Source organism: Chitinophaga sp. CCNWYY40 (assembly GCF_037483205.1).
GTDB lineage: Bacteria > Bacteroidota > Bacteroidia > Chitinophagales > Chitinophagaceae > Chitinophaga > Chitinophaga ginsengisegetis.
Window position 1 is genome coordinate 230,282 of record NZ_JBBHLF010000006.1, and the last position, 230,686, is coordinate 460,967.

Annotated in this window: 215 protein-coding genes and 1 tRNA gene (2 of these 216 cut by a window edge); 87 read left to right on the forward strand and 129 right to left on the reverse strand. The window is 46.1% G+C overall.

Features of this window, described 5'->3' with window-relative positions; all coding sequences use genetic code 11:
* The 7 genes in view from uxaC to V7S65_RS23715 are tightly spaced (at most 18 nt apart) and all read right to left on the reverse strand, a layout consistent with a single transcriptional unit that may run on beyond the window.
* Positions 1-964 carry the 5' portion of a glucuronate isomerase gene (gene uxaC, locus V7S65_RS23685; RefSeq protein WP_336388009.1) on the reverse strand. 440 nt of this gene lie to the left of the window's left edge, so the window shows 964 of its 1,404 coding nt (coding positions 1-964); the start codon lies at positions 962-964; the stop codon falls past the left edge of the window.
* A gap of 18 nt (positions 965-982) precedes the next feature.
* A complete protein-coding gene (locus V7S65_RS23690) occupies positions 983-2,638 on the reverse strand; it encodes a UxaA family hydrolase (protein ID WP_336388010.1) in 1,656 nt (551 codons plus the stop codon).
* Between the two features lie 18 nt (positions 2,639-2,656).
* On the reverse strand, positions 2,657-4,120 hold the full coding sequence (locus V7S65_RS23695) for a tagaturonate reductase (protein WP_336388011.1): 1,464 nt from the start codon (positions 4,118-4,120) through the stop codon (positions 2,657-2,659).
* 7 nt (positions 4,121-4,127) lie between these two features.
* Positions 4,128-5,300, reverse strand: coding sequence for a glycoside hydrolase family 88/105 protein (locus tag V7S65_RS23700; protein WP_336388012.1), 1,173 nt, complete (start codon positions 5,298-5,300; stop codon positions 4,128-4,130).
* A complete protein-coding gene (locus V7S65_RS23705) occupies positions 5,290-7,521 on the reverse strand; it encodes a glycosyl hydrolase family 28 protein (RefSeq protein ID WP_336388013.1) in 2,232 nt (743 codons plus the stop codon). Before V7S65_RS23705 ends, V7S65_RS23700 begins: the two co-directional genes overlap by 11 nt.
* Positions 7,521-9,161 carry a RagB/SusD family nutrient uptake outer membrane protein gene (locus tag V7S65_RS23710; RefSeq protein WP_336388014.1) on the reverse strand — a complete coding sequence of 547 codons (1,641 nt, stop codon included), beginning with the start codon at positions 9,159-9,161 and terminating at the stop codon, positions 7,521-7,523. Before V7S65_RS23710 ends, V7S65_RS23705 begins: the two co-directional genes overlap by 1 nt.
* Positions 9,162-9,179: 18 nt before the next feature.
* Positions 9,180-12,137: a SusC/RagA family TonB-linked outer membrane protein gene (locus tag V7S65_RS23715; RefSeq protein ID WP_336388015.1), complete on the reverse strand. Its 2,958-nt coding sequence runs from the start codon at positions 12,135-12,137 to the stop codon at positions 9,180-9,182.
* A 222-nt stretch (positions 12,138-12,359) separates the two neighbouring features.
* On the opposite strand from V7S65_RS23715, the gene V7S65_RS23720 reads away from it, so the two are divergent.
* Positions 12,360-13,379, forward strand: coding sequence for a LacI family DNA-binding transcriptional regulator (locus V7S65_RS23720; protein ID WP_079472690.1), 1,020 nt, complete (start codon positions 12,360-12,362; stop codon positions 13,377-13,379).
* A gap of 9 nt (positions 13,380-13,388) precedes the next feature.
* Here the strand turns inward: V7S65_RS23720 and V7S65_RS23725 are convergent, their stop codons facing one another.
* The gene (locus V7S65_RS23725; protein WP_336388016.1) at positions 13,389-15,002 is read right to left on the reverse strand and encodes a glycoside hydrolase family 43 protein; all 1,614 of its coding nucleotides are present in this window, start codon (positions 15,000-15,002) and stop codon (positions 13,389-13,391) included.
* A 194-nt stretch (positions 15,003-15,196) separates the two neighbouring features.
* Between V7S65_RS23725 and V7S65_RS23730 the strand changes: the two genes are divergently transcribed.
* Positions 15,197-15,658: a GNAT family N-acetyltransferase gene (locus V7S65_RS23730; RefSeq protein ID WP_336388017.1), complete on the forward strand. Its 462-nt coding sequence runs from the start codon at positions 15,197-15,199 to the stop codon at positions 15,656-15,658.
* A 66-nt stretch (positions 15,659-15,724) separates the two neighbouring features.
* A complete protein-coding gene (locus tag V7S65_RS23735) occupies positions 15,725-16,192 on the forward strand; it encodes a YMGG-like glycine zipper-containing protein (RefSeq protein WP_336388018.1) in 468 nt (155 codons plus the stop codon).
* A gap of 47 nt (positions 16,193-16,239) precedes the next feature.
* Here V7S65_RS23735 and V7S65_RS23740 read toward each other — a convergent pair whose 3' ends face one another.
* Positions 16,240-16,845 (reverse strand): TetR/AcrR family transcriptional regulator, encoded by a 606-nt coding sequence (locus V7S65_RS23740; protein WP_336388019.1) that lies wholly within the window; start codon positions 16,843-16,845, stop codon positions 16,240-16,242.
* A gap of 101 nt (positions 16,846-16,946) precedes the next feature.
* On the opposite strand from V7S65_RS23740, the gene V7S65_RS23745 reads away from it, so the two are divergent.
* On the forward strand, positions 16,947-17,588 hold the full coding sequence (locus tag V7S65_RS23745; protein WP_336388020.1) for a VOC family protein: 642 nt from the start codon (positions 16,947-16,949) through the stop codon (positions 17,586-17,588).
* Here V7S65_RS23745 and V7S65_RS23750 read toward each other — a convergent pair.
* Entirely contained in the window at positions 17,577-17,942 is a 366-nt protein-coding gene (locus V7S65_RS23750; protein WP_111579280.1) for a winged helix-turn-helix transcriptional regulator, read from the reverse strand. The genes V7S65_RS23745 and V7S65_RS23750 overlap by 12 nt on opposite strands.
* 98 nt (positions 17,943-18,040) lie before the next feature.
* Here V7S65_RS23750 and V7S65_RS23755 point away from each other — a divergent pair, with 98 nt between their 5' ends.
* Positions 18,041-18,709, forward strand: a complete 669-nt coding sequence (locus V7S65_RS23755; protein ID WP_079472683.1) for an NAD(P)H-dependent oxidoreductase — start codon at positions 18,041-18,043, stop codon at positions 18,707-18,709.
* A 29-nt stretch (positions 18,710-18,738) separates the two neighbouring features.
* Here the strand turns inward: V7S65_RS23755 and V7S65_RS23760 are convergent, their stop codons facing one another.
* Entirely contained in the window at positions 18,739-19,119 is a 381-nt protein-coding gene (locus V7S65_RS23760) for a winged helix-turn-helix transcriptional regulator (protein ID WP_339546511.1), read from the reverse strand.
* A gap of 78 nt (positions 19,120-19,197) precedes the next feature.
* On the opposite strand from V7S65_RS23760, the gene V7S65_RS23765 reads away from it, so the two are divergent.
* The gene (locus V7S65_RS23765; protein ID WP_336388022.1) at positions 19,198-20,256 is read left to right on the forward strand and encodes a quinone oxidoreductase family protein; all 1,059 of its coding nucleotides are present in this window, start codon (positions 19,198-19,200) and stop codon (positions 20,254-20,256) included.
* Between the two features lie 12 nt (positions 20,257-20,268).
* Positions 20,269-21,357 (forward strand): mechanosensitive ion channel family protein, encoded by a 1,089-nt coding sequence (locus V7S65_RS23770; protein WP_336388023.1) that lies wholly within the window; start codon positions 20,269-20,271, stop codon positions 21,355-21,357.
* On the opposite strand, the gene V7S65_RS23775 is transcribed toward V7S65_RS23770, so the two are convergent.
* From V7S65_RS23775 to V7S65_RS23790, 4 genes are all read right to left on the reverse strand, one after another.
* Positions 21,349-21,822 (reverse strand): GNAT family N-acetyltransferase, encoded by a 474-nt coding sequence (locus V7S65_RS23775; protein WP_079472680.1) that lies wholly within the window; start codon positions 21,820-21,822, stop codon positions 21,349-21,351. The genes V7S65_RS23770 and V7S65_RS23775 overlap by 9 nt on opposite strands.
* Positions 21,823-21,980: 158 nt before the next feature.
* Positions 21,981-24,605 (reverse strand): glycoside hydrolase family 2 protein, encoded by a 2,625-nt coding sequence (locus tag V7S65_RS23780; protein WP_336388024.1) that lies wholly within the window; start codon positions 24,603-24,605, stop codon positions 21,981-21,983.
* A 164-nt stretch (positions 24,606-24,769) separates the two neighbouring features.
* Positions 24,770-25,210 carry an SRPBCC family protein gene (locus V7S65_RS23785; RefSeq protein ID WP_079472678.1) on the reverse strand — a complete coding sequence of 147 codons (441 nt, stop codon included), beginning with the start codon at positions 25,208-25,210 and terminating at the stop codon, positions 24,770-24,772.
* Positions 25,211-25,212: 2 nt separating this feature from the next.
* On the reverse strand, positions 25,213-26,205 hold the full coding sequence (locus V7S65_RS23790; protein ID WP_336388025.1) for a GlxA family transcriptional regulator: 993 nt from the start codon (positions 26,203-26,205) through the stop codon (positions 25,213-25,215).
* 123 nt (positions 26,206-26,328) lie between these two features.
* On the opposite strand from V7S65_RS23790, the gene V7S65_RS23795 reads away from it, so the two are divergent.
* Positions 26,329-26,748 carry a VOC family protein gene (locus V7S65_RS23795; RefSeq protein WP_079472676.1) on the forward strand — a complete coding sequence of 140 codons (420 nt, stop codon included), beginning with the start codon at positions 26,329-26,331 and terminating at the stop codon, positions 26,746-26,748.
* Positions 26,749-26,752: 4 nt separating this feature from the next.
* Here the strand turns inward: V7S65_RS23795 and V7S65_RS23800 are convergent, their stop codons facing one another.
* Positions 26,753-27,229: a VOC family protein gene (locus tag V7S65_RS23800; protein ID WP_336388026.1), complete on the reverse strand. Its 477-nt coding sequence runs from the start codon at positions 27,227-27,229 to the stop codon at positions 26,753-26,755.
* An 845-nt stretch (positions 27,230-28,074) separates the two neighbouring features.
* On the reverse strand, positions 28,075-29,259 hold the full coding sequence (locus V7S65_RS23805; protein WP_336388027.1) for an MFS transporter: 1,185 nt from the start codon (positions 29,257-29,259) through the stop codon (positions 28,075-28,077).
* A 117-nt stretch (positions 29,260-29,376) separates the two neighbouring features.
* Between V7S65_RS23805 and V7S65_RS23810 the strand changes: the two genes are divergently transcribed.
* The gene (locus V7S65_RS23810; RefSeq protein WP_336388028.1) at positions 29,377-30,264 is read left to right on the forward strand and encodes a LysR family transcriptional regulator; all 888 of its coding nucleotides are present in this window, start codon (positions 29,377-29,379) and stop codon (positions 30,262-30,264) included.
* A gap of 62 nt (positions 30,265-30,326) precedes the next feature.
* Positions 30,327-31,160 (forward strand): ThuA domain-containing protein, encoded by an 834-nt coding sequence (locus tag V7S65_RS23815; RefSeq protein WP_336388029.1) that lies wholly within the window; start codon positions 30,327-30,329, stop codon positions 31,158-31,160.
* Positions 31,161-31,265: 105 nt separating this feature from the next.
* Here the strand turns inward: V7S65_RS23815 and V7S65_RS23820 are convergent, their stop codons facing one another.
* Positions 31,266-33,647 (reverse strand): glycoside hydrolase family 2 protein, encoded by a 2,382-nt coding sequence (locus tag V7S65_RS23820; protein WP_336388030.1) that lies wholly within the window; start codon positions 33,645-33,647, stop codon positions 31,266-31,268.
* A gap of 306 nt (positions 33,648-33,953) precedes the next feature.
* Between V7S65_RS23820 and V7S65_RS23825 the strand changes: the two genes are divergently transcribed.
* From V7S65_RS23825 to V7S65_RS23840, 4 genes are all read left to right on the forward strand, one after another.
* A complete protein-coding gene (locus V7S65_RS23825; protein WP_079472669.1) occupies positions 33,954-35,402 on the forward strand; it encodes a circularly permuted type 2 ATP-grasp protein in 1,449 nt (482 codons plus the stop codon).
* A 16-nt stretch (positions 35,403-35,418) separates the two neighbouring features.
* Entirely contained in the window at positions 35,419-36,354 is a 936-nt protein-coding gene (locus V7S65_RS23830) for an alpha-E domain-containing protein (protein ID WP_079472668.1), read from the forward strand.
* Between the two features lie 12 nt (positions 36,355-36,366).
* Positions 36,367-37,350: a transglutaminase family protein gene (locus tag V7S65_RS23835; RefSeq protein WP_336388031.1), complete on the forward strand. Its 984-nt coding sequence runs from the start codon at positions 36,367-36,369 to the stop codon at positions 37,348-37,350.
* A gap of 198 nt (positions 37,351-37,548) precedes the next feature.
* Positions 37,549-38,769: a glycosyltransferase family 87 protein gene (locus tag V7S65_RS23840; protein WP_336388032.1), complete on the forward strand. Its 1,221-nt coding sequence runs from the start codon at positions 37,549-37,551 to the stop codon at positions 38,767-38,769.
* A 40-nt stretch (positions 38,770-38,809) separates the two neighbouring features.
* On the opposite strand, the gene V7S65_RS23845 is transcribed toward V7S65_RS23840, so the two are convergent.
* Both V7S65_RS23845 and pdxR read right to left on the reverse strand, forming a co-directional pair.
* Positions 38,810-39,394, reverse strand: a complete 585-nt coding sequence (locus V7S65_RS23845; RefSeq protein ID WP_111579273.1) for a PhnA domain-containing protein — start codon at positions 39,392-39,394, stop codon at positions 38,810-38,812.
* Between the two features lie 120 nt (positions 39,395-39,514).
* Positions 39,515-40,963, reverse strand: a complete 1,449-nt coding sequence (gene pdxR / locus V7S65_RS23850) for a MocR-like pyridoxine biosynthesis transcription factor PdxR (protein ID WP_336388033.1) — start codon at positions 40,961-40,963, stop codon at positions 39,515-39,517.
* Between the two features lie 109 nt (positions 40,964-41,072).
* On the opposite strand from pdxR, the gene V7S65_RS23855 reads away from it, so the two are divergent.
* A complete protein-coding gene (locus V7S65_RS23855) occupies positions 41,073-41,534 on the forward strand; it encodes a cupin domain-containing protein (RefSeq protein WP_111579271.1) in 462 nt (153 codons plus the stop codon).
* 31 nt (positions 41,535-41,565) lie between these two features.
* Positions 41,566-42,450, forward strand: a complete 885-nt coding sequence (locus V7S65_RS23860) for a dihydrodipicolinate synthase family protein (protein ID WP_111579270.1) — start codon at positions 41,566-41,568, stop codon at positions 42,448-42,450.
* 53 nt (positions 42,451-42,503) lie between these two features.
* Here V7S65_RS23860 and V7S65_RS23865 read toward each other — a convergent pair whose 3' ends face one another.
* The 6 genes from V7S65_RS23865 to V7S65_RS23890 form a co-directional block, all read right to left on the reverse strand.
* Positions 42,504-43,442, reverse strand: coding sequence for an alpha/beta hydrolase (locus V7S65_RS23865; protein ID WP_336388034.1), 939 nt, complete (start codon positions 43,440-43,442; stop codon positions 42,504-42,506).
* A gap of 101 nt (positions 43,443-43,543) precedes the next feature.
* On the reverse strand, positions 43,544-44,653 hold the full coding sequence (locus V7S65_RS23870) for a calcium:proton antiporter (RefSeq protein WP_336388035.1): 1,110 nt from the start codon (positions 44,651-44,653) through the stop codon (positions 43,544-43,546).
* A gap of 94 nt (positions 44,654-44,747) precedes the next feature.
* Entirely contained in the window at positions 44,748-45,491 is a 744-nt protein-coding gene (locus tag V7S65_RS23875; protein WP_336388036.1) for a hypothetical protein, read from the reverse strand.
* 13 nt (positions 45,492-45,504) lie between these two features.
* The gene (locus tag V7S65_RS23880) at positions 45,505-46,479 is read right to left on the reverse strand and encodes a hypothetical protein (protein WP_111579267.1); all 975 of its coding nucleotides are present in this window, start codon (positions 46,477-46,479) and stop codon (positions 45,505-45,507) included.
* Positions 46,480-46,527: 48 nt separating this feature from the next.
* Positions 46,528-46,851, reverse strand: a complete 324-nt coding sequence (locus V7S65_RS23885; RefSeq protein WP_111579266.1) for a S24 family peptidase — start codon at positions 46,849-46,851, stop codon at positions 46,528-46,530.
* A 351-nt stretch (positions 46,852-47,202) separates the two neighbouring features.
* Entirely contained in the window at positions 47,203-48,174 is a 972-nt protein-coding gene (locus tag V7S65_RS23890; protein ID WP_336388037.1) for a 3-keto-disaccharide hydrolase, read from the reverse strand.
* 179 nt (positions 48,175-48,353) lie between these two features.
* On the opposite strand from V7S65_RS23890, the gene V7S65_RS23895 reads away from it, so the two are divergent.
* Positions 48,354-49,619 (forward strand): LVIVD repeat-containing protein, encoded by a 1,266-nt coding sequence (locus V7S65_RS23895; protein ID WP_336388038.1) that lies wholly within the window; start codon positions 48,354-48,356, stop codon positions 49,617-49,619.
* Positions 49,620-49,623: 4 nt separating this feature from the next.
* On the opposite strand, the gene V7S65_RS23900 is transcribed toward V7S65_RS23895, so the two are convergent.
* The 3 genes from V7S65_RS23900 to V7S65_RS23910 are packed head-to-tail and all read right to left on the reverse strand — an operon-like array spanning position 49,624 to position 51,235.
* Entirely contained in the window at positions 49,624-49,983 is a 360-nt protein-coding gene (locus V7S65_RS23900; protein ID WP_079472658.1) for a DUF4180 domain-containing protein, read from the reverse strand.
* A gap of 1 nt (position 49,984) precedes the next feature.
* Entirely contained in the window at positions 49,985-50,869 is an 885-nt protein-coding gene (locus tag V7S65_RS23905; RefSeq protein ID WP_336388039.1) for a hypothetical protein, read from the reverse strand.
* A gap of 27 nt (positions 50,870-50,896) precedes the next feature.
* Entirely contained in the window at positions 50,897-51,235 is a 339-nt protein-coding gene (locus tag V7S65_RS23910) for a winged helix-turn-helix transcriptional regulator (RefSeq protein ID WP_079472656.1), read from the reverse strand.
* Positions 51,236-51,374: 139 nt separating this feature from the next.
* Between V7S65_RS23910 and V7S65_RS23915 the strand changes: the two genes are divergently transcribed.
* Entirely contained in the window at positions 51,375-51,740 is a 366-nt protein-coding gene (locus V7S65_RS23915; protein WP_336388040.1) for a DoxX family protein, read from the forward strand.
* Between the two features lie 33 nt (positions 51,741-51,773).
* Here the strand turns inward: V7S65_RS23915 and V7S65_RS23920 are convergent, their stop codons facing one another.
* Entirely contained in the window at positions 51,774-52,445 is a 672-nt protein-coding gene (locus V7S65_RS23920) for a class I SAM-dependent methyltransferase (protein ID WP_336388041.1), read from the reverse strand.
* 305 nt (positions 52,446-52,750) lie between these two features.
* Between V7S65_RS23920 and V7S65_RS23925 the strand changes: the two genes are divergently transcribed.
* Together V7S65_RS23925 and V7S65_RS23930 are read left to right on the forward strand one after the other, a co-directional pair.
* The gene (locus V7S65_RS23925; RefSeq protein WP_336388042.1) at positions 52,751-53,128 is read left to right on the forward strand and encodes a hypothetical protein; all 378 of its coding nucleotides are present in this window, start codon (positions 52,751-52,753) and stop codon (positions 53,126-53,128) included.
* Positions 53,129-53,236: 108 nt separating this feature from the next.
* Entirely contained in the window at positions 53,237-53,986 is a 750-nt protein-coding gene (locus V7S65_RS23930; RefSeq protein ID WP_079472652.1) for a hypothetical protein, read from the forward strand.
* A 79-nt stretch (positions 53,987-54,065) separates the two neighbouring features.
* Here V7S65_RS23930 and V7S65_RS23935 read toward each other — a convergent pair whose 3' ends face one another.
* From V7S65_RS23935 to V7S65_RS23995, 13 genes are all read right to left on the reverse strand, one after another.
* Positions 54,066-55,106 carry an SMI1/KNR4 family protein gene (locus tag V7S65_RS23935; protein ID WP_336388043.1) on the reverse strand — a complete coding sequence of 347 codons (1,041 nt, stop codon included), beginning with the start codon at positions 55,104-55,106 and terminating at the stop codon, positions 54,066-54,068.
* Positions 55,107-55,167: 61 nt separating this feature from the next.
* Entirely contained in the window at positions 55,168-55,839 is a 672-nt protein-coding gene (locus V7S65_RS23940; RefSeq protein WP_336388044.1) for a succinate dehydrogenase cytochrome b subunit, read from the reverse strand.
* Between the two features lie 35 nt (positions 55,840-55,874).
* Positions 55,875-56,882 (reverse strand): bestrophin family protein, encoded by a 1,008-nt coding sequence (locus tag V7S65_RS23945; RefSeq protein ID WP_336388045.1) that lies wholly within the window; start codon positions 56,880-56,882, stop codon positions 55,875-55,877.
* Between the two features lie 344 nt (positions 56,883-57,226).
* Positions 57,227-58,060, reverse strand: coding sequence for an alpha/beta fold hydrolase (locus V7S65_RS23950; RefSeq protein WP_336388046.1), 834 nt, complete (start codon positions 58,058-58,060; stop codon positions 57,227-57,229).
* 63 nt (positions 58,061-58,123) lie between these two features.
* Positions 58,124-58,690 carry a Crp/Fnr family transcriptional regulator gene (locus V7S65_RS23955; protein WP_111579255.1) on the reverse strand — a complete coding sequence of 189 codons (567 nt, stop codon included), beginning with the start codon at positions 58,688-58,690 and terminating at the stop codon, positions 58,124-58,126.
* Positions 58,691-58,870: 180 nt separating this feature from the next.
* Positions 58,871-61,993, reverse strand: coding sequence for a glycosyl hydrolase (locus V7S65_RS23960; RefSeq protein ID WP_336388047.1), 3,123 nt, complete (start codon positions 61,991-61,993; stop codon positions 58,871-58,873).
* 3 nt (positions 61,994-61,996) lie between these two features.
* A complete protein-coding gene (locus V7S65_RS23965; protein WP_336388048.1) occupies positions 61,997-63,904 on the reverse strand; it encodes a beta-N-acetylhexosaminidase in 1,908 nt (635 codons plus the stop codon).
* Positions 63,904-64,956: a DUF6528 family protein gene (locus V7S65_RS23970; protein WP_336388049.1), complete on the reverse strand. Its 1,053-nt coding sequence runs from the start codon at positions 64,954-64,956 to the stop codon at positions 63,904-63,906. Before V7S65_RS23970 ends, V7S65_RS23965 begins: the two co-directional genes overlap by 1 nt.
* A 4-nt stretch (positions 64,957-64,960) precedes the next feature.
* Positions 64,961-66,070 carry a hypothetical protein gene (locus V7S65_RS23975; protein ID WP_336388050.1) on the reverse strand — a complete coding sequence of 370 codons (1,110 nt, stop codon included), beginning with the start codon at positions 66,068-66,070 and terminating at the stop codon, positions 64,961-64,963.
* 15 nt (positions 66,071-66,085) lie between these two features.
* Complete coding sequence (locus V7S65_RS23980; RefSeq protein WP_079472642.1) at positions 66,086-67,642, reverse strand: RagB/SusD family nutrient uptake outer membrane protein; 1,557 nt, start codon at positions 67,640-67,642, stop codon at positions 66,086-66,088.
* A 12-nt stretch (positions 67,643-67,654) separates the two neighbouring features.
* Entirely contained in the window at positions 67,655-71,017 is a 3,363-nt protein-coding gene (locus V7S65_RS23985) for a TonB-dependent receptor (RefSeq protein ID WP_336388051.1), read from the reverse strand.
* A 212-nt stretch (positions 71,018-71,229) separates the two neighbouring features.
* Positions 71,230-72,393 carry a FecR family protein gene (locus V7S65_RS23990; protein WP_336388052.1) on the reverse strand — a complete coding sequence of 388 codons (1,164 nt, stop codon included), beginning with the start codon at positions 72,391-72,393 and terminating at the stop codon, positions 71,230-71,232.
* 175 nt (positions 72,394-72,568) lie between these two features.
* Positions 72,569-73,150: an RNA polymerase sigma-70 factor gene (locus V7S65_RS23995; protein ID WP_336388053.1), complete on the reverse strand. Its 582-nt coding sequence runs from the start codon at positions 73,148-73,150 to the stop codon at positions 72,569-72,571.
* A gap of 170 nt (positions 73,151-73,320) precedes the next feature.
* Between V7S65_RS23995 and V7S65_RS24000 the strand changes: the two genes are divergently transcribed.
* The 3 genes from V7S65_RS24000 (at position 73,321) to V7S65_RS24010 (ending at position 75,160) form a co-directional block, all read left to right on the forward strand.
* Positions 73,321-74,187 carry an alpha/beta fold hydrolase gene (locus V7S65_RS24000; RefSeq protein ID WP_336388054.1) on the forward strand — a complete coding sequence of 289 codons (867 nt, stop codon included), beginning with the start codon at positions 73,321-73,323 and terminating at the stop codon, positions 74,185-74,187.
* A gap of 7 nt (positions 74,188-74,194) precedes the next feature.
* Positions 74,195-74,758 (forward strand): Crp/Fnr family transcriptional regulator, encoded by a 564-nt coding sequence (locus tag V7S65_RS24005; RefSeq protein WP_336388055.1) that lies wholly within the window; start codon positions 74,195-74,197, stop codon positions 74,756-74,758.
* Between the two features lie 75 nt (positions 74,759-74,833).
* The gene (locus V7S65_RS24010; protein ID WP_336388056.1) at positions 74,834-75,160 is read left to right on the forward strand and encodes a DMT family transporter; all 327 of its coding nucleotides are present in this window, start codon (positions 74,834-74,836) and stop codon (positions 75,158-75,160) included.
* A 35-nt stretch (positions 75,161-75,195) separates the two neighbouring features.
* Here the strand turns inward: V7S65_RS24010 and V7S65_RS24015 are convergent, their stop codons facing one another.
* Positions 75,196-75,816 (reverse strand): hypothetical protein, encoded by a 621-nt coding sequence (locus V7S65_RS24015; RefSeq protein ID WP_336388057.1) that lies wholly within the window; start codon positions 75,814-75,816, stop codon positions 75,196-75,198.
* Between the two features lie 296 nt (positions 75,817-76,112).
* On the opposite strand from V7S65_RS24015, the gene V7S65_RS24020 reads away from it, so the two are divergent.
* A complete protein-coding gene (locus V7S65_RS24020; RefSeq protein WP_111579243.1) occupies positions 76,113-76,721 on the forward strand; it encodes a hypothetical protein in 609 nt (202 codons plus the stop codon).
* A 118-nt stretch (positions 76,722-76,839) separates the two neighbouring features.
* Here the strand turns inward: V7S65_RS24020 and V7S65_RS24025 are convergent, their stop codons facing one another.
* The 3 genes from V7S65_RS24025 to V7S65_RS24035 all read right to left on the reverse strand — a co-directional run bounded on the left by V7S65_RS24025 (position 76,840) and on the right by V7S65_RS24035 (position 79,842).
* Positions 76,840-77,772, reverse strand: a complete 933-nt coding sequence (locus tag V7S65_RS24025; RefSeq protein WP_336388058.1) for an alpha/beta fold hydrolase — start codon at positions 77,770-77,772, stop codon at positions 76,840-76,842.
* Between the two features lie 95 nt (positions 77,773-77,867).
* On the reverse strand, positions 77,868-78,590 hold the full coding sequence (locus V7S65_RS24030) for an SDR family oxidoreductase (RefSeq protein WP_336388059.1): 723 nt from the start codon (positions 78,588-78,590) through the stop codon (positions 77,868-77,870).
* A 232-nt stretch (positions 78,591-78,822) separates the two neighbouring features.
* A complete protein-coding gene (locus tag V7S65_RS24035; RefSeq protein WP_336388060.1) occupies positions 78,823-79,842 on the reverse strand; it encodes a hypothetical protein in 1,020 nt (339 codons plus the stop codon).
* Between the two features lie 207 nt (positions 79,843-80,049).
* On the opposite strand from V7S65_RS24035, the gene V7S65_RS24040 reads away from it, so the two are divergent.
* Complete coding sequence (locus V7S65_RS24040; RefSeq protein ID WP_336388061.1) at positions 80,050-80,436, forward strand: hypothetical protein; 387 nt, start codon at positions 80,050-80,052, stop codon at positions 80,434-80,436.
* 12 nt (positions 80,437-80,448) lie between these two features.
* Here V7S65_RS24040 and V7S65_RS24045 read toward each other — a convergent pair whose 3' ends face one another.
* Positions 80,449-81,195, reverse strand: a complete 747-nt coding sequence (locus V7S65_RS24045; protein ID WP_079472633.1) for a LytR/AlgR family response regulator transcription factor — start codon at positions 81,193-81,195, stop codon at positions 80,449-80,451.
* An 18-nt stretch (positions 81,196-81,213) separates the two neighbouring features.
* On the reverse strand, positions 81,214-82,956 hold the full coding sequence (locus V7S65_RS24050) for a histidine kinase (RefSeq protein ID WP_336388062.1): 1,743 nt from the start codon (positions 82,954-82,956) through the stop codon (positions 81,214-81,216).
* A gap of 454 nt (positions 82,957-83,410) precedes the next feature.
* On the opposite strand from V7S65_RS24050, the gene V7S65_RS24055 reads away from it, so the two are divergent.
* Positions 83,411-83,917, forward strand: a complete 507-nt coding sequence (locus V7S65_RS24055) for a hypothetical protein (RefSeq protein WP_336388063.1) — start codon at positions 83,411-83,413, stop codon at positions 83,915-83,917.
* Between the two features lie 11 nt (positions 83,918-83,928).
* On the opposite strand, the gene V7S65_RS24060 is transcribed toward V7S65_RS24055, so the two are convergent.
* The 7 genes from V7S65_RS24060 to V7S65_RS24090 all read right to left on the reverse strand — a co-directional run bounded on the left by V7S65_RS24060 (position 83,929) and on the right by V7S65_RS24090 (position 90,124).
* A complete protein-coding gene (locus V7S65_RS24060; protein ID WP_336388064.1) occupies positions 83,929-85,230 on the reverse strand; it encodes an HlyD family secretion protein in 1,302 nt (433 codons plus the stop codon).
* On the reverse strand, positions 85,220-87,427 hold the full coding sequence (locus V7S65_RS24065; protein WP_227024627.1) for a peptidase domain-containing ABC transporter: 2,208 nt from the start codon (positions 87,425-87,427) through the stop codon (positions 85,220-85,222). The genes V7S65_RS24060 and V7S65_RS24065 overlap by 11 nt, the downstream gene beginning before the upstream one ends.
* 1 nt (position 87,428) lies before the next feature.
* A complete protein-coding gene (gene gwsS, locus V7S65_RS24070; protein ID WP_336388065.1) occupies positions 87,429-88,499 on the reverse strand; it encodes a grasp-with-spasm system SPASM domain peptide maturase in 1,071 nt (356 codons plus the stop codon).
* Positions 88,500-88,501: 2 nt separating this feature from the next.
* A complete protein-coding gene (locus V7S65_RS24075; RefSeq protein WP_079472628.1) occupies positions 88,502-88,681 on the reverse strand; it encodes a hypothetical protein in 180 nt (59 codons plus the stop codon).
* Positions 88,659-89,633 carry a grasp-with-spasm system ATP-grasp peptide maturase gene (gene gwsG, locus V7S65_RS24080; protein WP_079472627.1) on the reverse strand — a complete coding sequence of 325 codons (975 nt, stop codon included), beginning with the start codon at positions 89,631-89,633 and terminating at the stop codon, positions 88,659-88,661. Before gwsG ends, V7S65_RS24075 begins: the two co-directional genes overlap by 23 nt.
* A 94-nt stretch (positions 89,634-89,727) precedes the next feature.
* Positions 89,728-89,913 carry a hypothetical protein gene (locus V7S65_RS24085; protein WP_079472626.1) on the reverse strand — a complete coding sequence of 62 codons (186 nt, stop codon included), beginning with the start codon at positions 89,911-89,913 and terminating at the stop codon, positions 89,728-89,730.
* Between the two features lie 34 nt (positions 89,914-89,947).
* The gene (locus V7S65_RS24090) at positions 89,948-90,124 is read right to left on the reverse strand and encodes a hypothetical protein (protein WP_159454443.1); all 177 of its coding nucleotides are present in this window, start codon (positions 90,122-90,124) and stop codon (positions 89,948-89,950) included.
* Positions 90,125-90,436: 312 nt separating this feature from the next.
* Here V7S65_RS24090 and V7S65_RS24095 point away from each other — a divergent pair, with 312 nt between their 5' ends.
* A complete protein-coding gene (locus tag V7S65_RS24095) occupies positions 90,437-90,841 on the forward strand; it encodes a hypothetical protein (RefSeq protein ID WP_336388066.1) in 405 nt (134 codons plus the stop codon).
* Positions 90,842-90,898: 57 nt separating this feature from the next.
* Here V7S65_RS24095 and V7S65_RS24100 read toward each other — a convergent pair whose 3' ends face one another.
* Together V7S65_RS24100 and V7S65_RS24105 are read right to left on the reverse strand one after the other, a co-directional pair.
* Positions 90,899-91,711: a helix-turn-helix domain-containing protein gene (locus tag V7S65_RS24100; RefSeq protein WP_111579233.1), complete on the reverse strand. Its 813-nt coding sequence runs from the start codon at positions 91,709-91,711 to the stop codon at positions 90,899-90,901.
* Positions 91,712-91,753: 42 nt separating this feature from the next.
* Positions 91,754-92,725, reverse strand: a complete 972-nt coding sequence (locus V7S65_RS24105; RefSeq protein ID WP_336388067.1) for an aldo/keto reductase — start codon at positions 92,723-92,725, stop codon at positions 91,754-91,756.
* A 298-nt stretch (positions 92,726-93,023) separates the two neighbouring features.
* On the opposite strand from V7S65_RS24105, the gene V7S65_RS24110 reads away from it, so the two are divergent.
* Positions 93,024-93,473, forward strand: a complete 450-nt coding sequence (locus V7S65_RS24110; protein ID WP_336388068.1) for an SRPBCC family protein — start codon at positions 93,024-93,026, stop codon at positions 93,471-93,473.
* A gap of 81 nt (positions 93,474-93,554) precedes the next feature.
* Here V7S65_RS24110 and V7S65_RS24115 read toward each other — a convergent pair whose 3' ends face one another.
* The 5 genes from V7S65_RS24115 to V7S65_RS24135 are packed head-to-tail and all read right to left on the reverse strand — an operon-like array spanning position 93,555 to position 96,698.
* On the reverse strand, positions 93,555-93,998 hold the full coding sequence (locus V7S65_RS24115) for a DinB family protein (protein ID WP_079472621.1): 444 nt from the start codon (positions 93,996-93,998) through the stop codon (positions 93,555-93,557).
* Positions 93,999-94,043: 45 nt separating this feature from the next.
* Positions 94,044-94,703, reverse strand: a complete 660-nt coding sequence (locus V7S65_RS24120; protein ID WP_336388069.1) for a class I SAM-dependent methyltransferase — start codon at positions 94,701-94,703, stop codon at positions 94,044-94,046.
* A 7-nt stretch (positions 94,704-94,710) separates the two neighbouring features.
* On the reverse strand, positions 94,711-95,712 hold the full coding sequence (locus V7S65_RS24125; protein ID WP_336388070.1) for an NAD(P)-dependent alcohol dehydrogenase: 1,002 nt from the start codon (positions 95,710-95,712) through the stop codon (positions 94,711-94,713).
* A 16-nt stretch (positions 95,713-95,728) separates the two neighbouring features.
* Positions 95,729-96,274: an alpha/beta hydrolase gene (locus V7S65_RS24130; protein ID WP_336388071.1), complete on the reverse strand. Its 546-nt coding sequence runs from the start codon at positions 96,272-96,274 to the stop codon at positions 95,729-95,731.
* A gap of 13 nt (positions 96,275-96,287) precedes the next feature.
* The gene (locus V7S65_RS24135; RefSeq protein ID WP_336388073.1) at positions 96,288-96,698 is read right to left on the reverse strand and encodes an SMI1/KNR4 family protein; all 411 of its coding nucleotides are present in this window, start codon (positions 96,696-96,698) and stop codon (positions 96,288-96,290) included.
* A 560-nt stretch (positions 96,699-97,258) separates the two neighbouring features.
* Between V7S65_RS24135 and V7S65_RS24140 the strand changes: the two genes are divergently transcribed.
* Entirely contained in the window at positions 97,259-97,885 is a 627-nt protein-coding gene (locus V7S65_RS24140; RefSeq protein ID WP_339546532.1) for a GNAT family N-acetyltransferase, read from the forward strand.
* Positions 97,886-97,956: 71 nt separating this feature from the next.
* On the opposite strand, the gene V7S65_RS24145 is transcribed toward V7S65_RS24140, so the two are convergent.
* Together V7S65_RS24145 and V7S65_RS24150 are read right to left on the reverse strand one after the other, a co-directional pair.
* Complete coding sequence (locus V7S65_RS24145; protein WP_336388075.1) at positions 97,957-98,697, reverse strand: hypothetical protein; 741 nt, start codon at positions 98,695-98,697, stop codon at positions 97,957-97,959.
* Between the two features lie 97 nt (positions 98,698-98,794).
* A complete protein-coding gene (locus tag V7S65_RS24150; protein WP_200817372.1) occupies positions 98,795-99,961 on the reverse strand; it encodes an alginate lyase family protein in 1,167 nt (388 codons plus the stop codon).
* A gap of 329 nt (positions 99,962-100,290) precedes the next feature.
* On the opposite strand from V7S65_RS24150, the gene V7S65_RS24155 reads away from it, so the two are divergent.
* Positions 100,291-100,680: a VOC family protein gene (locus V7S65_RS24155; RefSeq protein ID WP_336388076.1), complete on the forward strand. Its 390-nt coding sequence runs from the start codon at positions 100,291-100,293 to the stop codon at positions 100,678-100,680.
* Between the two features lie 23 nt (positions 100,681-100,703).
* Here the strand turns inward: V7S65_RS24155 and V7S65_RS24160 are convergent, their stop codons facing one another.
* From V7S65_RS24160 to V7S65_RS24175, 4 genes are read right to left on the reverse strand one after another with little or no spacing between them, the layout of a single operon-like run.
* The gene (locus V7S65_RS24160; protein WP_111579223.1) at positions 100,704-101,375 is read right to left on the reverse strand and encodes a response regulator transcription factor; all 672 of its coding nucleotides are present in this window, start codon (positions 101,373-101,375) and stop codon (positions 100,704-100,706) included.
* A 10-nt stretch (positions 101,376-101,385) separates the two neighbouring features.
* On the reverse strand, positions 101,386-102,180 hold the full coding sequence (locus V7S65_RS24165; protein ID WP_111579222.1) for a histidine kinase: 795 nt from the start codon (positions 102,178-102,180) through the stop codon (positions 101,386-101,388).
* Positions 102,159-102,806 (reverse strand): hypothetical protein, encoded by a 648-nt coding sequence (locus V7S65_RS24170; RefSeq protein ID WP_111579221.1) that lies wholly within the window; start codon positions 102,804-102,806, stop codon positions 102,159-102,161. Before V7S65_RS24170 ends, V7S65_RS24165 begins: the two co-directional genes overlap by 22 nt.
* 3 nt (positions 102,807-102,809) lie before the next feature.
* A complete protein-coding gene (locus tag V7S65_RS24175; protein ID WP_336388077.1) occupies positions 102,810-103,382 on the reverse strand; it encodes a hypothetical protein in 573 nt (190 codons plus the stop codon).
* 228 nt (positions 103,383-103,610) lie between these two features.
* Between V7S65_RS24175 and V7S65_RS24180 the strand changes: the two genes are divergently transcribed.
* Complete coding sequence (locus V7S65_RS24180) at positions 103,611-103,994, forward strand: nuclear transport factor 2 family protein (protein ID WP_079472608.1); 384 nt, start codon at positions 103,611-103,613, stop codon at positions 103,992-103,994.
* 149 nt (positions 103,995-104,143) lie between these two features.
* A complete protein-coding gene (locus V7S65_RS24185) occupies positions 104,144-104,233 on the forward strand; it encodes a hypothetical protein (protein ID WP_336388078.1) in 90 nt (29 codons plus the stop codon).
* 129 nt (positions 104,234-104,362) lie between these two features.
* Here V7S65_RS24185 and V7S65_RS24190 read toward each other — a convergent pair whose 3' ends face one another.
* Together V7S65_RS24190 and V7S65_RS24195 are read right to left on the reverse strand one after the other, a co-directional pair.
* Positions 104,363-104,623 (reverse strand): hypothetical protein, encoded by a 261-nt coding sequence (locus V7S65_RS24190; protein WP_079472606.1) that lies wholly within the window; start codon positions 104,621-104,623, stop codon positions 104,363-104,365.
* Between the two features lie 127 nt (positions 104,624-104,750).
* Positions 104,751-105,191, reverse strand: a complete 441-nt coding sequence (locus V7S65_RS24195) for a hypothetical protein (RefSeq protein ID WP_336388079.1) — start codon at positions 105,189-105,191, stop codon at positions 104,751-104,753.
* Here V7S65_RS24195 and V7S65_RS24200 point away from each other — a divergent pair.
* The 9 genes from V7S65_RS24200 (at position 105,190) to V7S65_RS24240 (ending at position 112,969) form a co-directional block, all read left to right on the forward strand.
* Entirely contained in the window at positions 105,190-106,113 is a 924-nt protein-coding gene (locus V7S65_RS24200) for a sensor histidine kinase (RefSeq protein ID WP_336388080.1), read from the forward strand. The two genes, V7S65_RS24195 and V7S65_RS24200, sit on opposite strands and share 2 nt — an antisense overlap.
* Entirely contained in the window at positions 106,110-106,886 is a 777-nt protein-coding gene (locus V7S65_RS24205; RefSeq protein ID WP_079472603.1) for a LytR/AlgR family response regulator transcription factor, read from the forward strand. Before V7S65_RS24200 ends, V7S65_RS24205 begins: the two co-directional genes overlap by 4 nt.
* A gap of 112 nt (positions 106,887-106,998) precedes the next feature.
* A complete protein-coding gene (locus V7S65_RS24210; RefSeq protein ID WP_079472602.1) occupies positions 106,999-107,814 on the forward strand; it encodes a sterol desaturase family protein in 816 nt (271 codons plus the stop codon).
* Between the two features lie 57 nt (positions 107,815-107,871).
* Positions 107,872-108,105 carry a hypothetical protein gene (locus V7S65_RS24215; RefSeq protein ID WP_336388081.1) on the forward strand — a complete coding sequence of 78 codons (234 nt, stop codon included), beginning with the start codon at positions 107,872-107,874 and terminating at the stop codon, positions 108,103-108,105.
* 110 nt (positions 108,106-108,215) lie between these two features.
* Entirely contained in the window at positions 108,216-108,614 is a 399-nt protein-coding gene (locus V7S65_RS24220; RefSeq protein WP_336388082.1) for a hypothetical protein, read from the forward strand.
* A gap of 53 nt (positions 108,615-108,667) precedes the next feature.
* On the forward strand, positions 108,668-109,717 hold the full coding sequence (locus V7S65_RS24225; RefSeq protein WP_336388083.1) for an alpha/beta hydrolase: 1,050 nt from the start codon (positions 108,668-108,670) through the stop codon (positions 109,715-109,717).
* A gap of 17 nt (positions 109,718-109,734) precedes the next feature.
* The gene (locus V7S65_RS24230) at positions 109,735-110,799 is read left to right on the forward strand and encodes a serine hydrolase domain-containing protein (RefSeq protein ID WP_336388084.1); all 1,065 of its coding nucleotides are present in this window, start codon (positions 109,735-109,737) and stop codon (positions 110,797-110,799) included.
* Between the two features lie 395 nt (positions 110,800-111,194).
* Positions 111,195-111,587 carry an ACT domain-containing protein gene (locus V7S65_RS24235; protein WP_111579210.1) on the forward strand — a complete coding sequence of 131 codons (393 nt, stop codon included), beginning with the start codon at positions 111,195-111,197 and terminating at the stop codon, positions 111,585-111,587.
* 866 nt (positions 111,588-112,453) lie between these two features.
* Positions 112,454-112,969, forward strand: coding sequence for a hypothetical protein (locus V7S65_RS24240; RefSeq protein WP_111579209.1), 516 nt, complete (start codon positions 112,454-112,456; stop codon positions 112,967-112,969).
* A 199-nt stretch (positions 112,970-113,168) separates the two neighbouring features.
* Here V7S65_RS24240 and V7S65_RS24245 read toward each other — a convergent pair whose 3' ends face one another.
* On the reverse strand, positions 113,169-113,714 hold the full coding sequence (locus tag V7S65_RS24245) for an ORF6N domain-containing protein (protein ID WP_336388085.1): 546 nt from the start codon (positions 113,712-113,714) through the stop codon (positions 113,169-113,171).
* 779 nt (positions 113,715-114,493) lie between these two features.
* On the opposite strand from V7S65_RS24245, the gene V7S65_RS24250 reads away from it, so the two are divergent.
* Both V7S65_RS24250 and V7S65_RS24255 read left to right on the forward strand, forming a co-directional pair.
* Positions 114,494-115,285, forward strand: coding sequence for a hypothetical protein (locus tag V7S65_RS24250; RefSeq protein WP_336388086.1), 792 nt, complete (start codon positions 114,494-114,496; stop codon positions 115,283-115,285).
* Between the two features lie 49 nt (positions 115,286-115,334).
* Positions 115,335-116,084 carry a hypothetical protein gene (locus tag V7S65_RS24255; protein ID WP_336388087.1) on the forward strand — a complete coding sequence of 250 codons (750 nt, stop codon included), beginning with the start codon at positions 115,335-115,337 and terminating at the stop codon, positions 116,082-116,084.
* Between the two features lie 492 nt (positions 116,085-116,576).
* Here V7S65_RS24255 and V7S65_RS24260 read toward each other — a convergent pair whose 3' ends face one another.
* A complete protein-coding gene (locus V7S65_RS24260; protein ID WP_079472593.1) occupies positions 116,577-116,792 on the reverse strand; it encodes a hypothetical protein in 216 nt (71 codons plus the stop codon).
* Positions 116,793-116,936: 144 nt separating this feature from the next.
* Between V7S65_RS24260 and V7S65_RS24265 the strand changes: the two genes are divergently transcribed.
* A complete protein-coding gene (locus tag V7S65_RS24265) occupies positions 116,937-117,716 on the forward strand; it encodes a hypothetical protein (RefSeq protein ID WP_336388088.1) in 780 nt (259 codons plus the stop codon).
* A 57-nt stretch (positions 117,717-117,773) separates the two neighbouring features.
* Positions 117,774-117,998, forward strand: a complete 225-nt coding sequence (locus tag V7S65_RS24270; RefSeq protein ID WP_336388089.1) for a hypothetical protein — start codon at positions 117,774-117,776, stop codon at positions 117,996-117,998.
* Between the two features lie 69 nt (positions 117,999-118,067).
* Here the strand turns inward: V7S65_RS24270 and V7S65_RS24275 are convergent, their stop codons facing one another.
* The gene (locus V7S65_RS24275; RefSeq protein WP_336388090.1) at positions 118,068-118,409 is read right to left on the reverse strand and encodes a helix-turn-helix domain-containing protein; all 342 of its coding nucleotides are present in this window, start codon (positions 118,407-118,409) and stop codon (positions 118,068-118,070) included.
* A gap of 203 nt (positions 118,410-118,612) precedes the next feature.
* Here V7S65_RS24275 and V7S65_RS24280 point away from each other — a divergent pair, with 203 nt between their 5' ends.
* The 7 genes from V7S65_RS24280 (at position 118,613) to V7S65_RS24310 (ending at position 126,386) form a co-directional block, all read left to right on the forward strand.
* Complete coding sequence (locus V7S65_RS24280) at positions 118,613-118,834, forward strand: SymE family type I addiction module toxin (RefSeq protein WP_336388091.1); 222 nt, start codon at positions 118,613-118,615, stop codon at positions 118,832-118,834.
* Positions 118,835-118,935: 101 nt separating this feature from the next.
* Positions 118,936-119,262 (forward strand): hypothetical protein, encoded by a 327-nt coding sequence (locus tag V7S65_RS24285; protein WP_336388092.1) that lies wholly within the window; start codon positions 118,936-118,938, stop codon positions 119,260-119,262.
* Positions 119,263-119,297: 35 nt separating this feature from the next.
* Positions 119,298-119,768, forward strand: coding sequence for a hypothetical protein (locus V7S65_RS24290; protein WP_336388093.1), 471 nt, complete (start codon positions 119,298-119,300; stop codon positions 119,766-119,768).
* Entirely contained in the window at positions 119,755-119,913 is a 159-nt protein-coding gene (locus tag V7S65_RS24295; RefSeq protein ID WP_336388094.1) for a hypothetical protein, read from the forward strand. The genes V7S65_RS24290 and V7S65_RS24295 overlap by 14 nt, the downstream gene beginning before the upstream one ends.
* Before the next feature lie 1,517 nt (positions 119,914-121,430).
* Entirely contained in the window at positions 121,431-123,566 is a 2,136-nt protein-coding gene (locus tag V7S65_RS24300; protein ID WP_336388095.1) for an ATP-dependent nuclease, read from the forward strand.
* Positions 123,548-125,452, forward strand: coding sequence for a UvrD-helicase domain-containing protein (locus V7S65_RS24305; RefSeq protein ID WP_336388096.1), 1,905 nt, complete (start codon positions 123,548-123,550; stop codon positions 125,450-125,452). Before V7S65_RS24300 ends, V7S65_RS24305 begins: the two co-directional genes overlap by 19 nt.
* 109 nt (positions 125,453-125,561) lie before the next feature.
* A complete protein-coding gene (locus tag V7S65_RS24310; RefSeq protein WP_336388097.1) occupies positions 125,562-126,386 on the forward strand; it encodes a trypsin-like peptidase domain-containing protein in 825 nt (274 codons plus the stop codon).
* Positions 126,387-126,500: 114 nt separating this feature from the next.
* Here the strand turns inward: V7S65_RS24310 and V7S65_RS32260 are convergent, their stop codons facing one another.
* The 9 genes from V7S65_RS32260 to V7S65_RS24350 form a co-directional block, all read right to left on the reverse strand.
* On the reverse strand, positions 126,501-126,866 hold the full coding sequence (locus V7S65_RS32260) for a type II toxin-antitoxin system RnlB family antitoxin (protein WP_407934866.1): 366 nt from the start codon (positions 126,864-126,866) through the stop codon (positions 126,501-126,503).
* Entirely contained in the window at positions 126,863-127,912 is a 1,050-nt protein-coding gene (locus V7S65_RS24315) for an RNase LS family HEPN domain-containing protein (RefSeq protein WP_336388098.1), read from the reverse strand. Before V7S65_RS24315 ends, V7S65_RS32260 begins: the two co-directional genes overlap by 4 nt.
* 325 nt (positions 127,913-128,237) lie before the next feature.
* Positions 128,238-128,921, reverse strand: a complete 684-nt coding sequence (locus V7S65_RS24320) for a hypothetical protein (protein ID WP_336388099.1) — start codon at positions 128,919-128,921, stop codon at positions 128,238-128,240.
* Positions 128,842-129,411, reverse strand: coding sequence for a hypothetical protein (locus V7S65_RS24325; protein WP_336388100.1), 570 nt, complete (start codon positions 129,409-129,411; stop codon positions 128,842-128,844). Before V7S65_RS24325 ends, V7S65_RS24320 begins: the two co-directional genes overlap by 80 nt.
* 17 nt (positions 129,412-129,428) lie before the next feature.
* Positions 129,429-129,779: a hypothetical protein gene (locus V7S65_RS24330; RefSeq protein ID WP_336388101.1), complete on the reverse strand. Its 351-nt coding sequence runs from the start codon at positions 129,777-129,779 to the stop codon at positions 129,429-129,431.
* Positions 129,779-130,057: a helix-turn-helix domain-containing protein gene (locus V7S65_RS24335; RefSeq protein WP_079472579.1), complete on the reverse strand. Its 279-nt coding sequence runs from the start codon at positions 130,055-130,057 to the stop codon at positions 129,779-129,781. The genes V7S65_RS24330 and V7S65_RS24335 overlap by 1 nt, the downstream gene beginning before the upstream one ends.
* A 182-nt stretch (positions 130,058-130,239) precedes the next feature.
* The gene (locus tag V7S65_RS24340) at positions 130,240-131,451 is read right to left on the reverse strand and encodes a hypothetical protein (protein WP_336388102.1); all 1,212 of its coding nucleotides are present in this window, start codon (positions 131,449-131,451) and stop codon (positions 130,240-130,242) included.
* Between the two features lie 268 nt (positions 131,452-131,719).
* On the reverse strand, positions 131,720-132,979 hold the full coding sequence (locus V7S65_RS24345; protein WP_336388103.1) for a site-specific integrase: 1,260 nt from the start codon (positions 132,977-132,979) through the stop codon (positions 131,720-131,722).
* A gap of 250 nt (positions 132,980-133,229) precedes the next feature.
* Positions 133,230-133,302: transfer RNA gene (locus V7S65_RS24350), tRNA-Lys, on the reverse strand.
* Positions 133,303-133,418: 116 nt separating this feature from the next.
* Here V7S65_RS24350 and V7S65_RS24355 point away from each other — a divergent pair.
* A complete protein-coding gene (locus tag V7S65_RS24355) occupies positions 133,419-133,997 on the forward strand; it encodes a YdeI/OmpD-associated family protein (protein WP_336388104.1) in 579 nt (192 codons plus the stop codon).
* A gap of 23 nt (positions 133,998-134,020) precedes the next feature.
* Here V7S65_RS24355 and V7S65_RS24360 read toward each other — a convergent pair whose 3' ends face one another.
* The 3 genes from V7S65_RS24360 to V7S65_RS24370 all read right to left on the reverse strand — a co-directional run bounded on the left by V7S65_RS24360 (position 134,021) and on the right by V7S65_RS24370 (position 135,572).
* Positions 134,021-134,695, reverse strand: a complete 675-nt coding sequence (locus tag V7S65_RS24360) for a nuclear transport factor 2 family protein (protein ID WP_336388105.1) — start codon at positions 134,693-134,695, stop codon at positions 134,021-134,023.
* Between the two features lie 244 nt (positions 134,696-134,939).
* Complete coding sequence (locus tag V7S65_RS24365; RefSeq protein WP_336388106.1) at positions 134,940-135,140, reverse strand: hypothetical protein; 201 nt, start codon at positions 135,138-135,140, stop codon at positions 134,940-134,942.
* 63 nt (positions 135,141-135,203) lie between these two features.
* Positions 135,204-135,572, reverse strand: coding sequence for a YccF domain-containing protein (locus V7S65_RS24370; protein WP_111579207.1), 369 nt, complete (start codon positions 135,570-135,572; stop codon positions 135,204-135,206).
* Positions 135,573-135,749: 177 nt separating this feature from the next.
* Here V7S65_RS24370 and V7S65_RS24375 point away from each other — a divergent pair, with 177 nt between their 5' ends.
* The 9 genes from V7S65_RS24375 to V7S65_RS24415 all read left to right on the forward strand — a co-directional run bounded on the left by V7S65_RS24375 (position 135,750) and on the right by V7S65_RS24415 (position 145,872).
* The gene (locus V7S65_RS24375; protein ID WP_336388107.1) at positions 135,750-136,343 is read left to right on the forward strand and encodes a 2OG-Fe(II) oxygenase; all 594 of its coding nucleotides are present in this window, start codon (positions 135,750-135,752) and stop codon (positions 136,341-136,343) included.
* 532 nt (positions 136,344-136,875) lie between these two features.
* A complete protein-coding gene (locus V7S65_RS24380) occupies positions 136,876-138,165 on the forward strand; it encodes a hypothetical protein (protein ID WP_079472571.1) in 1,290 nt (429 codons plus the stop codon).
* Positions 138,166-138,210: 45 nt separating this feature from the next.
* A complete protein-coding gene (gene urtA, locus V7S65_RS24385) occupies positions 138,211-139,518 on the forward strand; it encodes an urea ABC transporter substrate-binding protein (protein ID WP_079472570.1) in 1,308 nt (435 codons plus the stop codon).
* Between the two features lie 53 nt (positions 139,519-139,571).
* Positions 139,572-141,215 (forward strand): urea ABC transporter permease subunit UrtB, encoded by a 1,644-nt coding sequence (urtB, locus tag V7S65_RS24390; protein WP_336388108.1) that lies wholly within the window; start codon positions 139,572-139,574, stop codon positions 141,213-141,215.
* An 11-nt stretch (positions 141,216-141,226) separates the two neighbouring features.
* Positions 141,227-142,306, forward strand: a complete 1,080-nt coding sequence (gene urtC / locus V7S65_RS24395) for an urea ABC transporter permease subunit UrtC (RefSeq protein ID WP_336388109.1) — start codon at positions 141,227-141,229, stop codon at positions 142,304-142,306.
* 1 nt (position 142,307) lies between these two features.
* Entirely contained in the window at positions 142,308-143,063 is a 756-nt protein-coding gene (gene urtD, locus V7S65_RS24400; protein ID WP_079472568.1) for an urea ABC transporter ATP-binding protein UrtD, read from the forward strand.
* On the forward strand, positions 143,060-143,773 hold the full coding sequence (urtE, locus tag V7S65_RS24405) for an urea ABC transporter ATP-binding subunit UrtE (protein ID WP_200817365.1): 714 nt from the start codon (positions 143,060-143,062) through the stop codon (positions 143,771-143,773). Before urtD ends, urtE begins: the two co-directional genes overlap by 4 nt.
* Before the next feature lie 36 nt (positions 143,774-143,809).
* A complete protein-coding gene (locus V7S65_RS24410; protein WP_111579204.1) occupies positions 143,810-145,210 on the forward strand; it encodes an ATP-binding protein in 1,401 nt (466 codons plus the stop codon).
* 2 nt (positions 145,211-145,212) lie between these two features.
* Complete coding sequence (locus V7S65_RS24415) at positions 145,213-145,872, forward strand: response regulator transcription factor (RefSeq protein WP_079472565.1); 660 nt, start codon at positions 145,213-145,215, stop codon at positions 145,870-145,872.
* A gap of 33 nt (positions 145,873-145,905) precedes the next feature.
* Here the strand turns inward: V7S65_RS24415 and V7S65_RS24420 are convergent, their stop codons facing one another.
* The gene (locus V7S65_RS24420; RefSeq protein WP_336388110.1) at positions 145,906-147,780 is read right to left on the reverse strand and encodes a M1 family metallopeptidase; all 1,875 of its coding nucleotides are present in this window, start codon (positions 147,778-147,780) and stop codon (positions 145,906-145,908) included.
* A gap of 197 nt (positions 147,781-147,977) precedes the next feature.
* On the opposite strand from V7S65_RS24420, the gene V7S65_RS24425 reads away from it, so the two are divergent.
* Positions 147,978-150,347, forward strand: coding sequence for an ABC transporter permease (locus V7S65_RS24425; RefSeq protein ID WP_336388111.1), 2,370 nt, complete (start codon positions 147,978-147,980; stop codon positions 150,345-150,347).
* 4 nt (positions 150,348-150,351) lie between these two features.
* Here V7S65_RS24425 and V7S65_RS24430 read toward each other — a convergent pair whose 3' ends face one another.
* Positions 150,352-151,335 carry a GlxA family transcriptional regulator gene (locus tag V7S65_RS24430; RefSeq protein WP_079472563.1) on the reverse strand — a complete coding sequence of 328 codons (984 nt, stop codon included), beginning with the start codon at positions 151,333-151,335 and terminating at the stop codon, positions 150,352-150,354.
* Between the two features lie 134 nt (positions 151,336-151,469).
* On the opposite strand from V7S65_RS24430, the gene V7S65_RS24435 reads away from it, so the two are divergent.
* A complete protein-coding gene (locus V7S65_RS24435) occupies positions 151,470-152,306 on the forward strand; it encodes a DUF899 domain-containing protein (protein WP_336388112.1) in 837 nt (278 codons plus the stop codon).
* Between the two features lie 5 nt (positions 152,307-152,311).
* Positions 152,312-152,635 (forward strand): hypothetical protein, encoded by a 324-nt coding sequence (locus V7S65_RS24440; protein WP_336388113.1) that lies wholly within the window; start codon positions 152,312-152,314, stop codon positions 152,633-152,635.
* Here V7S65_RS24440 and V7S65_RS24445 read toward each other — a convergent pair.
* The 7 genes from V7S65_RS24445 to V7S65_RS24475 form a co-directional block, all read right to left on the reverse strand.
* A complete protein-coding gene (locus tag V7S65_RS24445; RefSeq protein ID WP_336388114.1) occupies positions 152,624-153,142 on the reverse strand; it encodes a GNAT family N-acetyltransferase in 519 nt (172 codons plus the stop codon). The genes V7S65_RS24440 and V7S65_RS24445 overlap by 12 nt on opposite strands.
* Before the next feature lie 78 nt (positions 153,143-153,220).
* Positions 153,221-153,703, reverse strand: a complete 483-nt coding sequence (locus tag V7S65_RS24450) for a hypothetical protein (protein ID WP_336388115.1) — start codon at positions 153,701-153,703, stop codon at positions 153,221-153,223.
* A 32-nt stretch (positions 153,704-153,735) separates the two neighbouring features.
* Positions 153,736-154,827 (reverse strand): AI-2E family transporter, encoded by a 1,092-nt coding sequence (locus V7S65_RS24455; RefSeq protein WP_079472558.1) that lies wholly within the window; start codon positions 154,825-154,827, stop codon positions 153,736-153,738.
* Positions 154,828-154,887: 60 nt separating this feature from the next.
* Positions 154,888-155,265, reverse strand: coding sequence for a hypothetical protein (locus V7S65_RS24460; RefSeq protein WP_336388116.1), 378 nt, complete (start codon positions 155,263-155,265; stop codon positions 154,888-154,890).
* 77 nt (positions 155,266-155,342) lie between these two features.
* On the reverse strand, positions 155,343-156,542 hold the full coding sequence (locus tag V7S65_RS24465; protein WP_336388117.1) for a glycoside hydrolase family 71/99-like protein: 1,200 nt from the start codon (positions 156,540-156,542) through the stop codon (positions 155,343-155,345).
* A 100-nt stretch (positions 156,543-156,642) separates the two neighbouring features.
* A complete protein-coding gene (locus V7S65_RS24470) occupies positions 156,643-156,855 on the reverse strand; it encodes a hypothetical protein (RefSeq protein WP_336388118.1) in 213 nt (70 codons plus the stop codon).
* 96 nt (positions 156,856-156,951) lie between these two features.
* Positions 156,952-159,315, reverse strand: a complete 2,364-nt coding sequence (locus tag V7S65_RS24475; RefSeq protein ID WP_336388119.1) for an ABC transporter permease — start codon at positions 159,313-159,315, stop codon at positions 156,952-156,954.
* Between the two features lie 238 nt (positions 159,316-159,553).
* On the opposite strand from V7S65_RS24475, the gene V7S65_RS24480 reads away from it, so the two are divergent.
* On the forward strand, positions 159,554-160,000 hold the full coding sequence (locus V7S65_RS24480) for a hypothetical protein (RefSeq protein ID WP_336388120.1): 447 nt from the start codon (positions 159,554-159,556) through the stop codon (positions 159,998-160,000).
* A 118-nt stretch (positions 160,001-160,118) separates the two neighbouring features.
* On the opposite strand, the gene V7S65_RS24485 is transcribed toward V7S65_RS24480, so the two are convergent.
* From V7S65_RS24485 to V7S65_RS24495, 3 genes are read right to left on the reverse strand one after another with little or no spacing between them, the layout of a single operon-like run.
* A complete protein-coding gene (locus V7S65_RS24485; protein WP_336388121.1) occupies positions 160,119-160,454 on the reverse strand; it encodes a hypothetical protein in 336 nt (111 codons plus the stop codon).
* Between the two features lie 55 nt (positions 160,455-160,509).
* On the reverse strand, positions 160,510-161,934 hold the full coding sequence (locus V7S65_RS24490) for an arabinose isomerase (RefSeq protein ID WP_336388122.1): 1,425 nt from the start codon (positions 161,932-161,934) through the stop codon (positions 160,510-160,512).
* A complete protein-coding gene (locus V7S65_RS24495; protein ID WP_336388123.1) occupies positions 161,931-164,942 on the reverse strand; it encodes a glycosyl hydrolase in 3,012 nt (1,003 codons plus the stop codon). The genes V7S65_RS24490 and V7S65_RS24495 overlap by 4 nt, the downstream gene beginning before the upstream one ends.
* A gap of 161 nt (positions 164,943-165,103) precedes the next feature.
* Between V7S65_RS24495 and V7S65_RS24500 the strand changes: the two genes are divergently transcribed.
* Complete coding sequence (locus V7S65_RS24500; RefSeq protein WP_079473100.1) at positions 165,104-165,988, forward strand: AraC family transcriptional regulator; 885 nt, start codon at positions 165,104-165,106, stop codon at positions 165,986-165,988.
* Complete coding sequence (locus V7S65_RS24505; RefSeq protein WP_336388124.1) at positions 165,885-167,501, forward strand: family 43 glycosylhydrolase; 1,617 nt, start codon at positions 165,885-165,887, stop codon at positions 167,499-167,501. The genes V7S65_RS24500 and V7S65_RS24505 overlap by 104 nt, the downstream gene beginning before the upstream one ends.
* Position 167,502: 1 nt before the next feature.
* On the opposite strand, the gene V7S65_RS24510 is transcribed toward V7S65_RS24505, so the two are convergent.
* A complete protein-coding gene (locus V7S65_RS24510; RefSeq protein WP_336388125.1) occupies positions 167,503-168,303 on the reverse strand; it encodes a methyltransferase domain-containing protein in 801 nt (266 codons plus the stop codon).
* 212 nt (positions 168,304-168,515) lie between these two features.
* Between V7S65_RS24510 and V7S65_RS24515 the strand changes: the two genes are divergently transcribed.
* Together V7S65_RS24515 and V7S65_RS24520 are read left to right on the forward strand one after the other, a co-directional pair.
* Positions 168,516-169,454, forward strand: coding sequence for a hypothetical protein (locus V7S65_RS24515; RefSeq protein WP_079472551.1), 939 nt, complete (start codon positions 168,516-168,518; stop codon positions 169,452-169,454).
* A 116-nt stretch (positions 169,455-169,570) separates the two neighbouring features.
* A complete protein-coding gene (locus V7S65_RS24520) occupies positions 169,571-170,284 on the forward strand; it encodes a hypothetical protein (protein WP_111579188.1) in 714 nt (237 codons plus the stop codon).
* Between the two features lie 156 nt (positions 170,285-170,440).
* On the opposite strand, the gene V7S65_RS24525 is transcribed toward V7S65_RS24520, so the two are convergent.
* On the reverse strand, positions 170,441-171,076 hold the full coding sequence (locus tag V7S65_RS24525) for a MarR family winged helix-turn-helix transcriptional regulator (RefSeq protein ID WP_168771450.1): 636 nt from the start codon (positions 171,074-171,076) through the stop codon (positions 170,441-170,443).
* Positions 171,077-171,198: 122 nt separating this feature from the next.
* Here V7S65_RS24525 and V7S65_RS24530 point away from each other — a divergent pair, with 122 nt between their 5' ends.
* Positions 171,199-171,663: a hypothetical protein gene (locus tag V7S65_RS24530; RefSeq protein WP_336388126.1), complete on the forward strand. Its 465-nt coding sequence runs from the start codon at positions 171,199-171,201 to the stop codon at positions 171,661-171,663.
* Positions 171,664-171,677: 14 nt separating this feature from the next.
* Positions 171,678-172,055, forward strand: coding sequence for a DoxX family protein (locus V7S65_RS24535; protein ID WP_336388127.1), 378 nt, complete (start codon positions 171,678-171,680; stop codon positions 172,053-172,055).
* Between the two features lie 56 nt (positions 172,056-172,111).
* On the opposite strand, the gene V7S65_RS24540 is transcribed toward V7S65_RS24535, so the two are convergent.
* A complete protein-coding gene (locus tag V7S65_RS24540; RefSeq protein ID WP_111579377.1) occupies positions 172,112-172,798 on the reverse strand; it encodes a type 1 glutamine amidotransferase domain-containing protein in 687 nt (228 codons plus the stop codon).
* Between the two features lie 203 nt (positions 172,799-173,001).
* On the opposite strand from V7S65_RS24540, the gene V7S65_RS24545 reads away from it, so the two are divergent.
* The 4 genes from V7S65_RS24545 to V7S65_RS24560 all read left to right on the forward strand — a co-directional run bounded on the left by V7S65_RS24545 (position 173,002) and on the right by V7S65_RS24560 (position 176,237).
* Positions 173,002-173,568 carry a Crp/Fnr family transcriptional regulator gene (locus V7S65_RS24545; RefSeq protein ID WP_079472545.1) on the forward strand — a complete coding sequence of 189 codons (567 nt, stop codon included), beginning with the start codon at positions 173,002-173,004 and terminating at the stop codon, positions 173,566-173,568.
* Positions 173,569-173,640: 72 nt separating this feature from the next.
* A complete protein-coding gene (locus V7S65_RS24550) occupies positions 173,641-174,078 on the forward strand; it encodes a MarR family winged helix-turn-helix transcriptional regulator (protein ID WP_111579183.1) in 438 nt (145 codons plus the stop codon).
* A gap of 14 nt (positions 174,079-174,092) precedes the next feature.
* Positions 174,093-175,337 carry an MFS transporter gene (locus V7S65_RS24555; protein WP_079472543.1) on the forward strand — a complete coding sequence of 415 codons (1,245 nt, stop codon included), beginning with the start codon at positions 174,093-174,095 and terminating at the stop codon, positions 175,335-175,337.
* Positions 175,338-175,358: 21 nt separating this feature from the next.
* Positions 175,359-176,237, forward strand: coding sequence for a hypothetical protein (locus V7S65_RS24560; RefSeq protein WP_336388128.1), 879 nt, complete (start codon positions 175,359-175,361; stop codon positions 176,235-176,237).
* A gap of 142 nt (positions 176,238-176,379) precedes the next feature.
* Here V7S65_RS24560 and V7S65_RS24565 read toward each other — a convergent pair whose 3' ends face one another.
* Entirely contained in the window at positions 176,380-178,017 is a 1,638-nt protein-coding gene (locus V7S65_RS24565) for a M57 family metalloprotease (protein WP_336388129.1), read from the reverse strand.
* Between the two features lie 248 nt (positions 178,018-178,265).
* On the opposite strand from V7S65_RS24565, the gene V7S65_RS24570 reads away from it, so the two are divergent.
* Entirely contained in the window at positions 178,266-180,635 is a 2,370-nt protein-coding gene (locus tag V7S65_RS24570; RefSeq protein WP_336388130.1) for an ABC transporter permease, read from the forward strand.
* Between the two features lie 68 nt (positions 180,636-180,703).
* Here the strand turns inward: V7S65_RS24570 and V7S65_RS24575 are convergent, their stop codons facing one another.
* Entirely contained in the window at positions 180,704-182,158 is a 1,455-nt protein-coding gene (locus tag V7S65_RS24575; protein WP_336388131.1) for an aminoacyl-histidine dipeptidase, read from the reverse strand.
* A gap of 164 nt (positions 182,159-182,322) precedes the next feature.
* Between V7S65_RS24575 and V7S65_RS24580 the strand changes: the two genes are divergently transcribed.
* The gene (locus V7S65_RS24580) at positions 182,323-182,799 is read left to right on the forward strand and encodes a group II truncated hemoglobin (RefSeq protein ID WP_079472539.1); all 477 of its coding nucleotides are present in this window, start codon (positions 182,323-182,325) and stop codon (positions 182,797-182,799) included.
* Here the strand turns inward: V7S65_RS24580 and V7S65_RS24585 are convergent.
* From V7S65_RS24585 to V7S65_RS24595, 3 genes are read right to left on the reverse strand one after another with little or no spacing between them, the layout of a single operon-like run.
* A complete protein-coding gene (locus V7S65_RS24585) occupies positions 182,787-183,275 on the reverse strand; it encodes a hypothetical protein (RefSeq protein WP_336388132.1) in 489 nt (162 codons plus the stop codon). The two genes, V7S65_RS24580 and V7S65_RS24585, sit on opposite strands and share 13 nt — an antisense overlap.
* Positions 183,276-183,293: 18 nt before the next feature.
* A complete protein-coding gene (locus V7S65_RS24590) occupies positions 183,294-183,923 on the reverse strand; it encodes a class I SAM-dependent methyltransferase (RefSeq protein ID WP_336388133.1) in 630 nt (209 codons plus the stop codon).
* Between the two features lie 60 nt (positions 183,924-183,983).
* Positions 183,984-184,685, reverse strand: coding sequence for a DUF2461 domain-containing protein (locus V7S65_RS24595; RefSeq protein ID WP_336388134.1), 702 nt, complete (start codon positions 184,683-184,685; stop codon positions 183,984-183,986).
* Positions 184,686-184,852: 167 nt separating this feature from the next.
* On the opposite strand from V7S65_RS24595, the gene xth reads away from it, so the two are divergent.
* From xth to V7S65_RS24620, 5 genes are all read left to right on the forward strand, one after another.
* Complete coding sequence (xth, locus tag V7S65_RS24600; RefSeq protein ID WP_336388135.1) at positions 184,853-185,626, forward strand: exodeoxyribonuclease III; 774 nt, start codon at positions 184,853-184,855, stop codon at positions 185,624-185,626.
* Between the two features lie 52 nt (positions 185,627-185,678).
* On the forward strand, positions 185,679-185,927 hold the full coding sequence (locus V7S65_RS24605; protein ID WP_079472534.1) for a DUF4342 domain-containing protein: 249 nt from the start codon (positions 185,679-185,681) through the stop codon (positions 185,925-185,927).
* An 82-nt stretch (positions 185,928-186,009) separates the two neighbouring features.
* Positions 186,010-187,311, forward strand: coding sequence for an esterase-like activity of phytase family protein (locus V7S65_RS24610; protein ID WP_111579176.1), 1,302 nt, complete (start codon positions 186,010-186,012; stop codon positions 187,309-187,311).
* Positions 187,312-187,470: 159 nt separating this feature from the next.
* Positions 187,471-188,241: a carbonic anhydrase family protein gene (locus V7S65_RS24615; protein WP_079472532.1), complete on the forward strand. Its 771-nt coding sequence runs from the start codon at positions 187,471-187,473 to the stop codon at positions 188,239-188,241.
* Positions 188,242-188,278: 37 nt separating this feature from the next.
* On the forward strand, positions 188,279-189,028 hold the full coding sequence (locus tag V7S65_RS24620; RefSeq protein ID WP_079472531.1) for an AAA family ATPase: 750 nt from the start codon (positions 188,279-188,281) through the stop codon (positions 189,026-189,028).
* Here the strand turns inward: V7S65_RS24620 and V7S65_RS24625 are convergent.
* On the reverse strand, positions 189,025-189,198 hold the full coding sequence (locus V7S65_RS24625) for a hypothetical protein (protein WP_336388136.1): 174 nt from the start codon (positions 189,196-189,198) through the stop codon (positions 189,025-189,027). The genes V7S65_RS24620 and V7S65_RS24625 overlap by 4 nt on opposite strands.
* 148 nt (positions 189,199-189,346) lie before the next feature.
* Between V7S65_RS24625 and V7S65_RS24630 the strand changes: the two genes are divergently transcribed.
* Positions 189,347-190,435, forward strand: coding sequence for an acyltransferase family protein (locus V7S65_RS24630; RefSeq protein WP_336388137.1), 1,089 nt, complete (start codon positions 189,347-189,349; stop codon positions 190,433-190,435).
* Positions 190,436-190,587: 152 nt separating this feature from the next.
* Here the strand turns inward: V7S65_RS24630 and V7S65_RS24635 are convergent, their stop codons facing one another.
* The 12 genes from V7S65_RS24635 to V7S65_RS24690 all read right to left on the reverse strand — a co-directional run bounded on the left by V7S65_RS24635 (position 190,588) and on the right by V7S65_RS24690 (position 216,249).
* The gene (locus V7S65_RS24635; RefSeq protein ID WP_336388138.1) at positions 190,588-192,864 is read right to left on the reverse strand and encodes an FAD-dependent oxidoreductase; all 2,277 of its coding nucleotides are present in this window, start codon (positions 192,862-192,864) and stop codon (positions 190,588-190,590) included.
* Positions 192,865-192,897: 33 nt separating this feature from the next.
* Positions 192,898-194,856, reverse strand: a complete 1,959-nt coding sequence (locus tag V7S65_RS24640; protein WP_336388139.1) for a glycoside hydrolase family 2 protein — start codon at positions 194,854-194,856, stop codon at positions 192,898-192,900.
* Positions 194,857-194,858: 2 nt separating this feature from the next.
* Positions 194,859-196,544, reverse strand: coding sequence for a hypothetical protein (locus tag V7S65_RS24645; protein WP_336388140.1), 1,686 nt, complete (start codon positions 196,542-196,544; stop codon positions 194,859-194,861).
* An 8-nt stretch (positions 196,545-196,552) separates the two neighbouring features.
* Positions 196,553-199,393 carry a hypothetical protein gene (locus tag V7S65_RS24650; RefSeq protein ID WP_336388141.1) on the reverse strand — a complete coding sequence of 947 codons (2,841 nt, stop codon included), beginning with the start codon at positions 199,391-199,393 and terminating at the stop codon, positions 196,553-196,555.
* Positions 199,380-201,260 carry a glycoside hydrolase family 97 protein gene (locus V7S65_RS24655; protein ID WP_336388142.1) on the reverse strand — a complete coding sequence of 627 codons (1,881 nt, stop codon included), beginning with the start codon at positions 201,258-201,260 and terminating at the stop codon, positions 199,380-199,382. Before V7S65_RS24655 ends, V7S65_RS24650 begins: the two co-directional genes overlap by 14 nt.
* Positions 201,261-201,406: 146 nt before the next feature.
* Positions 201,407-202,822 carry an SGNH/GDSL hydrolase family protein gene (locus V7S65_RS24660; protein WP_336388143.1) on the reverse strand — a complete coding sequence of 472 codons (1,416 nt, stop codon included), beginning with the start codon at positions 202,820-202,822 and terminating at the stop codon, positions 201,407-201,409.
* A 5-nt stretch (positions 202,823-202,827) separates the two neighbouring features.
* Entirely contained in the window at positions 202,828-206,217 is a 3,390-nt protein-coding gene (locus V7S65_RS24665; RefSeq protein WP_336388144.1) for a hypothetical protein, read from the reverse strand.
* Positions 206,198-208,777 (reverse strand): glycerophosphoryl diester phosphodiesterase, encoded by a 2,580-nt coding sequence (locus tag V7S65_RS24670; RefSeq protein ID WP_336388145.1) that lies wholly within the window; start codon positions 208,775-208,777, stop codon positions 206,198-206,200. The genes V7S65_RS24665 and V7S65_RS24670 overlap by 20 nt, the downstream gene beginning before the upstream one ends.
* Positions 208,778-208,789: 12 nt before the next feature.
* A complete protein-coding gene (locus V7S65_RS24675; RefSeq protein ID WP_111579164.1) occupies positions 208,790-210,508 on the reverse strand; it encodes a sodium:solute symporter family transporter in 1,719 nt (572 codons plus the stop codon).
* Positions 210,509-210,539: 31 nt separating this feature from the next.
* The gene (locus tag V7S65_RS24680; RefSeq protein WP_079472521.1) at positions 210,540-211,430 is read right to left on the reverse strand and encodes a DUF5017 domain-containing protein; all 891 of its coding nucleotides are present in this window, start codon (positions 211,428-211,430) and stop codon (positions 210,540-210,542) included.
* A gap of 23 nt (positions 211,431-211,453) precedes the next feature.
* Entirely contained in the window at positions 211,454-213,061 is a 1,608-nt protein-coding gene (locus tag V7S65_RS24685; RefSeq protein ID WP_336388146.1) for a RagB/SusD family nutrient uptake outer membrane protein, read from the reverse strand.
* Between the two features lie 20 nt (positions 213,062-213,081).
* A complete protein-coding gene (locus tag V7S65_RS24690) occupies positions 213,082-216,249 on the reverse strand; it encodes a SusC/RagA family TonB-linked outer membrane protein (RefSeq protein WP_336388147.1) in 3,168 nt (1,055 codons plus the stop codon).
* A 338-nt stretch (positions 216,250-216,587) separates the two neighbouring features.
* Between V7S65_RS24690 and V7S65_RS24695 the strand changes: the two genes are divergently transcribed.
* Entirely contained in the window at positions 216,588-217,601 is a 1,014-nt protein-coding gene (locus V7S65_RS24695; RefSeq protein WP_079472518.1) for a LacI family DNA-binding transcriptional regulator, read from the forward strand.
* Positions 217,602-217,670: 69 nt separating this feature from the next.
* Here the strand turns inward: V7S65_RS24695 and V7S65_RS24700 are convergent, their stop codons facing one another.
* The 4 genes from V7S65_RS24700 to V7S65_RS24715 form a co-directional block, all read right to left on the reverse strand.
* Positions 217,671-218,417 (reverse strand): SDR family oxidoreductase, encoded by a 747-nt coding sequence (locus V7S65_RS24700; protein ID WP_336388148.1) that lies wholly within the window; start codon positions 218,415-218,417, stop codon positions 217,671-217,673.
* Between the two features lie 69 nt (positions 218,418-218,486).
* Positions 218,487-219,377 (reverse strand): helix-turn-helix domain-containing protein, encoded by an 891-nt coding sequence (locus V7S65_RS24705; protein ID WP_336388149.1) that lies wholly within the window; start codon positions 219,375-219,377, stop codon positions 218,487-218,489.
* 57 nt (positions 219,378-219,434) lie between these two features.
* On the reverse strand, positions 219,435-220,190 hold the full coding sequence (locus V7S65_RS24710) for a LytR/AlgR family response regulator transcription factor (RefSeq protein ID WP_079472516.1): 756 nt from the start codon (positions 220,188-220,190) through the stop codon (positions 219,435-219,437).
* Positions 220,187-221,989: a tetratricopeptide repeat-containing sensor histidine kinase gene (locus V7S65_RS24715; protein ID WP_310219820.1), complete on the reverse strand. Its 1,803-nt coding sequence runs from the start codon at positions 221,987-221,989 to the stop codon at positions 220,187-220,189. Before V7S65_RS24715 ends, V7S65_RS24710 begins: the two co-directional genes overlap by 4 nt.
* Positions 221,990-222,132: 143 nt before the next feature.
* On the opposite strand from V7S65_RS24715, the gene V7S65_RS24720 reads away from it, so the two are divergent.
* Together V7S65_RS24720 and V7S65_RS24725 are read left to right on the forward strand one after the other, a co-directional pair.
* The gene (locus V7S65_RS24720) at positions 222,133-223,317 is read left to right on the forward strand and encodes a vWA domain-containing protein (protein ID WP_336388150.1); all 1,185 of its coding nucleotides are present in this window, start codon (positions 222,133-222,135) and stop codon (positions 223,315-223,317) included.
* 104 nt (positions 223,318-223,421) lie between these two features.
* Positions 223,422-223,850, forward strand: a complete 429-nt coding sequence (locus V7S65_RS24725; RefSeq protein WP_336388272.1) for a terpene synthase family protein — start codon at positions 223,422-223,424, stop codon at positions 223,848-223,850.
* Positions 223,851-223,879: 29 nt separating this feature from the next.
* Here V7S65_RS24725 and V7S65_RS24730 read toward each other — a convergent pair whose 3' ends face one another.
* From V7S65_RS24730 to V7S65_RS24755, 6 genes are all read right to left on the reverse strand, one after another.
* On the reverse strand, positions 223,880-224,347 hold the full coding sequence (locus V7S65_RS24730) for an NDR1/HIN1-like protein (RefSeq protein WP_111579158.1): 468 nt from the start codon (positions 224,345-224,347) through the stop codon (positions 223,880-223,882).
* Between the two features lie 13 nt (positions 224,348-224,360).
* Positions 224,361-225,341, reverse strand: coding sequence for a TlpA disulfide reductase family protein (locus V7S65_RS24735; RefSeq protein WP_336388151.1), 981 nt, complete (start codon positions 225,339-225,341; stop codon positions 224,361-224,363).
* Between the two features lie 87 nt (positions 225,342-225,428).
* Positions 225,429-226,586: a TlpA disulfide reductase family protein gene (locus V7S65_RS24740; RefSeq protein ID WP_079472511.1), complete on the reverse strand. Its 1,158-nt coding sequence runs from the start codon at positions 226,584-226,586 to the stop codon at positions 225,429-225,431.
* Between the two features lie 70 nt (positions 226,587-226,656).
* Positions 226,657-228,771, reverse strand: a complete 2,115-nt coding sequence (locus tag V7S65_RS24745; protein WP_336388152.1) for a carboxy terminal-processing peptidase — start codon at positions 228,769-228,771, stop codon at positions 226,657-226,659.
* Between the two features lie 27 nt (positions 228,772-228,798).
* Positions 228,799-229,614, reverse strand: coding sequence for a hypothetical protein (locus V7S65_RS24750; protein ID WP_336388153.1), 816 nt, complete (start codon positions 229,612-229,614; stop codon positions 228,799-228,801).
* Positions 229,615-229,640: 26 nt separating this feature from the next.
* Positions 229,641-230,686, reverse strand: the 3' portion of a protein-coding gene (locus V7S65_RS24755; RefSeq protein ID WP_336388154.1) for a RagB/SusD family nutrient uptake outer membrane protein. It continues 445 nt past the right edge of the window; only the last 1,046 of its 1,491 coding nucleotides appear in the window; the start codon falls outside the window, past its right edge; the stop codon is at positions 229,641-229,643.

Here is a 230,686-nt window from a genome sequence, read left to right on the forward strand (position 1 = left end):
CGATGGAGTCCCAGCCCGTATCCGGTCCCAGCTGCCGCAGCATGCGGGAATTATTATTCCGCAGGGCGCCGAGATGGTACTGCTGCACCCACCCTGCTTTCCAGTCCATAAGCGCCAGTTCCAGCAGCAACGCTGATTTGAACTGCCGGTTTTCGGCGTAGGTAAGCGCCTGACCACCGCGTATCTTTAAAAAGATCTGCCGGATATCTTTCTCCAGAAAATCATCTGCATATATTTCCTCAATACCATGATCGGATACTTTACAACCGTGGGCTGCAAATACATCATGCCTGTTTTTCAGGGTTTGCAGCAGATCATCATAGGTGCTGATGCTGCAGTTGACAGCCTGTTCCAGCTTTTCCAGGTACCGGTTATATGCTTCCGGTACGTCCACATTCATGGCCTGATCGGGGCGGAAAGCAGGTACTACCGGTATTTCAAAGCCATCCTGTTTGAGTTGCCGGTGATATTGCAGGTTGTCGGCCGGATCATCAGTTGTACAGATGAGCGATACATTCCTGCTGCGCAGCAGGTTTTGCACGCTGTATTCCGGTGTTTGCAGCAGCTGGTTACAGCTGTCATAGATTTGCTTTGCAGACGCAGGATTCAGTATATCGCTGATGCCGAAATAGCGTTGCAGTTCCAGGTGTGTCCAGTGGTGTAAAGGGTTGCGCAGTGTATACGGCACGGTAGCGGCCCACTTTTCAAATTTCTCCCAATCTGTATTATTACCGGTACAGTAACTTTCCGGTACGCCATTGGTGCGCATAGCGCGCCATTTATAATGATCTCCGTATAGCCATGCCTGCGTGATATTCTCAAACCTTGTATCCGCGGCTATCTGCGCGGGTGGCAGGTGACAATGATAATCGATGATAGGCATATCCTTTGCATAGTCGTGGTAAAGCCTTTCTGCCGCATCACTATTCAGGAGGAAATTTTCATCCATGAATTTTTTTCTCATCCGTAAAGTATTTAAGTATTACAATGACACTCCTCTTTTCCAGGGAATAAAATCATCCTGACCGTTGAGGACAGATTTTGCGGTGATAGCACCGCTGGCCACCTGTATAACGTAGTCGAGTATACGTTCTCCTGCTTCAGCAATGGTTTCTTCACCGTCTATAATAGTACCGGTATTAATATCGATGATATCATGCATACGCTGGTACAGCTTTGTATTACTGGAGAGTTTGATGACCGGTGCAATAGGGTTGCCGGTAGGCGTTCCCAGCCCGGTGGTAAACAGCACCACGTTGGCGCCACTGCCCACTTCCGCGGTAGTGGACTCCACATCATTACCAGGTGTGCAAAGCAGGTTAAGCCCCGGCTGCCGCACCATTTCGGGGTAATCCAGTACAGCAGCTACCGGTGAGGTGCCTCCCTTCTTGGCGGCCCCGGCCGATTTTATAGCATCGGTGATCAGTCCGTCTTTTATATTTCCGGGAGATGGATTCATATCAAATCCGGAGCCTGCTTCTTCCGCACGCTGCTGATAGGTACGCATCAGCTGGATAAACCGGGTAGCGTCATCCACGTTGCGGCACCGGTCACTCATTTCCTGCTCAACGCCGCAGAGTTCAGGGAATTCAGCAAGGATAACGGAGCCACCCAGGGCCGTCAGCAGATCGGAAGTATAGCCGATAGCAGGATTGGCAGAGATGCCGGAGAAGCCGTCCGAGCCGCCGCATTCCAGCCCGATGCATAATTTACTCAACGGCGCCGGCTGGCGGGTACATTGGTTGGCAAGCATCAGTCCTGCGAAAGTTTGACGGATCGCATCCGTGATCAACTGGCTCTCCGCGCCGGTTTGCTGCTGATCCAGTATATACAGCGGCTTTGAAAAATTGGGGTCGCGTTTATTGATTTCATCCTGCAACATACTGATCTGCGCATTCTGGCAACCCAGGCTCAGCACCGTAGCACCGGCCACGTTAGCATGGGTAATATATCCTGCCAGCAGGCCGCACAGCGTTTGTGCATCCTGGCGGATACCACCGCAACCGCCGTCATGTGTGAGGAATTTGATGCCGTCCACGTTTTCAAATACGCGGCTATTTTGTGCCCCCGCTGTATCTTCGGTATACACCGTCTCGAGGATCTGCCCGGAACCTGCGCCGGCCCGCTGCTTTGCTGCCAGCGAGCGCGTAAAGGCGGCGTACTTACCCGGACGGGCATATCCCAGTTCCGGTAGCAGCGCTTCTTTCAACACTTCCACATTCCTGTTTTCACAAAACACCAACGGAATCACCAGCCAGTAATTGGCAGTACCTACGCTGCCATTGGCACGATGGTATCCCATAAAAGTTTGCTGTTGCCAGCGGGAAACATCCGGCGGCTGCCAGGTGGTTTTCCTTTGTGCAGCCAGCTCATAGCCATTGGCAGCATGGTGTACATTTTCCACGGCAATCCTGCTGCCGGCGCTGATGGTGCGCTGTGCGCGCCCCACCAGTACGCCATACATGTAAATGGCATCACCTTCTTTCATAGGCGCCACTGCAAACTTGTGTTTGGCAGGAATCTTTTCCTGCATCGTGTATACGGCGCCGTTATACTCCACCGTTTCTTCCTTTTCCAGGTCTTGTAGCGCTACCAGCACGTTATCGTGCGGATGCACCTTTAATACTTTCTGCTTCATTTATCTATCCTTAAAATTTTACGATACCGCTATTTCTGCTGCTATTTTTTCAAGATAAACAGCTACGCCCTGTTCCATTAATGCCTTCAGCATCGTGGTAACCAGCTGTGCGAAACCAGGAATGGTGGCCAGGTTATATCCCCATATGGCCTCATTGCTGAAGGAGTTTTTTATCACATCCTCCGGCGTATGCTGCTGCCACTGCGCCGCATACCAGGCGGCCTGTTCATCTGTGATAGTATAGTTGCTGCCACCCCGCATAAACAACGCATGCGCTGCAAAGCCCAGCGCCATCAGCGCCGGTACATGTGCTGTACGCCGGTGATATTGCAACAGTACCGGCAATACCCGCATTCTTAACTTTGCCGTATACTGACTGCAAATGCTAAGCCACTTGTGTTCAATAGCCGGGTTGCGGAAGCGGTCCAGCACGGCGCCGGCGAAACGGATAGCGGCGTCGTTACGTATATGGATGTCTGTTATAGCTGGGATAATTTCATGCATCATCAGTCCTTCCATATAGGCAGCCATTGCTTCATCATTCATGGCGGCTTTCACGGTTTCATGACCGGCCAGGAAGGCCAGTCCGCAGCTGAGGGTATGCGTGCCGTTGAGTAAACGGAGCTTCAGCTCCCGGAATACATTGATGTCGGGCGACAGTACCACGCCGGCATCTGTTTCACTGAAAGATAATATCTTTCTTACCTGCTCACTATTGGTTTCAATGGCCCATAACCGGTATACTTCGGTCATGATCAGGAGTTCATCCTCATATCCTGATGCTATATCGGCAGCGCCGGGTACAATGCAATCCACCAGTGAGTTACAGCAGTAGTTGCTGTTGGTGAGCCAGTGTATAAAGCCTTCTTCCAGCTGATTAAATGCGCTCAGCTGCAACAGGATTTCCCGGAGTTTGCTTCCGTTGTCCGGAATCAGTTCTGTAGGGATGATCACCATTCCTTTGGTGGCATCTCCCTTAAAATGGTGATAGCGTCGATAGAGGAAAGCCAGCAGTTTACCCGGGAAAGATGCCGGCGGTGTGGCATGAATGCTTTCTTCCACATACACAATACCTACTTCGGTGGTATTGGATATTACTACCTGCATATGCGGACTGGCAGCGCAATCCATAATATCGTTCCATTGGGTGGCGGCTGTCAGCACCCTGCTGATGCTGGCGTTAATAATATTTTCCGATACCGGTTTCCCGCCGTCAATGCCCCGGATACACTGTGTATAAAGGTTATCCTGTTCATCGAAAGCAGCGGTACTGCCTTTGTCCGTTGATTTCACTACTACTATCCGGCCATTAAACAAACCCTGCTTATTGGCTTTGTCTATGAAAAAACCGGGTAGTCCCCTCAACAATACGCCTGTTCCAAATTGCAGCACTTTTTCGGGCAGCGTAAAGCACGCTTCTGCCGGAACCTGCAGCGCATCATTTTCGTGCAGCCGTGCCAGTAATTCTTTTGAAAGTTTCATATCCACATTATTTAGTCATCATTTCCATTTCATTAGCGGCCAATATATAGGCCCCTACGCCTTTAGGATCGTTATCGATCACCTTTTCGCTGAGATAATAAGCATAGCTTCCATCACGATAGGGATCTCCGCCAAGCCCGGCCACGCTTACGGTGCCGCTCAGGGTGATATCCCCTTCCGGATTTTTACGGATAAACTGTTTCAGGATGCCGTTGTATCCTTTCTTCGCTACCCCACGATAGCCCGCCGGCAGATAACCCAAACGCATGCCTTTCGCCAACGCATATACGAACATGCAGGAGGCGGAGGCTTCTACATAGTTGCCTGTACTGTCGCCTTTATCCAGCACCTGGTACCAGCAGCCGGTTTTGGCGTCCTGGTATTTTTTTACGGCGGCAGCGGTACGGTTTAAAATAGCAATAAGACTGTCTTTTCCGGGATCACCAGCCGGATAATATTCCAGCGCATCTACCAGCGCCATAGCATACCAGCCCATAGCGCGGCCCCAGAAGTGTGGCGACTGCCCTGTGGCTTTATTGGCCCAACGCTGCTCTTTTGATTCATCCCACGCATGATATAATAAGCCCGTACGGGAATCGCGTGCGTGCTGCTCCATCAGTACAAACTGCCGGGTAATGTCCCGGAAGGCGTTGGTTTCCCCGGTGAGCACGGCATACTCTGCATAAAAAGGTTCGCCCATGTAAAGTCCATCCAGCCACATCTGCCAGGGATAGCGCTTTTTATGCCAGAAGCCGCCGTTGTTTGTGCGGGGTTGTCCCCGCAGCTGCTCCCGCAGGTGATCTGCAGCGATCTTATACTTATTGTTTTTGGTGGCCTTATAAAGCGTTAGCAGTATCCGGCCGTTTTTAACATTATCAATATTGTAATCTTCCAGCTGGTATGTATGGATGTTACCGTTAGCATCCACAAAATGATCCATGCTTTTTTGCATGTACCGGAAATATTCCTGGTTACCTGTTCTTTTCCATAAGCCGGTAAACCCTTCCAGGACCACACCCTGGTCGTACGACCACCGGACCGGCCTGCCGGGCTGTATTTCCAGCGAGTCTTTCCAGATGCGCATCACCGTTGCCGCCATACCGGCAGCACCGGTTTGTGCCTGTGTGAGTGAAACGATAAGCAGCAATGCAGTGGAGAGTATTGATTTTTTAAAACGCATGATCTTCCGTTGATTTGGTTTTAGTATCGCGGTAACGGCAACTGTCGAGTGTGATGTTTTTTGTATTGCGTGTTTCCACCGGTGGTTTGCCGGAAGACGTAAGCAGGTATACATTATTGAAATGCACGTTTTCTGCTTCCAGGCATTGGATGCCTTCATCCGCTTTGATCACCAGGTTACGCAGGTGAATATTGCTGACCGGCATTTCCGGCAGGCCGCGTATGAACACTGCTTTTTTTGCACCGTAGCATACGATGTTGTTCATATAAAAATTACGGAACCGGGGCGTAGCTGCTGTAACCGGCAGCGTTTCCACGCGGGGAGCCACTCTCTTTTCGCCAGCCAGCGGCACCGGATCTTTGGCGGCATAGTACATATCAAACAGGATGGCTTCTCCCGGAATATCTTTCATGTTGATGTTGGCAGCATAAATATCTTCCACGATTCCTCCGCGGCCACGGGCCGTTTTGAAACGCAGCCCGATATCGGTACCCAGGAATGAACAATCGGATACATAAATATTACGGGCGCCACCAGACATTTCGCTGCCTATTACAAAGCCGCCATGCGCGTGGTATACCGTACAGTTTTGCACGATAACATTTTCGGTAGGTTTACCACGTTTACGTCCCTGCTCATCGCGGCCGGATTTGATACAAATGCCATCATCGCCTACATCAAAGGTGCAGTCGAGGATCTGTGCGCCGCTGCATGATTCAAGGTCTACCCCATCGCCATTTTGTGCGTACCAGGGGTTTTTAACATACACGCCACGCAGGGTGATGTTTTCGCAGAGCAGCGGATGCAGGCACCATGCCGGTGAATTCTGGAAGGTAACCCCTTCCAGCAGTACATTTTTACAGGAAGCAATGCTCACCATATTGGGCCGGAGATAATCTTTGATACCTGCGTAATCGGCTATTTTACTGCCGGGGGTGATTACCCCAGCCAGGTTAGTTTTGGAGCCGAGATAAGATGACTGTGAAGGGTACCAGGTAACACTATCAGGGCCAACCAGGCCACCGGAAGCTACCAGGTTTTCCCATTGCGTAGCGGTGAGCTTAGCCTTCTTCACCATGCGCCAGGCGTCGCCGCCGCCGTCAAGGATACCACTACCGGTAACGGCTATATTTTCCTGGTTGCTGGCAGAAACGGGCGGCTGGCAACGTACGGCTGCAAGCCCTTCGTAAGTAGTGCTGATAAGCGGATACTGGTCAAAGTCGGTAGTGAACTGCAATACCGCGTTCTTCGACAGGTGAAGATTCACGTTGCTTTTTAACACAATTGGGCCCGTGAGCCAAAGGCCCGGTGGTACCAATACCACGCCGCCACCTTTGTTATTGCACGCCGTAATTGCTTCGTTGATAGCTTTACTATTTAACGTAATGCCATCTGCTTTAGCACCAAAAGAGGCGATCGTAAAAGTATCTTTCCTGAAATGTGGTTCATAGATCACCGGCAGCTCATAGCTATACTTCCCTTCAAAAGGAGTTGTTTGCAGGTAAGCAGCCAGGGGTAATTTCTTTTCCCGGATTTCCCCGGCTACGAGCGCAGCTATTTTTGCAGCGCCATAGGCAGAAAAATGAGTATTGTCTGTAATACCCTGTGGCAGCGTATTATAGTGGCCCGGCGGTGTAGTGCGGAACATCTTTTGCGACGCAGCTTCCCCCTCTTTAGTCAGTAAGGCAGCGCTGCTATGTTGCAGATCAACCAACGGCACCTGCATCGCATTTGCAACGGACCTTACCACTGCAGGATAAGCGCCGTGGGTATCTTCCAAAACCCCATTGGTAAACTTACGGCGCGCTACCGGTGTAATAAGCAGCGGATGGGCGCCTTTGGCGCGGGCCTCTTTTACAAAGCGCTCCAGGTTGGTTTTGTACGCCCCTTCCGGCGCCGCATAACGGGTAGTGTCACTGATCTTTCCATCGTTGTGGCCAAACTGGATCATCACCCAATCGCCGGGTTTCAGTTGCGCCAACACGCTATCCCAGCGATGTTCATCGATAAAGCTTTTGGTACTTCTTCCGTTAACCGCATAGTTTTTTATGATGATATCCTTTTCAAAAAATTGCGGAAACAATTGCCCCCAGCCGCGTTCAGGATTATCTTCCAGTGGCTTGTTAGCCATGGTGGAATCACCGATCATGAATATAGCGGGTTTGGGACCGGCTGGCGCCAGTCCCAATAATGATAATAAAAGTATCTGAAGAATCTTCATTAGTTATATTTATCGTTCTGCTTAAACTCGTCTTTATTTGTTACGGCGTCGATCTGATCCTGCGGAATAGGCCGCACGGTATGGTACGACTGGAAATACACCTTAGCATCCGGGTTATGCAGCGCAATCCGCTCAGCCAGTTTGCCGGTACGCTTCAGATCAAACCAGCGCAGTTGTTCACCGGCCAGCTCCCGCGCTCTTTCATCGAGGATAAAGTCGAGACTGATATCTGCGGCGGTTATTACCATCTCTGCTTCATGTCCTGCGATAGCGGCCCGTTTGCGGATTACATTGATGTACTCTGCCGCTTTAGCTGAATTGCCCAGCTTGAACTGTGCTTCTGCTGCAATGAGATACATTTCCGCGAGGCGGATAATAAATGCGTCCCGCGCGCTTTGTTCTTCGTTCATGGATGCCCGTGTGGGATCGTCGAATTTATCCAGGGATACATAACGGGTGCGGTCTTTTCCGCCGCCATTTTCTGTATATACGGCGTTCCTGTCGTAGATCCGGTATTTGGTGGAAGCGGGCAGTACATATTTACTGCAATAGATAGCGGTATCACCCAGCTTCATGCCGTTAGGCGCTGTTTTGAGATTATTGCAATACCACACCTGTTTGAAAGAACCTTCGTAGCGTGCATCTGCATTTTCATTGAACAGGTTTAACAGGAACAGCGTAGGCATATACCGGTTAAAAGGACGCTGGTTAAGGATATCGCGCTGCATACCCGGCAGGTCATCGTACTTCATGGCAAACAGCATGTGTGCGTTGTTGGCGCCGCGTGAGTGCCCGTTAGGGAACAACGTAGCATCGGTGCGGTCGTCAAACACCAGGTTCTTCATATAGTTTACAGCCCAGATCACTTCTTTATTCTGCAGGTTATCCATACGCCAGAGATCTGCGTATTTGGGTAACAGCGTGTAGCCATAACTGTTAATTACTTTATCTGCCAGGTCAGCAGCCTGCTGGTTCATGCCGCGGGTGAGATACATCCTTGCCAGGAAGGCTTCTGCAGCAGGCTTGGTTACACGGCCATAGTCGGATGTAGTAGCAGGCAGGTTATTCACTGCTTCTCCCAGGTCGCGGAAGATCTGTGCATAGAAAGTATCCACGGGTGTGCGGTTGGCGGTGGTTACTACACCTGAAGTTTCCGTAAGGGTAAAATGGACAGGCCCCCAGGTTTCTACAATATGCCAGTAGTAAAAGGCGCGGAGGAAATGTAATTCGGCGCTGCGTATGGCTTTCCTCTCCGGCGTTAACCCGGCACCATCTATACGTGTGATGCCCGCGTTACACAAATTGATCGCTGCATACAGCTGTTTCCATAAAGCGCTCATCACGGAATTGCTGGCCTGCAGGTTGTTGTAGTTGGTCATATCCGGGTACTTATCGCCGGTGCCGCTGGTCCATATATCGGTGCCCATTTCGGCCATGCTGTATCCTTCTTCTTTTCCATACCACCAACGGTTATAGGTATACGCTGCGTTTACCAGTGTTTCAAAACCTTCCGGGGTGGAGTATACAGCATCGGTGGTAGTGCCGCCGGGATTGTATTCTTCCAGTTGCTTGTTGCATCCGGCAAGGCTGCCGGCGGCCATACACAATATGATGAGGTACTTATTTATAGTGGGTGTCATTGTTACTTTTTTTAGAAATTAGAACTCAACATTTATTCCTGCCACATACATCCTGGTGAGCGGATTGCTCAGATCGCCTCCCCTTTCCGGGTCATAGTCTTTTACTTTGCTGAAAGTGAAGAGGTTTTTGCCGGTAACGTATAAACGAAGACTGCTCAGGTGCAACGACTTCAACGCATCAGCGGAGAAAGTGTATCCGAGTGAAAGGTTACGGATCTTTACAAAAGAACCATCTCTATACCCCAATGTTTTGATAAAAGGCGTACCGTCTTTGGAAAGACTGGCATTGGGCCGGGGATAATCGTTGGATGGATTTTCCGGGGTCCAGTAATTTACCGGTGCGCTGTTTTCCAATCCCTGCGGATCGTATTTTGCCGCATACTCGGAGTTGATCCACTGGCCAATACGGGCAAATACGTAGATGTTGAGATCAAAGTTTTTGTACCGGAAATCGTTATTGAAACCACCGCTCCATTTAGGTACCTGCGCACCAAGTATGATGCGGTCGGATGTGTTGATGGTTCCTTTTCCGTCCTGGTCCTTCACTTTGATATCGCCGGGTTTGTAACCATACTTTGTGGCTTCGGCAGCTTCTGTTGTTTGCCAGATACCAATTTTCTCATAGTCGTAATACACTTTTACCGGGGAGCCGATGAACCAGCCATTGGCTACATCGTTGGTGCTTCCATCTGCCAGCGCTACAATTTCTTCTTTATTGCGGGAGTACACGATGTTGGAAGTCCAACGGAAATCGCCGGTGGAAATGTTCGTGGTATTAATTCCAATTTCAATACCCCTGTTGCGGGTTTTACCAATGTTCTGCACTACAGTGCTTACACCGGAAGAAGTAGGCAGCGTACGTTGCAGCAGCAGGTCTTTTGTTTGCGTATCATAATAATCGATGCTACCGGTAATCCTGTTAGCGATGATACCGAAATCGAGTCCTATATTTTTGGTGGCAGACAGTTCCCATTTAAGTCCCTTGTTGCCTGCCTGGTCGCCGATGGTGTAAGCCATTGCCGCATTGGTATCATCCCATGAAAAAGGTATTTTGGTAAGATAGCTCATTGTGGAATAAGGGTCCACTGCATCGTTACCGGCAATACCATAGCTCACTCTCAGTTTCAGATCACTGAAAAAGGTTTGCGACTTCATGAACGTTTCATCGCTGATGCGCCATGCTGCGGCTGCTGAGGGAAAGAACGCCCACTTGTTACCCGGTGAAAGTTTGGAAGAGCCATCGGAGCGGCCGGTGAGCGACAACAGGTATTTCCCTTTGTACGCATAGTTCAGGCGGCCGGTGAAGGAAATGAGTTTGCTGGACTGGTACATACTGCGTGCTGCGATGCCGCTTACATTGTTCTGCATGGCATAGTACAACTGCGACGGAAGCAGCTGGCCTTCGCCCTGCATAAGTGAAGAGTCGCGCTGATCCGACAGTACGCTGGCTACGCCGGTAATACCAAAGGAGTGATCACCGATTGTTTTATTATAGGTGGCCACGTTTTCCCAGCTGAGATACCTGCGGGTGCTGCCGTTCGACTGCGACCGCGAGGTAGAAGCGGTAGACCGGTCGATAGAGTTTTTAGATGCAAACACACCCTGTTTCGCATTTTCCAGTGTTACACCAAAGTTGGAGCGGAACATGAAACCGCTGAAGGGTGTAAGTTCCAGGTAAGCATTGATAAATGTGCGCGTAGTACGGGTATTATTCTGGTAAGCATTCGGCTGCTCATCCGCCAGGGGATTGATAGCCGAGCCGCTGTTGGGAAATAATACCAGGTTGCCGGCCGAATCGTAAGGTATGGCCAGCGGAATGTACTTATTGGCCTGGTTGAGCGGATCACGGCGGGTGCTCTGCTCGTAATAGGTGATCTGGCTTTGTGCGCCTATTTTGATTGCATCGTTAATCGTTTGATCGATATTCAGACGGGTGGAATAACGTTTAAGATCATCCAGTTTCAATAATCCTTTCTCATTGAAATAATCAAAGGAGAAATACACTTTTGTTTTTTCTGACCCTCCGGAGATGCCTGCCTGGTAGTCCTGCTGTAAGCCCTTATGTAACAGGAGGTCGGCATAGTTAGCCCACAGGTTGTTCTTTATTTCATCCAGTTCAAATGCGTTGAATATTTTTGAATCATCTGCCTCGCTGGCCCATCTGCCGGTAGTACGGTTGGCTTCCCTTTTCAGCGCCGTATATTCGGGGCCGTTACTCATACGCGGATAGCCGTTTACTTCAGACGAACCAACATAAGAGCTGACATTTACCCTGGGTTTGCCGGAGGTACCGCGTTTGGTGGTAACCATGATTACACCGTTAGCGCCGCGGGAACCGTAGATGGCGGTGGAAGATGCATCTTTCAGTACTTCCATCGACTGGATATCATTCGGGTTAATATCCTGTATATTTTCGTACTGTACCCCGTCTACGATGTATAAGGGGCCGTTACTCGCTTTGATGGACCGGTTACCTCTCACCGTTACATTCACCTTTGCGCCTGCTGCACCGCTGCTACGGGTGATATCCACTCCGGGTAGTTTTCCCTGTACAGATTCCATCACGTTGGTGGAAGGTACCTTTTTAAGTTCTTCTCCTTTTACTGACACCACGGAGCCGGTGAGATCCCGTTTTTTCACCAGGCCATAACCTACTACCACAATTTCATCCAGTTTCTTATTGTTTGGTTCCATTTTTATTGTCATGTTGACATTATCCGCTGTCAGTGTCACCGCAGTATACCCTATGTAACTGAACAACAGCTCGGTCTTTTTACCCTCCGGCACCTGGAGGCTAAAGTTCCCATGTGTATCTGTTTGTGTACCAGAAGTAGTGCCTTTAACCTGAACACTCACAAGCGGCAGTGGCTCGCCGGAAGTGGCGTCTGTCACCTTCCCTTTCACGGTACGGGTCTGTGCAATCGCCCAACTGCTGAAACCCAACAACAGTAAGCAAATGAAGTAAATTCTTTTCATAACGTTTGGCGTGAATTAAATGGCAAATAAAAGTTGTGCTATAGTAAGCGTTGATTAACGTGGTGATTAATTGGTTGAACAGGAGTTCTTTCTTCCGTATTGTGCTGTTACAAGTCTACAGAACTATTTGCTAATGGTGAAGTTTATTTACGCAATCGTTCCCGGAAAAATCAGTACTTTCACCATAACAAGAATACCGGAAAACATAGTCCGGAAGCCGTTATGAAGTATAGAGCAGCAACCATCAAAGATATTGCGCAGGCGCTTGGCCTGTCCACGTCCACAGTGTCGCGCGCGTTACGTGACAGCCATGAAATCAGTGCCGCTACCAAGCAACTGGTGCTGGAACATGCCGCAAGTCTGAACTATCATCCCAACCCGATTGCGTTGAGTTTAAAAGAAAAGAAAAGCAGGTCGATTGGTGTGATTGTATCAGAAATTGCCAACAGTTTTTTTTCACAAACGATCAATGGCATTGAATCGGTAGCTAACGAGAAGGGCTATACGGTAATTATTTCTCAGAGTCATGAATCTTTTGAGAAAGAAGTGAGAACCTTGCAATACCTGGCTTCCCGGTCGATAGATGGGTTGCTCATTTCCGTATCGAGTGCCACGAAAGACCTCACCCATCTGAAAGCGCTGCATCAGTACGGATTCCCGATTGTATTTTTCGACAGGATTATAGAAGACATTGCCACGCATAAAGTGATGGTGGATAATTTCCAGGGCGCTTATAACGCTACCATGCACCTGCTTCAGCAGGGATACCGGCGTATTGCCTGTATTACCAACTCCGCGCATCTTTCCATTACGCGGGAACGGGTGGCAGGATATATAGCTGCGCTGGAGAAACATGGTATTCATCCACAGCCGGCGCTGATTAAATATTGTTTTCATGGCGGCATGTTGCTTCCTGAAGTAACCGACGCGGTGAACCAGCTGATTAAATTAAAGACTAAACCGGATGCTATTTTTGCCACCTCAGATAAGCTCACCACGGGTTGCATGCGTGCCCTGAAAAAGGCAAAGGTGGCTATTCCCGGAGGAATGGCACTCACGGGTTTTTCCAATTCAGACCTGATAGAGCTGCTGCATGCGCCTATCACCGTAGTACGGCAACCCGCTTTTGAAATGGGCCAGGTAGCCACCGAATTATTGCTGCAACTGATAGAAAGCAAACGGCCCGTTAAAGAGTTTGAAACAAGAGTGCTTCAGTCTGAGTTGCTGATACCACCAAGGTAACCGCGGGTTTTATTCTACCCTCCACCAATCCACATCTGCCCAGCCGGCATCATTTGTTTTTACATCGCGGCTGCAGCACAATCCCATCTTAGCACCTATCCATTTGCCGGTAGTAGCGGTAAACGGCTCACCTGCGGCCTGGAAGGTTTTTCCATCCGTGCTGTAACTGAAGCGGCAAATACCTCCTGCGCTCACTTCTACCCTGAAAAATATATCCGTTGACGTTATCTCCGTTATGGCGGTTGTTTTTTCAGGAGAGCCTTTATCTGCCTGTGTACAGGTGAAGTACGACAAATAAATACCGTTTGCTTTTTTAATCAGCGACAGTCCTGCGTAGTTTAGTCCCATTACCAGGAAGTTTACGCGATCCCCGTTTTGCCGTGGTTTAAAGCTGAGTTTTGTAGTAGCCTTGAATACGGGCGCCGGGAATTTCTGCAAGAGTACCTGGGGTACTTCCCAGAGGTTACGGGCGCTATCCGGTATTTGCGCGGCAAACAGGCGCAGGCTGCCTTTTGCCACCGACGGGAATGCCCAGCCGGCAGCCGGGTTGGCCTGCCATTGCCACTGCAAGCCTAAAGTGGCAGCATTAAACTCATCTGATTCCTGTGGCGTGGCCACCGGGTAACCTGCGCCGGTAACCGGTTTGCGATAGGTCAGTACCGGTTCTCCTTTTCCATCATGGTCGTTGTCCGTTCCTATCACCGGCCAGTTGTCCACCCATTTCATTGGTTGCAGGTGTACTACCCTGCCGTAAGCTTCCAGGTCCTGGAAATGCAGGAACCAGTCATCCCCTTTGGGTGTTTGCACCCAGGCGCCCTGGTGCGGGCCGTTGATGGAGGTTCGTCCCTGGTCCATAACTATTTTGCTTTCATAAGGGCCATACACATTTTTTGAGCGCATCACCAGCTGCCAGCCGGTGCCCACGCCACCTGCGGGTGCGAAAATGTAATAGTAGCCGTTGCGTTTATAAAACTTGGGGCCTTCCAGTGTAGGGTGTTCATCGTGACCGTCAAATACCAGTACGCCTTCATCGGTAGCTTTTGTACCGGTGGCATCCAGCTTTTTCACTACGATAATACTTTTAATACCTGCGCGGCTGCCGGCGTATGCGTGTACCATATATACGTTCCCGTTATCATCCCACAGCGGGCAGGGATCAATGAGTCCTTTGCCTGCCACCACGAGCTCTGGTGTACTCCAGGGGCCGGTGATCTGTTTTGATTTTACCACGTAGATCCCGAAGTCGGGGTCCGGGTAGTAGATATAGAATTCATTGTTATGATAGCGTATGGCCGGCGCCCAAACACCGTTACCGTGTTGTGGTGCGGAAAAGTGATCATAAGGAGGCTGGCGTAATAATGCGTGCCCGATGATGCGCCAGTTCACGAGGTCGCGGGAATGCAGGATGGGCAGGCCGGGGATCGCGTCAAAACTGGAGGCAACCATGTAATAGTCCTCCCCTACACGGATCGCATCCGGATCGGAATAGTCGGCGTACAGCACCGGGTTTTTATACGTGCCATCACCTTTATCGGAAACCCATACTTTAGAAATATCCGCGGCCGATTGTGCGATAGCGGTAGTAGTGGTTAGCAGGCATAACGCACAGGTAATTATCTTCATAAAAAATTCGGGTGAAATTTGTTTCATAACGTGCGGTCAAAATAACAAATGACCTGCAAAAGCAGGGCGTTATTTACGCAATCGTTCCCGGCAGGAACTGCTTCTCCCGTAAAATAAAAAAGCTAACATGAATACCCCTGTTTCAGAAAACAGAAAATAACTGATCTTTGTAAGAATCAGTTACACAGAGAACCATGCAGGAAATTATTATCCGTAAAGCCACTGCTGCAGATTTGCCCACATTACTGGAATTTGAGCAGGGAGTTATCACCGCAGAACGTCCTTTTGATCCGACTTTAAAAGAAGGCATTATACATTATTACGATATAGCAGCCATGATTACTGCTTCGCACATTGAGCTGCTGGTGGCAGAAGCGGCAGGGCAGCTTATTGGCTCCGGCTATGCCCGTATAGAGGATGCAAAGCCCTATGTGAAGTTTGCACAGTATGCGTACCTGGGCTTTATGTATGTAACGCCATCATGGCGGGGTAAGGGAGTAAATAAGCTGATCATAGATGGTTTGAAAACATGGGCACAATCGCATGGTATCGTAGAAATGCGGCTGGAGGTGTACAATGAAAATGAGCCCGCTATAAAGGCTTATGAGAAAACCGGCTTTAGCAAGCACATGCTGGAAATGCGGCTACCCATCTGAGTTTCCGGGATTCATTAAAAAAATGGCACAATTTTCGACAGGAGGCGGGGTAAAGAACTTAAAACCATGAAACAGATACTCGTAGCCTTAGCTGCAGCAGTCGTTTTCTTTTCCTGCAAAAGTAACGCTGATAATGCCGCCGCTATTGAAAGTGCAAAGAAAGCCACCATTGATTCAATGAACAATGTAAGTGCCATCAAACAGCAGGTAGTGGATTCCATGAATGCGTTGAAAAGCAACCGTTCACACAGTCGTGAAAACGTAGCCGGTACTCAATATAACAATGAAACTGCTCCGGCAGTAGCCAATACAGAAGCTCCGGCGCCCGCCCCTGCAAAGAAAAAGGGCTTGAAATCGTGGAGCCATACTGCTAAGGGTGCCGTAGTAGGCGCCGGCGCAGGTGCTGTAACCGGTGCTATCGTAAACAAAGACCGCCTGAAAGGCGCTGCCATCGGTACCCTGATTGGTGCTGGTGTAGGTGCCGGTACCGGTGCTATTGTTGATCATAAGAAGAAACAATCCGCACAACAGTAACCCATAATGATGAAGAAACGGCGTATCCTCACGGGTACGCCGTTTTTTTATGCTGCTGCCAGCTTCTTTCCTTTTTCTGTGAGATAGGGATAAAATAAATCCCCAAGGAGGCGGACATAATAATTAACTGCCTTTTTCCCTTTCAATCCCGTAGTAAGTTCGTTCGCCGAAATCCAGAAATCGCCGATGAGATAAATGCTCCGGATCAGGCTTTCCCATACTTCTTCCGGTATATCCGTTCTTACAATACCCTGCTCCCGGTAGTTTTCAAATAGCCGGAGGAATTGCCTTCTGCGGATGCTGAACCGCTGGGCATATACCTTCTTTATTTCCGGCATACGCCGGGCAATCATCACAAAATGGATGTAGATAAAACGGTACTGATAGATATGTTCCAGTATCGTTGTTATAGACTCCTGCAGGGTATAAAGCCCTGCTGCCGGCCCGTTTGCAAATACGGGCAGTTCATTCAGTTCATCGATGTGCCGGGCATATATCGTGTAAATGATGTCATCGGCGTTTTTAAAATAGTACTGGATGTTACTGTGACTGATCCCCATTTCTTTGGCAATATGCCGGATAGTGATCACATCTATCCCCTGCTTGTTAAACAGTTCTAAAGCAGTTTCCAGTATCTTTTCTTTTGTATTCATGAGATGCCCGCGCCTTTAATATCTTACGAAAATAAAAAAATTAGTACAAATGTACAAATTAAAAACAATGGTTTTGTACATTTGTACTAAAACAAACAGCGATGAAGATCAGGGAGATTATTTTAGGCACGCACAACCTTACTGCCACCACGGCATTTTATACCCAGTCACTGCAATTGCCGGTGATCAGTGAAAGCAGCCGCCACATCAGCTTACAGGCCGGCAGCTCCATACTTACATTTGAACAGCAGGAAACGGCTACTGCACCGGTATACCACGTGGCATTCAATATTCCGCATAACCAGCTACCTGAAGCTGTACAGTGGCTGCAAACCTTTACCACCCTGCTTCCGGTAACAGGCAGCAGCTATATCGCTGATTTCAGCAACTGGGATGCACAGGCGGTATACTTTTACGATAACAATGGGAATCTGCTGGAGCTGATTGCGCGGCATGGCCTGGAGAATGAGTCCGCGAAACTGTATATCGACAGTATCAGTGAGCTGGGTGTGGTAACAACTGATCCTACCGGTTATGCGGACCGGCTCATCAGCACTTACGGATTACCTGTTTTCTCCAGGCAACCGCGCCTGGAACAGTTTACAGCGCTGGGAGATGATAATGGATTACTGATCATTGTGGCGGCAGGACGAAACTGGTTTCCGACCAACGTTCCGGCGCAATACTTTCCCGCTGTTATTACCATAGAAAATAACGGTAACGCCACTACGCTATCGCTGTAGCTGCTTATCGCGGTGCTGATGCCCCCAGTCGTTCAGCTGATCCCATACAGGAATAAGACGTGCAGCAATTTCCGTGAGCCGGTATTCCACTCTCGGTGGCACTTCGGCGTATACAGTCCGGGTAACGAGTCCGTCGGCTTCCAGCTCCTGGAGGTGCAGGGTAAGCATACGGTCGGTGATATTGGGAATATGTTCTTTTAATTCACTGAAGCGCAGCGTTCTGTTCACCAGCTTATACAGGATAAATAATTTCCACCTGCCCGCCAGGATATCAATGGCATGGGCCACTCCGCACACACCTGAGATCTGTTCGCGGTTCAAATGATTGGTAGACGTTTCCTTGCGCTTTGCCATTACTTACATTTTTGTGTGTTGCATACAATAGGCTACAAAAATACAAATGTAACGTTCGTGGAATAATTTTGTCCGCAGTAATTTAAAAAACAACTTTTATGAAGATATTAATAGTGTATGCGCATCCGGAACCAAAGAGTATGAACGGGGCTATGTTTAACACCGCAATAACTACATTGCAGGAAGCAGGTCATGAAGTGCAAACCTCCGACCTGTATGCCATGCAGTTTAACCCAACATCCGACCGCACAAATTTCACCAGTGTATACAACGATGCTTTTTTTAAACAACAACTGGAAGAACAACATGCCTCCCGCGTAAACGGTTTTGCAGCTGATGTTGCAGCCGAACAGGAAAAAATAGCCTGGTGCGATGTAATGATCTGGCAGTTCCCGATGTGGTGGTTCAGCATCCCCGCCATCCTCAAAGGCTGGGTAGACCGCGTATTTGCAATGGGTACCTCTTATGGAAACGGCCACATTTATGAAACCGGCATTTACACGGGAAAGAAAGCGATGCTTTCACTCACCATCGGCGGACCGGAAGATGCGTATATTAGCGGCGGGCTTCACGGCGACCTGGAAAACATACTGAAACCTATTCACCGCGGCATCTTCCAATTCACGGGCTTTTCCGTACTGGAACCACAGGTAATACACGGCCCCGCAAGGATGTCACCGGAAGAACGCGCACTGGCATTAGAAAAATGGACGGAGAGGTTAACACAGATAGCGGAAGAAGCCGCCATTGAATTGACCGCATATTAATATTAATTATCCGGGTACATGAATAAGCGCTATGCGGATATAGCCGACTTTACTTTCTCCCGGTGATATAGCCCCCACTCCACCAGGTTTTCCGCCACGGGGAGAATAGTTTGCCCGTATGGTGTAATGGCATACGCTACAGTGACTGGTTTGGTGGCCAGCACTGTACGGGTTACCAGGAAATTGATCTCCAGCACCTTTAGCTCCTTCGACAGCATACGCGCAGAGATACCATTGATTTCCCGCAGCATTTTTTTAAAATGATTGCTTTCTGCCGTGCGGTTGGCCAGATACCGCAGCAGCTGGAGTTTCCATTTGCCGCTGAATAGCTCAATGCTGTCGCGCATGGCGGTGAGTTCTTCCTCACAGGTAGCTTCCCGTATCTGTCCTTTGATGTTGATTGTTGCCATATAGGTTCTCCTCATGTAACCGGTTACCTCCGGTTTACCTATAGCAAAGATAACCCAACATCGTAATAGTTTTGTGGGATGAAACATCAGATGCAGGCGATTATATTAAACGATTTCGGCGGCGTGGAAAACTTTTCCATGACCACCATGCCCATACCGGAACCCGGCGACGACGCCGTGCTGGTGCAGATTGCAGCGGCCGCCTTTAACCCCATCGACTACCAGATCAGGCAGGGCGCTACAGAGCGCAAGCGTATGCACTCACCGGTGCTGGGCCGCGAATTTTCAGGAGTGGTTGTGAAAACAGGCAAAGCCGTTACACAGTTCAGCCCCGGCGACGCCGTAATGGCGGCATCCGGCAGCATGGGCTCCAATGGCACTTACGCGGAATATATCAGCGTGCCCCAGGATATACTGGTGCATAAGCCGGCGGGTATTTCCTTTGCCACAGCAGCCGCTATCCCAACCGCCTCGCTTACGGCGTTGCAATGCTTAAACAGGCTTGGACTTTCCCCGGAGGCGCCTGTTTTTATCAGCGGCGCTGCCGGAGGCGTAGGACTGGTACTGGCAAAACTATTGCTGCACGCAGGTTTTACGCAACTGCTGGCCACCGCGGGCAGTGAAGAAAGTACGCAACAGCTGGTCAGCGCAGGGCTGTCTGTCTCCCAAATTATTAATTACCGCCAACCCGGTTTGCTACAGGCAATACTACATCAGCGGGAAGGAAAAATGTTTGATGCGTGCATAGATCTTGTTGGCGGAACTATGTCCGAATTAAGTGCAGCGCTGCTTACTACCAACAGCATTTACCAGGATGTAACGGCGCTTACCACAGCCGCAGCCAGGGAAACGTTGTTCAACAAAGGCGCCGTGATCATGAACATTTCCAACTATGCATATTCGCTTACCGGGAATTTTAAATATTATGGAGATGGCCTCCGGCAGATAACCAAATTACTGGAAACCGGCGCCCTGGCGCCTTCCTCTGTATGGATCACCGGCGGGTTTAGTGTGGATACCGTACAACGTTCGCACCAACTGCTGGAACTCAACCAGAGCAAGGGCCGCAAGCTGGTGATGGCGCTGTTTTCTAATGATAAATTAATGGCAACAGGTATATCACGGCATCATGTTTGAGGCAAGGCGCGCATGTGGAATCAACTTATAGAAAATGCGGACCACCTGCCTAATTTCCTATGGAACCTTATACTGGCGGGCATTGCAGTCATCACCGGATGGCTGATCAAATACTTGTTATCGATCTTTTTACGCCAATCTGTACGAGCACAGCAGGATTTCTCCCTGATACACACCATCCTTTTCCGCCTGGGAAAAGCGTTCAATTACTTCCTGCCGTTGTTGCTGCTCAACATGGCCATCCCATTAATGCGGGTACACCCCAGCTATGTGCCTGCGCTGAGTAAAGTGGCGGAAATAGCGCTCACGCTCTCTTTTGCGGCGTTGGTGATCGGCGCTATCAAGGTGCTGGAAGATTATGTATATCATACCTACGACCTGAAGAAGACCAATAACCTGAAGGAGCGTAAAATACGTACGCAGCTGCAGTTTATCCGTAAGGTGTCTATTGCGCTGATATTGATCATCACGGCCTGTATTATTTTACTGAGCTTCGACAACATGCGTAAGCTCGGCGCAGGGCTCCTCACCGGTGTAGGTGTGGGCGGTATCATTATTGGTTTTGCCGCGCAGAAATCATTGGGCAACCTGCTGGCCGGTTTCCAGCTGGCATTTACACAGCCTATCCGGATAGATGATGTACTGGTAGTGGAAGGTGAATGGGGACGTGTGGAAGAAATTACCCTTACTTATGTGGTGTTGAATATCTGGGATCAGCGTAAACTGATTTTACCGATTAATTATTTTATAGAGAAACCTTTTCAGAACTGGACCCGCACCGGTTCGGAAATACTGGGCACGGCCTTCTTTTACCTGGACTATACCGTACCCGTGGACCAGGTGAGGGCCGAGTTTGAAAGACTCCTGGAGACATCGCCGCTGTGGGACAAACGCGCCCAAGCCCTGCAGGTAACCAATACCAGCGAACGCACCATTGAAGTAAGGGCGCTGATGAGTTCCTCCAGTTCAGGCAATGCGTTTGACCTCCGGTGTTATATCCGCGAAAACCTCATTAAATACATAAGGGAGCATCACCCCGACAGTTTGCCTAAAACCAGGGCCTATATTGAAAATAAAGGTGACCAGCCCTTATCAGCATAACGACTTTTCCAGCACAATCATGTGCCGGCATTGAATACCATTTTCATAAATGGGTTCGGGGTAGTGTGTGGTGAAATAGTTTTTCCGGATGGCGGTTATTTCAAACCCCTGCCGCTGGTACAGGTACAACTGGGCAATGCTGGAGTTGCCTGTACCAATACAAAGCTTTTTAGAGCCGCCTGCCCTGGCGCGTTGCGCGGCATCCTGCAGGAGGATCTTTCCCAGGCCCTTTCCCTGGTAGGCCGGGTTTACGGCGATGTTCTTAATTTCCAGTTCATCATTATCTTTCAAAAGTACGTAGGCGGCAATTACCTGTTTCTTTTTTTCCAGCACATATACGTCGCTGAAAGGGAGGTAACTGTTGATCATGGTTACAGATGGATCGGCCAGTAGCAACAGGTCATAGGGCATCTTCTCGTTGGTGGCTAATTTCCGGATAGTTGTTTCTTCCTGCAGGGAGGTCATCGATGAATAGTTTTGTTGCTATAAATTGGAATAATAGGTATTTTCTTACGAATCGGGTCCCAGGGCAACAGCTACAAACAGGTTCAGGGAACAGATTAACAAAATGAATATACAAAAAAACAGGCATCTGTTTACACAGATGCCTGTAATATGTTTGATTATTGAACAGCGATGTACTGCCGCTTTACATTATTACCATAAATTTCTATCTGCGCATCCTTGCTGGTGGCGGTAGCGCCGCCGCTGATGCTGATCGTTTTCTGTTCGCCGGGTAATACAGAAATATAATTATCGCTGTAAAATACCGGTAAGATCCTTTTCTTGTTCTGTGTATTTACCAGCGATACGCGGTTGAAAAATGCCACAGGCCCTCCTGCCGGGTTGCTGATGGTAACGTTAATACTGTCGGCTCCCGCTTTCACTGCAGTTACCTTCACTCCTGCTGCCGGCATTTGTGCCAGCCCGGAATAATTTCCTTTGGCATCCGGCAACCAGTACAGGTTTTCATCTACCACCTGTTGATGGGCATTCAGCAAGCGTAAAGAGAAGAACAATCCCTGCTGCGCTTTTAGTTTATCCAGGAGGGGTTTCATATTCATAAACTTTTGCACGGTGGTGGGTCCTACTTCTACAAACACCTGTGTGAGCAGGCTGTCATTGCCCTGCATGTCGTATGTTTTTAATTCCAGCATCAGGTCGCGGGCGTATTGGAAGGTGTTGTTCACGGCCATCACCATTCCTTCTTCCGGATCATACATCACGTGCAGCGGGGTGGCTCCTTTGCGGGTGCCATACAGGCATGCGTTGGGATCGAGGTAGTAATCATACATCTGGCCGCGCAGGGCAGTCCAGGGGTTTTGCGTTTTCCAGATGATCACGCCGGTGTACCAATCCCACATGTGTGAGCTGAAGCCTTCCATTAAAGCGCGGTACTGATCGTAGTTTACCAGCTGTGCTTTGTTGGCCCACTCTCTCAGGTCGTTTGTTTTCCCATAGGGATCTACGGCTTTGTTATAAGCGATGTACTTATGGTAATCCCATACCGCATCGGTTTTGCCGGTTTGCTGATCGGGCGGCACCAGGTTTTCCGCGGGGAGGAATCTTTCGAGTGATTCATAATCGCCCGTACCTACCGAACCTACTTCGGAGTTAAACGGAAAGGTGCGGGTGCTCCAGAAGGTAGACAGTGGCTGAATACCGTAAGGACCGTCGCCATTGCCGCCAAGCGTGTTGTGCGACATACTGTCGGAGTTGGAGTAGTCGAAGAAATAGCGTGTACCGTCCAGTGTTGGAATAATAGAATCCTTCATGGCGGCGAACAAATCCGCCGGAGGCGTAATTTCATTTCCTCCGCACCAGAAAGCCAGCGAGGCATGGTTGCGTAACATCTTCACCTGGTCGGCTACACTTTCGAGGAACAGGGAGTGGTTGTCGGGGTATTTACGACGGGTCCACTGGTCTTCTTTCTTCATGGGGTCCTGCCATCTGCCGTTACAGTCGCCCGATATCCAGAAGTCCTGGAACACCAGCAGGCCGTACTTATCGCAGGCTTCGTAGAACTCTGGTCGTTCCGTAAGGCTGCCGCCCCAGATCCGGATAAGGTTCAGGTTCATATCGCGGTGGAAGCGTACTTCTGCATCGTATCTTTCTTTTGTGAAGCGGAACAGGGCATCGGAGGTGATCCAGTTGCCGCCTTTAATAAATATCTTCTGACCGTTTACGGCAATTTCCCTGCTGCCGGTGTGTGCATTCCAGTATGTTTGAATTTCACGAACACCAAATTCCACGTCTTCCTGATCATCCGTTTTGCCGTTGTTTACAAACTGCAATTGCAGCTGATACAGCGACTGCGGGCCATAACCGGCGGGCCACCATAACAGTGGCTGTTTCAGCAGCAGGTCCGGCAGTTGCACAGTGGTAGTGGTATGTGGCGGCAACGTTACTTTTTTTGTGATGTGGTTACCGGCGAGGATGTATTGCAAAGTGCCGGTGACATTTCTGGCGGTAGCATTTTCCAGGGCTGCTCCTACCTGCAGGGTAGCGGGCGCCTGCGGGCCTTGCGGCTGGCGGGTACCGGGTACACGGGTAATGATGTGCGGATCTTTAATCCTTACGGCGCCTGTTTTTTCAATGGTCACTTTATCCCATATGCCGGTGTTGCGGTCGCGCATGGGTTGGATCCAGTCCCACCCGGCGGTATACTGCGGACCGTTATTTTTTGCAATGGTGCCATCGCCTCCCTGTCCGCCATTGGGATTACCCGGAAACTGGGGTGGGTACACGATTACAGCCAAACGGTTTTTCCCGTTTTTCGCCAGGAAGGGTGTGATGTTATATGTTTGGCGGAGATAGGCGCCGTAGTGGGTAGTTTTATTAACGCGGTGGCCGTTCAGGTAAATATCGCAGCCATCATTTACAGCCCGGAGATGCAGCCATACCTGCGCATCGCCGGTGGCCGGCTGTTCTGTAAAATCCTTTACAAACCAATAAGTGTAATGATCGCGGCCGGTGTGGTAGATATCCGGTATCTTTTCATTGTTCATGCCATACATCGGATCGGGTACCTGCTTATTATCCAGGAGCGTGGTAAGCACCGTACCTGGTACAGTGGCCGGCGTCCATCCGGAGAGAGTATATGCCGGATCTGAGAGTTGCTGACCGGTAACTTTTACGCCGGCGATATTATTGCATTGCCATCCGCTGTTGAGTTCATATTTTTCCTGCGCTGATAATCTTAAAAAAGATAAAATCAGCAGGCAGGAGATCGTTGATTTCCGAAACATAGTGCATTTTATTTTTACGGCCTGTAGTTACCTGTTACAATAACCGCAAAGATAGCACAACCGTATTCCGGATCAAAGCAGGTATTTTCTGCGCAGGATTGTTTCTCCCGGAAATAATAAAAAATCCCTTCGCCTGCTGTTGTATGGCGGGCGAAGGGAGAATATTACTGCTGCTCTGCTAATTCCTTTACTTTATCCAGCGCTACGGGCCAGGTTTTACTGAAGTAATCTTTAAAATCGTCTGCCAGGTCCATTTCCACGAGTAACTCCGTTTTGCCGTTCACGTTAGTAAGCGTATAATTTTCATAAGCGCCGGCCCAGGCTTTTACTTTGTCGCTGGTGAGGTCTTCCACACCGTTATCAATTTCACCGAGGTGTTGGAACGACATAAATTCATTGGGCACTTTGTCTGCGATCCTGGCCACCATGCCGCGGTTACTGCCATCGTGGAATATGACTTTGCTTCCTTTCTCCCAGTTGGTATCTACCTGAGAGCCCTCAGCAAAAGGGGCTGTCCATTGCTGGTAGGAAGTTTCGCCCCAAAGTACGTCCCATACTTTTTCACGTGGCGCATTGATGGTCGTTTTAAATGTTGTTTTTTCCATAACTAGTCATTTACAGGGTTCATAATTTGTTTGTTGTATTTGTTCCGGTATTCCAGCGGGGTGAGTCCGGTTACCTTTTTGAACATTGTCCGGAATGTTTTTGTGTCGATATATCCCACGTCATAGATTACCTCATTCACGTTTTTTGTGCTGGTTTCAAAGTCGCGTTTGGCGGCTTCTATTTTTATCCGCTGAATATATTCTATCACCGTGTTACCGGTCGATTTTTTGAATCTTCTTTCAAAAGATCTTCTTCCTATAGCCGACATATCAGACAGTTGTTCTACCGTGATTTTGTCCTGGTAGCTGGCTTCAATAAATTCCTGTGCTTTCCGGATTGGTTCGTCGTTATGTGCTTTTTGTCCTTCGAAAATGATGAAAGGCGACTGGCTCTGGCGGTCAATATCAATGGCATATGCTTTAGCGGTGAGGATCGCAATATCCCTGCCAGCATACTTTTCCACCAGGTAAAGGATGAGGTTGAGGTAAGAATAGGCACCGCCGCTGGTATAGATGCGTTCTTCTTCCGTGATGATCCGGTCGTCCATCAGATTTACATCGGGGTACATGCTTCTGAACTCCTGCGCCATTTTCCAGTGGGTAGCGCATTGCTTGCCTTTCAGGAGGCCGGTAGCTGCCAGGAAAAAAGCGCCCAGGCATAAACTGGCTACAGCAGCGCCCTGTTGATATTGCTGCCTGATCCAGGGAATAAAATCCTGGTTCATGGCCGCGGCGTTCGACTGATCCCCGTGCAGCGAAGGAATAATGATCAGGTCTGTTTTCTTTACATCTTTTATCAGCACCTCAGGAGAGATCGTAAATAATCGGTTACGCTGGCTTACCTCGGTGGTTAATCCCACCAGCTGCACCTGGAACTTGGGCTCCCGGCCCTTTTCAGCGAGGAAGTTGTTGATGTCCGATAAAATCTGGTAGCTGCCCTCGATGTTAACTAAACTGGTATGCCCGAGAGGGACCAGGATGGAAATATGTATCATACGCTGCAATTATAATAGTTTATGCCGCAATTACCCTGAGAATTGTCGCTTTACACCCCTGTTACTTCCCGCAACCCTTGCGATTTTTGCAGTATAGTTTTCACACAAAAATCCGGTTCTACAATGACCATGATCCATACCTACCTTACTTTTAACGGTAACTGCCGGGAAGCAATGACTTTCTACAAAGAATGCCTGGGTGGAGAGCTGATGCTTCAAACTATCGGGGAATCGCCTGTTTCGGCGGAAATACCTGCTTTTATGAAACCGTTCATTTTACATTCCAGTCTTACCAAAGGCAGCCTGGTACTCACTGCGTCCGATATGGTGCCTGAAGCGGGACTTACCGCCGGCAATACCGTTTCTTTATTACTGAACTGCAACAGTGAAGACGAGGCCCGTACTTTTTATGCCCGTCTTTCTGCGGATGGTATTCCTACGCATCCGCTGGAAAGTACTTTCTGGGGCGCTTTATTCGGTGGACTTACCGATAAGTTTGGTCTTCACTGGCTCATTAATTTTGAAGGCAACAGCCGGCAATAATGCTCTATTTTCCGTTAAATGCTTTTTCAAGCGCTGCGATATCCAGTTTCACCATTTTCATCATGGCCTGCATGGCTCTGCCCGACTTTTCTTTATCAGGATCACTCAGAAATTTAGACATGATGGTGGGCGTAATCTGCCAGGACAAGCCAAATTTATCTTTCAGCCAGCCGCATTGCACTTCTTTTCCTCCATCTGCGGTGAGCTTCGACCAGTAGTAATCTACTTCTTCTTGGGCTTCACAATATACCGTAAAAGAAATGGCTTCTGTGAACGGGAACTGTGGTCCTGCATTGATAGCCAGGAACTCCTGTCCTTCCAGGTGAAAGGTGGCGGCGAGCAGCGTACCGGCAGGAATAGGAGATCCTTCCCCGTAATATGACTTGTCTGTTACTTTTGAATTTTTGAAGATAGATGAGTAAAAGCTGATCGCTTCTTCTGCATTCATATTAAACCATAATGATGGGGTGATCTTTTGCATAACGATAGATTGAAGTTTTACAGATTTTTCATTTCGTTACAAAGATACCTGCCGTCTTTTTCATATTGACGGTGCAAAAGCGACATTCTTTGGGGGCACTTGCGACAAAGCGGAGGTTGTCCTGGAACAGGATTAAACTGATTTTGCTGATTACATTGATTTTACTTTTTTCTTTGGAAGATGATAGCTTGAACAATAGACAGGCAATACTTTGCACATGCTTTGCAGATACTTTACACTTACCTTTGATGTGGAGAGAACATGGAGTTGACGTGGAGGTGATGTGGACTTGATCGGTAACATATTGTGTACCAATGCGCTATAGGGGGTTCCGGAAGATTCCTTAGGGGGGATGCATCAGAGAAACAAACTGGATATCAATGCTTTAGGTACTTTATAAAGATAAACGTAACCGGGCAAAAAACAAAATTCCGGAGTAGATTATTCATTTAAGAAAATGGTCATCTTATGAACATGGGTAATAACGTCGCAAATTTATATTTCAAGTCAAAAAAGACTTCGTTAATAATCCTGGCAGCAACGGCCCTCATTTGTTCCAGAATGCTGTTCTACGTTTTCAATGATCCTGAAGGTCCAAATCTTTTAATAGTTGTGGTATTGGCGATGGCTGTATATTTTTTTTCCTATGCGGTATATGTATTCAGCCCATCCAAAACCGGGGGTATTAAGAGACTTCTGGCGGCAATCTGTATCCAGATACTATCGGTCATTGTGCTCTATTTCTGTATGAAATGGTTTTAGGGACTTATAAAGATCAGGGGAAATCCATCTCCCCTGATCTTTTATCAAAAATCCCAAAAATAAAATCAATGTAATCAGCAAAATCAGTTTAATCCTGCTCCAACACAATTTCCTATCGCCGGAGACGATTGCTTTTCGCGGGCGGCCAGCAATTCTTTTAGTCCCATCATAAGCAAAGAGCCGGTACCGAAGAGCAGCATCACCCAGGGAGCGTTGTGAATGCCCTGCGTGGTAATAATCCAGCCGCTAACGGCTGTTCCCAGGGTAACACCCATATTGCCGAAAGAAATAGATAAACTGGTGGCAAACCCCGGCGCTTCCGGTGCAGCAGCCACCATATACGCCTGTGCGGTAATAAAGCAGGGCGTGTGCAGGAAACCCCATACAATAATGAGCGGCACCGACAACAGCGGGAGATAGTAAATCCCGATAGACACCAGGGTAATAGCGACGAGGGAAGCAGCCATGGTAGCGGTTACACTTTTGCTCAGCAGTTTACCCGCCAGGAAGTTGCCGGGTACGCCGGCGGCGCCAAACAACAGCAGCATTACGCCTACTTCGCCGGTGGACATATGATTTACTTTTCCAAGATAGTCCGCAAAATAACTGTAGGTGGAAAACATGGCCGACACCATAAACACGTTCATGATACTACTGGCCAGGAACGCAGGTTTGGTGAGTATTTTCAGCTGCGCGCCATAAGATGGTTTTTCCCCTGCCGGCATCGATGGCAGAAAAGCAAGGATGGCAATCAGGGCCAGCGCGCTCACAATAGTTTGTACTACAAACGATAATTGCCAGCTGTTATAGATCCCTGCCAGCCAGGTAGCAAACGGTATAGTCGTAACCGTTGCAAGAGCAATGCCGCTCATTACGATAGCCATCATTTTATGGGTGTGCTTTTTATCGGCCGCACCGGTAGCGGCTGCGATGGCTGTGGAAATGTACACCGGCTGCAGGAATGCCGGCAACATCCGCACCAGCAGCAGTAACCAGAAGGGAGGTGATAAAGATGATACCACTCCTGTTATAAGAAAAATAGAAATGCTGACAGCCATCAGCGTTTTACGGTTATATCCTGATAACCAGAGTGTCATCAGGGGGCCTCCCAGTGCAATCACCAATGCAAAGGCACTTAACAGGGTGCCTGCCTGATCGATAGAGATGTTGTAATATGCCGCCAGTTGCGGAAGTATACCAATTACACCGAATTCGGTGGTGATGATGCCAAGTAAACCAAGACTTCCAATATATGCGATCCTTTTCATTTGCTTTGTGGTTGAATAATGCCATGCTTTTTTGCAGATACAAAAGTGAGGGACTATATCATATAAAGAAAATAATATGATTTATCAATCATCATAAAAATATTTATAACTTGCAGGATGGTTAACCTGGAGTGGTACAGAACATTTAAAGCCGTATATCAAACCGGCTCACTAACGGCGGCATCAAAGATGCTGTTTATTTCGCAGCCGAATGTAAGTCAGCATTTATCTGCATTGGAAGCGCATATCGGGAAACAGCTGTTTGAGCGTAAGCCCAAGCTGGTACCTACTGATTATGGCAAGTTATTTTATACGCAGGTGGTAGAGCCGCTGGAAAAACTGGAGAATGTAGAAGCTGATTTCCGTTACTTCTGTATCACCAAACAATTACCCAATATTCACATCGGCGCGGTGAAAGAATATTTCCAGGCCGTAGTAGCCAAACGTATCAGCGATGTGCCGGCGAATATCATAACGGAGTTTGGTCTTACCAAAGACCTGCTGCGGCGGCTGCAGAAAGGCGATCTTGATTTCCTCATTGCCACGCAGCTGACAGAAGAAAAGAACATCATCTACGAACCCATACTCCGCGAGCAGTTCCTGATTGTATCCAGCCCGGATCTTGATATCAAACCATTTAAAAACTTCCTGAAAAAGAAAACGCTGGATGAAGCAGAGTCGTGGCTCCTGAAACAGCAATGGTTTGCCTACAGCAGCGACCTCCCGGTGATACGGCGTTTCTGGCTGGAGAATTTCCGCAAACGTCCTGCTGTCAAACCGCAGTTTATTATCCCGGACATGCAAACCATCCTGCAGGCGATCAGTTGTGGTAACGGTGTTACCATCACCGCCGATTATATGGTGAAAGAAGGCATCAAAAAAGGGGAACTGAAAGAAGTATGGCGGGGTAATGTGCCTGCCAGCAATACGCTGTACCTGGCTTACGACAATACCCGGATGGCCTCCGACCGGGTGAAAATTGTGCGGAACCTGCTGCAACTTTAAAGAGGCTGCTGAAAAGAAAAATAAAGTTTATTTTGTAGTTCTGAACGATCATTTTACTATTTATGAAGCTAAGATTCCACCTAAGCACCCTTTGGCTTATTTTAAGCCTGTTTGGCAGCGCCATGAGCCAGGCCCAACAAACTCCTCCCCGCTTCCGGGTGATCGCCTTTTATACTGCTAAAAACGACCAGGCACACATCAGTTTTGTACATGAAGCCAATAAGTGGTTTCCGGAGATGGCCGCGAAATATCATTTCAGCTACGACTCCACCAACAACTGGCAAAACCTGAATGCGGCATTCCTCTCGAAGTACCAGGTAGTGATTTTCCTGGATACGCGGCCGGAAGATGCTGCACAGCGCGCCGCGTTTCAGCAATACATGGAACATGGCGGCGGCTGGATAGGCTTTCACTTCGCAGCTTTTGCGCTCACGCCATCGGATGTACCTCAAAACTGGAACTGGTACCACAACACCTTCCTGGGCTCCGGATCTTACGGCAGCAACACCTGGCGCCCCACTTCCGCTGTGCTGCGTGTGGAAGACCACCGGCATCCGGCCACCAGGAATCTGCCGGATACTTTCTCTGCCGCTCCCAATGAGTGGTACCGCTGGAGCAATGATCTGCGTAAAAACCCGGACATTAAAATATTGCTGTCGGTGGATTCCAGCAGCTTTCCGCTGGGTACCGGCCCCAAGCCACATGAGATCTGGCACAGCGGCTACTACCCCGTTGTATGGACTAACAAAAAATACAAGATGCTATACCTGAATATGGGGCATAACGATATCGACTATGAGCATCATACCAATAAGGAATTATCTTTCACATTTGCGAATGAAACGCAGAACAGGCTGATACTGGATGCGCTGGAGTGGATGGGGAAGAAGAAATAAAAAAGCAGCGCACCGATGTATACCGGTGCGCTGCTGTTGATTTAAAAAGTAAAATCAAAGTAATCAGTATAATCAGCCTAATCCCGAGAAAGACAAAATCCGCTTTTAATTCATAAACGCTTCTATCTTTTTCTTCTCATCCAGTTTTACAAACTGTCCGTACTTATCCAGGTATTCTTTGGCCACTGTTTTAAACCCGGCCTTATCCTGTTTATTGAGCAGATAGATTGTTCTTGCCCGCAGGTATATTTCCTCTCCCGGCGCGCCATAAGGCTTTACGGCTGTGTAGATAGCGCCCCAATCAGGGTTAGTGCCATTTTCCGGTACGGCGGGTGCAATGAGGTCCTGGTAAATGAGGTTCATCATTTTTACGGCCGCTTGTCGTGCGCCCATTGCTTTATCGATGGCTTCCATGTTATCGCGGATAATGGAGAAGCCGGTGTCGCGGGTGCTGCCGGTTACCTGCATCACATAACGAAGATCGTCTTCTGAATAGGGCTGTTTCATCACGGCGAAATAGTCGGCTCCTGCGAGGGCGGCTCCATCTTTATCGCCTGCCTGCACGGCCAGCATTGCCAGCTTTCTTAAAAACTCCGGATCTTTTTTACCATCGATGTACTCCTGCAGCATGGCGCTGTAAATAGCGGTGGGTTCTGTGAGATCGGCGTCCTGTGCGGCGACAGCGGGAATAACTCCCATGTCTTTATTGAGAGGTGCATGAATTTTTCTTATTTCCGCAAACGGAATTTTTACTACTTCGCGGTCGTACGTGAGCAACCCATTTTGTTCTCCTTCCACATCAAAAGGTTGGGTGTAGATGCTGGCGGATAAGCCTTGCCGTTCCAGTAATTGCAGGTGTTGGTTCATCACGGCATATTTCGATTTCAGCGCGCCCGGTTTTTCCTGGATGTATCCCCAGGCGGTATTAGTATTCCACTGATGATCGGCGATGAATACGCCGATACCGCCGAACTCGCCCAGTACGCGGGCCTTTCCGGGCATCTTAATAGCGTTCATGGGATTGGGGTAGCTGTGTACATCGGTGAGGTCTGCACTGACGTATGCATTCGGACTGGGACTGCGGAGTTTTTCATTTACATACAGGTATTCCCCGGAGTGGCCGTTAACGAGACGGGAAGGGTCGCTGCGTTTGATCCATTCTGTCAGGCGCTGCTGATCAAACTGTCCCCATTTTTCGTTGAAGAGCACCCAGGTGGTAACGGAGGGATAGTTATGCAGTTGTGCCAGCGTTTCTTTGCATTGTTGTTCAAAGGCCGCTTTGGCGCCTTCCGGCAGGCTGTGATTGGGACTTACCATATCCTGCCATACCAGCATGCCGAGTTTATCTGCCCAGTAGTACCAGCGGTCCGGTTCTACCTTGATATGCTTACGGATGGTGTTAAAGCCCATTGCCTTGATGGCTTTGATATCGAATGCCAGTGCTTCATCAGTTGGCGCGGTGTATAAACCATCGGGCCAGAAGCCCTGGTCCAGTGTACCGAGATTGAAGTATGGTTTGTTGTTGAGGAAGATGCGGTCCACTCCTTTTTCATCTTTTGCGATAGATACTTTGCGCATACCGAAATAACTTTTCACTTCATCGGCAACGGTATTGCCTTTCAGGAGCTTCACGGAAAGGTCGTACAGGAAAGGGTTTCCGGGCGACCATAAAGTGGGGTTTTCCAGCTTTAGCTGCAGTGGCGCGCCGCTTTTGCCTTTCACTTTACCTGCGGGCTTACCGTTGGCAGAGGCGATGGCTTCTACGGTGTAGCCGGCAGGAGCGCTTACGGTAAGGTTAAGCTGCTGCTTATCTATATCCGGTGTGAAATTTAACCCGGAGATATAATCTGTTGGCACTTTCTCCAGCCAAACGGTTTGCCAGATGCCGGAGCTGGGCGTGTAATAAATATTGGCAGGGTTGAGCACCTGCTTGCCGGAAGGACCGATGCCCCTGTCGGACGGATCGTAGATCTTCAGTACCAGGATGTTTTCACCATTTTTTACAGCGTTGGTGATATCGATGGTAAACGACGTATAGCCGCCGGTGTGACCACCCACTTCTTTCCCGTTGAGATATACTTTGCTTTGCCAGTCGACCGCGCCAAAATGCAGGAGTGTTCTTTCGCCGGCGTTTTGCTTGATCTCAATTTTACGACGGTACCAGAGCCGTTGCTCCGGGAGCAGTGTTTTCTTTACCCCCGACAGTGCCGATTCCAGTGGATAAGGCACCAGTATTTGTCCGTCGAAATTATAAGGCGCTGCTTCATCAGTGGCGGTGATAGCGTATTCCCAGAGACCGTTGAGGTTTTGCCAGTTGCTCCGTTCCAGTTGTGGCCGTGGATAAGCGGTGAGGGCGTTTTGCGGACTTACTTCTTTTGCCCACCTGGATTGAATGGCAACGGGCTTCATTTTATAAGTGGTTTGTGCCTGTAGCGGGCAAAGGCCGGATAACAGCAAGGCAGCGGCCAGTAATGGTGTTCTCATCATGGAGTTACTTATTTCTTTGTGGTTAAATTGAGTGGTTGACAGGGTTGTGATCTTCAGTTCATCTTAATGGCTAAAACAGGTACGGTAGCAAAATATACATAATTCCCGATGAATAAACGGACTTAACTTTTAAGGTTTGTTAATCTGTATATTTTGCATTTTCATTAATATTATATTTTACAATAATGTTATATAATCATCTCTATAATTAAAAAATAAACAGCATCTCTTTATGATAATTAATATTTTATTCATAAATTATACAAAAACAATCTCATCCTATGGCATAATTAAAATATTATTAAAATGAATACTATAAACCTCAACCGCTATGATCACATCTCCAACACCTGGGATGAAATGTACATTGCCGATAATCACCTCCGGGAGCAATACCACCGGATTATCAGCTATCTGGAGAATGAATCTGCCAACGACCTCAATAAGAAAGAAGAACTGGCGAAACGGCTGTTTATGAGCCAGGGGATCACCTTCACGGTATACGACAGCGGAGAAGGGATTGAAAAGATCTTTCCGTTTGATATTATCCCCCGCATCATCACCTGCGCCGAATGGACCTTTATTGAAAAAGGTATTAAACAACGTTTGAAAGCCCTCAACCTTTTTCTGAAAGATGTATATAATAACCAGTTTATTATCCGCGATGGCGTGATCCCTGCTTCACTGATCTACTCCTGCCCTCATTTCCTGCGGGAAATGCATCAGCTGAATGTGCCCTACGACATTTATATCCATATTGCCGGGATAGACCTTATCCGGGATTACGACGGTACTTTCTATGTGCTGGAAGATAATCTCCGTACGCCTTCCGGCGTGAGTTATATGCTGGAAAACCGCGAAATCACCAAACGGCTTTTCCCCGACCTGCTGCCACAGTGCAAGGTGCGCAGCGTAACGGAGTACCCATCTATTCTTTATAAAAACCTCCTGTCGCTGTCGCCGCGGGCGGTCGCCAATCCCACCATCGTTTTGCTCAGTCCCGGTATGTACAACTCCGCCTACTATGAGCATACCACGCTGGCCCGCCTCATGGGCGTAGAACTGGTGGAAGGCCGCGACCTGGTGGTACGCGATCAGAAAGTATACATGAAAACCACCACCGGTTTGCAACAGGTAGATGTGATTTATCGCCGCGTGGATGATGAGTTTATAGATCCGCTGGTGTTCAATCCTAAAAGTGTACTCGGCGTAGCCGGCCTGATGAGCGCTTACCGCAAAGGCAATGTAGCCATCATCAACGCCACCGGCAACGGTGTGGCCGATGATAAAGCTGTATACAGCTACGTGCCCGACATGATCAAATATTACCTGAATGAAACACCGCTCCTGAAAAACGTACCTACCTATAGTTTGGGTAACCCGGAACATAAGGAATATGTCTTTCAGAACATGCATAAAATGGTGATCAAAAAAACCAATGAAAGCGGCGGCTATGGCATGTTAATGGGGCATGCTGCCTCCGAATCAGAAATAGAAAGTTATAAAAAAGAAATACTGAAAGATCCCCGCAATTTCATCGCACAGCCCACTATCAGCCTGTCTACCGCCCCTTGTTACCTCGACGGAATGCTGCAACCGCGCCGGGTAGACCTGAGACCTTATGCCCTCGTAGGACCAGACGGCATCTCTATTGTTCCCGGCGGATTAACCAGGGTAGCCCTGAAAGAAGGCTCCCTCGTAGTAAACAGCTCACAGGGTGGCGGCAGTAAAGACACCTGGGTACTGGCATCATAAACTAAAACACAAGCCTATGTTAAGCAGAGTAGCCTCCAGTTTATATTGGTTGAGCAGGTATGTAGAAAGAAGCGATGGTATTTTAAGAATGCTGAAAATAAACTACGCATCTTCACAGGACACCATCCAGGAATTTACGTGGACACCGGTGATCCGTATTTCTTCCGGCGGAAATGAAGCAGAAATTTCATCTATCAAAAACGACAGCCGGTCGGTGATCGAGTACCTGCTCTTTAACCGCGACAATCCCAACTCCATCATCAACATGATCACACTGGCCCGTGAAAACGCCCGGAGTGTGCAGGAACACATTGCAAAAGACCTCTGGCAATGCCTCAATGAATACTATCATACCGTGAAAGATCCAAAGCTGCTCTGGTATGTACAGAAAGATGACCCAGTAACAGCGCTGGATATCCTTATTAAACAGGTAATGCTGTATTACGGTACTGCAGGCAGTATCATGGAAAGAGGCGAAAGCAGGAGCTTTATGAGCATTGGTAAATACCTGGAGAGAAGTATACAGTCCATCGATATCCTCGACATCAAGTTTATTTCTATTTCCAATAATCCGGACCTGCTCACGGATACCTCCTACTGGCAACACCTGCTGCTGTCGCTGGGCGGTTATGAGTTGTACCTGAAAACCTACCGTAAAGGCTTTGAGGCGGAAAACGTACTGGAACTGGTAATGCTCAATAACGATTTCCCACGGTCGGCAAAATATTCCGTTAATAATATTTACCGTTACTTTGAACGATTGAAAAGTGATAAGAATATTGAACACTATAATAAGCTGTCGTTTAACATCGGGCGGCTGAACAGTACCATCACCTACAGCTCCGTAAACAGTATGAAAGCGGAAGGGTTGCATCCCTATCTTGTTAAAATCAGGAGCGAGCTGTATGGCATCGGAAACCTGCTGAATGAATACTATTTCGCAAACGCTTAACCATTGCATTATATGCCTGTTTTCAAAATAAAACACATCACGCATTACACCTATGAAACACCCGTGCGGGACAGCGCCAATCAAATTATCCTGTATCCCGTAAAAGATGAATACCAGAAAGTGATCAAGCATGATCTGAGTATTTCCCGTCACCCGGAAGTGGAAATATTCAAAGATTATTACGGCAATGAAGTGGGTATTTTTACGCAAACGGAGCCGCATCATGAATTGAAAATATTTTCGGCCATCGTTGTAGAAACCATACCACGGCCGCTGCCAGCCGATCCCCTTCCTCCTGCCACCCAGTGGAAAATGCTGGAAGATATCCGCTACGACGTAGCATTTATTGATTATCTCAAACACGAAGTTTTTGAAAGCGTGGCTTCTTTACGGCAAATTTCACTGGACCTGAAAGAAGATACAGACACGCCTTTCAAAACAGCGGTGCGATTTTGTGATTACGTGTTCACCCATTTCGATTATATCAAGGGGGTAACAACGGTAGACAGTACCCTGGATGAGATCCTGCTGCTACAGGCAGGCGTATGCCAGGATTTCGCGCACCTGTTAACCGCTATGCTGCGGTTTACACAAATTCCGGCGAGGTATGTGAGCGGGTATATCTGTCCCAATAAAAACGGTATGCGCGGTGAAGGCGCCACCCACGCCTGGGCGGAGGTGTATATTCCCGAATATGGCTGGCTGGGGCTGGACCCCACCAACAACTGCATTGCCGGTGAGAACCATGTAAAACTGGCCGTGGGGCGTAATTTCAGCGACTGCTCGCCGGTGAAAGGCGTATACAGCGGTGGCGCCGGCCACACGCTGGATGTTACCGTATCAGTGGGTTACGACGACCAGGATCAGTTTGATCCGGAGCCCTTTTTCCCTGCCCAGCCCGCCATGAGCAGTACGGTTCCGGCAGCGCCTGCAAAAAATAGTTATCAGCGTCATCTTGAAGAAATGATGATACAGCAACAGCAGCAACAACAATGAGTACCGGAATTCTACCGTTGAATGGCGGGATATCGTCTGCGGAGCCCGCCATTCAACGGTTTGGCCCGCTAAACCATCTTTCCTATTTATTTCTTAAAACAATTTGATAATTCACAAATAAAGAAAAATTTATATAGTTTTGCCTGGAACCTTGATGAGCGAACGATAACTACAACTGTCACAACTTAAAAAAGTACAATGCAAAGCTTAGCCATAAAAGGCCGCTGGGATGCTATCTGTAATACCGTCAGCAAAATCCCGCTGAAATACCTGTATGCTTTATTTTTATTAATGGCGGTGGGCATCTCCTTTCATTCCTGGTATTCCTCGCAGGACATGGAAAGATGGACCCGTTATAACAACTTCCTGATCTTTAAACAGGCGTTTTCGCACCTGATACACAACCAGGACCTCTACGTATTATACGAATCAGAGTATTACGACCTGTATAAGTACAGTCCGTCGTTTGCCTTGTGGATGGGCGCTTTCGCCTGGATGCCGGATGTACCGTCCCTGATTTGCTGGAATATTATGAACGTGGTAGTATTTATTATTGCTATCAGGACCTTACCGGTAAAGAAAGAAAAGCAATCGATCCTGTTATTGTTTTTGGCTATAGAGATGATGATTGCGCTCACCAGCTCCCAGATCAACGTACTGATCGCAGGCTTTTTCATCCTCGCATGGCATTGCATGGAAAATAAAAAGATCTGGCTGGCAGCATTGCTGCTGGTAGTAACCGTGTATATCAAGTTATTTGGCGTAGTGGCTATGTCGTTGTTCCTGTTGTATCCTGAACGCTGGAAAGCCGCCTTGTACACGGTGTTCTGGACGGTAGTGATTGCACTGATGCCGTTGCTGGTGATTTCCTGGGATCAGTTGCTGTTCCTTTACAAGAGCTGGGGCCACCTGCTGGCCAATGACTATTCCGCCTCTTACGGCGTGTCCGTGATGGGATGGTGGCATACCTGGTTTGATATGGATATCTCCAAACAGCTGTTCATGCTTTCTGCGGCGGCAGTATTTATGGGGCCCTTCATACCCATACTTTACAACCGGGAATCGAAATTTAACCTGAGCATGCTGGCTTCTGTGCTGATATGGGTGGTGATCTTTAACCATAAGGGGGAATCACCTACTTATATTATTGCGCTCACGGGTGTGGCGATCTGGTATTTTACACAGGAGCGGCCATCCACGTTAAACACAGTGCTGGTGGTGCTTACGCTGGTATTCACCTCCTTCTCTTCTACAGACCTGATCACTCCCTACTGGATTGCCAGAACTTATGTAGAACCTTATGCAGTGAAAGCGGTGTTTTGTTCTATTGTATGGCTGAAAATAGTGCTGGAGCCATTTTTCGTCACATCCCCGGAGCCGGGAACCATTACGGCAGAGAAGCTGCAGCGGGCAGCATAAAGATAAAACGAAAAGGGAAGGCACGATGCCTTCCCTTTTTTTATGCGTTTTGTTTTCTTACGTATTTGGTGAGGATCACGATGAGTTGTCCTTCTATCTTTCCTTCTATTTGTTCTGTATTATCCGGTACAAGGCGGATGTTCTTTACCACGGTACCCATTTTAGCATTTAAGGTAGAACCTTTTACATCAAGGGATTTGGTAAGAATAACGGTGTCGCCGTTTTGCAGGATGGCGCCATTGCTGTCCCTGTGCAGATCTACAGCGCCGTCGTTTTCATGATCGCCGGTAGCTTTGGCCCAGGCCAGCGCTTCATCGTTCAGGTAAATCATGTCCAGGTTATCTGCGGCCCAGCTTTCCTGTTTTAAGCGGTTCAGCATACGCCAGGCTACAATCTGCACACCTGGAATTTCGCTCCACATGGATTCGGTTAAGCAATGCCAGTGGGTACTATCCAGCTCTGCTTTTTTCTCAATCTGCGACTGACATTTCTCACAGATGAAGATACAATTATCCTGATCACTGTAGGTCTGAGGAGGTACTTCATACACATTCAGCGGTCCTTCTGATTTGCATAGTTCGCACTTGTTTTCACTCCTTGTTAGTAATAGTTCGTTCAGCTTCATAATATCCTTTATAAAAAAATGTGCACGAAGGTAATGTTTTTTGTTGCGGGAAACAGTGATTTTCTCATTATCCTGTTGTTATCACCCTGTTAACAGGCCGGCTGGTACGGGTCTGCGGGATTAACTTTTTTTAAGTACTGTTGCCAGCAGCCGGATCCCCTCCTCCAGTTCCGCGGGCGTTAATGATGCATAGCCCAGTCGTAATGCGTTCAAGGGTTTCCCGTTGAAGGAGAACCTTTCGGTAGGTATAATGGAAACACCTTTTTTTAACAGCTTTGCTGCCAGTTCTTCTGTGTTAATATCCCGGTTTATTTTTACCCAATAGGCCAGTCCGCCTTCCGGTTTTTTAAAGGAAATTTTTTTATCGAGATGGGTATGAAGATATTCGCTCATTGCTTCACGCCTCTCGCGGTAGAACCGGGCGGCTCTTTTTGCATGCCTGTTGATGGCGCCCTGTTCCATCAGTTCCGCAATGGCCTGCTCCATAATCGGATCGCCCTGCCTGTCGACCAATGCCCTCAACCGCGCCAGGGATGCGATAAATGCAGGCGGCCCCGTTACATAACCGATGCGTACCGCCGGCGCCACCAGCTTACTGAGGGAGCTGATATAGATCACATTGGCTGCCCGCTCATCACTGGCCAGTGGCAGCAGGCTTTTCGCATCGAAGTGAAATTCGTGATCATAATCATCTTCAATAACAGCAAATCCATACCGGGCGGATAGCTCCATCAATTTCAGGCGACGCTCCATTTTCATGCTCACCGTGGTGGGAAACTGGTGATGCGGGGTAACATATACCGCTTTCAGTTTTTTAGTACGGCATACCTGTTCCAGTTCTTCTACCATCAATCCTTTATCATCCACACCAATGTTGATCATGTACGCGCCTGCATGTACAAATGTTTGCCATGCGGGCAAATACCCCGGGCACTCCATAGCTACACTGTCGCCAGGCCGGATAAGCGTTTGAGCGGTAAGAAACAGTGCCATCTGGCTTCCCCTGGTGATGCAGATATCTGCTTCACCGGTGTTCATTCCCCTCCTGGAAGACAGCATCCCGGTAAGGGCTGTACGTAATCTTTCTTCTCCCTGTTCATGTCCGTATCCCAACATACGCCACCTGGCTTTTTGCTGAAAGATCCGTTTGTAGGCCCGTGCCAGTTCGTCCAGTGGCGCCAGCCGCACATCGGGTAAGCCATCGTTGAATACAATAAAGCCGGAATTGGTTTTAGCCGGTATGGGCGCTATCTCTGTTTCATTAAACTCAAAGCTGCTGTGAGTGCGGCTGGCGGCTTTTTTCAGCGTCGGTAATTCGGCGGCTACAAACGTTCCCCTCTTATCGGCAGATTCCAGCCAACCCTCCGCGATTAGTCCTTCATAGGCCAACACCACTGTTTTCCTGTTTACGCCGATATCTTCCGCCAGGATACGGCTGCCGGGTAATGGGCTGCCGGGTTTCAGCCGGCCCTTCTTTATTTCTGCAACAATGCCATCTGCAATCTGCTGGTATACCGGCAGCTGATGATTGAAATCTATAGCGAGTATTGTTTTCCAGGGTCTGAGCATCTGGACCATCTATTTTAATGAAAACTGGATCATTATGATCATCCAAAAATAAACAAATTTTGTGGCATCAAAACAAACCAGTATTTCTTCACACTTAAATTTTGAGTATATGAAAAAAGTACCCGATCAATTTTCGTCAAAAGATTTTCACCAGACTTTTGCCAGACCAGTATTTGTAAAGCCATCGAAGCTGATACACAAAAATGTGGAAGAAGCCGGGGAGCACAACCAGTTTTCAGCAGAGCGCAAGCACCCCGTTTTCTTTGTGGATCTGCCCACGAAAAATGTGAGCATGACTATCGGCGGACTATTACCCGGTCAGCTTACCAACCGGCACCGCCATACATATGAAACGGTGTTGTATGTACTGGAAGGGAAAGGCTATACTGAAGTGGAAGACGAGAAAGTATACTGGGAAGCAGGAGATGCCGTATACATTCCCAGCTGGGCCTGGCACCGTCATCAGAATGAAAGCGATCATGAGCCTGCCCGGTACATCGCCTGTGAAAATGCGCCGCAGCTGCAAAATCTTGGCGTAGCACTGCGGGAAGAGGAAGGCCGCGATCTGTAACTATCTTTCTTAATTAAAAAATTAATACTATATGAATAACCACCCTGCATTTGAAGGGATCATCGCCTACCCTATTACGCCTTTCGACCGGGAAGAGAAAGTGGATATCCCTTTATTCAAAACGCTCACAGAAAGACTGGTACAAGCCGGGGCGCATGGTATTGCGCCATTGGGGAGTACAGGCGTATTGCCCTACCTGAACGATGAAGAAAAAGAAGCCGTTACAGAAGCTGCCCTGCAACAGGTAAATGGCCGGGTACCTGTGCTGGTTGGCGTTTCGCACCTTACTACCGAACGCACTGTTTATCATGCGCGCTTTGCGGAAAAAGCCGGCGCCACAGCAGTGATGATCATTCCCATGAGTTACTGGAAACTTACGGATGATGAAATATTCCGGCATTATGAACAGGTAGCAAAGCAGTTGTCGATCCCGATTATGGCTTATAACAATCCGGCTACCGGTGGTATTGATATGTCGCCCGCACTGCTGAAAAGATTGCTGGAAATTCCGAACGTCACCATGATTAAAGAAAGTACCGGTGATGTACAGCGGATGCATTATCTCCGGAAAGCGCTGGGCGAAAGCGTATCATTCTACAATGGCTCCAATCCTTTAGCACTGGCGGCGTTTGCAGCAGGAGCTACCGGCTGGTGTACGGCCGCTTTTAACCTGATACCTGAGCTGAATAAGCAATTGTATGCCGCCATCTGCAGCAATGAATTGTCGCAGGCCAGGGACATTTTCTACCGGCAGTTTGAATTGCTACAGTTTATTGTATCCAAAGGATTGCCCGCAGCGATCCAGGCGGGACTAAAAATCCAGGGAATAGAAAGCGGTTACTTAAGGAGGCCGTTACAGCCACTTTCGGATAAGGACTATGCACAATTGGAAATATTACTGAGTGGACTGAACTGACAAACGCCCGGCTTTCCCGCACATTGCGGGAAAGCCGGGCATTAATGTACCTGTTAAAAATGTTTGCGGATAAAAGCAGCCGTTTCGTTAATCGCGGTATTCCCTTCTTCAATCATGCCGCCCATTTGAAAGAACCCGTGTATCATGCCTTCATACAAGGTTTCCTGAACCGGTACGCCACTCCTGCGGAGCGCTGCGGCATAGGCCATGCCTTCATCTCTTAACGGATCGTACTCCGCAGTAATAACCAGTGCAGGTGGCAGTCCTGTAAGATCTTCCGCCAGCAGTGGCGCGGCATCCGGATGTTGCCTGTTTTGCGGGTGGGGACTGTATAACGACCATGCCAGCTCTGCTCCGGCCAGGTCCAGGTTCAATCCTTCCGCAAACTCCTTCCAGGAAGGCGTTTGGAGCGAAGCATCGGTAACCGGGTAAATCAATGCCTGGAAGCGCAGCGCCGGACCGTTATGCTCTTTTGCATGCCGGGCAATTACGGTGGCCAGTGCTGCACCGGCGCTGTCACCGGCCACGCCTATACGATTCGCATCTACCTGTAGTTCAGCTGCATGCGCCGCGATCCACTGTACCACGGCGATGCCTTCTTTTAACCCTTTGGGGAACGGATGTTCGGGCGCCAGGGCATAGTCTATCGATATCACTACACAATCCGCCGCATTGGTTAATGCGCGCAGGGGCGTATCGTGTGTATCGAGGCTGCCTAAATAAAACCATCCGCCATGAAAATAAACGGTTACCGGCAGGCCGGGGGTATCTGAAGGCCTGTAAATGCGTACGTTTACCGGGCCTTCGGTAGTAGGCAGTGTAAGGTTTTGCACGTTCTTTACAATGGCAGGTGTGCCGGCCATCGGTATAAACCGGTAGTAAAAATCGCGTGCGCCCGCAATGGGGTCTGTTTGTGCAGGGTCAGTTGGTATGTGATTGATATAGTCCAATGCCGCCTGTACGGCGGGTTTAAATGCCAGATCTGTCGTCATGTGATGTAATAATTTATTTTATGATCACAAAGCTGGCATTCCTACGGCTATAAAGAAAATAATATAGTTTATTGCTGGCTATAAGAATATTTATGTGCAAATTAAGGCACCACGGTAATAAATAAGTAAGTAGCCAATATTACCAGCAGCACAATCCCCTGCAGGATATTGGTTTTTCCTGCATTAAAGGAGATGCTGATGGTAAAGAGAGAGAGGATGAGTAACAGTGTGGATTTGGCATCAATACCAAGCGTAATTTTGAAATCCAGCGTGTGAGCTACTATGGCTACTGCGGGAATAGTAAGACCAATACTTGCCAGCGCCGAACCCAGTGCCAGGTTCAAACTTGTTTGCAACCGGTTTTGTGAGGCGGCCCTGATAGCAGCCAGTCCCTCCGGCAGAAGAATAACAGCCGCAATGATAACGCCCACCAGGCTTTTAGGCGCGCCCAGGTTCACCACGATGGTTTCAATAACAGGCGATAATTTTTTCGACAGCAACACTACTACTGCCAGGGCTATTAATAAAAACACCAGGCTCACGGTGGTAGTTAGTCCGGATGGGGGTGCGGCGTGCGTATCTTCATCACCCGGCGCTGCATCTTTTGGCAGGAAATAATCGCGGTGCCTGACCGTTTGTACCGCTACAAAACCGCCATACAACACCAAAGAAATGATGGCTACAAATATCAGCTGGCTGCTGGAATAAACAGGACCCGCTTCGGTAGTAGTATAATTTGGTAAGACGAGGGTTAAAACGGAGATCGCCGTTAATGCGACCAATGCGGCGCTGACACCGGCTTTTATATACGCCTGCTCTTTAAAACGGTAGCCGCCTATAAATAAAGACATTCCAATGATACCGGAAAGGATCAGCATAATAGCAGCAAACACGGTATCTCTTGCCAGCGTTGCGCCCTGATCCGCTTCATTCAACATAATGGATACAATCAGTGATACTTCTATCACCGTAATAGCGAGCGCCAGAATGAGGGTACCATACGGCTCTCCCACCTTATGCGCTACCACTTCCGCATGATGCACGGCAGATAATACCACCGTAATGAGCGCCAGGCCCATCACTGCTGATAATACGCCACTCTGCTGTTCCCCTGCGAATCCTAATAAAGCCAACCCGATCACTGGACTGATAAGACACCATAACGGGAGCGTAATTTTCCATTTCCTGTAGAGAAAGTGATTGAATGCCATGTGTTTAATTTACAAAAATTTATGCACATGGCCGCATGTATCTGTCAGCATCAGCGATCACACGATCCGGTTGTTTTCCAGCAAAGGACTGATGTTATTCCCGGTAATAATCTTTCAGGCTGCCGTTTGGGGTGAAGCTGATGAAATACTTTTCCCGGCTGCCATTGATGGACTGGGGATACCAGGTAATACTGTTTCCATGGAAAATGCCGTAAATATGTGTAAGAGGTTTGGCGCCTGCAACATCTTCCGCTTTGCGGTTGTAGTTCCGGTATACTGCGGCTGCGCTTGCAAAGCTGATATCATCAAGACTAACAAGTGATTCGCTGATATTATCACGCACAGACATCTGCACTGGTTTGGGTTCCTCCCATTTCCCTTTGCTATAGTTGTATTCATCAATATATTCAGGGTTCTGCGGATGCTGAATAGTTACATTTATCCGTCCGTCTTCATAAAAATGAATGGATCTGTAGAGATGGATACCTTTCCCTGCAAAGGCCGGTAATTCACGAAGCGCGCGTTCGGCGGCCACCAGCTTTCCGGCATTGCCAAGAAAATCATTGTCGCCGGATGTTTTGGTGGAATTGTATATGATAGTGGTACCATTGCGTTGTTCCACCACCGTAGTATGGGTTGTGCTGGAACTGGTGCTCAGGTGGGTGCTTGTGCTGGAACTGGTGGTAGTACTGGTTTCTTCTTCACCGGATGGAAGATCTTTATAGCTGCTGTCTGTATCGCTGCCATACAAGGTGTCGTGTATGGATTCCCGGAACTGGTTACAGGACATACACATCATCAATGCTATTATAATGCCGGTCATCTTTTGTAAACGCATCTTCATTATATTTTTAATCCTCTATATCACTGGCAAATGCTACCTGTTGAGGATTTTCTTTCAGATAAAAAACAGGGACAGACTCCTGCCTGGTCATACCCAGATCCAGTAGCGGCACTATTTTCTTTAACGAGGCGGTATGGGTTTTACCCAAATCATCCTGGTAGCGTAACTCAAATCGTACCTGGGGTTGCTCATTAATATACGTGCCTGTTTGCTCGGCGGATACAATTTGTGCATCTGTGCGCAAGCCGTAGTACTTAAGCTGCAACGCATTGTCCGGCGTGCCTATAAAGAGTTTCAGCAGCCAACCAAACCCGATGCGGCTCACCAGCAAAATCAGGGGACATAAAAGAAGCGGATGATAGAAGGCCATAAAGCGCCAGCCCCGTCCGTGGTTCTCTAACATATAGGAATATACGTAGTAGCCCACTATTGCGGCCACTACCAGCAACCATGCAAGGCACATCATGATTATCCGGCCTGCTTTTATTCCTACCGTTACGCCATCCAGTGTTAAATGAGGCACTGCTTTAAGTTTTCCATCGATCAGCAGTTGAATGGTTTTACCTACATCGTAGCGGTTCAGCTCCGGTTTGGTATCGTTCACCGTCAACTGTTCCGTGATTCCGGTGCCACAGAAATTCTCCAGGGAACAGGTGATTTCACGGGTCACAACATCCTTTCCTTCAGCCGGTAGTTCCTTACTGGTTAATACACGTGCATTTTTTTTCACCCCTTCCTTTAAAAGACGCAGGATATTGCCTCTCATGATAAAGGGCAGTATAATCCATTTCCTGAACCAGCTCTGGATCAATATGATCCATAGTATTGCGGACACGGCCAGCCAGGTGAGCGCCAGCCAGGGCGCGGTGCCACCATCCCCATCAATCACGCCATACTCTGTATTGTAATAGATGAGCATGGGAAAAGGGATGGCAAAGAAAAGCATGTAAATGAACCAGAAGTAATTCCAAAAACCTTTCATTCAGCTAATTTAATTATTAAATTTAAGGGAAACATTTTTACAACCCGGTCAGTCTTTCCTATAGATTACCTTATTCTCAAACTCACCCAGCATCACGCGGCCATAAATCACTTTCGTCCAGCCGTTTTCAAAACCGTGATTATTGGCGATCAGGTAACCTTTATTGGTATCTTTTTTAATCACCTTGTGCGCGTCAATATAGCGGCCTTTTACCTTGCAAAAAACGATATCGCCAATGGCATATTCTGTTTCTTTTACAAAGGTGAGCAGGGTACCGCTTTTCAAAATGGGTAACATAGAGGAGCCAAAGGCTTTCATTTTTCCTGTGCCGGTGGTTTCCAGTCCGGACTTTAATCTTTCGTACTTGTTCATGTTGTTTTTAATTGATTGAATAAAAAAATGGATGACCATATAGTAAAATGATCGTAGTGGAGGCTCGTGGAGTTGCTGAAGCCAATATGCGGAAGGATTAACTGAAGCGGGCAAATTCAATTGTAAGCATGATGGTGAAACTCTGTTGGGCTACACAAGATGGGCGGGTATAACAAATGGTATGCTGTGAAATAACAAAACCTGCGGGCAGCGCAGGCATCAAACTATTTGGGGATACTGCCGGGGCATTTTCTATAAAGAACAACTGCGGCAAAAATAATAAAATTTTCTATTCTGCCAGATAAAAAAAACGTGATACAGGAATTGTATCACGTTTTTTTTGATGCATTTTTATTTTGCAGGAGTAATGACGATGTTTCTGAACTCAATAGGACCGTGATCTCCCTGGAAATAGATCGGGCCGGGTTCACCTTCGTTGCTATCCAGTGCGCCGCCGGTGATACCGGGAATGGCTGCGTTGCAGATAATGGTTTTGCCGTTAGCCACAACGGTTACTAAGCGACCCACCAGTGTAATATCAAATGTTTGCCATTGGCCGGGACCGAGTACCGCCATGTCGTTTGGTACCAGGAATCCGTATACTCCCCCAAACAGGTGACTGGATGGCGGATCTGTTTTTGGATTGTCGATGATCTGTGTTTCATAGCGGCCTCTCAGGTAAACGCCGCTGTTGCTTCCTGCCTGGTACCGGAATTCCACATGCAGCTTAAAATCGGTGAATTTTTGCTCAGAGATCAGGTTAGCGCCGGAATGCGGGCTGGTAAGGATGCCATCCTTCACGATCCATTGGTTCTGACCCAGTGCTTTCCAGCCGGTGAGGTCTTTTCCATTAAACAGTTTCACGGGTTTGCCCCAGGCTGGCGCTGCAGTTCTTTTAAGATCCGGTGCTTTTACGCCGGTGAAAGAATAGGACTGTCCGTCGCTGGTATGAATAGTACCGCTTATGCCGGCATCGGTTACGGTGCCTTCCAGCGTCAGGTCGCGGTCTTCCCGTTCCCATTGCGGCGGAATAGAGAAGCTGAACTTCCCGTTATCAAAGTTTACTTTAGAGATGGGTCTGGCACTTCCGCCGGTGCTTACAAAGCGGCCTACGAGGGTTTTAAAACCGGAAAGCTCCACTTCCAGCCAGGAGGGCTTATCTACGCCGTTTTCGCTGACTTTGATATCCCAGGCGCCAATCAGGGCCCCGCCTTTTACGGCTTCGGTCTTAATAGCTGATACCTGTGCCATTACACCGGCAGGACTCACTAATCCCAGCCCCATGCAGCATATCAGACCTGCGATAATACTTTTTCTATTCATGTTCATGTCCATGTTTATTGAAGAAAGCTATAAAGATAAATATTTGATCCTGCTTCTTATAGCACTTTATCAGGTTTATTTAAAACCGCAGCGAAACCTATAATTATCGTGATACCCACCGGCGCACCCTCCTGTAACATTTGCTCCGTCACCCGCGTTAAACGATCAAAGCTATCCCCATGCATATTTCTACCTATATTAAATTCCCGGTTATTATCGCGGCTATCCTGGTACTGGGCGGATGCACAAAGGAGAAGTGCACCAAAACCATCACAACAAAAATACACACACCCATTCTGATGGCGCTGTCGGACTACTGGAGTTCCATCAAATCGCAGGCGCCAAAGGAAATTTCCCACACCGGCAAGATCTATGTGAAAGACCAGTATATTTTTGTGAATGAGCCTTATGCCGGCATCCACGTTATTGATAACAGTAATCCATCGTCCCCTCAGAAAGTTTCTTTTTTAAATGTGATGGGAAATGCAGACATCGCCATAAAGGGGAATTTCCTTTATGCCGACAGCTATACTGACCTGATCGTATTCAATATCAGCGATCCGCGTAATATCGCGTTTGTTAAACGGATACCGGAAGCCACCAGCTACCCTACCGACGCAAACGGTATGATAGTAGGATGGCGCTTAAAGCAGGACAGTATGGTGATTGGCTATACCGTTAAGGATACCACTTACTGCGATTGTTCTTCAGACCGCGACATGATATACTTTGCCAGCGCAGAGGTAGCCGCTTCTTATAAAAACCAGGCCGGCACCGGGAAAGGCGGGTCTATGGCCAGGTTCACTATCGCCAAAAATTATCTCTATACCGTAAATTCGTGGCAGCTGAAAGCATTTGATCTCACCGATGCCGCTAATCCGGCGTTTAAAAGCCTGCAAACCTTTAACACGTTTATTGAAACTATTTTCCCATATGGCGAATATCTTTTTATCGGCAGCCAGAGCGCGATGTTCATTTATGATATCACGAATCCGGCGGCACCTGCCAAACGCTCCATGGTTACCCATTTCAGGGCGTGCGACCCGGTAGTGGTGGAAGGAAACAGGGCATATGTTACCATCAGAAGCGGCGCCATATGCGCAGGTAACATCAATCAGCTGCAGATCTTTGATATCAGTAATGTGGATAGTCCCGTGAAATTGAGTACTACTGAAATGCAAAACCCGCACGGTTTAGGTATCGATAACGGGAAGCTCTTTGTTTGTGAAGGACAGTTCGGGCTCCGCTTCATGGATGCCACAAGTATCAGTAATATCACCACTACAAAGCTTATAACAGGACCGGATACTTATGATGTAATTCCTTTTGAAAACCAGCACCGCCTGCTGGTAAGCGCCAGGGATGGGATTTATCAATACGACTACAGCTCAATGACCAACCCGCAGCTGTTAAGTAAAATAAACGTAGTGGGTAATCCTTATTAATCGGTCATTTTAATAGTTGCCCAATCGCTGCTTCCAGCGAATCCATAAAGTTAACCTGACGACCTTTATTGCTTTCGTAAATGAAATCCCTGATGCTTTTTCCGGGGTATTTTGAAAAGTCGCCGATGATGACCAGCCGCGACCTGTAATTGGAGAACTTCTGGAGAATTTCTCCTGCGACACCGGTTTTCAGATCAAAGAACGCCGGTGTGATATTTTTCTCACGGATAATCATTTTATCGAAGTCCTGGTAATGCAGATCCATAATTAACTGCAGCGCCTCATCAGGCGTTTGTATCAGTACTTCATCTGCAACTAGTTCTGCTATCCTCGTATTTCCGTTCCCGTGTATTGTTATCTTCATATCAGTAACTATTAAAAACAGCCAGTTTATACATATTATCATCCTCCGGGGTTGCAAAATACAGCCAGCTTTCCAATGCTACCCTGGCTGTGCAGGGGCCGTAGGTAATGATTCTTATTTTTCTTTGCAGCGACTCCTTTTTCAGGATCGCTAAAACCTCCTGCATAATTTCTCCCCTGAAAGGAGTAAACATAAAAAATACCGTTCCTTCCGAATAGTCTGCTTCCCGCGCATCTACATTTGTGAATATAACATCCGGCAGACAGAGTGCTGCAGCGCAATCCCCTGCATAATCGCAGAAAGCCGGCTCCAACTCTATTCCCCTGGTGGGGATTCCGGTAAGAAGATGTACGAGGATAGCTACCTGTCCCAGGCCGGCGCCGATATCAAAAAAGATATCTTCTTTTACGAAATGTACTTTCTCTACGAGTTCAAACACGATCCTGGCCGGGGTTTTCTGATAATACACCATTTCAGGTTCAAGCTCCCTGGTTTGTTCCGGCATCGTTTGAAGAGGAGATAATCCGTTGATAAAGATATCCAGGTTATCATAGCCTGTTTCTTCAGAGCTGGTATCCACGTATTCATTCACCAGGTTTTTGAACCCATTCGTAGTATACCCGGCTGCTTTGATGGTTTGCTGAAGTTGCTGAAAGAGGTTAACATCAATTTCTTCCAGCTTAGCCTTTACCTTTTCAGCGCGGTTCCTGAGTAAGATCAGCTGATCCGGTTGATCTGTTCCCGGCAGGAGTTCATCAATCCGGCCGAGAACCTGGAAATCGATAAAGTCTATCGCCTCTATACGCTTATCAAATTCATGCTCCTGGTAGAGTGCCGGATTTTTCTCTGTTTCGGCGATATACAGTTGTAGCTCAAAAATGGTCATCTTTGCCGTGGGATCGCTATTAGCAATTTACTTTCCTATCACCTGCTTTCTGTGTTCCATCCCCCAATCATGCAGTGAATCCAGTATTTTTTCGATAGAGGTGCCATGTTGGGTGATTGAGTATTCAACCGTGGGGGGAAAAGTATTATGCACTTCTCTTTTTATCAGTTTATTTGCTTCCAGCGTTTTCAATTCTTTTGACAGTACTTTATCCGTAATACCACCTACCTCCTTTGATATTTGTTTGAAACGCTTGTTCCCGGTAGATAAAGAAAGCATGATAAGCAGCTTCCATCTGCCTTCCAGGGCTTCCAAAGCATCTTTTATAGCCAATACGCTATGTGGGCATCCTTCCCTTGTCAGCATTTTTTTATCCTTTTATTCAAACGATGTTTTCACGTTACTATCCGATCGGATAGCGCTATCCAACGGGATAGTACTATCACAAGTATAGCAAATGTAGATACTTTTGCTGCATAATTGATAACAGCTTTAAAAAATAACAATGACAGCTAAAACGAAGCGTATCCTATCCATGGTACTGATGGCCATTCCCATTATAGTGCTTGTGGTGGGAGGAGTAATGAAACTAATTGGAGCGGAGCCGGAATCAGTGATGCAGTTCCTGACAAAATCGGGGTTTGGCAACTATATAAAAGCACTCGGTGTAACTGAGCTGATCATTGCAGCGTTGTTGCTTTACCCGGTAACCAATAAAACCGGGTTCCTGCTGGCAAGCTGTTATTTCGGCGGCGCCCTGTGCCTGGAAATATCCGGTGGACAGCCCACTGCTTCCGTTGTATTTCTGGCGATACTCTGGATCTCCATGTTTCTAAAATCCAAAGAGATGTTTCTGCCGCTAAACAAATGATGACACTCCGGGGAATAGAAGTACCAAATTCTTTTATGCCTTCAATACAAAGATGATGGACACCGGGCTTTGACTTTGAGGATGCAACGGTTCTTCTATTTTCCGGATTGTTAATCCTGCTTCGCTGAACAGCGATACCCACGCCCCCAATGTTCTGAAGTACCACTCATAAGGTTGTTCGAAATCTCTTTTCAAACCTTTCCAACTCCCTTCCTTCCACCCGGCAACATAGGGTTCCTGCTGCGCAATTGCAGATGGGTGTAATGTTTGAATAAACACCAGTCCTCCGGGAACAATCAATTTCTTTATATTCTTCAACAGTGTTTCCGAATCTGTTTTATCCAGCAGCGCAAAATTAATGACAGCTGCGTCCGGCCTGTTTCCGATAGTATATTTACCTGTAGCCAGGTCATTGAAGCTGGCTACTGCATAGTGATTCCCGCCTTTTTCAATGGCATTTTCTATTAAAGCGCTGATAGCGTCTACACCAAAGGCCACGACTCCTTTGTTTTGCAAACAACGGGTGAGCCATCCTTCGCCGCAGCCGATGTCTAATATTGACTGAATATTGTGGGAACAAATTGTGTTCACAATAGCATCATTGGTTACCAGTATCCTGGTTTCAATTTCTGCGTTATCAATGGATGCAATCCAGTTATGGGCATTGGCGTGCCAGGAAGCAGTTATTTTTGTTGATTGATCCATGATTTGTTTTTTGATGGTTTTGTAATCGCCAGCTTTAGCAAACCGACTACACTCATTTTATTAAGCGCCCTCTGCGCGGGAGGCTCCTTTTGCTTCTTACAAATTACGAAATATAATGTTTCCGTCCCTTTCCGGGGCTCAAAAGGGTTGTATCATAGCATATACATACCCATTCTGTGTATCACTTCACCCAAATACCGGTGATAGCCCGGTATATAGAAGAGGCACCCCGGGTAAGAGCGCTTCTGGTATGCTAATTGCATTTTTGTATTTAAATCTGTATTGAATAACCTAAAAAACTGTTTATGAAACCGATTCTTAGCGTCATTGGAGTGTTGTTGTTATCAGCCATCCTTTTTGTTTCCTGTAGTAAAGACACCGATCCTGCAGACACTGATATCTTTGCCGGTACTTTCAGGGGAAAGATCGGGTATGTTGACTCTGAGAAAAATATCACCCAGGACAATGGCAGCGTTTTCGTCACAAAAATTGGTACCCGGTATGATTTCAGGTTTTCCGACGGCATCCCTGATCTTACTGGTGTGCAGTTTGAAAAGAAAGACGATAACACGATGACAAGCGTCGGTTCTTCAGGTACCGGCCTTATAACAATTAATAAAGACAAGCTTATAATAGGCTTTGCAAGGGACGGCAGGTCCTGGACTGCAGACTGTGGCAGATAATATTTTGTGTAAACAATCCCGGAACGGTGCATTCCCCCGTTCCGGGATTCTGCTGATTTTGATAATTATTTTGTATATATTCGTCGTAATCAGAACACATAATGCTTTATGAAAAGATACGCCTTCATCATTCTTTTATTCATTTCATTTTCCGGGTATGCCCAGAATACGATCAATAATTACAAATATGTGGTGATACCGGAAAGATTTAATTTTTCGCGGGAAGATAACCAGTATGGATTAAACACCGTAGCCAAAGCGCTGCTGGAAGAAAAAGGGTTTACTGTTTATTTCGACAATTCAGAAATACCAAAAGAACTGGCCGGCAATAGATGCAACGCCCTGAATGCTGATGTGGTGCAGAAAAAAGGACTGTTTGTTACCAATCTTACACTTTTACTAAAGGACTGCAAAGGTAATGTCATCTTTAAAAGTAAAGAAGGTAAAAGCAGGGAGAAAGAATTTGCCGCTTCCTATAACCTCGCTTTAAGAGACGCCTTTACCTCACTGAATGATGTACCATACGCGTATGACGGAACTGTTAGTGAAGCGCCCCAGCAGGCCGTTGCCCCGGCAGTAGCCCCGGCTCCCACTCCTGCTGCTACTACAACACCTGCCGTTGCAGAAACAAAGGAAGCTGCCGGCACATTATATGCCCAGGCAACCGCTAACGGATATCAGTTAATTGACACCTCTCCGAAAAAAGTACTGACATTATTTAAAACTTCCGTACAGGATTATTTTATTGCCGATAACGAGGCATCTCATGGAATAGTGCTGAAGAAGAACGGAGATTGGTATTTTGAATATTATAAAGATAATAAACTGATCTCGGAAAAACTGCTGATTAAGTTTTAATGACTATCTGCTTTCAGAAAAAAAGCCTTCAGATCTAACGATTTGAAGGCTTTTTCTTATTCAGTAATAATTGCATTTTTTACTTTGTCAGTATCTTAAGAAAATCTATAAAGCTATCGGCGGCTTTCTCAAACTCCCAATATCCCATGCCATGCTGGCTGTATAATACAGGAGCATCACCATTGCTGATCACCGACAAATCCAGGCAGTAAGGATCTCCGCCATCATCGGCGATTACCAACAGATGCAGGGGCCACTCCGGTATAACCTCATTGGTAACGGTATTCAGCGAATATCCGGATTGACGCGCTATCAGCTCCTGTGCGCCGTAGAGATGTAGCCCCTGCTCAAAGCTGTAGCCATCGATCTGTACGTGCAGCGGTGAAAAATTTCTGAGGAATAACGCATATGTTTCCGGTAACGTCCATTTTTCAGTAATACGCACCAGGTCATTTTCGTTGGCCACCACCAGGTGATTATCGGGATTGGCCTTATCATAGCGCTGCTTCCGCAGTTTCGCCAGTTTCTTTTCAAGCTTTGCGGCCAGGTTTTCCAATGGCGTTACCGGCTCCAGCAATGCAGGGTGCGTTACCGGCGGCGCGTATCCTACGCCCTGAGGATACCCTTCCTCCTGCCACTGCAACAACGCCTGAACGGGCAACTGCTCAGGTTTCCAATAGCCGGGATCAACAGGGAGGCCACTGTCGAATGTTTGTTGGCTGTGTACCGACAGGCATTTGATGGCATTTGCACGGACGGCCAATTCCACGGCTTCATCAGTTGCCATTGTTACCAGTAAGGGGTAAGCTTCCTTCCCGGTTGTTTTCAGAAATCCGTTAACCGCCCAGTAGGCCGTTGCAGGATCGGTAAGCGCCCATTTAAAAAATGGCGCATAAGCCGCTTCGCCCTCCTGCACCAGGCCGAGAATATCTGTCATCAGGAAACCACGCCAATGTTTTAATCCGCCCTCCCTGGCATACTGCATGAATGCGTGTATCACAGCTTCCCGATCCGATTCTGCAAAAAGCTTTATCAATTTATCTTTATGACGGGAAAACTTTATCCCATCCGTTTCTTCAAATAACTTGCGCTCCAGTTCTTCTCTCCCGATTATCTTCATAATGGAAAAATCTTCGTTTAAAATTATTCACCTGGTCAAAAATAGCGCATTCATACTAAAATTACCCTATCCAGTGCAGATAAATAGCTACCGGCATCATGGCCAGTATAAACGGCACTATAATGGAAAATATAATACCGCTGTACCTGATGAGTGTATTGTATTTCACATGATTCAGGCCCAATGATTGAAAAGCGCTTTTGAACCCGTGCAATAAGTGCCAGAAAAGCGAGAAACAGCCAATGAGATATATCACAACTTCTACCGGGTGATGAAATTTCTCCAGCATCATTTCATACAACGGCAGCTCTTCTCCGTGCAGAAACTGATTTGTGCGGTTGGGAATCCAGAAATTGGAAGTATGCACTACCAGGAACAACAAAATGATCGTTCCCAGCAACGCCATGCTCCTGCTATACCAGGTGCTGTTGGCACCCGGTTTGTTTACACGGTATTTCACAGGCCGGGCATCCCTGTTTTTCTTCCATAACCATAAGCCCTGTACAATATGCGTGATAAACGCAAGCACCAATACAATTTCAATTGTCCGGATTACCACGTTGGTAGCCATAAAATGCGCCCAAAGGGTAAAGGTTTGGCCACCGTCGTTATAAAAGATCATGGCATTAACGAAACAATGCACCACAAGAAAGCTGATCAGAAACAACCCGGTTGTTGCCATGAGGAATTTCTTACCGATAGAACTTGACAAAAATGTAATAAACCAGTTCATGATATAATAATGTTTTTAACCGGCTAAAGCCGGGACTAAAGAAGGATGTTATGCTGAGGATATAGTTTCGGTGGAAGGTCTTTTTCTTCCAGCAGTTCACGCAGTTCTATTTCAATATCGCGGCATATACTGGTGAGCGGTACATCGTTCGCGCTGCCTTCAAAAGGATTTTCAGTGCTTTCGCCAATTTGTTCCAGCGAGGTATACATCCAGGAAATCATGATGCTGAAGGGAACCACGAGCCATACCATATGTCCTTTTACAGCTCCTTCCACCAACTCATTGAGCTTATCAAAATCCCTCAACAATCCAAACGGCAGCAGCAGGCAAAAGATCCTGATAAAAAAACTGTTAACCACGGCATATTGCCGCGGATACGGACTATTTTTCACCTGCTCGCTTTTAGCCTGGCTGATATAAAACTCTTTGAGTCCCTTCTCCATTTCAAGAAACTGTGCAATCTGCATCTGCTGCTCATCAAAACTTTTTCGCAATAATTTGCCCTGGTTCGCCAAAATGCGGGCTGCGGTATTGCTGGCCGCTAACACCTCTTTTAGTTCCTGGCCGGAAAGATATTTTGCCAGCTCTTTGTTTAACGGCGTTTCCCTTTCTGCCACACGGTAAAACCGCTGGTACTCTGTATTATGCTTCCGGTCTATTGTTTCCCATGTGCGTGGTGTCCGCATTTCATAGCGAAGCGCCGTTAACCAGGCCATATGACGATAGATCAGCTCCCGTGTTGTAGCTGTATTGGAGAAGAAATCCCTGCTGAATATCCCCCATGACCTGCTGAGGCTCACGATAGATGTCCAAACCTGTTGTGCTTCATTGGTGCGGTTATAGGTCTGCGTATTTTTGAATCCGACGGTAAATGCGGTGGCTGTGCCTAACAACGCTACCACCGTCCAGGGGATGCTAATCCATTCCAGGCCGCATGTTTCGTATAGTATCACCGGTACGATGCTTATAACCATCAGTATATATATCTTTCTTCGTGTCCAGAAGAGAAATTCCCCGAATTTGTATGATTTACCTTCATGCATTTTTTTAGTCTTTCTGTTTTGTATTGTTAGTTTACAATCAACAGGCCAGCAAAAAAATTCATTAGAAATCAGGTGATTATCTTTAAACCGGCAAAAAAATTACACGATATTTCGTCATTTCACTTTCGTATACACGAAATATAGTGTAATTGTTACCTGGTTCATCCCCGGAAATGCCGGGTTTCCTGGTCCCGGGAATAAAACGCGGCGGCCCGTAAGTGAATCGAAACTACCCGGCCAGGAGCCAGTTGCCAGGTAATGCTAGTCCGTGGTAAGAATACCCGTTGGGTGAAATTAAGTGATTTAATTTCACCCAACGGGTTAATGCATAACAAGGCGCTGCTTTATCCGTGATCCTGATCAAGAAAACCGGGGATCATTGCCATCAATAAATCTGTTTTTTGTGTTAATACTGTATGCATGGTTCCCGGCAATATTGCCAGTTGTGAAGCAGGCATTGATAACTCGCCTAAGCTCCCGCCACCAAATAATTTGTACAAGGCTAAAATATGCGCTGGTTGAATAATATCCGCATCGCCGGCAATAATCAGGGCAGGCGCCTTAATGCTTCTGATTTCGTCCTCAGGCCAGTCCTGCACTGTTTGTTCAAACGCCCTTACTTTGGGAAGTTGTACGGACCAGTTTCCGGGATTCGCGGCCGTGTTCAGGTACTCCGTTTCATATGGACTCCCCTTCAGGGCTGCCTCCATCACTTCCGGGCTAAAAAGGGTTTTAAGATCCGGATGACGTCCGTTGCTGTTGTAACTAACAGAAGCCAGTACAAGTTTCCTGATCACACCAGGTTTGCGGATAGCTACCTGCAAAGCTACTCCTGCACCTGTACTATACCCGAAAATATCTGTTTGAGTGATATTCAAAACATCAAGTAATGCCATCACATCATCTGCAAGTTGTTCATAGGAAAGTGGGCGACCTGGGATATCAGTTGTATGGCCATATCCCTGGAATTCAACAGCGATGATCTGCCTTTCTGTGGCTAGTAAAGGAATCAGCTTCCCAAATGCAGTGCTGATTCCGGAAAGCGCGCCGGGCAACAGTAACAGCGGTTTTCCTTCACCATATATTTCATAATACATCTTTAGTCCGTTGACCTCTGCATAGTTACCACAGCTGTTTGTCGTGTTATTGGAAGAAATAATTGTTTTGTTCGTTTGCATGCCTGTTTATTTGCTTCCAAAGTTCTGAACTTGCCGGCAAACAAATCTTGGTGTGCACCAACATCAGAATATCACGTTGTTAAACAGCTTACTGAAATTAGTGGGGTCTATACCCAGGTAAGAGGCAATGTACTTGTGCGGCACAAGCTGAAGCAGGTGCGGGCTTTTCCGGCAAAAAGTTTTGTATCGTTCTTCAATAGTCATTGCACGCAGTTCAATATGGAGATCAATCATACCTGCCAGCATGGCTTCCGTCATTCGCCTGAAGAGCCTTTCTATTTGTTGCGATTGGTTAACCATTGTTTGCAGATCGTTGTAGGTGATGTACTCCAATTCGCTGTCCGTCAAACAAACTAAAAAGTATTTCGAAGGTACCTGGAACGAAAAAGACTCTGCTATGGCACATAAAAACGGGAAATAGGTAAAGGCAAGGGTATAGATTTTATCGCCGGTGTCAAAATAAGACATCTGGACACCGCTTTTTACAAAGTAAAGCTCCCGTTGGATCTGTCCGGGAACGGTAATGAACTCCCCTTTCTTAAACGACCTGGTACTAAGGCAATCAGTCAGCAAATGATAGTCTGTTATACTGATGTCGTGAAATTGTCTGAAAAATTCATATCGCTCCATAAAATAATCCTCTTCATTTTAACTAAAATTCCCGGCAAATATGAAAATAAACAGATTCATTATCTTGCGCAAATGAATTTTGGCCAGGATACCTCATTGCATAACCAGGCTTATCACAGATGATATCACCTGGAATAAGAAAGGACAAATGCTGGTCATTTACAATGACGCAAACTAATCTCAGCGCATAACCTTAATCCCGTAATCCTCTATTAGTCCGTAATCGTAAATATCATATTCATTCCCTGGCGGCTGCGTTTTCACATTGTACCATTTACCCGGATCAACCAATCCTGGCGCCGGCTTATTGTAAAATGGCCCTAAAACATTCTTCAGACTACCGGTTACGGTTACTTCAATCTTATTCGTTCCTTTTTTCACGAATTCCCCGATAGATAGCCTGTTGGGTTCAGCAGTGATAACGCCGGCAAGTACCCCGTTGACCTTTACCGCTGCCACCGTTCCCTTCCATTTACCTAATTCCACGGCGTATGATTTGGCCGGATCTGTTATAGTAAATGTTTTCGTATAGGTGATACCGTGTCCATATAAAGGTAGTCCCTGCTTATCCCAGTAACCAAACTGTAATGGTTGCGGTTTAACGATGCTCCAGCCGCGTGATGCCGCTTCCAGGCTGAAATCTCCCAAAATATAAACCGGTTCAATTTCAGCATAAACGCTCATTGGGGAAACGGTTACAGCCAGTTCATTATCCCCGGTTTTTAAATAGCGGCCAATCCGGTACACGCCAAAGGAGCGGTCCAGCCACCATTGCCCGGGTTCATTTTTAATGTACTCGCCATTAATCTTTACATCATGCCAAAGTTCCGGCTGCTCTATTACTGCTTTGAAATTCCGGTAATCAACGCCTGCGGCTATATTAAAATGATAGACAGCCCTGTACCCGGTACCAGTGGAAAAAGTATCCCGGCTTACAGTCGCCTGTTTAAATTGGGTACGGTTATTCCAGGGGTTGCCTACGCCATCCGTAAACCCGTGGTGTTTGAAAGCCGTATTGGAAGCTACACCTACATGTATATTAGTATAGTTTGAATCCGGCTTATGCAAGTGAAGGTTGCAAAAATCAATCGTCAGGTTGTTATCAAACGGCCTGCTTATTTTTGTTGCGGAAGCGTTCACGGTAGCCCATTCTGCGGCTGGTGCGTTTATTTTATATCCCGGTAATTTCTTATCCGCAATAAACAGCACCTCGCTTCCGGCGGGCGGGATATTAAAGTCGAAATGCACCTCCTGATCATGCAGCGAATAGTTAATGCGGGAAATACTTCCCGAATTCATATCCATCTGTACCACGTCCTGTCCCCGCATGTGGATGCTGCCTGAAGAGGCTCCGGTCATGCTGGCATTGGTTAACAGCAATAATTCCCCGTTGGCCAGTTTACGACGTTGATGATAAATGTTACCACCAATGCTGTCGCCTTTTAATCCTGATATGCTAAAGCCTTCATTATGGAACAGATCCGGTTTCATTTCCGGGATCTGGCTGATGATGGAAAGTTCATTGTTCACTGCTCCATCTACTAATCTTAATTGTTCAAAACAAATCACCTTTCCCCCGGCTGCGATATAGTCTTTCAGTAAACGGAAGGTGGCGCTGTTGATACTTTCCATACCCGGCGGAATCACTACCACCTTGTAAGCCCGTTGCCCTACTACAAAGCTGTTGCTATCAACACGGCCATGATCTTTGATCACGTTTTCTGAACCTAAATCATATTCCAAATGCGACCGTTGCATCTTTGTCACGAAATCATTAAAACTTTTGGTGATATCGAAGAAACGTTTGTTTTCCGCATCCCTGGCGTAATACATCCAGGCCGAAGTGGTGGGTTCAATTACCAGGATGTTGTTGTACTGTTGTCCTTTTGATAATAAGTAAGACAACCGTGTGAAGTAATGATTCATGAAACGGTAATAGGGCCACCAGGGTTCATGATAAGAGAAGCTGGGCGGATAATCGTATTTACGTGCCCCCGTGAGCGTCATAAACGATAAGTGCTGATTCAGGAAGTTAACTCCTAAGACAAACTCCCAGTCGGCCAGGCGTTTCATGTCCTTGAACGTAAGCTCCCAACCAGCGCCACCATAGGTTTCAGACAGGGTACGTGTTTTACCCAATTGATTAGCCACACTCCCCAGCTCCCTGACGGCGCGTATATTGCCAAACTGCACCGGTTTATCTTCATTAAACTGGTTGAACAGCATATCAATACCCGGCATTTGATGCCAGGCATACATGGCCATGTTATCTGGCCCGTGATAAGGGCTTGGCCAACCATGTTCCCAATAATGCCCCGTCCAGGTAAGCTGATGAGCACTCATATAGGCTGACACAGGTTTAGACCACCGGTCGATAAATAGTTCCAGCAAAACCTGGTAGTAATTATGGCGTACCCGTTTCCAGTCGCCTGTTTCTTTAAACAGGGATGGCAGATGTAATCTCAGATCGTAGTGCCAGTCTTTATAAAACCGGTCGAACAGATCAGGCGTCCAGCGTACGCAGTTACGGCCCTCGTTGATGATGGTGGGTTCATCAGAGAAAACGCCTTTGATGGTTTTGCCAAATTCATTGCCCACCACTTTTTCATAACTTTTGTATGCAATGTCGATGAACTTATCCGTAACGCCTTTGGCCATCAGGTCTACATAAGACACGCCAATAGGACCTGCCACCGAGCCCCGGTTGGATCGTTGATAATTTACTTTTTTGAATAACCGGTAATGCCCGGTTTTCGCTTCTTCTTCCTTCAAATTATTCGTTACATCTTTATAAGATCCATTTTCTTCTTTAAGAAATAAAAAGAAAGCAGAAAGATCATCAGGCAACCGGGTTGCTTCTTCCATATACAACATCTGACCCTGGTTGTAGGCTTCGGGCATTTGCTCTCCCACTAATCCGCCGGCAAAGCCTGTAGGGTATGAGTTTTCGTCGTATATCCAGATATTCAGTCCTAACTTTTTTCCCTGCTGAAGGGCATACTCAAATAAATCAAACCATTCTTTTGATAAGAACTCCGTAATTAACCCGGGGCGTGGATGAATGATCACGCCGCCAAAGTCATTTTTCCGGTAGTCATTCAGCATGGAATCGATATTTCTTTTGGTGATTTTCGTATTCCATACCCAGAATGGCACTGTGCCATAATCCCTGCCAGGGCTTTTAAACCCCGCTGCAACCTCTTCAAAACGTTCCAATGGTTGTTGTGCATTGGCATTGGAAGAAATAAATATAGCAGCGGGGAGCAAAGCACTGTACAAGAATAGGCGGATATTTGTTAGCATAGGTTATTTTTTCAGTTTATCGTTATTATCCAGCACGGTACGTGTGATAACACTTCTGCGGCCTGCGGGAGTGATAACAATGGTTTTGAGCGTGATTGTTTTCCCTCTGGGAACCGTAATAGTTACGGGTTCCCGGTATTCGTGATCATAGTCGCCCGGCGGACGGTTATTCAGTGTATAAAATATCCTGGCTCCCTGTACAGGTGGTTGTACTTCAAACCTGAAAGTACCGGTTATTATTGTTGTATCCGTATAATTAAAAACTGTAGGCACGCGGTAGTTGATACCGGCTTTATCGAAGCGCTCCAGGTGTAATGGTAATGCTGTGCCAGCGAAATGTGGATAGTCTTTGGCCGTTTCATCTGACCATCCTGTTTCCGCCAGCGCCAGCATACGTGGCAGCATCATATATTGGAGTTTCGAAACATCAGCGATGTTTTCCGTCCATATGCAGGCTTCCACGCCCATAATATGTTTACGTTCTTCTCCGGACAATGCAGGGTATTCCGGGTTATACTGATAGGCTTTCCATACCGGCTCATTGCCTCCGTGGCTGGATGGTTCCTGATCTGAAGCACTCTGCGCATAATCAAAATAAAGTCCGTTACGACTGGGCGCCAGCACGATGTCCAGCCCTTTTCTTATTTGTTCAATGGCGCCCTTTTCACCAAACCGGTTCATCACCGTGATGCTGTCTTTTGCATTGCCTGCTGCTACTTCATCCCAGGCAATCAGTTTTTTGTGTTTCGACTGAATAATCTTATTCACTCTTGAAATAAAATAAGTTTGCAGCTCGTGGGTATCATTGATGTGGTGTTCCTTCATGAAACGCTGCACACCAGGGCTTTTCTCCCAAAAGCCTTTGTAACATTCATCTCCGCCAACATGAATGTAGGGGTAAGGGAATAATGCCGCTACCTCACCGAATACTTTATCAAGAAACTTGTAAACCCGTTCATCCGTGGGGTTGAGGGAATTATCTACATACATTTCAAAACCTCCCGAGGGAAACCATTTGGCGAAGCTGCTGCCAGGGTTCACTTTGATATCACGATTCTGCGTAACGCACAGCTCGGGATAGGTTGCTATGGCGGCCATAGAATGACCCGGCACGTCTATTTCAGGCAGTATATCGATGTGTCTTTCAGCAGCGTAGCGGATAATTTCCTTCACCTGCTCCTGGGTGTAAAATCCGCCATCGGTGGCGGCTTCGCCGGGTTGTGGTGGCAGGGTATTGCCGCCGAACTCGATACGTGGCACACGCCAGGCGCCCACTTTCGTCAGCTCAGGACAACTTTTGATTTCCAGCCGCCATCCCTGGTCGTCGGTAAGATGCCAGTGAAAACGGTTCAGTTTATAGTAAGCCATCAGGTCCAGCAGGTCTTTGATCTGTTCCACCGTAAAGAAATGCCGGGAAACATCCAGCATGAGTCCGCGGTAGCCGAAGCGGGGAGCGTCTTCTATGGTAAGGCAAGGAACGGCTGCCGTTCCGTTTGTTGATGCGGGCAACAACTGCAACAAGGTTTGCATGCCATAAAACAAGCCCGCGTTTCTTCCGGTGAGGATAATGCGGTTTGGTGTTACCGACAGCCGGTATCCTTCTGCGGGGAGTTGCTCTGCACCAGTGGTAGTGATGAACAGTTCCGGCTGCGAGCCCGTGGTACCTGTTACTACCTTGTTGCTGAACTTCCAGGTGCTGAGTAAACGATCTGTGAAATATTCAACCACGCGCTTTTCGGGAACATCTGTCCGGATCAGTGTATTGGCGTTGAAGAGAAAGCTGCCCGTATCCATTTTTACAGAACGCGGCATGGGAATCAGCGCCGGTGTAGTCTGCTGCGCAACACTTCTGCCGGCACCAAAGCCCAGTAACACCAGGCAACAGGTATATATCTTTTTGCTAAAGTACATTACTGATAATTGTCGTAAACTATTTTTATTTTATAGAAACAGGCACCGTTCACTATTCTCGATCCCTGCCAATCCCCGCCTGATGTATAGAAATCAACTGTGCTGGAAGACCAGTTGTTGAGCGGGCAACTGATGGCAGGACGCGGATTTTTATTAGCGTCGGGCCGCACCAGTACAATCTGCCCGCTGGGTTGGTTCCCCATGCCTTTTACAAAGGTCAGGTTGTTTGTGGGCGACATGGAAAAGGTTTTTGTAGTTTTATTAAAGACATATTCCCCTCCGTTGGTAGTAACCCATAACAGGTTGGTATTGCCATAGTATGCGCTTACTTCATGTCCCCAGGCAGTAGGCAATGTAACGCGGTACTGTTTTAGTTCCGTTAATTCGGGGTTGGCAGCAGTGCCGCCAACAGCCAGTGCGGTGAGGATGTGTGTATTGCCGGATAAGTCCTGGCCGGTAACCCATAATCCATTAATCAACGGGTCCCATAATACGGCGTGTGCCGCGCCCAGTGTAAATTCCGCGTAGGTGTTGTTATCAGCTCCCTGTGAAGAAGCATACACCCTGATCCAGTTACCATCAGACGCCGCGAGGGCGATGTTACCATTAGGCAACAGTTCTGCCGAATGCAGGTTGCCACCGATCACTTTTGACCATACCCGCTGTCCGGATGGATAGCCAATCAACGCCGCCATACCGTTGTCGCTGATTACTGCATAGCTGGCATCTTGCCAGATTTTCATTTTCCGCACTTTGAAATCGGTGCCGCCGCCAAAGCTCTTAATTTCATTTGTACTGAAACCCTGTGCCGTAGTAGGCGACCATCTCCACTTTTTTGCATCCGCGGAATTCCAGTCTGTGATCATCGGATCATAAATCTCTATCTGCTTAGAGGCATCATTGGTTAATGCCAGCTGCAGTCCAGGATAGGACTGCACGACTGGCGGATTATTTGTGGGACCGGGATCTGTATTGGTTCCTGATTTTTTACTACAGGCCATTTGAAAAATAGCCAAAGCAATAGCGGCGCCTATCCATATTATTCTTCTCATTGTATCAATAATAGTTTGGATCAAATGCTTTCGCTTTATAAATAGCGGCTCCGCTTACAGTACGGGAGCCCGTTGCAGCGCCGGTGGTGGCATTATAAAAATTAACCACGGAGGTACACCAATCCCTGACGGGATACAACGGGCAGCCTGTGCTGGGTCGTGTTTCTATAAGCGTATTTTGTCCGGGTTGACTGCTGATAGCTTTCGTAAAGGTTCCATATGCCGCTCCGGGCATGTCACTGAAGGTTTCGGTGGATATATGAAAAATATGAACACCTCCATTGGTGGTAACCAGCAACTGGTCCGGGTTATTCACATCGGCTGCAAGGTCGTGCCCCCAGGGGCTTGGCAAAGTGTCATAAGAAGTATCCAAACGCAACTTAGGGTTTGTGATGGTGCCGCCGGATCCGGGAGGATTATAACTGTATTTTCTCAGCGAATTTCCCAGCGCCCAGAGCACCTGGTGTGTGGCATCCCAAAGTACTGCATGAACGGAGGTATAAAAGTATTGTGTGTATACGCCATGATTGGGCGAGGGTTGTGATGATGAATAGATACGGATCCATCCCTGCGGCCATGTTTTCCCGGCGCTGGCAACCACACAGTTGCCGTCAGGCAGTATTTCCATCGCATGCAGGCTGGTAGTGTCGTTAAAACCCATTACCCACAGCTTCTGCCCTTTAGTACCCGTGCCTGTGTAACGGGCTATGGTGGCCAACCTGTAGGAAGTGGCGGTGATCACCTGCGCGGTACCTGCAAATACGGTATTGTTCCTCACCTTGATGTCTGTAGGCGCCGTCCAGAGAGGTATTTCACTGGTGGCATTGTACGACAGTGCAGTGGTGGGTTTCCAGGTCCATTTAGGCGTAGTCCAGGCAGCATCCGCCGGATCATACACCTCAATGGTGTTTGGAACTTCATTGGTAATCGCCACCCAGCAACAGGTTGCCAGTTCTGTTTTGGGTTGCACCTTTTCCGGCGATTGATCCTCGACTTGCATCTGATCTGTCCGCCGGGAACAGGAAACTACGAGTAAAGCGAATACAATTGCTTTCCAATTCACACAGGTAGATCGCAGGCAGGATTTACCCGCCTTCATCATAATGTTTTTCATGACTGTGAGTTTTAGTTAGTAACCTGGGTTCTGAGTAAGTTTATCGTTCAGTAATACTTCTGCATTAGGTATCGGAAACAGCAGCCGGTTCTGGGTAACATTATAACTTCCTGCCTGCAGATAACTATACTTTGCCTTTTGTTGAACACCAAAGGCATTCATCACGGTGATAGCGTTGCCTGTCCGCACCAGATCGAGCCAGCGTTTATTTTCAAAGGCCAGTTCCACTCTTCTTTCTTTTAAAATAGCTGTTTGCAATGCTGCCTGATTGGTGCTGGTGATATTGTGTAACGCATCCCCAAAGGCGCGTTCTCTTACTGCGTTCAGATAAGGCAATGCTTCACCTGATTTGCCCTGTTGATTCAGGCTTTCTGCCAGCAGCAATAGAACTTCTGAATAGCGGTAAACCGGCCAGTTATCATTGGTTTGATTACCGATTGTATGCGTATGCAGGTACTTCTTTGGAAACGGCCGTCCTACTTTACCTGCCGGCGCAACATAATCTACGGCTGATTTAACCGCAGTAGCTGTAAAATCATCGGTGGCATTGAATGTGCCTTCTGCTATAGCGATGGAGGCATCGAGGCGCTGATCGCCCGATTCATATGCGCTGATCAGGTCCTGTGTAGGCGTGTTAAAGCCACCTACCGTGGTAACGCTGTTAAAGTTTACGCCAGTGACTACGGTAGTGTTAACCATACGCGGCAAAAAGTTGTAAACAGATGCCTCTACGTTAGCCTGTGGTACGGCCAGCCCGGTGTTAAACTGGATCTCAAATATGGATTCCTTACCGTTTTTATTATTCAGCTGAAATGCATCGCCATAACTTGAAAACAACGCATAGCCCATTGCAGTTACCTGTTTTAAAGCACCTTCAGCGAGGTCATATTTTTTCAGGGTGAGATATACGTCGCCCAGCAGGGTGAGTGCTGCACCTTTTGTAGCACGCCCGGTTTGCGGGAAAGTGGTAGCGCTCAGTTTGGCGGCGGCATCGGTAGCATCGGCAACGATCAGGTCGTATACTTCCTGCACGGAAGAACGCGGGATGTAAGTCTCTTCCCGGCTAAGCGGTGCACGCTTATAGATAGGTACTCCGCCATAAAAACGCACCAGGTCGAAATACACCAGGGCACGGATAAACTTAGCCTGGCCCAGGATAGCATTGCGATTGGCATCAGACAACTTAATATCATCAATATGATCTATGATCACATTTGCTGCTGATATGGCATTAAAACCTAAATTCCACTTTGGAGGTGTCTGGTTATTATATTTATCATCCAGAAAATCTGCTACGGCATAACGGTTTACGGTGGCTACTGCCTGGTCAGATGATTTATAATCGTAGTGCGTGTTATCTGAACGCATTTCGCCCATTACCCAGGCGCTTCTGTTATTATAAAGCCCTCGCAACTGGCTATAGGCACCGTTCACGGCCAGATCATAATCGTTCTGGGTTTTGAAGTAGTTGCCCAATGTTACATTGTTGGGATTGACTTCGGAGAGAAATTTCTTACATGATATCTCCACCAAACTCAGTATCACTAATATTAAACAGGAAATCTTTTTCATTTTTACTGATTTTTAAAGACCGAGATTCAAGCCAAACGTAAATGTTCTTTGCAGTGGATAAGCACCAAGATCCTGCCCCTGCTGCGTTACAAGTGCCAGCCCGCCTGCGCTTACTTCGGGGTTGCCCGGGTAGCTGGTGAAGATGTATACATTTTGTGCTGATGCATACACTCTTAAGCTTTTGATAACAGGTGTCCTGAATTTTCTCAGCATATACCCGAGTGTGATATTGTTGATTGTGAGATGGGAAGCATCATAAACAAACAGCGTATTATCGGTACGGTAAGCCCCGGTGGTGTTAGCTAAAGTACGCGCCACTTTTCCATTACCCGGATTGGCCTCGGAGCGCCAGCGATCGAGTAATTCCGGCGGACCATTAAACACGCCGTCCAGGTTGTACGTACTTTCCTGCATACCATTTTTCAGCTTGTTGCCGTAAGTACCTGATATAGCGATATTCAGATCGAAGTTTTGGTACTGAAAGGTGTTGCTTAAGCCAAATATAAATTTGGGATTAGGATCTCCGATCACAGTCTGATCATCCGGGAAGGTGATCTTGCCATCGCCATTTAAATCTTTAAATCTCACTGTTCCCGCCTGGGAGAGCGTAGTGGTACCGGTTCCATAATATTTAGGTCCGGCATCTGCTTCCGCCTGATTTTTGAAGATGCCGTCAAATATATATCCATAAAACTGGCCGATAGGCTTACCAACAAGTGTCCGGTAATCGGTGAACTCAGATAATGTTCTTGTCGGGTTGTCGGCAAAAGAAATATTATTTAACCCAATTCTTTTAACAAGATTTCTGTTAAAAGAGATATTAAAATCTGTGTTCCATTTAAGTTTTCCAACCAGGTTTTTAGTGCTTACAATAAACTCATGCCCCCATTGGCTGATATCTCCCAGGTTATCCTGCACGGTTGAAAAACCCGAAGATTGCGGAACAGGTAGTACGAATAACAATCCAGTCGTCAGCTTATTATAATAATCATAAGAGAAGTTAATCCGGTTGTCAAACAGTCCCAGATCGAAACCGGCATCAAACTGCCGGTTACGTTCCCAGGCCAGGTTCGGGTTACCCAAACTGGTTTGTACTTTTCCCGGAGCCAGGGTGCCTGAAAAAGTATAATTGGCATTACTAATACCTGGTATGGTGGTATAGTTACCGATCTCATTCATACCGGTTAAACCGAAGGTGGCTCTTAGTTTCAGTAAACTCAGGTTCGGCACATTTTTGAGGAAGGACTCATCACTGGCGATCCAGCCGGCACCGATAGAAGGGAAAGTTCCCCATTTGTTATTATCGCCGAAACGTGACGATCCATCTCTCCTGATGGTAGCCTGCAAAAGGTAACGTTCTTTATAGCTGTAGTTTAAACGACCCAGGAGCGATGCCATTGTCCAGGCGTTAAAGCTGGAAGTATTGGTAGTAAAACGGGTAGCAGCACTTAAATAAGAAACGCTGTTATCCGGAAAATCGCGGCCAACCATATCGCTTGCAAAACCTGTAGACCGCTGTACGGTAAAACCACCCAGTAAATCCAGTGAATGATCTTTACCAAATTGCTGCCGGTAGTTCAACGTATTTTCATTCAGCCAGGAGTAATCATTATTAACTATGGCTTCTCCCAAAGCAGTATTATTGCCTGGCGGCGGATTTTCCATAGGTATTGCGTTAAAGCCGCCTATTGAAGTAGATGGAATAAACCTGTTGCGGGTCATGTTCCCAAGGTCGGCGCTACCAGATGTGCGGAAGGTGAGATGATCGGTAATCTTTACTTCTGCAAACAAATTGGCCAATACACGTAACCTGTTAGCATCATCCTTCACTTCGAGCAATTGCCTCAGCGGGTTGGCCCATACAAACTGGTTGGTAAACCCTGAAATGCCCAGGGCCAGTGAGCCATCCGGATTGTAAGGAGAGCCCATTGTAGGCATCATGGAAGCTGATGCAAAAATAGCACGCTGGCCATCCACGTTAAAGCCGTCCCCCTGCCTGTTGTTATGCTCCAGTTGCAAAGAAGGTGCAACACCAAAGCCCACCTTCACCCGCTTGCCAGGGTTGAAATCACCATTCACGCGCAATGAAAAACGCTTATAGCCGGTATTTACAAGGATACCCTGCTGGTCAAAATAGCCAGCCACGATACTGTAGGCAGCCTTATCGTTACCTGCATTGATAGACAGGCTATAGTTCTGCACAGGCGCATTCCTGGTCAGCACGCTGAACCAGTCCGTACCTTCGCCATATTGTTCAGGGTTCTGATATACCGCAGGTATACCGCCGGTGTAGCCTTCGTATTTGATCTTATCTTCATAAAAACCTTTCATGTAAGTAGCCAGTTGCGTGGCGTTCATAACCGGCGGGATCAGTTCACGCATCATTGAGGCGGTTCCGTAATAGGAATTGAAATTTATTTGCGTAGCGCCGGATTTCCCTCTTTTGGTAGTAATGATTATCACACCGTTGGCGGCGCGTGAACCGTATAAAGCGGTGGAGGCGGCATCTTTCAGAATAGTAAACGACTCGATTTCGTCGGGGTTAATGTTGTTGATGTTATCGGGGTTAGCCGGCATAGGCTGTCCGTCTACCACTACCAATGGGCGCACGCTGGACGTAAATGATGCGGCGCCGCGTATACGCAGGTCCATCCCCTGCCCTGGCCGGCCGGTAGTTTGCGCTACCTGGGCTCCCGGCAGCTTGCCTTGTAACCTTTCCGCGAAAGTACCCGTTGGCTGGTCTTTAATATCAGTAGCAGATAGCTTTGCTACCGAGCCTATAATTTCACGCGAACTTTGTTTGCCATAAGCAACTACTACCTCGGTGAGCTGTGAGGTGGATTGTTCGAGCTGCACATTGATAACAGTCTGCCCATTGATCGGTACTTCTTTGGGGGTGTAACCCAGGTATTTGAATGATAACACGCCGCCTCCATCAGGCACACTCAGCGTATAGGTACCATCAACTTGCGTGGCAGTTCCGATCTGAGAGTCTTTCAGCCTTACGGCAACGCCGGGTATCGGGTGATTCTCTGTATCGGTAACGCGTCCTTTGATGGTCATGTTAACCACCGTTGGTTCGGGTTTACGCGTTACCACGATTGTGTTTTCATGAATTGAATAGGTATAGGGCTGACTGGCGAAACTTTTCCGCAGTACTTCTTCTACAGTGGCATTGGTTACCTGTAAGGCTACCGGCTGTGCGTCTTTTAAAATTTCAACATTCCACACTACATTATAACCCGTTTGCTTGCGGATCTGACGGAATACTTCCCGGAGAGTGATCTGTTTGGCTGATAACGTAACCTTTTGAGCATAACCGGAGGCGCTGACTTCCATTAACGCTGCGATCATTAAAACAAAGGTGAGTTTCATAATCAACAGGAATTTTTTATACGTGGCGCCGGCTTTTTTTGGGCACACGTCAGGTATGTAAAATTTCATTACATTTGATTGTTTGGGTTTAATAATCAGAAACTGTGACTACAATAGCTTTCGAAATTTGTTTTTCGCAGGGTAAGCTCAAACTATCCGGGGGCGCTGGAACGCTCCCGGTTTTTTATTGCCCCTGCTTTTGCAGATGATTTTTATGGCATAACTGTGATCCTCCTTCCGTTTATTTTAAAGTGTACGGTACCTGTTAATTCCAGCATATTTAATACTTCGGAAACATTCTTTGACCGCGATAGACTACCGCCAATAGCTTTTCCTGAAACATCGCCCTGATAGCTGATCTCTACATCATACCAGCGGCTGATCTGCCGCATGATGCTTTCTATTTTTTCATTTTCAAATAAGAAGTAGCCGTTTTTCCATGCAACAGCTCCTTCTGTATCTCCATCTTTTATATTGATTTTGCCGGAAGTCCTGTTTAATATTGCTTCCTTACCAGGCGCCAGCAAGGCATTTTCCTGACCACAACCTACTTTTACGGCGCCTTCAAGCAGCGTAACAATATTGTGTTGTTCATCAGGGTAGGCATTAATATTAAAATGTGTTCCCAATACTCTTACGGTCATAGGCGCTCCTGATCCGGCATTTACCGTTACAAAAAATGGCCGGGCATTGTCTTTAGCCACTTCGAAATATGCCTCACCGGTAAGTGTTACATTCCTTTCATTTCCGGGAAAGGATGCAGGGAAACGCAGTGAGGAACCTGCATTAAGCCACACTTTGGTGCCATCCTGCAAAGTCATTTGGTACTGGCCGCCATAGGGTGTGCTCAGGGTATTGTAAACGATGGAGGCAGCGGCGCTACCGGCCTCCTTATTATAAAGCAGGCTGCCACTGCCGGTTTTATTCACCGAGGTGTTGCCCTGCTGGGATATGAGCCCGTTTTTGGCCTCTTCCAGCACTACCTTATCACCGTTAGCCAAGGTCAGTATCGCTTTGTTTCCTCCGGGACCAATGTCTTTAACATCCCGGGCGATAGCAACCGGGCTGGTTGAACGGTGAATCTGCGGGTAGTAAAAGTAGGTGGCAAATCCCACGATAAGCAGTACAGATGCAGCAGCAGACAGGTACCAAAGGCGCCTGGTAGTGCCGGATCTGGTTACAGGGGTATTGATTTGTTGATTCATACGCAGGAGCATACGCAAACGTACCTGTTCCTCTTCATCCGCATTTTCTGACGGCCATTCAACATCGGTTTGATTATGATCCTGGTACCAGGCCATTAACTGCGCCTCCTCTGCCGGTGTAATGGTGCCGGCAAGGTATTTTTCGATCAGGTGATATATATTATCCTTCAACGTATAAATTTTATCCTTATGCAGATATGTACCATAACTTCAGCTTTCCCCTTAGCGGGGGAAATATTTTTTATGCGCTACCTTGCCCGGCATAATATGGATATTACAGTTACACAGAGATGTACCATGAGGTTGATCTTTACCCTTAGTGAGCGGAGGATTTTTTTTGAAGAAATTAAGAAAGTAACATTTTAACGATTATGATCACCCATAAATAGGGGCGATTCAACTTAACCTTCAGTACTTTCAATGCTTTGGTAAGATGCGCTTCGGCCGTTTTCTCGGCAATGCCCATTCTTTGGGCTACTTCCGGTATACTTAGTCCTTCTTCCCGGCTTAGTTTAAACACCAGGCGGCATTTCTCCGGTAAAACTTCTACTATTCCATTAATATGTTGCTGCAGGAACCTGGTGTAGATCTTTTCTTCATCCCAGGTGGTGATGATGGGATCGGCGGCCTGTTCTTTTATCTCATCCCTCCGCTTCTGCCGCACATATTGTTTAAACACAGATAATCTCACTGCGGTAGCGAGATAGGCATCTACTTTATCGATATAAAGCTCCTTCCGCCTGTTCCAAAGGCCGATAAAAACTTCCTGCACTATTTCTTCTGCAATTACTTTATCCCTGCAATGATGATATGCAATGGCCAGTAATTTCTTCCAGTAGCGGTCGTAAATTTCAGTAAAAGCATCGCCCTTGTCCTCGCGCAGGAACATTATCAAATCTGCATCAGTTTGTTGCCGGTACTGAGTCATGTGATTGGTATGGTACACAAGAATATAAAAATAAATCGAGTTTTTGTACCTGTACATGAAAAGATAATATTTAGGAGAAAAGATACCGCGGCAGATGCCAATTCTTAAAGAGGCTATTATCGGTTATCTTTGGTAGTAAGCTCCATTTCTGATCTACAAATATTCCAAATATGAGCAGGCAGATTCTTAACAGATCCATTAAAGTTGACGGTATCGATATTTTCTACCGGGAGGCCGGCGACAGGAAACACCCATCCCTGTTGCTTTTGCACGGGTTCCCGACCTCATCTGTAATGTTTAAAAATCTGATGACAGCCCTGTCAGACAGGTTTCACCTGGTGGCTCCTGATTACCCCGGATTTGGATTCAGTGCATTCCCGGATAAAGATCTTTTTGAATATTCATTTGGTAATATATCTGCATATATTAATAAGTTTACAGACGTGATCGGCCTGAAGTCGTTCACCATCTATCTTCACGATTATGGCTGCCCTATTGGCCTGCGGCTATGCGTAAACCACCCTGAAAAGATAGAACGGATAATTGTACAAAACGGCAATGCGTATGATGAGGGCATTGGCCCGCAATGGGATGAAACCATAGACTACTGGCAAAACCCCACCCCTGAAAAGAAAGAAAAAGTTGCTGCCTTCCTGAGTGAGGAAGGCGTAAAAATGCAATATACTGCGGGGGTGCCCGAAGCGCTACTATCCAGTGTCAGCCCTGAATTATGGAGACTCGATTGGGAGCTTATGAAGCGCCCCGGTAATATTGATATGCAGTTTGAGCTAAATTGTGATTTCGGGAATAACATCAGCATGTTCCCGGTCTTCCAGGAATATTTCCGTGTTCACCAGCCTCCTGCTTTAATTATATGGGGAAAATATGATGTATTTTTTGGCGTGGAAGAAGCTTATTGTTATCAGAAGGACTTACCCCGCGCCCAGACCCATATTATCGATGGCAGCCATATGGTACTGGAAACAAATTTTGACGAAGTGTTACATCTTATCAGTACTTTTTTAATAAGCAAGTAAATGACTTATGGATATCGACAATATAATTGATAATATATATCCGCTACCGGAGAAATCAAAAGCTTTGCTGAAGGAAAACATTTACGAAATAACTTTCCCCAAAGCGCACATTTTATTTAAAGTGAACCGGATATCTTCCAAAATATATTTCATACGGAAAGGTATGGTGCGGGCATTTGCCAATCCGGGTGATGAAGATATAACCTTCTGGTTTGGGAAAGAAGGCGACGCGGTTATATCCATGAAGAACTATGTTCAGAACGAAAAAGGCTATGAAACCATAGAACTGCTGGAACCCTGTGATTTGTACGAACTAAATACGGAGCATCTGCGTAAGCTGTTCAATGAAGATATCCATATCGCTAACTGGGGACGCAAATTTGCCGAGCAGGAATTGATAAAAATTGAAGAACGGCTTATTTTCAGACAATGCAGAACGGCTTTGGAACGCTACAAAGAACTGATGTTAACCGACCCTGAAATACTGCAACGGGTACAGCTTGGCCACATTGCTTCTTACCTCGGCATGACGCAGGTTAGTTTAAGCAGGATCAGGTCCGGATTGAAATAGATTACTTAATTTTTATCATTTGTAAAATTTTTAGTGCCCGATACGTGCGAACTTGCTATTCTAAAATCAATCACTATGAACTGGATTATTTTAATTATCGCAGGCTTGTTTGAAGTAGCATTTACTTCCAGCCTCGGAAAAGCAAAGGAATCAACCGGCACCGCCATGTATTTGTGGTATAGCGCTTTCGTGTTTTCATTAGTGGCCAGTATGCTTTTACTGATGAAAGCTACCCAAAGCCTGCCCCTGGGAACCGCCTATGCGGTATGGACAGGTATCGGGGCTGTAGGCACCGCCCTGATGGGGATCTTTATTTTTAACGAACCTGCTCATTTCTGGAGGATGTTCTTTATAATAACATTGATAGGTTCTATTGTTGGGTTGAAAGCGGCGTCGCATTGATAAATAATAGTCATTCTGTGCTTTTCAGAAGCTATTCACTTAACATCATCAAGAACTTTCATCAGTCTGTTTAACTTTGTCTGACGGGCATCTGCATGCTCTTCCCATAATTTTAAGATTCCTGGTGAAAGTTCTCTCTTGATGGACACCTTTGCCAGATCCTTAATATCGTGATCTATTGAACCTTCAAGATATAATTGTCCAAAAGCAGTGGCAACGATTGCAGCGTCAATACCTGTCATATAACGAATCCCTAAATCGTTCTGCTTTAAATAGGGCGTCAACTTTTCAATGGAAGTTTCCCTGATATCAAATTGTGGATATCCCCAATTTTCAATTTGATCATGTAGAAATTGAACAGGGCTTTCTGAACCATGTGTTGCCCGCCAGTCCTTAAACCCGGCATAAGTGTCTGCTCCATCATCGCTACCAAAAGGAGCTGTTTCTTCTATTACGCTAAAAAAAAACTCATCATTCATTAATCGCTTAGCGTTCGGATGGGCTTTCTCAAAAGTTGGGGAATAATCTGAATCCATGGTTTTTATGATGTTTTTAATTGTATCAACAGGAATATCCGGCTTAGCGGAGTGCTCCTTTTGCATTAGACCACAGCTTGTTGACGCCAGCAGTAAAGATAAAATAATGAATGTTCTCATTTCAATTATAGATCATCCCGAATATGTCTTTTTTTCAAAAGAACCTCTTAAACAGTAGAACGTTCTTATGGTATTCTCATCTCATTCAGGTTACAGTAAATATATTATAAAAAGAATAGAAATTGATTTGAATTAATCCTACAATAAAAAAGCTTAAGTCCGATGACTTAAGGCGCTTATAATCTTTTCCAGTGACCCGAAAATCGAAGGATACAACAAGGAGCTTTTGTTTATATAAAAATCTTCAACGAATTCACTATAATATTTTAATCAATCTGTTATATTTGTCGAAACCTATGGAGATGATTTCTGCAAATGATTTCTGGGATTGGTTCTCAGCAAACAGTAATAAATACTACTTTCTTAACGATACAGATGATGAGACAAAGGAAGAACTTATGGATTCACTTCTTGAGAAACTTCATGACTATTCAACAGGATTATATTTTCTGGTCGGTGGTTCACCAAACGAGCAACAAGAACTCATAATTACTGCAGAAGGAAATTTAGCATATTTTGATGACGTAACCAATCTGGTAAACGTCGCTCCGAAACTGGAACATTGGAATGTAATTGCATTCGTGCCTGCACAAGGATTTGAGTTCAAAACTCAATACAAAACCGTTGAACTGGATCCGTATAAACTGTGGTTTTTACCGCTGAAAAACAATGAAGATGCTGAGAAATTAGGGATAAGAATCGGTGTTAGCCAGGTAATCCCGGATGCTGAACAAGCAGACTTCTTAACTGCCGCATACATCGTTCTGGATACAATTCTGGGAGAACAAAAAGCTGCGGAAGATATTGACTATCTTGACATCCAGCAACTACCAGCTAATTTCGATGAGCTGGGTTATCATGAATTGACCAGCCTGGCAGCATACATTGATTGGTTCAAAAGTTAAACAGCGGTTATTATAGCAAAAAAAGGCCCGTGCGATGCACGGGTCCTTACCGAATGAAATCGCCGCTATTACTTCTGAATACGGCCCTTCTATATTCTATAATTCCCGGATAACCCCTCTAAAACGTAGGCGGGGCTGCATTCAAATCAGCATCCAGGAAATCAGTGATCATAGGTATCAGCAAATCCGTCCGCTGCATCATACCTATATGTGTGGTACCTGGTATAATGGCGAGGCGGGATTTAGGCAGCCCATGTATATCCCCCATTTTCCCACCGCCTTTGGCGCGAAACAGTTCCAGTGCATGCTCATACCGTATACCGTCGGCGTCGCCAATGGCCATGAATATTGGAGCCTGTATATTTTTTACGTCTTTGGACCAATCATAAGGCTTCAGGTCTATACTGATAACTTTCTTCACAAATTCAGGGAAATGGGCCGGATCGTTTCCGAGGCTGTCATATTGTTTTTGTATGGGTGAGCCCTTGAACATATCCGCATTAATGGTAGCATACATGGCTTCTACATCGGGCCACCAGCCGTCGTGGGTATAGGCGCCAGACAACACCACGAGCCTGCGTACCTGCTCAGGATGACGCACCGCAAACTGGAAGGCCACTCCGCCTCCCATGCTATAACCCACTATGTCGGCACTATCTATTTTGAGGTGCCTGAGCAGGCCGGATACATCATCTGCCATTCCTTCGTAACTAAATTCCCGGGGAATGTCTCTTGTGCGGCCGTGGCCTTGCATTTCCGCCACTATTACTTTCCGGTCGCCGGCCAGCAGGGGTATGATGTGCGACCAATTCAGGGGTATGGTCATGTAAGAGCCGTGCAACAGTACAATGGGCTTACCTTTCCCATATACCTCATAGTACATTTTCAGTCCGTTTACGTCTGCATAACCGCTTTCAGCCGGTTTTGCATGCTGGCCGGCAGGCGTTTTCGCGGGCCCAGCAGAATTGTTTTCTTGATCCTTCGGACGCGGCTGACAGGAGATTACTATTGTCGCCACAACCAGGAGAATAGCTATAATACGTTTATTCATATCGTGTGTTTTTATTACGATACAAATTTCGGCAACAATACCGTATCACTTACAGGGTGTATGCGACAAAGATAGAGCTAAATACGACACCCAATTTACCAGGGCACTTCACCACCGTCTTTGAAGAACCTGCCTGTTACAGTTCTGTCTGTTAACATCGCCAGTTGTACAACCGGCTTTGCGCCTTCAGCAACATGCTTAGTCCCTTTAAACTGATTGAGATCCGTTGCCGTGTGACCCGGTGTAACACTATTGACTGCTATATTTTCCTCACGCAGCTCGTTCGCTAACATAACGGTAAAAGCATTCATGGCAGTTTTAGAAGAACCATATGCTGAAAAATCGCTCCAGCCGGGACGTCTGCCGGCAGACATGTTCATAGTTAAAGATCCTACTTCACTCGATACATTAATGACCGACGGAGCGGAAGATTTCCTTAACAACGGCAACATCACCTGTGTAGTTTGAATCGTGCCAAAATAATTCGTTTCAAATAAGCTGCGGATAATTTCCATACTGCATTCAGAAATATGCTGCGGCTGTTCTCCTGCAATACCGGCATTGTTTATTAGTAAATCAAGGGAATCGATTTTACTATCCAATTCAGCCTTTGCCCGCCTGATAGAATCGATGTCGGTTACATCGATCTGGATAGCGGCCACATTAAGTATTCCGGCAGCTTTCAACTGATCTGCTGCATTCTGTCCGTTAATAATATCCCTGCTGCCCAGATATACAAAATTCCCCAACTGTGCCAACTGCCTGGCCGTTTCAAAGCCTACGCCCTTGTTAGCACCGGTTATTAAAACGGTTCTCATAAAAGTCCAATGTTAAAATTAAAAAGATAACCATTCCGCTTATCCCGGATTGTCAAAGCAAATTCACGGCGAAGCGAAATACACTGCAAACCTAAACAGGTTTATGCATGCAGCTGTAGCTTAACTCCCTTATTTTGTAGCCAAATGTCTGGTTGAGCTTTGATGCGGTAATCCAGCAACAGTATCCATGTTCCGGGATAACATTTTCAGAATGGAGGGATATGAATATTACTTATAACTCACCACTAATAAATGGCCTTACTTTGCTCTTGCTTGTTTCCGGCAATCCATTATAAAACTCCACCATCCTGGATTTGATGTAAACTACTTTTACCACCCGGATGATTTTAGGCGCCTTTTCCTTGTCACTCGCTCTTACCATAATACCCAATAACTGTCCTTCTGAATTGAATGCTCCGCCCCCACTCATACCAGCTATCCCCTGCGCTTCTACAAAAAATTCGACATCCGGGTTATACGGCACATCTCCTTCGGTATCTCCGGCAGCCTTCAATTTCTGAATAATATCTGCCGCTTCAGTATCCGATAATATTTTTCCATAGGCAACTGCTCCGTTAGGATAATTACTGTTATCCTGGGGATATCCAACTGCAATAGCCTTTTCACCTGCAACGGGAACAGCCCAGGTTTGAATTGCTTTTGTACGGTTATCAGCGTCATACATTTGCAGTGGTGCGGCAGTTTGAACAACGTTAGGATATTGGGGTAATGGTCCCTGTTCAATTCGTTGATTGTCGATAACGCCTAAATAAAAATCTTCGGACGGTAATATGGTTGTATTGGTAGCGTTGGGAGAAATATCAAAGTGCATTAAGGGGAAATCGGCGATCAACGTATTTCCCAATGTTATGTTTCCATTCGCCGGTGGAATTTGAGAGGTTTCAAAAATGCCCGGGTTCTCAGAGAATAAATTGAAAAACTGCGCATTCCGGGAACTCCAGCCAGATATATTATAGATATGATTAGCACTGATATACAATCCTACACCATAATCATTTTTTCTACTCCATATCGTTTTGGAGGCAGGTCCTCTTTTACCCACACTGCCTCTTACTTTATTCAGGATATTGATCAGGCTTTGGTCCTTGCCGTTTAGCACATCTTCTATCCTGGTAACTGCGGGCTTTCCTACGGGTGGATCGTCCGGCCCCTGGTTACTTTTTTTATGACAAGATTGAAATAATACACCAGCTGCAATTGATAATATGAATAGGGTAGTTTTTATCTTCATAACTATAATTATTTATAATGGAACCAGTTTCCCTGAATTCCTGCACTCATTATTAGTTGTACAGTACTTTCTATCTTTGTAAACACAAGCCTATTGATATAAATATACTAAAAGAATAAATTAGGGGCTATATCATAAATTCGTAATACCATTCCGTTTTTTGCAAAGCCGTAATGATAAGTAAACTAACTTATAAATAAACAAATCATGTGGTCGCACCTTTATTGGTACTACGAAATACGGGGTAACGAAACTTATAGCCAGCGCGTATTAACCAGTGATGTACTTAACATTCTGGATAATACGGGAAAATTAAAACGCACCGGTAACCAGCAATTCAGTAACATAGAAGGCTTTCCATGGATCAGCGTTCTTGCCGTCAATTCAGACGATGGCAGCTATGGCAGACATGAAAACTTTAACAGTGAACGGGTTAATTTAATTGCGGTGGTTGGATCGAAATCCAACCCGGAAAATGAAGTTTTGTATGTCAATTTGCTAACTGAGATTGCTGAGAAAATAAACTGGGAATTAATATTGGAAGAAGATGATGACGACAATGAGAACGTGGTTTTAAGGAAAAAAACACTATAACTGCCCCGGGGGTCAGGAGATATTCTCCAGGTAATTAAGCACTTCTTCCTTTTTCCGGCTGGAAACGGGTACCTGCTCGTTGTTCTGCATTTTCAGATAACCTTCCCGGTAATACTTTTCCACGTAGTGGAAATTAACCAGGTAAGACTGATGGCACCTCAAAAAGCCGGAGGGCAACAGTAAACTCTCATAGTCTTTCAGTCCTTTTGACACCAGGATTTCACGTTTATTCTTCAGGTAAAAGGTTGTGTAACCCTTATCGCTCCTGCAATACATAATATCTTCTATAGAAACGATTTCTATATATTCAAGGCTTTTCAATGCAATCCGTCTGGCGATTGTTCCACCCTGGGCCATATAATGTTGCCGGGCTATTTCCAGCTGTTGCTGATCAAAATGCTCGCGTTTCCGCTGGTGAAAACATTTGTTCAGCATGTCCGTTAAAGCGGCTTCGTCTATTGGTTTCAGCAGGTATCCGAAAGCGCCCATATTGAGCGCCTGTATGGCATACTGATCATAAGCGGTAAGGAATATAACCTGGAAGCCTTCATTCCCTATTTCATGAAATAGCCGGAAGCTGTCACCGTCTTTCAGCCGGATGTCCGCTAAAATAATGTCTGGTTTCAATGCGGGTATTTCCCTGGCGGCCTGGGCTACCTCAGGTGAATTTCCCACCACCTGTACAAAAGGAATGCTTTGAACAACCTGTAAGAGGTGTTTCAATATGAGCGCTTCATCTTCAAGTATATAAAGCTTCATGTATGGTTGTTTTCTGGTTTAATCTCTGATTTCCGGTATTACAATACGTACGGTAACGCCATGCGTTCCGTTATTCACTTTATTTTCAATTTCAAAATCCGCTTCCTGTCCGCCGGACTTGAAAAGAGCCTCCAGTCTTTCTTTGAGGATAATTCCGGCAAGCGACCTTTTCTTTTGCTGCCCCTCCTCCTTACGGGTAATGCCGGTACCATTATCATCTACCAGGATAAACAGCTGGTTGTTTTCGGTCCTGAATGATACTTTCAATATGCCTTTGTATTGGATATTTCTGAATCCATGCTCTATGGCATTTTCAACAAAAGGCTGCACCAACATCGGAGGGATCAGTATATCTTCAGGATAAAGATCCTCCGCTACTGTTACCTCGTAATCGAAAATCCCCGCAAAGCGCATCTGTTGCAGCTGAAGATAATTCTTTAAAGAGGTAACTTCTTCTTCCAGGCTGATAAAATCCTTCCTGCTCTGTTCCAGTACACTGCGTAACAGCCCCGAAAATGCCGACAGGTAACGGACAGATTCTTTTGTATCGCCGGAAGCAACAAGACTTTGCAGGTTGGCAATGGAGTTAAATATAAAATGCGGGTTTAGCTGGGCCTGTAGTAATTTTTGCTCGATGTTCAGGCGGCTGTTCTCCAACTGCAGCAATTTGTTTCTTTCCTTCAACCGGTGCTGCCGGTGTATAATATAGAAGAATAAAAGTATGCCGATGAATACCAGTGATGCCAATCCCAGCGTCCATCTTTGCTGGCGGATCACCTTTTCATTCAACGCATTCCGGCTGCTCAGCTCCGCAATGTTCCGGTCTTTTTTCTCTGTTTCATACTTTGCCTGTATCTCGGCAACTTTAACTGCTTCTATCTGCTTAATATTATCTATTTCTACGGAAAAGGCGTAATCCGCGGCCTTCATGGCCTCTTCGTATGCGCCTTTCTTTTTATAGGCTTCAATAAGTCCCTTGTAGTAACTGGGGCCTTCTTTCCTATTTTTGTCCTTTTTTGCAAGCGCAATAGCCTCCTTATAATAGTAGATAGCTGAATCCAACTGGTTATTACGGAGAAAGCTGACAGCTAAATTATTATACGCAGTTGGCTGCAGGTTATTGGTTCTCCTCAGGTAATCAATAAAGATCCTGCTACATTCAAGGGTTTTCTCATATTGTCCCTGCCGCTCATACACCTGCGATAAGTTATCGTAAGACCGCGCAATTGCCATGCTGTCGCCGATGCTTTTCGCAAGGTTACGCGCCTTTACATTGTACAACATCATCTTGTCGTAATCATTCGCACTGGAGGCCAGCATAAAAGAAATATCATAATACCGCTGCCGGATTACCGGGTGCGATTTGTAAGGATGATTCTTATAATAGCGCTCCGCATACTCCAACGATTCTTTTCCATTGTAGTTCTGGTAATAGGCTTTGGCCATCAGATCGTAAAAACGGTAGGTTAGCCTGCTATGAGAGCTTTCCGCCTTTTGCAGGCCGGCAAGCATGCTGTTCATTAATGCTCCTTCCACCATTGTGCCGTTATTGGTGGTATTATCCAGGATGGCGTAAGTTTTCAGCAATTCCACTTCCACATCATCCTTTGTGCCAACCATTTTTTTGTACTCGGCTATTGCGCTGTCCTGTTGCCTTTCCATGCTGTAGCGCCTTCCCCTGAAATAGTGAAAGAACGGGTTAGTATTGCTGTCAGGAGTATGCCGGAGCAGACTATCTTCCCTGTAAACAGCTTTTCTCATTCCGTCATACGATAAGGTATCCATGGAAATAACCAGGGACAAATAATCTTGCCGGGGTGTTGCATTAAGGGTCTTTTCCTGACCTTTCCGGGGCTTTTCCTGATCCTTACACGAGGCCATAAAAAGCAGGGTCAAAAGCGGGAAAACCGCCAATGCGGTTCTTACATTCATCAATGAAATAAATTTAGCGGCGCAAAAAATCATAAAGATAAAAACTGTTCTCTTTTTATTCCCTGGTTTTATAATGATTATCTCCTAAATATATAATTAAAATTCTTCTCCACCCGGCCGGGTAGAAATCCTGTGGTTTTCATCCCATATCCGTAACGTATCACCCGATATTTGCATCCGTTTCCATTTCAGATAAGGAATAAAATATTGCAGATATAGACCCGCAGGCAACGAATACCAATCACCGGATTGTATCTCCCGGTATACTGCCTATACTTGTTATATGATGGAATATAATCACCCAACCTGGCTAAACAAAAGTAAATCCGGGCAAAAATACCTGCCCCTCATTGCGGTTATAGTAATAACAGGAGGCTTAGCCTGTTACCTGGTATCTGACAGCATACCGGTAAACGACAGCCTGCAGGTAACAACAGCCATTTACCAGCCGGACGCCGATCACCCTGAACAAGACACCTGTTACGGAGATTTTGATGCAGATGGCCAGGAAGATATGGCCATTGTGATAGATAACAGTGAAAAGCAGAACAGCCGCCTGTTAATCATCAGCACTAATATAATGAGTGGGGAGAAGTACGTGGTTTTCTCTGAAAACTATTCAGACAAAATAAAAATAAGCGCTTTCAGAAAGGGGGCTAAGATTATCATGAACAATGATTCGCCTGAAGCATCGGCGGTTGACGGCATTATAGCAACCGGGGAAGATGTAAAACTGGCGGTTGTATATGATAAGCAGCTGCAAAAATTTAAAACTTTTTACCAGGAATAATAACCCGGCGTTTATTCAAACCGCAGCAGCTTTCTCATCTGGTAAAAGAATCTTTCTATCAACCGCAGGTCCTGCGTAACTATTTCCGCATTTCCTTTGAGTTCCTTATCAAAGGGAAGTATTTTGTGAAAAGATGTTTGAAGCCCATTTGGGAGAATGACATTCACATAGTAATTGCCATCTTTATCCGGTGCATTGGCAATATTCTTCACCCGGCCTTCCACCATACCAAACTCCTGGTACGGATAGTTATCCAGCTTAAACAACACTTTCTGTCCCACCTTTACCTTGCCGGAATTAGTGGCAGGTACCCGTAACCCACCGATCAGCACATCTTTATCATCCGGCATAACGGACAACAGGATATCCCCCGTTTTCACAAACTGGTTCTTTCCCAGAAACTGCTGAAAGCCCACTACACCAGCCACAGAGGAGGTGAGCAGGTAGTTCTGTTCCCAGGCGTTGAGTGATTTTCTCAATTGCTCGAAAAGCTGCCCCGTCTGCGAGGTTAAATTGATCTTGTCTTTTTGCGCATTGATCGTAACCCCGCTCCTGGTTTTTTCAATACCAAGTATACCTTCCTGCAGCTGGGATATAGTAATATTGATATTCTCCAGGTTCTGCTCTGCCTGCAAAAATTTCATTTTTTCCTGGTTCAGCTCCGACGCGGAAACGACCCTTTCTTTAAAAAGTTCCTGGTACCTGTCGAACTCCCTTTTGGAAAGTTCATACTTCGTTTGCTCCAGGCTTTTTTGTTGCAGCAGGGTACGTATCCGGCTGCGTGATTCCGTGAGGCTTTTGTCGGCCGCAGCATAGTCCGGGGAATAAGGCTGCAGCCTGGCATAAAGTTGTTCTTCTGTCAATGCCCTGGCAAAGGCATTATAATCGGCCTGGATCTCCCCGAGTTTAAACCCTGCTGTTTCATTAATGGGGAAATACTCCACCGCCATATTTCCCAGCGAATCAATGATGCTCCTCAACCGGATCACATCCCGGTAATCGGCCGTGGATTGCAATACCATAAGGATCTGGCCCCGGGAAACAGCCTGATGATCGGTCACAAATATTTCTTCAACTTTGGTATTGATCCTGGCTTCCAGCTTCTCCGGCGGATTCCGGGATGAAATGATAACGGTGGAAGGAACAAACTCCGGATATTTTATTAAGCAACTCATCAGTAAAATGAGGAGGAGTATAAGAAATATGGTGGTATTACCCCAGCGCACCATCCAATGCGGCGGCTGCGTAAGAATGTCCTGCACGCCCTCTGAATGCAGGTGAATAGTGTCTAATATATCTTTCTTAGTTTCCAAGTTCCAATTGATTTTTTACAAGCCTGTAATACTCTTTCCGGAGCGATACCAGTTCATCATGACTTCCTTCTTCCACTACTTTTCCTTTATCCAGTACAATGATTTTATCTGCATTTTTCACGGTCGACAACCGGTGGGCGATTATCACAGCCGTTTTCCCTTTCAGGAATTGCTCCAGGTTGCCCATGATCGCCTTTTCTGTGTTTGCATCCAGCGCACTGGTGGCCTCATCAAAAAATATATACTCCGGCGATTTGTATACTGCCCTGGCAATAAAGAGCCGCTGTTTCTGCCCGCCGCTGATACCGATTCCTTCATTGCCGATCTTTGAATTGTAGCTTAATGGCAGGCTTTCAACAAAATCCCTGATACACGCCACATCCACGGCCTTCCTGAGCTGCTGCCGGTTAATATCGTCTATGCCTATGGCAATATTTTTAGCGATGGTATCATTGAATACATATCCTTCCTGCATCACCACACCACACTGATCCCGCCAGTACCGCGCCGAAATATGCTGCAGCTGTACATTCCCGATTTTAATTTCACCTTCACCGGGCTCATAGAATTTCATCAGCAGCTTCAGCAGGGTTGTTTTACCACTGCCGCTGGCTCCCACGATAGCGGTAGTTTTGCGGTGAGGAATACGCAGGCTCAGGTGTTCAAACACCGGCGCGCCCGCACCCACATAGCGGAATGAAACATTATCCAGCGCGATGTCCTGTTCTGGTATATCCACTATCGTTTGTACATCTGCGCGCTCTTCATCGTCCTTATCATGGATCTCTCCCAGTCTTTCCAGCGATATTTTTGCATCCTGCGTTTGTTTTACAAAGTCCATCAGCTGTATCAGCGGGCCATTCAGCTGGCCAATGATATACTGTACCGCCAGCATCATTCCCAGCGTAAGGTTGCCATCGAGTACCAGTTTTGCTGCGAGAAAACTGACAAAAATGTCTTTCATCTGGTTAATAAAATTCGAGCCTACGGTTTGCCACTGTTCCAGCGACAGGGACCTGATCTGGATCTTAAACAGTTTTACCTGCATGAACTCCCATCCCCAGCGCATTTGCTTCTCTGCATTATGCATCTTGATTTCCTGCATACCATTCACCAGTTCGATCACCTTGCTCTGCTCCTGCGATACCTGCGAAAAACGTTTATAGTCGAGTTCCTTTCTCTTCTTAAGAAAAAAAGAAATCCATCCTACCGACAAACATGCGCCCAACAGGTAGATCAGGAATAACCGGTAGTCGTACAGCAGCAGTACCACGCTGAAAATAACCAGGTTCACCAGGGAAAACAAGGTACTCAGGGAGGAATTGGTAAGCAATTGTTCTATCCGCTGATGGTCATTGATACGCTGCATAATGTCGCCGGTCATACGCGTATCAAAATAGCTGATCGGCAATTTCATGAGTTTTATGAAGAAGTCGGACACAATCGAAATATTGATCCGGCTGGAGAGATGCAACAGGATCCAGCTGCGTACGATCTCTATTCCCATTCTGCCGGTAAACAGCATCACCTGCGCCAGTAGCACCAGGTAAATAAAGTTGAGATCATGGTTCTGGATGCCTATGTCTACGATGCTTTGCGTAAGAAAGGGAAAAATCAGGGAAAGCAGGCTCCCGGCAAGCAGGCCGATTGCCAGTTGAGCGATGAGTTTTTTGTACCGGAAGAAATAGCTGAACAGGAAGGAGAAATCCTTCCTGCTGCGCGGGGTTGCTGCATCTGCTTCATAAAATGCGGGACTGGTTTCCAGCAGCAGGGCAATCCCTTCTTCATCCCGTTCCTGCTTTCCTTTTCCTACCCAGCCATCTATAAATTCCTGTTTGGTATATTTTATCAGGCCGTAAGCAGGATCGGAAACATACACAATTGTATCCGGTCCTGATTTTTTTATTTTGTAAACAACAATGAAATGCTGTTGTCCCCAATGACAAATACAGGGCAGCGGCGCCTCTTCCATCAGGGTAATGAAATCTATTTTTACCGCCAGCGACTTAAAACCCATCCCCTCGGCAGCAGCAGACAATCCAAGCAAAGAACTTCCCTCCCGCGTGGTTTCCGCCAGCGACCGGATGGTTTGAATATCCGTTAACCTGCCGTAATGTTTGCTGATGATCTTGATACAGGTAGGACCGCAATCCTTCCCGTCCGGCTGCATATAAAAAGGGAATGTTTTCAGTTTCATATTAATTTATTATCTCTCCCAACCCGTACCCGGCTATGGCAGCATGCTTCAGTGGATTCTTCGTCCAGTCTTCCCAGGTACCGTTATACGGATCGTACCCGCATTTAAGCGGTTTGGAATAAATATCCTGCGGGTTTTCCAGGTATGCCCTGCAATCAGTACATACGTGTCTGAACTCGCAATCTTTACAACCCGCAATTTCATCTTTACGGATTTTCGCATACTTATGAAATGCTTTATTGTCCAACACTTCCTGTACCGACGTGTCCATTACATGCCCGAAATTATCCGGCAGGGAAGGGCAATTCCTGATATACCCGTTCAGGTCTATGCTCAGTTTTCTGTTCAGGCAGGTATTATAATGCTGGCTCTCCGTGAACAGCTCCATATTGGAAATGAAATAGCTTGATCGGATTTCGCCACAAGCCCGGCAGGAATTGATACTACCGCTTACAAATATCACCGGCACAGAACCTTCAAATATTTTCTCCGGGTTATCAGCCGGTGAGGAATGTATCAGCAGCGCCTTTACCCGCGGGTATTGCTTCACCAGTTTATCCAGTGTCTGCAGCTCCAGCGTATCATCATACGCCAGTACCAGTTTAATAAACTTCAGGGTGGTGCCGTTGAACACCTCCAGTAATTCCCGGATCTTATCCAGCGTTGTTTTACGGTAACACCTGATCTCCAGCCCCTGCACATGCAGGTCGAAGAGTTCGCGGAAAAAGGAGCCGGTGTAGTTGATCTCTTCATTGTACTCAATAATCACATTGGTGATATCTGAATACCTGTCCCAGCTGAGGTCCAGTGGAGTTAGTTCCGGCAACAGCTGGTTGTCTGTAAATCCCAGTTCTTTATTGAGTATGAAATCAATGTAGCCCTTAATGGTTTTACGGTTATCTTCCCCATAGTGGGTCATGCATTCGGAGATGGAGTGCTGTTGCAGGAATATGAGCACATCGGCGGTATCGTTTGGGATATGATAAAACCTGCGCATCTGCAGATCGCAGAGCAGCGACATACTGGCTCCTTTTACGAGCCGGCAGTTTGCGTATAGATTTAAATATTCCATTATCAGAATTTGGAGATCACTTTATAAAAATTGAATAGCTCGAACCCGTCGGAGTTTATTTTCGGGGCTTTTTCAAATTTGAGAATGGAGCTGGTGTGCTGCTGGTTATTTTTCTCCAGGAAATACAGCGACAGCGGTAATCCCTTCTTCTCTTTCAGTTTACTGGTGAATTTCTTTTTCATGGGAGCTATTTTTATGCAGCAGTTCTGCTAATTTCTTTTCCAGGTAATAGTTGCAGGGATAAGATACCATGCCGAACTGGCCTTCCGGGTTAATTTCGAGGAAGTGATAGTTCCCCTGCATGTCTACCATCAGGTCAATGGAACCTGTCCGGAAACGCAGTGATTTCATCAGCTGATCCAGCTTCCGTTCCAGGTCAGCCGGTAGTTTGTAGGGAACTGTTCTGTTGGGCCGCTGGTTGTCATAGTTCCGGAAGTCATCTTTTGTTTTCCGGTTATTCTGGGAAAAGATAGCCATAGAGTAGCACGCACCATCCAGGTAAAATGTGCGTATCTCAAACTTTTTTATAATTTTTTCCTGTACCAGCGAGGGAAAGAATTTTTCAGGTACCAGATGCAGATTGGCGTTGTTAATGGTTTTGGTGAGCATCTTGTACTGTCCTCCCTCCGCATCTTCAAGAAAAATGCATTCGCTGACAGGCTTTACGATTAGTTCTTTGCCCTTATCCAGCAAATGCATAATTGCCGCTTTGGTAGTCACCACTTCTGTGAAAGGGGTGCTAATTCCGCATTGGCGGGCAAGGCTCAATACGTGCAATTTGTTCAGGTTATCTTCTGAAATGGGGTCATTGAGCCACTTATGGCGATCAATAGTGTAAAACAAGAGGGAATGAAGGCCGTTAAATTCATCTACCAGGAAACGTTTCAACGTGTACTGGGTATTAAAGTCCGTTTGTTTAAGACTGTATTTTACGGGGAAGCTGCTGATCTTTCTCCGGTACCAGACAGCAGCTACTTCGTTGTTGCCTGGCAGATCATCCAGGTTTTGAAAATGGAAGAAGTCCTCCCCATTCACCCGCAGGTAGGGTATCCGCAAATGGTTCATCCACTGGCAAACATGATCAGTGGTGCCTTCCAGGTGCGATTGACTTAATATGAGGATCTGTTTGGACATGGCGTACAGTTGATTACTGGTAGTAAGGACTACCGGTAATACCGGCAGTCCTGTAGTTTCCGGTCATAATAATGGCGGAAGGAGAGGTTGATTACTAGTCACGTTTGTGATCGCACAGGTAAACATCCGGACCTGAATAATGGGTGGGCGTGTGAATAGTGGTACCTGCGCTTTCGCCGGAATCAGACAGATCGGTTATCGCGTCAAGGGCGAGTCTGCCTCCTTTAATTGTTTCCAGAGATTCTACTTTCTTTGCATTCAGTTTTGTTAACTTGTCCATTGTTTTTAATTTTTAGAGGTTTACGTTTTGGGGGCTACTTGTTTGGATCATTCCGGGTGTCGGTTACATAATGCTGGCCGTTCCACGAAGCGTAGTTTTCCGTGGTTCTTTCCTGGTCGTCAAGAAAGTATTCAAGAGCCATTGCTCTGCCGCCTTTTACAGTTTCCGGTAATGCTACCTTTTTGGTAACCAATTTTTCTAACTGTTTCATGTTATGGTTTTTAAATCTGCCTTAAAATTAGCCGTCAAGGCCAATTCCACAGAAGCCGAAGGCATATTTGGCTGGTTACGATCCATATTCGTAGTATTTTGAGGAATAATTGCGGCGGGTAAACCACCAGGGGGGCGGTGGTTTCTATTTATTGTGGCTGGTTCCCGATTCTCCCTTATTGTATCCGGCAAACAACAAATGGGCGCAAAATATTATATTACACGCGGATTTTAATAACGAATCGCTATGCGGATGATATATACCACGGAGACTTTCCGTGTACCTCAATTTTTCAGGATCATGTGTTATGTTATGAGTGTGCTTATGCTGGTACTGGCGGTTTTTTCCATTTCCCAGATCAATACATCCCCGATGTTCATCTTTCTCACTTTTATATTTTTATTCCTCGCCTGGTCAATGTTTGCCTATACCCGGTTACAACTGATCATTTCAGATGCTGCGCTGGTGTTAAAAGGTGGATGGAAGCCGCATGAAGTAAACTGGCAAACCATTACCAAAACAGATATGGCGGAAGTAGGCAGAAGACAGGACCCACAAATCACCGTTTATTACGCCGACCGGCGGTTGGTGATAGCCCGCAGCGTGTTTTTACCCCGGCAGTACCATAAAATATTATTGTTACTGGAGATGAAGCTGCCACCGGAAATATTTACCCAACAATACCAGCAGCTCAGAACCAAACTGGCAAAGCAGTAGCAATAAAAAAACCTGCACGCTGTGCAGGTTCTAAAAAGCTTCCACCATCCGTCCTCTCTAAATTACCCATTCAGTGGGCGTCTTACCGAATTTCTTCTTAAAAGAATGCGAGAAATGAGAGAGGCTTTCAAAGCCTAAGTCCAGGTAAATGGCAGATGGCTTTTTGTTCTTCTTTTCAATAAGATGCCGGGCTTCCTCCAGCCGTCTTTCTAATAACCATTGCCGGGGTGCCATCCCGAATGTTTTCTGGAAATCACGTTTGAAGCCGGCAAGACTTCTTCCCGTAAGCCGTGCAAATTTTTCAACGGGAACGTTGTAATGAAAATTGCCAAGCATAAATTTTTCCAGGTCTATTTTATGAGGCTCCGAAAAGTCGAATAATAATTTACTGAGCCCCGGCATGGTATTCAGGAGAAGGTATACCGCCTCTTTTACTTTAAGCATGCCTACCGCACTGGTTACTTTTTCTTCCGGATGGCGAACATACGGAAGCACAGACTGGAAGAAGGCATGCAAAAAATCGTTTCCGGGAATAAGAATGCTGGATGGACCGGTATATTTCTGGTCTGTCTCTATCTGCTCCTCCAGGGCGATCTTCCTGAGCAAGTCTTCTTTCAGACAGATAACAATGGTTTGATAATCCTCACCCTCCAAAGGCATCTTGGTAATTTCCCCCAATTGATACTTTTGTATCAGCAACATTTCGCCGCGCCCCATTGAGATCTTCTGACTGGCAGTTTCCAGGGTAAAACGGCCCGAAACCTGCATTACCAGCATATTGTCCTCCAGGAATGCTACCTTCTCCTTTCTCATGGCCGAGAAATAAGAGTAAAAAAGGACGCCGGGAATTATTTCAGTTGGGTTCGTCATGATGTAAAGATATAAAACAGACGGAGCTTATGCACCATTCCCTTATCGCTGCAGATAGGTTTCTCCAAGTATGGCGCCCGCTGAAAAATGCGTATTAAGCGTATTCATTTCATCAGGAGTAAACGCAATCTCCATTGCAGCTATGTTTTCCGGCAGTCGTGATCTCCGGCTCATGCTTACCAATGGCATAATATGATCCCCCTGCGCATTCACCCAGGCGATTGCCAGTTGTGTTGGTGTGTACCCTTTCTCTTTGGCCATTTGTTTTAATACTTCCACTTTTTCGAGGTTCTTTACCAGGTTATCTCCCTGAAACCGTGAGAAGTGATGATGATAGGCATTAGCCGGAAGAGGCGCTTTCATTTCACCGGTGAGTAGCCCTTCGGCGGTGTTGGCAAATGCCACAACCCCTATACCCAGCTCTTTGGCGGTAGGAAGCAGGTCACTTTCTATCTGGCGGTCTGCCAGTGAATAGCCTATTTCCAGTGCTGTTACCGGGTGGATACTATTCACCTTGCGTAACTGATCTGCGGTTATTTCAGAAACGCCCAGGTGGCGTACTTTACCCTCTTTGATCAGGTCGGCAACAGTACCAATCACATCTTCCACGGGAACGCTGTTATCGAGTCTGCACGGCTGGTAAAGATCGATTGTATCTATGCCTAAACGTACCAGGGAGTAATTGATGAAGTTTTTGATGGCTATAGGACGCAGGTCCAATCCTAGCATTTGATTGCCATAAAAGATGGCGCCAAATTTCACGCTTATAAAGGCATCGTCCCGCCTGCCTTTGATGGCTTTGCCTACAAGCAGTTCATTGTGGCCGCTGCCGTAGAAGTCTCCAGTATTCAGAAAGTTAATACCGCTGTCCAATGCCGCCTGAATGGTAGCAATACTTTCGTTTTCATCATTCTTCGGGCCTCCCCAAACGGGCGACATGCGCATACAGCCTAATCCGAGTTTAGAAACGAGTGGGCCGTTTTTGCCCAGGGCTATCTTTGTAATTGTTGTCATTGTTGCTATTTTATTGATTAACGGCACAAAGATCAGCTTTCGCACGCGATAGTGGCTTTCCTTCATGGCTCATTTTACTTGTCTGGATAGCTCACTCCCGGGTTGCACATTTCAGGGAGATGTTTGAGTTCCCAGCCGGGTCGCAAACAACCCTTGGTATTGTCGTATACGCCCCCTGCCCAAATCTGATTTTATTTCCATCTTTGTTATAAGATAATCAATCAACACAGTGGAGCAGCGACCACACTAAAAACGGGCGGAACCGAAAAGCCAGATGAGTAGGGACAAAATATATCTTATGGCAAACAACACTGTTTCACTACACAGGATGCTTAAAACATCTCCGGAAAAAGTATTCCGCGCATTTACTGACGCCCTGGCAATCGCTTCATGGCTGCCTCCTTATGGATTTTTGTGCACCGTCCACCAGATGAAAGCAGAGACCGGTGGTTCTTTTAAGATGTCATTCCAGAATTTCTCTACCGGAAATAGCCATTCATTTGGCGGTGTCTACCTGGAAATCAAACCAAATGAATTTTTGAAGTACACCGATAAATTTGACGATCCAAACCTGCCGGGAGAAATGATCACCAGTGTATGGCTTCGCAAAACGATTGCAGGCACAGAAATAAAAATTACGCAGGAAGGAATTCCGTCTGCCATACCTGTAGAAATGTGCTATTTAGGCTGGCAGGAATCCCTGGAGAAGCTGGCTAAGCTGGTAGAACCTGAAATACCGGATGCATGATCCGCCTCATGGCCGCCAGATAATACCCGTGCAAAAGACGAAGCCGCATAAATCGTAAGATCTATGCGGCTTTTGTTTGCCTTACTTTTTTTCATAGAGAATATAATCCGTTGCCAAAGGGTTTAGCCCGTTTTGTTTAAACTCAGTTGCAATTTGGCCCCTATGATAAGTGGAGTGATTAATAACGTGAAACAATAATTCACAGATCTTTTTATTAAAAGTCTTTCCTCCTTTTGTGTAGCTGACGGTACTGTTCAGATCAAGCGTGTCGATTATAAAGAAGGTATGTTCATGGTTTGCTTTATCAATATCCCTGAATTCGTGAATAGCATGATCCTCCCAAACTCCAAAAGCAGAGCGCCTGGCTTCAATTCTGTTATTCCAAATCTGATGGGCATTCAGGATGTGACTATAAAGTTTTTGCGCTTTTTCGGAAATTTTGTCTGTATTTGTATGATAAGCATCTCCCAATTTTTGGTTGATGTAGTAATTGTATTCAAATATCTCTTTAAAGAATGTTTTCATTGGTGGTAATCCAGGTTATGAGAAATCTGTTCGTTTTAACTTTGTTCACACACGCTCCGCTTTCCCTTCATTTTTTGCGGCCCAGACATAGGCCCTCCTGCTTGGGTATTCCACCTCCTCATACGGACGTCTTTCTATGGCATCAACTATACTAAAACCAGTTTCATAAAGTAGTGCTATTATGTCATCTGTTTTAAAGAAGAATAAATCAACATCAATTTCTTTGTCATGCGCTTTGTCAAAATGAACGATCTCATCTCCCACATGAAAGGAAAATAAAAAATCTCCCCCTGTTTTCAACACCCTGTTTATTTCTTCAAAACATTTCTTTACCTGGTCATTGGTGAAATGCACTATCGCATAGAAGGCAAGTGCACTTCCGAGAGATTCTGAAGGATAAGCGATATTCAACAAGTCGCCGGTTTCAAATTTGATCTGAGGAGAAAGCCCGCTGGCAGCACTAACCATCTCCGGCGACAAATCAACGCCGGTGATATCTTTTATGCCATTGTCGTACAGAAATCTTGTCGTTTGCCCTGGGCCACAGCCAAAGTCGGCGCATGGTCCTTTGTCTCTATTAACAAATGCAAATTCCTTCAACAGCAAGCGGTCAAAATGCTTTTTTGAGAGTTCATCCCAACGCTCAGCTGCATAGTCGCCGGCTACCTGGTTATAACAGCTTAATACTTTTTCCTGTGAATTCATCTTCATCTTAGTTTTCCAATACTAACCGAATCCCACCTTTTCCTGTTCTTACCTTTTCTATTGCTTCATTCACCTGGGAGAATGGCATAACATCCACTGCGCTCCCAATATTATGCTCTGCGGCAAAATCAAGCATATCTATCATGTTCCTGCGACTACCCACATAATTTCCGTAAATAGTTCGTTGAGCATAATCATATAGCAAGCCAAGGTTAATGGGCTGCTTCTCCAAAGGTGTAGCCACTATACAAAATTTCCCCTGTGGTTTGAGGATTTTCAGAAAACCCTCCAGGTCATACGGTACATTTAATGTAGAGATAATAAAATCAAATTTCTTATTAATCGCTGTAAGATTATTGGGGTTTGAGGTAAGCACAAATTCAGCGCCCAACTGATTAATCATCTCCTTTTTTTCGGGGGAATGAGAAAAGGCATAAACCTGATGTCCCATCTTATTTAAAAACTGGATCGCCAGGTGACCCAGGCCACCAGCTCCCAGAACGCCAACAACGGAATTGGCAGGCAGCTGTGCTTTCATAATTCCTGAATACACGGTGAGGCCGGACGACAGCAAAGGAACTGAACCTACCTGATGCAGTGCCGGCGGTAGTTTGAATGCAAACCTGTTATCGGCCACAATATATTCAGCCAAACCACCATAGCAATGCACACCAATTACTTTCTGCTGCGTACAAAATTGCTCGTTACCTGCTTTGCAAAACTCACACTCAAAACAAGCCTCCTGCTGATAGCCAATTCCAACGCGATCGCCCACTTTTAAGCCGGTTACATTTTCGCCGGTTTCTTCCACAATTCCCACAATTTCATGTCCCGGAACAAGTGGAAACTTTGTATCGCCCCAATCATCACTTATGAATTGAACATCCCCCCTTGCAATAGCGCAATAAATAATTTTAACCCTCACCTCATTGGCGCCGACATTTCTTTCATAGTAAAATGGCTCCGCTTTTCCACCTTTCTCCTTAATTCCAAATGCTTTGATTTTCATAAATAGACCGGTGAATTTATAGATTTCTGATGTCTGTTGCTACCAGGTTAAGATCGTTTCCGAGTTGATGCCCTCCGGTTTCAATTTCTCGGAAAGTTGCCCCCGGGAGTTTATGCCTGTATGATGTAAAATGGTTAAACGGGACCTCTTCATCGTCCCGGCAATGGTAAAAGAAGATACGACTATTTTTTGGAAGATTTTCAGGGAAATCCTCCTGAAGTTTCAATCCCTGTACCCATTCCGCTTTACCACTCCAAAATGGCGTGGATACCAGGAAAATTCCGGCTGGCCTTTTCGGGCTTTCATTTTCAGCGAGGTATTTCAGCAGCAGTGATGCACCTAATGAATGTGCCACCAAAATAACATCGTTTCCGAGGTTGCCAATTTCTTCACCTATTTGCTTCATCCAACCAAAATCGGGAGCAGCATCATCCGTTTGCATTTGGGGATAGATTACCTGATAATCCTCTCCTAAGTCCTGTTGCAGGGATGCAACCAACTTTGCGTCTGCTTCGTAACCACCGTCGCCCCCGCCTTGTATAAAAAGTACTTGTTTTCTCATATCTTGTTATTCATCAATAAATCAGATCAGAATTGGCGTTTATCAACTTAACTGACTCTATGAATGAGTCTGAAACAAAGGTATACTCAGTGGTTCCATATCTTTTAAAAACCGCGGGCTGACTTCTCACAAATCCAATATTATGACTATTAATAAGGAAATCAGAGAACGCAATGAAGGTTTTATCATCACTGCCGTTGTACTCTTCAAGGATCCTTTCAAGTGGCCAGATTGAGAACATGTTTTCTCTCCAGTCATAATCTGAAAATCCATTTACCTGTGTATATAACTCTTTAAACTCTTCGGGGAATGAAAAATCCATTGCCATTTCTACCTCAGCAATTAAGCCAGGAGATGCGGCAGGATTCAGTTTTATCTTTTCATTCTTCCATTGCTGCAAAATATCAATAATACTATTTTTCATATTTCGATACATGATTGAATCCTGGGGCCAATAGGGTTGCGGGCAACGCTCAAATATACGAAGTGATTTCTGCTAAACACGCCGATATTTTTTAATTACGTATTTTATAACTTTATCGATTGTATTTTATTGTCATTTTTAAAGAGCAAATGTTAGTTCTTCGCCTTGCTGAGAATTGGGCTTCTATAAGTTTCAGATTATAATTTACTATTACAAAACGCACCAATTTCTTATCTTTATTAGGATAATCCCATATCACAAATAAACCCCAAAACTTATGGAAGCTCCCAATATGGAAAGCCCTGCTCCCCTGCCTAAAACGAACCGGCCGGAGTAGTAAATAACGAGGCATTTGCTGCGGTATTCTCCGGTGCTATTATTGTGCTTTTCTTAAGTTACGGATTCGTCTGCGGTTACCTGGTTATGCGGATTGTACTGACTGAAATTTTCAGTGACTAGTGGCTTTGTATCGTGGTCCCTGTATCTCAAAGGCAAAAGTTCACTACCTTTATTTCAACAGACACTCATTTTTAATGACAAATCATCCTGTCAACCCTTATATGGTAGAAACATGGCTTAAAGGCTGGTCAGCCGCACGGGAATTACCTGCACCAGACCGGGAAAATGGTGTACTCTTTGTAAACGTTGGTTGGCCTCAGCAAGCCATGCGTTATGTTTTTCCCAGCCCAACAGACCAATTGAAATATCTGGCAGAAACAATTGTTGATCCCTGGGTTTTCCTCAAAGTCTGCGCTAAACCAGAAATTGTGACCGGATTACTACCTCCGCGTTGGGTTATTCAGGCTCCCGCTTTTATGATGACCTGTAACGCTCCAATGACATCACCGGGAACAGCATTACCAAAGGGTTACATCCTTGATATCAATAAGGAAGCAACAGTTCCTATTGTTAGAATATTCACACCCGAACATGCAGAGGCTGCAGTTGGCCGCGTGGTTTTCGTTGATGGCTTCGCCATATATGACAGGATTGAAACCCATCCGGATCACCGGAGAAAAGGGCTTGGAAGTATAGTGATGAAAACACTGGAAGCGCTGGGAACAGCGCGTGGAATAAAGAAAGGAATACTCGTAGCCACGATAGAGGGCAAAGCACTATATGAAAAACTTGGCTGGGAGGTGTATTCTCCTTATACTACAGCCGTAATTCCCGGAATAATTGAATAAGATCTGCAGACATGCCTTAATTAGCCTCAGATGGCTTTAAAAGAACTTAAACATCCCTGCCACCTTGATTGCTAATATACCGCATCTATTTTTTCCTCTTTAGGCTTTTCCTTCACCGAATTAAACTCCTGGAACCCTTCATAGGCATCAATAATACTGAGTTTGGGCCGACCAATAAAACCACCAGGAGCAATTGAACATTTCACGAAGTATGCTTTTCCCGGCTGGATGTTTATTGACACCTCATCGCGTGATTCTGTTCGTGCAGATATTCTGGCTAGACCGGCTTTATTAACTTTAATAAGATACCTGGAACTGTTTCTTATGCGGCATATTATTGAATCATCCAAAAATACATTATATGGAATGGACGAACCCATATCCGGGCGATATACGTACAATAAAGCGTAGGTAACGGTTTCCGGAAGCAATATGCGCATCATTGAATCGAAAGCCTTTATTCGGCCGGTCATTACGCCAGCGATATCAGGATGGTAATAAACCTCTCCCGATAAGCGGTAGCAGGAATTAAACACATCAGGAGGCTTTATCTCCCTGATCTTAATGATGTTGCCGCCTGCTTTTATGGCCTGGGATTTCGCCTGCTCCAATGTTTGCTCATATCCGCAGTCGATTTTAAAAACACCATCGGTTACTTTTATCTTACCAATCTTCCTGGCGCCATCCGGCAGAACATCTTCCTTATTGATAATTAAGACACCTGTAGTATCCGGGAAAGTGCTGCCATTGGCATGTAAGTAAATGTTCAGCAGGAGCAGCAAGGCAACTACTGATTTTGAATATAATTTCATTTGTATAGGCATCGAACTAATGGGTATTCCGGCTTTTGTATGAGAGCGCAATATTAGAAATTTATGCGCAGTTTTTTGCTTTTAACCGGATAAATTCTTATTTCAGTGTACAGGTTAGTGTTCCATAACCAAGTTGATCGTACCCACCACTGTTAGGTCCGTAATTTCCGCCGCCGCCCTCTGGTCGTACTTTTTGGGCAAACCGCGCGCAATTTGGAGCAGCCAATCCTTTACGGTTTACATAATGATTATACACCAGCTCCCAAACAGGGCGGGTATTTCCCCGGCTGCCACTGCTGATGACATTCTGCACCACGCCAACGCAATTGGTATAAGGTTTAAAGGCAACGGAGTCGCCTAGATTGTACGCAGCTACATACTCTGCACCTTTTAAGAAGCGGTTATTGTCGTAACCATACATATCGTCGCCCTGATTCCAGGCCATTTCGCAAAAGGTGCCCATTAAGCCTATGCCAAGAGTGGTGTGGCCCTGATCACGGCCGCTTTCCTGCCATTGTCCCAGACCATCCGGGTGAATAAAGTAAATGGCATTTGCAATGGCACCGTTACCTGCCCCATATTTAAAATAGCTGATCGCTTCATTATAGATGTCCCGGTCATCGCACAATACGCCGGTAGCCAGGATGGAATTCATGACACATAGGTCCCAGTTTGCATAGAAATGGCTCATACACCTCTCCTTTCTCGTCAGGAAAGCATGATTCATAGGATAAAAAACGTTCAGCATCATTTTCTGGAACCGGGAGAAGTCCGCCGGCGCCCAACCCTCGTACGTTCTCATAATTTCCGCCGCGTTGGCAAACTGATAGCCATACAATCCCGCGGCCAGGTTCGCGTCGTTGTTACCACCGATTCTCTTTAGTCTCGCCGACCATGCGTTCATGATTTGTATCGACTTGTCGGCATATTCCTTATCTCCCGAGATCTTCCACCTTAATGCCGTAGCATAGGCCGCAGCAATATCGTTATACAGCTGACCGTAGTTTTCACGATGGATGCCGTCACTGCCCCGGTAAACTGTATCCGCCGGATTGGGTTGCCAACTGAGCGCACTGTGTGAATTGGTGATCAGCTTATTCCAGCCTGATAGCCAGGGCTCCGCTCCTGCACCCACTTTACTTTTCATGCGGTCAAAATCCGACTGTTTATGTAATAATCCCGGGTGCACAAAAATAGTATCGTGATTGTTCAATGCCACCTTTTCTGTTGCATTGGTCATTTCTTTTCTACATGCTGTTGCCATGAAAAATAAAAATATTCCTCCAACAGTGCATAGTCTCATAGCGTTCATCGGTTTTTCAATTGTATAATTGTCAAAATTACAATAAATATATCTATAAGTAACGTAGCTTTCCTGTTGATATTTTCCAGGAATATTTTTTTATGGAGAAGCAAAGTAAGTCGCTGTTGCCGCTATAGCTGAAGCATTATCGCCTTCTAATAGTTCTTCAGATTAATTTATATCTTAAAATCATTGCGAGAGAAAATAACGCTATTCAGAAATCAATAGGTAATCGCTACTTTTAGGCTGGAAATACGCATACGTTAACAAAAGATAATACCCAAAAAACAATGACAAAAATTGACCCGATAATAGCAGTAAAAGATGTTGAAGCCAGCTCAGTGTGGTATCAACAGGTATTTGATTTCAGAAGAATACACGGTGGAAATGAGTTTGCTGTTTTAGTGTCGGAAAATGATGAAATTGTACTCTGTCTTCACAAATGGGGAGAACATCATCATCCTACAATGACTAATCCAGCCATCCCTCAGGGAAATGGGTTAATACTTTACTTCAGGACAAAAAATATGGAGGCTATACGGGCTAAGGTTGAAAAAACAGGCAGTGTTATCGAAGAGGATATTCACTTAAATCCAAACTCATTAAGAAAAGAATTTTCGCTCCGGGACCCGGATGGATATTATTTAATAGTAACTGAGTTTCACAAATATGAAGGTTGAATACCCATCATAAACGTAAAATATCATTTCAACGATACAATGTTATTCCGGATGGCATATAACACCAGGCCGGTAACATTACGTGAACCCGTTTTCTGCAGCAGGTTATTCCGGTGTCCATTAACTGTTTTTACACTAATAAAAAGTTCCTGCGCAATCTCCTCTGCGGTATATTGTCTGCATACCAGCTGCAATATCTCTTCCTCTCTTTTGGTAATGGACAGGTTCTGCGGCTTGCTCCTGACAGCTCTCACCGTTCTTAGCTGCAACGCCTTCAACGCGCGTTCATTGATATAAGATCCCTTAGTATGCACGGCGATAATGGCTTCCTGTACTTCCTGTGGCGCACTGTCTTTCACCAGGTAACCATGCGCACCGCATTGGATCAACTGGTTAATGAAATTCTCATCATCATGGACCGACAGGATAAGGATCTTCATTTCAGGATAGGTATCTGCGAGCGCCTGGGTAACATGTTGACCGCTGTATTCCTTGTCGCCATCCGGCGGCAGTGAGAGGTCGACCAGCATTACGTCCGGGAGAACAGCGGCCTGGCGTAATTTATCCGGCACGGAGTAACCATCCGCAGATTCAAATATCACCTTCATATCCTGCCAGGTGTTGATAATGGCTTTCATGCCTTCTCTGAAAAGAACCTGGTCTTCCACCAATCCTATGTTGATCTCTTTTTTCATATAGTAAGTATTATGCAGATAATATTAATCGGACAATGGCGTAGTATCCGCCTGATTCCTGGTTGCCCATTTCCAGTTTTCCGCCGAGTGCATTCACCCGGCCTTCAATATTCTTAAGCCCCAGCCCCTTGCCGGCATTGCCATCTGGCAGTCCTCTCCCATCGTCCGTATAATAACATACCAGTTCCTGACCATGCCGTAAAAGATCTATTCTTATCGATCTGGCGCCAGCGTGTTTAAGCGTATTGTTGATCATTTCCATGATGATGCGGAACAAGCCGAGGTTTACCAGCCAGGGCAGGTCGTCCATGCGGGCTTCACAACCCAGTTCGATCTTTATTTCACCGGCCTTGTTGACCTGCTCCGTTACCGACTCAAGCGCGGCCTTCAGCCCGAAAGATTCCAGCTGCGGCGGCATCAGGCGGTGGCTGATACTTCTCACACTTCCCAGCGCCGTTTCCGACAGTTGACGAACATACTGCAAGGACTCCTGCAATTGCTTCGTGCCATCAGCACTTTGTTGTTCAAGTACCATAAGATGCATGCGCATAATAGACATCACCGCTCCCAGTTCATCGTGCAGGTCTTGCGCAATACGCTTGCGCTCTTCTTCCTGCGCCTGAATATTCGAGCGAAGCAGGTCGTGTTGATAGATATTCTTCAATGCCTCCTGCCTGAGTTTCTGCATCGACAAATTCTTTTGGAAATGCAGGTTCAGGAACACTACCCCGGCACCAATGATGAACACAATAACCGCCAGTGGCAGCAATGCATTTAAAAAACTCAGGTCTTTGATCGCTTCCATAAGCCAATAAAAAAACAAGTGTACATGACAATGGAAAAGAATGAATGAAATATCCAGGCGTACAAATTCAAGCTCCTGCTGAAAGCCGTAATAACAGCACCAGAATAAAAAATCAATATGCTGGAAGAGTAATAGATGAACAGTCCTGAATTGATCCAGTTAAGGCTTTTGATATTCCGGCCACTCGTTTCTTTTACAATATCACTCAGAAAAAACCGGTAAGTGAATAATGCCAGGATCACAATGAGAATAGCCTCCACCGTTAATGCGATAGAGTTGAAAGTGTGAATAGGCTGAATGAACAGGGTGTTGATTATTGTAAAGAGCAGGAATAATATAGCGATGCACCATATTACTCCTGCATCTATGAATCCATTGAGCAATGTGCTATAGAACCATGCCAGGCAAAGGAAACCTGCCGCCACATATATATGCAGCAACGGCATGTTGTTTTTGCTGACGAACCAGAAAGCCAGGGAAATAAACTGGATGATACCCGACAGGAAAATAAACCATGAGAACACTTTCAGCTCACGGGGCAATTTGCTATAGTACACAGCAGCATACGTTACTGTGAATAAAATAGGTACATGTGATAGCAGTATGATCGTTTCTGAAAAGCTCATATATCAACGGTGTTCTTTAAGGGGACCCGGCTCCGGGCAGGTATTCGGACATGGGGCGTTGAGATCCAGTACGTACTTGTCGTAAGCAGCGATGCCCGTTGAATCGATATTTGCGAGGATGGGGTTTGCGTCTTTGTCGAGTATTACGTCGGTACCCGCGTTCCACTTGGCAGGGTCCTTTCCTTTCATGCAGGCATTATCCACCGGTACAACGTACAGCTTGAACCCTACCTTGTCCTGAAAACCCAGGTATACCCGGATATGTTTGAACCTGCATATAGATGAATCGGCGAGTTCCGGTGGCAGGCCCATGGCAGCCAGGAGGTCCACCGCACGGATGGTATAGGCTTCTATCGGCTCGGCGCCTTTCCAGTGGAGACGGCAAAGACTGTCGTATGATTGAATACGCTGACGGGCCGTTACAAGGTTCACCAATACACGGCCAACACTGTCTGTGACCTGGTTGCAATCATTTTTGGTGGCGGGTCCCGGTTTGGCTGTGCCGGCGGACGGCTGATTTTTGCATCCCACGGCGAGCCCCACCAATAGGAGAAGAGAAAAGAGGTGCTGCTTCATTTTAAGTGTTTTTTATAGGATTTGGTTAATAGTGCATAACAAAGATGCTGTAATGTAATTACAAAAAATGGAGCTGATACCCCGGGCTTCTCAAAAACAGGTATAAATACCTGCTTCTTTTCTCAAAACAGACAATAATACCTGTTTTCATAAAGGCATGTGATTACTTAGTACCGAACATACATTTGGAGGATTAAAGAAAAAACAAATAAATTTGCGGCAAAAAACATGGAAACCCTGGCAAACAAAATCGGTATAGAAGAAGAAAAACAGCTCATCCTGCTTACTCTTAATAATTATCTTCAAGGACGTCCGGTACTGGACATTGAAAGGCTCCGGGCGGCGTTTCACCCTGATGCGTACATCAGGACCATCATAGAAGGAAAGTTAGTTCAGTGGACATTACCGCAATACCTGGACCTGGTTGCCCAGGCAACATTACAGGAATGCCAACCCGAACTCCTTTCATATACCTGGGATGGAGATACCGGGTCGGCACACGTGCAATTAAGTTTTGCCACCTTTCGGTTCATTGACCGGTTTAACCTGATAAAGTTAGACGGGAAATGGCTGATCATGGATAAGGTCTCCTATCGACAGGAATTATCGTGAGTGGAAGTTGAGTAATTTACCAATGTGTCGCCCGAACAGTGCAACGAAGCAATGCTGGCATTAAGAGACAGCATTGAAATCTGGGGGGGGGAAATGGAAACTGATGATTTTCCGGGAAAATGTTGTCTAAAGAATTGAAAGATCTGGAAATGAATAAGCTTGTCAGCCGTACCGTACACAATACAAAACCGGTTATGGTAGAATATACTATGAATATGGCAAGTCCTTCGTTCCTGTAGCAGAACAATTATTGCAATGGGGTTTATCCCATCGTAAAATTATAAAGAAAGGTAGTTTGGATTAGCATCATCTCCCGTATCCGGATTAAGCCGATTGACCAGCAACGTTCCTTCTGTATCGTCGTGATTTTACTTCTCGTATTTATCACTAAATAAAATCATGAATGCTTTGTATACTCCTATTGCAAACAAGAGTAACGCCGTAAGAAACAAACCAATATATTGTGCCACCCACCCTATCAAAATGGCAACAATATGAATCTTCCCGTTATATGGCTCGAATACCTTGCCCGAATATACATAAACTGCAAATGCCCCGAAAATGCCAATCCAAAGTATTGCATACAGGATATCAAGCGGCTTTTTACTCATTTTGTTAAACTTCAACATAATTTTGGTTTTTAACGGCGCTAATAACTAAACAGGCCAATAATAGCGGCACTTTTCACACTAATATTTTCACATCAAAAATAGATGAGCCATGATTCAATTCATGCATCCGTTTTATATTCGAAAGTTATAAGCCGATATTCGCCCAAAATTTGGTCATATTCGAAAGAATAAAAATGGGGAGACAATTTCCAGAAATAGCAGCGAAATTATGTCCGCCCAATTTTGTATGTTTCTTACGGATTTTCTTTATTTTTAGACGAAAACAGCCAAATGACATGCCCGAAGTAGACAAACCAGACTTCTGACCGACTACCGGTATACTACCATCGTTGTCCGGTTGTCCCCATCGTTTCAACTTAAAGATGCAGTCAAACTGACCATTGAAATATTCCATTTCACCCCCTGATTTATCGAACTGACGGTTGTGGCCTCCTGAGAATATCAATTTTTCCGTAAGTTTAACAATGAATAAAAATGAGCACCGTATTTGCTGGTACAGTTCCCTGCTGATCGCCCTGATGGTAAACTCACCAAAACTTTTAGCTTTGCGTGAAAATGGGCTCATGGCCAGGTACTGGCATTTTAATCCTTCTGAGCTTTTATTCCAGTTTGCATTTAACCTGCTTTTTTGTGTTCTTCTTTTCAGCGTTAATCTCCGCAGGGGAAAATGGCTGTCATCTTACCGGGAAAAGGAAAAGTATTTACTCTACACTGTTTTCAACTTCCTTGCATTTTGTGTTTTATTGATTACCGGCACAGTATTACAACGGTTGTTTTTCCCGGGTCTCCAATTGACCCGCCTGATGTTCTCAGGTTCTTTCTTTCGACTGGGCCTGAGTGCAATATTGACAGCCATCATCGTTAAGATCATTTTGCTGATGCGCAATTCCAGGAGCATAACAGCTGAAAATCAGCAATTGAAAAATGCTTATCTGGCCTCGGAGTTACAATTACTAAAAGAGCAGATGAACCCGCATTTCCTGTTCAATTCCCTGAGCAGCCTTTCGGCAATAGTCCGTGAAAATCCCGAACAGGCTCAAAAATACATCCGTGATATGTCTGCTGTTTTTCGTTATGCACTGGTAGGTTCCCATACGGATCTGGTCCCCCTTACCGATGAACTGACAATGCTCAGATCATTTGCAAAACTTATTTCAATGCGGCTGGAAAATGCGTTTGAGCTCACAATCAATATAGCCGATGTGTACCTGCCGGTTAAAATACCTCATCTATCGTTGCAGCCCCTGCTTGAAAATGCAGTCAAGCATAATGCAGCAACAACTGAAAGGCCATTACGGGTACAAATTGAAGTAAAGGATGGTCAGCTTATTTTCAGTAACAGCCTTTGGGAAATACCAACACCGGAAGCGAGCAATGGAATGGGCCTTGCCAACCTGAATGAACGTTTCAGGATCATGATTCACCATGAAATTGAAATCAGCCGGTCAGATACACATTTTATCGTAAAACTCCCTTTAAAACAATGACAAATATCCGTATAGTGGTCGTGGAGGATGAATCAGCGACTGCACGCAGCCTGATCCAAATCTTAAATGAAACAGATGAACATATCACTGTTGTTAAAACATTGGGTGACGTGTCCGGTGCAGTGACATGGTTCAATGACCATCCTGGCTTCTATGATCTGATCTTTATGGATATCCGTCTGGCCGACGGCCTTTCGTTTGATATTTTCAAACAGACAACGATATCCCGTCCCGTTATTTTCGTGACAGCCTTCAACGATTACGCGATTACTGCCTTCAAGAACAATGGCATCGACTACATTCTCAAACCATTTGACCCCGATGAGATCAAAAGCGCCCTGGACAAGTATAAAAACCTGACCGGTGCTGTTGAAAAACCAGGTGGGCCGGTGCTGGCTGAACTATTGGCGCAACTTGGCAATCTGACCAGGTCTTATAAAAAATCCTTCCTGGTACACTACCGGGATAAATTGATCCCATTGGAAACATCTAAAATAGCCTGGTTCTATACAGCAAATGAAGTGGTCCATCTCCGCACCAGCGATGACAAACAATATGTCGTAGAGTCAACCATGGAGCAGTTGGAACAACAACTGGACCCAACATTATTTCTGAGGGTAAGCCGCCAGTTTATCCTCAATCGTAACGCTGTCACCGAAGCCGAGTTTTATTTCAACGGGCGTTTACTGGTCAAGGTAAAACCGCAGCCGAACGAACATATTATTGTCAGTAAAGCCAGGTCTGCTGAATTTAAAAAATGGATGAACAGCTAGGTCAGTTCATCCCCTGATTTTTCTATTTCACCGGGTTTACCAGGGTCTGAAATCTTCTTTTGAGGCAATTTTGTATCAAGCCATCAGGCCATTACAAACAAAAGACCAGGAAATGAAAAACGACATCGGACCCTACCGGATCTACGTATTATTGGTCGTAGCAGGACTTATCTCTGCTGAGATCATCTGGAGCTGGAAAAAAGACAAAGGCGCTTATCATGTAAAGGAGACTGTTTCCAATCTGGCTGTTTTTGCAGGGTTTCAGTTCTCTAAATACCTGTTTGCCGGTTACCAGTTGAGCATGCTCGTTTTTTTTGCCGGTCTCGCTCCGTTCAGGCTGCCGCAAAGCGGTTGGGTCTTCCTCCTCACCTTTATTACGGCTGATTTTATTTATTACTGGTTCCACCGGGCATCACACCTCTGGAAACCCCTATGGGCGTTTCATATGGTCCATCACTCAGCGATGCGTATGAACCTCACAGCTGCTTACCGGCTTAACTGGTTCTCAGCACTTGTCAGCCCCTTGTTTTTTATTCCGGCAGCATTGCTGGGGATGCCGCCGGATTTTATTGTAATCTCCTACTCACTCAATCTTGCCTACCAGTTCCTGCTGCATACAGAAGCTGTCGGCAGGCTTGGTTCCGTTGAAAAGGTAATGGATACGCCCTCATCACACCGCGTACACCATGGTAGCAATCCCATTTATATCGATAAAAATTTTGGAGGTGTCTTAATTATCTGGGACAGGTTGTTTGGCACCTACCAGCCGGAAACCGAGAAAGTAGTTTACGGCCTTACGACCGGCTTTTTAAGTCACAATCCATTCATGCTGGTCTTACAGGGTTTTATCGATTGGTTTAAGCCGGCCGGTTCAAAAAGCCCGATAGTCACTTCACCCCCATTATTAGACATTTCACCGGAAAAATGAAAACCAGGCTGCAAAAACACCGTCATACTTATAAACATCATCTTAAAATCAGACATTATGAAAAAGGTCATTTTAATCATTTGCCTCACCGCCGCTGGCATGGTAAATGCAAAAGCCCAGACGCATGTCATTGTAGGGAAGCCTGTGGGTCGTGTAGTAGTGGCGCCTGCGCGGCCAGTTATTGTAAGCCCGGTAAGACGCGTAGTAGTAAGGCCAGTTGTTGTTGTGCGGCCAGCAGTCGCCGTTGTACGGCCGGTAGCACGCGGGCGCGTAGTTGTTGTTCATCGCTGACCATCCAAACTACCATCTCCAATTTACTATGCTGGAAAAAGCATCTGAAAACCGGTTGTCGGTGACAATAATAGCAGTAGCTAAACATCTAAAAAATAAATTCAACAAATATGAGAAGCAGCAACACCACAAAGGGCATAGCCGCGGCACTGACCCTGTTATCTATGCTGGTCAGCCTGATGGCTGTGGCACAGAATACTTCCCCAATGCAAGGTAAAACCCCGCAGGAAAGGGCAAAGTTCCAGACGGAAATGATGAAGAGTAAACTGGATTTAGACTCTGCGCAAGTTAGTCAGATTGATGCTATCAATCTGAAATATGCCATAAGGAATGAGCCGATCCTGAGAGGCAGCGACAGTAAATTTTCTAAGTTCAGACAGATCAAGTCATTGCAAAAAGAAAAGGATGCAGCGCTCAAAAAGGTCTTCACCGGGGAGCAATATAAACAATACCAGGCCATCCAGCTGGAGATGAAGACGCAACTGAAAGAAAAAAGAAAGGATCGGTAAGTAATAGCCGGGGGTTCCGGACATCAGATTAAATGCATCAATAAAAAAGAAAAATGAAAAGGATACTATTCAGTTTATGCCTGCTGGCCTTGATCTTCTCAGGCTGTTCCAAAAGTACAAATGCGCCCTCAACCGAACCGGTCGATGATGATCTTGCAGGACCAATTTCCCGTCCATCCTCAGGATATGGCGCCGATGGTACATACGCCGTATCAGAGATTGATTTCCCCAACACTGAATACCCTGGGACCAATGTGACCATATTCTATCCATCGGGTATCTCCTCCCCGCGGCCAACGATCTTCTATTCGCATCCTTATGGCGGCGAGAGCAAGGAATATAACAGGGGGCTTTTCGAGTTCATTGCCAAAAAGGGCTATGTAGTTGTATTTGTTCCCTACGCAACCAATGATACCAGTATTGACCACCGCTACACAACTTTATGGACCGGCTTCACAAAGGCAGCGGCTGATTACCCCCGTATTATCGATACCAGAAAAGTTGGCTTCATGGGGCATTCCTTCGGCGGGGGCGCTTCGATCGGCCTGTCCTATAAAGCTTTTACAGAAAAAGAATGGGGACGGGACGGGCGTTTCCTGTTTACGATGGCGCCCTGGTATAGTTACCAGATCACTCCCGCCCAGCTCTCCGGCTTTCCGGCCAATACGAAAATGATCACCCAGGTTTATGATGAAGATGTTTATAATGATCATAGAATGGCCATCGACATCTTTAAGAATATCAATATTTCCAATACTGAAAAGGACTACTATTACCTGAAATCTTCTACGGTGGCAGGCTATAAATATGCCACGAATCATACCCTGCCCAGTAGCCGTACCGCCTACGACGCATATGACTACTATGGCGTTTACCGTTTGCTCGATGCGTTGATTGATTACAGTTTCAATAACAGCGAAACGGGGAAAAATGTAGCGCTTGGAAATGGTTCAGTCCAGCAGGTAACCATGCCTGGATATAAGGGCGAATATATGGCTCCTCTTGAAGTTACTGATGCTCCTGTGCCCAGATACAGCCAGGACAAATACAAATTTAAGTGCAGCAGTGTGCTATACAATCCAAGAATAGCCCACTGCGAATAACTGTTTAAAAAAAGATGATGAAAAAGATAGTATTGCTGCTGATGGTTATGTTCTCATTTGGCGGAGCCAGGGCCCAACAGTCATTTTCTCGGGTAGATCAATGGATCGACTCCCATGCCGGTGAAATGGGTGGGCGCCTGATGTTGGTTGTGTGTAAAGACGGAAAAATCGTTTATAGCCATTCTGCCAATCAAATGAATGGTAAACAGCAGACACTGATCAGGTTAATGGCCAAAAGACAGGGAAAACAGCCCGATCTTAACGATTATACCGAAACAACCCAACAGCAGATCGCCAGTTGCAGCAAATGGCTGAGTGCAGCCCTTATAATGACCTTTGTCGATGAGCATAAATTACAACTTACCGATACTGTCGGGAAATTCATACCCGTCCTTTCTAAACATGGGAAAGGCAGTATTACGATTGCAGATTGCCTGTCACATATGACTGGGATCCTTTCCCCGGATTTAAAAGAAGACCTGAAAGTGATGAGGGAAGCCAAAAATATGGATGGGGTTATAGAACAGATTGCTGCCTTCCCCACAGAAGGACTTCCAGGAACAGTTTTCCGTTATAGCAATACCGGTCTGCAAATCGCCGGAGCAGTACTCGAAAAGATCAGCGGAAGACGTTTTGAGACGTTGTTTGCCGAGCGCATCGCCGGGCCCCTGGAAATGAAAAACACGAATTTCGGGAATGGCGCAGTAGCTTTACCCGCAGGCGGGGCCGTTAGTACACCAGAAGATTACATCCACTTCTTAACTATGATTTTAAACAAGGGTGTCTTCAATGGGAAAAGGATTTTATCGGAAAAAAGTATAGACCAAATGCAGGCAAACAGAATAACGCCAGATGTCAGAGTAGCCTACACACCAGCCGAAGCCACAGGTGCAGGGTACGGTTACGGTGAGTGGATCATGGGTAATGGTACGGTCAGCAGCCCGGGCCTCTTTGGCAGTTATCCATGGGTCGATAACAACAAGGGATATTGTGCATTTTTAATGGCTTTCTATCTGAAGTCTGACGGGAGGCAAGCCCAATATGCGGAGTTGAGAAAACTGGTTGATGCTCAGATAAAGTAACATTCCAAGCACCCGTAAACAAAGAATAACGCAATCGCACTTTGATCGGCTGGCAAACAGACCAAAACAACAAAGCCCGCGACCAGAGCGAGCTTTTAGAATTTCCAGTGATCCCTGTGGTACAAATCCCGAACCAATTTATGAGAGATTTACATAAAATGGTATTTTGGGGTTGTGGCTAAGCCAACGCCGCTGCTGCCTCCGATAATTACTGCTATTTTGTTTTTTAACTTTTGCATCTTTATTTTTTATTTCATGTCGAAATTGACCATACAAAATTGAAAACATTGGGCTATGGCGAAAAATGAAGTTGATTAGGAAATGAAGTTGAACTATTTCAACTTTTCTTTGGTTGAATGTTTATAATTTTGAGGACTGTAAGCAAATCGTATAAAATGAAGGGGGAAAAAGATTTACATACGCTCTTAAGAACGATGAAGCCAAAGCATAATATTGGCGACTATGTTTTTTGTGTCATTCATGACTTCACAGGAATCAATATGGACGATATTGTCTTGTTTTTTAAAGAGCAAGAGGGAACCACTATCATTATAAAAAAGGAGCTGGCTGACCATTTAAAACTTGACTACTCTTTTGTTTCGGGTTGGATCACTTTAACCGTTCATTCATCACTGGAGGCCATTGGCTTGACTGCTGCCTTTTCGGCAGCCCTTTCAGAAGCGGGCATCAGTTGCAATGTGGTGGCGGCATTTTACCACGACCATATTTTTGTGCCCAAGGAGGATACTCCAAAAGCAATTGAAGTGCTAAACAGATTTTCTGTGTAGGATTTATTGAGAATCACCTTCTATGGGATAATTATGAGAAATTCAAAAATCTACAGTTCTGTTTTGAAGAAAATCCTAAGGTGAGAATTGAGGGAATGTTGGCAGCCATCGAAGTTTGTATAAGCAAAGAAAGGTTTGAGATAATTTCCTTTAAGGTTGACGAGAATAATGCACAACTCATTATAAAAGACACTATTAACGGAATGGAGTTTCAATGAGCAATCCATTCTTCTCAATTTCTGTATAATCTCTGGTGGTACACTGGCAAAAATAAATTAACAGTTGAATACCAGGATATCAGTGGTAAAACGAGATTAAAATCATCTACAAATTCAGGTATTTGCGAGCAAATTGGTTGAGGAGAGAAAGCACTCTCATTTCCTGCAGAAAATGTAGATTTCTCTAATATAGAAATATAAAGGGTGATCGTTAATGTCCCATCTAACTGCAAAGAACAACTGACACCAATTAGTTTAAGAATTAGTAATTTAGTATTGATAAGTCAACCCAAATAAAAATAAGTAAACAAGAATCGTGTAATCGTACTTTGATAGACTAACAAATAGACCCAAAACAAAAAACCCGCGCAGTGCGCAGGTTTCAAGTTTCTCCAGTGATCCCTATGGTACAAAAATCGAACCTTTTTATATCCGATTTGCGGAAATTAGCAGAAATAATACATTTAAGATAAATTGCGGTAAGTCTTCACGCTTTGTGGTTGATCTTAAAGCCAACTAATCATGAAGGTCAAAACTTGCTTTTAACTACTTGTTTGGTTGCATTTAGTCAAATATGGGGTATTTGTATACAATTTAAATGACACAATCCATCGAGCATTCGTTTATAACTTTAAAGACACAGTATTTATGACATTATTAGAGCAACTTATAGACAAATACCTAGCGGCGGCTAACGATGACGAAAAAGCAGAAATTATCAGCGCTGATTTTGATTTTCTCTCAGATAATAACAAGTGGGATTTTTTATTGACTTTAATTGAAAACAGCGAAGCTTATGATCTTGTTAAAGTGAACGTCTACAAGATTCTTGAAATTGCAGATCTTACCAGTCTTGATATAACGGACATAAAAAGTAGAATTTTACAAGCGTTAAAAGTGGAAACAGATGACATGGTTAAAGAATATGGTTTCAATGCCTTGACTTGGAATTTTAGCAGCTTTCCTGATGTTATTGACTATTGTATGGACACCGTTGCAAACGAAGAGGAAGATGAAAACATCAGACATTGTGCATTTGGTGTCTTGACAAAATCTAAAGATCTTCAAAAAATAAATTCTCTACGTGATAAGCTTTTACAAATAAAAGGCTTTGCAAAATATGCTACAACTTTTTTCAAAGATCGAGACAACGGTATCCGTTAATACGATTGGTAGAGGATTGTAAGCTTTCCTGGAATTAGTCAATCCATACATAATAGACTCAACTAAACGCTCAACTAAAAAACAAAACCCCGCGACTAGCGCGAGATTTCTTAAATTCCTGTGATCCCGCTGGGACAGAAATCGAACTTTCTTCTCATTGGCTTCAAAAAATTATATAACCTTTTCAGCTAATATTTCATCAATCACTGCCTTTATGCACCTTAAATCCTATCATATCGCGGGGGCCTGGTATAGGACTAAGTAACTGTTTAAGATAATCGAAGATGAGTCTTATGTCTTCCCCGTGGTTACTAACTTTATTCTCAAGTTGCTCTAGCTTCAATAAAATGTCCTTGTGAGTAGAAATCATCTCCCGCATCCGATGAAATATCCGTATTATCTGGATATTCACGGCTATAGCCCTCTCACTGTTCAAAACACAGGAAAGCATAGTCACACCTTGCTCACTAAAACAAAAAGGTGCATAGCGAAGTCCCCTAAACTCTTCCTTAGAGGACGCAAATTGCGTCCTCCAATTTTCAAACTCTTCTTTGTCCATTTCGAACATAAAATCCTCAGGAAACCGACTTATATTTCTTCTCACAGCTTCTTTCAACCTTTTAGTTTCAACACCATAAAGTTCAGCTAGGTCCCGGTCCAACATAATTTTTTGCCCTCTGATAAAATAGATTTTATCCATTATTATTTCATCTGGAATTGAAGCCTGTTTAATATTCTTAGCCATAAATAATACCTATATTAAGAATAGATTTTGTGAAGCAAAACTAGCCGTTTGCATAAACTGCGGGCTTTATTGTTTGATAAGTAGACGGTATTAACAAATCGTTAGCAAGTAATCAGCTAAAAAAATCAAACTGAGGAACTGTAATACCTAAGGACTAATAAGTCGGACCCTATGGTACTCGAACTTCTTGTCAATTGAAAACAAACAATTTAAATGAGAGCTACCTTTTCTACAAAAAATTATCGAACACAAAAAAGCCTTCAAATCTTGCGACTTGAAGGCTTCCTCATCTTCCAGTGATCCCCTTGGGACTATATCAATGCTTTATAAATTGCGGCTTTTCAGGGGTTACAAAGTTAGTGTAACCTTTTTTGTTACCTCCCGGAATAGCTTCATTTGATCAGGTTTGAAAGAACTTTTTATCCACACGAAGGTACGAAAGAAAAGCTAAAAGACCACAAAATGAATTAACCCTGATGGGCTACAATTCTTCATTCCAGCCATTTATTCCCTTGACCAGCCCTTAATATAACATGAATCTCAGGAACAACGACCCCTTGTTCTTACAGCGGAAGAAGCACACGGTAAACTGGCCGGCTTTGCCAATTGAGTCATTTTTGTACTCCGCTCTGATTTGGAACTATCCCTAAATCTACTGAGCCGCAGCCCACCTGATACTGATGGAAACGGTTAATATATTATAAGAATTGATTAATATCTATCAAAAGTTTAAAATTTATAGAGATATTTTTGATGATATAATAAACTACCCCGCTAATATGAAGTCCTATATTTTGTCATGTGCATTTTTGCTTCTCTATCTGAGCTGCTTTGCGCAAAAAGCCTATAACTTTGGGGAGGGTATAGTAAAAATTGCTCACTATTTTGTACTAAAAAGGAATGTAGAAACCCCCGACACCGCCAGAAGTCTATTTACAAATTACACCTATTACATTAAAGGATCTAAGGTGTTGAAAAGAGAAACAGAAGACTTTTCTTTCAGTAGTACACAGCATACAACCAAAAAGCAAGATAACTCTTCCTTTCATACAGCTCTAACTGCCAAACTGGTTCAACCAGAATACTTACTGGATTTCCAAAATGATACAGCATACACCTTTTATAAGAAGAAAGGAAAGCAGATGATATCTCAAAGTCGAATCGAAGACCAACGATCTGAAATATTCTTCAGGGCTCTTTTATCACCAAAAAGAAACAATAATTGCATACTGCAGACCAATCAGAATAAAAATGGAGATACTTGTGCAGGTTACGGTTACGGGATTGTAGGAAAAGACACTGCATTCTTCCAGTATAGCATGAGACATTATCCCGTTCAGTCCCCACTCGCCTACTTTTTCCCTGATAGCACGTCCCCCTTTATTACCTTGCTATGGCTACCAACACCAGGAACGGACAAAGATGGTAAACCAATCAGTGGTTTCTCTGTGCTGGCCATTAAGGACATTACTGATGTAAAACTACCAGATTCCTTGTTTACAATTCCAGCCGATGCCATTATGAAAGAAAATGTAACTATGGATGAAATGTACAACCCGAATATACCCTGACAGCTGAAATTAGCCTTTATTCTCTCAATATTTTTTAAACCCATTTTTGATGAAAACAATCACTCAAACAGCTCTGCTCTGTCTGTTATTGACCCTAATTTTCTCTTGCAAAAAAGAAACTGCAACACCGGCCGGCCCATTAGATGAATCCTATTACAAGGAAAAACTGACGGAAATGGTCCATTTAAGCCCTTCTAACACTGCCAAATCCCTAACCAGAAGTTCAGGTGGCGATAACGAACTTAAGTTTGACACTTACAAACAGGCCTATGAATTCTTCAATAAATTGCTAGCTAGTAAAGACAGCATGAGCTTACAGGTTTACGGGGTAGATTCCCTGCTCCCAACAAGTACTTCAAATTTGTCTGTGTCCACCCTTGCCACCAATGGTACGCAGTACATGTCCTTTACTGGACAAGCAAACAATACCGTTACTGTCTATAACAGCTTTGGGACTGGAACCATAAATGTGATTTATTTGGCATCTGTCTCAGTTGCATATCCCTTCACTGAAAGTAACGGAGTCCGCACTTATAACGGAAAGCAACCCATTAATAGTACTGCTTCTAGTTTGGGGGTCGTATATAAGGGTTTAGGTGCCATTGAGTCCCAAAACAGCATTATAAATGCGCAACCAGGAGGTGGTAACGTATCAGGAAATATGCAGGGAGTCTTCCATGTTGGAGATTCTGAACTCTCTTTTTATATATCATGGAGTAGTCAATACTATTGGGAGCTTCCACAGCTGCCAACAGGAACGGCTATCTTTCATTCTACTTTGACGGCTTCTGCTTCTTAAGATACCAACGCCCGTTTTCTTGCATAAAATATCCTACTTAAGGCTAAGAGATATCCTATAATGCAGGCCCCCAGGCGATTTGTTAAAAACATATCTGGATGTCAATATGGAATCTGGCTGACCTCTTTTCATACGGCCAGCTAGATTCCATATAAAGGAGTTGACCTCTTACAACGCTTGCGGTTTTCGTATCCGTTTTCTAGGCATCTATCTTCACTATCAATGGTGCAACAACGGTACTACTAGACCATAGACACAGCTGACATCTCCATACGTGAAGATTATTTATAATCCTCTCATTGTATTACCCAATTCTTTGAAAAAATAACTTTTCTTCAAACTGTGTCCACCGATCTTGGTGATAAAACAGCTGCTGATATCCCAGATGGCGGTATTAAATATCATTAACTTGTTCTATAATTAGCCGTCGGCTATCAAGTCAGACGATGCAATATCATGTTGTCATACTTCATACTGAGCTTTAACCGGCCTTTAATATAACAAGAACCGGTTCACCTCTTCTTCTTTCAGGCCGGTATACTGACAAAACTCAGAAACACTAATGAACTGCCCCTGATTCTTCCCAAAGGTTTCCCGGATGCGTTGCAGCATTAGCCGGGCAGTCCGCTCACTGCGGCCGGTGATGTTTTCTATGTCCCGGGCATAAATCACCATGCGTTTAGGTATTAATCCCTGCGAATTCGGCATAATCGGAATGGAAATTTTTTTGGGTTAAAATGCCGGCTTAGGTTTGATGTGGTTAATCACAAATCTACTACATTCTGCGCAGATGTGAGCCTAACGGGCTTGGCTATGTAAACAGCCCTATTGTTAATCCAAAAATGTTTTCAAATGGCAAAACAAATAGGAATTATTCCCCTCAAAGGTACGATAGGCAATATCACCTTTTACAAATCGCAGGCTGGTCATCTGGCACGCGAAAAAGGTGGGATTGATGCCAATCGCATCGCAACAGATCCTGCATTTGTCCGTACCCGTGAAAACGGATCAGAGTTTGGCCGGGCTGGTAAAGCCGGTAAACTACTGCGCACAGCATTCCGCGCCCTGCTTTTGAACATTGGAGATAGCTATCTGACTGCACGCCTTGCCAGTAAAATGCTGAAGGTAATCCAGGCGGATGCTACCAATGTAAGAGGACAGCGCAATGTGATCGACGGAGAAGCAGAGCTGTTGAAAGGGTTTGAGTTCAATATCAATGGGCATTTGGGAGGCACTTTGTTTGCGCCTTTCACCACCGGCATAGATCGCGCTACGGGCGCCCTTAAAGTTGATATCCCGGCCTTTACCCCAATCAATATGCTGGCTAGTCCTGCCGGCGCCACGCATTTCAAAATCATGGTTGCGGGTGCTGAGATTGATTTCGAGGCTGAAACTTTCGTGAATGCGAATGCTGCAAGCGCTGAAATAGCCATCGACGCTACCCCAACGGAGGTTATGAACTTGTCCGTCAATGTTACAGCCAACAGCACAAAACCGCTGTTTCTTTCATTGGGCATAGAGTTCTACCAACAGATTAACGGTGCCTTGTATAGCCTTAAAAATGGCGCCTACAATGCCCTGGCTTTGGTGGAGGTTTCCGGGATGCCGGCAACTCCTCCTCCTGCCCCTTAATGACACATCCGGGATCTGCCCGATCCCGGTATTTCTTAACCGTTTAAAAAACGTTTTATGAAGTTAGCTGAACGTTTTATCGCATCGACACCACCCTTCTTTAGCAAGGTGCGTAATATAGGATTGATCCTTACCGCAATTAGCGGGGGTTTGATCGGTATTCCTGCATTACCGCTGATTGTCGCCAAAATAGCGGGTTACCTGGCTGTAGCCGGTACCGTGATGACTGGAGTAAGTCAGGCAGCAGTAGATGAGGAAGGTGGTCAGTATCACTTGAAATAGTTCTCCGGTTTAAAGGTGTGGTTACCTTACGGATTGTTTGGTGAAAAGGCTCTCGCTTGCGGGAGCCTTTTACTTTTGATATTGAAGTTTTTCTTTTGCCTCAAAAGCGTCAATTACTGCAATCACATAATCTTTATGAAGAGGAGAAAGTTTTTCAAACTTTGAGAATTGTTGTGCTAAATGAGTAGATATTGTTGCATTTTCACCTTCCTGAGTAACACCTCGAACTAAATAATCAAGTGAACTATCTAAGACATCAGCAATTTTTGCCGCTACCTCAATCGATGGCTTAATTTCATCTCTTTCATACTTTCCAATTATGTCCCTTGATGTTCCGATGGCATCTCCTAATTCCGTTTGGGTCCAATTTTTATCTTTCCTTGCCAAAGTGATTTTTTGACCGAATGTCATAACCTATAGTTTATAGATTAAAACTACCGATTTAAAATTAAATGTGAATTAAGCACCTCTTATTGAAAAGCACTGAGCGCTGAAAATGTGATATATAAACAACAATAAATGACGCAAATATGACACAAATAAGATCAAAAGAGCACAATTAATGTTGCCTTTAAGGCACTTTATTAGTATATTTGTGATAAATAATTCACATTATGATTAATCAGCAATATCATAGAAAAGCGAAGCTTCATTACAAGAGTGTTCCGCGACTTTGCGAATACAAAAGAGTACCCTGGATTAACCTTTCTGGCTTCTGGCTGGAGAAAGCAGGTTTTGAGATTGGAGATAACATCGCAATTTCTGTAACTAAAGAAACACTGATAATAAAGATTGAAAATAAAGCCCCCAGAGTAAAAGCGCCCTGGGAAGATTAAGTTATTAACTCCAAATGAGCACCGGAATCCTGAGGGCGGAAGTATCATGAAACCACCGCCCACAGGATACCCGAAATTTTGTTAACCCAAAACCATATTTTATGATTGTTCCAAAACGCCGCCGGGATGAGGCGCTTAAAGACGCATTGTCAAAATTATTCCCACCATTACCACTATCAGAAAATGAACTGCACGACAGCTTTATTCGATTGTGCAATTTTCCTCACGTTATACAAGAATGTATTTGTTATGAATTGTGTTGGACCGAATCGGATTTTTCAAAACGCGCACTTCGCCCTCTTAAAGGTCAAACCATTGGTCCAAATGAGCGCGAAATATTGATTATTCGTGAGATCCTGAAACTCCGTCTAAATATGCTTATGCAATATTTGGAAGCGGTTGCCAGTCAGCCTTTAATTACCCAATAGCCAAACCTTCACTTAACTATTTTTCTACATATTTCATGGTACATGTTTATACTGACACCTCAGTAATCGGAGGTTGCTTTGATAAAGAATTTAAGGAACACAGCTTATTGCTTTTTAATGAGTTCAGAACCGGTACAAAAAAGATAATGCTTTCAGATTTGGCAATGATGGAATTAAGAAGCGCGAGCGATGAAGTAAAAATGAAGCTAACAGAAATCCCAAACCGGTTTAAGATAGAGCTTAAGAGTACAGTTAAAGCCTTCAAACTGGCGGAGAGTTATATAGCTGAAGGAGCTCTAAGCAATAAGTGCTACAATGACGCGCTGCACATTGCTTTGGCGACCCTTCACAATGCTGATATACTGGCGAGCTGGAATTTTAAGCATATAGTAAACCTCAACCGCATAAAGTTGTATAATTCCATTAATTTGCGGTTAGGTTACCGGTTAATTGAAATAAGAACACCAAGAGAAATTTTAAAACCAAACGACCATGAAAAAAAGTAAAAAGTACGATGCTGTGGCCGAGGTACGGAAGATCCGAGAGGAATTAAGTGTTAAATACTGGGGACACCCTGATTTATTACTTCAGGATCTGAAGATTGCCAGAGAAAAGTTTCACCTGGAACAAAAAGCCCTAAAGAAACGCTAGTTTCATTAATCATTACCACCAGCCCCAGGTAATGTAGTACCATAAAACTTCCTGAAAAAAGATATAGGCTATAATCGATGATCGCCAGATACCTTATGACTCCTTGCAGCCGATAGTATAATGCATAATGGAGAGCTTAAACCGGAGTGCTTATTGATTATGGCCCATATCCATTCTAAATTGACGCCTTAGCCCGGCTGTTGCGCACGCGCTATTGTTATCAGGCAAAAGGAAGAATCAAATTTGATCATACAACGGGTTAACGTCCGGGAGGATAGATGATGGGCTACGGCTGCCGGGCCTGTGATCCTCCGCTGATCAAAGTGATAAAGATCGGCCTATATTCTATCGATGCCCCCATCATCTATTCTCCCGGACGCCGCGCGATAGTACAACGTCGATCAGGGAACTGACGCTGGTGTTCGCGCAGCTTGTTCTACTGCCGCTTAATCAATGTTCTGTCGTACAGTGCTATAATCTCCCGCTAAATAGCGTTACTGTCGCCCCGCCCCGCCGCCCTTCCACCCCCGGCCGCTGCGGCGGCAGCCAGAGCGCAGGCCCTGGAGCGCAGCGGAAGGGCCCAGCGAGGGCGAGCCGCAGCAGGCCGCGCCTTCGACCTATGTCTAGCCGGGAGCGCCAGCGGACGGCAAATCAAAAATGAAGGCCGGGGGTGGTGGGCGGGGGCGGACAAAATGGGTAGCGAAGGGATGGCGGGCATAAAAGCGACCAATGTTGGAAACAGCCCTTAGCCGAACCGGGAGCTACCCGAACGGAGGCCGAGGGAGCGCAAAAAGGGTGACAGGGTGGAGCGCAGTCCCCTGAAGCGAAGCGGAAGGGGCAAGCGGAAGCCTGGCGACCTTTTTGCCGACTAAGGCCGCAGTGAGACCTTTTGTCAGCCAGTAACAAGGGCGTTACAGCTAGACGATAAGGACCTATATGTAGCAATGCATAGTTATTACCGCGCCAGATCAATGGAACAGAGTATTTCTGCTACCAGTACGGCTACGCAATGGCACATGCTTCGGCTAAAACATCGATGAGTAATTATGCGGATATTATTAAACCTTCCACGAACACTCCTTGTTATTGGAAAAAATATGAAAGACGTAGAATAAATGAACAAGCTTGTATAAACGAAACAGGATACATACACTCATTAGCGCTCAACCGGTGAAATGTGCTCGCATTATTTAATAAATAAAATTCATTATACAATAATGAAATATTGACATAAAAATTTGATAAACAATTTTTTATTATATTTGGAAGATATCCCTCATTGAAAAAATTTGACCATAACAGGAAGCCTACCTAGATTTAAAAGTTATCCTTCAAAATTATTATTGTATCAATAAGGATTTCATGTGAATTACTAATTTTAAAAACCTCAAAATATGTACACGGTACCTCTTTTCTTTATTTGAAACATATCTCGCTCAAATATTGGCTTTTCCAAAATATCAGAACCCAATAACAAACCTCTTGTTTGACTAAAAACGCATGTGAAAACAACCATTATGAATATTTACAAATTAAAGGTTAAAAACTATAGATTACTTAAAGACTTTGAACTCGATTTAGAGTCTATACTTTCGCTAGTTATCGGAAAAAACAACAGTGGAAAAACATCTTTACTTTCAGTCCTTGAAAAATTCATTGGAGAAAAATCTTCCAGAAGAACTTTCTCCTTTGATGATTTTAATCTGGAGTTTAAAGAAGAACTCAAGTTCATGATAGAATCTGAAATATCAGAAGATGAGCCGTTTCCTTTTTTAGGAATATCTCTAAAACTGTTTATTGAGTATGATGATACCGACGATTTAGCAAATATTAGTCGGGTGATGATGGATTTAGATCCTAATAACAAGGTCATAGTATTGGGTTTTGAGTATGCCCTGACAGCTGAATCATTTAAAAAATTAAAATCTGACTTTAATGATTTCAGTATTCGACAGCAATTAAAAAAGGTCCAACAAAATCCGTCTCAAAATAGCAATAGCGATCCTCAAAGAATAAATACCAGAGTGAAGGATATTTTCTACTTTTTGAAAGAGAATCAAAAAGACTATTTTAAGGTTTTTAGAAAATCAATTGAATATAATATCGATGAAAGGAATAGTCCACACGAAAACGATAAAAATTTCATAGATTTAGATAAGGAGAAAATTAGCCTAGATAAAATATTAAATTTCAAATTCATTAGCGCTAAACGGGAAGTCTCAAATAAGGAACCCGACAAAGCGTTATCCTCTCTGTCATCAGAAATATATAAAAGGACCGAGGAAAACGAAAAAGAGTCGCAAGCTATAGAAAATTTCAAGGATACTTTGAGCGACACTGACGAACTATTAGATAATATATATTCTACCCTTTTCTCAAAAGTCATTACGAAAGTAGAACAATTTGGAGGCGTTAAAAAAGGCGACTCAGTTATCGAAATAATCTCAACACTTCAGCATAAGGAGCTTTTGCATGGTAACACTACTGTAATGTACAAGCACAACGATAAATATTCTTTACCTGAGAACTATAATGGATTAGGATACATGAACTTGATAAGTATGATATTTGAAATTGAAATATTATTGCAAGAGTTCAGAAAAGAAGTTCCCGAAAAGCCATCTGACATAAACATTCTATTTATAGAAGAGCCAGAAGCACATACGCATCCACAAATGCAATACATATTTATTAAAAATATTAAATCATTACTAGAATATGGAATCATTAGACAGGACGGAGAAAGTCGAAAATTGCAAACCATTATAAGTACACATTCATCTCATATCGTATCCGAAAGTCAATTTGACGATATAAAATATTTTAAAAGGGAAAAGAATAATATCATAGCAAAGAATTTAAAAGATCTAAAAAAAGAATACAAAGAATCAAAGCAATACGATTTCCTTAAGCAATACCTAACAATAAGTAGAGCTGAGCTTTTCTTTGCTGATAAAGCGATTTTAATCGAAGGTGACACTGAAAGGATTCTCATTCCTGCAATGATGAAAAAACTGGATATAGAAGAAGAGAATAAACCACGACAGAATGGAAATTACGATAATAATTTACTGTTATTATCACAAAATATTTCGATAGTTGAAGTTGGAGCCTATTCTCAAATATTTGAACAATTTATTGATTTCTTAGGAATAAAATCATTAATTATCACTGATTTGGATGCAGTGGATGGAAAAGGAGAGGCATGTGAAGTATCCATAGGTGTCGCCTATTCTAACGAAGCCATTAACTTCTTCTTTAAGAAGCCAACCCTTGAGAATCTTAAACAGTACAATTTAACTAATAAAATTTTCAGTAAAAAATCATCCTGGATCAATGATCCTGAAGGCAATCTTTGCATCGTATACCAAATACCTGAATCCGCAGGTTGTTATAACGCCAGGAGCTTTGAGGATGCGTTCATCTTTCTAAACAGAGAATTCGTTAATTCAAAAAAGGACGATTTTAGAGGATTAAAAAACAGAACACATTTTGAGATTCAAACAAACTCTGCTTATTATTTGGCTCAAAACTGCATTGTCAAAAAAACGCATTTTGCGCTTGATATTTTATTTCATAGCGACTCTAAATTCAGTAATTGGCAAATCCCAACATACATTAAAGAAGGTTTACAATGGTTGAAAAAAAAATAGCTTTGGAGCCAGAAGTAGTAGATATTCTCAAGCATATAAATAAAAAAGAAAACTTTCTCCTTAGTGGAGGCGCCGGAAGTGGCAAGACTTACTCTCTAGTGCATGTTATTCGAGAAGTAATAGATCTGTACCCAACTTCTCATGTCGCATGTATGACATACACCAATGCTGCAGTAAAAGAAATTGAAGAGAGAGTAAACCATAAAAATCTCATGGTTTCTACTATCCACGACTTTCTGTGGAGCATTATCAAATCATTTCAAAAAGATCTAAAAAAAGCTCTAATATTTTTGATTAATAATAAATCACTTACAACGTTATTAAGTGATGAGGAAACTTTGGAGCAGAATTATTTTGATAATCTTATCGATGGCATTCAGTATAAGGAATGGTCGCGAATAAAAGAAGGAATCATTTCACATGATGATTTGCTTATTGTTGCAAATTACATGTTTGAAAAACATCCAAGACTATGTGATATATTGAAAGATAAATTCAAGTTTGTGTTTATCGATGAATATCAAGATACACACCCGAAAGTAATTGAAATATTTCTGGTTCATCTAAAGCAAAGTCCCAAGTCGAACATTATCGGATTTTTTGGTGATTCCATGCAATCAATCTACGAAGATGGGGTTGGCGACATTTCATCTTATGTAAGTGAAGGAATAGTCCAAGAGGTTAAAAAAGAGCAAAATAGACGAAACCCAGCACTAGTAATTGATTTAGCCAATAGACTACGAACCGATGGATTAAAACAAATTCCATCCGTAGATGCAGCTGCACCTAATATGTTCAGTGGAGAAATAAAGGCTGGAACAATCAAGTTTTTTTATTCAACAGATAACGATCTAAATAACCTAAGAGCTGCACTTAACTGGAATTTTAAAGATTCCAAACAAACTAAGGAATTGAACTTAACACACAACTTAATTGCTCCTAAAGCTGGGTTCACTAAATTAATGGAAGTCTATGACAAAGATCCATTTATAAAATTAAAAAATGACATCCTTAAAAAGATAAAAGATAATATAATCAACCAAAAACCGGCAATTGATTTTAGTGACGATGATAGTTTTGACAGTGTAATTAATAAATTCGCTTTAAAGGACAAAACAAAAACATTAAGAATAGATGCTCTTTTAAAAGATCCTTTAAACGTCGTCTTATACAGTCTATTAAAAGATTTGCCATTCTCCGAAGTAAAGAAAATCTATTTAAATAAAGACTCACTTATTGATGACAAAAAACAACATGAAGATGATGAGAATAAAAAAGGATCCAAAAGAGATAATTTAGTTAAGCATCTTTTTAAAATACAGTCTATAATACACTTTTACAAAGACAAACAATATAATGAATTCATCAAAAGGACTGAAATTCAAATAAATTCAGTTAAGAAAAAAGCAGATCTCAAACAGATAATTGATGATTTTGATAGTATGGTAGAACATACTATAGAAGAAGTTATTGACTTTGCCGACCAAAAAGGAATTTGTAAGAAAGACGATAAATTTATCAGGTTTATCGATGAGCACAAATACCTATTCCACAGAATAAAGAGTCTAAAATTTAAAGAGTTCCAAAACCTCTATTATTACTTAGAAGGGTATACACCATTCTCAACCCAGCATAAAATTAAAGGTTCTGAATTCAACAATGTGCTTGTCATTCTTGACAATGGAGGATGGAATAGCAACTATAATTTCAAAAATCTTTTTTTAGGTAGTGGCTCTGAAAATGTTTTGAAAAATTCACAGAAAATATTTTACGTATGTTGTACAAGAGCAAAAGAAAATTTGGCGGTATTTTACTATAATCCTCCTATAGAAGTAATTGCAAAAGCAAAAGAATGGTTTGGTCCAGGAAATATCCATTCAGTTTAAGAACAATCATGGCCAATCCTCAACTAAAAAGTTAGAGCTTTATCCAGTATTCATTTAATTCAAATAATTAAATTACATTTATTATTTGGTCTAAAATTAAATACCTAAAATGCTAAAAGTAGAAGGATACTCTTTGGCTCCAGCTAAGATAAGAATGCTTCCGCCTACCAAAGATCAATCTTGCGCTCCGGTAGGTACATGTTTTTTTTATAACAGAGAAAACATTACATACTTAATTACCAACGGTCATAATCTTACAGGAAGAAACCCTGAAACAAAAGACCATTTGCCAGGTTTTATATATCAGCCTACTTGGCTCTCAGTAAATCTCTCAACAATTAGTTCTGAAAAAGAAGGCGGTTTATACAAGAAAAACTATTTGGTGCCTTTATATAAGGAAATCGACACATTGAATGAACCTATGTGGCTAATTCACCCAGAAAAAGAATATTCCATAGATGTTGTTGCAATACCATTTAATGTACCTGAAGGAGTAAAGATATTCGCAATAAACGAATTCCCTCAATCTCACAAAGCCATTGAGCAGCCTGGAGATGATGTATTTATTTTAGGATACCCTATCCTTTTGGATGAAACATTAGACCTGCCAATTTGGAAACGTGGGAGTGTTGCGACGGAGCCAGGCCAAAATTTAGGAGGGATGCCAAAGTTTTTAGTTGACACAGCAACTCGGCCAGGCATGTCTGGTTCACCAGTAATTCTACATAGAAAAACATTTGATATAGATAAAGAAACTGAATCCATTACCCTAATTCAGGAAAAGTTTATTGGTATCTATTCAGGGCGTATTGGAGGCAATGATGAGTTCCAAGCACAACTTGGAATCGTTTGGAAATCGAGTGTCATAGAAGAGATAATTGATGGAAACTATAAGTCATCAACTGATTTCATGCAGTGGAAATCAAAAAAATAATACCCTAGCCCGGTATCTAAATACCTTCAAGCATATAAAATTACATGTACAAATCTTGTATTAGCACTAAAATATACCTACATAGGATAGATTAATACACAAAAGAGCGGGATACTATAAATGTAGATTATTGACGAAATTCAGTTGCTGACTTTTAGTAAGCACTCCTTTAGAAAGGTCTATATTGTTTTTTATGAGAAATGTATTAAGTCTTGCAATAGCTCTTGAGTATTTTTCAATTCCTTGAAATCTTGAAACCTTCTCAATTTTGTTATTTCTGAATGGTGCTTTAAAAAAACGGTTATTCCCAATACCGTTACTCAAAAGGAGATCAAAGTATATTGTTCCGAGAAATGACTCAGATCTAAGCTTAGATTCTATCTCTCCATAAAAAGACTCTATTCGCTTATAATTAAGACTAAATATTATACAGTTGGAGTTAGACATGAATAAAATGATATAATCTGTGGTCTTTATCATTCATATATAAATTTAATATTTTCTTCGATTGCTTCTAAGACTTCTGCTATTAGCTCTTCTGCTTCTTGCTTATTTTCAATTATTCTAGTCGATTCAATATCTCCATCAATATGAAATAAGCCGTGCCGTTGATTATGATATATGGTATATAATCGTTCCAACCCTAAAGATACAGTGTTTCTATTAATCAGCCCAACACCTTTATAAGCATCTGCAACGTGCCATCCTGTCTCATCTTCCCTAAAGCAATTCCCCAAAGCATTATATCTTACTTGTATGTTATTATCTGATAGTATCTGTTTAATAACTCCCTCCAGTCCACGCAAAACACCAAAAACTAATGAAGAATAATCATCTAAAATAATATTATAGGATTTCAAAACCAATGATGGGCTTATGATAGCTTTCAATTTATCTTCTATAAAATTAAACGTAGCGGGCGAAGTTTCTTCTAAAGTTTCTAAAACCGCATCGGGTGTAATTGTAGCTTCCATATAAGCTAGCTGCTGTTCAATAACCTCTTTATAGGGTAGATAATTAGTTAGCAAGTCCAAAATAATTGCCTTAAGAAATGCTCCACTCCCTTGCACTTGAAATGCTGTGGTAGTAAATCTATTCAAAATTACAATGTCTCCTTGTGGACTTTTTAGCTTAAATTGTTTACCATTAAAAATTTCTCTCTCTAAAATGACTTCTGATCCAATCGCTAATAACTCTTCGATTAACGAATCGAAGTCATCATTAGGCATTCTAGCAATACGAAGTGACTTATTTGTAATTTCCGTAATCTTACACTTCTCAATTATATGCTCAGCTAGTTTTTTTGCTCCCTTAGTATTTTTACCATTTCCCGCATACAAGGTAGTTTTTCCATCATTTTTGTAGTATATGTTAAGCTGGGCATCCGCTTCTCCTTCCATACTGTAGTTACAAATATGATGTCCGGAATTAATCTCTCTCATCTCAAATTTGCCGTTCTCATTATAATCCTTTATACTTTCAATAATTTTTCCTTTGAAAAGATTATTATCGGGGAAATTATACATTAAGCAATATATTTTTGAAGAAATCTATAATTGATAAAGCAATAAATCAAGTTCATTACCTAGCCTGTCGCGTTTGCTTAACTTAATTTTTCACAACTATTGATACTGAAACATGATAAATTGACAACTTCAATAACAAGTGACTTAGTTAATTATGAAATAAACAATGCTTCTAGGGGCTTTATGCAAAAACTTTTTCAGTTCTAAAAGCCATCAAAACTAAATACGAACGTAGCCCGAACTTCGTATTTTTTTTGATTCCGACAAAAAGCACCTTATGAATATTTTAAATATATCCAGATTGATTTATAAAAAGTGTGATTAGTTAATTCCTTTTATCCAATGTACTTAAATCAAAAACGATTAGATTGAACATTGCTCTCATCCTACTCCTCAACCTATTCCCATAAATCCCCTCCAATTCCTCGCTATTCAAATTCGTCGTCACATGCGTCACCATCTTATGCGAAATCAGCAAGTCATACCTTGAAAGCAGTATCTCCCCCATCACATTGCAGTTATTCCCCCAAAAACTCATATTCTGTTCCCCCCCCAGGTCATCAAAGCAATGTACCCTCGGAATACTGGAGTAAGGGAAAAACGCATTCCTGCCATACCTGGCAATGGCATCATAGCCAATTTTGCCAAATTCAAAGCTAACATCTCTACAGGAAACGATCTGCGGCCTGTATGATTCCGGCGCCAATGCTCTCATCAGGGTCATGAGCGAGGTTTTTCCGCACCCGATACGTCCCATGAGCAATATGCCTTTGTGCAGGTCTATGCCTTCCGCGGCAGCTATTGGTTCGTCCTGCAGGAAGTAAGCCAACAGTTTCACCACTACCGACCGGTCTATATCATCAATCCTGAATCGCGGGCCATACACATTCTTTCCATGTTCCTCCAGCTGCTGCATTAACTGGTAGTAGTCATAAGGGCTCTGAATAGCTTTTGTTTTCATTGACATGGAGCCTTCCTGGCCCGGCTGATTGTTTGGTGTATTTGTCATGGGTTACAATTTTTAGAGGATGAATATTCAGTATCCATTTGTGGGCAGCTGCCTGCCAGTCGGTGATCAGCGTTTTTCCGGCTTGCCGCCAGCCATTGGCCTGGTAGTGGTGGAAAAATTTGCCTGCTTCCAACGACGGGTAGACGTTGGCGTTAAAAAATTCCTGCACCTGGGGCAAGGTGGGGAGAACACGCTCGGCAGCATCGGCATTTTCCGCGCCGGGTGTATACTGATCGAGTTGGGGATTTTTAATTTCATCTTTATAATTTTTTTTTGAGAGCGAGAGCCTGTTTTCTCTCTCTCGTTTATAATTGTTTATTTGTTTATTATAAAAGCGTCGCAAAATTGCGACTGGTATAGTATCACTTTTGCGACACGGCATAGTCGCATTTCTGCGATACGATCCAGTCGCAATTTTGCGACACGGTATAATCGCATTTATGATACAAGTACCGGTATCACTTTTGCGACCAGAACGAATATTATTCATACCTGATTCACCTCCTTTTAATTCATCAAATAATTGAAGCTGGGTAGTATCGTCATCGCAAGAACCCGGAAACGAACGGATGGTAACAATTCCGGGGAGTGTAAGCCGGCCCTGTTGGTACATGATATACCGTAGCTGTGGAGTTCTTTTATACAGCGGGTATAGGTATTCATAGAGCCAATACAGCACAATGCAATGACTTCTTCGCGCAGGATGGGAAAGGATTTTTTAAAGTGGTGCTGATTCCAGATTTGGAACAAAGCCATATACAGGCTGACATGATTGGCATGTAACCGATCATCTCTCCGCACCTGTGCGAAGAAGGCATTCATATGCCTAATGTAGTTGGTAGGAGCTGCTGTCTTCATCAGGAATGCTTTACAGATTTCTTTTTACCATCCAGCAGCTTTAATATTTCGTCCTGATCATAGAAGATCAAGCCGCCAATTTTGGTGTAAGCAAGCGTGCCGTTAATACGCATGTTCTGGAGGGTACCGGGAGAAATACTTAGGAGTTCGCGTACTTCGTGAGATTTAAGCCATTTACGGGATTTAACGGCTGGGGCGTTGAATAATTTGCCTAGTTCCTGGAACAATTCGGCTTTGAAGATTACAAAATCTTCACGGGTTAAAATTTCTAGTGCCATACGTTTTGGGTTTGTTTGGTATGGCAGCAAAAGAAAAGTTATTCCCTACGCAGGAACAGTCACGGGGGTAACAGTACCCCCTGTAACTATTTGATTATTAACGAGAAGAATTTCATAGAATTATTTTGACGACAACGCTCTCCGGGAAATTATCATTATAGGAAATACTCCAACAGGAAAGTTTATTTATGAGAAGATTTAATAAGATCGGTTAAAATATTCCGGACAGCTTTGGATACAGCTGCATCATCTTTATAAAAGTTTGAACGCAGACTTCCTGCGGAAATGGTGTCCTGTTTAACAGTAGTAAAGAAATGAGAGAAGAAGTCCAGTACTTCTGTTTTGTTCTTATTGAGATATAAACCGTTATCCACCAATAGCCTGATTATATTACCAAATTGTGGAACAGAAAAACCGGTAAGTACTTTAAAATCCTTCCAACGGCCTAATTCATCCGGGGTATGACTACCATGAGCTAAAGCGGCTTTCTCTTTCTGATACATAATTTCGTCAGCCAACCAGGACAGCAACTGACTTTGAAGTGAAGCATACAGTCTTTTAAAAATGAGACCGGGTTTAGCTATTGCCTGGCTGATCTTTTTCTGAAGGAAAATAAGCCGGTCAAGCTTTTCCCGAATGGTAGATAGATTGTCAATTTCTGCGTTTGTAATCTCTGTCCAGTAGTGGAAGTATTCCACGCTATTGAAGTTAAGATGCAGCAATAGATCCTTTACTTTCTCTGTCAGGTTAACTTCATCATCCACGTCCTCAAGTAATTCTGACAGCTTATCCCCCAATTCCTTTAGGAAATAGAGCTGCTGATAACTTATCAAAAGTCCAGTCTGTTCAGCCTTTACGAAGTCTGTAAAAGGCTGGAATACTATTGATATCAAACGCTTTTCTGTGGCCGTTTCTTTGAAATTATCCTTTAGCTTCTCAACATCATTGAAGAACTTATTCCTTGCTCTTAGAAGATAGGATGATGGAACTTTATAGTCAATATCCAGGTAACGCGCAAACTGACACTCCAGGAATGATAGAAGTTCGCTGAGACTCAAATAAATGACCTTGTAAAGATTTAACCAGGTAATGTCTGTTAATGATATCTCACTATCTATAACGTCGGCTTCTGGCAAGTAGGTTGCCATTTGGTCCAAAAGCAGCACCAGCTGTTGTTGATGCATGCTGATGTACCACCCAACCTGTTTCTTTTTACCAAAATCGTAAAGATACCGTCCAAAGCTTTGCAGCATACTCTCCTTTTGATTAATAACATCGGTGGTGGTGAAGGCAAAGAACTTACTGTCAGGTTCTTTTTGCGTAGCGGGGACATTTTTAAGGTCAACACGAATCAATTTTTCAAAATAGGATAATTGGTAATGCTGGTGTTGCATATCAATGGATGGTTTTGAGTAAGCACGCGTTAGGGTTGTCCAAATGATTGGTCGTACCCTTTCACATGACTGGGTTAATATTCCGGGATTCAAACGATGCCTGCAAGAAATACTTTTGGGTGTATTGTTGTTGTTATGCATTTGTTATGCAAACCATTTTGTGACATTTATCAATTTTAATTCTTGATATATGTCAATATTGGTTCTTGATAAATATCAATAACTGTCAAGGCAGAAACTAAATAATATTTCTGCCCTGACAACGTAGTTAAGCCACAGCTGCGGACATGAGGGATTCTGGCAATGCAAGGTTAAAGATACTTTTCAGGGTCTTCATGTCAACACTCACTTTACTGGCAACAATCTTCGCGTAGATCTGCGTGGTGCGTATTGATTTATGTCCCAACATAGCGCTTACAGTTTCCAACGGTACGCCATTCGCCAGTGTAACGGTTGTTGCGAAGGTATGCCGGGCCGTATGAGTTGTAAGATTTTTGTTGATACCGCAAATGTCCGCCACTTCTTTAAGATAACCATTGAAACGCTGATTGCTTTTAATGGGCAAAAGAACATTGTTGGCTACGCAGTAGGGATGATTTTTGTATTTAGCAATAATTTCCTTTGCGATAGGTAACAAGGGAACGTTTTCACGGCACCAGGTCTTTTCACGATTCTTTATAATCCAGTCTTCACCATCGAAGAACTTAGAGATATTGTCGGGGCCTAACATTAGCGCGTCTTTATAAGCGTAGCCGGTAAGTGTCATAAAAAGATAGGAATCTTTGGTTTCCTGCAGGCGGGGAATCCATAAGTCTTTATAATATAGCGTACTCAGTTCTTCCATATTCAGGATATCACGTTCAGGGTTTACATAGGTACAAACATAATCCTCCAAAGGATTCCTACTAAGCCATTTTCTTTGGACTGCCAGTTTTAAAACCTGTTTGGTATTTTTCAGGTATTTCATGGCGGTATTATCCTGGATACCTTCTGTAAGGGTCATGTGATCGAAAAAGTCCTCCGCAAACGCATACTCAATTCGTTCCAGCGGAATATCTGGCATTTTGAATACCGTCTTCAGGAAAGCAACCTGCTTTTCCTTCGTGGTGTACCATTTCTTCAGCGTGCCTTCCGATCTTTTTTCCTTCTCTACCTTTTCTTTGAATTTTGCATTGTGGTAATCGATCACCTGTATCAGGGTCTTTTTCTCGATGTGAACACCCTGATAAGCGTTCTTTAACATGGTGGGAGTAATGGTAGGACCTTGTGCCTTCAGAAGATTATAGTGCCGGATCAGCTCTCCCCTTACATGGAGAATATGTTTGTTAATCTCAATAGCCTCCATCGACTTGCCGGCAACTTCAGCAGCTTTATTATTGAACCTTGCCGGTTCCACCTGGTACCCCAGTGAGAAACCATCCCGCTGACCATCGATGATAATCCGCAACATAATAGTTGCCTTGCCGGCGGGGTTCTTGTTGTCATTCCTTAACCAGAATGAAATTGATAATTCTTGACTGACTTTCATCTTGTTTGTGGTTTTAGGTTAACGCCTTTGGTGTTGTTTGGTGTTAATTGTTTTGGTTTGAAGTCCTAAAACCCTGATCAGTGAAGCATTGCAGAGAGAAAGGTTACACTAAATTTAAGTATTGCAGGTGTAACCTTTTATGTTACCATTCACCTTCGTTTTGAATGATAAACCTTTGTAGACGGAAAACAGAAAAGCCGCGTAAATCGTGCGATTTATGCGGCTTTGATGCTGTTTGTTTTCTTTGTTGTGATCCCCTTGGGACTCGAACCCAAGACCCATACATTAAAAGTGTATTGCTCTACCAACTGAGCTAGGGAATCGTTATTCATCTAATGGGAGCGCAAAAGTATGAATTAATTTAAAACTTCCAAATTTTTCTGAAAAAAAATACTAACTACCATGCATACACGCTGATCAAACCCATATCTTTATATCTATGGCAACTCCTAAAGAACTACCCGAACTTTTCTTCGAAACCCAGCAACAATGGGAGAAATGGCTGGCTAAGCACCATACGCAGGAAGATGGCGTTTGGCTCCGCATGTATAAAAAAGATTCCAAAATCCCCTCCATTAATTACGCCCAGGCACTCGAAGAAGCACTTTGCTACGGATGGATCGATGGCATGGCGAAGTCTGTTGATGAAACCTCTTATATACAGAAGTTCACACCACGACGCCCAAAGAGTATCTGGTCGGAAAGAAATACCAAACATATCGCACGCCTTACTGCAGAAGGAAAAATGAAGCCTGCAGGTATCCGCCAGGTGGAACTGGCTAAGGCCGATGGACGCTGGGAAAATGCATATGCTACCCAAAGTGAAGCAACCATACCGGACGACTTTATGGCTGCATTAAAGAAGAACAAAAAGGCAGCTGCTTTTTTTGAAACCCTGAACAAGCAAAATAAATTCGCTATCTACTTCCGGTTACAAAATGCGAAAAAGCCTGAAACAAGGGCTAAGCGTATTGTCGATTTCATTGCAAAGCTGGAACGGCAGGAAAAGTTTCACTGACCGGCCATTCCAGTTGTAAAAAACTATATCATGCCGTTATTATGCGGCATCCTTTCAGGAATGGCCTGCGCTACCTGCCAGTGTTCCGCCAGCAATCCTTCCTGTAAGCGGAATATATCGTAACAAACAACATCCGCAGTGGAAGATTGCACCATTACAAAGTTCCCCTCTCCTATGATGCGGTGAACCATGCGGGCTGCCAATCCGGGGGTATTCACGTTGTGCGAGCGATAATCCGGCGACAGGAGCGCCACATCAGGCTTCCGGAAGTATTGTTCCACAATTGCCTTATTACCTGCCGTGAGATGCAGGTCGGTGATTTCTGTGGCGCCTTCTGTTATGGAAGCATTCTCCGGCTGCTCCTGTGTGGCGTCCCAATGCTCCGCCAGCTTCCCCTCTTCGAGGCGATAAAGATCCACAATGGCCACACTTTTGCCCATAAACGCTACAGCCATATGCAGCATTACATAACCCCCGTCTTCGATGGTGCGTACTACAGGCGATTTTGCCTCCGCAGACGCGGGCTGCTGCTTCAGCTGCTCCAGTGCTTCCAGCAAACCGGCCTTGCCGTCTTTTACCATAGGACTGTGCTGAATATAGGAATCATGAAGATAAGTGTCTATTACGCTGGTATTGCGCTCCCCGATGAGGCGCCTGAGTGCGGCCAGTACAATGGCCTTATTGGATATTGATGACATGTATTTGCCTGGTTAAATGTGCCGTAAGCACCTGTTTGTATTAAAATAGAATAGAAATATCAGAGAAAGGAAACCCTGTTCCTTTCCGGGAAAGACCGATTTTGGGTAATCGGGAGGAGATATGTAGTGAAAGTAAATATGCCGTAAACCTAGTGTTTTCCGGGGAATCAACCGGACTTAATTTCAACTGGATAAAAAAAGCGCGCCCGGTGGCCGGACGCGCTTTTTCAAAAAGTTATCTGATTTACCCCATTGCATTACTATAAATTCCATTGGCTTCTGCCTTCGCTTTACGTACGTAGTCGCGCATAGTGCCGGCAGATTTCTTTACGGAATCTTTCGCATCTTCCAGTAAATCCTGTCCCTGCTGACGTTTTCTGAGATATAAGATAATCAGGGAGGCTGCAGTACCTACAGCTGCTGCTGCAAACAATATCTTTTTCATATTTCAGGTTTTAGTCCGGAAACAGAAATCCAATAGTCATGCCAACAGCGGCATACACAACCGTTAGAAAATTTCCTTTCCAAAGGGCGTGAAGCTAAGGCTCATCAGCTTAAAATGCTGCCGGCCCCAGGGAATACCGATGATGGTAATGGTGAGCAACAGACCGAAAAACAGGTGCGTAAGCGCAATCCACACGCCGCCGATCAGGATCCATATAATGTTGAAGATCGTAGCCAGACAACCCGTTTGCCCCGGCACATCCCTCACCTGGCGGCCAAATGGCAACAAGGTAAAGAAGCCTATCTTAAAACATTGTAACCCGAAAGGAATACCGATAATCGTGAGGCAGAGCAGAAAGCCGCTGACCATATACTGTATAAACGCAACAAAGCCTCCGAAGATGAGCCAGATGATGTTACCAATTAAGTTCATCTTTCAAATGTAAAAAGGTTAAGGGACATTTGGAATACACTTGATAACTTCTACCTAAAAAACGATTTAACAGAGAAGAAACAACTATCGGGAGAAAAATATTGAAATAAAATCTTTTTATTCCAGCTACCTTCACCGGAATAGGGATAATTCTGTTCCTATAAGCACGCCCTCTTTTTGCAACAGGCCTTTGACACATTAATTAACAGCTTCATTGAAAGCAAAGTAGGTATCTCAGAAAATTTTTTAAGCAGTCAGCTTTCCAACGACTTAAAAGAAAACCTGTTACATCTTCACTCTGAAAAAAGCATGCTGGCGGCAGGCACCGGCAACCAATCACTGGTGAACCAGGACAAATCCGTTCGCGGGGATATTATTTACTGGCTCGACAGGCAACACAACAACGCGCATGAAAATGCTTTCTTTGATGTGATGGACGCCTTTGTGGCTTACCTGAACCAATCCTGCTACACCGGCATTACCGGGTACGAGTTTCATTACACCCTGTATGAAACAGGGAGTTTCTACAAGAAACACCTGGATCAGTTCCGCAACAACGACAGCCGCCAGTATTCCATGATCATTTACCTCAATGCCGGCTGGCTACCCGCCGATGGCGGACAGCTGTCTATTTACCACGCCAATGGCGATGCGCAACAGGTAGACCCCAGCAGCGGAAAAACCGTCTTCTTTAAAAGCAGTGAACTGGAGCATGAAGTACAACTCACCAATAAACCCAGATTAAGCATCACCGGCTGGCTGAAACGGTGACGATCCCCCCGGTACACCTATTACACCCATAACGCAAATACCGATAAGTCATAGATAAGCCGTATCTCTATAGGTACAGGTTATCTACGGCTTACATACGGCTCATATACGGCTTATCTACGGCTTATCCTATAATGGCGCCTGCCGGTTCCATACCGTTTGAGTATTACAGCAATAGCCTTTACACTCTGTTTCATTACCAGTACCACCCTTTTTTAATTTATATAATACAATTATATAATATTAATAGTAAGAAGAAATAGCAGACAGGCATAAATGATGGCTGGTTCTTCTTATCATTCTCTAATACACTATAAATCAATCTACTTAATTAAGTAATAACCTATGCGTTAAATTATATTACAATAATATATATATACATTTATTATCAGCACTTCACACAAATTTTGGCCATTTTCATAAAAATTATATGAATTAAGTAAATTAATCTTCTACTTTTATACTTAAGTATACTGATCGATCAACCAAAAAAGTACTTAAGTACATTATCTAATTTTTAATTACTTATTTTATGAAATTGTCAGCTACATTTGCCTTCATACTTGCCGCTGCTCCATTTATTGCGAAAGCCGAAAACAACGATCCCCCTAAAAAGAAAAAACGAGGCAGTTACTTAATTGAACTCCCCGCTTCTTTAAATACCAGCAACGACAGCGCAAAAGCTATCACCCTTTTCCAGGCATCCGACTTACCCTTTAAGCCCTCTATCCAGGTTGGCGCCATTGTTCATATGTTCGCCTCCGGCGAGCAAACCGGGTTTAGCGCTCCCAGCAACGATAAAACAGCGAAAGACTGGAACAAGGGATTTTCCATTTACCGCGCCAGGGTACTCGTAGGCGGCCAGCTTACGAAAAAAGCCAGCTTCTTTATGGAAACGGAAATCCCTTCTCCCATCGGCATACAATCCAACGGAGAGAAGAATGTAAAGGTATCCCCCATCATACTGGACGCGCAACTGGAATACACTTTTACCAACGCCTTCCAGCTCGTAGCAGGGATGCAACTGGTGTCCAACAACCGTAACGGACTACAGGGCGCCGCCGGTTTAATGGCCAACGACTTCACCTACTTCCAGTACCCTTATAACCTGTTTGCCAACAGTCCGCTGCAGGGAAATTTTGGCCGCGACCTGGGAATCAACGCCCGCGGATTCCTTGCCAACGATAAACTGGAATACCGGCTTGGTGTTTTCACCGGCCGTAATGTAGATGGCGGCGCGCCCCTGCGTACCGTAGGCCGCGTGGCATACAACTTCCTCGATGCAGAAAAGGATTACTACTACGCCGGTACCAAACTGGGCAACGGCAAAACCCTGGCATGGGGCGCTGGCGTCGATGCACAGGCTACCTACTACAACCTCAGCACAGATGTGTTCTTTGATCATCCGCTGGGCAACGCCGGCTCCATCACTGTAAACGCCGCGTTCCAATATATGACCGGTGGCACCAAACTGGATTCCAAATACTCCTTTGCCACCCTCATTCCTAAACAAACCGTTCAGTTCCTGGAACTCGGCTACTACTTCAAAAAAACAAAACTGCAGCCCTGGATCAGGTACGAAAACCAGGACGTAAGCGCCGATGCCGCACAAGCCGGCGCCGTTAAGCCTGCCAATTTTGATAAGATAAACTCCAGCAGCGTAATGGGAGGCGGACTCAACTACTTCTTCAATGGCACCGGTACCAACCTGCGCCTCTCCTACACCACCCGTACCTACAACGTGGCTACTGCTATCGCCGACGACTACACGAAAAAAACATTCGGACAACTCTGGCTACAGGCACAATTCTTCATTTTCTAAAGGACATACGCATTCATTCATCTTCTTTATAAAATAATACAACACATGAGAAACGCTTTCCTGAAACAACTACCCATCCTGTTACTCGGCGCCACTGCACTCTTTTCTTCCTGTAATAACAGCGCCGGGAAAGCCGGCAGCAGCGACTCTGCCACTGCCAAAGAAACAGTTAAAATAGGCGTGCTCCACTCCCTCAGCGGCACAATGGCCATCTCTGAAGTATCTTTAAGAGACGCAGTACAAATGGCGGTAGATGAAATCAATGCCAAAGGCGGCGTACTCGGCAAACAAATAGAACCGGTAATTGTAGATCCGGCGTCCGACTGGGACCTGTTTGCAGAAAAAGCCAAAGAACTGCTGATCGATAAAAAAGTATCTGCTGTATTTGGCTGCTGGACTTCCGTATCCCGCAAATCAGTGCTGCCCGTATTTGAGCAGAACAACGGCCTCCTCTTTTACCCGGTACAATATGAAGGGGAAGAGTGCTCCAACAGCGTGATCTACACCGGCGCCACACCTAACCAACAACTGATCCCGGCGGCGGAATACCTCATGAGCGAAAAAGGCGGCGGCTATAAAAAGTTTTACCTGCTGGGAACAGATTATGTGTTTCCCCGCACTGCCAACAAAATCCTGAAAGCCTACCTGCTTTCCAAAGGCATCCCGAAAGAAAATATCATTGAAGAATATACGCCGTTCCACCACCAGGATTATCAAACCATCATCTCTAAAGTAAAACGCTTTGCAGCAGATGGTAAAGCCTGTATCCTTTCTACTATCAACGGCGATTCCAATGTGCCTTTCTATAAAGAATTCGCCAACCAGGGCCTTTCTTCCGCTACCTGCCCCATCATGGCGTTTTCTGTGGCAGAAGATGAACTCCGCTCTATGGACACGGAATTCCTGGTAGGACACCTCGCAGCATGGAACTACTTCCAGTCGAACGACCTGCCCGAAAACAAAAAGTTTGTAGCCGACTTCAAAGCCTTCTGCGCGAAAAAAGGACTACCCGGCGGCGATAAAAGAGTAACAGACGATCCTATCTGCTGGGCTTATACCGGTGTTTATCTCTGGGCTAAAGCCGCTGAAAAAGCAGGCTCCTTCGATGTATCAAAAGTGCGCAACGCATTATACGGACTGGATTACCCTTCTCCCGACGGACTGGTTAAAATGGATCCCAGAAATCATCACCTGGCAAAACCGGTAGTGATCGGTGAAATAAAACCCGACGGACAATTTGATATCATCTGGAAATCTGAAGGGCTCGTGGATCCGCAACCATGGTCGCCGTTAACCTCTCCGGATAAAGATTGCGACTGGGTAAACCACAACGGTACTTACGCCAAAAAATAGGCGGATACCTTTTACAAAAGACAGGCTATTTCCAACTTATCAAATACGACGCGATGAAAATCTCCTTACGGATGCTGATGTGCTGCTTACTGTTGCTGCCGCTGAAAGTAGCAGCACAGGACAGCACTTCCATTTACACCGCACAGCTGCTGCAACCACCCAACGACTCCGTGCGCACGCAGGCTATTGGCAGACTGGCCGCTCTCCGGATACCGGCCACCTTTCCTTTGCTGATGGCGATCAATGATAAAAAGCTGTACCTGCTGGATCATAAAGCGGTAACGGTGGACAGCAAACCGACCGGAGAAGGAACCTACCGGCTTTATTCCCTTTATCCCGATAATATACTCCTTACCAACAGCAGCGGGCAACCGCTGCTGTTACCATTGTCCGCCCTGCAAACGGTAGACATTCCGCGCGCCGACCGGATGCAACTGGCAGGTATAGCGCCGCTGCTGAACCTCTTCAGCAACGATGCGCAAAAAAGGATCCTGGCATATACACAGCTGAAAAATACCGGCGACATTGCCACACTCAGCATCCTGCAGGCTGCACTGGCAAAGGAATCCAATGCCGATGCACGGCGCACCGGTAAAGATGTACTCTACGCCGCCCGCTTATACAGCGCCACCAGCACCGCCGCCGCCAAAGCATATATTGATAGTATCGGCGACAACTGGAGCGACAATGCACCCGTGCTGCTGCGGAACTACGCCAAAACCGGGTTCTTAAACCAGGAAACGGCCCACTATGCCGCCGCACAGGCCATCAGCCTGGAGAAGCGCTACGACAGCCTCCAAAGGATCCAGAATTTCTTCAGTGGGTTGAGTCTTGGCAGCATCCTTATTCTGATTGCACTGGGGCTTTCTATTGTATACGGACTGGCAGGCATCATTAACATGGCGCATGGCGAATTTATGATGATAGGCGCCTACACCACTTATTGCACGCAGGTATTTTTTACCCATACACTGGGCATACCACAAACAGATCTTTTCTTCCTCGCCGCACTGCCACTTTCTTTCATGGTAGCCGGCGCAATGGGATGGATACTGGAACGGCTGGTGATCCGCCACCTGTACGCCAAACCGCTGGAAAGCCTGTTGGCAACGTGGGGCGTTAGTTTAATACTGATACAAACAGCCCGTTTACTTTTCGGAGATCTTACGGCAGTGAAAACCCCGCAGCTGTTGTCCGGAGGATGGCAGGTATCTCCACATCTCACCTTACCCTATAACCGCATTTTTATTATTGTGCTAACGCTGCTGATGGTAGTGTTCACATACCTGATGCTTTATCGCAGCAGGCTGGGATTACAGATTAGGGCGGTTACACAAAACCGGCAGATGAGCGCCTGCCTGGGCATAGAAACCAGGCGCGTGGCATCCATCACTTTCTTTATTGGCTCCGGGCTGGCCGGACTGGCCGGTTGCGCCATTACACTGATTGGCAACGTGGTGCCCGATATGGGACAAACTTATATTGTAGATTCTTTCCTGGTGGTAGTAACAGGAGGTGTGGGCAAACTCGCCGGCACTATCTTCTCCGGGTTGGGCATTGGCTTCTTCACCAAAATATCAGAGTCCTTTTTCCAGGCGGTATACGGCAAAGTGTTTATCCTGGTGTTTATTATGCTGTTCATGCAGTATAAACCCAAAGGCTTATTTCCTGACAAAGGCCGCGTTGCGGAAGATTAAAAACCGGGCATATGAAAACGAAAAACAATCCACTGTATTATATCTTATTCATCGCAATTTTTGCGATCCTGTTGCCGGCAGGTTACCTGTCGGGATTTTTATCCGTGAATACCATTTCCGTTTGGGGGCGGTACTTCTGCTTTGCCATAGCGGCGCTGGGTATTGACCTCATCTGGGGTTATACCGGCATCCTTTCCATGTGCCAGGCGTTCTTCTTTTGCTTAGGCAGCTATGGCATTGCCATGCACCTGCTGCTAAAGAAAACAGTGACGGCGGGCGCGGTGTTACCCGATTTTATGGCGTGGAATAAAATAGATACGTTACCGTTATTCTGGCAACCGTTTCATTCCTTTGGCTGGTCGCTGGCGCTATGCCTGCTGATCCCCGCCCTCTTTGCTTTTGTGGTGGGGTTTGTGCTGTTCAGAAGCCGGATCAAAGGCGTGTACATGGCCATCATCACGCAGGCGCTTACGCTTGCGATGTGGCTCATCTTTTTACGGAATGAAACCAATCTTGGTGGTACCAACGGTCTTACCGATTTTAACACCCTCCTGGGTTACAGCTTGTCCTCATCTTCCGTAAAACTGGCACTGTACATGATCTCCTTTGCGGTATTGTGTGCCGCTTACTTTTTCTGTTACCGGATCACCAACTCCAAGTTCGGGAAAGTGTTGCAGGCCATCCGCGACAGCGAATCGCGCATCAGCTATGCAGCCTACAAGGTAGTGGATTACAAGCTGGCTGTTTTCGTAGTGGCGGCACTGTTAGCCGCCGTGGGCGGTATGTTATACCTGCCACAAACAGGTATCATCACACCCGGCCGTATGGATGTAAAGGCATCGGTAGAAATGGTGATGTGGGTGGCGCTCGGTGGCAGGGGCAACCTGAAAGGCGCCGTACTAGGGGCTTTGCTGGTGAACTTCCTCTATAGCATCTGTACCAGTTTATTCCCTGATTCGTGGTTGTTTATACTGGGCTTCCTGTTTGTGATCACGGTATTATATTTCGACAAAGGATTTATGGGTCTGCTGGAAAGTATCAAACAAAGATTTTCCCCTACCCGGTTTAAAACACCTCAAACTACCCACTGATATGCTACTAAACGTAAACAACCTGGCGGTATCATTTGGCGGTGTACATGCACTGAACCTGGATCATTTCAGCCTGCGCGATAAAGAACTACGTGTGATCATTGGTCCGAATGGAGCGGGCAAGTCCACCTTCCTCGATATCATCTGCGGAAAAACAAAAGCAGACAAAGGAGAAATATTCTTCAATGGCAAATCCATTTTAGGGAAAACCGAAGTAAAGATCGCGGAATCCGGCATAGGCCGTAAATTCCAGAAGCCATCAGTATTCCCGGGACTAACGGTGCACGACAACCTGTTGCTGGCAGCCAAAATGAAGAAAGATATCTTTTCTTCCCTCTTCTTCAAATCCACGCCAGCGCTGGCCGACAGGATACATAGCGTGGCTGTGAAATTATCGCTCACCAACGTGATGTATAAACTGGCCGGCGATCTTTCGCACGGACAAAAGCAGTGGCTGGAAATTGCCATCGTGGTGCTGCAGGATCCCACCCTGATGCTGATAGATGAACCTGCCGCCGGTATGAGTGATGAAGAAACGGAGAAAACCGGCGCGCTGCTGCTGGAGTTATCCAAAGCGCACAGCATTATTGTGATTGAACATGATATGAAATTTGTAGAACAGATAGCCAACGAACTGGTGACTGTACTGGTTCGTGGCAAACGACTGATGGAAGGCACTTTCGCGGAAGTTAAGAATGACCAGCGGGTAATAGATTGCTACTTAGGCCGTACTAACGCTCAACTTGAAACATTATGATGAACACACCGGTATTGACTGTTAACAATATCTCTGCCGCATACGGACAGAGCATCATTTTGCGCGGCACCACCCTCTCCGTAAAAAGAGGCGCCGTTACTACGGTGATGGGCCGCAATGGCGTAGGGAAAACCACCCTGCTCAAAACTATTATGGGACTGCTGCCCGCACAGGAAGGCAGTATCCTTTTCAACAACGAAAACATTACAGCGCTGCCGCCGCATAAAAAAGCAAAGGCCGGCATTGCTTACGTACCGCAGGGCAGGGAAATTATCCCCAGGCTATCGGTGTACGAAAACCTGCTGCTGGGGCTGGAAGCGCATCCCGACCGGAAAGCAAAGATCCCCGAAGAAGAGATCTACAGCCTGTTTCCCATCCTGAAAGATTTCCGCAAACGCGCAGGCGGTAACCTCAGCGGCGGGCAGCAGCAACAACTGTCCATTGCCAGGGCGCTGGTCAGCAACCCTTCCCTCCTGCTGCTCGATGAGCCTACAGAAGGTATACAACCTTCCATTGCGCAGGAAATTGGCAGTATCCTGCAACAGCTGGTACAGCAAAAGGGATTATCGGTATTATTGGTGGAACAAAAAATAGACTTTGCCAACCAGGTAACGGATCACTACTATTTTATGGATCGTGGCCGGATGGTGCTGGATGGTACCGCAGAAGAGCTGAAGCACTCGGAACTGGAAAAACATATTGCGGTATGATGCTACCGGGCGCGGGTTTTATTTATCTTTAACATTATGCATCCTGTATCTGAAGACAGAAGTATTTTTAAAATCTTCACCATCCTCTACGCGGTGGCGCTCACTACTATTGCGCTGTTGTCCATATTCAGCCAGATAAAAATCCAGCAGGCGCTGAACCACCAGATGAACGATTCGCATGTGATCAACTTTGCGGGAAAGCTGCGAACGTATAGTCAAACGCTCAGTAAGCTGGCGCTGTTGCTGGAATCCGGCAGGGATATAGATGATAACCGGAAAGAATTTATCAATACGCTGAAGCAGTGGCAGAAGTCGCACGAAGGCTTACAGGCAGGCAGTAACTTTCTCAATTTACCGGCGAACGACCAGGATGAGCTGAAGCAGATGTTTGAGATTATCCGCAACCCCCACCAGGAAATATGGGATGCCGCCAGTAAAATGATTACGGTATTGTACAGCGACAGCGCCTTTAAGCCAGCGCACATCCGCCCGTATGTGCAAACAATACTGGCGTATGAGAAGTCGTACCTGCTGGGCATGGAGCTGATTGTATTTGACTACGACCGCTTTTCCAAAGAGCGGATCCGTAACCTGAAGGAAATTGAATACATCGTATTGGGCCTGGTGCTTTTCACCCTGATGCTGGAAGCAGGGGTGATCTTCTACCCGTTGTCTACCCGCATCCGGAAAATAATCCGCGGGCTGGTAGATGCCGAAGAGCGGGCGCGTAAGTTAACAGAGCAGGTGCAGCTGGCCAACCAGGAAAAACTGCTGCGCCAGGAAACGGAGCAGCGTATACGGTCGTATTCCATCATCAACGGGCAGGAGAAAGAGCGTAAACGGATTGCTGCTGAAATACATGATGGCATCGGCCAGATGCTGACCAGCCTGCGTATGAAGCTGGAACAGATAGAAGACCGGAGTATGCGCCCCGATCCTGAAATTGCGATGGTGAATACCATGATGTACAGCATCATCAATGAAACCAAACGGATTTGTGCGGACCTGTTGCCCAGTGTGCTGGAAGATTTCGGCCTGCGGGCGGCCATTGATGAATTGATAAAGCTGTGCCGCCAAACGGCCCCCGGTATAGACTTCCAGCTGGAAGACACCTTAGCGGCGGCGCCGCTGCCAAAGGAAGTAAAGACAGGCGTTTACCGTATCTTGCAGGAGGCATTGAACAATGCCATCAAGCATGCAGATGCAGATACCATTGAAATAGATATTGACGGCACCGCCAATTTCCTGCAACTGACGGTAAGGGATAACGGCAAAGGTTTTCATTTCGACAGCCAGCAGCTATATTCCTCCGAGCAGGCAAAAAAAGTAAACGGCATCCGTAATATGAAAGAACGGGCGGAGTTGCTGGGCGGTACGCTTCAGATCAATTCACAACCCGGCACCGGAACAATTGTACAGTTGGCAATAACTTTTTAGCAATGAAAAAAATAGGCGTTTTTTTAGTAGATGATCATGAAATATTCCGGAACGGCCTTAAACAGCTTATCAACAGCGAAGCCGACATGGAAGTGACGGGAGAAGCCAGCAGTGGCGAAGATGCGCTGCAACAGTTAGCCACCATCCAACCGGATGTAATTATCATGGATATCCGTATGCCCGGTATGAACGGCCTGGAAACCAGTACCCGCCTGCTGGAAAAAAATCCCCGCGGCAGAATCCTGTTCTTTAGTCTTTTTGACGAACCCGACTATGTAGCAGCGGCCCTTGAAATGGGCGCCAGCGGTTATATATTGAAAGATACCAGCAATAAAATATTCCTCAGCGCTATCCGCACTATCCACCAGGGTAAATATTATTTTATCGGGGAAGTAAGCGATATCCTCGTAAAGAAATATCTTGATGCCAAACAAACGCCCGGCAATGGCGGCACGCAGGAGATCTCCCTTTCCCGCCGCGAGGAGCAGATCATGCGTATGATCAGCCAGGGACTTAATAATAAAGATATTGCAGAATCACTGAACATCAGCATCCGCACTATTGAAGCGCACCGGATGAACATCCTGCGCAAGTTCCAGGTGAATAGTATTGAAGAAGCCGTGGAGTATTGTAAAATTAACGGCCTGTTGAAAGAAGAATAAAGGGAATCGCGTGATGCGGTCCCCTCTCCCGTATTATTTCTTCCAGCTATTATCTTTTGCATTGGCATCCATAAACAGGTTGCCATCCAGCCGCACAGCAGTTACTTCTTTCTTCACTGCCAGATCCAGCACCGTAGCTTTTGTATTGGCTTTCCATACCGCCGGTGTTTGATGATGGGTAGCCGTGCTGCCGTCCGTAAAGGTAACGATCACATCAAACGGAACAGCGAAGCCGCCGGTATTGGTTATTTTCACCTTAATGCTTTTACCTGTTTGTTTTACATCTGATAAAGTAAGATCGATGTAATTATTACTGAAGAACCAGTTATTCCAGAACCAGTTAAGGTTTTCACCCGCCGCAGTATTGAAGGAATAGAAGTAATCCCAGGGGATGGGATGTTTTCCATGCCAGTTATCCATATAGGCGTGCAGGCATTTCCTGAACCGCTTATCCCCCAGCAGATCCTTCACTGCGAGATACGACAAGGATGCTTTGCCATAGGAATTGTTGCTGTAGCCCATTCCGCTTACCTGGTTGGACATGGAAATGATAGGCTGGTCTTCTTCCGTAGAAGGATCAAAGATGTATTTGGTGACCCTGAATTTTTTGTAGAAGTTATCTGCTGTTTCCTTTCCTTTTTCCGCAATACCGATGAGGTATTCAAAAGTGGTGGCCCAGCCTTCATCCATAAAGGCATAGCGGCTTTCGTTGATGCCCATATAAAAAGGGAAATAGGTATGCGCTATTTCGTGATCCTGCACTAATTGCGCAAAACCGAGGTCATCTCCTACCGAACCATCGTTTACCATCATAGGGTATTCCATGTCTGCAAAGCCCTGCACGGCTGTCATTACCGGAAAGGGATACGGTACGCCCGGCCACTGATGAGAGAACCATCCCAGTGCGTTTTGTGAAAACGCTACCGAATGATGAAAGTCGGTGGATGTATCATTAAACGCTGCCTGTACGCTGGCGCGGCGCATGGTGCTGCTGTCCACGATTACGCTGGCGGCGTCCCATACATAATGGCTGCTGGCCGCAAAGGTAACATCCGCGATATGTGTGGCTTTAAATTTCCAGGTGTTCGTGTTGGTCTGGCGGGTAACTACGTTGCGCTGCATTTCATCAAGCGTAGTAATGTGCATCACACTATCTGCAGTGTAAGATTGCTGCAAGCGTTTTGCGAACTCCGGCTGCAATACTTCAGAAGCATTTTGCAGATCGCCGGTGCCCCATACTACAAAGTTCTTTGGTACTGTTACCGACACGTTGTAGTCGTTGAAGTCGCTGTAAAACTCAACCCGGTCGGTGTGGTCCAGTGCGTCCCAGCCGTTGTAGTCGTCGTATACAGATACGCGGGGATAAGCATAGGCCATGAAAACGGAGGTACTGTCCAGCATGCCTTCCCGGCCGCTTTGTACAGACAGGTCGTAATGCCAGCTGATTTGCAGTTGGAGGCTGTCTTTCGGCTGCAATGGTTTTGGCAATACCACATGCGAGAGCGTGCCTACATCATTATTGAACTTCAGCGTTTCGCCATTGATCACCAGTGTATCGATGGTGATGCCATCCGTTAAAAAGTTCTTGCTCACATAACCTGAACGGGGAGCCTGGTATTTATGCAGGTTCACGATCAGCCGGAGTACAATTGTTTTTAATGTATTGGGACTGTTGTTCACGTAGCTGATAGTTTCGCTGCCGGTTACTTTGCGGTTGGGCGGGTTTACAGCCAGTTGGATATTGTATACCCCTTTGTTCTGCCAGTAGTGTTTGCCCGGTGCGCCGCTCTTGTCGCGGGTTCCGTTCACATATGCCTGTTTAATGTTACGAGGCATATACAATTCCTGTGCTGATGCGATGGTGTTTACCCCCAACAGCAACAGCAGGCTATAGATAATTTTGTTCATACGCATCTGCCGGTTTGAAAACGATAAAATTAGGGAAAGTATGGGGAAACATCACATTAAAGGTTGTTTTCGAAACCGGCCGTCGCCTGTATTGAAAACGGACATATTAAGATAACCGTAAAAGTATAAATTTGTTATTTATAAAAGAATCCGGTTCCGGCATTATTTTTCCGGCACCCGTTGAAAATAGCGTCTGCATGCAATTGTTTAAAGTTACTTTCCGTCATCTTTTAAAAAATAAAAGTTACACGGCAATCAATATTGTTGGTTTGGCTACCGGTATGGCAGTTACCTTGCTGATAGGGCTGTGGATATGGGACGAGGTTTCTTTTAACCACTGGCATAGCCATCATAACCGGCTGGCGCAGGTAATGGATGTACAAACGATCAACGGGGAAACCAATACCAGCGAAGCTATTGCCATTCCGCTGGCCGATGAACTGCGGAATAATTATGCAGGTGATTTCAAACGCGTGGCTATTGTTTATCCCAACTTCACCCACACCATTGCAGCAGGTGAAAAGAAGCTATCACAGTCGGGGGTATGGGCAGGTCCGGATCTGCCTGAGATGCTGACCCTGAAAATGATCCACGGAAAAAGAGATGCCCTGAAAGATCCTACAGCAGTGCTTATTAACCAATCGCTGGCTGCCTCCCTGTTCGGCAATGCCGATCCTATGGGCAAGGCGATCCGCATGGATAACCGCACCGACCTGCAGGTTGCAGGCGTATATGAAGACCTTCCGCAAAGCACGGCTTTTTATGGCACGCAGTTGTTCCTTCCGTGGGACCGTGCCGTGAGTACTATTCCGTGGCTGAAAGACGAAGTATCCAAATGGGATACTCATTACTGGAAATTGTATGTAGAGCTCAATGAGGGTATTGATATGGATAAGGCCAATGCGAAGATCAGCGGCGTTGTGCAACAGCATGTAAAGGCAGGTAAAGAAACACTGCTGCTGCATCCTATGAACAAGTGGCATTTATATAATGAGTTTAAGAACGGACAGGTAAGCGGCGGGCGTATCCGCCTGGTGTGGTTGTTTGGTATTACCGGCGCATTGGTACTGTTGCTGGCATGTATCAATTTCATGAACCTGTCTACCGCCAGAAGCGCCAAACGCGCCAAAGAAACAGGCATCCGCAAAGCGATTGGCGCTACGCGGGGCCACCTGATCCGGCAGTTCCTTACTGAGTCGCTGCTCCTCTCCTTTTTATCTTTTGCAGTAGCGGTGGGCATGGTGTGGCTTTTATTGCCATTGTTTAACCGGATCACTGAAAAACAGATCACGATTCCATTTGATGCACCTGTGTTATGGGTGGCGGGGTCGGTATTTGCGGTGCTTACCGGGCTGCTGGCCGGCAGTTATCCTGCTTTTTATTTATCCTCTTTCCGGCCTGTAAAAATATTGAAAGGCGGTTTTACTGCGGGCCGTTTCTCCTTGCTTCCCCGCAATGCCCTGATGGTAGTACAGTTCAGCGTATCTATTGCATTGATCATAGGTACTGTGATTGTGTACCAGCAAATTCAATATGCCAAAAGCCGTCCGGTGGGTTATAGCCGCGAGGGGCTGATTAACCTCACTATGAATACCCCGGAAATGTTTGGCGCTCCTTACAACGAGTTAAGAACCGCTTTACTGGAAAGTGGCGCGGTGGCGGATATGGCGAAGGCATCACATCCTACCACGGAGAACCCCGGCAACAGTGATGACCTCAGCTGGGAAGGCAAAGCACCCGGTGTTACAACACCGGTAGGCTTTGTAACGGTATCGCATGATTACGGTCGTACTATTGGCTGGCAGATCAAAGAAGGCCGCGACTTTTCCCGCGGCTTCCCTACCGATACCGGGACATTGATCTTAAATGAGGCGGCAGTAAAGCTCACGGGATTTAAGCATCCCATCGGGCAAATTATACAGGCTGGCGGCGGGCCGCACATGATCATTGGCGTGGTGAAAGACATGGTGATGGAATCACCTTATGCACCAGTGCAGCCGGTGATCTTTTGCCTGCAATATGGCGTGTATAATGCGTTAACTGTTCGGATAAATCCTGCATTACCGATGCGGACAGCACTTGCAGGGATTGCCGAAGTATTTAAAAAGTTTAACCCCGAAGGCCCTTTTGATTTTACTTTTACAGATGAACTTTATGCGGAGAAGTTTTCTGATGAGGAGCGCATTGCACGGCTGACTACTGTATTTGCCGTACTCGCCATTTTTATTTCCTGCCTGGGCATATTGGGATTGGCGGCTTTCATGGCAGAGCAGCGCACCAAAGAAATCGGGATACGTAAAGTGATGGGCGCTACAGTGTCAGGCATTTTGTTGCTGCTGTCAAAAGATTTTGTGAAGCCGGTGATCACAGCCTTGCTGGTGGCTACTCCGCTTACCTGGTATTTTATGCAGACCTGGCTGAATCATTATCCGTATCACACGCCGGTGTCCATCTGGCTTTTTGTTGCCATTGGCGTGGGCACTATACTGCTTACTTTAATAACCGTCAGTTACCAGTCGGCCAAAGCGGCGCTGATGAATCCCGTAAAAAGTTTGCGTACTGAATAATCCTTTAATTCATTTCCACGCCGCCTCGGCAATACTTTCTGCGATACTCCTGCGGGGTTAAACCGGTGTACCGTTTAAACACCTGTCTGAATGTTTTCTGATCGTTGTATCCTGCGTTGTACATCAGCGTGCTGATGTTGATGGCGTTTTTCTCCAGTTCTTTTTTGGCCGATTCTATTTTTACCCGCTGCAGGTATTCCATCGGGGTATTGTGGGTAGCGAGTTTAAAACGGCGAACGAAATTACGTTTACTCATATTCGCCAGGCCGGCAATCTGTTCTATGGAGATTTGCTGATCATAGTGCTTTTCGATGTAAGCCTGCGCTTTGAGAATGTCTTCATCTTCGTGACGGCGTTGTCCCTGGAACACGGCGAAATGGGCCTGGTTAACGCGGTCCATATCTATAGAAAACATTTTACTTACCCAAACGCTGGTTTCACGACCACTGAATTTTTCGATCAGGTACAATACCAGGTTTAATGAAATAAAGGCTCCGCCGCTGGTATAAACGCCATTGTCGTCGGTCATTACCTGGTCTGCCAGGATATTTACATCCGGGTAGCGACTGCGCATATCGTCGAGGGCGGTCCAGTGGGAGGTGCAGGATTTCCCGGAGAGCAGTCCTGCTTCGGCCAGGAAATAGCTTCCCAGGCAAAGACTGGCCACTTCAGTGCCGCAGGCGTGCATGGTGCGGATCCAGTTCACCAGCGCCTTGTTCTTCTCCAGCACAACATCCGCTAAGCCTTCAAAGGCAGGCGCCAGGATGAGATCTGTATGTTTTACTTCATCGATGGTTTTGAAGCAGATAAACTGCGCAGGCGCATGCAGCTGGATGTTCTTCATCTTCTCGCTGACCAGCTCCAGCTTAAAGGCTGGTTCCTTTCCTGTTTCAATGAGGAAGCGGTTAGCTCCCAGCAGGATATCCATCACGCTGGACACGGAAGATAAAATGGCATCTTCATAGATAAGCAAAGAAACAGTCTTCATGGCAGTTTGTGTCTGTTACAACACAAATTTAATACTTTAACGTGGCACAAACACCCCCTAAATAAGTCGCATTCACCCTCGTTAAATTACATTTTAACTCCTGAGATTTGTAGAACATTAAAATCACAAAAATCATGAGTACTCCTGTAACGACTGGTTTTAAAGATAGTGCTGTTAAACCCGGTCCCCCGCACAAAGTTGTATCCTCTGAAGAGTGGCTGGAAGCCAGGAAGAAGTTTTTGCAGAAAGAAAAGGAATATACCCGTTTGCGGGATGAGCTTACCCGTGAGCGCATGACATTGCCGTGGGAAAAGGTAGAGAAGAACTATGTATTTGACGGTCCGGAAGGGAAGGTCACCCTTTCTGACCTTTTTGATGGCCGCAGCCAGCTGATCATCCAGCATTTTATGTTTGGTCCCCACGAAAAAGAAGGTTGTGTAGGCTGCTCTTTTGCAGCAGATTCGATTAACGGCGTATTGCCTCACCTGGAGCATCATGATGTGTCCATTGCGGTGATATCACGTGCGCCGCTGGCCACGCTGGAAGCTTTCCGCAAGCGTATGGACTGGCACTTCAACTGGGTATCATCTGAAGGCAGTGATTTCAACTACGACTATCACGTGTCTTTCCGTAAGGAAGACCTTGAAAAAGGAACGGTGTATTACAATTACGGTATTGTGGAAGGATTGCCGCATCATTTGGAAGACCTGCAGGGCATCAGTGTTTTTTACAAAGATGAAGCCGGCGATATTTATCACACATATTCCACGTATGGCCGTGGTGGCGAATTACAGCTCGCTGCTTACAACTACCTGGATATAGCGCCGCTGGGACGTAATGAAACCAGCGAACGGGGTGATTTAACATCGTGGGTACGGCACCACGACAAATATGAAGAGAAAGGACATGTAGACAATACCGGCAGGTATCATAAAGAGAAAACGCCGGGTTCCTGTTGTTCAGAAGACTAAGCATCATGAAAACACATTGTTCCTGCGGCGCCGCTACGGGCAGCGGCGCCCGCAAAACAACCGCTGCGCAAACCACCGGCCCGCTCACTTTATGGCAACGCTTTGTAAAAGGCGTACGATGGCTGATACCGGGCATCACCCTTGTACTGCTGCCAAAGTGTCCCATTTGTTTCGCGGCCTATGTAGCCCTGGGTACAGGAATCGGGTTGTCTGTAACCGCTGCTACATGGCTGAGATCAGGGCTGGTGGTGTTGTGTGTGGGTTCATTGCTTTACCTGGCGGGAAGCAGGATGATGGCTTACCGGAAACGGCGGCAGTCAGCTTCCTAATTCAAGATCAAATAACATCAGTTCTTCCACTTCTCCGGGCGGAAGGATGGTACCCTGCAGCGTGAATCCTGACCGCTCCAGTAAACGAACAGACCGGTGATTATCCTGTTGGGTAATGGCAAACAACCGGGAGAACGGTAATTGCTGCCGGGAATATTCAATGGTAGCTGTAGCCGCTTCATAAGCATAGCCCAAACCTTCATAGGCAGGCAGGAATGCAAACCCCAGGTCGGGTTGCTCCAGGTATTTTCTTTTAAACAGTCCGCAGATACCGATAGGCTTCTCCGTTTCTTTCAACACTACTACCCATGCGCCATAGCCTTGTTCTGCATACAGGCGTAACAGGTTATTCATGATATAGCGTTGTGCATCTGCCAGTGTCCGGATCTGCCGGTCGCCGATGTATTGCAGCCAGGAAGGCGTATTCAGTAACTCCAGTACAAATGCGTCATCTGTGGCGGCAAAAGTGCGGACCTGCAGCCGCGGCGTTTCGAATAGAACTTTCATGCATTCATTTTATGGCCTCTTTAATTCGTCAACACCCACCAAAATAAAATTTTCCGGTGAAGGAAACAAACCAAAGTGCTAATCCTCGCCGGTAAGCCGTTTCAGCTGACGGAGATAATCATATTGCAGGTCTTCATGCAGGGTGGAAACCACCTTTGTGATCTTCTTCACCTGTTGTTCGTAGAGGTTATTTAACTGAACACTATAGGAAGATAATAAACCGGACAGTTTCATTTTTGTACAGAAATAGATCAGCAGTTCTGTTTCGGCAGATTTGGAACCGGTATAACGTATATGCTTATTCGTTATCCGCAGGATTTTCCTCAATCTTTTTTTGGCGTGGTATAATTTGTCGCCGGCCATTTCAATAAACCCTTTATCGATTTCTTCCTTCACCGCGGCGATGTACCCTTCTTCGTTGTGGGCCTCAAACAAAAGGTAGGTAAGCAGTTCCTTGTTATCGTTCTTGTATTTGGCCAGGCGCAGGCACAATGCCGACAATTCTGCCGGAGGCAGGGTAGTTAATTCTTTTTTTATATCACTGATACTTGCCGCTTTCATAATTCTGCTGATGCTTGTTGCGAAGATACTATCTATTCTGCAGCATGTGAACCGTGGGCGGCATCTTTACGCAACAACCAGGAATTAAATACGGTATAGAATACGGCTACGATGATAGCGCCTTTAAACATACCGGTGAATCCCCATGCGGCCATGCCGCCTATTACGCCGAGGAATAATACCAGGAAAGGCAGTTTGCCGCTTCTGGCTATGAGCAAGGGTTTCAGGATGGCTTCTCCGATCAGGATGCCGGCGCCGTAGATGGCCAGGAAAAGCGTCATGCCGGGATGACCCTGTGTAGCCATCCAGATGGTTAGAGGAATCCATACCACGAGCGGACCTATCTGTATCACCACCAGGAAAAAGATAATGGCGGATAAACCGAGAGCAAAGGGGATGCCCGCAATTTTAAGCCCGATAAACGCCACAATAGCGGTGATGAAGGCAGTGCCCATTACACCGATAGACACACCCTTGATCGCCATCGTAGTAGCGTTCAGCAGATCAGCGCCGTCTTTACGTCCCAGCAGGTGCTGGGCTGTAGCCCTGATGGGGCGCACCGCTTTTTCACCGCCTACCAGGAAAAAGGCGGATATGATGATGCCGAGGATGAGTTGTCCTGCTGCACCGAGGATACCTGCGCCACTGCTGATGATATGATGCAGCACCATTCTTACCTGTTGTTCATGTACATTGGTGGACAATGTTTCGCGGGGGCTTTCCTGCAGATGTTCCCAGAAATCCACGATATCACTGCCGATGTATGGCATACTTACAATCCAGTCGGGCAGCGCCGGCAAACCATTTTCCTTTACATTACCGATCCAGTGCAATGCTTCCCGGATATGTGAACTCAGCGCTGCAATAAAATAAGTAACCGGCAGGGCAATGATGGCTACTAACGCTACCGCATATATGGTAGCGGCCAGTTTACGGCGGCCTTTTAACCAAATAACCATGCGCTCAAACAGGTGATGAAAAGAAACGGAGAAGATCAGCGCAAAGGTGAGTATCCCGAAAAAGAGCCGCAGCACATCATACAGCGCCAGCAACAAAGCCAGCAGCAACAGCAGCACCAGGATGGACTCGATCATATTTTTAGAGGCAGGGCGATGGAGATTCATATGACGGTATTTTATACAGGTTTCTTCCTAAATATACTTAAAACCGCCGGCATAAACCCATTACTCCAGCGACAGGCGCATAAACGCCAGTACTTCTTCATTGATATCTTCCGGGAGATACATACGGCAATGATGATTAAACTGCCGGTTATTGCCCGGTACCTGCGCAATTTTCTGAAAGCATAAATTATCGGGGTAGGCTTTTTCAAAGGGAAACACAATATGTACGAAATTCTTTCCAAGCTGGGTGATCCATGCTACCCTGCTATCGTTGAAACCAATACCTATCATGGATTTGGTGGGATACAGGTATATCTTTCCCAGTTTCTCATATTGGGCGATGAAGTGCTGCAACAGCGCCAATGTATGATCCGGTTTACCGGCAATGAAAGTTTTGAGCAGCGGATCGTTGTTTTGATCCAATAAAGATGTTGACATCTTCCAGGTTTTATTCTACAATATAATAAATAAGCCAGCCTTATATTTCTTACACACCGTTCGTATATCCCATGCCGTTACTTTCTTACCGGCAACTGATCCGAATATTTGCCTTTCCCGTGAAACCAGCGGGCAGCCTGCCCTGTAAGCCACAGGTAGTAATCGCTGCCCAATGCTGTTTCGATACCTGTAAAAGAGCCGGCTGCATTCAACGGCAACTTATCCACAGTAGCACATTTAAATATGGAGGTGCCTTCATTCATTTCATCAAACATGGCTACATACAACATTTCCGCACCGGCATTTTTTGCGCCGGCAATCTGACGCCAGTAGAAGCGACCACCTTCTCTCGGAATGGTATTGGCTTCCGGACCATTCATGTTTTTCCAGGAAAAGCCAGGGAAGGCCAGCGGCACATAATCCACACCATTGCTTTTACACCAGGCGATATCAGCTGTTATCAGCTGCTTAAAACCATCATAGCTTTTGCCATTATAGCGGCCTACAAACCAGGGCATAATTACATCCGATTTTTTAATAAGGCGGTGCAGTCCTTCGTCGTTTACCGCGTCCTGCCTCAACTCCCGCCAGTAGGTCGGCACACCCAGCATCACGCTGAAGCCTTTTGCTTTCATGGCATCGAGCAGGGTTTCCGCTTCTTTTAGTCCGTAGGCGCGGCGGTCATTAAAGCCCACACACCAGATCACGATAAAGGGTTTACCGTTGTGATGCAGGTAAGTAGGACTTTTACTGCCGTGCAGCAGATCATATTTTTCTGTTAGTTCATCCAGGTCTTTTAACACCAGTTGCTCTTCTCCCGGACGCATACCACTGAGGTCATACATTACGGCAATAGCGCGGTCGTATTTACAGGCGGCCGTCATCGCATTATCCAGTACGGTGTTGAAATGCTTTTTGCCACTGGGGTTCCTGATCTCCGCAACAAAGCGCTGCATAAATACGCCATCGATACCGTAGTCTTTCATCCATTTAAAATGTACGGCTACTGTAGAGGCATCGTGCGGACTAAAAACCGAAGCCGGCTTTCCATCTTCAAAATTAAAAGGAGTGGTATATGTTTTCTTATACTCGCTTACATCTGGCCAGAAATCTATTTCACAGGAGCCTGGTTTGAACACTCCTCTTTTTTCATAGTGGTGCCATCCCCTGCCGGCACTGTCGCCGGGTGTGTTAAACCATCCCTGGTAACCAGCCATTACCAGTCCTTTGTAGGTAGGATAGCGCTGTGCTTTAGCCAGCATGCATACCAATAGCATGCATGTTAATATAACGTGGAACCTTTTACTGATCATTTTATTTCTTTTATCGACCTGGGGATTAAAGATAATATTTTTCCAACAGGAACATATACCACCTTTAGTCTCTCCGCTTACCGGATACCACCAGCACTAGCCCTACAATGGCTACGATACCGCCTGCGTAGGTAGGCCAGCCGATCCATTTGTTTTCTTTCTTATTAATTTCAACAGGACCAATGTCCACCACTTTTTTTTCTGTTTGAACAGAGAAACCCCTGATAAGGATCATTGCAATACCAGCAATAATGAGGATCATGCCAAGTACTTTCATAATGTTGCGTTTATGAATGTACCGGCAATCCACATGCCATTGCTATGGCCGTATTTTTAGTGGTATAATGGGGAATTAGCACCCCAATAAGTAGGATTATTCTGTTTTCAGGCTTTTCACGGGGTTCATGGCGGCGGCCCGGATGCTTTGAAAGCTGACTGTGAGTAACGCAATAATAATAGTGATGAGTCCTGCGCCGGCAAAGATCCACCATTCCAGGTCTGTTTTATAGGCGAAGTGTTCCAGCCAATGGTTCATCGTATACCAGGCCAACGGGAAGGCGATGAGCATCCCTATAAATACAGGCTTCAGGAATCCTGCCGACAGCAATATGAAGATATTGGATTCAGAAGCGCCCAGCACCTTTCTCACGCCTATCTCTTTTGTACGTTGCGCGGCGGTGAACATGGCCAGTCCGAATAACCCGAGGCAGGAAATAAATACGGCGAGGCAGGCGAAGTAATTGCACAACTGACTTACCATCTGTTCACTCTTATACAGCTTTGTATATTCTTCATCAGAGAACTGGTAAGTAAAGGGGAATTCAGGGTTTAAGTTTTTGCAGATCGCTGCCAGTCCGGCCAGCACCGGCGTTGTTTTGCCTTCGGCGGCTCTTACCAGTACAGTACCCCATTTTGGCTTTTCATCCAGGCGGATCACCAGCGGTTCTATGGCGTCGTGCATGGAGTTGAAATGGAAATCTTTGAGTACGCCCACGATAGTACCGGAAACATTTCCGAGTGTGAATGGTTGTCCTACCGGATGCTGGTAACCGATCCTTTTCACAGCGCTTTCATTCAGGATATAGCTGCCGGAATCATTTCCAAATTCCCGGGAAAAATCGCGGCCTTCCAGTAAGGTGAGGTGCATGGTTTTTATAAAATCGTAGCCTACTGCTGCATCGGCAAAAGAGGGAACATCGTCCGGATCTTTTCCCGACCAGCTGATATCTCCTTTATGATGTTGTATCACCGTAGGTGTTTCCTTCATTTTAGAGATGGCCAGCACGCCGGGCAGGTTGGCGGCAGTTTCTTTGAACACATCGTATTTCGAGATCAGGCTACCTTCAATAGGAATGTAGATAAGGTTTTGCCGGTCGTAGCCAAGGTTTTTCGTTTGCACATAATCCATTTGGCGGTAAATCACAAACATGCCTATCATTAACAAAATGGACAGCGTAAATTGAAACACCACCAATCCTTTGCGGAAATTGGTAGCGCCGGAGCCAAATTTCAGACTTCCTTTGAGCACCCGTACCGGGTTCAGAGACGACAGGAACAATGCCGGATAACTACCGGCCACAAAGCCGGTGAGCACCGTGAGCCCCAGCAAGGTAGCCCAGAATACAGGTTGTGAGATGGGTAATGATAATTGTTTTCCACTAAGCTGGTTAAAGGCAGGCAACAGTAATATTACCACCAACAGGGCGATTACCAGTGAGAAGAATGCCAGCAGCATGGCTTCTCCAATAAACTGCATGATGAGAGAAGAACGTAACGCTCCTACTACTTTTCTCACGCCTACTTCCTTTGCTCTTTTTACTGAGCGGGCTGTAGCCAGGTTCATAAAATTGATACAGGCAATAAGCATGATAAATATTGCCAGCAGTGTAAAGAGACGCACGTATTCAATACGTCCGCCACCGGGAACGCCGTTACTGAATACTGCGTGCAGGTATTTTTCGCTGTAAGGCTGCAAGCCTAATTCTGTATAGGAATTGTTGTTGCGTGGCTGGTAATTATAAACAAAATCCTTTATTTTGGCGGCTACTTTACCTGCGTCGGCGTTGTCACGGAGACGGATATACGTAAGCGGGCTAAAGCTGCCCCAGGTTTTTGTCCAGGCGTTGTTCTTTGTAAAGTCTTCCCAGTTGCGGAGGAAATCAAACTGTTGTGATGAATTGGCCGGTACATCGTATACCGCGGTAACAGACAGGCTTACCGTGTCTTCATAACGCAGCGTTTTTCCCAATGCCTGTTCCGGGGTACCGAAAAATAACTCCGCGAGGTGCCTGGAAATAGCAATGGTACCGGGTTTATCGATGGCAGAAGCTTTTGTGCCCGCCAATACAGGATAACTGAACATCTGCAAAAAATCGGCGCCGGCATACGCGCCGGTGATCTTCATTACTTTATCTTCTACCCGTAACGCAACAGGCGGGAAAGCCTGAAAGCCACTGGCATAAGCTACTTCGGGCACTTCTTTTTTCAGCTCTGCTGCCAATGGCCCCTGTGTGAGATACCCGGCATCTACTTTACCTCCGGACGACTGGCGCACATATACCTGGTACAGTTTATCACTGTTGGCATGAAAGCCATCCATGCTTTTTTCATCCTGCACCCACAGGATCATGAGGAGGCTGCAGGCCAGTCCGAGCGCCAGCCCCAGGATATTGATAAAAGAAAATGCTTTATTGCGGACCAGGTTGCGCCAAGCAATCCTGAAGTAGTTTCTTATCATGATAGATGATATCTGTTACAGCACCTGTTGAAAAAACATGCCACACCGAAAATGGTTTACATTCCAGTAATTTAAAAAGTTATTTTTAAAATAATATGTTCGTTTTTGATACAGTGGCTGACCGCTTATAATATCGCGGCATCTGCCTTGCCTGTCGCGGTATACTATCGTTTCATATACTTCTCTCCCACCACCTTTTTCCAACGGCTACTTTTATACCGGTCAACACTTCAAAGATATGCATCGTAAACAAATATCGTGGGTGTTACGCACTGGCATGTTCCTCCTCTCCATCACCGGTATGGCGATGGTAGCACGACGAACACTGGCCATTGCCGGCATATTACCAGCCGTAAGCTCTAATGGCACCATTCCATTTGATACCGGTTTTGGTAAGCACCCCGTGATCACTTTCCTGCATATCCTGCCGGGATTTTTGTTTATGCTGCTGGGGCCATGGCAGTTTATGCCCGGCATCCGGAACAGGTATTCCCGCTTTCACCGCGAATGGATGATCCGTGCTTTCGCCATCGGGCTGGCGGTAAGCACGGTACGTCCTATAGTGGGGATGTTTTTTGCATTTTCAGGGCTGGCGCCGCAGGTGTTTTTTGGGACAGCGTTCTGGATAGGATTTACGCTGCATTTCCTGGTGGCGGAGGTGTGGATTAATTATACGAGGGGGTAAGCAAAAGCCCACCGACAATGTGCCCGCTCCCACATATAAAAAAGCTATCAGATACGAGTAGAGATATGCAGTATTTTTAGACATCAATTAAATAGTTTACTTAGAGAGAGTATTACGTCTAATACCTGTCATCCAACTCTGTTATTATTATTTGAGGCGTATCTATGGCGTATCTGAATCTTATAGAATCACCCTCTCCCAAATTATGTGGGTTGCTGTCCCAGCCACCCACATAATTATATTCTCTATTCCCAATCTGATATTTTACTTCTATGCTATGGCCTTTATATGATTTCTTTCCCATAATAACTCCCTTAGCATAGTCATAATTTCTGTTTATCAGCTCCAATTCTTCTGACTTCCTTCTATTTGCATCTTTAGCAATCCAGTATAGAGATCCACCAATAATTACAACCAATACAACAAACATTAAAATGAGCTTTACTCTAGCCATGTATAAGTTTCAATGTCGCCAATATAAAGAGCCTAAGGTAATAATTTAGCACAAGTTAGCAAACCTGCTTAACCTCCACCCCCAACAACTCCGCCAGCTTTTTTATCCGCGACGCTATATGCCCTTTGCCTACTGCGCAATGATGCGCCGGCCCTTCTGCATTCCAGGCTTCCACAAAATTCCTGGCGCCAATGGGGAACCGGTAACGGCTGTTGGTGTTGCCAATTTCAAGAATAGGACCTGCTTCAGACACGCCCTCCGCCAGGAGGAACTGCAATTTTCCATCTGCTGTTTCCACTACAGACAACAGAGTTACCGGACCATGTGCCACAGACATTTCTACTGATAATCCTTTTCCTACTTTTCCATGATATACCTGTAATGGCTTTAACTTTATTTTACCGGCGGCTATTACAGGATGACAAGGCCCATCGTGGCCCATGAGTACAATATCATCCTGGTAGTCCATTGCATAGTATTCCGTAAAGGAGCCACCTGCGCCAAAGCTATCCATGACCTTCATGGCCTGTGCGTTTTTTACTTCGTACTCCCCGGCTACAGGAATGCCCTGTGCTGTTAAGAGCGAGGTGCCCATGATCACGGAACTCATGGTATCTTCATTTATTGCATTGCCGCTTCCTTTATGATAATATGCGAGGGAGCCCAGTTGATGCTTTGCCACCAGCTTATCCAGCGCTACAGCGGTTTTGGCGGCGCGGTGCAATTCTTCCGGTGAGCAATCGGATTGGATGTCAAATACCTGCTGTGCTTCCTGGAGTTTGGCGGTAATTTCTGTTTCGCCGACCGTATTGCGGAGTCCTGATAATTCATCTACCTCAATGATTTCCATATGCCCGCCGAATACGGCGGCGTGTAAAGTAAGATTGGAATAGATATCCAGCATGCCGCCATAATAGTTACCCATTAAGCCAAGCCTGTTGTGATATAAGGTGTGCGCTACTTTGGCGGCGGCGATCCATTCTTCCACTTCTTTCCAAACAATGGGATCGTTCTGCAGCATACCTGTTACCTGGTAAAAAGGGATGTGTGAACGTTTGAATACGCTGGCTATTTCCGGTACGGGACAGGCGGCACAGAAGGCCAGCCATTCGCCGGTCATGGTGGTGCGGTTGGGAAGCTTATTAAATGTAGCGTAGTCAATGGCTGCGGCCGGAGAAAGGTTTAATACGATAACCGGTACCTTTGCCCGTTTCACTACCGGTAAAACCGTGGAAGATAATGCATAGGTGGTTACGTATAAAAAGATCAGGTCTACGTCTTCTTTCCTGAAACGGCTGCCTGCTTCGAAAGCCTTTTCCGGCGTGTCTATTAATCCGAGATTAACGATATCGGCGCCATAATGCTGCAACTGCTGATGCACGATATCAATATAGCCGGACAACCGTTGTTGCAGTCCTTCGAATTGTTCCCAATAGGCAGCGAGCCCTATGCCAAACAGGCCAACTTTCAATGTATTCATGGTGTGATTTTTTGGATGGTAACCGGCCCCAGTAATCCGGATGGTAGCAGTGGGGAATCTTTTGTATAAAATTTCCAGGTGGAGAAAGTATACCTTCCGCTGGTGCGGGGTAAGCCTTTCAGCAGCCATTCGGGCCATTGCCCGTTTTTTATGCCGTCGTCCGGGAGTTGTTCGTCGCCTATTAAGCGGTTAGGCCACAGGTTGGCAACGGTTATTTCCAGGAGATTATTTTTTTCTTTTACGGCGTTGCTGATATCAATCTGCCAGGGCGCACACCACAGTACGCCCAGTTCTTTTCCGTTTAGTGTAACCTTTGCCAGGTTATTGACGGCGCCAAGTTGTAACAGGAGCGATGCTTTTTTTCCGGCTGCGGGCAGATCAAATGTTTTACGGTACACCGCCATGCCGGAGTAGTACTTAATGCCGCTTTCGGGCCGTTGTGTCCAGTCCTGCAGCGGGTTGAATGTTACGTTCTCCGGGCCGCCCCATTTTGGATCAAAGGCTACCTGCCAGTCGCCCTGCAGTGTTTGTACGATTATTTTTTCCCGGAAGTTTTTGGAAGATGAGGGCTTTGCGATCGTTTCTTTTGTGAAAACAATAAAGCAACTTTCTCCTGCCTCCAGCTGTAACGGAACAATAGTGCGCGTTCCGGAAGCGGTAAATTCCGGGAGTGCACGGATGTTGCCTGTCATCGGATCCCATAGCTGCGGCGCACCATTACGGCTACGGAAAATAGCCTTGCTGCTGACCGGTGCGTTGCTCCGGTTCGAGATAAAGTATAAGTCGGCGTTGCGGGTAGTGCGGTGTGTGTAACGGATATTTTCACCTGCTTCCAGATCCGGCGGCACGCCCATTGCCGTAAGAATAGCAGCCGTGCTATCATAGTGTGGGTACAATTGCCCCTCCGGTGCAGTGCTGTAAATTACTTTTCCTTTGCCGGAAGCTGGTTGTTTCCAGAGCGTTGCGGCGATTGCCTGCACCGTGGCATCACAGGCGGGATAACCGGATAATCCGGGGGAATGCTGCGGCGGGATGCCGGTAACCACGGCGCCGGCCAGTACGAGCGACCGGATCTTTTCCAGTAGTTGCGGCGTCATAGTGGTAACAGCAGGCAATACCAATATGCGGTAGCTGGCACCACCGGGAAATACAACGCGACCGTTTTGTACGGTGGCCTGGTATAATTGTCCGGGTGCGCAGCCATCAAAGTTATATCCTTTACGATCGGGCAATACGGCATCACCGGACAATGCCGATGGTGGCGGCTGGAATACATGCGGCGATCCTTCCGGTGTTAAATAGAGTATATCCGCTACCGTAGTTCCCTGTTGCAGCAGGTACTGGCACCGCGATAAATAACGGTGATACGCCCCTGCCATCGGCCACCAGGTTTGGTTGCGGTCCCAGTGTACTCCATAAGGCCCCATCGTCATGCCGGGGCGCAACGAATCGGCCAGCACCTGGCTTTGGAAAGTATGAAACACAAACCGGTTGATCCCCGCCGCAAAGGCCCAGTCGCCCTGGTTTTTCATAACACCGGGATATTGTTTCCAGCCCTCATCATTTTGCGCCGTGAATGCTTCGGATGGCACCAACGACTGCCCGTTCACATGCGCAACCGACACCGCCTCTATACAGCTGAAGGCTGCGTTGAAGCCCAGATCTTTGCTCCAGAACTCACACATCGGGATATCTGCGATAGCGCCCAGCTCAAGATCGGCGGTGGGGTTCATATCATAGGGTTCTATCGACAAACCTAATCCGCGCCGGTGCGCATATTTTTTCACATGCCCGGCGTGATTTTCCAATACCAGTTCCTGCGCGGTTTGCCGGAGGTCCCATAAAAAGCGTTCGCTGATTTCCCTGTTCTCCACAATGCTCCCGGTGTACACGGGATAAAACGGCAGCGGATCATAGCCTCTTCTTTTCCTGAATTCCTCCCGGAAATGGGGCGTCCAGTTTTGAGCGCCCATCTCCCAGCTATCCATGTGCAGGCGTTTCAATCCGCCTGGCAATGCGGGATTTTGCTTTCCTAATTTACGCAGCAACGTACCGATGTAATGATCCAGGTGTGCATTAATAGCGGTAGTATCAAACTTATCGGCTTCAAATCCCAATCCGGGGAATGGTGCCGGGCGGGTGATGGCGCCATTGTTCCGTACGCCGAAACGCAGGATGGTCCAGTTGCCGGGAGGTACGGTCCATCGCAGGGTTCCATCCGGTTGCAGCGCGGCAGTAAGATCAATGATACGATCCTTTGCAATCCCGGCTAATGTATCATACACGCCGGGAGATGGCAGGTATGGCTTTACGCCGGACACAGAGGTAAATGGCGCGCGATAGTACAATGCTTTCTCACCTATGTCTGTAATGTGCTGCGCATGGGCGGGTGTAGGAAACGCCAGTACAGCCACATCTTTATAAAAATCGTTCCATTGCTTTTTCAGACCGGGGGTAAAAACATCTTCCCCGAAATAAGGTGTTTTGGGAGATGGCACCGGCAGCGTGACTATCTTTTTTTCGTTACCGGAAACATGGGTAGCGGAGGCTACCAGGTGCTGCATAGACTGGGCGGGCGTTACCCAGGGACCGCCACTCCCCGACCAGCCGGGTCCTATGCCCAAAGTAACTTCAATCCCCAACCGCTCGCTTTCCCGCACTGCATGTACAAAAAGATCCTGCCAGGCTTCACTGAGAAAATCAACTTTACCGCGGGGAATGCCTACATTCACTTCAAGGAAAGTAACATTGCTGATACCTGCTTTTTTCATGGACTCCAGGTCGGCCGTTATACCTTCCTTTGATAAGTTACCATCCATAAAATACCAATATACGCCAGGACGCGCGCTGGCTGGCGGTTCTGAAAAGCCCTGCTTCCATACAGACAGCTGACACGATAACGGCTGTACGAAAATTACCTGCCATAATATGAACAAAAGAAGGTAACGGTAAGGCATATATCTCCCGGAAAAAAATAACAGAAAATAACGTGGACGAAGAGCTGTCATCAGTGGATTATTTTAGCCGGAATAAAACTAGCCGTAGTGGGATGAATTATTTGATATTTCAGTTGTACTTTCTGACATAATCCCGGCAGGTGGCGGAAATTCTTATTACTTTCCCATTCCTTTCCGGCTTTTTATATTTTTATGTAAAAGAAGGAAGCGTTATGATGAACTATTATAAATACCTGCCTGTAAGCAGGGAAGATGAGAACTGGGGGCTGTGGGTGCTGAATACCGGTTGTACGCAGGTAGCAGCAACAGACATCTATCCGGGAAAAAATCATCCTGCGCATCATCATTTCAACTGGAAAAAGGGAAGGGTATTGAACGAGTACCAGGTTATTTATATCACCAGCGGGAAAGGTATTTTTGAATCAGACAGCTGCCGCCAGCAGGAAATAAAAGCCGGTACCATCATCCTGCTATTCCCCGGAGAAAGACACCGATACCGGCCACTCGCCGAAACCGGCTGGGATGAATACTGGGTAGGTATGAAAGGACCTGTACTCGATAACCTGCTGAAAGAGAATTTTTTTACACGGGAAAAGCCCTGTTTATATATCGGTTTCCAGGAAGGCACGCTGCAGTTGTTTCATCTCATTATAGAAAAAACAAAACAGGAGAACCCTGGCTACCAGCCGCTCATTGCCGGCGCGGCCCTTCACCTGATGGGAAACATCCACTACCTCGTGAAGCAACAGGTAAACGGGAATAAAGAAAGAGAGCAGCTGATGAATAAAGCACGACTGTTATTCCGCGCCAACATCTCTCAGCATTATTCCCCGGAGCAGGCGGCAGAAGAGCTACAGGTAGGCTATTCGTGGTTCAGGAAAGAATTTAAGAAATATACGGGCTTATCTCCGTTCCAGTATTACATACAACTTAAAATAGAAAAAGCGAGGGAATTATTAAATGACCCCGCTGTATCTGTAAAAGAAATTGCCTATGATCTCCGGTTTGATTCTTCGTTTTACTTCTCCAGGATCTTTAAAGAGAAGACCGGCCTTACGCCCACGGAATACCGGAAAAGAGCGCAGGGCGATATTTAATATCGTTTGCTGCATATTACTGCTGGCAGCTAACGCGCATGCGCAAACGAATTCATCGCTTATTAACTTCAACCCGCAGCAACAGCAAACTATCCGCTTCAGCACTGTAGGCGCCGCCATTGATGCGCACGATGGTGAAATTGCTTACTTCAACGGCACGTACTACCTCTATGGAACCAGCTATGGCTGCGGCTTTGAATGGGGTAAAAAAGATGCGCCCTTTTGCGGATTCAAAGTGTATACTTCCACAGATCTGCAGCAGTGGACCGACAAAGGATTTTTATTTGACGCCCGCACACCCGTATGGCAAACACGCTGCAATGGCAGTACCTACGGTTGTTTCCGGCCACATGTGATCTACAATAAAAAAACAAAACAGTATGTGTTATGGATCAATGTATACGATAATCGTATAGGCTTCCGCGTATTTACCAGCAAGCAGCCCACCGGTCCGTTTACAGAAGTGGCAGAGCCAACGCTGGCGGTGAACAACAACGGCGCTGTTGCAGGATTGAACAACGGTGATCATGATACCTTTGTGGATGAAGATGGTACTGCTTACATTGCGTATACCGACTGGCAGACAAAAGGTACCATTGTAATAGAAAAGCTCCGTGCAGATTATCTTACCGGCAGCGGCGAACATGTGAAAGCGGTTACCAAAGGAAATACAGAAGCGCCGGCGCTTCTCCGGCGCAATGGCATTTACTACCTCCTGTACTCCGATCCTAATTGCGGCTATTGTGCAGGCACCGGCACTTCTTACCGTCGTGCTAACTCACCGTTAGGTCCGTGGTCGGATGGGGTGAAGATCAGCGACCAATCGTGCGGAGGCCAGCCTTCTTTTGTATCTCTTATTAAACTCAACGGCGACAGTGTATTTCTTTATGGTAGCGACCTGTGGAACAAAGCAGCCAAAAATGAAGCGCTGGCCAATTACTACTGGGCGCCGCTTTCCTTTGCTGCCGACGGCGCTATTGAACCTATCATCTGTAAAGACAGTATAGCATTACCACTGCGCGCAGCACTGCCTCCTGTCGTGAAAGTGAAGCCCGACAACAGCAGCGGGCAGGAAGGCTTCCGGTTCCAGTGCGATATTCACGGATGTATACAGCGCTCGCAAACCTTTACCCCTACCCGTTCCGGCGAGTTGACTGCTATAAGCATCACTGCTTTTAAAAGCGGTTATCCCGATGACGATCTTCATATCAGCATTTACCCTGCCAATGATAAAGGTTTACCGGCAGCAGGAAAAGCATTGTATGAAACAGCTGTTTCACGTGACAGCTTCAGCTGGTCGCCAACACCGGTCAGCATAAAACCGCATATAACGGTAGCGGCCAAACGCAGTTATGTGATGGTGATCAGATCATCCACAAGTAATGGTTGTTATGGCATTACCTATAAAGATGAAACGGTTATTGGTGGCGCGGGTTACAGCGCTGATTGCGGCCAGGTGTTTACTATTGAAAAAGGCCGGGTGCTGAAGTTTAGTACGTATGTGGGGAAGTAGGTTAGTCGATCCTTGCCCTTACATCTTTCAGTTTCATCACCATTTTCTCCGCCGACTCCCCGATCCATGCCTGGTAATCTGCAATAGCGCGGATCCGCTCCTCCTCAGTACTAAAGCCGCTTTCCACTACCTGCGGCCCTCTGAGTTCCGCTACTTTGGACCAGATGGCTGCTTTCTCCGCAAAGTTACTTTCGCCACGGGTATATATTTCATCGGCATTCAGTACCGCGATATCATGAAAGCCCAGTTCTTCAAAATGCGCAGAGAGGTGATCGGCTATTTCATTATCCATGCCCGCATCGGCGCGCCAGTCGAGGAATGCTTTATAAAACCGCTGCATGCTTTCCGGTGGTGCAGGAGTCCATTCCAGTTGGGTATGGTTGTAGTCTAAAATAGAAATGTATCCGCCGGGTTTCAGCAGGGATTTAAATTTCAGCAGCGCTTCACGTGGACTGCTTAACCATTGAAGTACACGTGCTGAAACGATGAGGTCAAATTTTTCCGCGGGGCTGTAGGCAAACAGGTCGGCCTCCAGCAATGTTAAGTTAGACAGATCGGCGTGATCGGTGTTGCCTTTGGCGATTAAGTGCGCGCTGCTGTCGATGCCCACCACGGTTCCGGTTTGGCCCACCGCACCGGCTATTCCGGCAGAAATGGCGCCGGTGCCGCAGCCTACATCGAGCACACGCATGCCTTCCCTGAGCAATGGTATCAGCGTAGCATAGCTGTTCTGCAAACTCCGGCTGTCTAAAACGCTGCTGTCTTTTGGCATCACGGCTCTTTCATTTGCGGTATTACTCATGGGGGATCTGTTGTTTGATCAGGAAAAGGTGAGTTTAAATATAACATTTTGTAAACAGAAATTAACCATACTTTACGAGGTATCTAAATTAACAGCTATTGCTGATACCTACTTTTATAAAAGGGCTGCAGTGGATACTGCCATCCGGATAATGAGGTGTTCTTTCAAACCATTTAGCAGGTTGTTTGTAGTGTATGAAGAAAAATGCCTGCATGAAAACACGCTGCTTCCTCTTGCTTTTTGCCAGCACGGCACTGCTGTTCGCCTGTAAAACCACGCGGGTGATCAATAGTACCGATCTGACCATTACCGGCAACTACTGCGCTCCGGCCGCCGCCTTCACCAACAACCAGGATACCATTCCCTTAAAAAATACCGATTCACTGATAAAGGCCAACCCTGATTTACCGGTACATGAAGTATTGATGGCCAATGCTACCGGTACCCTGTTCCTGATCCGGCGGATGAAGGAAATAAGCGGAGACACCACTTTGGAAGGGATGATGAGAAGATCTGAACTCCGGTCGAAGATCCAGCACCGCCTGCTGCTGGCCACCATGGAGATTGCCGGTATTGCCGCGGAGCTGGACTGTGAAGGCGAAAAGGCCGACCAGCTGGCCAAATATCTTGATAATTTTAACAGCAAAAGGAATACCCGCTTAACGGTGGCATCTATCATTACCGGTGCATTGACTACCATTGCGACGGTTGCTATCAAGGAAGATGGTCCGCAGAATGCCGTTGCCATCGGTGGGGGCCTGCTTTCCGCGGGGTTGGGTGCATTAACGATCAATGCCGCCGGGAAGAAGATCAGGTTCGCGCATTTCCGGAATGTATTATCGGACATCTGGTACCTGCCGGATACTTCTGCCATTTATCCTCCTTTTACCTGGTACGTGCTGAATGAAAAACATTTCAGTAACAGCGGGCAGATATCACTGGCGGCTAATGTTAAAAAGAGATGGGAGCGGTTTGATCTTGAAGGGAGTGTCAGCACTTCCGATAAACAGCTGTTTTTTGGTGATGGCGGCGTGTATAAAGCCGACGACCTTCATACCCGTGCAGCGATGGTAAATGAGCTGCAATCTACCATCCGGTCCGTGAACCAGGATCTGCAACGGCTCCTGCATTATCTCGTCAGCATCGAATAACGGATAATTTTTCCCGATTGCGTAAATAATATTCCCTTTTCGCTACCGGTCCGGCCCACTCCCGGCATAGCTTTGCCCGCATTGCAGATGATGCTCCACTAATAAATCAAGATATAATGAAAAAATTCCTGTTTTCTGTTATTTTATGCTGTAGTCTTCAGCCGCTTTTTGCCCATGCCATCTGGATTGAAACCGTTACTACCGGGAAGATCGGGCAGCCACAGGAAGTGAGAGTTTTCCTGGGAGAATATGCAGATAACGAGCGCGATTCCATTCAGAACTGGTTCAGTAATATGAAAGATTTCACCCTGTACCTGGTGAAACCCGACGGACAAAAAGAAAAACTGACCTGCACCGCCAACGGCAATTATTTCACAGCGACTTTTACGCCCGCTGTTGCCGGCACGCACGTGTTATCCATTGATCACACCGTGCAGGAAGTATATAGCGGCAGTAAGATCCATTATTATGCAATGGGCCTGGTGAAAGTCAACAACTCTTTAACCGGCGCAGATAACGTAAAAGACTATACGGATTTCTCCCTGCTCACGAATCTCAAAAAAACAAACAAGTTGCATCAACCGGCTACCGTGCAGTTGAGTTATAAGAAGGCAGTTCCAACTGCCGGCGAAGTAACCGTACAATCGCCGGAGGGATGGACTAAGAAGTTCAAAGCCAGCCAGGCCGGTGACGTTACTTTTTCACCCGCGTGGGCAGGCCGCTACATGCTGGAAGGTACTTTTACCGAAGAAGCCAGCGGGCAACATGAAGGTAAAGATTTTAAACGCGTATGGCATTGTGTTACGTACTGCATGGATGTAGATAAGTAAACGCAAATTGACTGAAAGGGCTGGCAATTTTGCCCGCCCTTTTTCGTTTTATTTTGAGATATAGTAATAGTTTATTTCCTCTTAATAAGCCCAACTGCGCCAGCTTTCATGTATCAATGACCCGGTTCGGCTACGGCGATTCTGTGCGGCGAAGTATTAACGTTTATCCGTTATGATCTCCGCATAAATCTCTTCAAAATCCTTTCCTTTGTGCGACTGCCAGATACCGGCGAATTTTGTTTCCACCCCTTTCAACAGCTGTACGCATAATTTACGGTCATCGTCTGTCATGTCGTGGAACATTACCTCCGCGAGCTGGCTGATCCGCCGTCTGCACAGGACCAATACTTTTTCTCCTTTGGGCGTTACTTTTAACCGTTTGGAGCGCTTGTCTTCTTTATCGTCATATTCAGCGAGGTAGCCAAGCTTTTTCAGGCGGTTTAGTTTATCTGTGCCGGTAGATAGTTCCTGCAGCGCCGCGTAGATGGCTTCTGTTTTCCGGGGCTCCTTTAACTGGGCCACGGTATTGAGCAATGAATATTCATCGATGGTGTTGATACCGGTACCGTCCAGCGCCGCCACCGTGTAAATGGTATGTAACTTAAAGATCCTTCCGATTACCCGCATCAGTACACCTTCACTTTGTACCGGCAGAAACTTCCCTTCTGGCGGAACGGGCTTCCGTGTTTGCTTGTGTGCGAGGTAGTACCTGCAAAATTCTTCAATGCTGCTTTCCGGATGCTGATCATCAAACGCCCCCCATTCAGTAATCAGTTCTACGGCTTTATTCATGCTATATATTTTATTTTCGAAGCAATAATAGAAAAAATACTCCGGATTTTTTGTTTTTACTACATTTCCGTTATACATTTACTATTATTATTTCGATTCTGTCATATAAAAATCATAGTCAGATGTCAACACAGATTATTTTTCAGGGCTTCATTGTGCTCCACCTCATAGGATTTCTGCTCTTTGCCGGTACGTCGGTAGCGGATTTTGTAGGTTTCCGGCAATTCTGGAAGCAGTACGACCTGGATAAAAGCAAGGCTGCCACCGTGATGCAGGCCATATCCGTTTTCCCGGTATTAATGAGAGTGGGGATCGGGCTGATCATTCTTTCCGGCATAGGCATTATGTACATGACGCACGGCGTTTTTGGGGAACAGCTGTGGTTCCGGGTGAAATTTGGCCTGGTGATCGTTATTATCCTCAACACATTTCTTTTCGGGCAGCGGCAGAAAAAACAGTTAAAGAAGTCCTTTGAAACGTCTGCCGGCACGGTTCAAAAAATCAGGAGCAACATCAGCCTGTTCCACATTGTGCAGTTATTGTTCGTTTTTATCATCATCCTGTTGAGCGTTTACAAATTCAACTGATCAAATTGAACATCATGAAAAAAGATAAAATCATTTACTGGACGGCCACGCTCATTCTCACCGGCGTGATGTTATGGAGCGCTTTTAATTTTGCCTTCAACCCTGAAATGAAGGACGCCTTCGCCCACCTGGGGTTACCCAACTGGTTCCGGATAGAGCTGACCGTTGCCAAGTTACTGGGCTCACTGGCGCTCCTGTTGCCCTTTACGCCGGCGAAGCTGCGGGAGTTCGCTTATTTTGGGTTTGGCATTACATTGATTTCTGCGGCCATTGCGCATTTGTCGAGCGGCGACAGCGTACTGCTGGAAATAGGTCACACCTCCTTTTTTATAAGCCTGGTAGTTTCTTATGTTTACTATCACAAACTGCATCCACCAGTGGTTGTTGCCTAAAAAAGTAAAGCCTTCAGACCGGGCGTGTCTGAAGGCTTTTTATTGTTATTGTTATATTATTTCACACCCAGGGCTGCGATTACTTTTTCGCCTGTTAACTGTGCGGAGGCAGGGTTCTGGCCGGTGATGAGGTTACCATCGGCTACGGCAAAGGGTTGCCAGTCGGCCCCTTTTACATAGTTTGCGCCACGCTCTTTTAACATATCTTCCAGGGAAAAAGGTACTTCAGCGGTAGTTTGACCGGCAACTTCTTCACTATTGGTGAACGCCGATATTTTCTTCCCTTTTACCAATGGCGCACCCGTTTTATCTTTTACGTTTTTCAGCGCCGCAGGAGCGTGGCATACCAGTGCTACCGGTTTTCCTGCTGCATAAAATGTTTCTATCAGCTGTGCGGATTTGGCGTTATCTGCCAGGTCCCACATGGGGCCATGTCCGCCGGGATAAAACACTGCGTCATAATCCGCCGCCTGCACGTCTTTCAGCAGCACCGTGTGGTTCAATCTTTCCTGTGCTGCCGGATCTTTAAGAAACCTTTTTACTGATTCGGTGCTATAATCGGGTGCGGTACTTTTTGGATCGATGGGCGCCTTTCCACCTGCGGGTGATGCGATGGTTACCTGGAACCCTTTATCGGTAAACAGGTAGTAGGGCGTGGCAAATTCTTCTATCCAGGTGCCTGTTTTATGACCCGTGCTTTTTACTTCGCCGAAAGAACTCACTACGATAAGTATTTTTTTCATAGACTGATGATTAATTGTTTTTGTACGTTGGCTATATGCCTGAAAAGCCAGAAAGGGCAACAGTAACAGCAATAAGCCCGTTTTTTTAGTTTTCATTTACCTGATTTTTACACAAAGTTGGTACTTAAACGTATGCTGCGGAAGGAAACAGATCACCATTTAATTGTGATGCAGGTCACAGCTTTTATGTTAATTTGTATCTTATGAGTAATGTGCTAAGACAACATATCGAACAGATTTCCCCACTCACGGATACGGAATTCGATCATATACAATCGTATTTCACGGAAAAAAAACTGCGTAAGCACCAGTTCCTGGTGCAGGAAGGGAACCTGGTGGGACATGAATATTTTGTGGTAAGCGGGCTGTTAAAAGCGGCTTACTTTAATGAAGCAGGGAAAGAGCATATTATCCAGTTTGCGATGGAGAACTGGTGGATTACCGATTACCAGGCATACGTAAACCAAACAACTGCCAATCTCAATATCGATTGTATCGAAGCATCCACCCTGCTGTGTTTATCTTTCGAAAATAAAAGGAAGCTCTGTGAAGCCTCTCATAAAATGGAGCATTTCTTCCGGGTGAAAGCCACTTCCGGCTATGTGGCGTCACAGCAGCGGATCCTGTCGCTGCTTAATAATGATGCACAGTCGCGCTACGAACAATTACTGGCGCAATATCCTTCTCTTTTCCAACGGGTTCCCAAAACATTGATTGCCGCCTATCTTGGCGTATCGCGTGAAACGCTGAGCCGTTTCTCCGGGAAATAACTATTTCTTTTTATTCTCTCCGGAAATAATTTGATATATTTGTAAGGTAAACTTATAACTTTACCTTACTATATGGCTTCCGGAAATCCGAATCAACTTGCTGCACAACTCCGTCCCCTGCTTGCCAGGCTGGTGAGAAAGCTGCGAAAACTGTCGCCCGCCAACGAGCAGTTATCGCAGAGTGAACGCTCTGTGCTGGTGTTACTGGACCAGCACGATTACCTGTTATCGGCCGAACTGGCGGTAATGGAAAAAATGACGCCGCAATCGATGGGACAATTACTCCAGCATCTTTTCCAGCAGGGTTTAATCAACAGAACCGCATCTCCCGACGACAAACGGAAGATTCATATTTCCTTATCGGCTGCCGGTAAAGAGCGGATGCAGCGGGTGCGGAAAGAGCGGAACGAGTGGCTGAGTAAGGCCATCAGCGAGGTTTGCACAAAAGAAGAACAGGCGATCCTGCAGGCAGCGATCGGACCTTTATCAAAATTGGTGGAGTACGAATAAAAGCGGGAACTAACATGAACATCAGCACTTTTAATGCTTTCAAGAGTCGTAATTACCGGTTATATTTCAGCGGACAATCCATATCACTGATAGGTACCTGGATGCAGAAAACTGCCGTCAGCTGGGTGATCTATTCCCAAACACATTCCAAGTTCATGCTCGGGCTCACTCTTTTTGCGAGCATGTTTCCTTCCTTTGTTTTTTCGTTCCTGGGCGGTGTGGCTTCGGACCGCTACAACCGGTACAAGCTGTTGCTGATGACGCAATTTGCCTCTATGATCCAGGCGGTTTTATTAACCGTGCTGATCTACTTTAAACACTATGAGGTGTGGCAGATCATTGCGCTGAGCGCCTTCCTGGGCCTCATCAACGCTTTTGACGTACCCGCGCGGCAGTCGCTGGTATATGAAATGGTGGAAGACAAAGCAGACCTGCCCAATGCGCTGGCGCTGAATTCTTCGATGGTGAATTTGTCGAGGTTAATTGGCCCCGGCATCGCCGGGCTGGCGCTCGAAAAATTCGGGGAAGACATCTGTTTTGGTATCAACGCCATCAGCTTTATTGCCGTAATAGGATCGTTACTGTATATGAAGCTCCCGGCTTATACCCCCAAAGTGCGTACTACCAATATGCTGGGCGAACTGAAAGAAGGATTTGCCTATATCCGGGCCACTCCGGCTATTTCGCTGATACTGCTTACGCTGGCATCTGTGAGCCTGCTGGTATTGCCTTACAGCACGCTGATGCCGGTATATGCTAAAGATATTTTCAAAGGCAATGCCTCCACCTTTGGGGTGATAGACAGCGCCATCGGGATGGGCGCATTTTGCGGGGCTATTTTCCTCGCTTCCCTGAAACCCGGAAAAAACCTCCGGAAGATACTGGCGCTTAACACGCTGGTATTCGGCGCCGGGCTCGTACTGTTTTCCCATTCCACCATTTACCCCATTGCATTGATATTCGCTACCATAGCAGGTTTTGGCATGATGTCGCAGATCACGATCAGCAATACCCTGATCCAGACAACGGTGGATCCGGCGATGCGGGGCAGGGTGATCAGCTTTTATGCGATGGCATTTTTCGGGATGCAGCCACTCGGCGGATTGCTGGTAGGCGCTGTTTCCCAATGGATAGGTACCCCCAATACCGTGCTGCTGCAGGGCGTGGTGACCATCATTATCGGCGGACTCCTTTTTCGGCAGCAACAATTACAACCCGCAGCCGGATTGCCGGCTCATGCATGGAAACCTTATCTTTAAGGTAATATGTTAACCAATCAGATGAAAACAATACTGTTAACCTGCTGCGGGCTTCTCCTGTTAACCGCGCTCCGTGCCCAAAACCTCGAAGGCGTATGGAAAGGCTATGCCGCCGCCGAATCGCAGGGATGGTACTATGGCACCGGCAGTTACATCATGGATATACAACAAACCACCGCCGGGAAATACACCGGCACCGCCTGGTTTTATGAAACGCCACAACTTTATGGTGAACTAACGGTGACCGGCCAACGAAACGACAGCGCCGATAACTGGCGCTTTGAAGAAATAAAACTCAATGCCCTCACCATACCCAAAAATCACAGCGCCCGGCTGGCGGTTATGAACCTGAAGTTGTTTGATATTGATGGAGAAATAGTATTACAGGGAATCATGATCAGCTATTCAAAATACACCGGGAAAGTGCATACCAAAAGAGTGCTGCGGTTATCGAAACTCAGCGGGGTGGAAATTGCTGCTTTGGAAATTCCCGGCAGCCGTAAAACGATCCCGGTAGCAGCTCCATCCACACCGGATACAGTGAAACCTGCCCCGGAACAACGCAAAAACCGCGTACAGGGAAGTTATGATATCAGCAGTCCGGCTATAGATATCAGCCTGTATGATTACGGCACCATTGATCATGATACCGTAACCGTATTTTTTAACGGGGTAAAAGTAGCCGACCGGCAGGAGCTTACCGGGAGCCCGCTGCGTATTCATCTTACAGCGGATGCCTCGCGGGAATACCAGGAGCTGGTATTACATGCCAACAACCTCGGCGATATTCCGCCCAATACATCTAAAATGATTATTCTTACCAGCGACAAGCGGTATGAGCTGAAGGTGACTTCTTCAGAAACAGAAAATGCGATGATCCGTTTCCGTTATATGAAGTGAGGGGGTAGGTTGACGATTAATGTGTTTGTGGCGAATCCGGTAAAACGCCTCAGCGCTTTATGACACCAGATCTCATAAAACAACCGGCAGCCGGTTTAAAATAAACAGACTGCCGGTTGTTTTATAAGATAATATAAATCTGCTACAGGTTTATCCATGGACCATAGCCAGCAGCCTTCGTCCAGGTTCTCTGCATCAGGTTATCACTTGGTCCTTTTGCAAAAATATCCACTGAAAGGGAGTCCGCTGAAGCTGTTGCCGGTGCTGAATATATATTGGCGCCGATACTTTCCCATGTTTTCCAGGCAGATGTAACAGACCAGTTGGTTGTTATCAGGTTATGATTTACGCCCAGTGCAAAAATATCTACAGTAAGAAAACCTCTTGCTACAGCAGAGGGGGCAGAAGTAATATAGCCACCAACACTGTTCCACACCGTTCTATCAGATTCTCTTGTCCACACCCCCTGTACCAGTTGGTTATCTTCGCCACGTGCGTACATCTCTATAGAAGTTGGGTAACGGGATGTTGCAGAAGCAGCAGAGATAACCGTTACATTGAAATTCTGCCAGTATAACCAACCAGCACCCTCTCCGTAATAAATAGTCTGCAAAACATTATTGGCTCCTTTTGCAAAAATATTAAGTAAACCGGGGGCTCTCGATTCTGCGGCGGGTGCGGAAGTTAAATTACCTCCCAGGTTTTTCCAGTCGCTCCAGCCACCGGTGGTAGTCCAGGTTTTATAGAGCAGATTGTTAGCTGTTCCTCTTACAAATACATCTATACTGTTTTCATCTTTAGAAGCCGCGCCGGGATCAGATGTAAGTGTACCGCCCAGGTCTTTCCATGCCGACCAGCCCGTGCCAGGTATGTAAGTCTTTTCCAGTAAAGTGTTGGTTTTGCTTCTTAAAAACAGATGAAGTTCTTTTGTACCTCTTCTATACGCAGCTGCAGGTACAGCAAAATCGCCCGGCGTATTCCCATAGAAGTAATTCAAGGCCACTACATCATTTGGATTAAACGGATGATCTCCGCTGTCCATACAACCCAGCATCCAGCTGTAGGCCGCTCCGGTTGTAGGTGTTCCATTAATATTGATCAGTTCTACCTGGTTATTTCCGGCTCTGTCTACCTGGTTATATGTACAACTGTAAGGGTTGTTAGCATAAGTGGTATGTCTTAAACCGATAGCGTGGCCAATCTGATGAGTGATCAGTGTTGCCAGGCGGTTTTCGTCCGGGCTGTTACCCAGCGCGGCTACATTCAGCAAAACAGGGCTGGAAGGATTTCTCGGAACGGCCGGATAAGCAGGGGTGCGCGCCAATGTGGTGTTACCGAGATTATTATCACGGATTTCAATATCTGCATTGGCACTGCTGGTAACCTTCTTAAAGGTAACACGAAGGTTCAATGCATTATACCTGGCGATGGCAATTTCTGTAGCAGTAACATAAGCTGCCGGTAAACCGGATACTGATATATTGATTTCGCGTGGTAATGCATTCAGTGTATAGGAAAATTTATATTGATCAGATTCTCCTATAGAGAGTGTGGTATAGCCTTGCCTGGTTTCGAGGTCATTTTCTGTTAAAAAAATATCCCCTTCTACAACATAGCCTCCATCTACTTTTGTAACGTTCAGGGTATCAAATCCAAGTGCGCTGATTCTGGAAATAGTAGCAGCAGGTATTTTGTGGTCATCCGGATGATCTTTTTTACAGGATGATAAAACTACAATGCCTGTCGTCAGGCAGACGAGAATTTTAGTTAACACCTTCATAGATACTTTTTTGGATAAATCGGATTAAAAGGATTTTAGTTACTTTAGATTAGTCGATTAAGACGCGAAAGTAATAATTATACTTATTCCATCGGTATTTTTTCACCTCATGAGATGTTCAGAAATGGACATTCCCCTTCTGAAAACGTACAGGTCACCCAAAAAATGAAAATATAAACAGCTGGCAATCAGCTCGTAAAATACTGGCATCTGACTGGATGGATCTTTTCTAAATCATTATCATTGCCATGCTGCAAAATTATTTTAAAGTTGCCTGGAGGAATTTAATCCGCAATAAGTGGTTTTCTTTTATAAATATTTCGGGCCTAAGCATAGGCATGGCTGGTGTAATCCTGATCCTGATATGGATACAACATGAAATCAGCTTTGATAAGTTCCACCCGCATAAGGACCGGCTGTATGAAGCCTATGGGCTTTCCACCATGAACGGTAGTTTATTTGCCATCAGCAGCACCTCGCAGCCTTTGGGGCCTGCGTTAAAACAGGAATTCCCGGATGTGGAAAACACCACCCGCTTCAGCAGTGTGAACAGCTTTCTGATTACGGCGGAAAATAAACAACTCACCGGTGTTGAAGGGGGGTTTGCAGATCCTGCTTACCTGGAGATGTTTGATTTCCCATTGGCCGAAGGTGCACCCGGCGGGCAGCTAAAAGATGTTCATTCCATTGTGGTCACTGAAAAGCTGGCGAAGAAATTATTTGGTAACGGGGAGGCATTGAATAAAACACTCCGGTTAAATACCGAAGATGTGGTAACCATAACCGGCGTGCTGAAAGACCTCCCTTCCAATACACGCTTTAACTTTGAATATCTTCTCCCCTGGTCGTTATTAAAACAGAAAGGATGGAATAATGATAGCTGGCTCAGTAACAATACGTCTACTTTTGTGTTGTTAAAGCCGCATGTTTCTGTAACTGCCTTTAACAATAAGTTCAGCGATTTCACCCGGCGGCATTCCGGAAAGATGGATGTATGGACACACTTTCTGCATCCACTGAGTCAATGGCACCTGTATTCATCTTTTGAAAATGGAAAAGCAACCGGCGGGAGAATTACCACTGTTCGTTTATTTGGTGTGATAGCGGGTTTTATCCTGTTAATAGCCTGTATCAATTTCATGAACCTGAGTACCGCCAGGAGCGAAAAACGCGCTAAAGAAGTTGGCATCCGCAAGGTAGCCGGTGCAGGCAAAGGATTACTGATCCGGCAGTTTATGACGGAATCCTTTGTAACGGTGGGTATTGCAGTTATAGGCGCAATGATCCTGGTATTTTTTACGATCGGGTCATTTAATCAGCTGGTGAATGCACAACTCACAGTCCCTTATCAGCAGACCTCATTCTGGATAGCGGCTGTTGTCTTCATTCTCTTTACGAGCGCACTGGCAGGGAGTTATCCGGCTTTTTACCTGGCGTCTTTTAGTCCGGCAGGTATTTTTCAACGGAAATTCAAAAGAACAAGTGCGTGGTTATCACCGCGAAAAGTATTGGTAGTGATACAATTTACCTTTGCTATTGTGCTCATTATCTCCACCATTGCCGTACGCAACCAGATCCGCTATGCCCAGGACCGCCAGACCGGTTATTCACAGGACGACCTGATCCGGGTAGATTTTGCCGGTGATATTGAAAAGAATTATGCACTTATCAAGCAGGATCTTATCAGTTCCGGTATAGCCGTAAGCGTTACCAAAACGATGGGCACCATTACCGAGCGGGGATCCAACATGTGGGGGCTGCACTGGCAGGGGAAAAATGCGGACAATGATCCTACCATTGCACTGTTCAGTACAGACGCGGATCTTGTAAAAACAGCGGGACTACAGTTAGTGGCCGGAAGGGATATCAATATCCATCAGTATCCTTCAGACTCCTTCGCCGTACTGCTGAATGAAACAGCTGTAAAAACAATGGGTTTTGATGCACCTGTGGGACAAATCCTTACCCAGGCAGATCATAAAACGAGCTGGCATGTGGTAGGTGTGGTGAAAGATTATATTCTGAACTCTCCCTATGAAGAAATTCCACCGCTGATGATAGAAGGCCCCGGCAGCTGGTTTAACACCCTGCATATCAGGGTCAGCAGGGAAAGGCCGATGGCAGACATCTTACGGCAAACGGCGGGCATCTTCAGAAAATATAATACTGATTATCCTTTTAATTACCGGTTTATAGATGATGAGTATGCCCGGAATTTTGATAATGAGCAACGTATCAAAGTACTGGCTGGCTTGTTTGCCGCACTGGCTATCAGTATTTCCTGTCTTGGTTTATTAGGCCTTTCTGCTTATATGGCGGAAAGCCGGACCAAAGAAATTGGGGTGCGGAAAATATTAGGCGCCTCCGTAATGAGCATTACGCAGTTATTGTCTGTTGACTTTATTAAACTGATCCTGGTAGCTATTTTTATTGCAACTCCCATTGCCTGGTATGCTATTCAGCGCTGGCTGGAGCATTATGTGTATCACGCACCGGTGAGCTGGCATATTTTTGCACTGGCAGGTGTGACGGCAATCTTTATTGCATTGGCTACGATCAGCTACCAATCTGTAAAGGCGGCGCTCACAAACCCGGTGAAGTGTTTGAAGAACGATTAATCTTTTTTACCATAAATAACAAGGCTTCCGTTCTTTCGAATGGAAGCCTTGTTATTTATGATCCTTATTTATTTAACCGGTATTTCCCGGAGAATATGCAGCAGGTAATCGTAGAACTTTCCTACGGAAGAGATCTGTACTTTTTCATCCGGGGAATGAGCGCCGCGGATGGTGGGGCCGAAAGAGATCATATCCGGATTGCCCAGGTGTGCGCCCAGGATGCCGCATTCGAGTCCGGCATGACAGGCGCCTACGTTAGGCGTATGCGTGAAATGATCTTTATACAGCTCCAGTAATAACCGGAGCACGGCGGAATCGGCATCGGGTTTCCACCCTGGGTAGTCGCCGCCCTGATTTATTTCGCAGCCAATAATTTCAAATGCGGCGCTTACCGCGGTAGCTACGTCATTTTTGGTACTTTCCACGCTGCTGCGTTGGAGCGACTGCGTAATGAACACACCGTCCTTAGCCTGTACCCTTGCCAGGTTGGAGGAAGCTTCTACCAGTCCTGCGATATCAGGGCTCATGCGGAATACGCCGTTTGGTACGGCATAAATGGCGCGCAGCAACTGCCGCAGATACACCGGCTCCATTACCAGTGAGGGCACCGCGGTTTCTTTGCATTCCAGTACAAAGGACGGTTCTATGGTTTTATATTCGTCTTTTATAGTGGCTTCAAATTCACTGATAACGCGGGTGAACTTTTCCTTATCTGCTAACGGCACGGCAACAACGGCCTGTGATTCGCGGGGGATGGCATTCCGGAGGCTGCCGCCGTCTAAGCTGGCCAGCTGTACATTCACCTGCTCTGCGGCTTTATACAAGAGCCGGTTCATCACTTTATTGGCGTTGGCCCTGCCTTTATGGATTTCCATGCCGGAGTGGCCGCCCAGTAACCCTTTGATGCTGATGTGAAAGGCAACAGCATCCTTCACTACAGGTACTTCTTTATAAGTGCCTTTGGTGTTGGTATCGATGCCGCCGGCGCAACCGATGGTCAGTTCATCTTCCTCTTCTGTATCGAGGTTCAGGAGGATCTTCCCGGAAAAATTAGCCGGGTCCAGTTGTTTGGCGCCGGTCATGCCGGTTTCCTCATCGATGGTAAACATGGCCTCAATGGCGGGATGCGGGATGTCCTTTGCGGCCAGTACCGACATGATAGCGGCCACGCCGATGCCATTGTCTGCGCCGAGGGTAGTGCCACGCGCTTTTACCCAGTCGTTATCCACATACATATCGATGCCCTGGGTATCAAAGTCAAATACGGTATCGCTGTTTTTCTGATGAACCATATCGAGGTGCGACTGGAGGATGACCGTTTGCCGGTTTTCCATGCCGGGTGTTGCCGGCTTTTTGATCACTACATTCCCGATGGCGTCTTTGGCTGTTTCCAGGCCGAGGCGTTTTCCGAAATCCATCATAAAAGCGATTACCCGCTCTTCCTTTTTGGATGCGCGGGGAACGGCATTCAGCTCAGCAAAATGCTGCCATAAGTGTTTTGGTGATAAGTCCTTTATTTCCATTGAAATAATATTAACCGTTGATTGAAGGTATTTGTAAAGGTAATTCATCCGGGGTATTAAACAGTTGATGCCCCCTACTTTTTGGTAGGCGCTTGTTTTACATTGTTGCTCCTGCTAACTTGGCGGCTTAATTACTATCTTTAGAATAATCAAGCAACCTGGTAATGACTTCAGAGAAAAAAATCCCCACACTATACGAATGGGCCGGTGGTATGCCCGTGTTTGAAAAACTGATGAATGCCTTTTACGATAAGGTATTGCAGGATGAATTATTAGCGCCGGTATTCCGGCATATGTCGCCCGCGCATCAATTGCATGTGGCGCATTTTATTGCTGAAGTTTTCGGCGGACCAAAAATGTACAGTGAAGAAGAAGGCTCTCATTTCAGGATGATCCAAAAGCACCTGGGCAAACATCTCACAGAACAACACCGGAAAAGATGGGTACAGTTGCTGATAGAAACAGCCGACACGCTGAATCTTCCGGATGATCCTGAGTTCAGGTCTGCTTTCGTGGCGTATATCGAATGGGGTACACGTATTGCCGTGATCAATTCGCAGGAAACGGAAGTGCCCCTGAAGCCGGATGAGCCGATGCCGAAGTGGGGATGGGGAGAACCGGGCGGGCCTTATATTCCCTGAGGCCGTCCCCTGCCCTTTTCCCAATCTTTCCTGATCCGTAGCAGGATGATGAGATAAGGGATATCTACTAATAACCAGAAAATATTCGTTGCCACTACTGCGTAGCCCATAATTCCGTGAGCTATGCTAATGTAAGAGGTGTAACACCACTCCAGCATAGAAATCGCCACCGTTACCAGGGCTAACAGTACAGCATACTTCTTCTCCAGCAAAATTAAAAGGTTGGGCAAGAATCTTATCAGCGGAAACAATATGGCAGTGGCAATAGAAAATATTACGGTAAGATTAAATTCATTCAACTTAAATATATCCGGATACCGGATATACTGGAAACAGTTGCTTAACAGCGAAAAAATGGAAGAAACCATAAAAAACCAGGCATATATTCTCAGTGCAAGCGGCATTATATCGCGGCGGCGTACTGCTGATTTGTCTGAAAAATCCTTGTCAAAAATGGAAGAAGTGTCGTTGGTCATAGGGATGGTATTTATAGGTTATATTCCTGCAATGATGATCAGGTCTGTTGTAGTGCTTCCATCGGCGGCCGGATATTGCTTCCGCCGGATATCCATTATTTTAAACCCGTTTGCGTTCAATGCGTTTACCAGATAATCTGCCTGATGATAGTACATATACAGCTCATCGCCCGCACCCGAGCGCTGGAAACCGGATCTGGCATAATCATCTTCCATAGTGCTGATATAAAATATTCCGCCGGGCAACAACAAACGGGCTGCATCTCCTATCATTTTCACGGCCTCTTCCCGGCTGAGATACGGCAGGCAAAAGCCGCACATAATCCCGTCGAATAATTTGTTCAGCCGGAGGATGTCCCGGCCATCCATCAGCATAAACTCCGCCTGTGGATTATTGCTGCGGGCCAGTTCCAGCATGTTGGGCGCTAAGTCGATTCCCAGCAGTTGAAAACCGGGGTGCTTCTCCAGCAGGTACCTGGTGATGTTGCCAGGGCCACAGGCAATCTCCAAAACAGCCGCCGTTTGTTTTGGGATGCTGTTGCAGAAAAGATCAAATGAGTCGTGGTATAATGCCACGTCCATAAATTTATCCTGGTATTGGACGGCGCGTTTATTGAAAACGTTAATAGCCATCTGTAGTTTGTCCATACCTGAATTTATGAAAATAATTTATATACTCCGCCGGCAGCGGCATCAAACCACTTACATCTACTCTGTAAGGCCGTTAGGGTCCATTGTAAGCGCTTCGCTCATGTAGTCTAAAAAAGGGCGCATGGCCTTAAATGTGAGGTTTACTTCTTTCAGAAAATCTTCACTTAATACTTCTTTATCAGAAAACTTTCTCACCAGCACAAACTGTTTATGACGCAACAGGTCGATGGCTTCATGATCCGGAGCGAAACCTTTGGGAGCCGTTTTTAGCTGTTCTCCTTCCAGCGTTTTAAAGAAAGTTTTGAAAGATTTGCTGTTGAGAATCTTTCTCAATGGTGCGGGATCAAACGCGATTTCTTCCCGGATCCGCTTCAGGTCTTCCGGAACGGGGCCCCAGAAGCCGCCTGCCACAAAGCTGTTACCTTCTTCAATATGGAAATAATATCCACCCCTGCGGAATTTGGTGGCGCGTTTAAAGCTGCCGCTCCAGTGGGTTTTATAAGGAGTTTTATCGTTGGAGAAGCGGGTATCCCTGTAAATGCGGAACAGGCTTTTTTTCCCGGACGGCGTTTCTATCAGGTCATGTACCGAAAGCTCAGCCAGCAGCGCTTCTGCAAATTCCTCTACCAGGGCCAGTTCTTTCTGGTAAGCGGGTTTGTGGGTATTAAACCAATCCCTGTTATTATTCTCTTTTAATTTACTTAAAAAATTAAAGCCCGACGGGTGTATATGTGGTTGTGATATATGTTTCTTAGCCATGATGTTTCCGTAATTTATAAAACCTGCTACCGGGTGATAGCAGTTTTTACAAAAGTAAGTTTTTCCGTTTGCCGGGGCAAACGGAAGCAGATAATTACATATATTCACAAACGCCTCGCAGTGGAATTATGCTGCTGAATTACAAACCCAATTAAATAACAGCATCCATGAAAATAGCCACGTATAATGTTAATGGCGTCAATGGACGTCTTCCGGTATTACTTCGCTGGTTAAATGAAACCGCTCCTGATGTAGCCTGTTTACAGGAACTAAAGGCGCCTCCTGAAAAATTTCCGGAGCAGGCTATCCGCGATGCCGGCTATCATCCTATCTGGCATGGACAAAAAAGCTGGAACGGCGTAGCTATCCTCTCCCGGATAGGTGAGCCAAAGGAAATAAGGAGAACACTTCCAGGAGATCCTGAAGATATTCACAGCCGTTATATAGAAGCCGAAATCAATAACATCACGATCGGTTGTCTTTATTTACCAAACGGCAATCCCGCTCCCGGCCCTAAATTCGATTACAAACTAAACTGGTTCAAACGCCTGACAACGCATGCCAAAGAGTTGCTGGCAGCCAAAACACCGGTAGTACTTACGGGCGACTATAACGTAATGCCCACCGAACTGGATGTATACAAACCAGAACGTTGGGTGGATGATGCACTGTTTCGCCCCGAAACGCGGGAGGCATTCAGAAATCTGAAAGATCAGGGCTGGACAGATGCTATCCGGAAACTATACCCTGATGAAAAGATCTATACCTTCTGGGATTATTTCCGCAATGCGTACGGCCGTGATGCGGGCTTGCGTATCGATCACTTTTTACTGAGCCCGCAACTGGAGAGCCGTCTTGTTGCCGGCGGGGTGGACCGTAATGTGCGCGGATGGGAGAAAAGCAGCGATCATGCGCCGGTATGGATAGAGTTGACAGATTAACGGATTATCTCATCAATTCTTAGTACCTTAAAAGATCAAATACCTGTTTACTATGACCACAAAAGAAACGTTCACCCTCCACGGTGAGAACCTGTTAAAAAAGATTAAAGAACTGATAGCAGAAGGCAATGTAAGAAAGATCACCATCACAGATAAAGAGGGAAAAGAACTGATGAGCTTCCCGCTTACCATCGGAGTAGTAGGCGCAATACTGGCGCCCGTTTTTGCGGCTGTTGGCGCGCTGGCCGCCCTCATCGGCGAGTGCAGTATTACGGTAGAAAGGGAGCCTGAGAAGGAATAACAATTTCACGATTTGATAATATTACGGTAACATAGTCTTCATACGGAAAGGGCACATTTGCGCCTTAAACGTATCAACCACTATGACTGTAGTACGCTACTTTGCTCCATTGGGATTTGTGTTCCTTTTTGCCTGTAAGAAAAACGACACCCCTCCTGACAACAATAATATTTCTTATCCTGCCAAAGCCACTCTCGCGGGTGCTGTAGTAATGACCACCAACGCCGCCGGCGTAAAAGTGTATAATGGCGGTTATGGATCTTCTATTGCAAACGTACCCGGGCAGCCTGGTTATTTTTACCTGATGACCGATCGTGGCCCGAACGCAGATGGCATTATCAAGGACTCCAAAGTATTTGCCGTACCCGGATTTAATCCACAGATCGGGAAGTTTAAATTAAACGGCGATTCGCTGGTACTGGTAGAAACCATTCACATCAAATCCGCTGCTAATGTAGCGGTAACAGGACTTCCAAATCCTGTAGGATCAGGCGGCACAGGAGAAGTGGCGCTGGATAAAGATGGCAAAACGCTTCCTGAAGATGCAGAAGGCATCGACTGCGAAGGTCTTACTGTAGCAGCCGACGGAACTTTCTGGTTGAGTGATGAATACGGACCACACCTGGTACATCTCGACAGAAGCGGTAAAACGCTGGAGAGGATCAACCCCTTTGGTACCGGCACCGGTGGCCGGAAGATCCCGAAGGTATTTGCTATGCGCCGTGCCAACCGTGGCATGGAAGGGCTTACCATTACGCCCGACGGCAAAACACTGGTTGGCATTATGCAATCGCCTTTATACAATCCTACCAAAGATGCGGTGAAGAACTCCCTGTATACCCGTATCCTCACCTACGATATCGCCTCCGGTCAAACGAAGCAATACCTCTATAAACTGGAAAACAAAAATACCGCCAACAGCGAAATCACGGTGATCAGCAGCACTACCTTCCTGGTGTTGGAACGCGACGGAGAGTTCCCGGGAGATCCGGTTAAACCATCGCTGATTAAAAGAATCTATAAAATTGATCTGTCGGCGGCTACTGATATTTCTGATGCAACTGATGGCGCCGGCGGCAAACTGGTGAATGGTAAAACAGTGGAAGTATTGACTGACGCAGAACTACAGGCAGCCGGTATCAAAACCGTTTCCAAATCGCTGGTGGTTGATCTGTTGAAAGATATCGCCGGTTATCCGCATGATAAACCGGAAGGCATTGTACTGGTGAACAGTACTACCCTGGCGGTGAGCAACGATGATGACTTTGGTATCGTTCCTCCCGATCCGGTTAACAATACTTATATCCAGAAAATACTGCCGCTTACCGGTAAAACGGATTTCAATACGGTATATTTTATTAAGCTCGCTACACCACTGTTTTAAACGATTTATTACTATAACCTACAACGCCTGCGCCTAGCGCGGGCGTTGTGCGTTATACGGGAGTTAACCTATCATCCCGGAAATATGCAACAATGTCATTCCCCGGCTTGTTAAAGTGATACATACTAAGCCACCTGTTCATCACCTTAAAATATTTTTATGAAGATGCCTGCAAAATTATCTCTCCTGCTATTCATACTGCTCATAAATGCCTGTGGTAACCCCGGCCGTGACAAAGGATTACAACAGGATAGCGACACCAGCAGTTCAAAGAAAGATGTTGTTATAGACAGCAGCGATGTACTGGAAAACAAGGTGCTGTCGTTCGAAGAGCAGCAATCGCTCACCCCGCAAAGAGTGCTGGATATTTTAAAAGAAGGAAATGAAGATTTTATAAATGACCGTTTAACCATCAGGAATAATTCTTCCCGGGTAAGGGCGGCGTCAATGAGCCAGTTTCCAAAGGCAGTGATTTTATCATGCCTGGATTCAAGAGTGCCCGTGGAGGATGTTTTCCACAGGGGGATCGGTGATGTGTTTGTGGCGCGCGTTGCGGGGAATATTGTTAACGAAGATATCCTGGGCAGTATAGAATACGGCTGCAAGGTAGCCGGCGCCAAACTAATCCTGGTGCTGGGACACGAACACTGCGGAGCAGTTAAGTCGGCGATCGATAATGTAAAACTCGGCAATATTACGGCGCTGCTGTCTAAAATAAGACCGGCAGTAAGTAGTATCAAGGAGTTTAAAGGAGATATGAATAGTAAAAACGATTCGTATGTACATGCTGTTTGCGAGCAAAACGTAAGGCTAACGGTAGAGAATATACGTAAAAACAGCCCTATTCTTGCAGAAATGGAAAAAAACAAACAACTCATCATTATAGGCGGCGTTTACGACATGGATAGCGGGCGGGTTACTTTCTTTTAAGCATTTCCCTTATTTTCACCTCAAATAAGGAAAAGCTATGCTTACGCAAAGGGGCTTAACCGCCATTACACTCAACAGGGAAAAGATCACTGCTCCGGGGGAATATCCTTTTAACATACCGGCGTTGAAAAATCTGTCAACCCTGCAGCTGCATCCCAAGGTTACTTATCTTTCCGGTGAAAACGGTATGGGTAAATCCACCCTGATAGAAGCTATTGCCGTGGCCTGTGGTTTTAACCCGGAAGGCGGATCGTTGAATTTCACCTTCTCCACCCGTGCTTCCCATTCCGTGCTGCATCAGTATATCCGGGTAGCCAGGGCTGCGGTGCGCGCAAAGAATGGATTTTTCCTGAGAGGCGAGAGCTTTTTTAATGTAGGTACCAATATTGAAGAACTGGATAAAGAGGGTATCGGTCCGAGAGTGATTGACAGTTATGGCGGTGTGTCGTTACACGAGCAATCACACGGGGAGGCGTTCTGGTCTTTGCTGGTGCATCGCTTTTCCGGTAACGGTCTGTACATACTGGATGAACCCGAAGCCGCGCTTTCCCCTACGCGGCAAATGGCCATGCTTTCAAGGATGCATCAGCTGATCGGGCAGCAGTCGCAGTTTATCATTGCCACGCACTCTCCTATTGTAATGGCTTATCCCGATTCCATTATTTACCAGCTTACAGAAAACGGGATCAAAAAAACCAGTTACACCGAAACAGAAAATTACAAGGTATCTCACCGTTTTATCAACGACTATAAAAACATGGTGAAGATCCTGCTGGAAGATGTTTAATCTTTTAACACAGGCACCACATAACCATACGCCGTATAGCGCAGCTCACTCCATGCGTTTGTTCCGGGAAATTTAAATCCGGGGTACAGTTCCTGTGCTACCGGTACAAATACGATTCTCACCCGGATGCAGCTGCGTCCTTTCTCATTTTCATAAATGGTAAGGTTCATTGCCGATATAAACGGTGATGTCCGTAATTTCCATACTATATAATTTATAGTAGCCTGTCCACAAAAGGCGCACCTGTTTTGGCCTGCCGGAATTCCGGCAGTTAGGAAATCTGAAAATAATGTCATTTATTTATCCCTTTTTATAACAATGAACGTGAACAAATTGAATCCGGACCTGCTAAGAACCAAACAGCATTTTGAGATATTAGACGGATTAAGAGGAATAGCCGCTTTAACAGTAGTTGTTTTTCATTTTATGGAAGTTGTGTATAGCGATTACAGCAAAAACTTCGTGGGACATGGCTTCCTGGCGGTCGATTTCTTTTTCTGCCTATCCGGGTTTGTGATTGGATACGCCTATGATAACCGCATCGGTAAAATGGGGGTCATGGAATTTTTTAAATCCAGGATCATCAGATTGCATCCCCTCGTCATTTTCGGGTCGGTACTGGGACTGTTGGGTTTCCTTTTTGATCCGTTCGGCGGTCACCCGGAATTATATGGATTTGGTAAAATAGCCTTGTTCTTTCTTACAAGTATCCTCCTGATTCCCTTTCCGGGAATGCCGGAACGGTGGTTTAACCTGTTTAGTTTTAATGCGCCTGCGTGGTCATTGTTCTGGGAATATGTAGCCAATATACTGTATGCGCTTATTCTGGTTAAAATAAGCCGGCGCTACCTGCTCATATTAGCCCTGCTTGCTGCGGCTGGCATTGGCGTAGTGGGTTATCATGCAGGGAACCTGATGGGCGGCTGGGGAAAAGATAATTTTTGGGACGGCTGTGCGCGCATCTCCTATTCCTTCTTAGCCGGGTTGCTGGTATTCCGTTTTAACTGGATTATTAAGAACCGGCTGGGCTTCATTGGCCTGTCGGCATTACTGATGTTGCCATTTTTAATGCCCCATTTTCAGTGGAACTGGCTGATAGAGGTAATAGTTGTGTTATTCTATTTCCCTTTACTGATTGCACTCGGCGCAGGTGCTACCCTTACTTCGGGGTTAAAAAAACTTTGTGTTTTTTCCGGGAAGATATCTTATCCGCTTTATATGACACATTATGCCGCGATATGGATCTTTGCCAGCTATTTTGCTGCGTACAAACCTGGAACCATGCAGCTGGTCTTAGTCATCACCGCCGGAACCATGCTGTTGGTAGGCTTTTCTTACCTCGTGATGGTGTTTTATGACATACCTGTGCGGAAGTATTTAAACGCCAGGAGAAAAATGGGTAATTAAAGTATACTGCTTACTTTGATAAAATGGTGTTCACAAATCCTCTTACATCTTTTCCTAAAATAAACGTTACGGATTACAACAAAAAGCCTCCAAATCTCCCGATCTGAAGGCTTCTCCGCACTTATAGTATAGGAATCAAAACGAACACTTCTCTAATAACAGCGTACCGCAAACAACGCAGCAGGCACATTGGCAGATGGATGCTCCAGCTCAATGATCAATGTATCTGTTATAACGGGTTGCTCCAATTGAATACGGTTGTGCGTCTGGTAATTATCTTTTTTCTCTGCTACAATATTTCCGGCGGCATCTTTGATCCTGTAATGTCTCACGCAGAACGGCATTACTGTTTCGGGATGCGACATTAATACGGATTCCATCGGATGATCATAATCTGTATCCAGGAAAAGGTCGATGGTACTGATCTGTTGCGGCGCAGTCCATTTCAGTGTTAAACGGGGCTGCGGATCGTTCCAGTCGGCCACCCAGGCATTGGGTACAGACGTAGGCCGGTCGGTTCCGTTGCGGATATTTTCTGCCTGAAACAGATTGATACCCTGGTGATATTTCAAATCGATATTATGCCCTTCCGGCCGGCGTTGCGGGCACCAGAACTCAAATGCTTCCATGCCGATATCTTCCGGAGGCGTTTGTTTGCCGTAGTTGGAAACGGCTTTATTTACACTGTTGAATACAGACAACATCCCGGTTACTCTCTTCTCTGTAAAATGCAATTCTACCGCCGGATTTTTCATAAAGGTGACGAATGCGTAGGCGGTATTTTCTATAGATGTATTAAAGCGAAGATCCACACAATTTCTGCCGGGATGTAACGGGATGGTTTGTTTTGCCAAAGTGATATCCGGCGTGTAGTTGCCGGGCTTACTGCTGACGCGCAGTTCCACTTCCAGTTCAGTATTACCGGTAGCATCTGCATGAAAAACAAAGGGAGCCACTTCCCCTTTTTGCAAAGGCAGCAGCTGTGCTACGGATAGCGTTAACGGCTTCAGAAGCGGTTTACCCGGAAACTCCTTAAACACCAGTTCGCTGGATGCGGTGATCACAGCAGATTGCACAAGGTCCTGGCTATCCTTCAATACCAACCCCGGAACATACTGCCCGGTTTTAAGCAGGCGTTGTTGCAATGTGGTGATGTGTCCTTTATTAAAAATATCGGCGGGCAGAATATTCTTCTCTTTACAAACAGCGGCGGCTACTCCTACGGCCTGCGATACATAAGCCGCGGTAGCCATAACCCTGGTGGAGGCAAACGCCACATGCGACGCGCTGATGATGCGTCCTGCCAGGAAAAGGTTTGTAATATTCTTGCTGTACAGACTGCGATAGGGAATCTGGTAGATACCTTTGCTATGCCACTGATTGCAACCGGGTTTTTCACTGAAAACGCCGTCGGCAGGGTGCAGGTCAACAGACCAGCCGCCAAATGCCACCGCATCTTCATGGGGGCGTTGCTCAATAACATCCTGCTGTTTCATCATGTAGTCGCCTTCAAAACGGCGGCTTTCCCTTTTGCCGGGGATAGCGCCTACCCATTCCAGGGTAAGCGTGGTTGCTTCAGGGAAGTTGCCGGAGTTCTTGATATAGTCCCATACGCCGTAAATTACTTTCCACAGCTCCCACTTGATATCCTCTGTGTCGTGTACGGTATCAAGGCGACCGCCATACTCCACCCACCAGAGGCGGCAACCAAAATCCTTTGCATTGAATGTTTTAAACCGCGGGATCTTCGTAATGTCTTTCAGGGCAAACTCAGGAGGGATGAATGTTACCGGCTTGCCGGTGTCTTTACTGTAAAAGTACAGGGTATGTCCGAGTAGTTCTCCATAGGTGGCGGAAGGAGCAAATTTTTCACCGAATTCTTCCCTACTTTCTGCGCCCATACGGAAGGCGGCGCCCGACAGGAAGCCCACTACCCCATCGCCGGAGGCATCGCAAAACAAGGGGGCGCTTAACAGGTATTCCTTTTGGTTCTGGCTGCAAAAAGCTTTCACCGAGCTGATGGTAGTGGCGTCCTTTTTTTCAACCGCATATACGGCTGTATTTAACAACAGGGTGATATTGGGTTCTTTCTTCACTTTATCCAGCAGCACCATATCAAATATAATGGGGTTGCCCTCCGGGTTACGATAGGTATTCTCTACCAGGATCTCATCAACCAAACCACCTTCCCTCGCCCAGCGATTGTTATTGCCCATATGTGACGTGGCGCCCAGTATCCATAAGCGGATTTCGCTGCTTGAATTTCCTCCAAGTACCGGTCTGTCCTGCACCAGTACTACTTTTAATCCCTGCCTGGCCGCTGTGATGGCGCAGCACACGCCTGAAAGGCCACCACCGGTGATGACCAGGTCCGCGTTGAGAGCTATGCCGGGGAAAGAGCGACTGTTTGTTTCTCCAGATTTTATCATGATTGTACGGTTATAATTTTAGCGATTCGTGTGCTATTCCTTTATATTTTTTGTTACTACTACAAAGCCACCGGGTTTCACCAATGCTACCGTGAGCGTTTTGCCGGTAACGGGTATAGTTACCTCCTGGCTTTCGCCGGGCTTCAGTGTATGCAACTCCAGCGAATTGTTCCCATACCTGAGCTGGTAATTGCGTAATACATAAGAAGGAAAGTCAGCACGGGCTGTGATTTTAACAATGGCTTTATCTTCATTTATTCTTACCAGTTCAATAATAGCGGGAGAAAATTCTTCCTGCCATACAGGATACACGGAACGCAGGGTCCTGTCCGGCGCCACCAGTCCCCATGCGCGGTAACCGTTTGCGTCTGTTCCGGGATACCGGCTCATGTAGTCATTAAACGTCCATACGGAGGCGCCAATAAGATAATCGCACTGGCGGAACACCTGCATCGCTCTTTTGAAATAGGCGATGCGGTCTTCTTCTTTCCCGTTTTGTGGCAGCCGCATACCAAACTCGCTGATGTAAACAGGTTTGTTGGGATATACTTCATGAATATGCCGGAGATGCGCCAGCTGATCGTTGCCATAAATATTGGTGCTGATAAAATCCACGTACAGTGAGGCTTCATCTTCGGGGCGCTTTACATAATCACGCCAAACATTAAAGCTGGCAAAGGTTACAAGGCGACCCGCATCCAGTGATTTTACAAATACGCCCATATCTTTTACCCAGGAAATACCCTCCGGTGTTTGCGACTGGAATTCATTTCCCAGGCTGTAGGCGATGATGCTGGGGTGATTCCAGTCGCGTTCCACCATTTCCTTTAGCTGCGACTGATACTTTGCCCGCATCAGCGGATCTGCCATCTGGCGGGGCGTCATTTGCCAGTTACCAGCTTCAGTGATGATGAGCAGGCCATGCTTATCCGCCCAATCAAGCATGCTTTCAGATACCGGGTAGTGGCTGATCCTGGACAATTCCATGCTGCCACTTTTGATAAGGTTGAGATCTTTTTCCAACACCTCATCCGGATCAAGGGAACCGTACCCGGGATAGTCCAGTGGCCGGTTACAGCCGCCCATACGGATAGGCTCACCATTCAGCAACAGTTGCGTGCCTTTAATTTCCAGCCGGCGGATACCAAATGTTTTCCTCATCGTATCAGCACCGGCAATCACCTCGGCCTCATAAAGATCCGGCGCATCCTGGCTCCATAATTTTGCAGCCGGCAGCACGCCTTCCAGCGTTACCTGTGAAGCATTGGCGGATGTTTGTTTAAAGCGGATATTATTTTTGATACCCGATTGATAGATGTTCACTTTTACATCGGGCGACTGGTAGTCTTTCAGCAAAGTGATTACCTGTATACGCGCAGTTCCCTTCTTCAGATCCGGTTCGGCTACTACTTTTATGTTTTGTATAAAGGCAGCGGGCCGCGTAACAACATGTACCGGCCTGGTAATACCGCCGTAATTCATCCAGGCATAGAGTTGCGCCACGTTGGGCGCATCTTTGGCATCGCTGGCTTTTGCGCCGGGAATGGTGGTAGTGTCCCAGGCATTGCTTACCGATACGGCAAGCGTATTTTTATCTTTGAGCAACTGCGTTACTTCTATTTCAAAAGGCGTATAGCCACCCTCATGTTCACCGGCAACCTGCCCGTTCAGCCAGATCTTTGCTTTATAGAACACCGCATCAAATTGCAGGAAAGTACGTTCCCCTTTCTGCACAACAGGCGCATTGAATTTTTTAAAATACCACGCTGTTCCTGTATAAAAAAAGTAACGCTTATCTACCGAAAAACTATGCGGCACCTGTACTTTATCAAAGCCCGTGGAAGCAAAATCTGTAGCATACCATTTATCGGGTACTCCCCTGTTAAGCGGATCTAACGCAAACGTCCATACGCCGTTGAGCGGCGCCTTTGAAGTCCCCTGCGCCATTGCAAGGAAAGGACATAACAATAACAGGAGCAGTATATTTTTCATCTTCATTTTTCAGTATTATTTTCAAAGATCACCTGGCCGGTGTTACTATTATTTACTTTAAAAGATTGATTTACCGAGATGAAATGATTATTGGTAATCTTCAGCAGTTTAATACCACTGGCGTCAATACCCACAGGCGCATTGGAAAAGGTGCAGTGATCAAACTGTATGGTGCCTATCGCCATTGCTTCCGTACCGCTGTTGCCAACGCCTACCAGCCCGGCTTTACCTATGCGCGGCACCCACCCGCTGGCATTGAAGCTGCATTCCCGGATCATCACATCCTGTGGAAAAGTGGCTTCATTATGCGTGGTAATTTCCGTGCCCAGCACCAGCGCGGGATACATGATGTGATCATAGGAAACCTGCTGCAGCCTGGCTTTGGAACATTTGATAACGCCCGCGCATCCGGCAATGTTCCTGAAGGCTGTATGCGACAACCTGTATTCATCAATATCCCAGTCGTATACCGTGATGAGTGTTCCGGCCTGTACAAAACCAGGCAGGGAATCCTGCAGGGTGATAACACCATAAATCCCGCCATCACCCGCGGGTTCCGGCTGCCAGGCGACGGGCATTTTATTTACTACATTATTTCCATTCCAGAGCCCGATGCTGTCGTTTAAAAAAGGGGTTATACCGGTATATCTTTTCCATACCCTCATTTTATTATAGGCAAGCCTTTCCTTCACCTGGAAGAAGGAACTATGTACATTTTGCCCGTCCCAGCGAACACCTTCCACATACATGCTATCTATTGCTACCAGGCCATTGCAGCTGTTTATCTTCCAGGCGTCACGCGGACCCACGGCCAGTTGCCGGCCGGTGGCTTTGAATACGATTTGTTGCGCAGTAATATTTTTGCAGGCATAAGTATGGATGCCGAATCCTGCAATGTTTACCATCGAGATATTTCTAAGAACAAGATCATTGCAGTTATTTATCGCCACCTGGAACATGGTTTCTCCGCCGAAGTGCCAGGAGACTACATCTCCCACAGTAAGGCGCGCTGCAAAGCGGGCGTTATTCATCCGCATATAATTCTTTTGTCCCTGCGTTTCCAGTTGCCAGTAGAGTTGCTGCGTGGCTACATCATCAACGAAAGTAAGACTGGGCACCTGTTTCAGCATACGCGTAGCGCTATCCCATATGTTGGCGGTATAACAACCCATGCCATTAACGGCCGGCAATCCGTCGAATACTTCCACCACTACATGCGATGAATCTTTCTCTACCACCGTTCCGGCGGTGGCATACTGCGGATCATTATCGAACACCAGGTTTTCCATCACCAGGTTACTGCACTGATCAAAACGCATGTGGGGAGGTAGTACTGTATTATTCTGCTGCGGATTTTTTTTCACCAGCCATGTGGCAGACGTATGACCCGCACTCACGGCGCCCTGCAGGTGCAGCCCGGCATATGATGTAAGACCCGTATAAGCATTCAGCCCGGCCGCGCTTACCTGCAGCAGATCATAGCGGCCACTGTCGAAAAGTATGGTAGCGATATGATTTGCTTTTGCATAATTCAATGCGTCCTGTATGCCTTTGGCATCATCCTGTCCGTCGTTGGGGATAGCTTGAAAATCCTTTACGTGTATGGATTGCGCGGACACATGGATACAGGCAGTCAGCACGATGGCTGCTGTTGTCCTGAGAAATTTATGTATCTGCGAATTGTACATAGGGCATGTTATTTTTTATCTCCCAATATTATTGTTTTACTTTCTTCTGCTTTTCCGTCTATACCGGTTACGGACAAACGAAATTCCACCGGCTGCTGTTCCGTTAATGGTACGGTAAACTCAAACGGGTATATCGTATCAGTGATCTTTGTTTCTTTCCCGGTATTGTTTGTATAATACAGGGAGACGCTTTTCAGTTTAGTATCATCGTCTTCCAGGTATATATACAGGCGCCTGCCATAACTGCCGAACTTAAACAGCAGCGCATGTGCGTTGCCGGTGTTAAGTTTAGCGTAGTCAGGACTGTGATTGTTGGCACCTGATAGTACCTGTTGCTGAAATCCGTTACTGCGATATACAACATCCGTAATCGCCATGGCCGTTATTCCATTAGCGGGTACAGTAACAACAATAGTGCTGTCTTTGGCTGGTGGCGGCTCCGCGCTGGTGTATGACATCACTTTGCTTCCGGCGGCCAGCTTCACCAGTGCGGAATTAACCGTAACAGTAGCCGTAACGGGTTGCGCCGATTGATTTGTAAAAGCCAGCAGCAGTTTATCATCCTTCCTCGCAGCGATGTAATTCAGCTCAGTGTTGCTGATGCGCAGCAATCTTGCAGGCATCCATAGCTGCACGTTCTTATCCTGGTAAAAAGCACCTTTCTGCATACCATACATATTACTTTGCAGGTAGGCATATCCTTCGATATAGGCAGCAGGGAAATGAATACTTCCTTTGCTACGTATATAGGTGTCCGTTACGAGGTAGTCGAGCAGCATGGAAGCCATAGGCAGGATATGATTATAATGGAAAGAGTTTACGCTCTGGTCTTTGTGTTTATGCAGCGGGAAATCTGTTTTTTCATAAGCAGTAGTACGCGCCGTATTGATATGATATCCCGGAAAGTTCCTGTACCGGCCTATCACGGCTGCTTTGGCTACATTCAGGAGAAAGCTGTCTTTCGCATAATATCCCAGGCGCAACATCCACGGGGCATAGTTAGCCATAAAAATAGCACGATGACCGGTGGCGGTACCGGATGATTCGGGGGTAAGACCTGTTTCTGAAAGCCGCCATGCCGGCGCATCCTCTTCCGGGTAGTACATTGGCTGATGTCCTTTGGATTGCAGGTACCAGTACATGGGCGCCTTGCCGCCTTTGTTTACGGTGATCAGGCTATCGGGAATGGCAGGGCACATCCAGGTGAACATCGTATAGTTGCGCGCTCCCTGCACCGCTGCGTCGAGAAAGGGTTTATCGCCGGTAAGTTCATAGAGTTGCAACAGCTCTATCCACCGGTTTGTATAAGTGGGCCAGAAAAAGAAGCTGCCGGAGAATGGATCATCAAAAGCAGTTTGTGGCTGGTGCACCCGTTGTTCCAGGTATTGCTTTGCTTTGGCTACCGCGGCATCCAGGTATTTTTTGTCGCCGGTGGCGCGGTACAGGTGCATCGCGTTAATCCAGTTATTGCCTTTTTCTTTTACATCCAGGTTACGCACACGATCGGTGTTATACTCACGCTGCATCATTTGCAGGTAAAAATCATTGGTACCTCCTGACAGCTCGTAGAGGGCCGCCAGCTCCGACAGCGGCGCTACCGGGCCTTTTAACCTGCGGGAAGGGCTTTGGATCTTCTGGGTACTGTCCAGGCTGAAAAGGAATTTCTCTCTTGAGAGCATAAACTCCATTAACGGGTATGCCCTTTTCTCAAACATCGCTGTATCATCCCTTACCAGCGCCAGTTCCAGTGGGTTAAGACTGGAAACATTTTTAACCGCGCCGGGTACGTCTGTTGAGTAAGCGCAGCCTTTGAGACTGTCGATAAACCAGGCGTAATCAGTCATGGCGTAATCCACCATATTATCCAGCGTAGTGTTGAGCGAAGAGATATCATTATGCCGGTAGTCGCGGAAGCCAAATACTTTTTCCGCAATGCGTTCATAGGTATTGTTAATGGCGAGCGGTTCCGCTACCAGCTGAAGTCCGAAACGGAATGTTTGCCCGGCGTTCATGCGGGAGCCGTAGCCTCCCGGTATGGGTGCGTATACCTGTGGTTGCAGTTGTTGCTGTTTGTTGAGCAGCGCAATACCAAACTGGCTGTTGGCCAATACAGGCAGCGGCTGAAAAGGAAGGTACTCCGGCGCAGCCAGCACGCCTATGGTAGCGGCGCCGTCGTATACCATCGTAGTGGGCAAAGTGGCCATAAATGCCGGTGTAAGATAGGCGGCATCCGGGATCCGCTTTTCCTGCCAGATCAGTGGTTGCCATATGGCAGTGACTTTATCTTTTGCAGATGCCGGCGCACCGGTATAACCAATGCTGTAATAGCCGTCCTGTAAGGGTTGGAAGCTGTACTGCAACACCGGGTAAGGTTTTGCGGAGATAATAACATATGCCGATAACCGGAATTTTTGGGAAGATGGGAAACGGAAGAAAACGGTGTCCTTCTTTTGTTCAATACTATTGGCCACGATTTCTGTTCTTTCTCCGGCGTTAAATATATTCGCGGTCCTGTATTCTCCTTTGCTGCGCAGTATCCTGTCGTCGAAGCCATCACCGGCTACGGAGGCATTTATTTTCTTCTGCTTAAAGTCGGCTTTCGTGCTATCGGCTACTTTCCAGGTAAGCACATTGTATTCTACTTTTTTAATCCCGGCGGGCTTTAGCGCCATGCCTGGATCCGTGGCGTTATACAACACTACAAACGACGGAGTAAATACGTATTGGTGGTCCGCGGCATTGATAACAATATCCTGCTGATTTACAGCTACCTGTTGTTGTGCATTCACTGTGGTAGCAGTGATACACAACAACCCGATATTGCGATATATTCTTTTAATTACTCTCATCGTTATGTGCCGCTAACTTTAAAACCAAACCACCTGTTGCGGGGATAATTATTTTCCCGTAATACTTTGCACTGATCTTTGGAGATGCTGATACAAAGGCGTTTCCATCAGGTGTATCCGTGATCAGTGTTGCTGTATATTTTGTTTTTTTATCGAGAAAAGAGGGTTGCAGGATAAAGGAGGCTGCACTGTCTGTTCCATTGATCACGGCTACATACCAATCGTGTCCCTTCCGCCGGGCAAAAGCCGCCATCCTGCCGATGTTGCTGCCGGGCAGCACAATGGTTTCATCCCAGGTTACCGGCAATGTTTTCAGCAGGGGAAGAATGGGTTTGTAAGTATCATTATTCAACAGCGTAACCGGGTTTTCCGCGATGCATTGAAACGGTGAATTAAAGATGTACAGCAGTGCCAGCTGATGCGTATTGGTAGTGGGTCCCCTGTTGCTGAAAAAACCGGGCGTATAATCGCCATGTCCGCAGAGAAAGCGGGTGAAAGGCAATGCAGCGTTATGCCACGCGGGAATAGGTTCTTTCATGATATTCAGTTCCATACCACGGATACCTTCGCGCGTCATTTCGTTGGGATAGGTTTTGCTTTCCCCGGTAGGCGCCTGGCAGCCGTGAAAGTTGACCATCAGTTTCCTGGCGGCAGTTGCTTTTAACAGCCCTTCTTCAAATGCGATCAGCGGCTGGACCTCACTGTTCATAAAGTCTGTTTTAATGCCTACTGCGCCCGCCAGCGCTACGCTGTCGAGGAAAGTATCCCGCTGCGCGGAGTCTCTTATCTCCTTGGAATTTTTCCATACCCATATATGTACTCCTTTCCTTGCTGCATCCTGGCACAGCGTTTTCAGCTGTTCCCATTTGCGGGGCCATTTGGTTTCCCAGCCTTCATCCAGCAGGGTATATTCAAAACCGAGAGTGGCAGCGGCGTCGATAAACCGCGTTTCTTCTGCGGGCTCCATATAGTGTTCATCTCTTGTAATCCAGCTCCATACGCTTTTACCGGGCTTTATATAAGTGATATCGGCAAACAAGCGGCTGTCGGGACGTGGATTAAGATTTTCAATCACGTGGTTATTTACCAGTGCGTTGAGGTTATCTGCATACAGGATGGTGCGCCATGGGGTAACTAATTTCCCTTTCACCACAAAGCCGGTATCTCCTTCGGTAAAATTCACCTGCAAACCGCCATTGGCAGATGCTTTGAGCCGCATGCCGCTATAGTTATACAAAGCTGCTTCTGTAATCACCGCATACTTTTTTTGCGGCAGTTCAATCACCAGCGGCTTGCCTTGTATAGGCCCTTGCTCTGAAATGGTGGATAACTGGCTGATAGAAGTATGCTGCCACAACCCTGCATAGGATTGGAGTTTCCAGCTGTTGTTGCGTTCAAAATACCATACGCCGGACGAAGCAGGCACCGTAAAAGAAGTGAACTCTTCCTGTACATGCTTATCTTCCGTTTCATCTATTATATAACGAAAGGCGCAGCCGTTATCAAACATCCTGCACGCTATGGTATAGCTGCTATTATTTTCTTTTATGCTGATGGTGTAAGCAATGCCCTCCTGTATAGCTGCGGCCGCATTTAACCGGGTAGGATTGGTTTCCCGGATGATCTCCCTTCGGGAGATGGATATCTGCTGTACATGGGCGCCACTGGTTTTATTATTTACTCTAATGCCCATCCGCGATGGCAGGATCACCCATTGTTTGCCCGCCTGTAGCTGGTATGTGAGGGCGCCCTGTTCTGTAAAGAGTTTTGCACACAATGTTTTATGCGGACTTTCCAGCAACAAGGTATCTGTTGCCATTGCAATACGAACAGGCAATAATAAGGCTATGATTAACAAGCACCGCATATGAACGTGAAATAATATAATACTGTATCAGTTTTTTAATCCTTCAAATTAACAGTCTGCGCTTCGTAACTTCAAAATATCGGGCGGCTAAAAAAGTTGGGAACATTCCCATTTCACGGGAATGTTCCCATAAAAAGTTGCTGCTGTTACAGGGGCTTTCCTCTTAAAAGGATCTTCCCGATATACACCACTGTTTTATCGTACTTAGCGGGATTCCTGGTAATATCTTCCAATTGTTTATCTCCCAGGATCTTTATCTTATCTGCCTTTTCGGATGATACCCGGATGGTGATGGTATGAATGCCCGGCGTAAGTGTGATAAACTCGTACTGGCCGCGATACCGGTTGTTACAGAAATTATTAAACCGGTTGATCACATTGCTGCCATTGGGATCTGTTGCGGGCACCACCTTTAGCTGGCGGGCGCCTTTAACGCCACCGTCGGCCAGTGTTGCAGGCTTACCATCAATGATGAGTTCCACCTGCCCCATCTCGGGGCCGCCGATATCGAAAAAGCCAAACATGCTGCCTTTGAATCTGAAAGTAAAGGAAGCGCCTGGCTGATCTGCTTTCATGATATAAGGGAACCAGCCGGTGAATTGTTTCTGGGGCGAATTAGCGGTGTTAACGCTGCTCCAGCCGGGGCTGAATGTGGCAATATCCTGCGGGGCATACATACCGGCGTCTTCCCAGTTGTCTGCTATCAGCGGAGCGGGCAATGCGCCGGAAGATATAACGGTGTGTTGTTTCAACTTATTCATACCTCGTGCAATGGCTGCGGCATACAGGTTGCCGCCTGCTGTTACCGGGTGTATACCATCGTGGGAAAAAACAATTTTACCCGGTACAGTGGTGCTATCGCTCTTCCACTCCAGCTTTCCTTCTTTCTCCAGTACAGCGATTTCCATACCGAGATGTATGGATGGCAGCTGATAATGCTCCGCTATTTTTTCGAGCCCCTGCACGTTCTCAGGAATGTTTCCTTCCAGGTAAGTTTTCATATGCCCGTTATGGATAGTATAGATCAGGCAGATATCGATGGCAGGATCATATTGGCGTATCTGCCTCACAATACCTTCCATTCCATCAGTATAGGCGCCGTTCACGGCAAACTCCACAAATACCAGGTCGGGGTGATATTGCAGTAATTGATCCCTGAGGCGGCAGGCGCCCAGATCTGTGCCTGTTCCGGAAACACCGGCATTGATACCTTTCATGGTTACAGACGGGTACATCGACTGGATATAACGGGTGGCCTGTGGCCGGTAGCATTGATTCCCCTGCGTAATACTTCCGCCTATGAAGCCGATGGTGACCGGCTTTCCTGACGAAACTTTTTTGAAGAAGTGTGGCGCGCCGTTACGCACCGTGCATTCTGCCGGGTTATTGAAGTTGCCCGGCGCTATTAATGGCACCGTGCTATCAGCCGGGTTAAAGTACAGCGGCGAGGCGCCTGCCTGCGAAACGGCGATGAGCCTTGCTCTCTCGGCATCTTCTTTATTTTGTGCCGCTATTTTCAACGACATACCTATACATAATACCAGGATAAAATAATGCTTCATATTACTCATTTAGAGTTGTTATCAAATGTGATGGTCCCTTCTTTCACTTGTCCGCCGGAGGTGGTTACCTTTACTTTCAGCACTGCTCCTGCGGTTGTGTTCACGGGATAAAACGAGTTTTCATAAGGATAGGCGGTGATAACACGGCTTTCTCCATTCAAGCTGAAGACCGCCTGCAAACCCGCTTCAGGTGGTGATTCCAGGTAGGTATATATAGCATCCCACGCGAAGGGCGAACGTATCCTGAAGGCATAGCATTTGCCGATGCCCGCGCCGAGGTCCAGCACCTGCATACCGTTCTTTACCGGCGCTATACTTTTCACTTCGCTCTTTATCTTCAACGGAAAAGAGATGGCGGAGAATCCTTTACCGTCAACGGATACACGCAGTTTCCGGTTATTCACAGGAACGTTGACAGGCGAGGCAGCAGCAGTGGCATAATACGCAGCAGCCACGTTATCCTGCACAGCTACTTCTTTTCCAAGAAGAATATCAGCAGATACTTTTTCTGTTGACTCATTCAATAACAGTAACCAGAAGCGGTTTTCAGAAATAGCGGTCACATAATTCACGGCGGGGTTCTCTATTTGCACCAGCCCGCGTTTCATCCAGAGGCGCACCGTTTCATCATCGAATACTTTACCGCTGCCGCCACCAAATACCCGGTTGTTAAACCACACAAAGCCATCCTGCTTGCCATAGGGAAAATTTACTTTTCCGTGGGAACGCTGCATAGCTTCGGTAATGAGGAAATCCAGCGTAAATGCGAGATGCGGCGGTATATGGTGATAATAAACGGAGCTTACATCCGGACCTTTGTAAGGAAAATCCGGCTGCATGGTAATATCGGTAAAGCCGGTGGCGTAGTAGCCGGGATAATTCGTAAAGCGGCCTATCACCGCATTGCGGGCATAGGTTTCAAATATCGTCCTGTTATCTTCAGAAAATAAACGCAACAGGTGAGGCGCCCAGCTGCTCATGAATACCGGCCGTACCAGCTTGCCCGGATCAAACAATGTAAAGGGTTGTTCAAACCCTAGTCCTACGGGAGATACCAAACTTTGCGGTACCTGCTTCTCAGGTGCATCGCCCTTCTTTCTTGGAAATCCCAGGCGGTATTTCTCTCCCCCTTTCCACCATAAGGTAGTGTTGCCATCGTAGGTATTGCCCGGATGAATGGTTTGCAGCTGATCCTTTACTTCCGGGTATACCCTTATTCCCGCCAGCGTTTGAAAAGCAGAAGTTTCGGCAGCGCGCAGGAAGGCAGTATCTTTTGTGAGGTCGTAGAGATCTGTGAGCTCCCACCAGTAGGCGTAGAAGGAAGCATTATAAAAAGGTTGCTTACTTAATGGCGTGGTTTTAGGGCCATACACTTCCGTTGAAATATAGGCTTTCGCATGTTTTGTTGCAGCGGCCAGCCAGCTTTTATCTTTGGTGAAACGGTAAGCCGCCAGCTCCTGCGTCCACGCAGGGATGTTCACGGAGTAGCCTTTTGCTGGCCTGATGTTATTTCCGGGAAGCGCAATTTCCTTTAACCAGGGATTGGCTTCACCGAGTAACTGGTGTAATCCTTCGTAGTAGGCCGTGGTGAATTGTGAGTTATAAGGACTCAGCACCAGCGACTGCTTATCTTTATTAAACGGTGTTCCCGCAATACCTCTGGACCAGCGGAACCCGCTGCGCGACAGCGTATACTCAATGGTAGGTAATGCCCTGCTGATAAAAAACGCTTCGTCCTTTTCCAGCACTGCAGCTGAAACTACTGCCAGTGGCGCAGCCTGTACAACGGTAGGTGTCACTTTCGGATCTGCTTCAATATCATAAAAGCCTTTCAGCTCCGGCGCCCAACCGGCGGCGGTATCGTTCCGGATCAGGTCTGTAATATTGAAAACAGTTTCTGTGAGAGAAACCTGTCTCTGCGTACGGTAATCCTTTACTTTATAGATACTGTCTGAGATATACGCCAGTGCATCATTCCAGCCCGATGGTAATGCCCCCAGTGCAAATTCGCGGGTGATGGATTGCCCGGCTGCGCGCCTGGAATCGTCCAGGCCCAGTACCGGCGATAACGCTACCGGCTGTACGCCGTTCTCTTTATTCTTAATAGCAAAGCCCATCGGGGAAGTACCGGCTTCTCCCCAATCCAATGGAAAATCTGCCGGTGTTCCGGAAATGAAAGTAGCGATCCCCTGCTTCGTTTCCATTATTGCCAGCGGTTGCGGCATCATGGCGGAAGGCAGCATTACCGGGTTATCCGGGATGCGCTGGTATTGGAACATGGGAGGCAGCTGGATGGCGGTTACGTCTTCTTTCTTTACTCCTTCAAAAGCGGTTACGGCCAGGCTGTAATATCCTGCCTGTTTTGGTATATACGTTAACGTTAGTAACAGATGATGGGCGCCTGGCGTTAGTTGCCAGGTGCCTTTCAGTGTTTGTCCGCCGGCAGTTTGATAGGTAACTTCCAGTTTCTTCTCAGATACCTGCTTCACAGCAGTAGGCAGGCATTCCTGCAACGCCCCTGCGAGGAAAGGGTTGGTAAGACTTTCCGGGGCCAGTACGCTGAACGTTTTGCCACGGCTCTGAAAGCTGCCGGAGGCGGCGGACCCGTTCCACGAAGGGAAAAAACTGCCAAAGCTGATTTGCGGATCTTTGGCGGTGAGCAGGAATATTTTACTCCCCTCACCATCAATCCACTGGTTGCCTTTCCGGATACTGTTACCGGCAACTATCTGTTGACCGGATGTTTTCAGGAATTGAAGCCGGAGTTTACCATTGCTAATACCCGCGATAACGGCCCCCTGCGTTGATATACTTTTCACAGCGGCAGTAGCCGGCGCGGGTGGTATATACTTCACCGTTAGTGGCGTTGTTTTAAAACGCTGTAGTGAAGCCAGTGGCTCCGTGTTCGGATCAAAGCCGGCAGTAGCGAGTAAGATGGCATCACATCTTCCAAAATTACCTTTCGTATCCTGTAGTGCGATCACATTTTCACCGGCATCAAGTGTAGTGGTACCGGCTTTCTCCCAATAATAGCCTTCTTTGCCATGCTGACCCGATTCCTTTTCCAGCGGTTGCTCATTGATAGCTACCTGGAACAAACGGGTGCCGGGCTTATTTGCGGGATAGTCCGGCGTGCGCACCCAAACGGTATATGTACCGGCAGTTTTATTATTAATCACGGTAAGCGCATCTGCTGCTTTTACCTTACCTGAAAAAACGCGGAGAATGGTGTTACCGGACACTTGTTCTCCTGGTACTCTCTCCACCTGCCAACCGCCTTTGAACTGGAAATCTTCCGCTTCCACCAGGTAGCCGGTTTGCGCCTGTACCGCTGATACGCTGCACAGGCAGCCTATTACAGCCAGGAATAAATATTTACTTAGCGGATAGTTCATAATCTATTTCTATTACACTCAGGCCATAAGGCGTTATATCTTCCCGGAATGATTGCGTAACATCAATCGTCTTTTTACTTCCGTTTTTGCTGATCCGGTAGCAGCTAACTGGTTTGATGGTTTTACCAGGCAATAGTTTGGTATAATCAATATCCAGTGTACACTTCAGCGGATCATCGTCGCTGTTCAGCAACAGCAGGAACAGCTTCCCCTGTTGCGTATTGATGGCACAATAGTAATCGAGGTAAGGGTTATCCGTTTTCAGCAATCCATCTTTCAACAACAAATCCGCACTGGTACCATACACCTTTCCGGCAGCGAAACCATAAGTTTGATGCGGCCCTACTTTGGGTGTGATAAATCCTCTGGGGAATTGAATTTTCCCGGCCGACCGCATCTCCATTTCTGCCAGCAGGTAATCGGTGATCCAGCCCACCTGCCACCAGGCGTGATGCGGGTAAGGACCGGCCCCTTTATTCATCACATCCCAATAGTAAGAGGCTACACTGGTGGCACTGTCTACAAACGCATCTCTGCCCAAAGCACCGGCCCTGGCCATGTTCAGGAACAGGGAATCGCCGGTGAGGGTGAACATGCGCACAAACATGCCGGCATGACTGGCCAGCAGAATAGGGCCGCGATGATTGGCAGAACCGAGGATACCGCCATGCTCGAAGCTCAGTCCGGCCTGGCTGATCTCCCAGTCCTGCCGTTGTATACCATTCACCTTTTTACTTTTGGCGGAAGGAACAGGGTGAGTGTAAATAGAAGTAGTATACAATTGCGCGGTGCTCACAGCTGCCTGTAAATACCGGCGTTCTTTTGTGATGTCGTAAAGATCCAGCAGTGCCTGCGCGCTTTGACCAGTGGCAAAATCCGGCGCAAAGCGGGCGTCGCCGCAAACACCGAGAAAGCGTCCTTTTGCGGTAGCATGCTGGATGTACCAGTCGGCTCCCCGCTTAGCGGCATCGAGGTATTTTTTATCTTTCAATATTTTCCAGGCTATCACCAGTCCGTAAAAAGTAGGACGCAGGTCTTCCACTTCTGTAAACATTTCCTTTTGTGAAGCGTGGTCGTAGGCTACGGCCCATTTCCCTTCCGGCTGCATCCAGGCGAGCAGCCTGTCGGCAGCGGATTGCAGCTCCTTTTTTAATACCGTGTCGCCGGGATTGAACAGCAGAACATTCCCTATGTCCATCATCATGTAATAGGTAACCCCAATGGGTTCTACATACGGCCCCCACTCTTCTGTAAATCTTTTACTTTTTGTAAGATAATATTGTCCTGCTGCGGCGCCGTGGAAAAAGCCGGGGCTGTTATCCTGCTGCTGCAGTTTAAAATTGCGGGCATAAGGCAGGCGTGTTTGCTGCAATACGCTGTCGCCTGTAATGGTAGCCAGCATCCACATCGCGCCATAGTCGGAATTCTTCATGGCATCTTTTTCAGAGCCATACACACCGCCCAGGTAGGCTTGCGCGCCAATATCAATGCCTTTATAATTTTCGATATTCCACAGTGATGTTTTATTATCCACTACATATTTATGCATGGACAATATGCGGCTGGTGAGTGATTGCCGCGTTTTTTTCAGGGCGAGGAAATCATTAAAATGGTAGATATCATTCACGGCATGTTTGAACACCGTGTACCAGCCCGCCTGTTGAAGCGTGTACCTGAAAGAAAAAGTTACCTTATCCCCTTTCTTCAGAAGAGAACCTTTTTCACCCAACACAGGGTGATAGAGTGTAGGCGTGAGCGATGCCTTCCTGTTCATCAGGGAAAGCCCCAGCAGCCAGTCGCCCTGCGTTTTCGTATCATCCTCCCAGGGATCTCTTCCTGTTCCAGGCGCAGGTATTACCGCCAGCGTGAGGTTGTTTTGGGTTTGTATGAAAGGCGACAAAGTAGCCGCGGTTCTTTCACGGACAATCACCGGTTTATCGGGGATGCCCTGCATGTAAGCGTAGGCTTTTATAAAATCTTTTTCAACGGCATTGCTTTGAAAGTATCCCGGTATGCCTGCCCAGGCCAGTTCATTTTCCGGAACAGTAGCCAGCGTGGGTGTTGCCAGGGAATAGTAGCCGTCTTCCTTTGCCTGCAGGGATATTTCCACCAGGATATCTGTCCGGAACTTTTCATCCAGGCGCCAGGAGGAAGTGATAGTGGCTTTATTGTTTTCAGCAATAAAGGTTAGCCCATTGCTATTTTTTTTTACGGAAGATGGATAAAAATACATGGCTTCACCCGCAGTGTTCATTGGAACGGGCTGCAATGCCGCTTCCCACAAAGGAACGATGTATCTGTACTGCGGCTCCAGGAAGCCGCTCTTTTTATCATATGATGCTACGGGTGTGCTACCGGGCTTGTCCTTCGTATACAACAGGGTATATTCACCACTGGTATGAGGCAGCTGCTGCCCGTGTACAGCAACGTTTTTTATATGCCATTGCCCGTTTTTGTTTATCCAGGAAAGATGCAGTGCATTATTGGCAAGTGCAGTTTGTTGCTGCGCTTGCGCAGACATACAGCACGCGCAGGCTGCATAAAATAATATTCTTCTCAAAGGATCATCTTTTTAATTTACTAAATGCGCTGCCGGTGCTATTACCGGGTCCACTTTCACCTTCCGGGACGCCCGGAGCGGAATGGCAGCTGTTAACAGGATCACCGTGGCAATACCAGCTACCAGTGTGGCACTTTTCCCGGAAAAGAAACACAGTCCGAATAGCAGCAAAGCAATAAACGAAAGGGAAAAAGCAATTACTTTCAGGCCGAATTTGTTTTGCTTTCTTATCTCCAGTTCTTCTTTTTCATCTATTTCCCGTACAGTTTCCTTACGCTGTATTCTCAACGCTTTGAGCTGCGTATATTCATCACTGGTGAGTCCTTTATAATAAGCGTATACTTCGTACAGCGCCAGCATTATAAAAGGTAAGCCTACACCCAGCAGCATTTCGTTAGCACGACTTAAACCGGTGCCATATACCAACGGAAGGATAATTTTAAATACAAGATTAGTAGCCAGGCTGATGCCGGTAATGTATAGTGTAGCCTTCCCCGTTAGCCGTTTTGAAAACAGCGCCCATATGGGCGGCGCCAGCAACGGCCCACCGGTAACGGCGCCTATGCTCAACGTAAATTCAACGATACCGCCTATATAAGGCACAATTAAAGCGATGCCTATCATTCCCAATCCAAAGAACCAGGAGGAGATCCGGGCGATACTCATCAGTTTTTTGTCAGACGCTTTTGGGTTGATAGAACCTTTGTAGATATCATTTGTAAAAACAGCCGACACCACATTCAACGCGGTGTTCGCTGATGCAGACGTAGAGAAATACATCCCCGTAAGAATGAGTCCCATGAGGCCGGCCGGCAACACGTGCTGGCACATCATCAGGTAAGCGTTTTCTGTTTCAAGTCCCTGCAAACCCGGATTGATACTTTTATACAACATGGGCGGCAGCATCCAGAGCACGGGACTGATAATATACAACCCTGCAAAAAGATAAGCCACTTTTGATGCGGACCGGGGTACATCCACGCTGGTATAACGCTGTACAAACGTCCAGTTGCCGCCGATATAAAACACGTGGTACAATGCAAAAGCCAGGATAAAGCCCCAGGTATATTCGCCGTTCACCACGCTGAAAAACCCTTCGGGTGAGAAATGCAGAAAATGCTGCACACCACCGGCGGCATCAAAGGCCAGGGGGATAATAATAAGTATGGCCGCCGTGAGGATCACGAACTGCAAAATATCCGTTACCATTACCGCCCAGAGCCCGCCAACGGCGGTGTAGGCAATCATAAACAGGCCCAGCACCACGGTAGACGGCATCAGTGGCAGTCCGAGTGAAGCGCTTACCAGCCTGGCCACAGAATACAGCACAGAACCTTTGATCAGTAACGACACCACCATGAAAATGTAGATATAGATCTTCTGCACATCTACACCCAAACGCTCCCTGATAAATTCTGCCGCAGTGAGGTTGCCGGTGGCCTTCCACCGGGGAGCGAGGTACAGTCCTGTTACGAGTCCGCCGATACACATGGTCCATTGTATGGTGATGGCTACCCATCCGTATTTATAGGCGATGGAACCCCATGCCACGAAAGTGCCTGCGGAAAAGAAGCTCATGAAAAGTGAGAGTCCCCCGATGAACCAGGGTACTGATTCGCCTGCGGCAAAGAATGATTTGAGGTTTCTCCCTGTCCTTGAAAAGGAGAAACCCACCAGCATAATAAATAAGGAAAATACAATAATGACTGACGTATCGATTACAGTGTTCATCAAATGTTTCCGTTTAACCCCCGCTTTTCAGCTACGGGGTGATAGTTAATGTAAGTTCTTTTGTTGTTCTCTTTTCACCATTGTAACGTACCGCAGATACATCAAATATTACTTTATAAGTACCCGGTTTGGCGTAAACGTATTTATACGAAGGCAGCACAGTGCTGATATTTTTCAGCGCCACCCCTGCATCCGGCTTAATATAGAAGGGATCAAACCCTTTGGTGATCACCCAGTCTTCATTATCATCTGCATCTTTATTACCGCCAAACATCAACAGCTGCGCGGTAGTAACCGACCACACGGAGGCAGGGTTTTTAAAGTCGAATGCTTTCCAGCCCCCGCTTGACAATACGGCTAGCGGCGATACTACGCCATCTGCTGAAATATTATTGGCTTCAAAAGTCCGGATCACCCAGCGGTTTTGTCCCTGTGTTTTTTTATAGTCTGTATATTTAAAAGCAACGTAAATGCGGGCGGCAGTATTTTTCGGGTCCGCAAATTCTTTCAGGCTGATGGTACCTGATGGTGTATTGTCCTGCCCGGTGGAAAATACGGCGCGGTCCGAAATATCCGTCCAGGTGGCGGCCCTTACACTGGTGGTATCAGCTGCACCGGAATAGTTGTTAGACACCAGCAGTTGCAGATTTTTGTAGACCAGTCCAAACTGCACCAGTGATTTGAAATTTATCTGCAGATCATTTTCTGCGGTGGTGCGGTCCCTGAATTCGTAGTTGTGGCCGGGTTCACCGGAATAAAAGGTGATATTGTCCGGGTTGCCGGTAAAGTTAAAGGTAACGGTATCTCCTGCCTTATACGTAAGTGAGGAGGTAGTTACTTCCAGCGACGGTGTTGTTACTTTCTCCTTTGCGCAGGAGATAAATATAATAACAATGATCAACAGGTATATTGAATTTCGCATATTAATTACTTTTTAGCGCGGCGTTACCAACCCTTGTTCTGTTCTGCCAGGTGATTAATGGTTGTTTCAGTAGTAGGAATAGGAAACAGTACGTTCCTGGCTGTTGTATTCTTTGCGGCATTACCTGAATATTTCCATGCAGATGGCGCAGATGCGGCTACTTCAGCAGCCAGCGACTGCATCTTCGACAGGTATAGTCCCCAGCGGATCAGGTCGTGCTTACGTGCCCCTTCAAAGCTCAACTCCCTGGCCCGTTCGTCCTGCACGGCTTCGAGGAATTCATCTTTCCCCAAACCTGCCGGCAGGTCAACGGTAGCATCCGGTGTGGCCGGTGGTTTGCCATAGCCCCTTCTTCTTACCATGTTAATAGCTTCGTAAGCTTCTGCTACCGGTCCGTTCACCGCATTTTCTGCTTCAGCTTTCATCAGCAGTACATCTGCATACCGGATCACGGGGAAGTTGGTAGAATTATAGGACCTGTTTTTGGGCACCTGCGTTTCATACTCACGACGCCATTTGCCGGCAGTACGTTCATAGATCTGCGCGGGAGTATACGCCACTTTGGTAACAACGCCATTCACAATGGAATACTTGTACGGCGCGATGTTCCAATCCCTTCGCTTATCTTCTGCCGCAAACAGGTTGAATAACCTTGCAGATGGATGTACCGGACCATTTGAATAACCTACGTTATCGTCCGGCGATTCCACGCCATTTTCAATACCTACTCCGCCTGCGAGCTGCGTAGATCCCTGCTGATTGCCATACATGCCTATTTCCCACAGGCATTCTTTCGACTCGTTAATATCTTTAGAGTGATTGATGAAGATAGCGCTGTAATCCGGGTTCAGGGAATGTTTACCGGAGGTGATTACTTTGTTGACATAGGTTAATGCATCCGCATATTTTGATACATCTTTCAGTGGTTCGCCGGCCATGGTGAGATATACCTTTGCCAGGATGGCCTGCACGGCGGTGGTGGTCACCCTTTCATTGTTGGTGTAGGTACTGATATCGTTTACCAGCGGTTCGGCTGCTTTCATATCGTGGAGGATGGAAGCATACACCTCTGCCACAGAAGAGCGGGGCAGCGCGGGTTCTACAGGCGATTTGGTGGAAGACAATTTCAATGGCACGCCACCGTAGTTATCTACCAGGATAAAATAATAGTATGCCCTTAAAAAAAGCGCCTGGCCTTTAATAGCGCCTCTCTTTTTTTCATCCATCTTTGGCTTGTCCACATTTTCGAGTAACAGGTTGGCGCGGTCGATGCCCTGGTAGGCCACTTCCCAGAGTTTGCCTACGTCGAGCTGACCGGCGTCGAAATCCATCACCTTTAAATTATTCACGGTAATATTCTTGTAGAAGAATTCATCGCTCATGGACAGGAAGCTGTACAGTCCCCGGGAATACATTCTTCCGAAGTTATCTATCAGCCTGTTGTACACGCCATTCAGGGCTCTATCCAGATCGGCTTCTGTATTATAATAATTTTCCGGTGTTACAAAATCTTCCGGCTTGGTGTCCAGGAATTTGTTGCAGGCAGTGAATGTGCTGCCGGCAAAGATGCATAGCAGGAAGAGTGTTGTTATTTTTCTAACGGGAGATAATTTTATGTTGCTTGGTTTCATAATCGCAGCTTTTTAGTTCGTTAAAAGGTCACATCCAGTCCGAAGGTGATGGTTCTTGCCTTCGGATACGCGGACCAGTCGAAGCCCGGTGTTAAAGCCGATTGCCTTACAGAAACTTCAGGATCGAGTCCTGAATAATTGGTCCAGGTAATGAGATTTTGTGCGGACGTATACACCCGCAGCCCTTTTATTTTAGCCTGTTTCAGCAACGCCGCAGGTAAATTATAGCCCAGTGCCACGGTTTTAAGACGCAGGTAAGAGCCATCTTCAATAGTGCGGGAAGAATATACCAATGGTCCCTGTCCGCCTACTTTATATAATTTATTGGTCTGATTTTCGGGCGTCCAGCGATCTGCGTAGCTGGCAAACATATTCAGGAAAGACCTGGTTACATCACCGTTTTCAAATTCTATGCGGTTGGCATTCAGGATATCGTTGCCATAGCTCCACTGGAAGAATACGTTCAGGTCGAAGTTTTTGTACGTGAAATTATTGGAGATCCCGCCGGTGTGTATCGGGTTAGGATTACCGATAATGGTAAGATCGCTGTTATCTACCTGTCCGTCGCCGTTGATATCTTTAAACTTAATGTATCCCGGCTGGATGCTGCTTCTCGGATTACCGTTGTTAGGCACCTTATCTTTCAGCACATACGTTCCGTTCGACTGGTCAAAGTCGCTGTACTGGTAAACGCCGTCGAATATAAATCCATAAAACGAGGCAATCGGATGACCCGGTATAGCGATATATGGATAAGCGTTATTAAAGTTACCCCAGGTGATGCGGGAGGCGTAACTGGGTTCGCCTTCGTTCAGCTGTATTACTTTGTTGCGGTTGAAGGAGATGTTGAAGCTGGTAGACCAGGTGAACTTTTTATGCTGAACGTTCATAGTGTTCACAGAAAACTCCAGTCCTTCGTTAGACACTTTACCGATATTCCGGATACCGCTCAGGTAACCTGAAGACGGCGCCAGTGTTGCGTTTAGCAACAGGTCTTTTGTATTCTTCTTATAATAATCAGCGGTAAACATGATCCTGTTCTTCAGGAAACCCAGGTCTATCCCGATATCTGTTTGCGCGGTGGTTTCCCATTTCAGCTTGGGGAATCCCAGGTTGCTGGGAATAATGCCCTGCACGGGCGAGTTGCCAAAGCTGTAGCCGGAGTAAGGGAACAGCTGCAGCGAAGTGAGATAGGCGAAATCCGTTACCCGGTTGTTCCCGGTGGTGCCGTATCCTGCGCGTATTTTAGCATCTGACAGGAAAGATAAATTTTTCATGAAAGATTCTTCGATGATCCTCCAGGCCACCGCACCGGAAGGGAAATAAGCCCAGCGGTTGTTGTCGGGAAATTTGGAAGAACCATCCGCACGGAACGACAGCGTAAGCAGGTAGCGTGATTTATAGCCGTAGTTAACGCGACCGAGAAAAGACATCAGCGCATTGGATGATTTTGCCGTAGGTGCGGTATTGATGATCCCTTCATCCAGGCCACTCATCCCCAGCGATTCATTGGGCAGCTGGCTGGCGGAGAAGCCATAGCTATAGTAAGCCGACTTCTGCATTGTGAAACCACCCAATACATTCAGGTTATGATCTTTGTTGATCACCCTGGCGTAAGTGAGGGTGTTTTCATTGAGCCAGTTGGTTCTTTCCAGGTTGCTTACGGAGCCATTGATACCGAGTATACTGCTCTTTGGATTTCCGAGGCGGGTATTGGAATTATTGAATATTTCTTTCCGTTGCGCTTCTTTGGTAATACCACCTGCTACTCTTAACGTAAAGTATTTTGCCGGGTTGTATTCCACATATGCGTTGGCAATAAGGGTATTATTGAACAGCGGGTTATATTCATTTTTTGTAGAGATGATCGGGTTCATGCGGTATTCATTCAGCGGGTCCACATCCGGATCAAATGGTTCATTAACGAGGGAGGCATCGCTGGAAGAGTCGCCGGTTACCGGGCGGTAGCCCCAAACGCTGTACATCAGGCTGGAGGTTGGGCCGTTGGGTGTTGGCGACGCTACGGCGCCATAAGTTTTGGTAGCCGTGTAGTTTACGTTGATACCGGCTTTTACTTTATCATTCAGCCGCTGATCCACCACCGCCCTTCCCTGGTAGCGTTTAAAGCCGCTGTTAATGATGATACCATTCTGGTCCAGCAGTGAGCCGGAAAGGGAATAGGTTGTTTTATCATTACCACCTCTCAGGGAGAGGCTGTGGTTTTGCATAAATGCTTTTCTGAAGATTTGATCCTGCCAGTCGATTCCCTTTACATTCTTATAGTCGTCGAGTGTTTTATCTTCACCGAGGTAGATGGGCGTATAAAAAGCCGAGTTCTGTTCCAGCTGGTATTTCACGAACTCGTAAGGGCTCATCATCTTCTGCTTTTTGATATTTTCCTGGAAGCCCATCCAGGTTTGATAGGTAACTGTTGGCGCGCCGGTTTTACCTTTTTTAGTGGTGATAAGGATAACGCCGTTGGCGCCCCTGGCGCCGTAAATAGCAGTGGCCGAGGCGTCTTTCAGCACTTCGATGGAGGCTATTTCTTCCGGGTTGAAGATGTTGTTGGACGGGTTTTCCATCGGGAATCCGTCTACCACATACAGCGGGGAGTTTTCCTGTGTTACGGAGTTATTACCGCGGATCACGATGTTCAATGCGGATCCGGGCTGACCATCGCTGGCAGATACCTGTACGCCCGCAACGCGGCCTCCGAGGGCTTCTTCAAAGGAAGGTACCGGCGCTTTTGCCAGGTCGGCAATTTTAAATTCGCCTACCGATCCGGTAACATCTTTTCTTTTTACAGTTCCGTAACCGATTACCACCACATCGTTCAGCCCTTTTATGGAAGGCTCCAGCACAATGTTGTACACACTTCTTCCGGTAGTAAGTTTTACTTCCCTGTTCAGAAATCCTACATAGCTGAATACGAGCGTTGTGCCGGGTGCGTTACTGGTGGTAATGTGATAGATCCCGTCTTCATTAGTGATGGCGGATGTTTTGTCGTTTTTCACGCGGACCGTTACCCCTACCAGGGCGGTGCCTGCGGCTTCCGTTACTTTGCCGGTAATTGATATTTTATCAGCTGGCCCCGTGGCGGGCTGCTGTGCTGCTACATCCGTAGCAGGGAAGATGATAAAGAGCAGGAGCAATAGATACCCTGCTGATAAGAAAACATTTTTGTGCATACCCCCAAACGTGTTTTTAGAATTTTAGTCTGTATGATTCATTCACATATTTTTTTTGTGTTCCGGGCAAATCGCCGGTGGAGGTACCTACTCCATGTAATGGTGCAATATGTGAAACGTGGATGATTGGCGTAAAGTGACAGGTACAGGCACGGCTGGCGCAAAAGAGGTTGAGAGCAACAGTTCTTTCATATCGTGAGAATTTATGTGTCCAAAGATTATAACTAACTGTTACCCGATGGTAAAAAAAATGATGATTTTGCTATTGGGAACATTCCCATAAATTGGGAATGTTCCCATTTTTGATATAATTGTGTTTCTTTACATAAAAATAACCCATGAAGCGACACCAGATCACCATCGTTGACATTGCGAAAGAGCTTAATCTTTCTAAGTCAACCGTATCACGGGCTTTAACCGGTCACCCCAGTGTGAACGCAGTAACAAGGCAGGCCGTGCTGGATCTGGCGGAAAAGCTCGACTACCAGCGCAATATGCTGGCGATCAGCCTGGTTACCAGGAAAACAAATACCATAGGCATCATCGTTCCGGAATTTACCAGTTCCTATTTCCCAAATATCACCATCGGCGCGCAGGAAGTAGCCAGCAAAGCCGGCTATAACACGGTCATCTGCCAATCCAATGAAACATATGAAACGGAAGTAGCCAACACTAAAGTGATGCTGGCAAACCAGGTAGATGGTGTATTGGTGTCTATCACCAAAGAAACAAAGAACTTCGATCATTTAAAGATATTCCAGCGAAAGGGTATTCCCATCGTATTTTTTAACCGGGTATGTGATGAAATGGATGTACCCAAAGTAATTGTTGACGATTATGATGGCGCATTCCGCGCAGTAAATCATTTGATTGAAAGAGGCAGGAAAAGGATCGCACATTTATCCGGCCCGCCTTCACTCAAAATAAGTGAGAAAAGACTGAACGGCTATAAGGCCGCTTTAAGAAAGAACAATATTGAACTGGATGAAGACCTGGTAATCCCGTATGATCTGAACCTCGACAAGGTGCATATCTATGTAAACCATCTTTTAAACCTCCCCCATCCACCGGATGCCATCTTTGCCATTAACGACCCTACCGCCATTGAGATTATACAGGTGGTGAAGAAAAGAGGCTTACAGGTACCGGAAGATATTGCGGTGGTGGGCTTCAGCAACGACTTTGCATCAGGACTTATTCATCCTTCTTTAACCACGGTATCACAACCGGTAAAAGAAATCGGCGGCACGGCCGCGCAGCTGCTCATAGACCAGATCAGCCGCGATGTATCAGAATGGAAAAGTATTATCCGGGTGTTGAAAACGGAGCTGATTGTGCGGAACTCCAGTTAAAAATGGAAAAACTAACCTTCACAGGTTAGTTTTCCAACTTACAATTGTGTTGCCATTTCTGTGTTATTCTCAGATACCCTGAGCAAATCCACCATCCACCGGCAGTTCAATTGCGGTGGTAAAGGTGGCCTCAGCGGCCAGGTACAGCGCTGCAGCAGCTACCTCTTCAACGGTGCCGTGGCGTTTCAAGGGTGTTATTTCATTCCCTTGCGCGATAAATGTTTCCCTGTCTTCTTCCGTCAGGTTGGCCACTCCCATCGTTGGAGTCATAATGAAGCCCGGCGCAACTGAGTTAACACGGATCTTCCTGGGGAGTAACTCTGCTGCAAGTACTTTCGCAAATGCCTTTACAGCTTCTTTTGAACCGGAGTAAGCGCTCAGACCGGGAAAAATACGATCATTGGCGACAGTAGTAAAAATGATAGCGCCATCATCATTAATAAGCGGCTCCAGGCGCTTTACCGTAAAGAAAGCTCCTTTTGTGTTCACATTAAAGTGCTGGTCCCACGAGGCTTCCGTTACCTCCGCCAACTCCTGGAATTCTGCTGTGCCATGATTAATAAATAAATAGTCAACGCGGCCAAAGCGTTCCTCAACAAGCTGTCCTAATGCCTGTATGTCGGCCATACTGGAAGCATCGGAGCGCACTCCGTATGCTGCTGCATTGAGTGCCTGTTGAACTTCTCCTGTCTTTTTTTCATTCCGGCCAGTAAATATAACTTCAGCCCCTTCAGCCAGGAGCCTTTCCACAATGGCTAATCCCATGCCATGTGTGCCGCCGGTTACCACCGCCTTTTTACCTTTAAATCTGTTCATTATTAATTCTTTTGATGCAAAGGTAACCGGGCATTTATACCGGCTCCTTTGAGAATGTCGGGAGAAGCTTTAAGAACTACGGAATTGAGTAGGGCTTTCGCCGGTAAGGCGTTTAAAGAACACGGAAAAGTAATCCGGGTTCTCGAAGTTGAGTTCGCTGGCAATTTGTGCAATAGTCAGGTCGGTTTGCCGCATCAGTGATTTGGCATGATGCAGCCTTGTATGATGAATAATCTGAAGCGCGCTTTTGCCACTAACATTTTTTACGGTCTGTGAAAGATGCTTGGCACTGATGTATAAGCGTTTGGCATAGTCGGCCACTGCATCGGATTTCATGAAATGTTCCTGTACCAGCAACATGAAAGCGTTATATATTTTTTGCTCCCGGCTAAAGCTGGTGGTAGTGGACGCCTGTTGTTCATAAAACTTCCTTCCTTTCAGCAAAAGAATATGGAGATAATTTTTGATGATTTCCCTGCCATAAATACTATCATCATACTCCTGCTGTATCTTACCCAAAAGCTCTAAAATATCATCTTTCTCCCCGCTGGTTAAGGTAACGCCCGGAGAATTTAAATGGCTGAAATAAGGAAAGTCCCGCAGAAACCCCGGTCCGGATAAAGTAGCATGAATAAATTCAGGCTTGAAGAGAACAGAAAACCCATTACCGGGGCTGCCTATTTTTGTTTCTTTGCATGACAGCAGGCGGTAAGGACTCACAAAAAAAAGCCGGCTCTGACCAGCGGGAAACACAAAATCATCCACGCTCAGGTCACAGCCCGGATCCACTTCAAGTATGATTTCGAAATAATGATTGCGATAAGGCACTTCATTTACGCAGGCATCTCCCTCTATCCCACTCCAACTGTAAATGAAAAAGTCAGAAACCCTGGGACTGGCCGGCAGATCTGTTTTTTTAATATAATCTGATATTTCATTAAACTCCTGAATTCTCTTCATAGCTGGTTCGTATTCTATTATTCAAAAGGTTTATCAAAAGTCCATAGCTCGCAATACCTACTGAAACGCCTTTAGCAAATTATCCTTATAAGCCGCCGATACCTCCACCGCAGTACCATCATTCAAATTTACATATCCACCCGCACCTTTATGATAAGACTGCACATAATGGATATTGATGATATGCGATTTATGCACCCGCACAAACGGATGGGGCAACATCTCTGAAAAATGTTTCAGAAAACGGCATACCATCTTTTTACTTCCATTGGTTAAATAAACATCTGTAAAATTACCATTCCCTTTCAGGCGTACAATTTCGTTCATCTTCACTACGTCAAATCCATCCAGGGTGGGTAATATTACCTGTTGCATACCGGGGTTATTTTCCCGGACGTTTTCCAGGATGATGCGGTTCCTGTTCAGCCAGTGTTTCTGTTGAAGTTGTTGCTGCACTTTATTTACTGCCAGGATCAATTCTTCTATGCTCACCGGCTTCAGTAAATAGTAGGCAGCGCTCTGGTTGAGTGCTTTCAGGGAATATTCAGAAAAGGCCGTTACAAAAATAGTTTCAAACTGAAGATCCTGGCAGCCATCGAGTACGTCAAAAGCGTTGCCAAAAGGCATTTCCACATCGAGGAATACCAGCTGCGGCCGCAGTTCATGCAACAACGCGATGGCTTCCCGGCTGTTCTGGGCCGTGCCTGCCACTTCCACCTGCGGACAAAATTTCCCGAGGTAGTTTTGCAAGGCGGCCATGGCGGCAGCTTCGTCTTCCACGATCACGGAAGTGATTTTTTCTGTTAACATCATTTTTTATCCATTAAAGGAAGTTGCAGCACTACCCGTGTACCGGTGGCGCCTTCCAATGTTATTTCTTCCATCTGCAACCGGATATGAAGATGGTAAATATCATTCAGTAAACTGATCCGTTCCGTAGTGTTGGTAATGCCCCTGGATTGATACGCTTTCTGGTGAATGGTTTTCAACTTACGGCTTTCCGTGAGCCCTATTCCATCGTCTTCTATCACCACCTGTATAAACTGCGCCTGTTTTTGAAATGTTACCCGGAGCAACCCCTTCGTGGCTTTATACCGGAGCCCATGCCATACCGCATTTTCCAGGTGCGGCTGGATCAGCATATTCGGAATCATGACGGCATCGGTATCCAGTGCTTCATCAATATCCAGTATGTAGATGAATTTATCGCTGAAGCGCAGTTGCTCCAGATCCAGGTAGCTTTTCAGCTGTTCAATCTCAGTAGATAAAGGAACGAAATCCTTATTGGAATGTTCCATCACATTCCGCATCAGGCCGGAATAGGAAGTGAGATATTTGTTTGCTTCCACCTCCTTGTTTTCGGCAATGTATTGGTTTACGCTATTCAGACTGTTGAAGATAAAGTGAGGATTCATTTCCCGCCGCAACGACTGCAACGCAATTTTCTTATTCTTGATTTTAATGGCGTACAGGGAGCGGACAATAAAGAACAGCAGTACCACCATTGCTAAAATAGAGGCGATCAGGAAATAGTTAAGCTTATTTTTATTGCTGATCAGCGCCAGCTGTAATTCCTTTTCCCTTTCCAGGTCTTTGATCTTTCCTTCTGTAATATCGAACAGACTGGCATCTACGAGGGAGCTATCGGTCCGGATAAGCGTATCCAGGCGATGGAGGAAATCGTCATACCGCGTCATGGCAACGGCTTCCTTTTGCTGCTCCCGGTAGTAGCGGGTCAGCGCCAGCAGGCAGTCTTTCGTTTTTGAGGTATTTCCGCTTTTAAATGCCAGCGCGTATGCTTCCTCTAACAGGCTGCCCGTTTTTCCAGGTAGATTTTTCGTGGTGTACAGTTGTGCCAGTTCCCGCACCTGGTCTATCTGCAATTCAATGTTATCTTCCTGCTTTGCTTTTTCCAGGATCGCCTCATTCATGCGGATGGCGGCATCAATATTATTTCCTTCCACATATACCTTAGAAATTTTCTTGCTGATGTCTGCAATCTCACGGGTATTGTCGGTTTTCTCGATTGCTTTTCTATAACTGGCGATGGCATCCGAGGTATTGTTTTCCAGCAGCAGGCTGTTTCCCAGTTGCTTGTAGGCATCCGCGGCTTCTTCTTTCTTGCCGGTCTTTTCAATGATGTCTACATTGGATTGGGCGTAGTTCGTTTGCGCCCGGGGGTTGCTGTTGTTCCGCAAGCGGTTGGCATCATTGAGGTTGATGTTCACCAGGCTTTTATCTATCGCCACATCGCCGGCGGACTGGTAGTTTTGTATAGCCGGTATAATCTTGTTCTGCATTTCCTGCACTTTTGCCAGTGCGCGACCTGCAGCTGCCGCATCTTTATGATTTAATCTTGTGTAGATGTCCAGCGCTTTTTTAAGATATTCTTCCGCTTTGGCATATTCACTTTTATCCGTCAGTTCTTTTGCCAATGCCTCGTATTTACCGGCTGTTTGCAGTTCATCATCATTATTGGAAAGCGATTTCCTCAGGGCTTTTGCCGCCTTGGACACAGGAAAGGTACCACGCTTGCCGCCGGCAGAATCCTGCGCAGTTGCTGCAGACAACAACCCCAACAAGATAAATATGCAAATACAGTAACGTACCATGATCATTGATTCTACCGCAAAATAAGACTTTTCAGAACGGGCAGGCAGGTATTTCACCCATTCAATATACCATTTCACCAAGTGGTGTCCCGCCGGCTAAAGAAGACCCTTTATTTTCATGGGGTAATCTTAAATCAAACATCATGAAAACGACACTATTCGCCAGCGCCATACTGGTATCGGGCTTCCTGATATGGAAATATAATACCGGTCAGATAAGCCCGGAAACAAAAAGCATAACAGCCGCCCCGCCACCTGTTATCGCTACCACTCCTTCCGCCGCCGACAATACCCGTATACAGGTAGCCTTGCTGCTGGATACCTCTAACAGCATGGATGGGCTGATAGACCAGGCCAAATCAAGACTCTGGAATATTATCAATACCCTCACCACCCTGAAATACAAAGGTAAAACGCCTGTAATAGAAATCGCGCTCTATGAATACGGCAACGACGGCCTCTCCCGCTCGGATGATTACATCCGGCAGGTAACCCCGCTGACCACCGATCTCGATCTTATCTCCGAAAAACTATTCGCCCTTCACACCAATGGCGGATCAGAATACTGCGGCGCGGTAATCACATCTGCCGTAAAATCACTCGAGTGGGGGAAAGATGAAGCTGATATGAAGCTCATCTATATTGCAGGCAACGAGCCTTTCAACCAGGGACCGGTGAGCTATAAAACCGCCGCCGGACAAGCCATCAGCAAAAGCATCTTCATAAATACTATTTACTGCGGCGATAAACGGGAAGGAATAGCCACCCATTGGAAAGACGGCGCCGACAAAGGCGAAGGCCAGTATTTTAATATCGATTCCGACAGAAAGGTGGTTTTTATTGAAACTCCCTATGATAAAAACATTGAAGCCTGCAACGAACGGATCAACAAAACCTATATCGCATATGGCGCTTCCGGTGAGCTAAGAAAAAGCAACCAGGTAACGCAGGATAAAAATGCCCAATCTCTCTCTTCCGCCAACTCTGTAGAACGGTTTGTAAGCAAATCAAAAGCTGTTTATAAAAACGACAACTGGGATCTGGTAGACCGCGTGAAACAAGATCCCAACGTATTAAAAAGCATCAGCAAAAATGAGCTGCCCAAAGAGCTGAAAGAAAAAAGCCAGGCAGAGCTGACAACCCTGGTGGCAGAGAAAAGCAAGGAAAGGGAAAGCATTCAAAAAGAAATCGCCGTGCTGGGCAAACAACGGCAGAAATATATTGATGAGGCATTAAAGAAAACTGATAAAATTGACGACCTGGGCGCTGCCATTAACCAGTCTATTATACAGGTGGCTAACGCCAAAGGATACACCGCAGAAAAATGATTAAAAAAAGACCGGTTTATCAACGATATGCAAGGCTTCTTCCATACCATGATAACCGCTACCGCATATAGTTTAGTTACAAAACCCCTGTTCATTACCCGCTGCTGAGCGACTACCTGGTTATCCGGGAAGATCTCATTGGCGTTTATCCAACTGCCGATCTCGCAGAAATAACAGGAACTACGCTGCTCACCAACGAAGTGCTGGAGAACCCCGTAATAAAGCAACTCAGGAAACTGACAAGCCTGATAGTAGCGCTTTCCAACGATATTTTCTCCGTCAGAAAGGATGAGAAAGAAAAGGAAGCCATGAATGCGGTATTGATCATTCAACATGAACAACAGTGTACCCTGGATAGCGCCTATGCGGAAACAGTGCGGCTACACAATGAATTTACAGCAGAATTTGTGCATACCTGCAACCACCTGCCCCACTTTGGGCAGCAGGACAAAACCGTGCGCCGGTATATAGAAAACCTGTCGCATATTATCCAGGGACATCTCTCCTGGTATCAGTACTCTGCCAGGTACTGATACCAGCCACCTTACAGCAACGGGGGAAATCAGTTCATTTGCAGGTCCAGGTAATGCCGGCCATCATAGGCAATATGGATTGTTTTGGAGAACCATCCCACACTGCCTTTCATGGTACCCTTGAAAGAAATGTGTACAGAGTCCTCCAGGTTAATGCCTGTTTGACCCAGTTTATTGAAATCCGGCGCCACTGTTACCGGCACTGTGAATAGCGCATGCGCCGGCACATTTATCACGGTATCAATGTGAACCTTTCCCAACAGGAAAGTATCCAGCATCAGCTCCAGGTCGCCGCTTTTAAACGTAAAACCGAAATTATTAGGATTATAATAGATGCCTTCTATTTTCAGCGCCGCGCGCTGTGGCGTGATATTAAAAATCCTGACGGCCAGCTTTTTTGGCAGCCGTGGCTCGGGCGTTTGAAACACCGTGCAGCCGGAGAGAAATATGCCCATGATAAACGTAAGTAACAGTTGTAGTTTTTGTGTAACAGTCATATCGTTTGTTATCTTATTTTACCAGTTTATCCAATTCTTTTTCCAGCTGATCTTTTTTATAGAAGTCCAGTGATGCAGCAATCTTTCCATCTTTCCCTACTATCACCACATACGGGATGCTGGTGATATTAAAATTCTTCTGCACACCCGCACCTGCTTTGAAGCCGCCTTCTGTAAGTCCCTGCAGCCACTCCATTTTAGTTTCGTTCACAGCAGTTTGCCATTTGGCTTTATCGTCATCAACAGATACGGCTACAAATACCACTCCCTTCTCTTTAAACTTGTTGTAATGGTTCCGCATCTGTGGAATGTAAGCGCGGCAGGGAGCGCACCACGATGCCCAAAAATCCAGCACCACAATTTTCCCGGTCATGTCCCCGATGGAAAATGCGTGGCCATTGGGGTCGGTCAGTTTCAGTTCCGGTAATGCAGCGCCTGCGCCGGTGCGCTTAAATGATTCAATCTTTGCCAGCAACGCCTTTCCATGCCAGGTGCTTTTCCCTGCAGGGTTCAGGAGATCATAACCTGCCTGTGCCTTCTCCGCTGTGGAGGCATTCCGCAGGGCCAGCCAGGCCGATAATTCCAGCGACGGGTTGTCCTTCACGTATTCCATAGGCGGCTTATTATTGTGCTGCTGATAGGTATAAAACTGATCATTCAACGGGCCGCCTTTAAAAGAAGTTCCTTTCAGTGAATCCAGGCTGGACTCAACAGTATAACTGGTATTTTCCAGGAATACCAGTACTGTTTTTGTACTCACTTTTAACTGCACCAGCTCCGGGTGTTCCAGTTTTCCGGAAAAGGTAAACTCGCCGTTGACGATCCGTACTCTTGGCGGCAGCATTACCGGCTTCCCTTCAGCATCAACATGTTCAAGGATAGCTACGTATCCGCTGATGACGCCCGTTACTTTCCCTTTGATCACAAACCCTTCTTCCGCCAGGCTGTATAAGGGCAGCAGCAGGAAGATGATTATTTTAATGATAGAATGCATATGAATGGTATCTTTTTAGTAAACAAAAAAGGGCAACAGCACAGCGATAGTGCCGTTGCCCCTGGCGGAAGTGTTACCTCAAACAGTTTATTTAATTGTTTCCATTAATTTTTTATCCAGCGCATCGCCATAAAGATCCCTGGCAATTATTTTTCCGTCTGGTCCGATCAATATGTTGGAAGGAATGTAGCTGGCGCCGTAAGCTGCAGCTGCCGTATCGCCCCAACCTTTCAGGCTGGAGAGATTGAGCCAGTTCAGCTCGTGCTTTTCCATAGCTTTTACCCAGGCTTCTTTTTTGGAATCCAGCGAGATGCCTACCATCACGAAGTTTTTATTTTTGAACTTTTCATTGGCTGCTTTCAGGTAAGGGATCTGTGGTTTGCAGGGACCGCACCAGCTGGCCCAGAAATCTACCAGTACATACTTTCCTTTGAAATCTCCCAGCGATACCATTTTACCATTTACATCAGGGATGGTGAAAGCCGGCGCAGCATCGCCTATCTTTATCTGGCCTGGTCTGCCCGGTGTTTCCCCTTCTTCATTCATCTTTAATGAAAGGAGTGACGGGTCTACTTTACCCGGGTTTTTCCAACGTTGCAGGATCCTGCCGGCTTTTGCGTGTTCACCGAGGCCATCGTAAAGCGCTTCCATCTCTTTATTATCCTTACTGAAATATACCGTGATGATATAACCGGTAACACCGGAATTCGGATGAGCCAACACCCATTTACGGAGTATATCTTTCTGCCTCTTTTCCACCTCGCTACCCTGTTTGCTGTAGGCTTCCGCAGCATCCTCATCACCTATTTCCATTGCTTTATGGTACTTCTGTTCCAGCTCTGCAAACAACTTACCATCGCCTTTGTCCGGGGAAGTGAGGTCCATTACTTCTTCCCATTCCTTTACCCAGGAGTCGCCTGAAAAAGTGGCGTCTTTAAAATAACCGCCTTTCCCGGTGATGTTCATCTTTCCTTTTTCCAGGTATACCAATGCGCCGCCCAGTTCCGGGTTGCTGCCTATCTGCATAATATATACGCTTCCTCCTTTGGACATCGGCATCGTTAACCTGAACTGGTGGTTTTTAATGACGGTGCTGGCGGTATCACCGGAATAAGGTTCGTACAGGTTCACCACGGTATCATTCGGGGATTTATCCAGCCTGGCCGTAATGATAGCCACTTCCTCCTGCGCATACGCAGCAAAGCTTCCCATGCAAAAAGTGAGTGCAAACAGTTTTCTCATCATGATTAGTGCGTTTAAGTATTAGGCAATCATTACCGCAAAACGGGTGAAGCCAGTTGTTAATTAATTATAATTATGGCGCTACCGGGTTAGCCAGCATATCTTCCAGCACCGACAGGGTTTCAGCGAGGTAAATATCTTTACCCAGTTTCTCCAGCCACTCTTTGTAAGAAGCAGTATTAACAGCGTCATTCTTTTGCCGGGCCGGATTTATGTTTCTTAACATAGATGGCTGTACGGTCAGTACCTCTTTGCCTTTCAGCTCTTTGGCCTGTTGTATATTTTTCTGACATCCCGATATCTGTTGATAGGCAGCGCCGAACGACAATAAATCCAGCGGCGTGGGTTGCTCCTGCAACGTTTTTAACTGGCGGGTATTTGCGGCGACAGTGGCAAAGGCAGGATTTTGCTGCACCCGTATGCGTGCGTGTTGCACCACTTCCTGGTAATTGAAAGCGAAAGTAAGCCGCTGATACGGAGGCAGGCCCACGGTATCGCATGCCAGCGCAGAAGAAAAATCTTTTTCCATAATGGATTGCAGCTCCATTCTATCCTGCAGCACAATATCGGGGATCACGCCTTTCAGCTGTGTGGATGATCCGTTAATACGGTAAAACTTCTCCGTGGTAAGCCGCATGCTGCCATAGTTTACATCAGCAATGCCTTTCTCCGGATTTCCCATTTTACCGATATTGATATTCATCTGGGCGGTACCTTTTCCAAAGGAAGAAGAAGTGCCCACAATGATTCCGCGGCCGCGGTCCTGCATTGCTGCAGCAAATATTTCAGAAGCAGAAGCGCTGCTTTCATCTACCAGCACGGTTAATGGTCCGTCGTACAAAGGCTCAACAGCCGGAGAGGAATACATCCGGATACTGTCTTTCCCCCTGAGCCAGGTGATAGGGCCGGCGGGTACAAAGCAATAACCCATTGTTACCACTTCATCGAGCGAGCCGCCGCTATTGCCACGCAGATCCATCACAATGCCATCCACTTCCTGCTCCTTGAGCTTCTCAACTTCGCGGGCTACATCATTGGCGGATCCGTTTATTTTGGTACCCGTAGGATCCATGTAAAAGAGGGGCAGGAAGATATAGCCAAAACGCTTTCCGTTCTTTTCAATCACGGCGCTTTTCGCCCTGTTTTCCTGGTCAATCACTTCATCTCTTTTTATCGTTACCGTTCTTTCTTTTTCACCGGGCTGCTGCAGCTTCATGGTAACGGCCGTTCCTTTTTCACCGCGGATCAAGCCGGTTACTTCATTGGCAGGAAGCCCGTTAACAGGCAGCATCTCCCCTTTGCTGTCGGCAACGGCGATGATATTATCATTCTCCTTTACCTGCCCGCTGCGGTAAGCGGTACCACCCGGCAGCAATCTTTTTATGTAATAATCTGATTCTTTGGTGCCCAGTTCTATGCCCAGTCCGTAGTAACGTTTGTTGAGCTGTTCGTTCATAAGCCGGTCCTGTGGCGCGGCATAGGTAGTATGCGGATCTATTTCAAACATGGCGGCGCTTACATACTGCGCAAATTTATCGTCGGCGCCACGTTGCCCGGTCGTCTGACGGAAATAATCGCTGTACCATTTACGTACCTTTTCACGGGCTTTGGCTTCCAGCACCGGGTCAACGGCCGCGAGGTGTTTGGCGGTATCGCCTTTGGCGGCGCTCATTTCCATATAGTGACGCAGGGTGTAATATTTCAGGAGCTTACGCCACAGTTCTTCCTGTTCCTGTTTGCTGGCGCAAAAGGGAAGATCTTTTCTCCAGGCCATTACGGTTTCTTTCTTTTTCAGATCGAAAGGCGTAGCCAGGATTTTCTGGCAAAGCCGGCTGGCCTCCCCTGCCCGTTGTTCATAGATCGCATAGGCTGCATCAAAAAAAGTAGTGGCGCCTGAGTTCAGCTGATCGTCGACCTGGTTCTTATACACCGCGAGGGCAATTACATCTTCCTGGAGAAACAGGTTGCTGTTGGGGTCCAGGGTGTGCAGGAACCGGTTCCATACCGCCGCGGAATAGGCGTCGTCAATGGGTTTGGGATGGTAGTGCTTTTTTGTAACCTTATTGATAGCGGCAGTGATAACGGCGCTGCGGTATTCGGTACCGGCGGGCGCCTGGGCATTCACTGTAAAGCCGGCAATGACAAACACGCCCGATAACAGGAGTTGCGCTCCTTTTAATGTTTTCATATAAAAATATTAATGCGGATAATATAATTAAGGTCTGTTGCCTATCGCCTGAAGATCTATCTGGTACTTGTTGAAAAACGTGGCGATAACAACGTCGTATTTCTTTCTTATCAATCCCTTTACATCTACCCGGCTGCTCAGCACCCCGGCTTCGAGTTCTTCTTTGGTATGACTGGTAATCACTTCAATGTATGCCAGGAAATCAGTTGCCACATTCAGCGCATTGGTATATGGCTCCACGATGCCTTCCTCCAGGAGTTTTGCAGGCAGCACCTGGCCATAGGCAGGTGGCGCCAGTGCTTTGAATGCATCCGGGATAATAGTGTTGTCGGTACGGAAGGTGCGTTCCATGTAGGCTCTGTGCAACCAGCCGCGGAGCTGCTTTCGTTGAGCCGGCGTTTTCTGCGCCAGGGTACTATCGGCCCAGCCAATAGCGAGCATGCTGCTGCTGGCGGAAAACCCGGTGGCAGAACGGGTAGTGCCTCCGCCAATATAAGAGGCGAGTAAAATCTTGTAAGGAAGCGTGGTTTTTAAAAACGCTTCCGGGTATACTTCCAGTAATTCTTCCCTGATAAACCGGAGAGTTGACGCCACATAAGCGGGATTAGCATTAAAAGCACTATCCGGCTTCCTGTCGTAATAGTTATACGCATAATCCAGCTGTGTAAATTTATACAGGATAAAGGTGTTGTATTTTTTATACCAGGCCACTATTGTATCATCGTAATCATGATTACCCTGTGGCAGCGTATATACGGGCGGGATAGGCTCCGGCGTTAATGCGGCCTCCTTATTACAGGCTATCCCTGCTAACAGCACCAGTACCAGGTAGTATAATCTCATATATGATTATTTACAGTTGAAAGAAGTTATTCGGGTAAACGCTTACCCGCGAATAATGGATTTTGTGTTAATGCCGGGTTGCGCGATAATACATCGGTGGGTATTGGCATTACATATTGCGGATCCCGCGCCGGCAACCGGAATACCTGTACGGTTACCTGGTTGGGTGTAAAAATGTGTTTGATCGATGGCATGCCATAGCGTCTCAGATCAAACCAGCGGTGCGCTTCTTCGCGGTATAGTTCCCTGCGGCGTTCTGTTCTGCACATTTGCAGCAACACGTCTCCGGGCTTTACTGTCCACGGTGTGAAAGAGGCCCGGTCAATCCGGTTGGCGCGAAGTGTATTCAGGCTTACCAATGCCTGGGCAGCTGCATTACCGTCGCCTGTTTTCCTGTATTTCTGGATGCAGGCTTCTGCACGGTTCAGGTAAGCTTCAGAGCTTCTCCACGAATTGGATAATTCGTTATTATGCCCGGAAACGGATGGAACATTCTTCATCTGTGAAAAATCGGGCGTCAGGAATTCTTTCATAAATTCCGGGTTTATATAAAATCCCGTTTGCTTGCGCAGATCATTCTCTTCAAAACAATCCACCAGGTCGTGTGAAATTTCATATGCCTCTGAATAAGCGTATGGCAACTGTTCCTCCGCCTGTCCATAGTTCCAGATACTTTCAATATTAGATGGTCCTATCAGCATTTTATGCTCTATATCAGGCATCCCTCCCCAGGTGTTCAGGTCCATTAACTGCGGGTGATACTTCAGTACTTCATCAGCATGACTGATCGCTTTATCCCAGTCTTCCATATAAAGGAATACCCTGCTGGCCAGCAAATGGGCAGCTACATGCGAAATCCGGTAATATTCGCGGGTAGCTTTGTATTTATCCAACAAATAAATGCCGCTATCGAGATCACTCACAATCTGGTTGTACACCTCTTTCACGGTATTCCTGCGGAGAAAAGCATCCGACAGGTCGGCTGTTTTCCTGATGGGCACGCCCGGGCTTTTATCAGGTGTGGTGAGAGAATCATTATAGGGTTTTGCATAGATATTCACCAGCATAAAGT

What these genes read in the sequence shown, in the direction of transcription:
- V7S65_RS23820 (WP_336388030.1), bottom strand. Translation starts at nt 33,647, where the DNA reads ATGATGAGAACACCATTACTGGCCGCTGCCTTGCTGTTATCCGGCCTT.
- V7S65_RS23925 (WP_336388042.1), top strand. Translation starts at nt 52,751, where the DNA reads ATGAAACCGATTCTTAGCGTCATTGGAGTGTTGTTGTTATCAGCCATC.
- V7S65_RS23750 (WP_111579280.1), bottom strand. Translation starts at nt 17,942, where the DNA reads ATGGCAAAGCGCAAGGAAACGTCTACCAATCATTTGAACCGCGAACAG.
- V7S65_RS24715 (WP_310219820.1), bottom strand. Translation starts at nt 221,989, where the DNA reads ATGGTACGTTACTGTATTTGCATATTTATCTTGTTGGGGTTGTTGTCT.
- V7S65_RS24695 (WP_079472518.1), top strand. Translation starts at nt 216,588, where the DNA reads ATGAAGCGACACCAGATCACCATCGTTGACATTGCGAAAGAGCTTAAT.
- V7S65_RS24215 (WP_336388081.1), top strand. Translation starts at nt 107,872, where the DNA reads ATGAAAAAGGTCATTTTAATCATTTGCCTCACCGCCGCTGGCATGGTA.
- V7S65_RS23835 (WP_336388031.1), top strand. Translation starts at nt 36,367, where the DNA reads ATGCCTGTTTTCAAAATAAAACACATCACGCATTACACCTATGAAACA.
- V7S65_RS23855 (WP_111579271.1), top strand. Translation starts at nt 41,073, where the DNA reads ATGAAAAAAGTACCCGATCAATTTTCGTCAAAAGATTTTCACCAGACT.
- V7S65_RS24130 (WP_336388071.1), bottom strand. Translation starts at nt 96,274, where the DNA reads ATGAGAAAACAAGTACTTTTTATACAAGGCGGGGGCGACGGTGGTTAC.
- V7S65_RS24680 (WP_079472521.1), bottom strand. Translation starts at nt 211,430, where the DNA reads ATGCGAAATTCAATATACCTGTTGATCATTGTTATTATATTTATCTCC.
- V7S65_RS23715 (WP_336388015.1), bottom strand. Translation starts at nt 12,137, where the DNA reads ATGAAAAGAATTTACTTCATTTGCTTACTGTTGTTGGGTTTCAGCAGT.
- V7S65_RS24115 (WP_079472621.1), bottom strand. Translation starts at nt 93,998, where the DNA reads ATGAAAACATTCTTTAAAGAGATATTTGAATACAATTACTACATCAAC.
- V7S65_RS24015 (WP_336388057.1), bottom strand. Translation starts at nt 75,816, where the DNA reads ATGAGAACATTCATTATTTTATCTTTACTGCTGGCGTCAACAAGCTGT.
- V7S65_RS24615 (WP_079472532.1), top strand. Translation starts at nt 187,471, where the DNA reads ATGAAGATGCCTGCAAAATTATCTCTCCTGCTATTCATACTGCTCATA.
- V7S65_RS24580 (WP_079472539.1), top strand. Translation starts at nt 182,323, where the DNA reads ATGACTTCAGAGAAAAAAATCCCCACACTATACGAATGGGCCGGTGGT.
- V7S65_RS23915 (WP_336388040.1), top strand. Translation starts at nt 51,375, where the DNA reads ATGACAGCTAAAACGAAGCGTATCCTATCCATGGTACTGATGGCCATT.
- V7S65_RS24555 (WP_079472543.1), top strand. Translation starts at nt 174,093, where the DNA reads ATGAACATCAGCACTTTTAATGCTTTCAAGAGTCGTAATTACCGGTTA.
- V7S65_RS23775 (WP_079472680.1), bottom strand. Translation starts at nt 21,822, where the DNA reads ATGACCTCCCTGCAGGAAGAAACAACTATCCGGAAATTAGCCACCAAC.
- V7S65_RS24020 (WP_111579243.1), top strand. Translation starts at nt 76,113, where the DNA reads ATGGAGATGATTTCTGCAAATGATTTCTGGGATTGGTTCTCAGCAAAC.
- V7S65_RS23800 (WP_336388026.1), bottom strand. Translation starts at nt 27,229, where the DNA reads ATGCAAAAGATCACCCCATCATTATGGTTTAATATGAATGCAGAAGAA.
- gwsS (WP_336388065.1), bottom strand. Translation starts at nt 88,499, where the DNA reads ATGGAATATTTAAATCTATACGCAAACTGCCGGCTCGTAAAAGGAGCC.
- V7S65_RS24445 (WP_336388114.1), bottom strand. Translation starts at nt 153,142, where the DNA reads ATGAAAGTTCTATTCGAAACGCCGCGGCTGCAGGTCCGCACTTTTGCC.
- V7S65_RS24750 (WP_336388153.1), bottom strand. Translation starts at nt 229,614, where the DNA reads ATGAGATTATACTACCTGGTACTGGTGCTGTTAGCAGGGATAGCCTGT.
- V7S65_RS24150 (WP_200817372.1), bottom strand. Translation starts at nt 99,961, where the DNA reads ATGGCAACAGCATGTAGAAAAGAAATGACCAATGCAACAGAAAAGGTG.
- V7S65_RS24745 (WP_336388152.1), bottom strand. Translation starts at nt 228,771, where the DNA reads ATGAAAACATTAAAAGGAGCGCAACTCCTGTTATCGGGCGTGTTTGTC.
- V7S65_RS24190 (WP_079472606.1), bottom strand. Translation starts at nt 104,623, where the DNA reads ATGTTGAAGTTTAACAAAATGAGTAAAAAGCCGCTTGATATCCTGTAT.
- V7S65_RS24335 (WP_079472579.1), bottom strand. Translation starts at nt 130,057, where the DNA reads ATGGCACTAGAAATTTTAACCCGTGAAGATTTTGTAATCTTCAAAGCC.
- V7S65_RS23810 (WP_336388028.1), top strand. Translation starts at nt 29,377, where the DNA reads ATGGTTAACCTGGAGTGGTACAGAACATTTAAAGCCGTATATCAAACC.
- V7S65_RS24425 (WP_336388111.1), top strand. Translation starts at nt 147,978, where the DNA reads ATGCAATTGTTTAAAGTTACTTTCCGTCATCTTTTAAAAAATAAAAGT.
- V7S65_RS23985 (WP_336388051.1), bottom strand. Translation starts at nt 71,017, where the DNA reads ATGAAACTCACCTTTGTTTTAATGATCGCAGCGTTAATGGAAGTCAGC.
- V7S65_RS23860 (WP_111579270.1), top strand. Translation starts at nt 41,566, where the DNA reads ATGAATAACCACCCTGCATTTGAAGGGATCATCGCCTACCCTATTACG.
- V7S65_RS23845 (WP_111579273.1), bottom strand. Translation starts at nt 39,394, where the DNA reads ATGAAGCTGAACGAACTATTACTAACAAGGAGTGAAAACAAGTGCGAA.
- V7S65_RS23755 (WP_079472683.1), top strand. Translation starts at nt 18,041, where the DNA reads ATGAAGATATTAATAGTGTATGCGCATCCGGAACCAAAGAGTATGAAC.
- V7S65_RS24665 (WP_336388144.1), bottom strand. Translation starts at nt 206,217, where the DNA reads ATGAACTATCCGCTAAGTAAATATTTATTCCTGGCTGTAATAGGCTGC.
- V7S65_RS24010 (WP_336388056.1), top strand. Translation starts at nt 74,834, where the DNA reads ATGAACTGGATTATTTTAATTATCGCAGGCTTGTTTGAAGTAGCATTT.
- V7S65_RS24245 (WP_336388085.1), bottom strand. Translation starts at nt 113,714, where the DNA reads ATGGCTAAGAATATTAAACAGGCTTCAATTCCAGATGAAATAATAATG.
- V7S65_RS24655 (WP_336388142.1), bottom strand. Translation starts at nt 201,260, where the DNA reads ATGCGGTGCTTGTTAATCATAGCCTTATTATTGCCTGTTCGTATTGCA.
- V7S65_RS24675 (WP_111579164.1), bottom strand. Translation starts at nt 210,508, where the DNA reads ATGAACACTGTAATCGATACGTCAGTCATTATTGTATTTTCCTTATTT.
- V7S65_RS23760 (WP_339546511.1), bottom strand. Translation starts at nt 19,119, where the DNA reads ATGGCAACAATCAACATCAAAGGACAGATACGGGAAGCTACCTGTGAG.
- V7S65_RS24540 (WP_111579377.1), bottom strand. Translation starts at nt 172,798, where the DNA reads ATGAAAAAAATACTTATCGTAGTGAGTTCTTTCGGCGAAGTAAAAAGC.
- V7S65_RS24090 (WP_159454443.1), bottom strand. Translation starts at nt 90,124, where the DNA reads ATGAAACAGTTAGAAAAATTGGTTACCAAAAAGGTAGCATTACCGGAA.
- V7S65_RS24710 (WP_079472516.1), bottom strand. Translation starts at nt 220,190, where the DNA reads ATGATGTTAACAGAAAAAATCACTTCCGTGATCGTGGAAGACGAAGCT.
- V7S65_RS24030 (WP_336388059.1), bottom strand. Translation starts at nt 78,590, where the DNA reads ATGAGAACCGTTTTAATAACCGGTGCTAACAAGGGCGTAGGCTTTGAA.
- V7S65_RS24360 (WP_336388105.1), bottom strand. Translation starts at nt 134,695, where the DNA reads ATGTCATCAATATCCAATAAGGCCATTGTACTGGCCGCACTCAGGCGC.
- V7S65_RS23780 (WP_336388024.1), bottom strand. Translation starts at nt 24,605, where the DNA reads ATGTTTCGGAAATCAACGATCTCCTGCCTGCTGATTTTATCTTTTTTA.
- V7S65_RS24290 (WP_336388093.1), top strand. Translation starts at nt 119,298, where the DNA reads ATGGTACATGTTTATACTGACACCTCAGTAATCGGAGGTTGCTTTGAT.
- V7S65_RS24415 (WP_079472565.1), top strand. Translation starts at nt 145,213, where the DNA reads ATGAAAAAAATAGGCGTTTTTTTAGTAGATGATCATGAAATATTCCGG.
- V7S65_RS23905 (WP_336388039.1), bottom strand. Translation starts at nt 50,869, where the DNA reads ATGACCATTTTTGAGCTACAACTGTATATCGCCGAAACAGAGAAAAAT.
- V7S65_RS24220 (WP_336388082.1), top strand. Translation starts at nt 108,216, where the DNA reads ATGAGAAGCAGCAACACCACAAAGGGCATAGCCGCGGCACTGACCCTG.
- V7S65_RS24645 (WP_336388140.1), bottom strand. Translation starts at nt 196,544, where the DNA reads ATGTACAATTCGCAGATACATAAATTTCTCAGGACAACAGCAGCCATC.
- urtD (WP_079472568.1), top strand. Translation starts at nt 142,308, where the DNA reads ATGCTACTAAACGTAAACAACCTGGCGGTATCATTTGGCGGTGTACAT.
- V7S65_RS24620 (WP_079472531.1), top strand. Translation starts at nt 188,279, where the DNA reads ATGCTTACGCAAAGGGGCTTAACCGCCATTACACTCAACAGGGAAAAG.
- V7S65_RS24720 (WP_336388150.1), top strand. Translation starts at nt 222,133, where the DNA reads ATGAAAACGACACTATTCGCCAGCGCCATACTGGTATCGGGCTTCCTG.
- V7S65_RS24045 (WP_079472633.1), bottom strand. Translation starts at nt 81,195, where the DNA reads ATGAAGCTTTATATACTTGAAGATGAAGCGCTCATATTGAAACACCTC.
- V7S65_RS23790 (WP_336388025.1), bottom strand. Translation starts at nt 26,205, where the DNA reads ATGATACATATTTCCATCCTGGTCCCTCTCGGGCATACCAGTTTAGTT.
- V7S65_RS24355 (WP_336388104.1), top strand. Translation starts at nt 133,419, where the DNA reads ATGGCAACTCCTAAAGAACTACCCGAACTTTTCTTCGAAACCCAGCAA.
- V7S65_RS23980 (WP_079472642.1), bottom strand. Translation starts at nt 67,642, where the DNA reads ATGAAAAAGATTTCCTGTTTAATATTAGTGATACTGAGTTTGGTGGAG.
- V7S65_RS23935 (WP_336388043.1), bottom strand. Translation starts at nt 55,106, where the DNA reads ATGAAGATAATCGGGAGAGAAGAACTGGAGCGCAAGTTATTTGAAGAA.
- V7S65_RS24345 (WP_336388103.1), bottom strand. Translation starts at nt 132,979, where the DNA reads ATGAAAGTCAGTCAAGAATTATCAATTTCATTCTGGTTAAGGAATGAC.
- V7S65_RS23795 (WP_079472676.1), top strand. Translation starts at nt 26,329, where the DNA reads ATGACCATGATCCATACCTACCTTACTTTTAACGGTAACTGCCGGGAA.
- V7S65_RS24285 (WP_336388092.1), top strand. Translation starts at nt 118,936, where the DNA reads ATGATTGTTCCAAAACGCCGCCGGGATGAGGCGCTTAAAGACGCATTG.
- V7S65_RS23895 (WP_336388038.1), top strand. Translation starts at nt 48,354, where the DNA reads ATGCATATTTCTACCTATATTAAATTCCCGGTTATTATCGCGGCTATC.
- V7S65_RS24035 (WP_336388060.1), bottom strand. Translation starts at nt 79,842, where the DNA reads ATGAAGATAAAAACTACCCTATTCATATTATCAATTGCAGCTGGTGTA.
- V7S65_RS24260 (WP_079472593.1), bottom strand. Translation starts at nt 116,792, where the DNA reads ATGCCGAATTCGCAGGGATTAATACCTAAACGCATGGTGATTTATGCC.
- V7S65_RS24700 (WP_336388148.1), bottom strand. Translation starts at nt 218,417, where the DNA reads ATGAACAGATTTAAAGGTAAAAAGGCGGTGGTAACCGGCGGCACACAT.
- V7S65_RS24075 (WP_079472628.1), bottom strand. Translation starts at nt 88,681, where the DNA reads ATGAAAAAGAAATTCACCAGTAAACTGAAAGAGAAGAAGGGATTACCG.
- V7S65_RS24005 (WP_336388055.1), top strand. Translation starts at nt 74,195, where the DNA reads ATGGATATCGACAATATAATTGATAATATATATCCGCTACCGGAGAAA.
- V7S65_RS24100 (WP_111579233.1), bottom strand. Translation starts at nt 91,711, where the DNA reads ATGACGAACCCAACTGAAATAATTCCCGGCGTCCTTTTTTACTCTTAT.
- V7S65_RS24565 (WP_336388129.1), bottom strand. Translation starts at nt 178,017, where the DNA reads ATGAAGGTGTTAACTAAAATTCTCGTCTGCCTGACGACAGGCATTGTA.
- V7S65_RS24180 (WP_079472608.1), top strand. Translation starts at nt 103,611, where the DNA reads ATGGAAACCCTGGCAAACAAAATCGGTATAGAAGAAGAAAAACAGCTC.
- V7S65_RS24170 (WP_111579221.1), bottom strand. Translation starts at nt 102,806, where the DNA reads ATGAGCTTTTCAGAAACGATCATACTGCTATCACATGTACCTATTTTA.
- V7S65_RS23825 (WP_079472669.1), top strand. Translation starts at nt 33,954, where the DNA reads ATGAATACTATAAACCTCAACCGCTATGATCACATCTCCAACACCTGG.
- V7S65_RS24095 (WP_336388066.1), top strand. Translation starts at nt 90,437, where the DNA reads ATGAGTGTGCTTATGCTGGTACTGGCGGTTTTTTCCATTTCCCAGATC.
- V7S65_RS23955 (WP_111579255.1), bottom strand. Translation starts at nt 58,690, where the DNA reads ATGGAGCGATATGAATTTTTCAGACAATTTCACGACATCAGTATAACA.
- V7S65_RS23970 (WP_336388049.1), bottom strand. Translation starts at nt 64,956, where the DNA reads ATGAGAAGAATAATATGGATAGGCGCCGCTATTGCTTTGGCTATTTTT.
- V7S65_RS24525 (WP_168771450.1), bottom strand. Translation starts at nt 171,076, where the DNA reads ATGAATAAAGCCGTAGAACTGATTACTGAATGGGGGGCGTTTGATGAT.
- V7S65_RS24175 (WP_336388077.1), bottom strand. Translation starts at nt 103,382, where the DNA reads ATGAAGCAGCACCTCTTTTCTCTTCTCCTATTGGTGGGGCTCGCCGTG.
- V7S65_RS24545 (WP_079472545.1), top strand. Translation starts at nt 173,002, where the DNA reads ATGAGTAATGTGCTAAGACAACATATCGAACAGATTTCCCCACTCACG.
- V7S65_RS24315 (WP_336388098.1), bottom strand. Translation starts at nt 127,912, where the DNA reads ATGTATAATTTCCCCGATAATAATCTTTTCAAAGGAAAAATTATTGAA.
- V7S65_RS24195 (WP_336388079.1), bottom strand. Translation starts at nt 105,191, where the DNA reads ATGAGCCCATTTTCACGCAAAGCTAAAAGTTTTGGTGAGTTTACCATC.
- V7S65_RS24200 (WP_336388080.1), top strand. Translation starts at nt 105,190, where the DNA reads ATGGCCAGGTACTGGCATTTTAATCCTTCTGAGCTTTTATTCCAGTTT.
- V7S65_RS24610 (WP_111579176.1), top strand. Translation starts at nt 186,010, where the DNA reads ATGACTGTAGTACGCTACTTTGCTCCATTGGGATTTGTGTTCCTTTTT.
- V7S65_RS24520 (WP_111579188.1), top strand. Translation starts at nt 169,571, where the DNA reads ATGAAAAAATTCCTGTTTTCTGTTATTTTATGCTGTAGTCTTCAGCCG.
- V7S65_RS23965 (WP_336388048.1), bottom strand. Translation starts at nt 63,904, where the DNA reads ATGTACTTTAGCAAAAAGATATATACCTGTTGCCTGGTGTTACTGGGC.
- V7S65_RS24585 (WP_336388132.1), bottom strand. Translation starts at nt 183,275, where the DNA reads ATGACCAACGACACTTCTTCCATTTTTGACAAGGATTTTTCAGACAAA.
- V7S65_RS24000 (WP_336388054.1), top strand. Translation starts at nt 73,321, where the DNA reads ATGAGCAGGCAGATTCTTAACAGATCCATTAAAGTTGACGGTATCGAT.
- V7S65_RS24505 (WP_336388124.1), top strand. Translation starts at nt 165,885, where the DNA reads ATGATCTCCGGTTTGATTCTTCGTTTTACTTCTCCAGGATCTTTAAAG.
- V7S65_RS24530 (WP_336388126.1), top strand. Translation starts at nt 171,199, where the DNA reads ATGTCAACACAGATTATTTTTCAGGGCTTCATTGTGCTCCACCTCATA.
- V7S65_RS23725 (WP_336388016.1), bottom strand. Translation starts at nt 15,002, where the DNA reads ATGAAGATAATTACCTGTGCGTTATGCCTGCTAACCACTACTACCGCT.
- V7S65_RS24420 (WP_336388110.1), bottom strand. Translation starts at nt 147,780, where the DNA reads ATGAACAAAATTATCTATAGCCTGCTGTTGCTGTTGGGGGTAAACACC.
- V7S65_RS24295 (WP_336388094.1), top strand. Translation starts at nt 119,755, where the DNA reads ATGAAAAAAAGTAAAAAGTACGATGCTGTGGCCGAGGTACGGAAGATC.
- V7S65_RS24320 (WP_336388099.1), bottom strand. Translation starts at nt 128,921, where the DNA reads ATGACAAATACACCAAACAATCAGCCGGGCCAGGAAGGCTCCATGTCA.
- V7S65_RS24705 (WP_336388149.1), bottom strand. Translation starts at nt 219,377, where the DNA reads ATGAAGAGAATTCAGGAGTTTAATGAAATATCAGATTATATTAAAAAA.
- V7S65_RS24380 (WP_079472571.1), top strand. Translation starts at nt 136,876, where the DNA reads ATGAAATTGTCAGCTACATTTGCCTTCATACTTGCCGCTGCTCCATTT.
- V7S65_RS23910 (WP_079472656.1), bottom strand. Translation starts at nt 51,235, where the DNA reads ATGCTGACAAGGGAAGGATGCCCACATAGCGTATTGGCTATAAAAGAT.
- V7S65_RS24050 (WP_336388062.1), bottom strand. Translation starts at nt 82,956, where the DNA reads ATGAGAAAAGCTGTTTACAGGGAAGATAGTCTGCTCCGGCATACTCCT.
- V7S65_RS24550 (WP_111579183.1), top strand. Translation starts at nt 173,641, where the DNA reads ATGGCTTCCGGAAATCCGAATCAACTTGCTGCACAACTCCGTCCCCTG.
- V7S65_RS23940 (WP_336388044.1), bottom strand. Translation starts at nt 55,839, where the DNA reads ATGAACTGGTTTATTACATTTTTGTCAAGTTCTATCGGTAAGAAATTC.
- V7S65_RS24485 (WP_336388121.1), bottom strand. Translation starts at nt 160,454, where the DNA reads ATGGCTAGAGTAAAGCTCATTTTAATGTTTGTTGTATTGGTTGTAATT.
- V7S65_RS24685 (WP_336388146.1), bottom strand. Translation starts at nt 213,061, where the DNA reads ATGAAACCAAGCAACATAAAATTATCTCCCGTTAGAAAAATAACAACA.
- V7S65_RS24165 (WP_111579222.1), bottom strand. Translation starts at nt 102,180, where the DNA reads ATGGAAGCGATCAAAGACCTGAGTTTTTTAAATGCATTGCTGCCACTG.
- V7S65_RS24210 (WP_079472602.1), top strand. Translation starts at nt 106,999, where the DNA reads ATGAAAAACGACATCGGACCCTACCGGATCTACGTATTATTGGTCGTA.
- V7S65_RS23890 (WP_336388037.1), bottom strand. Translation starts at nt 48,174, where the DNA reads ATGAATAGAAAAAGTATTATCGCAGGTCTGATATGCTGCATGGGGCTG.
- V7S65_RS23805 (WP_336388027.1), bottom strand. Translation starts at nt 29,259, where the DNA reads ATGAAAAGGATCGCATATATTGGAAGTCTTGGTTTACTTGGCATCATC.
- V7S65_RS24575 (WP_336388131.1), bottom strand. Translation starts at nt 182,158, where the DNA reads ATGGAAATAAAGGACTTATCACCAAAACACTTATGGCAGCATTTTGCT.
- V7S65_RS23705 (WP_336388013.1), bottom strand. Translation starts at nt 7,521, where the DNA reads ATGAAGATTCTTCAGATACTTTTATTATCATTATTGGGACTGGCGCCA.
- V7S65_RS24495 (WP_336388123.1), bottom strand. Translation starts at nt 164,942, where the DNA reads ATGACAGCTCTTCGTCCACGTTATTTTCTGTTATTTTTTTCCGGGAGA.
- V7S65_RS24160 (WP_111579223.1), bottom strand. Translation starts at nt 101,375, where the DNA reads ATGAAAAAAGAGATCAACATAGGATTGGTGGAAGACCAGGTTCTTTTC.
- V7S65_RS24065 (WP_227024627.1), bottom strand. Translation starts at nt 87,427, where the DNA reads ATGAAACTGAAAACATTCCCTTTTTATATGCAGCCGGACGGGAAGGAT.
- V7S65_RS24240 (WP_111579209.1), top strand. Translation starts at nt 112,454, where the DNA reads ATGACATTATTAGAGCAACTTATAGACAAATACCTAGCGGCGGCTAAC.
- V7S65_RS24515 (WP_079472551.1), top strand. Translation starts at nt 168,516, where the DNA reads ATGAAAACACGCTGCTTCCTCTTGCTTTTTGCCAGCACGGCACTGCTG.
- V7S65_RS24500 (WP_079473100.1), top strand. Translation starts at nt 165,104, where the DNA reads ATGATGAACTATTATAAATACCTGCCTGTAAGCAGGGAAGATGAGAAC.
- V7S65_RS23950 (WP_336388046.1), bottom strand. Translation starts at nt 58,060, where the DNA reads ATGCAAACGAACAAAACAATTATTTCTTCCAATAACACGACAAACAGC.
- V7S65_RS24085 (WP_079472626.1), bottom strand. Translation starts at nt 89,913, where the DNA reads ATGGACAAGTTAACAAAACTGAATGCAAAGAAAGTAGAATCTCTGGAA.
- V7S65_RS24340 (WP_336388102.1), bottom strand. Translation starts at nt 131,451, where the DNA reads ATGCAACACCAGCATTACCAATTATCCTATTTTGAAAAATTGATTCGT.
- V7S65_RS24305 (WP_336388096.1), top strand. Translation starts at nt 123,548, where the DNA reads ATGGTTGAAAAAAAAATAGCTTTGGAGCCAGAAGTAGTAGATATTCTC.
- V7S65_RS24730 (WP_111579158.1), bottom strand. Translation starts at nt 224,347, where the DNA reads ATGACTGTTACACAAAAACTACAACTGTTACTTACGTTTATCATGGGC.
- V7S65_RS24300 (WP_336388095.1), top strand. Translation starts at nt 121,431, where the DNA reads ATGAATATTTACAAATTAAAGGTTAAAAACTATAGATTACTTAAAGAC.
- V7S65_RS24275 (WP_336388090.1), bottom strand. Translation starts at nt 118,409, where the DNA reads ATGACATTCGGTCAAAAAATCACTTTGGCAAGGAAAGATAAAAATTGG.
- V7S65_RS23815 (WP_336388029.1), top strand. Translation starts at nt 30,327, where the DNA reads ATGAAGCTAAGATTCCACCTAAGCACCCTTTGGCTTATTTTAAGCCTG.
- V7S65_RS23880 (WP_111579267.1), bottom strand. Translation starts at nt 46,479, where the DNA reads ATGAAAGGTTTTTGGAATTACTTCTGGTTCATTTACATGCTTTTCTTT.
- gwsG (WP_079472627.1), bottom strand. Translation starts at nt 89,633, where the DNA reads ATGTCCAAACAGATCCTCATATTAAGTCAATCGCACCTGGAAGGCACC.
- V7S65_RS24430 (WP_079472563.1), bottom strand. Translation starts at nt 151,335, where the DNA reads ATGAAGACTGTTTCTTTGCTTATCTATGAAGATGCCATTTTATCTTCC.
- V7S65_RS24470 (WP_336388118.1), bottom strand. Translation starts at nt 156,855, where the DNA reads ATGAAAGTACTTGGCATGATCCTCATTATTGCTGGTATTGCAATGATC.
- xth (WP_336388135.1), top strand. Translation starts at nt 184,853, where the DNA reads ATGAAAATAGCCACGTATAATGTTAATGGCGTCAATGGACGTCTTCCG.
- V7S65_RS24465 (WP_336388117.1), bottom strand. Translation starts at nt 156,542, where the DNA reads ATGCTATTGGTATGCATGCTGGCTAAAGCACAGCGCTATCCTACCTAC.
- V7S65_RS23945 (WP_336388045.1), bottom strand. Translation starts at nt 56,882, where the DNA reads ATGCATGAAGGTAAATCATACAAATTCGGGGAATTTCTCTTCTGGACA.
- V7S65_RS24270 (WP_336388089.1), top strand. Translation starts at nt 117,774, where the DNA reads ATGAAGTTAGCTGAACGTTTTATCGCATCGACACCACCCTTCTTTAGC.
- V7S65_RS24120 (WP_336388069.1), bottom strand. Translation starts at nt 94,703, where the DNA reads ATGAATTCACAGGAAAAAGTATTAAGCTGTTATAACCAGGTAGCCGGC.
- V7S65_RS24040 (WP_336388061.1), top strand. Translation starts at nt 80,050, where the DNA reads ATGTGGTCGCACCTTTATTGGTACTACGAAATACGGGGTAACGAAACT.
- V7S65_RS24370 (WP_111579207.1), bottom strand. Translation starts at nt 135,572, where the DNA reads ATGAACTTAATTGGTAACATCATCTGGCTCATCTTCGGAGGCTTTGTT.
- V7S65_RS24535 (WP_336388127.1), top strand. Translation starts at nt 171,678, where the DNA reads ATGAAAAAAGATAAAATCATTTACTGGACGGCCACGCTCATTCTCACC.
- V7S65_RS24640 (WP_336388139.1), bottom strand. Translation starts at nt 194,856, where the DNA reads ATGAAAAATATACTGCTCCTGTTATTGTTATGTCCTTTCCTTGCAATG.
- V7S65_RS24740 (WP_079472511.1), bottom strand. Translation starts at nt 226,586, where the DNA reads ATGATGAGAAAACTGTTTGCACTCACTTTTTGCATGGGAAGCTTTGCT.
- V7S65_RS23875 (WP_336388036.1), bottom strand. Translation starts at nt 45,491, where the DNA reads ATGCGTTTACAAAAGATGACCGGCATTATAATAGCATTGATGATGTGT.
- V7S65_RS24735 (WP_336388151.1), bottom strand. Translation starts at nt 225,341, where the DNA reads ATGCATTCTATCATTAAAATAATCATCTTCCTGCTGCTGCCCTTATAC.
- urtE (WP_200817365.1), top strand. Translation starts at nt 143,060, where the DNA reads ATGATGAACACACCGGTATTGACTGTTAACAATATCTCTGCCGCATAC.
- V7S65_RS24205 (WP_079472603.1), top strand. Translation starts at nt 106,110, where the DNA reads ATGACAAATATCCGTATAGTGGTCGTGGAGGATGAATCAGCGACTGCA.
- V7S65_RS23960 (WP_336388047.1), bottom strand. Translation starts at nt 61,993, where the DNA reads ATGCTAACAAATATCCGCCTATTCTTGTACAGTGCTTTGCTCCCCGCT.
- V7S65_RS23720 (WP_079472690.1), top strand. Translation starts at nt 12,360, where the DNA reads ATGAAGTATAGAGCAGCAACCATCAAAGATATTGCGCAGGCGCTTGGC.
- V7S65_RS24460 (WP_336388116.1), bottom strand. Translation starts at nt 155,265, where the DNA reads ATGTCAACATCTTTATTGGATCAAAACAACGATCCGCTGCTCAAAACT.
- V7S65_RS24280 (WP_336388091.1), top strand. Translation starts at nt 118,613, where the DNA reads ATGATTAATCAGCAATATCATAGAAAAGCGAAGCTTCATTACAAGAGT.
- V7S65_RS24560 (WP_336388128.1), top strand. Translation starts at nt 175,359, where the DNA reads ATGAAAACAATACTGTTAACCTGCTGCGGGCTTCTCCTGTTAACCGCG.
- V7S65_RS23840 (WP_336388032.1), top strand. Translation starts at nt 37,549, where the DNA reads ATGCAAAGCTTAGCCATAAAAGGCCGCTGGGATGCTATCTGTAATACC.
- V7S65_RS23700 (WP_336388012.1), bottom strand. Translation starts at nt 5,300, where the DNA reads ATGCGTTTTAAAAAATCAATACTCTCCACTGCATTGCTGCTTATCGTT.
- V7S65_RS24440 (WP_336388113.1), top strand. Translation starts at nt 152,312, where the DNA reads ATGAAAACACATTGTTCCTGCGGCGCCGCTACGGGCAGCGGCGCCCGC.
- V7S65_RS24480 (WP_336388120.1), top strand. Translation starts at nt 159,554, where the DNA reads ATGCATCGTAAACAAATATCGTGGGTGTTACGCACTGGCATGTTCCTC.
- V7S65_RS24490 (WP_336388122.1), bottom strand. Translation starts at nt 161,934, where the DNA reads ATGAATACATTGAAAGTTGGCCTGTTTGGCATAGGGCTCGCTGCCTAT.
- V7S65_RS23735 (WP_336388018.1), top strand. Translation starts at nt 15,725, where the DNA reads ATGAAACAGATACTCGTAGCCTTAGCTGCAGCAGTCGTTTTCTTTTCC.
- V7S65_RS24625 (WP_336388136.1), bottom strand. Translation starts at nt 189,198, where the DNA reads ATGAACCTTACCATTTATGAAAATGAGAAAGGACGCAGCTGCATCCGG.
- V7S65_RS24025 (WP_336388058.1), bottom strand. Translation starts at nt 77,772, where the DNA reads ATGAATAAACGTATTATAGCTATTCTCCTGGTTGTGGCGACAATAGTA.
- V7S65_RS24135 (WP_336388073.1), bottom strand. Translation starts at nt 96,698, where the DNA reads ATGAAAAATAGTATTATTGATATTTTGCAGCAATGGAAGAATGAAAAG.
- V7S65_RS24145 (WP_336388075.1), bottom strand. Translation starts at nt 98,697, where the DNA reads ATGAAATTATATTCAAAATCAGTAGTTGCCTTGCTGCTCCTGCTGAAC.
- urtA (WP_079472570.1), top strand. Translation starts at nt 138,211, where the DNA reads ATGAGAAACGCTTTCCTGAAACAACTACCCATCCTGTTACTCGGCGCC.
- V7S65_RS24365 (WP_336388106.1), bottom strand. Translation starts at nt 135,140, where the DNA reads ATGAAAAAGATATTGTTTGCAGCAGCAGCTGTAGGTACTGCAGCCTCC.
- V7S65_RS24590 (WP_336388133.1), bottom strand. Translation starts at nt 183,923, where the DNA reads ATGGACAAACTACAGATGGCTATTAACGTTTTCAATAAACGCGCCGTC.
- V7S65_RS23690 (WP_336388010.1), bottom strand. Translation starts at nt 2,638, where the DNA reads ATGAAGCAGAAAGTATTAAAGGTGCATCCGCACGATAACGTGCTGGTA.
- V7S65_RS24605 (WP_079472534.1), top strand. Translation starts at nt 185,679, where the DNA reads ATGACCACAAAAGAAACGTTCACCCTCCACGGTGAGAACCTGTTAAAA.
- V7S65_RS23710 (WP_336388014.1), bottom strand. Translation starts at nt 9,161, where the DNA reads ATGACACCCACTATAAATAAGTACCTCATCATATTGTGTATGGCCGCC.
- V7S65_RS23930 (WP_079472652.1), top strand. Translation starts at nt 53,237, where the DNA reads ATGAAAAGATACGCCTTCATCATTCTTTTATTCATTTCATTTTCCGGG.
- V7S65_RS24230 (WP_336388084.1), top strand. Translation starts at nt 109,735, where the DNA reads ATGAAAAAGATAGTATTGCTGCTGATGGTTATGTTCTCATTTGGCGGA.
- V7S65_RS23995 (WP_336388053.1), bottom strand. Translation starts at nt 73,150, where the DNA reads ATGACTCAGTACCGGCAACAAACTGATGCAGATTTGATAATGTTCCTG.
- V7S65_RS24660 (WP_336388143.1), bottom strand. Translation starts at nt 202,822, where the DNA reads ATGAAGCATTATTTTATCCTGGTATTATGTATAGGTATGTCGTTGAAA.
- V7S65_RS23900 (WP_079472658.1), bottom strand. Translation starts at nt 49,983, where the DNA reads ATGAAGATAACAATACACGGGAACGGAAATACGAGGATAGCAGAACTA.
- V7S65_RS24155 (WP_336388076.1), top strand. Translation starts at nt 100,291, where the DNA reads ATGACAAAAATTGACCCGATAATAGCAGTAAAAGATGTTGAAGCCAGC.
- V7S65_RS23770 (WP_336388023.1), top strand. Translation starts at nt 20,269, where the DNA reads ATGTGGAATCAACTTATAGAAAATGCGGACCACCTGCCTAATTTCCTA.
- V7S65_RS24255 (WP_336388087.1), top strand. Translation starts at nt 115,335, where the DNA reads ATGAAAACAATCACTCAAACAGCTCTGCTCTGTCTGTTATTGACCCTA.
- V7S65_RS32260 (WP_407934866.1), bottom strand. Translation starts at nt 126,866, where the DNA reads ATGATAAAGACCACAGATTATATCATTTTATTCATGTCTAACTCCAAC.
- V7S65_RS24410 (WP_111579204.1), top strand. Translation starts at nt 143,810, where the DNA reads ATGCATCCTGTATCTGAAGACAGAAGTATTTTTAAAATCTTCACCATC.
- V7S65_RS24690 (WP_336388147.1), bottom strand. Translation starts at nt 216,249, where the DNA reads ATGCACAAAAATGTTTTCTTATCAGCAGGGTATCTATTGCTCCTGCTC.
- V7S65_RS23920 (WP_336388041.1), bottom strand. Translation starts at nt 52,445, where the DNA reads ATGGATCAATCAACAAAAATAACTGCTTCCTGGCACGCCAATGCCCAT.
- V7S65_RS23865 (WP_336388034.1), bottom strand. Translation starts at nt 43,442, where the DNA reads ATGACGACAGATCTGGCATTTAAACCCGCCGTACAGGCGGCATTGGAC.
- V7S65_RS23785 (WP_079472678.1), bottom strand. Translation starts at nt 25,210, where the DNA reads ATGGAAAAAACAACATTTAAAACGACCATCAATGCGCCACGTGAAAAA.
- V7S65_RS23730 (WP_336388017.1), top strand. Translation starts at nt 15,197, where the DNA reads ATGCAGGAAATTATTATCCGTAAAGCCACTGCTGCAGATTTGCCCACA.
- urtB (WP_336388108.1), top strand. Translation starts at nt 139,572, where the DNA reads ATGAAAATCTCCTTACGGATGCTGATGTGCTGCTTACTGTTGCTGCCG.
- V7S65_RS24450 (WP_336388115.1), bottom strand. Translation starts at nt 153,703, where the DNA reads ATGAAAGCGGCAAGTATCAGTGATATAAAAAAAGAATTAACTACCCTG.
- V7S65_RS23870 (WP_336388035.1), bottom strand. Translation starts at nt 44,653, where the DNA reads ATGGCATTCAATCACTTTCTCTACAGGAAATGGAAAATTACGCTCCCG.
- V7S65_RS24435 (WP_336388112.1), top strand. Translation starts at nt 151,470, where the DNA reads ATGAGTACTCCTGTAACGACTGGTTTTAAAGATAGTGCTGTTAAACCC.
- V7S65_RS24105 (WP_336388067.1), bottom strand. Translation starts at nt 92,725, where the DNA reads ATGACAACAATTACAAAGATAGCCCTGGGCAAAAACGGCCCACTCGTT.
- V7S65_RS24650 (WP_336388141.1), bottom strand. Translation starts at nt 199,393, where the DNA reads ATGAGAGTAATTAAAAGAATATATCGCAATATCGGGTTGTTGTGTATC.
- V7S65_RS24055 (WP_336388063.1), top strand. Translation starts at nt 83,411, where the DNA reads ATGATGGAATATAATCACCCAACCTGGCTAAACAAAAGTAAATCCGGG.
- V7S65_RS24630 (WP_336388137.1), top strand. Translation starts at nt 189,347, where the DNA reads ATGAACGTGAACAAATTGAATCCGGACCTGCTAAGAACCAAACAGCAT.
- V7S65_RS23740 (WP_336388019.1), bottom strand. Translation starts at nt 16,845, where the DNA reads ATGAATACAAAAGAAAAGATACTGGAAACTGCTTTAGAACTGTTTAAC.
- V7S65_RS24265 (WP_336388088.1), top strand. Translation starts at nt 116,937, where the DNA reads ATGGCAAAACAAATAGGAATTATTCCCCTCAAAGGTACGATAGGCAAT.
- V7S65_RS24140 (WP_339546532.1), top strand. Translation starts at nt 97,259, where the DNA reads ATGGTAGAAACATGGCTTAAAGGCTGGTCAGCCGCACGGGAATTACCT.
- V7S65_RS23830 (WP_079472668.1), top strand. Translation starts at nt 35,419, where the DNA reads ATGTTAAGCAGAGTAGCCTCCAGTTTATATTGGTTGAGCAGGTATGTA.
- V7S65_RS23765 (WP_336388022.1), top strand. Translation starts at nt 19,198, where the DNA reads ATGAAACATCAGATGCAGGCGATTATATTAAACGATTTCGGCGGCGTG.
- V7S65_RS24225 (WP_336388083.1), top strand. Translation starts at nt 108,668, where the DNA reads ATGAAAAGGATACTATTCAGTTTATGCCTGCTGGCCTTGATCTTCTCA.
- V7S65_RS23885 (WP_111579266.1), bottom strand. Translation starts at nt 46,851, where the DNA reads ATGAACAAGTACGAAAGATTAAAGTCCGGACTGGAAACCACCGGCACA.
- V7S65_RS24330 (WP_336388101.1), bottom strand. Translation starts at nt 129,779, where the DNA reads ATGAAGACAGCAGCTCCTACCAACTACATTAGGCATATGAATGCCTTC.
- V7S65_RS24250 (WP_336388086.1), top strand. Translation starts at nt 114,494, where the DNA reads ATGAAGTCCTATATTTTGTCATGTGCATTTTTGCTTCTCTATCTGAGC.
- V7S65_RS23975 (WP_336388050.1), bottom strand. Translation starts at nt 66,070, where the DNA reads ATGAAAAACATTATGATGAAGGCGGGTAAATCCTGCCTGCGATCTACC.
- V7S65_RS24595 (WP_336388134.1), bottom strand. Translation starts at nt 184,685, where the DNA reads ATGGCTAAGAAACATATATCACAACCACATATACACCCGTCGGGCTTT.
- urtC (WP_336388109.1), top strand. Translation starts at nt 141,227, where the DNA reads ATGAAAACGAAAAACAATCCACTGTATTATATCTTATTCATCGCAATT.
- V7S65_RS24570 (WP_336388130.1), top strand. Translation starts at nt 178,266, where the DNA reads ATGCTGCAAAATTATTTTAAAGTTGCCTGGAGGAATTTAATCCGCAAT.
- V7S65_RS24510 (WP_336388125.1), bottom strand. Translation starts at nt 168,303, where the DNA reads ATGAGTAATACCGCAAATGAAAGAGCCGTGATGCCAAAAGACAGCAGC.
- V7S65_RS24475 (WP_336388119.1), bottom strand. Translation starts at nt 159,315, where the DNA reads ATGATAAGAAACTACTTCAGGATTGCTTGGCGCAACCTGGTCCGCAAT.
- V7S65_RS24110 (WP_336388068.1), top strand. Translation starts at nt 93,024, where the DNA reads ATGGCAAACAACACTGTTTCACTACACAGGATGCTTAAAACATCTCCG.
- V7S65_RS24185 (WP_336388078.1), top strand. Translation starts at nt 104,144, where the DNA reads ATGAATAAGCTTGTCAGCCGTACCGTACACAATACAAAACCGGTTATG.
- V7S65_RS24455 (WP_079472558.1), bottom strand. Translation starts at nt 154,827, where the DNA reads ATGAATCTCCATCGCCCTGCCTCTAAAAATATGATCGAGTCCATCCTG.
- V7S65_RS24235 (WP_111579210.1), top strand. Translation starts at nt 111,195, where the DNA reads ATGAAGGGGGAAAAAGATTTACATACGCTCTTAAGAACGATGAAGCCA.
- V7S65_RS24125 (WP_336388070.1), bottom strand. Translation starts at nt 95,712, where the DNA reads ATGAAAATCAAAGCATTTGGAATTAAGGAGAAAGGTGGAAAAGCGGAG.
- V7S65_RS23745 (WP_336388020.1), top strand. Translation starts at nt 16,947, where the DNA reads ATGAAGATCAGGGAGATTATTTTAGGCACGCACAACCTTACTGCCACC.
- V7S65_RS24635 (WP_336388138.1), bottom strand. Translation starts at nt 192,864, where the DNA reads ATGATAAAATCTGGAGAAACAAACAGTCGCTCTTTCCCCGGCATAGCT.
- V7S65_RS23695 (WP_336388011.1), bottom strand. Translation starts at nt 4,120, where the DNA reads ATGAAACTTTCAAAAGAATTACTGGCACGGCTGCACGAAAATGATGCG.
- pdxR (WP_336388033.1), bottom strand. Translation starts at nt 40,963, where the DNA reads ATGCTCAGACCCTGGAAAACAATACTCGCTATAGATTTCAATCATCAG.
- V7S65_RS24325 (WP_336388100.1), bottom strand. Translation starts at nt 129,411, where the DNA reads ATGAATAATATTCGTTCTGGTCGCAAAAGTGATACCGGTACTTGTATC.
- V7S65_RS24310 (WP_336388097.1), top strand. Translation starts at nt 125,562, where the DNA reads ATGCTAAAAGTAGAAGGATACTCTTTGGCTCCAGCTAAGATAAGAATG.